218 protein-coding genes, 2 pseudogenes and 1 riboswitch (2 of these 221 cut by a window edge) are annotated in these 227592 nt (G+C 71.4%); of the genes and pseudogenes, 73 read left to right on the forward strand and 147 right to left on the reverse strand.

Features of this window, described 5'->3' with window-relative positions:
• The 12 genes from tyrS to HNR02_RS29945 form a co-directional block, all read right to left on the reverse strand.
• Positions 1 to 789, reverse strand: partial view of a tyrosine--tRNA ligase gene (tyrS, locus tag HNR02_RS29890; protein WP_179776990.1) — the 5' portion only. It extends 486 nt beyond the left edge of the window; the window shows 789 of its 1275 coding nt (coding positions 1–789); its start codon is at positions 787 to 789; its stop codon lies off the left edge, out of view.
• Positions 790 to 819: 30 nt separating this feature from the next.
• The gene (locus tag HNR02_RS29895; RefSeq protein ID WP_179776991.1) at positions 820 to 1443 is read right to left on the reverse strand and encodes a DNA-3-methyladenine glycosylase; all 624 of its coding nucleotides are present in this window, start codon (positions 1441 to 1443) and stop codon (positions 820 to 822) included.
• A complete protein-coding gene (locus HNR02_RS29900; protein ID WP_312861214.1) occupies positions 1440 to 2051 on the reverse strand; it encodes a VOC family protein in 612 nt (203 codons plus the stop codon). Before HNR02_RS29900 ends, HNR02_RS29895 begins: the two co-directional genes overlap by 4 nt.
• Positions 2048 to 3466, reverse strand: coding sequence for an argininosuccinate lyase (gene argH / locus HNR02_RS29905; protein ID WP_179776993.1), 1419 nt, complete (start codon positions 3464 to 3466; stop codon positions 2048 to 2050). Before argH ends, HNR02_RS29900 begins: the two co-directional genes overlap by 4 nt.
• Before the next feature lie 20 nt (positions 3467 to 3486).
• Positions 3487 to 3990: an arginine repressor gene (locus tag HNR02_RS29910; RefSeq protein WP_179776994.1), complete on the reverse strand. Its 504-nt coding sequence runs from the start codon at positions 3988 to 3990 to the stop codon at positions 3487 to 3489.
• Positions 3987 to 4922, reverse strand: a complete 936-nt coding sequence (gene argF / locus HNR02_RS29915; protein WP_179776995.1) for an ornithine carbamoyltransferase — start codon at positions 4920 to 4922, stop codon at positions 3987 to 3989. Before argF ends, HNR02_RS29910 begins: the two co-directional genes overlap by 4 nt.
• 7 nt (positions 4923 to 4929) lie before the next feature.
• Positions 4930 to 6129: an acetylornithine transaminase gene (locus HNR02_RS29920; protein WP_179776996.1), complete on the reverse strand. Its 1200-nt coding sequence runs from the start codon at positions 6127 to 6129 to the stop codon at positions 4930 to 4932.
• The gene (gene argB / locus HNR02_RS29925; RefSeq protein WP_179776997.1) at positions 6129 to 7043 is read right to left on the reverse strand and encodes an acetylglutamate kinase; all 915 of its coding nucleotides are present in this window, start codon (positions 7041 to 7043) and stop codon (positions 6129 to 6131) included. The genes HNR02_RS29920 and argB overlap by 1 nt, the downstream gene beginning before the upstream one ends.
• On the reverse strand, positions 7040 to 8200 hold the full coding sequence (gene argJ, locus HNR02_RS29930) for a bifunctional glutamate N-acetyltransferase/amino-acid acetyltransferase ArgJ (RefSeq protein ID WP_179776998.1): 1161 nt from the start codon (positions 8198 to 8200) through the stop codon (positions 7040 to 7042). The genes argB and argJ overlap by 4 nt, the downstream gene beginning before the upstream one ends.
• On the reverse strand, positions 8197 to 9225 hold the full coding sequence (gene argC, locus HNR02_RS29935; RefSeq protein WP_179776999.1) for an N-acetyl-gamma-glutamyl-phosphate reductase: 1029 nt from the start codon (positions 9223 to 9225) through the stop codon (positions 8197 to 8199). The genes argJ and argC overlap by 4 nt, the downstream gene beginning before the upstream one ends.
• 86 nt (positions 9226 to 9311) lie before the next feature.
• Positions 9312 to 9863 (reverse strand): helix-turn-helix domain containing protein, encoded by a 552-nt coding sequence (locus HNR02_RS29940; RefSeq protein WP_312861215.1) that lies wholly within the window; start codon positions 9861 to 9863, stop codon positions 9312 to 9314.
• A 139-nt stretch (positions 9864 to 10002) separates the two neighbouring features.
• A complete protein-coding gene (locus HNR02_RS29945) occupies positions 10003 to 11589 on the reverse strand; it encodes an alpha/beta hydrolase (protein WP_179777000.1) in 1587 nt (528 codons plus the stop codon).
• Between the two features lie 121 nt (positions 11590 to 11710).
• Here HNR02_RS29945 and HNR02_RS29950 point away from each other — a divergent pair, with 121 nt between their 5' ends.
• Positions 11711 to 12403 (forward strand): DNA alkylation repair protein, encoded by a 693-nt coding sequence (locus HNR02_RS29950; protein WP_179777001.1) that lies wholly within the window; start codon positions 11711 to 11713, stop codon positions 12401 to 12403.
• Positions 12404 to 12408: 5 nt separating this feature from the next.
• Here HNR02_RS29950 and pheT read toward each other — a convergent pair whose 3' ends face one another.
• The 6 genes from pheT to infC all read right to left on the reverse strand — a co-directional run bounded on the left by pheT (position 12409) and on the right by infC (position 18206).
• Positions 12409 to 14934: a phenylalanine--tRNA ligase subunit beta gene (pheT, locus tag HNR02_RS29955; protein WP_179777002.1), complete on the reverse strand. Its 2526-nt coding sequence runs from the start codon at positions 14932 to 14934 to the stop codon at positions 12409 to 12411.
• Positions 14935 to 16002 carry a phenylalanine--tRNA ligase subunit alpha gene (gene pheS / locus HNR02_RS29960; protein ID WP_179777003.1) on the reverse strand — a complete coding sequence of 356 codons (1068 nt, stop codon included), beginning with the start codon at positions 16000 to 16002 and terminating at the stop codon, positions 14935 to 14937.
• A gap of 96 nt (positions 16003 to 16098) precedes the next feature.
• Entirely contained in the window at positions 16099 to 16902 is an 804-nt protein-coding gene (locus HNR02_RS29965) for a TrmH family RNA methyltransferase (RefSeq protein WP_179777004.1), read from the reverse strand.
• Between the two features lie 29 nt (positions 16903 to 16931).
• Complete coding sequence (gene rplT, locus HNR02_RS29970; protein ID WP_179777005.1) at positions 16932 to 17318, reverse strand: 50S ribosomal protein L20; 387 nt, start codon at positions 17316 to 17318, stop codon at positions 16932 to 16934.
• A gap of 69 nt (positions 17319 to 17387) precedes the next feature.
• On the reverse strand, positions 17388 to 17582 hold the full coding sequence (gene rpmI, locus HNR02_RS29975) for a 50S ribosomal protein L35 (RefSeq protein ID WP_020420415.1): 195 nt from the start codon (positions 17580 to 17582) through the stop codon (positions 17388 to 17390).
• A gap of 72 nt (positions 17583 to 17654) precedes the next feature.
• Complete coding sequence (gene infC / locus HNR02_RS29980) at positions 17655 to 18206, reverse strand: translation initiation factor IF-3 (protein WP_179777925.1); 552 nt, start codon at positions 18204 to 18206, stop codon at positions 17655 to 17657.
• A 272-nt stretch (positions 18207 to 18478) separates the two neighbouring features.
• Here infC and HNR02_RS29985 point away from each other — a divergent pair, with 272 nt between their 5' ends.
• A complete protein-coding gene (locus tag HNR02_RS29985; protein WP_179777006.1) occupies positions 18479 to 18847 on the forward strand; it encodes a DUF1844 domain-containing protein in 369 nt (122 codons plus the stop codon).
• 38 nt (positions 18848 to 18885) lie between these two features.
• Here the strand turns inward: HNR02_RS29985 and HNR02_RS29990 are convergent, their stop codons facing one another.
• Complete coding sequence (locus tag HNR02_RS29990; RefSeq protein WP_179777007.1) at positions 18886 to 19266, reverse strand: RidA family protein; 381 nt, start codon at positions 19264 to 19266, stop codon at positions 18886 to 18888.
• A gap of 15 nt (positions 19267 to 19281) precedes the next feature.
• A complete protein-coding gene (locus tag HNR02_RS29995) occupies positions 19282 to 20025 on the reverse strand; it encodes an IclR family transcriptional regulator (RefSeq protein WP_179777008.1) in 744 nt (247 codons plus the stop codon).
• A 91-nt stretch (positions 20026 to 20116) separates the two neighbouring features.
• On the opposite strand from HNR02_RS29995, the gene HNR02_RS30000 reads away from it, so the two are divergent.
• From HNR02_RS30000 to HNR02_RS30010, 3 genes are read left to right on the forward strand one after another with little or no spacing between them, the layout of a single operon-like run.
• Positions 20117 to 21418: an amino acid deaminase gene (locus tag HNR02_RS30000; RefSeq protein WP_179777009.1), complete on the forward strand. Its 1302-nt coding sequence runs from the start codon at positions 20117 to 20119 to the stop codon at positions 21416 to 21418.
• A 10-nt stretch (positions 21419 to 21428) separates the two neighbouring features.
• Positions 21429 to 23009 carry an N-acyl-D-amino-acid deacylase family protein gene (locus tag HNR02_RS30005; RefSeq protein WP_179777010.1) on the forward strand — a complete coding sequence of 527 codons (1581 nt, stop codon included), beginning with the start codon at positions 21429 to 21431 and terminating at the stop codon, positions 23007 to 23009.
• A complete protein-coding gene (locus tag HNR02_RS30010) occupies positions 23006 to 24388 on the forward strand; it encodes a GntP family permease (protein WP_179777011.1) in 1383 nt (460 codons plus the stop codon). The genes HNR02_RS30005 and HNR02_RS30010 overlap by 4 nt, the downstream gene beginning before the upstream one ends.
• Positions 24389 to 24401: 13 nt before the next feature.
• On the opposite strand, the gene HNR02_RS30015 is transcribed toward HNR02_RS30010, so the two are convergent.
• The 4 genes from HNR02_RS30015 to HNR02_RS30030 all read right to left on the reverse strand — a co-directional run bounded on the left by HNR02_RS30015 (position 24402) and on the right by HNR02_RS30030 (position 27900).
• Positions 24402 to 24854, reverse strand: a complete 453-nt coding sequence (locus tag HNR02_RS30015) for an NlpC/P60 family protein (protein WP_312861216.1) — start codon at positions 24852 to 24854, stop codon at positions 24402 to 24404.
• A 289-nt stretch (positions 24855 to 25143) separates the two neighbouring features.
• Positions 25144 to 25602, reverse strand: a complete 459-nt coding sequence (locus tag HNR02_RS30020; protein ID WP_179777013.1) for a YbjQ family protein — start codon at positions 25600 to 25602, stop codon at positions 25144 to 25146.
• A gap of 19 nt (positions 25603 to 25621) precedes the next feature.
• Positions 25622 to 26296 carry a response regulator gene (locus tag HNR02_RS30025; protein ID WP_179777014.1) on the reverse strand — a complete coding sequence of 225 codons (675 nt, stop codon included), beginning with the start codon at positions 26294 to 26296 and terminating at the stop codon, positions 25622 to 25624.
• Positions 26293 to 27900, reverse strand: coding sequence for an ATP-binding protein (locus HNR02_RS30030; protein WP_312861217.1), 1608 nt, complete (start codon positions 27898 to 27900; stop codon positions 26293 to 26295). Before HNR02_RS30030 ends, HNR02_RS30025 begins: the two co-directional genes overlap by 4 nt.
• A gap of 189 nt (positions 27901 to 28089) precedes the next feature.
• Here HNR02_RS30030 and HNR02_RS30035 point away from each other — a divergent pair, with 189 nt between their 5' ends.
• Both HNR02_RS30035 and HNR02_RS30040 read left to right on the forward strand, forming a co-directional pair.
• Positions 28090 to 29400, forward strand: a complete 1311-nt coding sequence (locus HNR02_RS30035) for a cation:dicarboxylate symporter family transporter (protein WP_179777926.1) — start codon at positions 28090 to 28092, stop codon at positions 29398 to 29400.
• On the forward strand, positions 29400 to 30326 hold the full coding sequence (locus HNR02_RS30040; RefSeq protein WP_179777016.1) for a CE1 family esterase: 927 nt from the start codon (positions 29400 to 29402) through the stop codon (positions 30324 to 30326). The genes HNR02_RS30035 and HNR02_RS30040 overlap by 1 nt, the downstream gene beginning before the upstream one ends.
• Here the strand turns inward: HNR02_RS30040 and HNR02_RS30045 are convergent.
• The 4 genes from HNR02_RS30045 to HNR02_RS30060 all read right to left on the reverse strand — a co-directional run bounded on the left by HNR02_RS30045 (position 30292) and on the right by HNR02_RS30060 (position 36119).
• Complete coding sequence (locus HNR02_RS30045; RefSeq protein ID WP_179777017.1) at positions 30292 to 30759, reverse strand: SRPBCC family protein; 468 nt, start codon at positions 30757 to 30759, stop codon at positions 30292 to 30294. The genes HNR02_RS30040 and HNR02_RS30045 overlap by 35 nt on opposite strands.
• 78 nt (positions 30760 to 30837) lie before the next feature.
• Positions 30838 to 31848, reverse strand: a complete 1011-nt coding sequence (locus HNR02_RS30050) for an NADPH:quinone reductase (RefSeq protein WP_179777018.1) — start codon at positions 31846 to 31848, stop codon at positions 30838 to 30840.
• Positions 31849 to 31943: 95 nt separating this feature from the next.
• The gene (gene uvrA, locus HNR02_RS30055) at positions 31944 to 34799 is read right to left on the reverse strand and encodes an excinuclease ABC subunit UvrA (RefSeq protein WP_179777019.1); all 2856 of its coding nucleotides are present in this window, start codon (positions 34797 to 34799) and stop codon (positions 31944 to 31946) included.
• A gap of 54 nt (positions 34800 to 34853) precedes the next feature.
• Positions 34854 to 36119, reverse strand: coding sequence for an acyltransferase family protein (locus HNR02_RS30060; protein ID WP_179777020.1), 1266 nt, complete (start codon positions 36117 to 36119; stop codon positions 34854 to 34856).
• A 114-nt stretch (positions 36120 to 36233) separates the two neighbouring features.
• Between HNR02_RS30060 and HNR02_RS30065 the strand changes: the two genes are divergently transcribed.
• Positions 36234 to 36911: an MBL fold metallo-hydrolase gene (locus tag HNR02_RS30065; protein WP_179777021.1), complete on the forward strand. Its 678-nt coding sequence runs from the start codon at positions 36234 to 36236 to the stop codon at positions 36909 to 36911.
• Positions 36912 to 36982: 71 nt separating this feature from the next.
• Here the strand turns inward: HNR02_RS30065 and HNR02_RS30070 are convergent, their stop codons facing one another.
• The 6 genes from HNR02_RS30070 to HNR02_RS30095 form a co-directional block, all read right to left on the reverse strand.
• Entirely contained in the window at positions 36983 to 38359 is a 1377-nt protein-coding gene (locus tag HNR02_RS30070; protein ID WP_179777927.1) for a DUF4365 domain-containing protein, read from the reverse strand.
• A gap of 213 nt (positions 38360 to 38572) precedes the next feature.
• Complete coding sequence (locus HNR02_RS30075) at positions 38573 to 39070, reverse strand: flavin reductase family protein (RefSeq protein WP_312861218.1); 498 nt, start codon at positions 39068 to 39070, stop codon at positions 38573 to 38575.
• Complete coding sequence (locus tag HNR02_RS30080) at positions 39067 to 39375, reverse strand: EthD family reductase (protein WP_179777022.1); 309 nt, start codon at positions 39373 to 39375, stop codon at positions 39067 to 39069. Before HNR02_RS30080 ends, HNR02_RS30075 begins: the two co-directional genes overlap by 4 nt.
• A gap of 15 nt (positions 39376 to 39390) precedes the next feature.
• Positions 39391 to 40611 (reverse strand): styrene monooxygenase/indole monooxygenase family protein, encoded by a 1221-nt coding sequence (locus HNR02_RS30085; protein WP_179777023.1) that lies wholly within the window; start codon positions 40609 to 40611, stop codon positions 39391 to 39393.
• Between the two features lie 101 nt (positions 40612 to 40712).
• A complete protein-coding gene (locus HNR02_RS30090) occupies positions 40713 to 41681 on the reverse strand; it encodes an AraC-like ligand-binding domain-containing protein (protein WP_179777024.1) in 969 nt (322 codons plus the stop codon).
• A 20-nt stretch (positions 41682 to 41701) separates the two neighbouring features.
• Entirely contained in the window at positions 41702 to 42898 is a 1197-nt protein-coding gene (locus tag HNR02_RS30095; protein ID WP_179777025.1) for a styrene monooxygenase/indole monooxygenase family protein, read from the reverse strand.
• A gap of 45 nt (positions 42899 to 42943) precedes the next feature.
• Between HNR02_RS30095 and HNR02_RS30100 the strand changes: the two genes are divergently transcribed.
• Positions 42944 to 43645: an IclR family transcriptional regulator gene (locus HNR02_RS30100; protein ID WP_312861219.1), complete on the forward strand. Its 702-nt coding sequence runs from the start codon at positions 42944 to 42946 to the stop codon at positions 43643 to 43645.
• A gap of 208 nt (positions 43646 to 43853) precedes the next feature.
• Positions 43854 to 44216: an STAS domain-containing protein gene (locus tag HNR02_RS30105; protein WP_312861220.1), complete on the forward strand. Its 363-nt coding sequence runs from the start codon at positions 43854 to 43856 to the stop codon at positions 44214 to 44216.
• Between the two features lie 34 nt (positions 44217 to 44250).
• Here HNR02_RS30105 and HNR02_RS30110 read toward each other — a convergent pair whose 3' ends face one another.
• Positions 44251 to 45021: a hypothetical protein gene (locus tag HNR02_RS30110; protein WP_179777027.1), complete on the reverse strand. Its 771-nt coding sequence runs from the start codon at positions 45019 to 45021 to the stop codon at positions 44251 to 44253.
• Positions 45022 to 45153: 132 nt separating this feature from the next.
• On the opposite strand from HNR02_RS30110, the gene rnhA reads away from it, so the two are divergent.
• Positions 45154 to 45612 (forward strand): ribonuclease HI, encoded by a 459-nt coding sequence (gene rnhA / locus HNR02_RS30115; RefSeq protein ID WP_179777028.1) that lies wholly within the window; start codon positions 45154 to 45156, stop codon positions 45610 to 45612.
• A 162-nt stretch (positions 45613 to 45774) separates the two neighbouring features.
• Here rnhA and HNR02_RS30120 read toward each other — a convergent pair whose 3' ends face one another.
• On the reverse strand, positions 45775 to 47967 hold the full coding sequence (locus HNR02_RS30120) for a terpene synthase family protein (protein ID WP_179777029.1): 2193 nt from the start codon (positions 47965 to 47967) through the stop codon (positions 45775 to 45777).
• Positions 47968 to 48229: 262 nt separating this feature from the next.
• Between HNR02_RS30120 and HNR02_RS30125 the strand changes: the two genes are divergently transcribed.
• A complete protein-coding gene (locus HNR02_RS30125) occupies positions 48230 to 48883 on the forward strand; it encodes a hypothetical protein (protein ID WP_179777030.1) in 654 nt (217 codons plus the stop codon).
• Here the strand turns inward: HNR02_RS30125 and HNR02_RS30130 are convergent.
• The 6 genes from HNR02_RS30130 to HNR02_RS30155 all read right to left on the reverse strand — a co-directional run bounded on the left by HNR02_RS30130 (position 48880) and on the right by HNR02_RS30155 (position 54419).
• Positions 48880 to 49386 carry a mycothiol transferase gene (locus tag HNR02_RS30130; RefSeq protein ID WP_179777031.1) on the reverse strand — a complete coding sequence of 169 codons (507 nt, stop codon included), beginning with the start codon at positions 49384 to 49386 and terminating at the stop codon, positions 48880 to 48882. The genes HNR02_RS30125 and HNR02_RS30130 overlap by 4 nt on opposite strands.
• Positions 49387 to 49395: 9 nt before the next feature.
• Entirely contained in the window at positions 49396 to 50112 is a 717-nt protein-coding gene (locus tag HNR02_RS30135; protein WP_179777930.1) for an ABC transporter permease, read from the reverse strand.
• Between the two features lie 55 nt (positions 50113 to 50167).
• On the reverse strand, positions 50168 to 50662 hold the full coding sequence (locus HNR02_RS30140; RefSeq protein WP_246339312.1) for an MmpS family transport accessory protein: 495 nt from the start codon (positions 50660 to 50662) through the stop codon (positions 50168 to 50170).
• Positions 50663 to 50806: 144 nt separating this feature from the next.
• Positions 50807 to 51511: an MgtC/SapB family protein gene (locus tag HNR02_RS30145; protein WP_179777032.1), complete on the reverse strand. Its 705-nt coding sequence runs from the start codon at positions 51509 to 51511 to the stop codon at positions 50807 to 50809.
• A 9-nt stretch (positions 51512 to 51520) separates the two neighbouring features.
• On the reverse strand, positions 51521 to 53011 hold the full coding sequence (locus tag HNR02_RS30150) for an FGGY-family carbohydrate kinase (protein WP_179777033.1): 1491 nt from the start codon (positions 53009 to 53011) through the stop codon (positions 51521 to 51523).
• Positions 53004 to 54419 (reverse strand): L-fucose/L-arabinose isomerase family protein, encoded by a 1416-nt coding sequence (locus HNR02_RS30155; RefSeq protein WP_179777034.1) that lies wholly within the window; start codon positions 54417 to 54419, stop codon positions 53004 to 53006. The genes HNR02_RS30150 and HNR02_RS30155 overlap by 8 nt, the downstream gene beginning before the upstream one ends.
• Positions 54420 to 54709: 290 nt before the next feature.
• Between HNR02_RS30155 and HNR02_RS30160 the strand changes: the two genes are divergently transcribed.
• On the forward strand, positions 54710 to 55690 hold the full coding sequence (locus HNR02_RS30160) for a LacI family DNA-binding transcriptional regulator (RefSeq protein ID WP_179777035.1): 981 nt from the start codon (positions 54710 to 54712) through the stop codon (positions 55688 to 55690).
• A 29-nt stretch (positions 55691 to 55719) separates the two neighbouring features.
• Here the strand turns inward: HNR02_RS30160 and HNR02_RS30165 are convergent, their stop codons facing one another.
• Genes HNR02_RS30165 through HNR02_RS30175 form a run of 3 tightly spaced genes read right to left on the reverse strand, consistent with a single transcriptional unit; the run spans position 55720 to position 59313 of the window.
• Positions 55720 to 56709: a substrate-binding domain-containing protein gene (locus HNR02_RS30165; RefSeq protein ID WP_179777036.1), complete on the reverse strand. Its 990-nt coding sequence runs from the start codon at positions 56707 to 56709 to the stop codon at positions 55720 to 55722.
• Between the two features lie 16 nt (positions 56710 to 56725).
• A complete protein-coding gene (locus HNR02_RS30170; protein ID WP_179777037.1) occupies positions 56726 to 57760 on the reverse strand; it encodes an ABC transporter permease in 1035 nt (344 codons plus the stop codon).
• Positions 57757 to 59313: a sugar ABC transporter ATP-binding protein gene (locus tag HNR02_RS30175; RefSeq protein ID WP_179777038.1), complete on the reverse strand. Its 1557-nt coding sequence runs from the start codon at positions 59311 to 59313 to the stop codon at positions 57757 to 57759. Before HNR02_RS30175 ends, HNR02_RS30170 begins: the two co-directional genes overlap by 4 nt.
• Positions 59314 to 59463: 150 nt before the next feature.
• Between HNR02_RS30175 and HNR02_RS30180 the strand changes: the two genes are divergently transcribed.
• Positions 59464 to 60048, forward strand: a complete 585-nt coding sequence (locus HNR02_RS30180; protein WP_179777039.1) for a DNA-binding protein — start codon at positions 59464 to 59466, stop codon at positions 60046 to 60048.
• A 16-nt stretch (positions 60049 to 60064) separates the two neighbouring features.
• Complete coding sequence (locus HNR02_RS30185; protein WP_179777040.1) at positions 60065 to 60721, forward strand: RES family NAD+ phosphorylase; 657 nt, start codon at positions 60065 to 60067, stop codon at positions 60719 to 60721.
• A 22-nt stretch (positions 60722 to 60743) separates the two neighbouring features.
• Here the strand turns inward: HNR02_RS30185 and HNR02_RS30190 are convergent, their stop codons facing one another.
• Positions 60744 to 62672, reverse strand: coding sequence for a S9 family peptidase (locus HNR02_RS30190; RefSeq protein WP_179777041.1), 1929 nt, complete (start codon positions 62670 to 62672; stop codon positions 60744 to 60746).
• 10 nt (positions 62673 to 62682) lie between these two features.
• Positions 62683 to 63672: a TerC family protein gene (locus tag HNR02_RS30195; RefSeq protein WP_179777042.1), complete on the reverse strand. Its 990-nt coding sequence runs from the start codon at positions 63670 to 63672 to the stop codon at positions 62683 to 62685.
• Between the two features lie 298 nt (positions 63673 to 63970).
• On the opposite strand from HNR02_RS30195, the gene HNR02_RS30200 reads away from it, so the two are divergent.
• The 3 genes from HNR02_RS30200 to HNR02_RS30210 all read left to right on the forward strand — a co-directional run bounded on the left by HNR02_RS30200 (position 63971) and on the right by HNR02_RS30210 (position 68559).
• Complete coding sequence (locus HNR02_RS30200; protein ID WP_179777932.1) at positions 63971 to 66769, forward strand: alpha/beta fold hydrolase; 2799 nt, start codon at positions 63971 to 63973, stop codon at positions 66767 to 66769.
• 85 nt (positions 66770 to 66854) lie between these two features.
• Positions 66855 to 67781 (forward strand): ABC transporter permease, encoded by a 927-nt coding sequence (locus HNR02_RS30205; RefSeq protein ID WP_179777043.1) that lies wholly within the window; start codon positions 66855 to 66857, stop codon positions 67779 to 67781.
• Positions 67782 to 67800: 19 nt separating this feature from the next.
• Positions 67801 to 68559: an enoyl-CoA hydratase/isomerase family protein gene (locus HNR02_RS30210; RefSeq protein ID WP_179777044.1), complete on the forward strand. Its 759-nt coding sequence runs from the start codon at positions 67801 to 67803 to the stop codon at positions 68557 to 68559.
• 21 nt (positions 68560 to 68580) lie between these two features.
• Here HNR02_RS30210 and HNR02_RS30215 read toward each other — a convergent pair whose 3' ends face one another.
• Complete coding sequence (locus HNR02_RS30215) at positions 68581 to 69438, reverse strand: LysR family transcriptional regulator (RefSeq protein WP_179777045.1); 858 nt, start codon at positions 69436 to 69438, stop codon at positions 68581 to 68583.
• A gap of 70 nt (positions 69439 to 69508) precedes the next feature.
• Here HNR02_RS30215 and HNR02_RS30220 point away from each other — a divergent pair, with 70 nt between their 5' ends.
• Positions 69509 to 70477 carry a nitrilase family protein gene (locus HNR02_RS30220; protein WP_179777046.1) on the forward strand — a complete coding sequence of 323 codons (969 nt, stop codon included), beginning with the start codon at positions 69509 to 69511 and terminating at the stop codon, positions 70475 to 70477.
• Positions 70478 to 70480: 3 nt separating this feature from the next.
• Here the strand turns inward: HNR02_RS30220 and HNR02_RS30225 are convergent, their stop codons facing one another.
• Positions 70481 to 71233, reverse strand: a complete 753-nt coding sequence (locus HNR02_RS30225) for a GntR family transcriptional regulator (RefSeq protein WP_179777047.1) — start codon at positions 71231 to 71233, stop codon at positions 70481 to 70483.
• A 109-nt stretch (positions 71234 to 71342) separates the two neighbouring features.
• On the opposite strand from HNR02_RS30225, the gene HNR02_RS30230 reads away from it, so the two are divergent.
• The 7 genes from HNR02_RS30230 to HNR02_RS30260 are packed head-to-tail and all read left to right on the forward strand — an operon-like array spanning position 71343 to position 77758.
• Positions 71343 to 72491 carry a phosphotransferase gene (locus HNR02_RS30230; RefSeq protein ID WP_179777048.1) on the forward strand — a complete coding sequence of 383 codons (1149 nt, stop codon included), beginning with the start codon at positions 71343 to 71345 and terminating at the stop codon, positions 72489 to 72491.
• The gene (locus HNR02_RS30235; RefSeq protein WP_179777049.1) at positions 72488 to 73477 is read left to right on the forward strand and encodes a dihydroxyacetone kinase subunit DhaK; all 990 of its coding nucleotides are present in this window, start codon (positions 72488 to 72490) and stop codon (positions 73475 to 73477) included. Before HNR02_RS30230 ends, HNR02_RS30235 begins: the two co-directional genes overlap by 4 nt.
• The gene (locus HNR02_RS30240; RefSeq protein ID WP_179777050.1) at positions 73477 to 74121 is read left to right on the forward strand and encodes a DAK2 domain-containing protein; all 645 of its coding nucleotides are present in this window, start codon (positions 73477 to 73479) and stop codon (positions 74119 to 74121) included. The genes HNR02_RS30235 and HNR02_RS30240 overlap by 1 nt, the downstream gene beginning before the upstream one ends.
• On the forward strand, positions 74118 to 74924 hold the full coding sequence (locus HNR02_RS30245; RefSeq protein WP_179777051.1) for an N-acyl homoserine lactonase family protein: 807 nt from the start codon (positions 74118 to 74120) through the stop codon (positions 74922 to 74924). Before HNR02_RS30240 ends, HNR02_RS30245 begins: the two co-directional genes overlap by 4 nt.
• 31 nt (positions 74925 to 74955) lie before the next feature.
• Positions 74956 to 75765, forward strand: coding sequence for an ABC transporter ATP-binding protein (locus HNR02_RS30250; protein ID WP_179777052.1), 810 nt, complete (start codon positions 74956 to 74958; stop codon positions 75763 to 75765).
• Positions 75762 to 76622 carry an ABC transporter permease gene (locus tag HNR02_RS35825; RefSeq protein WP_179777053.1) on the forward strand — a complete coding sequence of 287 codons (861 nt, stop codon included), beginning with the start codon at positions 75762 to 75764 and terminating at the stop codon, positions 76620 to 76622. The genes HNR02_RS30250 and HNR02_RS35825 overlap by 4 nt, the downstream gene beginning before the upstream one ends.
• Positions 76619 to 77758 (forward strand): ABC transporter substrate-binding protein, encoded by a 1140-nt coding sequence (locus HNR02_RS30260; RefSeq protein ID WP_179777054.1) that lies wholly within the window; start codon positions 76619 to 76621, stop codon positions 77756 to 77758. Before HNR02_RS35825 ends, HNR02_RS30260 begins: the two co-directional genes overlap by 4 nt.
• Here the strand turns inward: HNR02_RS30260 and HNR02_RS30265 are convergent, their stop codons facing one another.
• The 4 genes from HNR02_RS30265 to HNR02_RS30280 form a co-directional block, all read right to left on the reverse strand.
• Complete coding sequence (locus HNR02_RS30265) at positions 77759 to 78457, reverse strand: trimeric intracellular cation channel family protein (protein WP_179777055.1); 699 nt, start codon at positions 78455 to 78457, stop codon at positions 77759 to 77761.
• Positions 78458 to 78554: 97 nt separating this feature from the next.
• Entirely contained in the window at positions 78555 to 80708 is a 2154-nt protein-coding gene (gene uvrB / locus HNR02_RS30270) for an excinuclease ABC subunit UvrB (protein WP_312861221.1), read from the reverse strand.
• Positions 80709 to 80758: 50 nt separating this feature from the next.
• Positions 80759 to 81013, reverse strand: a complete 255-nt coding sequence (locus tag HNR02_RS30275) for a hypothetical protein (RefSeq protein ID WP_179777056.1) — start codon at positions 81011 to 81013, stop codon at positions 80759 to 80761.
• A 212-nt stretch (positions 81014 to 81225) separates the two neighbouring features.
• Positions 81226 to 82476, reverse strand: coding sequence for a PucR family transcriptional regulator (locus tag HNR02_RS30280; protein ID WP_312861222.1), 1251 nt, complete (start codon positions 82474 to 82476; stop codon positions 81226 to 81228).
• 58 nt (positions 82477 to 82534) lie between these two features.
• Here HNR02_RS30280 and HNR02_RS30285 point away from each other — a divergent pair, with 58 nt between their 5' ends.
• From HNR02_RS30285 to HNR02_RS30305, 5 genes are all read left to right on the forward strand, one after another.
• Positions 82535 to 83062: a ribonuclease FAU-1 family protein gene (locus HNR02_RS30285; RefSeq protein ID WP_179777057.1), complete on the forward strand. Its 528-nt coding sequence runs from the start codon at positions 82535 to 82537 to the stop codon at positions 83060 to 83062.
• Positions 83063 to 83167: 105 nt separating this feature from the next.
• Positions 83168 to 84082: an ABC transporter ATP-binding protein gene (locus HNR02_RS30290; protein ID WP_179777058.1), complete on the forward strand. Its 915-nt coding sequence runs from the start codon at positions 83168 to 83170 to the stop codon at positions 84080 to 84082.
• A complete protein-coding gene (locus tag HNR02_RS30295) occupies positions 84079 to 84819 on the forward strand; it encodes an ABC transporter permease (protein ID WP_446680337.1) in 741 nt (246 codons plus the stop codon). Before HNR02_RS30290 ends, HNR02_RS30295 begins: the two co-directional genes overlap by 4 nt.
• A 268-nt stretch (positions 84820 to 85087) precedes the next feature.
• On the forward strand, positions 85088 to 86326 hold the full coding sequence (locus HNR02_RS30300) for a sensor histidine kinase (protein WP_179777059.1): 1239 nt from the start codon (positions 85088 to 85090) through the stop codon (positions 86324 to 86326).
• Entirely contained in the window at positions 86323 to 86955 is a 633-nt protein-coding gene (locus HNR02_RS30305) for a response regulator (RefSeq protein WP_179777060.1), read from the forward strand. Before HNR02_RS30300 ends, HNR02_RS30305 begins: the two co-directional genes overlap by 4 nt.
• 345 nt (positions 86956 to 87300) lie before the next feature.
• On the opposite strand, the gene HNR02_RS30310 is transcribed toward HNR02_RS30305, so the two are convergent.
• Both HNR02_RS30310 and coaE read right to left on the reverse strand, forming a co-directional pair.
• Positions 87301 to 87726, reverse strand: a complete 426-nt coding sequence (locus HNR02_RS30310) for a pyridoxamine 5'-phosphate oxidase family protein (protein WP_179777061.1) — start codon at positions 87724 to 87726, stop codon at positions 87301 to 87303.
• A 40-nt stretch (positions 87727 to 87766) separates the two neighbouring features.
• A complete protein-coding gene (coaE, locus tag HNR02_RS30315) occupies positions 87767 to 88951 on the reverse strand; it encodes a dephospho-CoA kinase (protein ID WP_179777062.1) in 1185 nt (394 codons plus the stop codon).
• A gap of 158 nt (positions 88952 to 89109) precedes the next feature.
• Between coaE and HNR02_RS30320 the strand changes: the two genes are divergently transcribed.
• Positions 89110 to 89322, forward strand: coding sequence for a hypothetical protein (locus HNR02_RS30320; RefSeq protein WP_179777936.1), 213 nt, complete (start codon positions 89110 to 89112; stop codon positions 89320 to 89322).
• A gap of 58 nt (positions 89323 to 89380) precedes the next feature.
• Here HNR02_RS30320 and HNR02_RS30325 read toward each other — a convergent pair whose 3' ends face one another.
• The 7 genes from HNR02_RS30325 to HNR02_RS30355 all read right to left on the reverse strand — a co-directional run bounded on the left by HNR02_RS30325 (position 89381) and on the right by HNR02_RS30355 (position 97578).
• Positions 89381 to 90508: a S1 family peptidase gene (locus tag HNR02_RS30325; RefSeq protein WP_179777063.1), complete on the reverse strand. Its 1128-nt coding sequence runs from the start codon at positions 90506 to 90508 to the stop codon at positions 89381 to 89383.
• Positions 90509 to 90739: 231 nt separating this feature from the next.
• Positions 90740 to 91960 carry an LCP family protein gene (locus tag HNR02_RS30330; protein WP_179777064.1) on the reverse strand — a complete coding sequence of 407 codons (1221 nt, stop codon included), beginning with the start codon at positions 91958 to 91960 and terminating at the stop codon, positions 90740 to 90742.
• Between the two features lie 279 nt (positions 91961 to 92239).
• Positions 92240 to 92413, reverse strand: a complete 174-nt coding sequence (locus tag HNR02_RS30335; RefSeq protein WP_179777065.1) for a hypothetical protein — start codon at positions 92411 to 92413, stop codon at positions 92240 to 92242.
• A gap of 103 nt (positions 92414 to 92516) precedes the next feature.
• On the reverse strand, positions 92517 to 94832 hold the full coding sequence (locus HNR02_RS30340; protein ID WP_179777066.1) for an ATP-binding protein: 2316 nt from the start codon (positions 94830 to 94832) through the stop codon (positions 92517 to 92519).
• A 30-nt stretch (positions 94833 to 94862) separates the two neighbouring features.
• On the reverse strand, positions 94863 to 95882 hold the full coding sequence (locus HNR02_RS30345; protein ID WP_179777067.1) for an alpha/beta fold hydrolase: 1020 nt from the start codon (positions 95880 to 95882) through the stop codon (positions 94863 to 94865).
• Between the two features lie 97 nt (positions 95883 to 95979).
• Complete coding sequence (locus HNR02_RS30350; RefSeq protein ID WP_312861294.1) at positions 95980 to 96825, reverse strand: SMP-30/gluconolactonase/LRE family protein; 846 nt, start codon at positions 96823 to 96825, stop codon at positions 95980 to 95982.
• Positions 96826 to 96840: 15 nt separating this feature from the next.
• Entirely contained in the window at positions 96841 to 97578 is a 738-nt protein-coding gene (locus tag HNR02_RS30355; RefSeq protein ID WP_179777069.1) for a FadR/GntR family transcriptional regulator, read from the reverse strand.
• 144 nt (positions 97579 to 97722) lie between these two features.
• On the opposite strand from HNR02_RS30355, the gene HNR02_RS30360 reads away from it, so the two are divergent.
• The 4 genes from HNR02_RS30360 to HNR02_RS30375 are packed head-to-tail and all read left to right on the forward strand — an operon-like array spanning position 97723 to position 101798.
• Positions 97723 to 98817, forward strand: a complete 1095-nt coding sequence (locus tag HNR02_RS30360) for a substrate-binding domain-containing protein (RefSeq protein WP_179777070.1) — start codon at positions 97723 to 97725, stop codon at positions 98815 to 98817.
• Between the two features lie 10 nt (positions 98818 to 98827).
• Complete coding sequence (locus tag HNR02_RS30365) at positions 98828 to 99850, forward strand: ABC transporter permease (protein ID WP_179777071.1); 1023 nt, start codon at positions 98828 to 98830, stop codon at positions 99848 to 99850.
• Entirely contained in the window at positions 99847 to 100596 is a 750-nt protein-coding gene (locus HNR02_RS30370; RefSeq protein WP_312861223.1) for an ATP-binding cassette domain-containing protein, read from the forward strand. Before HNR02_RS30365 ends, HNR02_RS30370 begins: the two co-directional genes overlap by 4 nt.
• A 20-nt stretch (positions 100597 to 100616) precedes the next feature.
• Positions 100617 to 101798 (forward strand): aldose epimerase family protein, encoded by a 1182-nt coding sequence (locus HNR02_RS30375; RefSeq protein ID WP_179777072.1) that lies wholly within the window; start codon positions 100617 to 100619, stop codon positions 101796 to 101798.
• A 137-nt stretch (positions 101799 to 101935) separates the two neighbouring features.
• On the opposite strand, the gene HNR02_RS30380 is transcribed toward HNR02_RS30375, so the two are convergent.
• Both HNR02_RS30380 and HNR02_RS30385 read right to left on the reverse strand, forming a co-directional pair.
• Positions 101936 to 103111, reverse strand: a complete 1176-nt coding sequence (locus HNR02_RS30380; protein ID WP_179777073.1) for a DUF6923 family protein — start codon at positions 103109 to 103111, stop codon at positions 101936 to 101938.
• Positions 103108 to 103875, reverse strand: coding sequence for a bestrophin-like domain (locus HNR02_RS30385; protein WP_179777074.1), 768 nt, complete (start codon positions 103873 to 103875; stop codon positions 103108 to 103110). Before HNR02_RS30385 ends, HNR02_RS30380 begins: the two co-directional genes overlap by 4 nt.
• Before the next feature lie 658 nt (positions 103876 to 104533).
• On the opposite strand from HNR02_RS30385, the gene HNR02_RS30390 reads away from it, so the two are divergent.
• The 6 genes and pseudogenes from HNR02_RS30390 to HNR02_RS30415 all read left to right on the forward strand — a co-directional run bounded on the left by HNR02_RS30390 (position 104534) and on the right by HNR02_RS30415 (position 111496).
• Positions 104534 to 105949 carry a family 2B encapsulin nanocompartment shell protein gene (locus HNR02_RS30390; protein ID WP_179777075.1) on the forward strand — a complete coding sequence of 472 codons (1416 nt, stop codon included), beginning with the start codon at positions 104534 to 104536 and terminating at the stop codon, positions 105947 to 105949.
• Between the two features lie 51 nt (positions 105950 to 106000).
• Positions 106001 to 107386 (forward strand): family 2B encapsulin nanocompartment shell protein, encoded by a 1386-nt coding sequence (locus HNR02_RS30395; RefSeq protein WP_179777938.1) that lies wholly within the window; start codon positions 106001 to 106003, stop codon positions 107384 to 107386.
• Positions 107387 to 107391: 5 nt separating this feature from the next.
• Positions 107392 to 108440 (forward strand): annotated as a pseudogene (locus HNR02_RS30400) (family 2 encapsulin nanocompartment cargo protein polyprenyl transferase).
• 26 nt (positions 108441 to 108466) lie between these two features.
• The gene (locus HNR02_RS30405; RefSeq protein WP_179777076.1) at positions 108467 to 109744 is read left to right on the forward strand and encodes a 4-hydroxy-3-methylbut-2-enyl diphosphate reductase; all 1278 of its coding nucleotides are present in this window, start codon (positions 108467 to 108469) and stop codon (positions 109742 to 109744) included.
• Entirely contained in the window at positions 109741 to 110850 is a 1110-nt protein-coding gene (gene ispG / locus HNR02_RS30410; RefSeq protein ID WP_179777077.1) for a flavodoxin-dependent (E)-4-hydroxy-3-methylbut-2-enyl-diphosphate synthase, read from the forward strand. Before HNR02_RS30405 ends, ispG begins: the two co-directional genes overlap by 4 nt.
• 16 nt (positions 110851 to 110866) lie before the next feature.
• Positions 110867 to 111496: a pyridoxamine 5'-phosphate oxidase family protein gene (locus HNR02_RS30415; protein WP_179777078.1), complete on the forward strand. Its 630-nt coding sequence runs from the start codon at positions 110867 to 110869 to the stop codon at positions 111494 to 111496.
• 34 nt (positions 111497 to 111530) lie between these two features.
• Here HNR02_RS30415 and HNR02_RS30420 read toward each other — a convergent pair whose 3' ends face one another.
• Genes HNR02_RS30420 through HNR02_RS30455 form a run of 8 tightly spaced genes read right to left on the reverse strand, consistent with a single transcriptional unit; the run spans position 111531 to position 116112 of the window.
• Complete coding sequence (locus HNR02_RS30420; protein ID WP_179777079.1) at positions 111531 to 111707, reverse strand: hypothetical protein; 177 nt, start codon at positions 111705 to 111707, stop codon at positions 111531 to 111533.
• Complete coding sequence (locus HNR02_RS30425; protein WP_179777080.1) at positions 111708 to 112049, reverse strand: DUF3140 domain-containing protein; 342 nt, start codon at positions 112047 to 112049, stop codon at positions 111708 to 111710.
• A gap of 4 nt (positions 112050 to 112053) precedes the next feature.
• The gene (locus tag HNR02_RS30430) at positions 112054 to 112272 is read right to left on the reverse strand and encodes a DUF3618 domain-containing protein (RefSeq protein WP_179777081.1); all 219 of its coding nucleotides are present in this window, start codon (positions 112270 to 112272) and stop codon (positions 112054 to 112056) included.
• Entirely contained in the window at positions 112269 to 112688 is a 420-nt protein-coding gene (locus tag HNR02_RS30435; protein ID WP_179777082.1) for a phage holin family protein, read from the reverse strand. Before HNR02_RS30435 ends, HNR02_RS30430 begins: the two co-directional genes overlap by 4 nt.
• 53 nt (positions 112689 to 112741) lie before the next feature.
• A complete protein-coding gene (gene ctaD / locus HNR02_RS30440) occupies positions 112742 to 114523 on the reverse strand; it encodes an aa3-type cytochrome oxidase subunit I (RefSeq protein WP_179777083.1) in 1782 nt (593 codons plus the stop codon).
• Between the two features lie 58 nt (positions 114524 to 114581).
• Entirely contained in the window at positions 114582 to 115298 is a 717-nt protein-coding gene (locus tag HNR02_RS30445; RefSeq protein WP_312861224.1) for a metallophosphoesterase family protein, read from the reverse strand.
• Positions 115295 to 115555, reverse strand: coding sequence for a BON domain-containing protein (locus HNR02_RS35830; protein WP_179777084.1), 261 nt, complete (start codon positions 115553 to 115555; stop codon positions 115295 to 115297). The genes HNR02_RS30445 and HNR02_RS35830 overlap by 4 nt, the downstream gene beginning before the upstream one ends.
• The gene (locus HNR02_RS30455) at positions 115555 to 116112 is read right to left on the reverse strand and encodes a nucleotidyltransferase family protein (RefSeq protein ID WP_179777085.1); all 558 of its coding nucleotides are present in this window, start codon (positions 116110 to 116112) and stop codon (positions 115555 to 115557) included. The genes HNR02_RS35830 and HNR02_RS30455 overlap by 1 nt, the downstream gene beginning before the upstream one ends.
• A gap of 104 nt (positions 116113 to 116216) precedes the next feature.
• Here HNR02_RS30455 and HNR02_RS30460 point away from each other — a divergent pair, with 104 nt between their 5' ends.
• Positions 116217 to 116582: an ATP-binding protein gene (locus tag HNR02_RS30460; RefSeq protein ID WP_179777086.1), complete on the forward strand. Its 366-nt coding sequence runs from the start codon at positions 116217 to 116219 to the stop codon at positions 116580 to 116582.
• 3 nt (positions 116583 to 116585) lie between these two features.
• On the opposite strand, the gene HNR02_RS30465 is transcribed toward HNR02_RS30460, so the two are convergent.
• Positions 116586 to 117119, reverse strand: coding sequence for a carboxymuconolactone decarboxylase family protein (locus tag HNR02_RS30465; protein WP_312861225.1), 534 nt, complete (start codon positions 117117 to 117119; stop codon positions 116586 to 116588).
• 26 nt (positions 117120 to 117145) lie between these two features.
• Between HNR02_RS30465 and HNR02_RS30470 the strand changes: the two genes are divergently transcribed.
• Both HNR02_RS30470 and HNR02_RS36315 read left to right on the forward strand, forming a co-directional pair.
• Complete coding sequence (locus HNR02_RS30470) at positions 117146 to 117643, forward strand: MarR family winged helix-turn-helix transcriptional regulator (RefSeq protein ID WP_179777087.1); 498 nt, start codon at positions 117146 to 117148, stop codon at positions 117641 to 117643.
• A 319-nt stretch (positions 117644 to 117962) separates the two neighbouring features.
• Positions 117963 to 118334: an STAS domain-containing protein gene (locus tag HNR02_RS36315; protein WP_179777088.1), complete on the forward strand. Its 372-nt coding sequence runs from the start codon at positions 117963 to 117965 to the stop codon at positions 118332 to 118334.
• An 11-nt stretch (positions 118335 to 118345) separates the two neighbouring features.
• Here the strand turns inward: HNR02_RS36315 and HNR02_RS30480 are convergent, their stop codons facing one another.
• The 11 genes from HNR02_RS30480 to HNR02_RS30530 form a co-directional block, all read right to left on the reverse strand.
• A complete protein-coding gene (locus HNR02_RS30480; protein WP_179777089.1) occupies positions 118346 to 119605 on the reverse strand; it encodes a UDP-glucose dehydrogenase family protein in 1260 nt (419 codons plus the stop codon).
• A 1-nt stretch (position 119606) separates the two neighbouring features.
• Positions 119607 to 120539, reverse strand: a complete 933-nt coding sequence (locus tag HNR02_RS30485) for a glycosyltransferase family 9 protein (RefSeq protein WP_376772971.1) — start codon at positions 120537 to 120539, stop codon at positions 119607 to 119609.
• Positions 120536 to 121225 (reverse strand): SDR family oxidoreductase, encoded by a 690-nt coding sequence (locus HNR02_RS30490; protein ID WP_179777090.1) that lies wholly within the window; start codon positions 121223 to 121225, stop codon positions 120536 to 120538. The genes HNR02_RS30485 and HNR02_RS30490 overlap by 4 nt, the downstream gene beginning before the upstream one ends.
• A 10-nt stretch (positions 121226 to 121235) precedes the next feature.
• A complete protein-coding gene (rfaE2, locus tag HNR02_RS30495) occupies positions 121236 to 122600 on the reverse strand; it encodes a D-glycero-beta-D-manno-heptose 1-phosphate adenylyltransferase (RefSeq protein WP_179777091.1) in 1365 nt (454 codons plus the stop codon).
• 85 nt (positions 122601 to 122685) lie between these two features.
• A complete protein-coding gene (locus HNR02_RS30500; RefSeq protein ID WP_376772973.1) occupies positions 122686 to 123249 on the reverse strand; it encodes a D-sedoheptulose-7-phosphate isomerase in 564 nt (187 codons plus the stop codon).
• Positions 123246 to 124259, reverse strand: a complete 1014-nt coding sequence (locus HNR02_RS30505) for a glycosyltransferase family 9 protein (RefSeq protein WP_179777943.1) — start codon at positions 124257 to 124259, stop codon at positions 123246 to 123248. The genes HNR02_RS30500 and HNR02_RS30505 overlap by 4 nt, the downstream gene beginning before the upstream one ends.
• Positions 124256 to 125746 carry an HAD-IIIA family hydrolase gene (locus HNR02_RS30510; RefSeq protein WP_179777092.1) on the reverse strand — a complete coding sequence of 497 codons (1491 nt, stop codon included), beginning with the start codon at positions 125744 to 125746 and terminating at the stop codon, positions 124256 to 124258. The genes HNR02_RS30505 and HNR02_RS30510 overlap by 4 nt, the downstream gene beginning before the upstream one ends.
• Entirely contained in the window at positions 125743 to 127371 is a 1629-nt protein-coding gene (locus HNR02_RS30515; protein ID WP_179777093.1) for a carbamoyltransferase family protein, read from the reverse strand. The genes HNR02_RS30510 and HNR02_RS30515 overlap by 4 nt, the downstream gene beginning before the upstream one ends.
• A 51-nt stretch (positions 127372 to 127422) precedes the next feature.
• Positions 127423 to 128370: an NAD-dependent epimerase/dehydratase family protein gene (locus HNR02_RS30520; protein WP_179777094.1), complete on the reverse strand. Its 948-nt coding sequence runs from the start codon at positions 128368 to 128370 to the stop codon at positions 127423 to 127425.
• A gap of 53 nt (positions 128371 to 128423) precedes the next feature.
• A complete protein-coding gene (locus HNR02_RS30525; protein WP_246339313.1) occupies positions 128424 to 128786 on the reverse strand; it encodes a DMT family transporter in 363 nt (120 codons plus the stop codon).
• A 107-nt stretch (positions 128787 to 128893) separates the two neighbouring features.
• Entirely contained in the window at positions 128894 to 129331 is a 438-nt protein-coding gene (locus tag HNR02_RS30530) for a winged helix DNA-binding protein (protein ID WP_179777095.1), read from the reverse strand.
• A gap of 97 nt (positions 129332 to 129428) precedes the next feature.
• Here HNR02_RS30530 and HNR02_RS30535 point away from each other — a divergent pair, with 97 nt between their 5' ends.
• Positions 129429 to 130295, forward strand: coding sequence for a manganese catalase (locus HNR02_RS30535; RefSeq protein ID WP_179777096.1), 867 nt, complete (start codon positions 129429 to 129431; stop codon positions 130293 to 130295).
• A 45-nt stretch (positions 130296 to 130340) separates the two neighbouring features.
• On the opposite strand, the gene HNR02_RS30540 is transcribed toward HNR02_RS30535, so the two are convergent.
• The 3 genes from HNR02_RS30540 to HNR02_RS30550 all read right to left on the reverse strand — a co-directional run bounded on the left by HNR02_RS30540 (position 130341) and on the right by HNR02_RS30550 (position 133051).
• The gene (locus HNR02_RS30540; RefSeq protein ID WP_246339314.1) at positions 130341 to 131591 is read right to left on the reverse strand and encodes a glycosyltransferase; all 1251 of its coding nucleotides are present in this window, start codon (positions 131589 to 131591) and stop codon (positions 130341 to 130343) included.
• Positions 131588 to 132580 (reverse strand): glycosyltransferase, encoded by a 993-nt coding sequence (locus HNR02_RS30545; protein WP_218914326.1) that lies wholly within the window; start codon positions 132578 to 132580, stop codon positions 131588 to 131590. The genes HNR02_RS30540 and HNR02_RS30545 overlap by 4 nt, the downstream gene beginning before the upstream one ends.
• A gap of 66 nt (positions 132581 to 132646) precedes the next feature.
• Positions 132647 to 133051: a DUF4383 domain-containing protein gene (locus HNR02_RS30550; protein WP_179777097.1), complete on the reverse strand. Its 405-nt coding sequence runs from the start codon at positions 133049 to 133051 to the stop codon at positions 132647 to 132649.
• Positions 133052 to 133187: 136 nt separating this feature from the next.
• Between HNR02_RS30550 and HNR02_RS30555 the strand changes: the two genes are divergently transcribed.
• The 3 genes from HNR02_RS30555 (at position 133188) to HNR02_RS30565 (ending at position 137197) form a co-directional block, all read left to right on the forward strand.
• Positions 133188 to 133982, forward strand: a complete 795-nt coding sequence (locus HNR02_RS30555; RefSeq protein WP_179777098.1) for a SigB/SigF/SigG family RNA polymerase sigma factor — start codon at positions 133188 to 133190, stop codon at positions 133980 to 133982.
• A 144-nt stretch (positions 133983 to 134126) separates the two neighbouring features.
• Positions 134127 to 136646: an ATP-dependent Clp protease ATP-binding subunit gene (locus tag HNR02_RS30560; RefSeq protein WP_179777099.1), complete on the forward strand. Its 2520-nt coding sequence runs from the start codon at positions 134127 to 134129 to the stop codon at positions 136644 to 136646.
• Positions 136647 to 136918: 272 nt separating this feature from the next.
• A complete protein-coding gene (locus HNR02_RS30565; RefSeq protein WP_179777945.1) occupies positions 136919 to 137197 on the forward strand; it encodes a DUF6480 family protein in 279 nt (92 codons plus the stop codon).
• A gap of 3 nt (positions 137198 to 137200) precedes the next feature.
• On the opposite strand, the gene HNR02_RS30570 is transcribed toward HNR02_RS30565, so the two are convergent.
• Positions 137201 to 138613: an amidase gene (locus HNR02_RS30570; protein WP_179777100.1), complete on the reverse strand. Its 1413-nt coding sequence runs from the start codon at positions 138611 to 138613 to the stop codon at positions 137201 to 137203.
• 51 nt (positions 138614 to 138664) lie between these two features.
• On the opposite strand from HNR02_RS30570, the gene HNR02_RS30575 reads away from it, so the two are divergent.
• The 3 genes from HNR02_RS30575 (at position 138665) to HNR02_RS30585 (ending at position 142221) form a co-directional block, all read left to right on the forward strand.
• Positions 138665 to 139027: an ArsR/SmtB family transcription factor gene (locus tag HNR02_RS30575; protein WP_179777101.1), complete on the forward strand. Its 363-nt coding sequence runs from the start codon at positions 138665 to 138667 to the stop codon at positions 139025 to 139027.
• A 78-nt stretch (positions 139028 to 139105) separates the two neighbouring features.
• The gene (locus HNR02_RS30580; protein WP_179777102.1) at positions 139106 to 139840 is read left to right on the forward strand and encodes an HAD family hydrolase; all 735 of its coding nucleotides are present in this window, start codon (positions 139106 to 139108) and stop codon (positions 139838 to 139840) included.
• Complete coding sequence (locus tag HNR02_RS30585) at positions 139837 to 142221, forward strand: glycoside hydrolase family 65 protein (protein WP_179777103.1); 2385 nt, start codon at positions 139837 to 139839, stop codon at positions 142219 to 142221. The genes HNR02_RS30580 and HNR02_RS30585 overlap by 4 nt, the downstream gene beginning before the upstream one ends.
• Positions 142222 to 143147: 926 nt before the next feature.
• On the opposite strand, the gene HNR02_RS30590 is transcribed toward HNR02_RS30585, so the two are convergent.
• From HNR02_RS30590 to HNR02_RS30605, 4 genes are all read right to left on the reverse strand, one after another.
• Positions 143148 to 143357, reverse strand: a complete 210-nt coding sequence (locus tag HNR02_RS30590) for a hypervirulence associated TUDOR domain-containing protein (RefSeq protein WP_179777104.1) — start codon at positions 143355 to 143357, stop codon at positions 143148 to 143150.
• Positions 143358 to 143371: 14 nt separating this feature from the next.
• Complete coding sequence (locus HNR02_RS30595) at positions 143372 to 143659, reverse strand: DUF3140 domain-containing protein (protein WP_179777105.1); 288 nt, start codon at positions 143657 to 143659, stop codon at positions 143372 to 143374.
• Between the two features lie 683 nt (positions 143660 to 144342).
• Complete coding sequence (locus tag HNR02_RS30600) at positions 144343 to 144516, reverse strand: hypothetical protein (protein WP_179777106.1); 174 nt, start codon at positions 144514 to 144516, stop codon at positions 144343 to 144345.
• Between the two features lie 30 nt (positions 144517 to 144546).
• Positions 144547 to 145329, reverse strand: coding sequence for an Fpg/Nei family DNA glycosylase (locus HNR02_RS30605; RefSeq protein ID WP_179777107.1), 783 nt, complete (start codon positions 145327 to 145329; stop codon positions 144547 to 144549).
• Between the two features lie 86 nt (positions 145330 to 145415).
• Between HNR02_RS30605 and HNR02_RS30610 the strand changes: the two genes are divergently transcribed.
• Positions 145416 to 145796, forward strand: coding sequence for a nitroreductase family deazaflavin-dependent oxidoreductase (locus HNR02_RS30610; protein WP_179777108.1), 381 nt, complete (start codon positions 145416 to 145418; stop codon positions 145794 to 145796).
• Here HNR02_RS30610 and HNR02_RS30615 read toward each other — a convergent pair.
• From HNR02_RS30615 to HNR02_RS36895, 4 genes are read right to left on the reverse strand one after another with little or no spacing between them, the layout of a single operon-like run.
• Positions 145789 to 146829: an LLM class F420-dependent oxidoreductase gene (locus HNR02_RS30615; RefSeq protein ID WP_179777109.1), complete on the reverse strand. Its 1041-nt coding sequence runs from the start codon at positions 146827 to 146829 to the stop codon at positions 145789 to 145791. The genes HNR02_RS30610 and HNR02_RS30615 overlap by 8 nt on opposite strands.
• Positions 146830 to 146877: 48 nt before the next feature.
• Positions 146878 to 148518, reverse strand: a complete 1641-nt coding sequence (locus HNR02_RS30620; protein WP_179777110.1) for a DUF885 domain-containing protein — start codon at positions 148516 to 148518, stop codon at positions 146878 to 146880.
• Entirely contained in the window at positions 148515 to 150170 is a 1656-nt protein-coding gene (locus HNR02_RS30625; RefSeq protein WP_179777111.1) for a DUF885 domain-containing protein, read from the reverse strand. Before HNR02_RS30625 ends, HNR02_RS30620 begins: the two co-directional genes overlap by 4 nt.
• A 32-nt stretch (positions 150171 to 150202) precedes the next feature.
• Positions 150203 to 150577: a hypothetical protein gene (locus HNR02_RS36895; protein WP_179777112.1), complete on the reverse strand. Its 375-nt coding sequence runs from the start codon at positions 150575 to 150577 to the stop codon at positions 150203 to 150205.
• Positions 150578 to 151051: 474 nt separating this feature from the next.
• On the opposite strand from HNR02_RS36895, the gene HNR02_RS36620 reads away from it, so the two are divergent.
• Positions 151052 to 151951: a DUF4352 domain-containing protein gene (locus HNR02_RS36620; protein WP_312861295.1), complete on the forward strand. Its 900-nt coding sequence runs from the start codon at positions 151052 to 151054 to the stop codon at positions 151949 to 151951.
• A 9-nt stretch (positions 151952 to 151960) separates the two neighbouring features.
• On the opposite strand, the gene HNR02_RS30640 is transcribed toward HNR02_RS36620, so the two are convergent.
• From HNR02_RS30640 to pgeF, 14 genes are all read right to left on the reverse strand, one after another.
• On the reverse strand, positions 151961 to 152887 hold the full coding sequence (locus tag HNR02_RS30640) for an RluA family pseudouridine synthase (RefSeq protein WP_179777113.1): 927 nt from the start codon (positions 152885 to 152887) through the stop codon (positions 151961 to 151963).
• Positions 152884 to 153456: a signal peptidase II gene (lspA, locus tag HNR02_RS30645; protein ID WP_179777114.1), complete on the reverse strand. Its 573-nt coding sequence runs from the start codon at positions 153454 to 153456 to the stop codon at positions 152884 to 152886. The genes HNR02_RS30640 and lspA overlap by 4 nt, the downstream gene beginning before the upstream one ends.
• A gap of 887 nt (positions 153457 to 154343) precedes the next feature.
• Positions 154344 to 155678 (reverse strand): aminotransferase class V-fold PLP-dependent enzyme, encoded by a 1335-nt coding sequence (locus HNR02_RS30650; RefSeq protein WP_312861226.1) that lies wholly within the window; start codon positions 155676 to 155678, stop codon positions 154344 to 154346.
• A gap of 34 nt (positions 155679 to 155712) precedes the next feature.
• A riboswitch (SAM riboswitch) is annotated at positions 155713 to 155827 on the reverse strand.
• A 46-nt stretch (positions 155828 to 155873) separates the two neighbouring features.
• Positions 155874 to 157352, reverse strand: a complete 1479-nt coding sequence (locus HNR02_RS30655; RefSeq protein ID WP_179777116.1) for a potassium/proton antiporter — start codon at positions 157350 to 157352, stop codon at positions 155874 to 155876.
• Between the two features lie 133 nt (positions 157353 to 157485).
• Entirely contained in the window at positions 157486 to 158178 is a 693-nt protein-coding gene (locus HNR02_RS30660; protein WP_179777117.1) for an ArsR/SmtB family transcription factor, read from the reverse strand.
• Between the two features lie 44 nt (positions 158179 to 158222).
• On the reverse strand, positions 158223 to 159809 hold the full coding sequence (locus HNR02_RS30665; protein ID WP_179777118.1) for a penicillin-binding transpeptidase domain-containing protein: 1587 nt from the start codon (positions 159807 to 159809) through the stop codon (positions 158223 to 158225).
• Between the two features lie 40 nt (positions 159810 to 159849).
• Entirely contained in the window at positions 159850 to 163020 is a 3171-nt protein-coding gene (gene ileS, locus HNR02_RS30670; RefSeq protein ID WP_179777119.1) for an isoleucine--tRNA ligase, read from the reverse strand.
• A 428-nt stretch (positions 163021 to 163448) separates the two neighbouring features.
• Positions 163449 to 164126: a hypothetical protein gene (locus tag HNR02_RS30675; protein ID WP_179777120.1), complete on the reverse strand. Its 678-nt coding sequence runs from the start codon at positions 164124 to 164126 to the stop codon at positions 163449 to 163451.
• Positions 164127 to 164236: 110 nt separating this feature from the next.
• Positions 164237 to 164833, reverse strand: a complete 597-nt coding sequence (locus HNR02_RS30680; protein WP_179777121.1) for a hypothetical protein — start codon at positions 164831 to 164833, stop codon at positions 164237 to 164239.
• A gap of 76 nt (positions 164834 to 164909) precedes the next feature.
• Positions 164910 to 165743 carry a DivIVA-like cell division protein Wag31 gene (gene wag31, locus HNR02_RS30685; protein WP_179777122.1) on the reverse strand — a complete coding sequence of 278 codons (834 nt, stop codon included), beginning with the start codon at positions 165741 to 165743 and terminating at the stop codon, positions 164910 to 164912.
• 53 nt (positions 165744 to 165796) lie between these two features.
• On the reverse strand, positions 165797 to 166081 hold the full coding sequence (locus tag HNR02_RS30690; RefSeq protein WP_179777946.1) for a YggT family protein: 285 nt from the start codon (positions 166079 to 166081) through the stop codon (positions 165797 to 165799).
• Positions 166082 to 166259: 178 nt separating this feature from the next.
• Complete coding sequence (locus HNR02_RS30695; protein ID WP_179777123.1) at positions 166260 to 166883, reverse strand: cell division protein SepF; 624 nt, start codon at positions 166881 to 166883, stop codon at positions 166260 to 166262.
• 66 nt (positions 166884 to 166949) lie between these two features.
• Complete coding sequence (locus tag HNR02_RS30700; RefSeq protein WP_179777124.1) at positions 166950 to 167684, reverse strand: YggS family pyridoxal phosphate-dependent enzyme; 735 nt, start codon at positions 167682 to 167684, stop codon at positions 166950 to 166952.
• Positions 167681 to 168382 carry a peptidoglycan editing factor PgeF gene (pgeF, locus tag HNR02_RS30705; RefSeq protein ID WP_179777125.1) on the reverse strand — a complete coding sequence of 234 codons (702 nt, stop codon included), beginning with the start codon at positions 168380 to 168382 and terminating at the stop codon, positions 167681 to 167683. Before pgeF ends, HNR02_RS30700 begins: the two co-directional genes overlap by 4 nt.
• Positions 168383 to 168460: 78 nt before the next feature.
• On the opposite strand from pgeF, the gene HNR02_RS30710 reads away from it, so the two are divergent.
• Positions 168461 to 169297, forward strand: coding sequence for a hypothetical protein (locus HNR02_RS30710; protein WP_179777126.1), 837 nt, complete (start codon positions 168461 to 168463; stop codon positions 169295 to 169297).
• 25 nt (positions 169298 to 169322) lie between these two features.
• On the opposite strand, the gene ftsZ is transcribed toward HNR02_RS30710, so the two are convergent.
• The gene (gene ftsZ, locus HNR02_RS30715; RefSeq protein WP_179777127.1) at positions 169323 to 170639 is read right to left on the reverse strand and encodes a cell division protein FtsZ; all 1317 of its coding nucleotides are present in this window, start codon (positions 170637 to 170639) and stop codon (positions 169323 to 169325) included.
• A 188-nt stretch (positions 170640 to 170827) separates the two neighbouring features.
• Positions 170828 to 171181 (reverse strand): annotated as a pseudogene (locus tag HNR02_RS30720) (mycothiol transferase).
• Between the two features lie 51 nt (positions 171182 to 171232).
• On the opposite strand from HNR02_RS30720, the gene HNR02_RS30725 reads away from it, so the two are divergent.
• Positions 171233 to 171667: an OsmC family peroxiredoxin gene (locus HNR02_RS30725; protein WP_179777128.1), complete on the forward strand. Its 435-nt coding sequence runs from the start codon at positions 171233 to 171235 to the stop codon at positions 171665 to 171667.
• Positions 171668 to 172103: 436 nt separating this feature from the next.
• On the opposite strand, the gene HNR02_RS30730 is transcribed toward HNR02_RS30725, so the two are convergent.
• The 16 genes from HNR02_RS30730 to HNR02_RS30805 all read right to left on the reverse strand — a co-directional run bounded on the left by HNR02_RS30730 (position 172104) and on the right by HNR02_RS30805 (position 189328).
• Entirely contained in the window at positions 172104 to 172889 is a 786-nt protein-coding gene (locus tag HNR02_RS30730; RefSeq protein ID WP_179777129.1) for a cell division protein FtsQ/DivIB, read from the reverse strand.
• Position 172890: 1 nt separating this feature from the next.
• A complete protein-coding gene (gene murC / locus HNR02_RS30735) occupies positions 172891 to 174300 on the reverse strand; it encodes a UDP-N-acetylmuramate--L-alanine ligase (RefSeq protein ID WP_179777130.1) in 1410 nt (469 codons plus the stop codon).
• Positions 174297 to 175400, reverse strand: coding sequence for an undecaprenyldiphospho-muramoylpentapeptide beta-N-acetylglucosaminyltransferase (murG, locus tag HNR02_RS30740; RefSeq protein ID WP_179777131.1), 1104 nt, complete (start codon positions 175398 to 175400; stop codon positions 174297 to 174299). The genes murC and murG overlap by 4 nt, the downstream gene beginning before the upstream one ends.
• A gap of 6 nt (positions 175401 to 175406) precedes the next feature.
• Positions 175407 to 176822, reverse strand: coding sequence for a putative lipid II flippase FtsW (ftsW, locus tag HNR02_RS30745; RefSeq protein WP_179777132.1), 1416 nt, complete (start codon positions 176820 to 176822; stop codon positions 175407 to 175409).
• Positions 176809 to 178203 carry a UDP-N-acetylmuramoyl-L-alanine--D-glutamate ligase gene (gene murD / locus HNR02_RS30750; RefSeq protein ID WP_179777133.1) on the reverse strand — a complete coding sequence of 465 codons (1395 nt, stop codon included), beginning with the start codon at positions 178201 to 178203 and terminating at the stop codon, positions 176809 to 176811. Before murD ends, ftsW begins: the two co-directional genes overlap by 14 nt.
• A gap of 4 nt (positions 178204 to 178207) precedes the next feature.
• A complete protein-coding gene (mraY, locus tag HNR02_RS30755) occupies positions 178208 to 179296 on the reverse strand; it encodes a phospho-N-acetylmuramoyl-pentapeptide-transferase (RefSeq protein WP_179777134.1) in 1089 nt (362 codons plus the stop codon).
• Complete coding sequence (locus HNR02_RS30760) at positions 179293 to 180762, reverse strand: UDP-N-acetylmuramoyl-tripeptide--D-alanyl-D-alanine ligase (RefSeq protein WP_179777135.1); 1470 nt, start codon at positions 180760 to 180762, stop codon at positions 179293 to 179295. The genes mraY and HNR02_RS30760 overlap by 4 nt, the downstream gene beginning before the upstream one ends.
• Complete coding sequence (locus tag HNR02_RS30765) at positions 180759 to 182348, reverse strand: UDP-N-acetylmuramoyl-L-alanyl-D-glutamate--2,6-diaminopimelate ligase (protein WP_179777136.1); 1590 nt, start codon at positions 182346 to 182348, stop codon at positions 180759 to 180761. Before HNR02_RS30765 ends, HNR02_RS30760 begins: the two co-directional genes overlap by 4 nt.
• 175 nt (positions 182349 to 182523) lie before the next feature.
• Entirely contained in the window at positions 182524 to 184413 is a 1890-nt protein-coding gene (locus HNR02_RS30770) for a peptidoglycan D,D-transpeptidase FtsI family protein (RefSeq protein WP_179777137.1), read from the reverse strand.
• Positions 184413 to 185165: a cell division protein FtsL gene (ftsL, locus tag HNR02_RS30775; protein WP_179777138.1), complete on the reverse strand. Its 753-nt coding sequence runs from the start codon at positions 185163 to 185165 to the stop codon at positions 184413 to 184415. The genes HNR02_RS30770 and ftsL overlap by 1 nt, the downstream gene beginning before the upstream one ends.
• Positions 185162 to 186121, reverse strand: coding sequence for a 16S rRNA (cytosine(1402)-N(4))-methyltransferase RsmH (gene rsmH, locus HNR02_RS30780; protein WP_179777139.1), 960 nt, complete (start codon positions 186119 to 186121; stop codon positions 185162 to 185164). Before rsmH ends, ftsL begins: the two co-directional genes overlap by 4 nt.
• Positions 186122 to 186316: 195 nt before the next feature.
• Complete coding sequence (gene mraZ, locus HNR02_RS30785; RefSeq protein WP_026153053.1) at positions 186317 to 186748, reverse strand: division/cell wall cluster transcriptional repressor MraZ; 432 nt, start codon at positions 186746 to 186748, stop codon at positions 186317 to 186319.
• Between the two features lie 422 nt (positions 186749 to 187170).
• Positions 187171 to 187884, reverse strand: a complete 714-nt coding sequence (locus HNR02_RS30790; protein ID WP_179777140.1) for an ESX secretion-associated protein EspG — start codon at positions 187882 to 187884, stop codon at positions 187171 to 187173.
• Positions 187881 to 188438 (reverse strand): PE-PGRS family protein, encoded by a 558-nt coding sequence (locus HNR02_RS30795; RefSeq protein WP_179777141.1) that lies wholly within the window; start codon positions 188436 to 188438, stop codon positions 187881 to 187883. Before HNR02_RS30795 ends, HNR02_RS30790 begins: the two co-directional genes overlap by 4 nt.
• Positions 188439 to 188448: 10 nt before the next feature.
• Positions 188449 to 188973: a DUF3558 family protein gene (locus HNR02_RS30800; RefSeq protein ID WP_179777142.1), complete on the reverse strand. Its 525-nt coding sequence runs from the start codon at positions 188971 to 188973 to the stop codon at positions 188449 to 188451.
• Between the two features lie 4 nt (positions 188974 to 188977).
• On the reverse strand, positions 188978 to 189328 hold the full coding sequence (locus HNR02_RS30805; RefSeq protein WP_179777143.1) for a hypothetical protein: 351 nt from the start codon (positions 189326 to 189328) through the stop codon (positions 188978 to 188980).
• Positions 189329 to 189580: 252 nt separating this feature from the next.
• Between HNR02_RS30805 and HNR02_RS30810 the strand changes: the two genes are divergently transcribed.
• The 5 genes from HNR02_RS30810 to HNR02_RS30830 all read left to right on the forward strand — a co-directional run bounded on the left by HNR02_RS30810 (position 189581) and on the right by HNR02_RS30830 (position 196291).
• Positions 189581 to 190669, forward strand: a complete 1089-nt coding sequence (locus HNR02_RS30810) for an AAA family ATPase (RefSeq protein ID WP_179777144.1) — start codon at positions 189581 to 189583, stop codon at positions 190667 to 190669.
• 16 nt (positions 190670 to 190685) lie between these two features.
• The gene (locus tag HNR02_RS30815) at positions 190686 to 191960 is read left to right on the forward strand and encodes a DUF58 domain-containing protein (RefSeq protein ID WP_179777145.1); all 1275 of its coding nucleotides are present in this window, start codon (positions 190686 to 190688) and stop codon (positions 191958 to 191960) included.
• Between the two features lie 55 nt (positions 191961 to 192015).
• A complete protein-coding gene (locus tag HNR02_RS30820; protein ID WP_179777146.1) occupies positions 192016 to 194505 on the forward strand; it encodes a transglutaminase TgpA family protein in 2490 nt (829 codons plus the stop codon).
• Between the two features lie 81 nt (positions 194506 to 194586).
• Positions 194587 to 195060 carry a MarR family winged helix-turn-helix transcriptional regulator gene (locus HNR02_RS30825; protein ID WP_179777147.1) on the forward strand — a complete coding sequence of 158 codons (474 nt, stop codon included), beginning with the start codon at positions 194587 to 194589 and terminating at the stop codon, positions 195058 to 195060.
• Positions 195061 to 195097: 37 nt separating this feature from the next.
• Complete coding sequence (locus HNR02_RS30830) at positions 195098 to 196291, forward strand: multidrug effflux MFS transporter (RefSeq protein ID WP_179777148.1); 1194 nt, start codon at positions 195098 to 195100, stop codon at positions 196289 to 196291.
• A 19-nt stretch (positions 196292 to 196310) separates the two neighbouring features.
• On the opposite strand, the gene HNR02_RS30835 is transcribed toward HNR02_RS30830, so the two are convergent.
• From HNR02_RS30835 to HNR02_RS30845, 3 genes are all read right to left on the reverse strand, one after another.
• Positions 196311 to 196700, reverse strand: coding sequence for an SCO2097 family morphological protein (locus HNR02_RS30835; RefSeq protein WP_179777149.1), 390 nt, complete (start codon positions 196698 to 196700; stop codon positions 196311 to 196313).
• A gap of 224 nt (positions 196701 to 196924) precedes the next feature.
• Positions 196925 to 198184 (reverse strand): DNA polymerase IV, encoded by a 1260-nt coding sequence (dinB, locus tag HNR02_RS30840; RefSeq protein WP_179777150.1) that lies wholly within the window; start codon positions 198182 to 198184, stop codon positions 196925 to 196927.
• 37 nt (positions 198185 to 198221) lie between these two features.
• Complete coding sequence (locus HNR02_RS30845) at positions 198222 to 198962, reverse strand: class I SAM-dependent methyltransferase (RefSeq protein WP_179777151.1); 741 nt, start codon at positions 198960 to 198962, stop codon at positions 198222 to 198224.
• Positions 198963 to 199026: 64 nt separating this feature from the next.
• Here HNR02_RS30845 and HNR02_RS30850 point away from each other — a divergent pair, with 64 nt between their 5' ends.
• Positions 199027 to 199893 carry a ParA family protein gene (locus HNR02_RS30850; protein WP_179777152.1) on the forward strand — a complete coding sequence of 289 codons (867 nt, stop codon included), beginning with the start codon at positions 199027 to 199029 and terminating at the stop codon, positions 199891 to 199893.
• On the forward strand, positions 199880 to 200710 hold the full coding sequence (locus HNR02_RS30855) for a DNA-formamidopyrimidine glycosylase family protein (protein WP_179777153.1): 831 nt from the start codon (positions 199880 to 199882) through the stop codon (positions 200708 to 200710). The genes HNR02_RS30850 and HNR02_RS30855 overlap by 14 nt, the downstream gene beginning before the upstream one ends.
• Before the next feature lie 64 nt (positions 200711 to 200774).
• Here the strand turns inward: HNR02_RS30855 and HNR02_RS30860 are convergent, their stop codons facing one another.
• Positions 200775 to 201179: a hypothetical protein gene (locus HNR02_RS30860; protein ID WP_179777154.1), complete on the reverse strand. Its 405-nt coding sequence runs from the start codon at positions 201177 to 201179 to the stop codon at positions 200775 to 200777.
• Positions 201169 to 201747, reverse strand: a complete 579-nt coding sequence (locus HNR02_RS30865) for a hypothetical protein (protein WP_179777155.1) — start codon at positions 201745 to 201747, stop codon at positions 201169 to 201171. Before HNR02_RS30865 ends, HNR02_RS30860 begins: the two co-directional genes overlap by 11 nt.
• 475 nt (positions 201748 to 202222) lie before the next feature.
• Between HNR02_RS30865 and HNR02_RS30870 the strand changes: the two genes are divergently transcribed.
• Positions 202223 to 202780 carry a GNAT family N-acetyltransferase gene (locus tag HNR02_RS30870; protein WP_179777156.1) on the forward strand — a complete coding sequence of 186 codons (558 nt, stop codon included), beginning with the start codon at positions 202223 to 202225 and terminating at the stop codon, positions 202778 to 202780.
• Between the two features lie 14 nt (positions 202781 to 202794).
• Complete coding sequence (locus HNR02_RS30875; protein WP_179777157.1) at positions 202795 to 203853, forward strand: quinone-dependent dihydroorotate dehydrogenase; 1059 nt, start codon at positions 202795 to 202797, stop codon at positions 203851 to 203853.
• A gap of 107 nt (positions 203854 to 203960) precedes the next feature.
• Here the strand turns inward: HNR02_RS30875 and pspM are convergent, their stop codons facing one another.
• The 6 genes from pspM to rimO form a co-directional block, all read right to left on the reverse strand.
• Positions 203961 to 204860 (reverse strand): phage shock envelope stress response protein PspM, encoded by a 900-nt coding sequence (gene pspM, locus HNR02_RS30880; protein ID WP_179777158.1) that lies wholly within the window; start codon positions 204858 to 204860, stop codon positions 203961 to 203963.
• Between the two features lie 13 nt (positions 204861 to 204873).
• Positions 204874 to 205707, reverse strand: a complete 834-nt coding sequence (locus tag HNR02_RS30885; protein ID WP_179777159.1) for a PspA/IM30 family protein — start codon at positions 205705 to 205707, stop codon at positions 204874 to 204876.
• A gap of 255 nt (positions 205708 to 205962) precedes the next feature.
• Positions 205963 to 206403, reverse strand: a complete 441-nt coding sequence (locus HNR02_RS30890) for a helix-turn-helix domain-containing protein (protein ID WP_179777160.1) — start codon at positions 206401 to 206403, stop codon at positions 205963 to 205965.
• 95 nt (positions 206404 to 206498) lie between these two features.
• Positions 206499 to 206963 carry a CinA family protein gene (locus tag HNR02_RS30895; protein ID WP_179777161.1) on the reverse strand — a complete coding sequence of 155 codons (465 nt, stop codon included), beginning with the start codon at positions 206961 to 206963 and terminating at the stop codon, positions 206499 to 206501.
• Positions 206960 to 207592: a CDP-diacylglycerol--glycerol-3-phosphate 3-phosphatidyltransferase gene (gene pgsA, locus HNR02_RS30900; RefSeq protein WP_179777162.1), complete on the reverse strand. Its 633-nt coding sequence runs from the start codon at positions 207590 to 207592 to the stop codon at positions 206960 to 206962. Before pgsA ends, HNR02_RS30895 begins: the two co-directional genes overlap by 4 nt.
• Positions 207589 to 209010, reverse strand: a complete 1422-nt coding sequence (rimO, locus tag HNR02_RS30905) for a 30S ribosomal protein S12 methylthiotransferase RimO (RefSeq protein ID WP_179777163.1) — start codon at positions 209008 to 209010, stop codon at positions 207589 to 207591. The genes pgsA and rimO overlap by 4 nt, the downstream gene beginning before the upstream one ends.
• Before the next feature lie 79 nt (positions 209011 to 209089).
• Between rimO and HNR02_RS30910 the strand changes: the two genes are divergently transcribed.
• Both HNR02_RS30910 and HNR02_RS30915 read left to right on the forward strand, forming a co-directional pair.
• Complete coding sequence (locus tag HNR02_RS30910) at positions 209090 to 209602, forward strand: amino-acid N-acetyltransferase (RefSeq protein ID WP_179777164.1); 513 nt, start codon at positions 209090 to 209092, stop codon at positions 209600 to 209602.
• Between the two features lie 111 nt (positions 209603 to 209713).
• The gene (locus HNR02_RS30915; RefSeq protein WP_179777165.1) at positions 209714 to 210133 is read left to right on the forward strand and encodes a phospholipase; all 420 of its coding nucleotides are present in this window, start codon (positions 209714 to 209716) and stop codon (positions 210131 to 210133) included.
• Between the two features lie 67 nt (positions 210134 to 210200).
• On the opposite strand, the gene HNR02_RS30920 is transcribed toward HNR02_RS30915, so the two are convergent.
• A complete protein-coding gene (locus HNR02_RS30920) occupies positions 210201 to 212705 on the reverse strand; it encodes an FtsK/SpoIIIE family DNA translocase (RefSeq protein WP_179777166.1) in 2505 nt (834 codons plus the stop codon).
• Positions 212706 to 212824: 119 nt separating this feature from the next.
• On the opposite strand from HNR02_RS30920, the gene HNR02_RS30925 reads away from it, so the two are divergent.
• Positions 212825 to 213634 carry a lysophospholipid acyltransferase family protein gene (locus HNR02_RS30925; RefSeq protein WP_179777167.1) on the forward strand — a complete coding sequence of 270 codons (810 nt, stop codon included), beginning with the start codon at positions 212825 to 212827 and terminating at the stop codon, positions 213632 to 213634.
• A gap of 105 nt (positions 213635 to 213739) precedes the next feature.
• Here HNR02_RS30925 and HNR02_RS30930 read toward each other — a convergent pair whose 3' ends face one another.
• Together HNR02_RS30930 and HNR02_RS30935 are read right to left on the reverse strand one after the other, a co-directional pair.
• The gene (locus tag HNR02_RS30930; RefSeq protein WP_179777168.1) at positions 213740 to 215086 is read right to left on the reverse strand and encodes an LLM class flavin-dependent oxidoreductase; all 1347 of its coding nucleotides are present in this window, start codon (positions 215084 to 215086) and stop codon (positions 213740 to 213742) included.
• The gene (locus HNR02_RS30935) at positions 215083 to 216381 is read right to left on the reverse strand and encodes an MFS transporter (RefSeq protein ID WP_312861228.1); all 1299 of its coding nucleotides are present in this window, start codon (positions 216379 to 216381) and stop codon (positions 215083 to 215085) included. The genes HNR02_RS30930 and HNR02_RS30935 overlap by 4 nt, the downstream gene beginning before the upstream one ends.
• Before the next feature lie 151 nt (positions 216382 to 216532).
• Here HNR02_RS30935 and HNR02_RS30940 point away from each other — a divergent pair, with 151 nt between their 5' ends.
• From HNR02_RS30940 to HNR02_RS30950, 3 genes are all read left to right on the forward strand, one after another.
• A complete protein-coding gene (locus HNR02_RS30940) occupies positions 216533 to 217423 on the forward strand; it encodes an IS982 family transposase (protein ID WP_179772098.1) in 891 nt (296 codons plus the stop codon).
• Between the two features lie 38 nt (positions 217424 to 217461).
• Complete coding sequence (gene wrbA / locus HNR02_RS30945) at positions 217462 to 218067, forward strand: NAD(P)H:quinone oxidoreductase (RefSeq protein WP_179777169.1); 606 nt, start codon at positions 217462 to 217464, stop codon at positions 218065 to 218067.
• A 112-nt stretch (positions 218068 to 218179) separates the two neighbouring features.
• On the forward strand, positions 218180 to 219133 hold the full coding sequence (locus tag HNR02_RS30950; RefSeq protein WP_179777170.1) for an EamA family transporter: 954 nt from the start codon (positions 218180 to 218182) through the stop codon (positions 219131 to 219133).
• 25 nt (positions 219134 to 219158) lie between these two features.
• Here the strand turns inward: HNR02_RS30950 and HNR02_RS30955 are convergent, their stop codons facing one another.
• The 5 genes from HNR02_RS30955 to HNR02_RS30975 all read right to left on the reverse strand — a co-directional run bounded on the left by HNR02_RS30955 (position 219159) and on the right by HNR02_RS30975 (position 226501).
• Entirely contained in the window at positions 219159 to 220781 is a 1623-nt protein-coding gene (locus tag HNR02_RS30955; RefSeq protein WP_312861229.1) for a substrate-binding and VWA domain-containing protein, read from the reverse strand.
• A gap of 70 nt (positions 220782 to 220851) precedes the next feature.
• Positions 220852 to 222570 carry a ribonuclease J gene (locus HNR02_RS30960; RefSeq protein WP_179777171.1) on the reverse strand — a complete coding sequence of 573 codons (1719 nt, stop codon included), beginning with the start codon at positions 222568 to 222570 and terminating at the stop codon, positions 220852 to 220854.
• Positions 222567 to 223580: a 4-hydroxy-tetrahydrodipicolinate synthase gene (gene dapA, locus HNR02_RS30965; protein WP_179777172.1), complete on the reverse strand. Its 1014-nt coding sequence runs from the start codon at positions 223578 to 223580 to the stop codon at positions 222567 to 222569. Before dapA ends, HNR02_RS30960 begins: the two co-directional genes overlap by 4 nt.
• Positions 223581 to 223709: 129 nt before the next feature.
• Entirely contained in the window at positions 223710 to 225188 is a 1479-nt protein-coding gene (locus HNR02_RS30970; RefSeq protein ID WP_179777173.1) for a serine/threonine-protein kinase, read from the reverse strand.
• 74 nt (positions 225189 to 225262) lie between these two features.
• Positions 225263 to 226501, reverse strand: a complete 1239-nt coding sequence (locus HNR02_RS30975) for an Nramp family divalent metal transporter (protein WP_179777174.1) — start codon at positions 226499 to 226501, stop codon at positions 225263 to 225265.
• Between the two features lie 162 nt (positions 226502 to 226663).
• Between HNR02_RS30975 and HNR02_RS30980 the strand changes: the two genes are divergently transcribed.
• The gene (locus HNR02_RS30980) at positions 226664 to 227293 is read left to right on the forward strand and encodes a TetR/AcrR family transcriptional regulator (RefSeq protein WP_179777175.1); all 630 of its coding nucleotides are present in this window, start codon (positions 226664 to 226666) and stop codon (positions 227291 to 227293) included.
• Positions 227290 to 227592: the 5' portion of a hypothetical protein gene (locus HNR02_RS30985; protein ID WP_179777176.1), read on the forward strand. The gene runs 90 nt beyond the window's last position; 303 of the gene's 393 nt are visible here — the first part of the coding sequence; its start codon is at positions 227290 to 227292; its stop codon lies beyond the right edge, outside the window. Before HNR02_RS30980 ends, HNR02_RS30985 begins: the two co-directional genes overlap by 4 nt.

The following is a 227592-nucleotide window of genomic DNA, read 5'->3' on the forward strand; positions in this document are numbered from 1 at the left end:
GGCGTCGCCGACGTTGACGAAGTACTGGAACCACGCATACGGCGATGTCAGCTCCGGATCGAGCCAGACGTTGCCGCCCCCGGTGGACTTGCCGAACTTGCGGCCTTCGGAGTCGGTGACCAGCGGTGTGGTCAGCGCGTGCACACCCGCGCCCTCGACCTTGCGGATGTAGTCCACGCCGCCGACGATGTTGCCCCACTGGTCGGAGCCACCGATCTGCAGCTTCGTGCCGTACTGCCGGAACAGCCGCAGGTAGTCGTAGGACTGCAGCAGCAGGTAGCTGAACTCGGTGTAGGACATGCCATCGGTGGCCAGACGGCGCTTGACCGTCTCGCGCGCGAGCATGACGTTGATCGAGAAGTGCTTGCCGACGTCGCGCAGGAAGTCCAGCGCGGAGACGTCGGCGAACCAGTTCAGGTTGTTCTCGATGACCGCGCCGGTCGGCGAATCGTCGAAGGTCAGGAACTTCTCGAGCTGCACCCGGATCTTGTCCAGCCGCGCGGCGGTGACCTCTCGGCTCACCATCGCCCGCTCCCCCACGTCGCGGGGGTCGCCGATCTGCCCGGTGGCGCCACCGCCCAAGGCGATCGGGCGGTGGCCCGCGCGCTGGAACCGGGCCAGCGTCAGTAGCTGGACCAGGTGGCCGGCGTGCAGGCTTTCCGCGGTCGGGTCGAAGCCGCCATAGAGGGTGAGCGGACCGGTGGCCAGGTCCTTCCGCAGCGGATCGAGATCGGTGGACTGGGCGATCAGCCCGCGCCAGGACAGTTCGTCGAGGATGTGTTCGCTCACGTCCCGATACTCCCGTACGAGGTCAACCGACTATTTGGGGGGTCGGGCCCGCCCGCCCCGCCGGTACGCCGACACCGCCGGGGAACCGTCGATCCAGAACCGCCACGGTGTGTCCATCGCCGCCGCCACCCCCACGCGCGGCCCGGACCGCACGCGGTCGGAGGGAATCTCCTCACCCGTCAGCAGCCGCACCGGCGAATCCGGATCGGTCAGATCGGCGCCGTTGTGCTGCGGGCCGATGCCGAGCGCCGAGGTCAGCCTGGCCGGACCGCGGCCGAGCTCGACGTCCTTGCGCGCGGCCTTCCGGCGCGAACGCGCCAGATCCTCCCCCGAGGTGACCTCGGCGGCGCGCAGCAGGACCGCTCCGGCCTCGCCGTCCTCCCGGCCGACCACGTTGGCGCAGAAGTGCATGCCGTACACGAAGTACACGTACAGGTGACCAGCCGGACCCCACATGACGGTGTTGCGGGCGGTCCGCCCGCGGTAGCAGTGCGAGGCCGGATCGTCCTGCCCGCGGTAGGCCTCGACCTCGACCAGGCGCGCCGCGACCGTGCCCTGCGGACCCGTGGTCTCCAGGACCGACCCGAGCAGCACGTGTGCCAGATCGACCGGGTCGATGGCCAGCTCCTCGCGTTTGAACAGGCGTCCGGTCACCGCAGCACGACCTCGCCACCGTCGACGGCGAGCACCGCCTCCAGGTGCGGTCCCGGACCGGTGACGACCGTGAGCACGGCACCGAGCGCGGTCAGCGGGCCGGCGACCAGGCCCGGATCCGGGTGGACACCGGTCAGCGATTCCAGCACCGCGCTCGTGGTCAGCGAATCGGCCGGGTGCGGGGAGTCCTGCCAGTCGATGAGGAACGGGACGACTCCCCCGTCCTCCCGGGGAAACGCCAGGGACCAGCTCAGCAGCACGCCGTCGGGTCGCCGTCGCGACATCGGCACGGCGTCACCGAAGGGGTACCCGGCCGCGCGGGTTTCCTCCAGCGCCGCGGCCAGGTCCGGCACCCGGATCGCCCAGGTGACCAGCCGCGGCGCCGTCAGGTCGTCGATGCCGAACGGACGCGGCCCGTCCGGGGCGTCCTGGTCCGGATCCGGGCCGATGACCTCCAGGTACGCACCGTCGACGAGGCCAGCGAGGTGGTTGCGGGTGCCCCGGCCGGGATGCGGGCCGCCGGGCACGAGGTCGAGGCCGCGCCCGCGCAGGTCCGCCACCGTCCGCGCCAGGTCCGGTGTCGCGTAGACCAGGTGGTCGAGGATCACTCGGCCCACTGCCGGTGGTCGGCGACCCGCGCGGCGAGCCGGTCGAGCTGCTCGGCGACCCGCGCCGGAGCGGTGCCGCCGCGGGCGTCACGGGAGGCGACCGAACCCTCGACGGTCAGCACCTCGCGAACTCGCGGGGTCAGGGCCGGGCTGATCTTCTCCAGCTCCTCGTCGGTCAGCTCGTCCAGGCCCGCGCCACGGGCCTCGGCGACCCGCACGCACTCCCCCGCGGCCTCGTGCGCGAGGCGGAACGGCACTCCCTGCCGCACCAGCCATTCGGCGATGTCCGTGGCGAGCGTGAAGCCGGCCGGGGCCAGCTCGGCGAGCCGGTCGGCGTGGAAGGTCAGCGTGCCCACCATCCCGGCCAGCGCCGGGAACAACAGCTCCAGCTGCTCGACCGAGTCGAAGACCGGTTCCTTGTCCTCCTGCAGGTCCCGGTTGTAGGCCAGCGGCATGCCCTTGAGCGTGGCGAGCAGACCGGTCAGGTTGCCGATCAGACGGCCGGACTTGCCGCGTGTCAGCTCGGCCACGTCCGGGTTCTTCTTCTGCGGCATGATCGAGCTGCCGGTGGCCCACGCGTCGTCGAGCGTCACGTACCCGAACTCGGCCGTGTTCCAGATGATCACTTCTTCGGCGATGCGCGAGAGGTTCACACCCAGCATGGCCAGGACGAACGCGAACTCCGCGGCGAAATCACGCGAGGCGGTGCCGTCGATCGAGTTCTCGACGCTGGTGGCGAACCCGAGCTCGGTGGCGACGGCTTCCGGATCGAGCCCCAGCGACGACCCGGCCAGCGCACCCGACCCGTAGGGCGATTCGGCCGTGCGAGCGTCCCAGTCGCGCAGCCTGCTCACGTCACGCAGCAGCGATTGCGCGTGCGCCAGCAGGTGGTGGGCCAGCAGGACCGGCTGGGCGTGCTGCAGGTGCGTGCGGCCGGGCAGGACCGCGTCCGGGTGCCGCCGCGCCTGCGCCACGAGGGCGTCGACCACGTCCAGCGTGCCCGCGGCGACCCGGCGGCCCGCGTCGCGCAACCACATCCGGAACAGGGTGGCGACCTGGTCGTTGCGGGACCGGCCCGCCCGCAGCTTGCCGCCCAGTTCCGGCCCCGCGCGCTCGATCAGCCCGCGCTCCAGCGCCGTGTGCACGTCCTCGTCGGCGACCGTCGGCGTGAACGCACCGGAGTCGACGTCCGCGGCGAGGGTGTCCAGCGCCGCGAGCATCCGCGTCAGCTCGTCCCCGGTCAGGAGCCCGGCCTTGCTCAGCACCCGCGCGTGGGCGCGGGAACCGGCGATGTCGTAGGGCGCCAGACGCCAGTCGAAGTGCGTCGACGCGCTCAGCGCCGCCATCGCTTCGGCGGGCCCGCTGCTGAAGCGGCCGCCCCACAGCGCGATCCCGGGTTGGCCGTTGTCTGCCATGTGTTCGTCTCGGCTTTCGCTCAGTCGTGGTGGTTGGAGTCCAAAGTAGAGGAGCGCTGGGCCAGCGCGGCGAACCGGTCGGCCAGGTCCTTCCCGGTCAGCGGCTCCCTGGCGATCACCGCGACCGTGTCGTCGCCCGCGATCGACCCGACGACCTCCTCCAGTGCCGCCCGGTCGATCGCGCTGGCCAGGAACTGCGCCGCACCCGGCGGAGTCCGCAACACGGTCAGGTTGCCCGACGCGTCGACGGAGACCATCAACTCGGCCAGCAGCCGCGACAACCGGGACGTACCACCCTGCACGCCACGCACCGGGCTGCCGTCCTCGGGGATCACGTACACCGGCGCGCCGGAGTCCGCGCCCCGCAACTTGACCGCGCCCAGCTCGTCGAGGTCCCGCGACAGGGTGGCCTGCGTGACCTCGACGCCCTCCGCGGCCAGCAGCTTCGCGAGCTCGGTCTGGCTGCGGACGGCCATCGACGAGACCAGGTCGACGATGCGGGAGTGCCGGGCGGCGCGGTTCATCGTCGCGAGACCTCCTGCTCCAGGAGCCACACCAGCAGCGCCTTCTGGGCGTGCAGGCGGTTTTCCGCCTCGTCCCACACCGCGCTCGCCGGGCCGTCGATCACCTCGTCGGTGATCTCCCAGCCACGGTGCGCGGGCAGGCAGTGCAGCACGATCGCGTCGTCCGCGGCGTGGGTCAGCAGCTCGGTGTTGATCTGCAGCTTCTTGAACGGCGTGACCCGGTCCATGCCGTCGTTCTCCTGGCCCATCGAGGTCCAGGTGTCGGTGACCAGCACGTCCGCGCCCTCGACCGCGGCGTGCGGGCCGGTGAAGAGGTTGACACTGCCACCGGTGTCCGCGGCGCGCTTCTTCGCGTCGGTGACCACGCCGGAGTCCGGCTGGAAGCCCTCCGGTGCCACGACCCGCACGTGCATGCCGGCGGTGACGCCGCCGAGCAGCAGCGAATGGGCCATGTTGTTGGCGCCGTCGCCGAGGTAGGTCAGGGTCACCCCGGTCAGCTTGCCCTTGCGCTCGCGGATCGTCTGCAGGTCCGCCAGCACCTGGCACGGGTGGAACTCGTCGGTCAGGGCGTTGACCACCGGAACCGTGGCCGTCGAGGCCATCGCGACGATGCGCTGCTGGGCGAAGGTGCGCCACACGACGGCGTCGACGTAGCGCGAGAGGATCCGCGCGGTGTCCTCGATGGTCTCCTCGCGGCCCAGCTGCATGGACCGGCCGTCCACGATGATCGGGTGCCCGCCCAGCTGGGCGATGCCGACCTCGAACGACAGCCGGGTGCGCGTGGAGTTCTTCTCGAACAGCACGGCCACCGACTTGGGACCGGCCAGCGCGCGGTGGGCCAGCGGTGCCTTCTTCAGCTCGTCGGCCAGATCGAGGACGGCGAGCTGTTCGTCGGGGGTCAGGTCGTCGTCGCGCAGGAAGTGGCGGGGCATCGTGCAGTCAGTCCTTCGTGGTGGTGGTGTCGAGCGCCCCGGGCAGGGCGGTGAGGAAGCCTTCGGCCTGCGCCTGGCTCAGGATCAGGGGCGGGGCCAGCCGGATCGTGTCGGGGGCGACCGGGTTGACCAGGTAACCGGCCGCCTGCGCGGCCTGGGCGACGGCGGGCGACACCGGCTCGTTGAGCATGATGCCGATGAGCAGGCCCGCGCCCCGCACACCCTTGACCAGCGGGTGGGCCAGTTCCTCGACCCCGGCGGCGATGTGCTTGCCCACGCGGGAGACGTGGTCGATCAGGCCGTCGCGGGAGATCGCGCGCAGGACCGCGAGCCCGGCCGCGCAGCACACCGGGTTGCCGCCGAAGGTCGTGCCGTGCTGGCCCGGCTTGAGCAGCTCGCCCGCCTCGCCGACACCGATGACCGCCCCCAGCGGCAGACCGCCGCCCAGTCCCTTGGCCAGCGTGATGAGGTCCGGTGTGATCCCGGCCCGCTGGAAGGCGAACCAGTCGCCGGTGCGGCCGATGCCGGTCTGCACCTCGTCGAGCACCAGCAGCGCGCCGGCGGCCTTGGTGATCTCGCGCACCGCCTGCAGGTAGCCGTCCGGGGCGGGAACGACCCCGGCCTCGCCGAGGATCGGCTCGAGGAACACGGCTGCGGTCTCGGTGTCCACGGCCGCGCGCAGGGCTTCGACGTCGCCGTACGGGACGTGGGTGACGCCGGGAACGAGCGGCTCGAAGGGCTGCTTCTTGCCGGGCTGGCCGGTCAGCGACAACGAGCCCATGGTGCGGCCGTGGAAGGCGCCCTCGCAGGCCACGACCTTGGTGCGGCCGGTGAGCCTGCTGATCTTCAGCGCGGCCTCGTTGGCCTCCGCGCCGGAGTTGACGAACAGGACCTTGCCCTGCCCGGCGAACCCGGCGACGTCCAGCAGCGCCTCGGCCAGCTCCACGGCGACCGGGTTGACGTAGAGGTTGGAGGTGTGACCGAGCTCGGTGATCTGCTCGGTGACCGCGCGGACCACGTCGGGGTGCGCGTGCCCGAGCGCGTTGACCGCGATGCCGCCGACCAGGTCGACGTACTCGGCGCCCTCGGCGTCCCAGACGCGCGCGCCCTCGCCGCGGACCAGCGTGAGGTTCGGGGTGCCGTAGTTGTCCATGAGCGCGGACTGCCAGTGCTGCCTGCCGTCCGCATTGGAGGTGAGCGCGTCCATCAGGACTCCTGTTCCGGGAGGACCATGGTGCCGATCCCGCGGGAGGTGAAGACCTCCAGCAGGACCGAGTGGGCGATGCGGCCGTCGATGACGTGGGCACGGCGGGTGCCGCCGCGCACCGCGCGCACGCAGGCCTCCATCTTGGGGATCATGCCGCTGGCCAGTGTCGGGAGCAGCTGCTCGAGCCGGTCGACGCGGATCCGGTCGATCAGCGACGAGCGGTCCGGCCAGCTGGCGTAAAGACCTTCGACGTCGGTGAGCACGACGAGCTTCTCGGCGTCGAGAGCGGCGGCGAGCGCACCGGCCGCGGTGTCGGCGTTGACGTTGTGCACCACGCCGTCCGCGTCGGGGGCCACTGTGGACACCACGGGGATGCGGCCGGCGTTGACGATGTCCAGCACGGCGTCCGGGTTGACCGAGGCGACCTCACCGACCAGGCCGACGTCGACGGGCTCGCCGTCGACCGTGGCCTGTTTGCGCTCGGCGGTGAACAGCTGCGCGTCCTCACCGGAGATGCCGACCGCGTACGGGCCGTGGGCGTTGATGAGACCGACCAGCTCGCGGCTGACCTGGCCCACCAGGACCATGCGGACGATGTCCATCGTCTCCGGGGTCGTGACGCGCAGGCCGCCCTTGAACTCACCGACGAGCCCGACCCGTTCCAGCATCGTGGTGATCTGCGGGCCGCCGCCGTGGACCACGACCGGGCGCAGGCCGGCCAGCCGCAGGAACACCATGTCCTGGGCGAAGGCGCGCTTGAGCTCGTCGTCGATCATCGCGTTGCCGCCGTACTTGACGACGACGGTGGCGCCGTGGAAACGCTGCAGCCACGGCAGCGCCTCGATCAGCACGCCCGCCTTCTCGGCGGCGGTGTCCAGGCGGTCGTCGGCCTCGACCAGTTCGGGAGGAGTCATGAGGAGTACGCGCTGTTCTCTTCGACGTAGGCGTGCGACAGGTCGGTGGTGAAGATCGTGGCCTCGCTGGCCCCGATGCCCAGATCGATCACGACCTCGACGGCACGGCCCGACAGGTCCGCCGCGGAGCGGTCCTGCGCCGTGGTACCGGCCGAGTACAGGGTGACGCCGTTGATCGCGATGGACAGGGTGCCGGGGTCGACCTCGGCCTGGGCCCGGCCGACGGCCATCGCCACGCGGCCCCAGTTCGGGTCGGAACCGAACAACGCGGTCTTGACCAGGTTGTCCTCGGCGACCGTGCGGCCCACGTTGATCGCGTCCTGTTCGCTGGCCGCGCCGCGGACGATGACGTCGACCTCCTTGGTGACGCCCTCGGAATCCGACCGCAGCTGCTGGACGAGGTCCATGCACGCGGCGGTGAGGACATCGGTGAACTCGTCCAGGCCCGGCGTGATGCCGCTGGCGCCCGAGGCGAGCACCAGGACGGTGTCGTTGGTGGACGTGCCGCCGTCGACGTCGAGCCGGTCGAAAGTGACGCGGGTGGCGGCGCGCAGTGCGGCGTCGAGCGCGTCGGGGTCGACGACCGCGTCGGTGGTGAGGACCGACAGCATCGTCGCCAGGTTCGGGGCGAGCATGCCCGCGCCCTTGGCGAAGCCGCCGACGCTCCAGCCGCCGTCGTGGCGGTGCAGCGCCTGCTTCGGCTTGCTGTCGGTGGTCATGATCGCGGTGGCGGCGGCGAGCGCGGACTCGGCGTTCGCGTCGAGGGCCTTGGCCGCGGCGTCCACACCGGACAGCACGGCTGGCATCGGCAGCCGCTCGCCGATCAGGCCGGTCGAGCACACCGCGACGTCGATCGCGCCCGCCTCCAGCACCTCGGCGACCTTCTCCGCCGTGGCGTGGGTGTCCTGGAACCCACCGGGGCCGGTGGCCGCGTTGGCGCCGCCGGAGTTGAGGACGACCGCGCGCAACCGCTTGTGCCGCAGCACTTCCTGCGACCACAGCACCGGCGCGGCCTTGACGACGTTGCGGGTGAACACGCCGGCCGCGGCGTGGTCCGGACCGTCGTTGACGACGAGCGCGAGGTCCAGTGCGCCGGATTGTTTGATCCCGGCGGCCACGCCCGCGGCGCGGAACCCCTTCGGGCCGGTCACGGTCACGGTGCGACTCCTACTGTCGGAAGGCCGGTGGTCTCGGGGAGACCGAGTGCGATGTTCATGGACTGGATGGCTCCGCCCGCGGTGCCCTTGGTCAGGTTGTCGATCGCGGCGACGACGACCAGCCGTCCCGCGTCGGCGTCCACCGCGACCTGCAGCTGCACGTTGTTCGAACCCAGCGTCGCCGAGGTGACCGGCCAGGCCCCCTCGGGCAGCACCTGGACGAACGGTTCGTCCGCGTACGCCTTCTCGTACACCGCGCGCACCGCAGCCGCGTCGGTTGTGCCCGCCAGCGGCGCGCTCGCCGTGGTGAGGATGCCGCGCGGCATCGGCGCGAGGACCGGCGTGAACGACACGGACACCGGCCCCCCGGCCACCGCGCTCAGGTTCTGCGCGAACTCGGGCGTGTGCCGGTGCGCGCCGCCGACACCGTACGCGCTGGCCGACCCCATCACCTCCGAGCCGAGCAGGTGTGGCTTGAGGCTCTTGCCCGCACCGGAGGTGCCCGTGACGGCCGCGATGACGACCTCGGGCCGCACCAGGCCGGCCGCCAGCGCGGGGGCCAGCGCGAGCGTGCCACCCGTCGGGAAGCAGCCCGGCACCGCGATGCGCTTGGTACCGGCCAGCCTCTGGCGCGCGCCGGGCAGTTCGGGCAGGCCGTAGGGCCAGGCCCCGGCGTGGTCACCGCCGTACCAGCGCTGCCAGTCCGCCGCGTCGGTCAGCCGGTGGTCGGCCCCCAGGTCGACCACGAGCACCTCGGGCCCGAGTTGTGCCGCGATCTCCGCCGAGTGCCCGTGCGGCAGCGCGAGGAAGACCACGTCGTGGCCGCCCAGCGTCTGCGCACTGGTCTCCAGCAGGATCCGCCCGGCCAGAGGAGCCAGGTGGGGCTGATGCTGACCGAGCGGGGTGCCGGCGCTGCTCGCCGCCGTCACCGCGCCGATTTCGACCTCCGGATGCGCCAGGAGCAGGCGCAGGGCTTCCCCGCCCGCGTATCCGCTCGCCCCGGCCACCGCGACCTTCACCGTCATACGAATAATTATGCATGGCGCCGGAAGATCAATCAAACGACTTCCGCGAGTGTCACAGCGGCCGGAGCCCGCGCGGTCAGCGGCGGTCAGTCGTCATCGCCACCCCCGATCACGGTTCCGGGCAGGCCGGGACGTGCCCAGACCTGGTCGTTCCCGTCACCGGACACGGACGCGGCCTCGGCGGGGCGCATGCTCGGCGGATCGGGGAGATACTCGCCGGGGCGCTCCGGATCGCAACCCACCCGGGGAAGGCGCGCGCGGATACCGCCGGGGCTGCGGGCGAGTTCGCGGGCGATGTCGGCCACGCTCTCGCCCGCGATCCAGCGCTGTTCGAGTTCGGCGTCGAGCGCGGGCGTCCACGGCCGCCCCTGACTGGCTGGGCGTGCTGTTCGTCCACCCGGATCGGTCAGGGCGGCGTGATGTCGCAGCATCTCCGACAGCATCGATCCGAGCGTGGCCGCCACGCCGGCGCTCACCTCGATCTGCCCGTCGGCCACGGCTTCACCCTCGGCCCCGGCCGCGCCGACCCGGATGACGAGTCGCCCGGCGGGATCACCGCCCGGCAGCGTGGTCACGTCGATGGACAAGGTCGTCTCACCGGCCCGGAGCGTGCTCCGGTGCTCTTCGATGATGTTCATGCCCGGCACGCTAGCGGCACCCACCGACAATTTTCGGTCACCAGGCGTCGCGGGGCGATCGCGGACCGGAACTGTCGTACCCCCCGCCTACCGTGATCCAGGTCATCGAAAACAGGGGGAGAACATGGGACCGCGACGGTCAGCCCGCCACCATCTCCAGCGCCTGCCGCAACACGGCCGGCTGTCCGGCACCGGCGCGATCGGCGCGGGCGCCGGGCGCACCTTCGGGTTCCGGCTCGGGCAGTGGGTCGCAGACCGCGTCCGCGCGATCGCCCGGCAGGCGCGGTGGCAGCGCGCCGGTCGCGAGGTAGTCCGCGATCCGGTCGTCCACACAGGCGTTCCCGGACAGCGAGCCCGCGTGCGTGGTGCCGCCCGGCTCCCCGATGAGACGCGAGTCCGGGAACCGGCGGCGCACCTCGAGGTTTCCGGCGAAGGGGGTGGCCGCGTCCAGCTCCTCACCGATCAGCAACGCGCCCGCGACACCGCGACCGTCGACGTCCACCGGCTTGCCCGCGGGCACCGGCCAGGTCAGGCAGGACGCGTTGTACCAGGCGTTGCCCCAGGTTTCGAACGGTGCACGCGAATGGGTGATCCAGTTGTCCACCTTCCACTCGGTCCAGTTCCGTGGCCAGGGTGCGTCGGTGCACTGCACGGCGTTGTAGACGGCGAACCCGTTGTCGTCGCCCGGGGAGTTCGTCCGGTCGTAGCGGACCTTGACCGTTTGCCAGTCGCGCTGGTGTACCCAGCCCGCGAAGGCGTTCGTCAGCTCCTCCCACGTCGCCTGGTAGTAACCGGCCTGAAGGAAGATGTCGGTCCACTCGTCGGGGCCGATCACGCCACCGGCGGGCGTTGTGGTCAGCTCGCGCTGCTGCGCGTACCAGAGGTCCTCGACCGCGCGCGCCGTCGTGCCGAGGTGGAACACGGCGTCGTGGCGGGCGACCCAGTCGAAGTAGATTCCGATGTTGCGGTCGAAGGCGACGTCCTGGTCCAGGTTGGCCTGGTAGAACACTTTGCGCGGATCGACGTTGCTGTCCAGCACCATGCGCCGCACCCGGTCCGGGTGCAGTGTCGCGTACACCTGGCCGAGATAGGTGCCGTAGGAGAAGCCGAAGTAGTTGATCTCCTCCTCCCCCAGTGCCTTGCGCAGGCTGTCGACGTCCTCGGCGACATCGGTGGTGTGCATGTGCCGCAGCAGCGGCCCGTTTTTCTCGCACGCGGCGGCGTACCCGCGGGAGCGGTCCAGCCAGGTCCGCTCGAGATCGGGGGTGCGCGGCACGTAGGCGGGGCGGTCGTACCCGAAGTAGCCGGGATCGCAGGACAGCGCGGGACGGCTCGATCCGACGCCGCGCGGGTCGAAGCCGATCCAGTCGTAAGAGCTGCCGGCGTCCTTCGGCACCGCTGGTCCGAGCGCGGACAGCCCGAGTCCGGAGCCGCCAGGGCCGCCGGGGTTGACGACCATCACGCCCTGGTAGTCGGCGCTGGTGTGCCGCACGCGCGAGACGGCGAGCGAGATCTTCGCGCCGGCCGGGTCGGCGTAGTCGAGGGGCACGTCGAGATAGCCGCATTCGGCGCCGGCGCGGGTCAGCGCGGACGACTCGCACGCGCCCCAGGCGATCGGGTCGGGCGTGAACTCCTCCACCGCCGGGGTCTCGGCGGAGGCCGGGGCGGTCACCAGACAGCTCGCCAGCACACCGGCCGCGAGGATCGTGGGCACGAGCTTGGTCACGCTGCTCCTTCTCGTCGGCTATGCGGTCGGGACGTCACCACAAGATCGTGGATCTCCGTGCCGTCCGCCAGCCGACGCGCGGCGGCAGCCGGGATGCCACCCGACAGGGAAGGGACGAGGCATGGACGAAGTGGACGAACTGGTCCACGCGGTGCGTTCCGGGCTGGCGAAGCACGCCGACCCGGGAAAGGCACCGGACATACGCCGGTACATGAAGTCCGAGATGGACTTCCGCGGGGTGCCCAAGCCGGAGCGCGCCCGGCTGGTCCGCTCGCTGTTCGCCGAGCACGTCCTGCCGGACCGGGAGAGTTTCGTAGCGGCCGCCAGAACGCTGTGGCGGGACGCGGAGTTCCGCGAGGAACGCTACGTCGCGATCGACCTGACCGGACACCGGTCCTACGCGCGCTGGCAGGACCACATGCTGGTGCCGCTGTACGAGGAGATGATCGTCACCGGGGCCTGGTGGGACTACGTCGACGAGATCGCGATCCGTCGCATCGGGCCGATCCGACGAGCGGAACCGGATCGGGTGACACCGGTGGTGCGGGAGTGGGCGCAGGACGAGGACCGCTGGCGCCGCCGCACCGCGGTGATCTGCCAGGTGGGAGCCAACGTGGCCACCGACAGGGACCTGCTGACCGAGGCCGTCGAGGCGAACCTGGACGACCGGGACTTCTTCCTGCGCAAGGGAATCGGCTGGGCCCTGCGCGACTACGCGCGTACGGCGCCCGAGTGGGTGCGCGCCTTCGTCGAGGCGCATCCCGCACTGTCGCCGTTGTCAGTGCGGGAAGCGCTCAAACACCTCGGCGGCTGATCCGGCTAGGCGCGAAGTTCCGCGCCGTGGCGGGTGGTGGCTTCGGCGATGGCGGCGTCGCGCGCCTCGGTCGCCTCGTCGACGGTCAGCGTGCGGTCCGCGGCGCGGAAGCGCAGCTTGTACGCCAGCGAACGCTTGCCCTCACCGACCTGGTCGCCGGTGTAGACGTCGAACAGCGAGGTGTCCTCCAGCAAGCTGCCCCCGCCTGTCACGAGCGCCTCCGCCAGCTCCGCGGCGGGCACCTGCGCGTCGACGACGAGCGCGACGTCGAGCAGCACCGGCGGGTACGGCGAGATCGCCGGGGCCGGCCTGCGCTCCCGCAGCGGGATCGCGTCCAGGTCGAGCTCCATCGCGACGGTCCGCTGGGGCAGCCCGAGCGCTTCGACCACCTTGGGGTGCAGCTCACCGGCGTGCCCGACCGGCCAGTCGCCGACCAGCAGCTCGGCGCACCGGCCCGGATGCCACGGCGCCAGCTCGGCGTTGCGCACCCGCAGCTCGACCCCCGCGACCTCGCCGACCAGACGGGCGGCCTGGACGGCGTCCGCCCAGCCGGCCTGTTCGCCCTTGCCCCACCAGCCGGTGTGCTCACGCTGGCCCGCGAGCACCACGGCGACGTGCTGGGGCTGCACCGGCACCGCCGCCTCCAGCTGCGCCAGCTGCTCGTCCGAGGGACGTCCGGCGACACCCAGCTCGGGCATCGCGACCGGTTTGGCACCGGGCAGCACGACCTGTCCGATGTGGAACAGCGCGAGGTCCTTGAACCCGCGGGAAGCGTTGCGCTGCAACGTTTCCAGCAGACCGGGCAGCAGCGTGGTGGCCAGCCGGTCCTTGTCGGCCTCGAGCGGGTTGCGCACCTTGACCGTCTTGCGGCGCACGTCGTCGGCGGGCAGGCCCAGGTCGTCCCACACCGCGTCACCCACGAACGGGAACGGCTGCACCTCGACGTACCCGGCCTCGGCGAGTGCGCGCGAGACCGTCCGGCGCCGCCGCTGGCCCGCGGTGAGGCCGGTCCCGGCCGGGGCGGCGGGCAGTGTCGACGGGATGCTGTCGTAGCCCTCGAGCCGCAGCACCTCCTCGACGAGGTCGGCGGGCTGCTTGAGGTCCCCACGCCAGCTCGGCGGGGTGGCGTGCACCAGCGCGGTGCCGTCGTCACCCGCGCCGACCGTGGCCTTGCACCCGATCTGATGCAGACGCCGGACGGTCACGCCACGCTCGTAGCGCACGCCCGCGACCTGGTCGGGCAGGCTGATCGGCATCGTGATCGAAGCGGGCGGCTCGACGGAGCCGACATCGGTCCGGCCGGGCTGGATGCTGCCGTCACCGTAGGTGCGCAGCAGACGCGAGGCCCGCTCGACCGCGGCGGCGCACACCTGCGGGTCGGTGAACCGCTCGAAGCGCTTCGCGGCCTCGGAGAACAGCTTGTGCCGCCGCGCGGTGCGGCTGATCGACGCCGGGTCCCAGTGGGCGCCCTCGAGCAGGACATCGGTGCTCTCGGTGCTGATCTCGGTGCTCGCGCCACCCATGGTCCCGGCGAGCGAGGCGACACCGCGCTCGTCGGCGATCACGACATCGTCGGCGTCGAGCGTGCGCTCCACGTCGTCGAGAGTGGTGAGCTTCTCCCCCTGCTTGGCGCGCCGGACGACGAGACCGCCCTGCAGCGACGCGGTGTCCCACGCGTGCAGCGGCTGGCCGAGTTCGAGCATCACATAGTTGGTGACGTCGACCGCCAGCGAGATCGACCGGATCCCCGCCAGCAGCAGGCGGCGCCGCATCCACCACGGCGTCGGAGCACCGGCGTCCAGACCGGTCACCCGGCGCACCACGAACCGGTCGCAGCCCGTCGGGTCCTCGATCTCGACCGGCCAAGCCTCGCCCTCGGCCGCGGGCAGGTCCAGCGACGCCGGGTCGCCGAAGGACACGTCGAGCGCGGCGGCCAGCTCACGGGCCAGGCCGCGCACCGACAGGGCGTAGCCGCGGTCGGGGGTGGGCGTCAGCTCCAGCACGGTGTCACCAAGGCCGAGCACCTCACGCGCCGAGTCGCCCGGGGTCGCCGTCGATGGCGGCAGCACGAGGATGCCGGTGTGGTCCTCGCCGAGGCCCAGCTCGCGGGCCGAGCAGATCATGCCGTCGCTGACGCGGCCGTAGGTCTTGCGCGAGGCGATCTCGAACGGGCCGGGCAGCACGGTGCCGGGCAGCGCGACGACGACCAGGTCGCCCTCCGCGAAGTTGCTGGCGCCGCAGACGATCCCGCGGGTGCGGATACCGGACGGGCCCTCGTTGTCGGCGGTCTCGTCCTCGTCGTCGGAGGCTTCCTCGCCGACGTCGACCCGGCAGAACCGGATCGGCTTCTTGAACTCGGTCAGCTCTTCGATCTCGGCGACGCGGCCGATCACGAGCGGGCCGGTGACCTGGTCGAGCGGGCGGACGTCGTCGACCTCGATCCCGATGCGGACGAAGGCCTCGGCCAGCTCCTGCGGTCCGACTTCGCCGGCATCCAGGTGCTCGAGCAGCCAGCTGACGGGGACTCGCACTCAGGCCTCCGTTCCGAAGGGAAGGGTGAAGCGGACATCGCCCTCGACGATGTCGCGCATGTCGGGGATGCCGTTGCGGAACTGCAGAGTCCGCTCGATGCCCATGCCGAACGCGAAGCCGGAGTAGACGTCCGGGTCCACGCCGCACGCGCGCAGCACGTTCGGGTGCACCATGCCGCAACCGCCCCATTCGACCCAGCCGGGGCCGCCCGCCTTCTCCTCGAACCAGACGTCGACCTCGGCCGACGGCTCGGTGAAGGGGAAGAAGTGCGGGCGCAGCCGGGTCTTGGACCCCTCGCCGAACATGGCCCTGGCGAACGCGTCCAAGGTGCCCTTGAGGTGGGCCATGGTGATGCCCTTGTCCACCGCCAGGCCCTCGACCTGCGAGAACACCGGGGTGTGGGTGGCGTCCAGCTCGTCGGTGCGGTAGGTGCGGCCGGGGCAGACCACGTAGACCGGCGGGTCGCGGTGCAGCAGCGTGCGGGCCTGCACCGGCGAGGTGTGCGTGCGCAGCACCAGGCCGGAACCGGGCTCACCGACGTAGAAGGTGTCCTGCATCTGCCGGGCGGGGTGGTCCTTCGCGAAGTTCAGCGCGTCGAAGTTGAACCACTCGGCTTCCAGCTCGGGGCCCTCGGCAACCTCCCAGCCCATCGCGACGAAGACGTCGGCGATCCGCTCACTGACCGTGGTGAGCGGGTGACGGGCGCCGCGCGGGACACGGTCCCACGGCAGCGTGACGTCGACGGCCTCCTCCCGCAGGACCCGCTCGTCGCGCTCGGCCAGGAGCGTGGCCCGCCGGGCGTCGAAGGCGGCCTGGATCGACTGGCGCGCCTCGTTGACACGCTTGCCGACCTCGGCCTTCTCCTGCTTGGCGAGCGTGCCGATGGCGCGGCGCGCCAGCATCAGCGGCGAGTGGTCGCCCAGGTGGGCCGGCTTCACCGCGGCCAGCGCGTCGAGGTCGACCGCGGCCTGGAACTCGGCCTCGGCGTGCTTCACCGCCGCCCCCAGGGTTTCGGGCGAGGTGGCCTCGGCCGGGGTCAGGTCCTGCTTCTCGGTGGCTCCGGACATAACTCCTCGGTGTCCGCTGGACGGGATCCGCCGTGCGACACGCACACGTAACGATTACCGGTGGATTCTAGGCGATCGCGATCCGGCACCGGCGCCTCACCCGGCCGGACGACGAGCCGCCATCGCGCTGGTGTAGAGGCACACGGCGGCCGCGGTGGCCAGGTTGAGGCTCTCCGCCGCACCGTAGAGCGGTATCCGCACCGGAAGATCGACTTCGGCGAGCGCGCCGGGCGGCAGACCGTGGGCCTCGTTGCCGAAGACCCAGGCGGTCGGCACCGCCGCGTCGACGGCGCCCAGCTCGGTCTCGGCGTAGCCGTCGGCGGCCAGCAGGCGCAGCCCGGCGGCGCGGCACGCGGCGAGGGTAGCCAGAGTGTCGCGCTCACGGACGAGAGGGAGGTGGAACACGCTGCCCGCGGAGGCGCGGACGCATTTGCCGTTGTGCGGGTCGACGCTGTCACCGGCGAGGATGACCGCGTCGGCACCGGCCGCGTCGGCGACACGGATGACGGTGCCGGCGTTACCGGGGTCGGCCACGCCCGCGAGCACGGCCACCAGCCGGGCGGTGTGGTCGAGCAGGCCGTCCAGGGGACGGTCCAGCAGCGAGCAGACCGCGACGATGCCCTGCGGGGTCACGGTCTCGGACAGCCCGGCGGCGGCGCGGTGGGTGATCGGCGAGACGCGCACGCCCGCCTCCCGCGCCCCGGCGACGAGGTCAGGATGAGCCTGCGCGGCGCGCTCGGTGACGAACAGCTCGTGGACCCCGCCGGGGTCACGAGCGAGTGCCGCGCCGACCGCGTTCGCGCCTTCGGCCAGGAAGCGACCGGTCTTGTCGCGTTCCGCGCGACGCGTCAGGCGCCGCGCGGCAACGACCCGGGGGGTCCGTTCGGTGAACGGAACCACCCCGGGCCGGGTCAGATCGGTGCGCTCGCTCAGGCCGACTTCTTCTCGTCGCTCGGCCCGGTCGTCACGTGCTGCTTGGCCAGCTCGGCCAGCGCGGTGAACGCCGCGGCGTCGTTGACGGCGAGGTCGGCGAGGATCTTGCGGTCGACCTCGACACCAGCGGCCTTGAGGCCCTGGATGAAGCGGTTGTAGGTCACGCCGTTCTGCCGCGCGGCCGCGTTGATGCGGGTGATCCACAGCTGGCGGAAGTCACCCTTGCGGGCACGGCGGTCCCGGTAGGCGTAGTTGAGCGAGTGGAGCGTCTGCTCCTTCGCCTTGCGGTACAGCCGCGAGCGCTGGCCGCGGTAACCGCTGGCCAGTTCAAGAGTTGCGCGACGCTTCTTCTGGGCGTTGACCGCCCGCTTGACGCGTGCCACGGGTCCGTCCTGTCGATCTCAGGGGGCGGGGTGCCGCCCCGGGGGTTTACGGCGGAAGAGAGGAGGGCGTCAGCGGCCGAGGAGGCGCTTGACCCGGCCGACGTCGTTCTTGGCGACCTCGCCGGTGCCCTCCAGGCGGCGGGTGACGCGGCTCGACTTCTTCTCCATCAGGTGGCGGCGACCCGCCTTCTGACGGCGAAGCTTGCCCGAGCCGGTGACCCGGATCCGCTTCGAGGTCCCGCTGTGCGTCTTCATCTTCGGCATTGAGTGCTCTCTTTCATGGTGCAGCACACCGGAGATCCGGTGTGCTGCGAACTGCGTCGGTCGCGGCCGCGGTCAGGACTCGACGGGCTCCGCGACCTTCGTCTTGGGCTTGGCGTTCTTGTGCGGCGCCAGCACCATGATCATGTTGCGGCCGTCCTGCTTCGGGGACGCCTCCACGAAACCCAGCTCGGCCACGTCCTCGGAGAGCTTCTGCAGCAACCGGAACCCCAGCTCCGGCCTCGACTGCTCACGACCGCGGAACATGATGGTCACCTTGACCTTGTTGCCCGCGGCGAGGAAGCGGGACACGTGCCCCTTCTTCGTCTCGTAGTCGTGCTGGTCGATCTTCGGGCGCAGCTTCTGCTCTTTGATGACGGTGAGCTGCTGGTTGCGGCGTGACTCGCGGGCCTTCTGCGCGCTCTCGTACTTGAACTTGCCGTAGTCCATGAGCTTGCAGACCGGCGGGCGCGCCTGCGGGGCGACCTCGACGAGGTCGAGATCCGCTTCCTGGGCGAGCCGGAGCGCATCCTCGATCCGCACGATGCCGACCTGCTCCCCGTTCGGTCCGACGAGCCGGACCTCGGGAACGCGGATGCGCTCGTTAATACGTGTCTCGGAGCTGATGTGGCCTCCTTGGTCCGAGGTTAGTGTCGTCTAGCTGCTCGACCTGGTGCCCACATACCACGGGCCCCGTCCCAGGTGGTGTGCACCGGGATGCGGGGCCCTGCTTTCCGATCACGCCCGACCGCTACGACGGACGTTCCGCCGCCACCGGGAATCGCACCTGGTGGCGGGACCGGACCCGGCCACCTCTCGCGGTGACTCGGGTGGGAGCGGGGCTCCACTTGCCGCCCCCGATTCCTCGGGGACTGGTCGCACGTGGAAGGGTACCAGACGTGCTAGACGATGGTTCCAACGCGCCCGGCCCCGGCGATATTTCCCCTCCCGCCCGCGACCTGCAGGACATCCCCAGCGTCGAGGTCATCAGCCGCGCCGCGGTGATGCTGCTGTCCGCGGCGGCCGAACGGCTCGGGCTCGCCGACGAGGACCCGGACTCCAGCCCGCACCGCGACCTGGACGAGGCGCGCCGCCTGATCACGGCGCTGGCCGGACTGGTCACCGCCTCCGCCGAGTACCTCGGTGTGCACGCCGCTCCCCTGCGTGACGGCCTGCAGTCGCTGCAGCGGGCGTTCCGGGAAGCCTCCGCCGTGCCGGACGCGCCCGGTCAGGGCCCCGGCGAGAAGTACACCGGCCCGGTCCTCTGACTGAGCGCCGGCGGTGGCGGGCCCGCCACCGCCGGCGCTCAGTCCACCACGGCCAGCAGGTCGATCTCGACGAGCAGGCCCGCGGCCAGCCCGACGTACACGGTCGTGCGCGCCGGGTAGGGCTCCGGCATCAGCTCGTTGTAGACCTCGTTGAAGTCGCCGAAGTGGTCGCGGTCGGTCAGGTAGGCCCGGACCATCACCACGTCCTCCCAGCCGGATCCGGCCTCCCGCAGCAGGGCCTCCAGGTTGGCGAACACCTGGCGCGTCTGCTCGCCCACCGTGGTGCCGACGATCTCCCCGGTCTTCGGGTCGAACGGCACCTGCCCGGCCAGCTGGAGGATGTTGCCCTTGCGCACCGCGGGCGAGTAGTTCGCGGCGGGCTTGGGGGCGTTCTCCGTGCTGATCGCGACCTTGGCCATGCAACAACTCCCTCTCTACGGGGTCCATCCGTTGTGGACGGACGCGTCCTCGGCGGCGGCCCGCAGGTCCGGCAGCAGGGCCAGCAGGCCGTCGAAGTCCAGCAGCACCCGGGGCACCGACAGCGAGACCGCCGCCAGTACCGCGCCGCCCTGGCCGCGCACCGGCGCGGCGAGGCAGTGGATGAAGTCCTCGTGCTCGGCGTTGTCGACCGCGTACCCGCGTTCGGCGACCTTCTCCAGCTCGGCCAGGTAGTCCTCGGCGGTGGTGATGGTGCCGGCCGTCAGCGCCGGGTAGTCGAGGGCGCGCGCGACGTGTTCGCGCCTGTCCGCGGGCAGTGCCGCGACCAGGACCTTGCCCACCGCGGTGCAGTGCAGCGGCGCCCGCTTGCCCACCCGCGAGTACATCCGCACGGTGTGGCGGCCCTCGTACTTGTCGACGTAGACGACCTCACCGTCCTCGTAGGTGGCCAGGTGCACGGTGTGCCCGGTGCGGTCGTTGAGCGCGGCGAGCGCGGGCGCGGAGGCGCGGCGGACGTCGCGGCTTTCCAGTGCCCGGTTCGCGAGGTCGAACAGCGCGCTGCCCAGCCGATAGTGGCGGGAACCCTCACGCTGCACGAAGTGCTGCGTCTCCAGGGTGCGCAACAGGCGGAGCACCGTGGACTTGTGCACGCCGAGTTCGCCTGCCAGCTCGTCGAGGGTGGTCGCGCCGTCGGCGAGCGCGCCCAGCACGCTCAGCCCGCGATCAAGACTCTGGCTCACGCTCGCTCCATTGACCTGCCACGGGCCGGATGCTACACCTGTCGCAGTCATTTTGCGCAACACGAATTGCACGTGACGCAACGGAGCACGCATGACGTCGTCCAACTGCACCCTGGACCCTGCGGCGCTGGCGTCGATCGCCGGAGAACGGCTCGACTGGCGGTTCAAGGCACTCCCCTCCGCCCTCTGGGGCCTCACCCTGGAGGAAGCCGCCCAGCGGCGCCCGGGCCTCTTCGATGACGGGTTCGTCGGGCCGGTGGTCGTGCTCGAAGCAGACGCGCTGGAGCACAACCTCCGCACCATGGCGCGGTGGTGCGCCCAGGCCGGGGTCCGGCTGGCGCCGCACGGCAAGACGACCATGGCCCCGCAGCTGTTCGCGCGGCAGGCGGAGCACGGTGCGTGGGGCATCACCGCGGCCAACGCGAGTCAGCTGCGGGTCTACCGCGCGTTCGGCGTCTCGCGGGTGCTGCTGGCCAACCAGCTCGTCGATCCGGCTGCGCTGCGCTGGCTGGGTGCGGAGCTGGACGCGCATCCGGAGTTCGAGTTCAGCTGCTGGGTCGATTCGGTGGCCTCGGTCGAGCTGATGACCGAGGCGCTGCGCGGCACGTCCCGCCCGGTCGACGTGCTGGTCGAACTGGGTGGCGAGGGCGGCCGCACCGGCGTTCGCGATCCGGAGACCGGTCTGGCGGTCGCCGAAGCGGCGCAGGCCAGCGCGGCGCTGCGGTTGTCCGGTACGGCCGGTTACGAGGGCGCGCTGGCCCACGACGCGGGTGAGCACTCGCGGGACGTCGTCGCCGCTTACCTGCGGCGCCTGCGCGAACTGACCACTGTCCTCGCCGGCCGGGGCCTGTTCGCCGGGCGGGACCAGGTGATCGTGACCGCGGGCGGCAGCGCCTACTTCGACCAGGTCGCCGCCGCGCTCGCCGGGGACTGGGGCGAGCTCCCGGTGGTGCCGGTGCTGCGCAGTGGCGCCTACGTGACCCACGACGACGGCTTCTACCGCGGCATTTCCCCGTTGGGCGAGCGCCCGCGGATCGACGGAACGCAACCGCTCAAGTCCGCGTTGCGCGCGTGGGCGCAGGTCACCTCCCGCCCCACGGACGAGCTGGCCCTGCTGACGCTCGGCAAGCGGGACGCCTCCTTCGACGAGGGGCTGCCCGAACCGCAGTGGCACCGGCGCCCGGGCCGGCCTCCGGAGAAGCTGGACGGCCACACGGTGACCGCGATGAACGACCAGCACGCCTTCCTCGCGCTGCCACCGGGTTCGCCGCTGCGCGTGGGCGACTGGATCGGTCTCGGCCTGTCCCACCCCTGCACCGTGTTCGACAAGTGGCCGCTGCTGCCCGTCGTCGACGGCGGCACCGTCGTGGACTTCGTGCGCACCTACTTCTAGGAGTCGGAGAATGGACCTCGTCCTGCGGGGCGCGCGGATCGCCGACGGCACCGGGGCGCCCCTGTTCCGGGCCGATGTCGGCATCGAGGGCGGCCGGATCGCCGACGTCGCGGAAAGGCTGTCCGGACCGCGCGTGCTCGACGCCGGCGGGCTGGTGCTCGCGCCCGGGTTCGTCGACATGCACTCGCACTCCGACCTGCAACTGCTGGCCGAACCGGACCACCTGGCGAAGGTGTCCCAGGGCGTGACCACGGAGGTGCTCGGGCAGGACGGCCTGTCCTACGCCCCGGTCGACGACACGACGCTGGCCGCGCTGCGGGAACAGCTCGCCGGCTGGAACGACGATCCGCCCGGGTTCGACTGGAACTGGCGGTCGGTCGGCGAGTACCTGGACCGCCTCGACCGCGGTGTCGCCGTCAATGCCGCGTACCTGGTGCCGCAGGGCACGGTGCGCATGCTCGCCGTCGGGTTCGGCGACCGCCCGGCCACGGAGTCCGAACTGGACCGGATGCGTGACCTGGTCGCCACCGGACTGGACGAGGGCGCCGTCGGCATGTCGTCGGGCCTGACCTACACACCGGGGATGTACGCCTCCGACGACGAGCTGGTCGCGCTGTGCGAGGTCGTCGGCGGGCGCGGCGGCTACTACAGCCCGCACCACCGCAGCTACGGCGCGGGCGCCCTGGAGGCGTTCGCGGAGATGGTGGAGGTGTGCCGCCGCGCGCGCTGCCCGCTGCACCTGGCCCACGCGACCATGAACTTCTCGGTGAACAAAGGACAAGCGCCCGATCTGCTGCGGCTGCTCGACGACGCGCTCGACGCCGGGGCGGACATCACCCTCGACACCTACCCGTACCTGCCGGGCGCGACCTACCTGTCGGCGTTGCTGCCCAGCTGGGCGGCCGAGGGCGGGGTCGCCGCGACGCTGGAGCGCCTGGCCGATCCCGGCACACGGGAACGGATCCGGGCCGAGATCGAGGAAACCGGTTCCGACGGCGCGCACGGGGTGCCGATCGACTGGGACAGCATCGAAATCAACGGTGTGCGCTCCGCCGGAAACGCCCATCTCGTCGGGCACTCCGTCGCCGAATCCGCGCGGCGAGCCGGGATCCCCGCCGCACAGCTGTACTTCGACGTGCTCGTCGCCGAACGGCTGGGCACGTCGTGCCTCATGCATGTCGGGCACGAGGAGAACGTGCAAGCGATCATGCGGCACCGCACGCACACCGGCGGCAGCGACGGGCTGCTGGTCGGCGATCGTCCCCATCCGCGGGCCTGGGGCACGTTCCCCCGCTACCTCGGCCACTACGTGCGCGAACTGGGCGTGCTCGGCCTCACCGAATGCGTCGCGCACCTGACCGGGCGGGCCGCGCGGCGGCTGCGGTTGGCCGACCGCGGCCTGGTCAAGCCGGGCTGTGCGGCCGACCTGGTGCTCTTCGACCCGGACACGGTGGCCGACACCGCCACCTTCGAGGAACCGCGGCAGCAGGCCGCGGGCATCCCCTACGTCTTCGTCAACGGCGTCGCGGCCGTCGACGACGGCAGGCCCACCGGCGCACTCGCCGGCCACTCCCTCAGGAGGTCCGCTTGATCGGCTGGCTGCAGCACTCCACCGGGGGTCTGCTCACGCTCGCGGCGGTGTCGATCGCCGTCCTGCTGGTCCTGATCATCCGCTTCAAGACGGAACCGTTCATCGCCCTGATCGTCGTCGGGCTGCTCACCGCGCTGGCCGCGGGCCTGCCGGTCGGCACGATCGTCGGCACCGCGCAGAAGACCTCGGATTCCCTGCTGGAGAAGGGGTTCGGCGGCATCCTCGGCCACATCGCCGCCATCATCGGGCTGGGCACGCTGCTCGGCGCGATCCTGGAACGGTCCGGCGGCGCACGCGTGCTGACCGGCGCGTTGCTGCGGGCGTTCGGCGAAAAACGCGCGCCGCTGGCGATGGGGCTGTCCGGGCTGATCTTCGGCATCCCGGTGTTCTTCGACATCGGGATCTTCGTGCTCGCCCCGCTGGTCTACGTCGCGGCGCGGCAGGGCGGGCGGTCGCTGCTGCTGTACTGCCTGCCGCTGCTGGCCGGGCTGTCGATGACGCACGCGTTCATCCCGCCGCATCCCGGCCCGGTCGCCGCGGCCGGCCTGCTGCACGTGGACCTGGGCTGGATCATCCTGATGGGCGCGGTGTGCGGGATCCCCGCGTGGTTCCTCTCGGGTGTGGTGTTCCCGTCGTGGATCGGCAAGCGGATGCACGTCGACGTGCCCACCGAGATGATCGTCGACGAGGCGACCGAGGAAGGCCCGGGCCCGTCGCTGGGCCTGGTGGCGGCCATCATCGCGGTACCGCTGGTGCTGATCCTCGCGGGCACGTTCGGCAGCATCTGGTTGCCGAAGAACTCCGCCCTCGCCGGCGTCGCGACGTTCGTGGGGACTCCGGCAGTGGCGCTGACGGTCGCGGTGCTGCTGGCGTTCTGGCTGCTGGGCACCCGCCGCGGGATGTCCGGGAAGGAGCTGTCCGCGCTGTCCGCGGCGTCGCTGCGGCCGGTCGCGATGCTGCTGCTGGTGGTCGGCGCCGGCGCGTTCTTCGGCGCGGTCCTGTCGGCGACCGGGATCGGCAAGGCGGTGGCCGACTCGTTGCAGGCGGGCGGGCTGCCGGTGATCGCGGCGGCGTACGTCATCAGCTGCGGGCTGCGGATCGCGCAGGGCTCGGCGACCGTGGCGATCGTGACCACCGGCGGGATCCTCGCGCCCACCGTGGCCGGTCTGGGCTATTCGCAGGCGCAGCTGGCCCTGATCGTGGTGGCCATTTCCGCCGGATCGATCATCGCCTCGCACGTGAACGACGGCGGGTTCTGGATCGTGTCGCGGTATTTCGGGATGACGGTCGGGGAAACGCTCAAGACGTGGACCGTGCTGGAAACCATTCTGTCGGTTTCCGGGTTCGCGATGTCGGCGATCCTGATGGCCGTGGTGTAGCGGGTGCCCCCGGTCAGATCCGGCTGGCGTTGTGGAAGGGCATGCCCGCCATCGGGGACACCTTCACCGGCTCGCCCGAGGTGCTGGCGTGCACGATGTTCCCGTCACCGGCGTAGATGCCCACGTGGCTGACCGGTTCGTAGAAGAACACCAGGTCACCGGGCTGCAGCTGGGCCTGGGTCACCGGCGTGCCCAGCGTGGACTGGGTGCGCGAGCTGTGCGGCAGGTCCACCCCGGCCTGCTTGAACGCCCACTGGACGAGACCGGAACAGTCGAAGGCGTCCGGCCCGGCTCCGCCCCACGCGTAGGGCTTGCCCTGCTGGGTGAGCGCGCTGCGCAAAGCGTTGGCGCCGACGCCGGCGCCCTCGGCCGAGGACGGCGCAACGACCGCCGCGTCGGCTACCGGGGCGGCCGCGCTCGCGAACGCCGGGACGGCGACCGCGGCGGCCAGAACGGCCGTGGTCACGCTCGCACGGAGGGTTTTCCGACTCATCTCGCGTGTTTCCTTTCGCCTCGCACCACCGGACGGCCGGGGAAAGCCGCCTGTTCCGGCGGTGGCTCGCGACGCGATCTTTCGGGGCAGATCACTGGTTGCCGCAAGAGCGCGGAAAACATTACGAAAAGGACGGGGCAATTGTGAAGACGCGGTGCGATATGACACAGATCAAATGGTCCGGGTAACGGATCTTTCGCTCGCTGTCACGATTGTTTCTCCGGTCCCGGCGCGGTGACACCGCACCGGGACCGGCACGGTGTCACTGTTGCTGGAAACCTTGCTGGTACTGGCCCTGCGGCTGCTGCTGCGCCGGCTGCTGGTACTGCTGTTGCTGCTGCGCGCCCGTGTCCGTGCCTTCGGGCACCACGTACACGGCCGTGCCGTAGGCGGCGATCTCACTGGCGGTCTGTGCGATTTCGTTGCAGTCGAAGCGCATGCTGAGCACCGCGTTGGCGCCGAAGGCCATCGCCTCCTGACAGAGCCGGCCCAGCGCCTCGTACCGCGAGTCGGACAGCAGTTTGGACAGCCCCTTGAGTTCACCGCCCGCCATCGCCTTGAAACCGGCGCCCATCGTGGAGAACATGTTGCGGCTGCGGACGGTCAGCCCGAACACCTCGCCGTACACGCGCACGACCCGGTACCCGGGCAAATCGTTCATCGTGGACAGCATGATGGGAAACCGGGGCTGCGGTTGCTGCTGCTGGTATGGCTGGCTCATGCGCGGATCGTAGCGTTGTTCACGTTTGGGCCCGGTACCAAACCTCCGGACGCCCGACCTGACCGTAGCGCGGCTCACGTCGTGCCAGACCGTTGTCGGCCAGGTACTCCAGGTACCGGCGCGCCGTCACGCGGGACACCCCGGTCGCGGTGGCCGCCGCACCGGCCGAGAGCCCGTCCGGTTCGGCCCGCAGCGCCGTGACCACCGCGTCCAGCGTCTGACCGCTCATCCCCTTCGGCAGCGCCTGGGCCACCGGCGAACGCAGCGCGGCGAACGCCCGGTCCACTTCGGACTGGCCGAGCACCTCGCCCGCTTCGCCGAAACTTTCCCGGAACTTCGCGTACTGTTCCAGTTTGTCGCGCAGCGAGGCGAAGGTGAACGGCTTGATGAGGTACTGCACGATCCCCGCCGACACCGCCGCCTTGACGACCGCGAGGTCCCGCGCCGACGTGACCGCGATGACGTCGACGAGGTTGCCCGCCGCCCGCATCGCCCGGCACACCGCGAGGCCGTGCGTGTCCGGCAGGTAGAAGTCGAGCAGGACGAGGTCGGCGGTGTCCCGTTCGAAGAACCGCAGCGCCTCCGCTCCGGAGTGGACGACCGCCGCGACGGTGAACCCGGCGACCCGCTCGACGTAGGTGCGGTGCGCCTCGGCGGCGACCTGGTCGTCCTCCACCACCAGCACCCGGATCACGAAGTCACCTCCCGCCGCACCGGCAGCCGCACGGTGAACACCGCACCCTCGTCCGAGGTCACTTCCACACTCCCGCCATGGCGCCGGACCACCTGCCCCACGAGCGCCAGGCCCAGGCCGTGACCGTCCGGTTTGGTCGTCCAGCCGCGCTCGAACACCTGCCGCCGCGCCTCGCCCGGCACGCCGCCACCGTTGTCGGCGACGCGCAGGACCAGTTCGCCGTCCGCGATCTTCGCGGTCACCGTGACCCGCGGCCTGCCCGGGCGCTCCCCCACCGCGTCGATGGCCGCGTCGATGGCGTTGTCGATCAGGTTGCCGAGAACGGTGATGAGGTCACGGGACTCCAGGCCGGTGTCGGCGTCCTCGATCGCGGTGTCCTCGGTGAGCACGAGTTCCGCGCCGCGTTCGCTCGCCTCGGCGGTCTTGCCGAGCAGCAACGCGGCGAGCACCGGTTCGGACACCGCGCCCACCACCTGGTCGGTGAGCCGCTGCGCGATCTCCAGTTCGGCGGTGGCGAACTCGACCGCCTCCTCCGATCGCCCGATCTCGACCAGCGACACCACCGTGTGCAGGCGGTTGGCCGCCTCGTGCGCCTGCGAACGGAGCGATTCGGCGAGCCCGCGGGCCGTGGTCAGCTCGCCGGTCAGCAGCTGCAGATCGGTGTGGTCGCGCAGGGTGACGACGGTGCCGTGATCGCGGGCCCTGGCGCGTGAGCGGACCGGCGCGGTGCTGACCACCAGCACCCGCACGTCGGTCAGGTGGATCTCGTCGCGCCGCGGCTCCTGCCCGCGCAGCGCTTCGACCAGGCTCGGCGGCAGCCCGAGCGCGGTGACCGGCGTGCCGGTCGGGTCGGCGTCGAGGCCGAGCAGTTCGCGTGCGGCGTCGTTGCACAGCACGACCCGTTCGTCCGCGCCGACGAGCACCAGCCCCTCGCGCACCGCGTGCAGGGTCGCCTCGTAGTAGGCGAAAACGCTGCTCAGCTCGGCCGGCGCCAAGCCGCGTGTCTGGCGCCGCAGACGGGTGCTGACCAGGTAGCTGCCCGCGATCCCGACCACGAGCGCGGCACCGGCGACGGCGGCGAGCGTCCAGATCCGCTGCGCGAGCGTGGCCGAGATGGCCTCCACCTTGATGCCCGCCGAGACCAGCGCGACCACCCGGCGCCCGCCGTCGAACACCGGCACGACCGCGCGCATCGACGGGCCGAGCGTGCCGGTGTAGGTCTCGGTGTACACCCGCCCCTGCCGCGCGACGTCGATCGTGCCGATGAAGCGCTGCCCGATCAGTTCCGGGTTGGGGTGCGTGTAGCGGATGCCGTCCGGGTCCATGATCGTGATGAAATCGACCCCGGTGTCACGCCGGACCTGTTCGGCGAAGGGCTGCAGTTCGGTGCTGGGCGCCGGCAACGCCAGCGCGGAGGGCACGGCAGGCGAATCGGCGATGGTGGTCGCGATCGTGACCACCTTGTCCCTGGCCCGGTCGTCCACGGTGCGGACGGCGTCGACCCAGGCCAGCACCACCCCGACGGCGACCAGCACCGCCACTCCCGCCACCTGCAGCAGGAGCAGCTGGCGGGCCAGGCTCCAGCGCCGTCCCGTGATCCGCACTCCGCCATCCCAGCACACCGCCCCCGCGGAGCACGCACGGGCGAACTCTATGAACACAACCGTGACGGCGGTCATAGCGGTGACTGATAGTCACTCGCAAAGCTGCGCCGGAAAGGGCGCGCCTCGTCCCCACAGGAGGCAACGTTGCCTACGGCACAACCGGCCGACGCGAAGCCGCGTCGCGACCGGATGCACTACCTCTACCTCGCGGTCATCGCCGCCGTGGTGCTCGGCGTCGCGGTCGGGCTGATCTTCCCGGACTTCGGCAAGAGCCTCGCCTGGCTCGGCAACGGGTTCGTGAACCTGATCAAGATGATGATCTCGCCGATCATCTTCTGCACCATCGTGCTCGGTATCGGGTCGGTCGCCAAGGCGGCCAAGGTCGGCAAGGTCGGCCTGATGGCCATCGGGTACTTCCTGGTGATGTCCACGTTCGCGCTGGCCATCGGCCTGATCGTGGGCAACCTGCTGCACCCTGGCGCCGGCCTGCACCTGGACCCGTCCACGATCGAGAAGGCTCAGGAGCAGGCGAGCAAGGGCAGCAGCGAGGGCACCACGGACTTCGTCCTCGGCATCATCCCGACCTCGCTGGTGTCGTCGTTCACCGAGGGCTCGGTGCTGCAGACGCTGCTGGTCGCGCTGCTGGCCGGGTTCGCGCTGCAGAAGATGGGGCCCGCGGGCAAGCCGATCCTGCGCGGCATCGAGCACATCCAGAAGCTGGTCTTCCGGATTCTCGGCATGATCATGTGGGCGGCGCCGGTCGGCGCGTTCGGCGCGATCGCCGCCGTGGTGGGCGCGACGGGCTGGAGCGCGCTGAAGAGCCTCGCGGTCGTGATGATCGGGTTCTACGTGACGTGTGTGCTGTTCGTCACGATCGTGCTCGGCGCGATCCTGTGGCTGGGCGCCCGGGTGAACGTGTTCAGCCTGCTGCGTTACCTGGCCCGCGAGTTCCTGCTGATCGTGTCCACGTCGTCGTCGGAGTCGGCGCTGCCGCGGCTGATCGCGAAGATGGAGCACCTGGGTGTCAGCAAACCGGTCGTCGGCATCACGGTCCCGACCGGGTACTCGTTCAACCTCGACGGCACCGCGATCTACCTGACGATGGCGACGCTGTTCATCGCCACCGCGCAGGGCAGCCCGCTGGCCCTGGGTGAGCAGATCTCCCTGCTGGTGTTCATGATCATCGCTTCGAAGGGCGCGGCGGGCGTGAGCGGCGCCGGCCTGGCGACCCTGGCGGGCGGGCTGCAGTCGCACCGGCCGGACCTGGTCGGCGGCGTCGGATTCATCCTCGGCATCGACCGGTTCATGTCCGAGGCGCGCGCGGTGACCAACTTCGCGGGCAACGCCGTGGCGACCGTGGTCATCGGGTCCTGGACGAAGGAGTTCGACCGCGCCAAGGCCCAGCGGGTCCTCGGCGGGCAGGATCCCTTCGACGAGACCACCCAGCTGGACCGCGCGCCCGCGGAGCCGGAGCGCGAGCCCGAGAAGGCCGGCGTCTGATGCGCGGCCGCACCCTGGTGATCGCGGTGGTGGCCGCGATCACCAGCGCCCTCCTCGCCGCGCCCACCGCCAGTGCTTCCCGGATCGTCGACTTCCCCGTGCCGTCCACCGGATGCGGTCGCGCCGCGCCCGTGCCGGTGGGAGAAAGCGTGACCCGCACCGTCACCTCGGGCGGGCTCACGCGCAGCTACCTGCTGCACGTTCCGGCGGACTACCGGCCGGCCCGGCCGCTTCCGCTGGTCCTGTCCTTCCACGGCCACAAGCGCACCTCGGAGTACCAGGAGGAACTGTCCGGGTTCTCCGCCACCGGCGCGATCGCCGTGTACCCGCAGGGCCTGGTGGGCACGGACGGCGAGACGGCGTGGACGGGTGCGCCGTACTCGGCCGCCGCGGACGACGTGCTGTTCACCAGCGATCTGCTGAACCAGCTGCAACGGCAGCTGTGCGTGGACTCACGGCGGATCTACGCGGCCGGGAAGTCCAACGGCGGCGGGTTCACCGGGGTGCTGGCCTGCCGGCTGAGTGGCCGGATCGCGGCGTTCGCGCCCGTGTCCGGGGCGTTCTACCCGCAGGGCGGCGCGTGTGAGCCGTCGCGGCCGGTGCCGGTGCTGGACTTCCACGGCACCGCCGACACCACCATCCCCTACGCCGGTGACCCGGAGCGCGGGCTGCCGCCCATTCCGGACTGGCTGGCCGACTGGGCCGCGCGCGACGGGTGCGCCGCCACACCTAAGGTGTCCGGCGACGAGGTGCGGGTGTACCGGTGGCGGGGATGTGACCGGGGCACGGACCTGGTGCACTACCGGGTCGAGGGCCTGGGCCACGACTGGCCGAGCACCACGCCCAACCCGGACTCGGACGTCCCGGCGGTGCTCGACGCGACACCGGTGATCATGCGGTTCTTCGCCGCGCACCCGCTGCGCTGAGGTGGGCCGCCAGACCGCGCCTGCCACGCCGCATCATCACGGCGTGGTTGGCGCGGAACACCGGCCGCGCCACCGGGGAAAGCAGGCGGAGCAACGGTTTCGTGGCGATCACCTGCTGGGTGATCTCCAGCCGGGTGGCGCCCGGTAGCGGCACCGCGGTGGCGGCGAGTGAGCCCTCCAGGTCGCCGGTGAGGTGCACACGCATGCGGCCGGTGCGCGGGTCCTCTTCGGCCCGCCGCATGCGGATCGTCAGCGCGTACGGCAGCGCGGCCCGGCAGACGAGCTCAGCCGTGTCCTCGTCGACCCGGCTCACCTCGATCACGTCGGGCCACCAGCGCGGGTAGGCCGCCAGGTCGACGACCGCGTCGTAGACCGACCGCACCGGCGCGGACAGCAGCCAGGTGTCCCGGAAGCGATACGCGTTGACCCGCATGCTTCCGAGTATGCGCGAAGATCGGGAAACCGCTGAAGGAGCAGGCGGGGAAACACCGACGTCGTGGGCGTCCGCCGCTCAGTCCAGGTCCAGCAGGACCTTCCCGACCGTCTCCCGCTCGACCGCGTCGTGGGCGTCCGCGGTCTTGACGAGGTCGTAGTGGTGCAGCGGCAACCCGGCCGCTTCGCCCACTCGCACCGCGCCGTCGCCGAGAGCCGCGGTGATGTCTTCGACGGCCGCCTGCACCAGCTTCTCGTCCAAGGTGTAGAGGACGAGGAACTCGAAGCGCAGGTTCTTGCGCATCGCCGTCAACACCGGCAGCGCCACGTGGTCGCCGCCATTGCCGGCGTAGACCGCGATCGTGGCGTGCACCCGGGCCACCGCGAAATCGAGCGCGAGGTTGGGAGCCGGCGCGACCTCCACGATCAGATCGACCCCGGCCGGTGCGAGGGCCAGGATCTCGGCCGCCGGATCGCCCTCGCGGTAGTTCACCACGTGGTCTGCTCCGGCGGCTCGCGCCAGTGCGGCCTTCTTCGGGGAGCTGACCGTGGTGACGACGGTCGCCCCGGCCCAGCGGGCCAACTGGATCGCGGCGTTGCCGACCGCGCCCGCGCCGCCCGCGACGAGCACGGTCTGCCCGGCCAGTGCCCCTGGCGCGAGCCGCGGCACGGGACCGGAGGTCAGCGCTCGGTGCGCGGTGACGAACGGCACGCCCAGCGCGGCTCCCAGGTCGAAGGACGCTCCGTCCGGTAGTGGGACCACCCGGTTCGCCGGCTGCACCGTCAGTTCCACGGCGGTGCCGTACGCGGGGCCGTTGCGGGCCAGCAGCAGCCACACCCGGTCACCGACGCCGACGTGGCCGACACCCGGTCCGACAGCCTCCACGATTCCCGCACCGTCCTGTCCCGGTGCGACCTCGCCGACCGGATCGCTCAGTCCTGCTCCGGAACGGTGCTTCCAGTCCGTCGGGTTCACCCCCGAACGGACGACGCGAACCACGACCTCGCCGGGGCCCGCGGACGGCTCGGGGCGGTCGACAAGCCGGAGCACAGAGGAAGGACCCGTCCCGGAATACACGATCGCACGCATACTTCGAACATAGTCCCCGCCCGCCGGCGATGCGGCGAGCGCGTTTCCGGCGAACGCGCCGCGCGGCCCGGCAGGCCGCGCGGCGCGCGGGGGCCTCAGTTGAGCAGGTCCTGCAGGAACTTGCCGGTGTAGCTCTCGCCGACCGAGGCGACGTGCTCGGGCGTGCCCTCGGCGACGATCGTGCCGCCGCCGGAACCGCCCTCCGGGCCCAGGTCGATGACCCAGTCCGAGGTCTTGATCACGTCGAGGTTGTGCTCGATCACGATCACCGAGTTGCCCTTGTCGACCAGGCCGTTGATTACGCCGAGCAGCTTGCGGATGTCCTCGAAGTGCAGGCCGGTGGTCGGCTCGTCCAGCACGTACACCGTCTTGCCGGTGGACCGCTTCTGCAGCTCGCTGGCGAGCTTCACGCGCTGCGCCTCACCACCGGACAGGGTCGGCGCGGGCTGGCCGAGCCGCACGTAGCCCAGGCCCACGTCGACCAGCGTCTGCAGGTGCCGGTGGATCGCCTTGATCGGCTCGAAGAACTCGGCGGCCTCCTCGATCGGCATGTCGAGGACGTCGGAGACCGTCTTGCCCTTGTAGTGCACCTCCAGCGTCTCGCGGTTGTACCGGGCGCCCTTGCAGACCTCGCACGGCACGTACACGTCGGGCAGGAAGTTCATCTCGATCTTGATCGTGCCGTCGCCCGCGCACGCCTCGCAGCGGCCGCCCTTGACGTTGAACGAGAACCGTCCCGGCTGGTAACCGCGAACCTTCGCCTCGGTGGTGGCCGCGAACAGCTTGCGCACGTGGTCCCACACGCCGGTGTAGGTGGCCGGGTTGGACCGCGGGGTGCGGCCGATCGGCGACTGGTCGACCCGCACCAGCTTGTCCACCTGGTCCAGGCCACGCACGCGGGTGTGACGGCCGGGCACCTGGCGGGCCCCGTTGAGCTTGTTCGCCAGCACCGTCGCGAGGATGTCGTTGACCAGCGTCGACTTGCCGGAACCGGACACCCCGGTGACCGACACCAGACAGCCCAGCGGGAACGACACGTCCACGCCGCGCAAGTTGTGCTCGCGCGCGCCCACGACGGTCAGCTGCCGCTTCTTGTTCGACGGCCGCCGGATCGACGGCACCGGGATCTCCTCGCGTCCCGCCAGGTACGCGCCGGTCAGCGACTTGCGGTTCTTGAGCAGCTTGGTGAACGGTCCACTGTGGACGATGTGGCCGCCGTGCTCCCCCGCGCCCGGGCCGATGTCGACCACCCAGTCGCTGGAGCGGATGGTGTCCTCGTCGTGCTCGACGACGATCAGCGTGTTGCCCAGATCCCGCAGCCTCGTCAGCGTGTCGATGAGGCGGCGGTTGTCCCGCTGGTGCAGGCCGATCGACGGCTCGTCCAGCACGTAGAGCACGCCGACCAGACCGGACCCGATCTGGGTCGCGAGCCGGATGCGCTGGGCCTCGCCACCGGACAGCGTGGCCGAGGCGCGGTCGAGCGAGAGGTAGTTCAGGCCGACGTCGAGCAGGAAGCGCAGCCGCGCCTGGATCTCCTTGAGCACCGCGCCGGCGATCATCGCCTCGCGCTGCCCCAGCTTCAGGCCGTCGAGGAACTCCGATGCCTCCTCGATGGACAGGGCGCAGACCTCGGCGATGGACCGGTCACCGCGCTCGCCGTGTTCGAGGGTGACCGCCAGGATCTCCGGCTTGAGCCTGCTGCCCTGGCACGCGGGGCACGGGACCTCGCGCATGTAGCCCTCGTAGCGCTCACGCATGTACTCGGACTCGGTCTGGTCCAGGCGCCGTTCCAGGAACGGGATGACGCCCTCGAAGCTGGCGTAGTAGCTGCGCTGGCGGCCGTACCGGTTGCGGTAGCGGACGTGCACCTGGTCGTCGACGCCGTGCAGCACCGCCTTCTGCGCCTTCGCCGTCAGCCTGCGCCACGGCGTGTCCATGCGGAAGCCGATGGTCTCCGACAGCGACTCCAGCAGGCGCTGGAAGTACTCGGCGCTCTGCCCGCCGGACCACGGCGCGATGGCGCCGTCCTCCAGCGACAGCTCGTCGTCGGGCACCACCAGCTCCGGGTCGACCTCCTTGCGGATGCCGATGCCGGTGCACTCCGGGCAGGCGCCGTAGGGCGAGTTGAACGAGAACGAGCGGGGTTCGAGGTCCTCGATGGCCAGCGGGTGCCCGTTGGGGCAGGCCAGGTTCTCGGAGAACCCGCGGACGCGGTGCGCGTCGCCCTCCGGCAGGTCGACGAACTCCAGCTCGACCAGGCCGTCGGCCAGCCGCAGCGCGGTTTCGACGGAGTCGGTGAGCCGCTGCTTCGCGGAGGTCTTGACCGTGAGCCGGTCGACCACCACACCGATGTGGTGCTTCTCCTGCTTCTTCAGCTTCGGCGGCTCGGTGAGCGAGTACACCTGCCCGTCGATGCGGGCCCGCGAGTAGCCCTGCTGCTGCAGGTTGCTGAACAGGTCGACGTACTCGCCCTTGCGGCCGCGCACGACCGGGGCGAGCACCTGGAACCGGGTGCCCTGCTCCATGTCCAGCACCTGGTCGACGATCTGCTGCGGGGTCTGCTTGCTGATCGGCTCACCGCACTGCGGGCAGTGCGGCTTGCCGGCGCGCGCGTAGAGCAGCCGGAGGTAGTCGTAGACCTCGGTGATGGTGCCCACGGTGGACCGCGGGTTGCGCGAGGTGGACTTCTGGTCGATCGACACCGCGGGCGAGAGCCCCTCGATGAAGTCGACGTCCGGTTTGTCCATCTGCCCCAGGAACTGCCGGGCGTACGCCGACAGCGACTCCACGTACCGTCGCTGGCCCTCGGCGAAGATCGTGTCGAAGGCCAGGCTCGACTTGCCCGATCCGGACAGGCCGGTGAACACGATCAGGCTGTCCCGGGGCAGGTCGAGGTCGACGCCGCGGAGGTTGTGCTCGCGCGCACCGCGAACAACGAGGCGATCAGCCACGGATGAGGTCCCTTCCCTGGAATGTGACGGCCGGATCAGCCAGCCGCATCCATGCTAGGACGACCCACCGACAGAAACCGGAGCCGGACCGCTCGGCTCCCCCGTGACGAGGGTGTCCGGAGCTGTCCGGGGCACCGGCGCGGTGGCGCCGCGTGGCCCGGTGAGCCAGCGGTGGGCCGGCCGTTCGACGAGTTTGGTGAGCAGCCATCCGGCGCCGATCGCCGCCCCCAGCACGAGCGGCAGGCGTGCCCAGGCGGGCAGCCCCGCGAGCTGCAGCGCCTTGGCCAGGATGTAGCCCAGTTCCTGGTGCAACAGGTAGACGCCGTAGGAAATTCCGGCGAGCCAGCCGAGGAACGGGGCGACGGGACGCAGGAACGTCCAGTCCGGGCCCTTCGCGGCCGCGCACACCAGCACCAGCACCAGCACGAACCCGATGTCGGAGGGCAGGCGGGACGGGTCGGTGGGCAGCGCCACGTGGTGCGGGTAGAGGTGCAGGTCCTGCGCCACCACGACCGCGGCGAGCAGGGGGACGAGGTGCGCGGTGGACATGCGGCCCCGCGACCACAGCCAGACCGCGATGCCCGCGGCGAACGCGTGCAGCCGGTGCAGGCCGAAGCCGAACACGAGCGCGAACGCCCACGGCGACGGGTTGTCCGGCCCGAACATCCAGAACCGCACGACCAGCGGGAGCAGCGTCATCCCCCAGGCCAGCAGCTTCGCGTGCCGGGCCGCGCGCGGCGAGTGGAACCAGCGGGTGCGCGACCACAGCAGCGCCGCGCCGGCGAACACCATCATCTGCACCGGCAGCGTCCAGTAGGAGCCGTCGAGCCAGATGAAACCCTGGTGCCAGCCCTGGATCATGAGCAGGTTGACCAGCAGGTCGTGGCCGACCGGCACGTACCAGGACGACGCCCACGCGACGCCGTCGGTGGTCGGGCCGAACAGCTTGTCCCACCAGTGGCCGCCGAACCCCTGGCCGTTGAACGCGGCGTCCGCGAGGCGCATGACGAAGTAGGTGAGCAGCACGGCGACCAGGTACGGCGGCACCAGCCGGGCGGTCTTCTTCCACATCCAGCGGCCGGGCGCGCCGCGGCGCACCGTCTGGCACACGAAGAAGGCCGAGACGACCATCAGGATCGCGGCGCCGAACTGGGCGGTGACCTTGACCGGGTAGTCGTCCAGTTCGGTGTGGGCCAGCGGCCCCTGGTGGGTGATGTGGCCGAGCATCACGGACACCACGGCGAGGACACGCACGGCGTCCCAGCTGATGCGCCGGGAGCCGGGCCGGTGGCGGGGGTTCTCGGGGAGGAAACTCGGCACGGTGTCGGGACGTCCTGCATGATCGGGTCGGGGTCAGGCGGAGCCTACGTTACCGATCTGAGATCAACCTGAACGGGTGGAACCCGGTGTGGCGCGGCGGCTACGGTTGGCGGCGTGAACGTCGCAGAGGACTACACCGGCCACGTCGAGCCGGGCGGGGACGCGGCCCGCAGGGTGTTGCGGGCGCTGACCATCACCAAGCTGTCGGTCGGCCCCATGGACAACAACGCCTACCTGCTGGTTTGCCGCGCGCAGAACGAGGCGCTGCTGATCGACGCCGCGGCCGACCCGGAGCGCATCTCGGATCTGATCGGCCACGGTCCGGACCGGCCCGCGCTGCGCACCGTCGTGACCACCCACCAGCACGGCGACCACTGGCAGGCCCTGGGCGCGGTCGCCGGCGCGAACGGATCGAACACCGCGGCTCACCCGTTGGATGCCGAAGTGCTGCCGGTACCGCCCGATTTCCTGGTCGAACACGGCGACACGATCACGGTTGGTGACTGCAGTCTTGAGGTGATTCACCTGAGGGGGCACACTCCAGGCTCGATCGCGTTGTTGTACCGCGACCCGGACGGCTCGACGCACCTCTTCACGGGTGACTCACTCTTCCCCGGCGGCGTGGGCAAGACCGGCTCGCCGGAGGACTTCGAGTCGTTGCTGAACGACGTGACGTCGCGGATCTTCGATGTGCTGCCGGACGAGACGTGGTTCTACCCCGGCCACGGCGACGACTCGACGCTGGGCGCGGAGCGGCCCAAGCTGGCGGAGTGGCGCGAGCGCGGCTGGTGATCCGGGAAGGGCCGCTTGAGACCTCCAAGCGGCCCTTCCGCTCGCCGGCAAGCTGAACGGGGAATGCACCATCACCGCGGTTTGGTCGACACTTTCCGGACGAACGACTCCCCCGGCCAGAAGGTGTCACCCAGCGTCAGCTGATCAAATAGCACGCAGACGGCGCCGGGTGTGTCCTCGGAATCCCAGACGGCCGACACCTCCCGGCCGCGTTCGTTCCCGTACCGGCTCAGCCAGTAGATCCGGTCACCCGGCTCGAGCCCGAAAGCCAGTACGCTCTCCCGGTGCGACGACATCTGAGTACTCGGTCGCCCGATCCGCGCGTCGAAACCGTATTCCCCGGTCGGCCGGGGGCATCGCCAGACTATCCGGAACTGCTTGTCGATCGGCAGTGCAGGTGAACCCGCGCGCACTTCTTTCACCAGGTAGAACGTGACGAGCCGGCGCGCCTTGGCCGACATCTCGCGCCACGGTTTCGAGAGCGCTTCGGCGCATGCCTCCGCATCCGACTCCAGCTCCGTGGAAATGGCAGCCAGATCGTGGTCAGTTGCGGTTTCGGTGCGGAGCTGCTGGATCGACCGGGTCAGCGAATCGGATTCGACCCAAAGATGATGTTCAACTCGTCTGGCCACGTAATTGTCGCGTGCGCCGATATTGGTGCGAAGCGGCGGATCGTCGGCGACGGGTTCGCGAGCCCACCGCGCCGCGTCGAAGCAGGCCGCCAGCCACTGCGCCTCAGCCCTGCTCAACATCGTGTTCGCCACTACGGGCGCGCTGGAAAGCAGATCTGGTCGACCGTGGGGATGGAAATGCTCAGGGCCGATGTGCTCCGGCTGCCAGTCGAGGTCGCTGTGGAGCAGGGTCGCGAATTCCTCACCCCGGCGCTGCCAGAAAATCAGGTCCTCGCCGTGCGCGTTCACATGGTGCTGCACGATGTTCGATGCACCGAACTCGACGCCCGCCATCTCGCCCAACTGAGCCTGGATTATCCGATTGCCTCGATAGCGGCTCAGGTAGTGCCTGACCTCGGCGACGAAGTCCGCAATGGAATCGTCGCCCAACTTCTGGTCGGAACGGATGGTGATCGTCTTGAGCACCTCGCCGTTGCGCCGCGCCGCCAGCAGTTGCTGGGTGGCATTGGCCCAGTGGAGACTTCCGGTGTCCGGATCGTGCACGACGCAGACCACGGGAACGTTGCCATCGGCCCAGGTTCGGCCGTGTTCACCGACCGGCACGAAATATCCGTCGGCTCTGCGCCACGAACGCCCACCCTTGACCTGGATTTTGACCACGTCGCCGGTGACCTGGCCGTCCTCGGTGAACGTGAGGTGCTGGTCCTCGCCGAAATCGTTCTGGCCGTCCACTTCCTGGACAATGTGGTCGTGTCGCTCCAGAAGCGTCCGCAGCGCATTGACCGCCGCGCGGCTGGGTCCGCGAGCGTCAGGCACCTTCGGCAACTACCCCTCCAGATCTCTGGTACGCGGCGACCGGCAGGGGTCCGCAACGGGTTGGAGGATCTTCGGCAGACTTCGGTGGCGCGCCACCAGTTCCTCCGCTGTGAGCCGCCGATTACGGGGAAGCCGGTCGTGGCTCCGGCTGATCGCCTCCACGGGGCCGATCCTAGCGGGAGATGACACCACGTGGCCCCTCGCTACGCAGGCTCAGTAGAAGAACACGTCTTCCGTCAGCCCGGCGTGCAGGGTCCGGTACGAGCCCGTGTAGAAGAGCAGCGGCGCGCCGTCCCGGTAGTCCAGGTGCTCGACTTCCCCCAGGAACAGCGTGTGGTCCCCGGCGGGAACGCGGTCCACGATCCGGCAGCCGATCCGGGCCAGGCCGCCGGGGACGAAGTCGAAGGCGCCCGGGGACTCGAAACGCACGTCGAAACAAGGGCGGCCGCCGAAGTGGCGGGATACCGCCTCCTGGTCGGCCGACAGCACCGTCACCGCGTACCGGTCGCCCGCCTCCAGGTACCGGGCCATCGCGCAGGCCCCCAGCGACACCAGGATCAACGGCGGCTCCAGCGACACGGACAGGAAACCGTTGGCCGTCATGCCGTGCACGCCGTCCGCGGTGCGTGTGGTGATGACCGTGACGCCGGTGGCGAACCGGCCCATCGCCGTCCGGAAACGGCGCGCGTCGGTCGCCATCGTGGTGGTCACGAGCCCTCGACGGGAGCGTGGTGCAGGATCTGCGCCCCGCCCGTGGCGTAGTTCGGCACGTCCGCGGCGACGGCCCGGCCCTGATCCGACGACATCGCCGCCGCCATGGCCTCCGCCGAATCGAATTCGGCTTCGAAGATCGCGAAGTACGGGCTCTCCCCCGCCATCGCCGACACGTCGAAGCTGTACCGCCACGCACGCAGGCCCGGCAGCCGCGCGGCCAGCGGCAGATGCGTGTTCACGTAGTACTGCTTGAAGTGCTCGGGGTCGGCGGGCGGCGGGTACAGGACGGTCAGGCGGTACACGGCAAAATCCCTTCCTCAGGACGCCCGGCGGGCGAGGAACTCGTTGGTGCGTTCGGTGGTGGCCAGGATGCGCCACTGCCGGTCCGGGTAGTCGAAGTTGTTGGTGAACTCGTCCGCCACCGCCTTGTTCTCGTACATCGCGCCGAACAGTCGAAGCAGATGCTCCGGCGGCGGGCCGATCATCAGGTTGGTCCAGTTGGCCGCGCCGAGCACGACGTCCGCGCGGCGGGCCGCGACGTCCTGGCAGAACAGCTCGTCGAACCCGTAGTCCGCCAGGATCGCCTGCCCGGTGACCCACGCCGAATGCGACGCCGAGTTCGCGCCCTGCCCGACGACCGGGTCGACCACCGTGTGCACGTCGCCGATGGCCAGCGCGAACTTCCCGTCGGGCAGCTTCGCGTAGTCCTGTCGCACCGTCGGGGTCAGCGCGCCCTGCAACAGGTCGAGCGGGCCGGTCAGCGCGAAGCTCGCCGGGTCGACACGCGCGAAGGTCTGCGGGTGGTGCTTGGCGAGCTTGTCCAGGACCAGCCGTTCGTAGGACTTCGGATCGTCGTCGTAGCGCTGACGGCCGAGGACCTCCAGGTCACCGCCCGGCACGTTCTCGAACAGCAGCGCGGTGGTGAAACCGTGCCCGCTGTACATCGGGATCTCCAGCAGCTCACCGTGCCCCGGCGAGACGCTGATCGTGACGCCCTTGGGTTCGGGGTAGGCGATGCCGTGGTAGAGGCCGACGGACAGGACGCGCTGCGGCCGGTCATACGGGCTCAGCTCGGGGCGGCGCGGGAACAACGCCGCGAACGCGCCACGCCCGGCCGCCACGACGAGCAGGTCGTGCCTGCCGGAGATCGGCTCGATGTCCTCGGCCTGCAGCGTCCGCACCTCCAGGCGCCCGCCGCGCTCCTCGAACGTCTCGATGAGCTTGGGCAGGTAGAGCCGGTAGTCGATCGCGCTGGACCACTCGTCGAAGTCGCCGCGCCACGACATCGGTTCCGGGCCGCCGAGGTAGTGGTGGTGGCAGGAGTAGCCGTACTCCTCGACCGGCCAGAAGTCGATGCCCAGTGCACGCTCGCGCGTCAGCGTGGGCGCGTGGTGGGCGACACTGTTGAGCAGGCGCCCGCCGGCGAGCTGGGCAGCGGTCTTGTCGGTGTAGATGGTGACCGGGACGTCGTGCCGCCGCAGCAACAGGCCCAGCTGCAGGCCGGCGATCCCGGCGCCGATGATCCCGATGTCCGGCATGGTCGCTCCTCGCGTTCACAGGTGGGTCCGGCGGCCGGCGCGGGAATGTCCACATCGGCCTGCCGACCATCCTGCCGCCGTCCACGTCGCCGGTCTTTCCCTCAGGCGAACGCTTCTTGACGATGCGCGAACGCGTGGCGGCGGAACTCGCGGGGGCTCATGCCGTAGGCGGCCTTGAACGCGCGGCTGAAATGCGCCGCGTCCGGCAGGCCCCAGGCAGCGCCCACCGCGCCGACCGACCGGGCCGGATCCGGCGAGGCGAGGTCACGGCGGCACTGTTCGAGCCGCCGGGCGCGGATCCACCCGGCGACGCCCGATCCCTGCTCCGCGAACAGCTTCTGCAGGTACCGGGTCGAGATGTGGACCGCGGCGGCGACCGCGTCCGGGCAGAGGTCCGGATCGGACAGGTGCGCGTCGATGTAGGACTGGGCACGCAGCACGAGCGAATCGTGGCCCGCGTCGCCGGAGGGAACCTCCACCTGTTCCGCCAGCAGTGCGGACAGCAGGTCCAGCACGGCGTCCGCCAGTGGCATCGGCGAGGTGTCCCGGCCGAGGCGGTGCACCAGGCGCCGGAACAGCGGGGACAGCAGCGCACCCGGTTCGTCGTCGGCCGCGATGCGCTGTCCCAGGATCTGCCGCGCTCCGCCCGCCGCCAGCCGCAGTCGTTCGCGCGGGAACATGAACACCGCCATCGACGTCGGCTGCCCGAACGCCAGCGTGTAGGGCCGGTCGGTGTCGTAGATCGCGAAGTCGCCGGGACCGAGCACTGCTTCGCGGCCGTCCTGCACCAGCAGGCAACTGCCCCGCACCTGAAGGCCCAGCTTGTAGTACCCGCGCTCGCTCGCGCCGATCATCGCCTTCGTGCGCCGCACCCGGTGCGGTCCGGCGTCCACTTGGGACACCAGCGTCGAGCCGAGACGGTCGATGCGCACCTCGCCGCGGAACTCCGGTTCCGGCGCGACCGCGTCCAGCGGCACGAACGCGTCGGAGATGACGTGCCGCCAGTAGTCGACACTCTCCCCGCCGGACACCGAGCGCGTGCTCAGGACCCGCGTTGCCGATCGGACCACGTTGTCCTCCCTTTCTCGCGTCACCCGCTCAGGAACGCCCGCACGCGTCGCCGCGTCGCGAGCAGCCGCCACTGCCGGTCCGGGTGGTCGAAACCGTCGGTGAACGTGTCGGCCCGGCGCGGGTCGGCCGCCAGTCCCCGCCACAGCTCGTCCAGCCACGGCGGCGGGTCGAGCATCAGGTTCGTCCACGCCGACGCCCCGAGCAGCACCTCCTCGCGGGACCGCGCGACCCGACGGCAGAACAGCTCGTCGTACACCGTGTCGGCGGCTATCCCGGCGGCCACCACTCCGGCGCTGTAGGAGGCGATGTTGGCGCCCTGGCCCATCACCGGATCGACCACGACGTGCGCGTCGCCCAGCGCGAGTGCGAACCGGTCTTCCCCCAGCGGCAGGAAGTCCTCGCGCACGGCAGGAGTAACGGCGCCCTGCAGCAGATCACTCGGATGGGTCAGAGCAAAGTCGTCGAGCACCCGCTCGGCGGTGGCGGGGTGGTGCTCGCGCAGCTTGTCCAGCACCGTCTTGCGGAACAACGCCGGGTCCTGCGCCGGGGACAGCTCGTTCAGCACCGCCAGATCACCGCCCGGCACGTTCTCGAACAGCAGCGCCGTGACCGGGCCGTGCCGCGACATCATCGGGATCTCCAGCAGCTCCCCCTGGCCGGGCGCGACGCCGATAGTGACGGCCGCGGGCTCGGCCGGAGCAATGCCGGCGTAGAGCCCCGCGCACAGCAGCCGCCGCGGAGCGTCGTGCGGGCTGTGCTCGGGGCGCCGCGGGAACAACCCGCTCAACGCACCCCGGCCGGTGGCGATCACGAGCAGGTCGTGCCGCCCGGCGAGCGCTCCGAGATCACGCGGGCCGACGTCGCGGACCTCGATCCGCCCGCCACGCGCCTCCAGGTCGCCGGCCAGCCGCGGCAGGTACAGGCGGTGGTCGACCGCGCAGGAGGGGTGGGTGAACCGGCCGGCGAAGCGCGCTCCCCCGATCCAGTGATGGTGGGCCCCGTAGCCGAACTGCGCCGCGGGCCAGTGGTGCACGCCCAGCGCGCGCTCGCGCTCCAGCAGCGGGTGGTGGTGCGCGACGGTGTTGAGCAGCGGCGCAGCGGCGAGATCCTCCGGCGGCCGGTCGGCGTACAGCGTGAGGTCCACGTCGGCGGCCCGCAGCGCCAAGCCCAGGTGCAGCCCGGCGATACCCGCCCCGACGATGCCGACCGTGGTCACGACGCTGTCCTTACTCTATTATCGAGCAGCCAGTTCTATTTCTGAGTGGAACAGTACGAGGGGCGGATGGCGGAAGGCAAGGTTGTCGGCGGCGCGGGGCTGCAAACACTCGAACGGGGCCTGGCCGTCCTCGAAGCCGTCGCCGCTCACGCACCGTGCACGACGACCACGATCGCCGAGGTCACCGGCCTGCACCGGTCGATCGCCTACCGCGTGCTGTGCACCCTGGAGGCCAACGGCTACCTGCACCGCGACGACGCCGGCCGCTACGAGGTCGGCCTCGCGGTGCTCACCGTCGCCTCGGCGGTGCGCTCGGACCTGCAGTCGCTCGCGCAGACCGCGCTGTCGGCGGTCGCCGAAGAGACCGCGACCGTCGCGTTCCTCGCGGTGCCCCACGGCGAGGAGGCGCTGACCCTGGTCACCGCCGAACCGCAGGCCGCCGCCAGCCCGGTGTCCTACCGGCCCGGCGTGCGCCACCCGCTCACCCGCGGCGCACCCGGCCTGGCGATCCTCGCCGCACTGCCGCCGCGCCCGCACGAACGTCCCGAGGTCACGCTGGCCCGCGACCTCGGTTCGGTACGCACGACCGGGGAGGTCGTCCCGGGCATCACCTCGCTCGCGGTGCCCGTGCGGTTGCGTGCGGGACGGGTCGCGAGCGCGTGCCTGCTGTTCGTCGCGGGCCGCCAGGACGAGGCGGCGGCGCTGGCCAGCCTTCGCGCCGCCGCCGAACGTCTCGACGGGCGCTGACGGCGCGGTCGCCGAACCCCGGGAAGGACGCGTAGGATGACACCACGGTTGAGCAAGTAGCCGTCAGACGTTCCCGACAGGCGCTCGCCGCACATGGGAGACCGTGGTCATGGCTTCTCCGAACACCCGCACAGTTTCCGTCAGGCAGCAGGGCATTCCTGGTCCGCGGTCCACCGCTGGCCCGGCGTCGAGAGCCTTCGCCGTCGACGTGTCCCGGCCCAGCACGCACACCCTCCTCGTCGAGGTCGGTGGCGACGTCGACCTGGCCACCGCACCCCGGCTCGCCGAAGCGATCGAGCACCGCTTCCGCGGCGCGGTGACACTGCTCGTGCTCGACCTGTCCGAGGTCACCTTCCTCGGCACCGCGGGACTCACCGTGCTGGTCGAGACCCAGCAGACCGCCGCGCGCCGCGACGTCGCACTGCGGGTCACCGGCACCGGGGCCCACCCCGTCGAACGCGCGCTGCGCGCGGCGGGAATGCTGCACAGCCTGCCCGCCGTCGACGAGCCCGCCGAGGACGTCGTGCTGCGGCACGTGGCCGAGCAGGACGTCCCGCGCCCACCGTGGTGAACGGCGATCTTGCGGCACCGCGCACCTCGCGTCCTCAGCGGTCCGTCGGGATCGCGACTTCGCCGTCCTCGGCGATGAGCCGGTCCAGGACGTCGTCGGGCATCCACACCCGGTGCGAGTAGTTCTCGCCCCACGAGTTCAGGATCGGCACCGCGTTCAGCTCGTCGGCGCGCGTGTTGGCGAGCACCTGGTGCACCTCGGCGGACGAGGTCGCCCAGCGGAAAGCGAGAAGACCGTCCGCCACATCGGGCTGGTACGCGGTGCGTTCACCGGAGGAGTCGTCCGCGAAGGCGGGGTTCCAGTCGACGTGCCCGGCCGCGACGAGCACCTCCGCGGCAGCGCGCACCGAGGTGCCTTCGTCGTCGCCCGGGTTGGTCTGCGGCCACTCGTCGCGTTCCTTGGCGCGGTCCCACAGCCAGCGCGCCGCGTAGAGGCCCTTGTTCAGCAGGGTCATGCAGCGCGACCAGCCGAAGCCGACGCACGCGCCTTCGCCGCCCTGGTCGTAGAAGTGGTACCAGTCCATCTGGTCGGGGCCGTTGCCCGGTTCGAGGCACACGCAATGCCCGCCGCGGATCCGGCCGAGTTTCCCGTCTCCGGCCACGAACATCTCCCCGGAGCGCTCGTCACGTTCGGGCGAGTCGAACGCCTCGTACCAGTTGACGCCGATCACCACCGGGACGGCGGTGGGACGGTCCACCTCCGGGAGCGCGGTGATCGGGAAACGCTCGAGGTGGCGCCAGTCGTCCGGGAGGTAGCGGCCGAGCCGCTCGTCCCGAGGATCGCTGCCGATGGGCCGGTAACGCATGATGCACTCCCACGGGTGAGTCCGGGGGCCTCGCCGTGGAAGTCGCGGCCGGCGCGCGGAAGTTACGGGCGCGTTCATGATTCTTCCCGGCCGTGACCAGGACGTTTCGTTGCCGCTGCTACGCTTTCGCGCGTGCGGGAGGACGAGCCGGTCGTGGATATCTACACCGACGGCGCCTGCAGCGGGAATCCTGGCCCCGGCGGGTGGGGCGCGGTGCTGCGGTACGGGCGGCACGAGAAGGAGCTCTACGGCGGCGAGCCCGGCACCACGACCAACAACCGCATGGAACTGATGGCACCGATCCGCGCGCTGGAGGCCCTGAAACGACCGTCCGTGGTGCGGGTGTACACGGACTCCAGCTACGTGCGCAACGGTGTCATGCAGTGGATGCCCCGCTGGAAGACCAACGGCTGGCAGACCGCGAGCCGCGAGCCGGTGAAGAACGCCGACCTGTGGCAACGCCTCGACAAGGCCATCGGTGAGCACGAGGTGCAGTGGCACTGGGTCAAGGGCCACGCCGGTCACCCCGAGAACGAGCGCGCGGACAAGCTCGCGGTGCGCGGGGCCAAGGAGGCGAGCGGGCGCGGCTGAGGCACGCCCCGACCGACGCGGCAGCTGCGCGCGGTGAGCAGTGCGCGAAGCCGAGTGGCGGAGGACGACATCCGGCAACAGAGCGCCGGTCCCCTGGCGGCGGTTGTGCCTCGCGCCGCGGCCGCGAAGTGCAACCGCGAGATCGGCGCGGTGGATGCCGGGTCAGGCGCCGGCCGCCCGGAATCGATCGGCCAGCCGGAGTGCCGCCATGCCCAGACCGGCCGGGAAGCCGCTCGCCGGGGCTGGTGGGGTGGTCAGTCGTTTCAGCTCGGGTTCGGTGTAGCGCACGCACTGGCGGTGCCATTCGAGGATGCCGGACATCCAGTCCTTGAGCTCGTCGGCGTGCAGGGTGAGTGCGTCGCGGGCGGGCTGATCCAGTTCGAAGTCCTCGAAGAGCCGCGGCAGGTCCGTGGCGAGGATGTGTTCGAACTGGCGCATCCGCGCCGTCATCAGGTCGTTCACCACGTCACGGGCCCGCAGCCGGTCCAGTCCGAGGAAGTGCTCGACCACCAGCACCATGTTGTGCAGCTCGCCTTCGAACTCGATCTCCTTCCGGTAGGAGAACAGGTCGTTGGCGAAGCAGGCGTAGTCCTGCGCCGCGGTCTCCAGCTCCCGCAGGGTGCGGGTGCCGAACAGCTCCGGCGGCACCGCGGTCAGGTGCGTGACCCGGGCCAGGCTCATCGTCATGTCCGACCCGAACGTCCGGCGCCGCATCTCGACGTAGTCGATCGGGTCGGGGATGCGGTTCTGCGCCTGGTTGGCGACCTCCCACACCCAGCTCAGGGTCATGTCCTCGACGGCCTTGCGGAACACCCGCCGCGCGTCGCCGCTCATCGGTTCCGCCGTGCGGCGCCACAGGTCCTGCAGGCCGCGCTCCAGCGGCGACAGCGGTTCCGGGGTCTCCCCCGCGTCCAGCGGCATGAACAGGGACAGCCGGTCGTTGGTCACCTTCGCCGCCGGGACGTTGTGGTTCGCGCCGAACAGCGCGGGGAACAGGTCGTCGCCGTAGGTGCCCCACGCCAGCCACGCCGAAGACAGGTGCAGCTGCTCCACATCGGCATCGGCGTGAATCATCGCGGCGCAGTGGGCGAGGTCGATGCCGCGCAGCCGCTCCTCGTCCCAGACACCGCCGGCCTCCACGCCCGGCAGCGAATCGTAGAAACCCATCTCGCGGCACCACTCCGCGTTCCGGTCGCGTGCCGCGTCCAGGTGCGGGCTCATGCGGAAGGCGTAGGGCATGTAGATCTCGGGCAGCGGCAACGGCCCGCACCGCGTGAACGGGACGTGGTCACGCTGACGCGTCCGGGTGCGCAGGACCGGGCCGGGGGACAGCCGTCCGGGCGCGGAGCCCGCGGCGCCCTCGTTCATGTACCGGCTGGAGCGGGCGTGCCACTCGTGCCCGCCGGACTGCCAGTCCTGCAGGCCCTTGACGTACGCGCCGACCGCAACCTGCTCGTGCGGCAGGGCGGCGTTGTCGGCGAGCAGGGCCGGAATGTCGGTCAGCGCGGTGTCCTCGAACTGCTGCAGCCGCGAGGTCAGCAGGTCGTTGACCAGCTCCGCGGCCTCCTGCGTGGAGCAGCCGAGGAAGCGTTCGAGCACCAGCACCGCGTTGGAGTTCTCGCCCTCCTCCTGCACCTCCCGCTGGTAGGAGAACAGGTCGTTGCGCAGGTGCACGGCGTCGGCGAACGTGTCGGACAGTACCTCGACCGGCCGGGTCGCGGCGAGCCGGTCCGGCACTTCGGCACGCACCGCGTACTCGACCAGGTTCGCCGACCACGGCGCGCCGCCCACCCGGCGCCGCATCTGGATGTACTCGATGGGGTTGGCGACACGGCCGAGGTCGATGTTGGCCAGCTCCCACATCGACTCGACCATCAGGTTGTGGGTGCTGAGCGTGAACCGCCGCCGCCACCCGTCCGACATCGCCGGAACCGTGCGTTGCCACAGGTCCTTGAGACCGGCCTCGGAGGCGTTCTCCGGCTCCGGCGGCTCCTGGCCGGGCGCCGTCATGAACAGCTCCAGCCGGTCCAGGTAGTGCTGCGCGCCCGCGGTGTCGCGGGAGTACTTGAACTGTTCGAGGAAATCGTCGTCGAAGAAGAACACCCACACGTACCAGTCGGTGATCAGGTCGAGCGCCGGGCCTTCGCAGTCCGGGTGCGTGTAGGCGCACATGAGGGCGTAGTCCATCTCGGCCAGCGCCGCCTCGGTCCACACGACACCCCCGCCGGGCGTGGTCGCGTCGAGCATGCCCATGCGGCGCGCCCAGTCCATGCTGTGCGCGCGGGCGCCCGCCAGGTTCGGGTTGAGCCTGGCCGGATAGGGGACGTAGAACTCGGGCAGTGTGAAGGCCTGCATGTCTTCGACGGTGTCAGTTCCGGCCCGGGAGCGGCAACGTCCAGGTGGTTGGTCCCGGACCCTGTTCGTATGACGGCGGGAGAACACCCTCAGTTGCCCGACAGTCCGTTTCGGACGTTACCCGTTTTGCTAGTCGCGACCAGCGGATCTTCTCCGGATTCCGCGAGACTTCGAAATACCGGGCAAAGACGGACTGGGCCGTTCGAGCGATTTCGGAAGAAAGGGGAGCACCAATGGAGTGAAACGGCAAGTATTCCGGATCATGGCACCTGATGGTTTTTACCGGGATCCGCAGGGGAGAATCAGACCACGGCACAACAAGAAGGGGGGCGCGGCGGCACTCGCCGCGGTGGCGGCGGGAGCGCTCGTCGCGGGCGGAACGGGACTTTCCACGGGCGGCGGCGCCGCGCTCGAATCACCGCCCTCCGCGCAGGGCAAGAGCGCGGGCAAGGACGCGGCACGCAAGGGCCAGCGCCAGCAAGCCTGGTCCCGCATGGGGCTCCGGCAGCTCAGGCAGACCGCCCGTGCCGAGCTGACCTGCACGGCGCACTCCTACGGTCAGGTGCGGGAGTTCTTCGCGCGCCATCCCTGCCGCAAGCTGGACCGCGTTCTCCTCGCGATCGGCGACACGCGGGGAAACACCGTGGTCGTCTCGATCGCCTGGGTGCGGATGCCCTCCGCGGGCAGTGCCGACGACCTCAAGGACCTCGCCGACACCGACGGCACCGGCAACGTCGAGCCGCTGGCCGCGTCCGCTCTCGATCTGACCGGGGTCGAGTTCACCGGCGAGTACTACGGCTCCCGCCGCAGCGGCTCGCTCGTCGTGATCGCCGAGGCGGCACCCGGCGGCGGGCACCCCGGCCCGGCGACGATGGACGACGCCGCCGAGGTCGCGGCCGAGTTCCCGCCGCCCTAACGGCGCTCCAGGACACCCCGCACGAACGCGGCCTGCCCGGCGTGCTGCAGGTCGTCGGACAGGACGCTGACCAGCCGGACGCCCAGGGTGACCGGCGGGTCCCACGCCTCGTCGACCACCTGGTCCAGCCGGTCCTCCCGCAGCGAGCCGAGCCACGACACGACTTGGTCGTGCACCGCGTCGGCGTAGCCGCCGAGCAACTTCGCTGACGCGCGCACCGCGGCGACGTCCTTCGCGCTGTGTCCGTAACCGGTGGCCTCGGGACCGAACGGCAACCCGAACCGCTCGTGCCAGCCCTGGTCCGTCCACACCTGCGGCGTGCCAGCCAGGTCGGCGATGTGGTCGTCCTGCACGCGCGTGAGGTGCCAGACCAGCCAGGCGATCGAGTTCGCGCCCGGGTCGAGGCGCTCCGTCAGCTCGTCTTCGGTCAGCCCGTCGACGGCCTCGTGCACGACCTCCTGGACGCGGTCGAACCCGTCGATCACCAAGTCCGCAACAGTCATGCCCCTACGCTAACCGCGTTCGATCGATCCCGCCGCGACCAACTGGACCGTCACCAGCACCGCCACGGATTCGGCCGCCAGCAGCCCCAGCAGGACCAGCACCTGCGTCACCCCGGCCTGCACCGGGCTCGCACCGCCGAGCAGCACACCGACGTACGCGCCGGGCAGCGTCACGAGCCCGACCGTGCGGGTCTGGTCGAGCGCCGGGATCAGCGCCTGGCCGGCACTGGGACGGCAGATCTCCAGCGCCGCCGCGCGCCGCAGGAAGCCGAGCGCGAGAGCGGCCTCGTACTCACCGTGGCGTGAGCTCAGCTCGTCGAGAGCGCGCCGCGCGGCCTGGGAGGTCGCGGTCATCGCGCCCCCGATGACGATCCCGGCGATCGGCACGACCGCGATCGGCTGCACCGGCACCACGCCGAGCCCGAGCACGAGCGCCAGCACCGGCACCAGACCACTGGCCAGCGCGACGGCGATCCACGGCAGCCGCCGCACCGGGACCCCGATCCGCCGGGCCGAGGTGACCGCGGCGATCGTGAACATGAGCAGCACGAACAGCCCGGTCCACCATCCCGACCGCAGCACCGCGGTGATCAGCAGCGACACCACGGCCAGCTGGGCGACCGCCCGGCCCGCGGCCGTCACGACGGCCCAGCCCGGCCCGAGCCTGCCCAGCCCCATCGCGAGGGCACCGATCGCGACGAGCGCGACGAGGACGACGGCCAGCATCGGCCCGGTCTGCAGGGTCGCTCCGTTCACCCGGTGAATCGTGCCGTACGCCGGATCAGGGCAGCGACTTCGAGCAGCGCACCATCCCCTGCGGCGCCGAGACGGAGCGCTCGCTGACCACCACGCCGTCGACGGTGATCCGGCAGACCAGCGTGCCGCGGCCGGCGTTGCGCGCGGTGAGGCTGAAGTACTGTTCGGCGCCCTGCGGCCCGGTCCGCTCGACCGACACCGACCACGGCGTGTCGGTGTCGAGCACCTGCGCGATGTCGGAGCCACGCGCCACGTAGGTGACGTTGAGCGCGCCCGCGCCGCCGCTGAGCTCGTAGGTCACGGCGTAGGACACCTGCGGCACCGGCGCGACCGGCGCCTCCACCGCCGCGCCGGCGCCGTTGAGGGCGCCCACCACCGGGTCCGCGCCACGCGCGCCCGCGATGAGCATCGAGGTCAGGCCTACCGTGAGCAGCACACCGAGGCCGGCGAACACGGCCATCGAACTCGACAGCGGCCGCCGCGGTCCCGGGCCGGGGCCCACCGTGGGAACAACACCCATGGCGTCGTCTTCTCTCGACTCACCGCGCTTCCAGTGAGCGCGTCAACCATTCCTCGCGAGCCGAGCGTCAATCGTTACCTGACGGGAACACCACCGTCCGCTTTTCACCCGCTCGGGGTAAGAAAGCTTGCTGACCTGCGATGACTACTCGCTGGCGTCGTCGATGTCCCCGGTCTCGACGGCCACGATCCCCGGCTGGTCGGCGAGCGTGGCGAGCAGGCCGGTGACACCGCGCGGGCCGAGCAGGCGCATCCGCAGGTCGATCAGCCGGTCCTCGTCGTGGCGGGCGGTGCGGGCCTGTTCGACCGAGTAGCCGGACCGTGTCGCCAGTTCGAGGATCCGCCGCAGCGCGCCCTCGCCGTCGCGGTAGGTCAGGCGGACGGTGGCGGTGGCCGGGCTGCTGCGGGTCAGCACGCGCACCAGCGGCGGGTAGCCGTAGACGACCAGGAAGTGCGCCGCCGTCACGACCAGCGCGAGCAGCGGCAGCCCGGCCGCGCACGCGCACCCGACGGCGACGCTCATCCACACCACGGCCGCCGTGGTCAGCCCGCGCACCACGTCGCGGCGCACGAAGATCAGCCCACCACCGATGAAGCCGATCCCGGACACGATCTGCGCCGCGACCCGCGACGGGTCCAGCACGATCCGCCCCTGCTCGAGCACGTCGGTGAAGCCGTACTTGCTCACCAGCAGGAACAGGGCCGCCCCCACCCCGACGAGGGTGTGCGTCCGCAGCCCCGCGCTCTTCTGTTTCAGCTCGCGTTCGAGTCCGATCAACGAGCACAGGACGAGCGCCAGCACCAGCTCGCCGACCTGCTGCCAGCCCTGGCCCGTGGGTTCGGAAAACACCCGGACAGGTTAGTGCTCGGCGTCGCGCTGACGCTCGGCCAAAAAGTGCGTTATGTCCTTGGTGGAGGGGTAGAGTTCCCGGTACCGCGCATAAAACCGGTCATAGGTGTCCGTAGCGGCCGGATCCGGGCGAACCGTGCCCGCGACGGCATTCCAGCGTGCGATGTCCGGTTCCACACCGATCGCGACGGCGGCCAGGAATGCGTCGCCGAACGCCGCGCCGATGGTCTCGGCGGGCACCTGCTGCTCAGTGCCGGTCACATCGCTGACGATCTGTGTCCACAACCCACCCTGCGTGCCGCCCCCGACCGCGACGAGCCGCCCCGCCACGCCGCCGGAGTCCCGCATCGCCTCCAGGTTGTGCCGCACGCCGTAGGCGATGCCCTCCAGCGCCGCGCGGTACAGCTCGCCGATGCCGTGCGCGGTGGTCAGGCCGGCCAGCACGCCTCGCGCGTCCGGGTCGAACAGCGGCGTCCGCTCCCCCGCGAAGTACGGCAGCATCAGCAGCCCACGGCTGCCCGCCGGAACCTTCGCCGCCTCGCCGACGAGCGCGGCGAAGTCACCGCCCACCAGGCGGCGCAGCCAGTCGGTGATCGCACCGGAGGTGGCCATCCCGGCGGCGAGCGAGTAGGTGCCGGGGAACGCGCCGCACGTGGTCCACAACCCGGTGTGCGGGCGGGGATCGGCGAGCACCTGGATCAGGAACATCGTCGTCCCGTACATCACCATCGTGTCGCCGGGATCGCTCACGCCGACGCTGGCGGCCTCGGCCCACGCGTCGACCGTGCCCGCGGTGACCGGAAGCCCTCGCGGGAGGCCGGTTTCCGCGGCGGCGGCCGCGCTCACGGTACCGGCCACCTCGGTCGGCCAGACCAGGCGCGGCAGTTCGATGCCGGGCGCGCACAACGCGGCCCAGTCCGCGGCCCAGTCACCCGCGCGCAGGTCGTACATCGGGTCGCACTGGCTGGCCGAGTGGTGGTCCAGGACGTACTCGCCGGTCAGGCGGTGCACGAGGTAGGAACTGCACATCAGGAACAGCCGGGTGCGGCGGAACACCTCCGGCTCGTGCCGCGCCAGCCACCGCCACTTCGGACCGACCGCCTGCGAGGACAGTGCCGTACCCGCGCGTTCCACAATGGACTCCGCGCCCAGTTCCGCGGTCAGCTCCCCGATCTCGCGCGAGGCGCGGGTGTCCACCCCGTACAGGATCGCGGGCCGCAACGGGGTGCCGTCGGCGTCGGCGGGCAGCAGCACGGGACCGATGCCGCTGACCGCGAGCGCGGCAAGCTTCCGGTCACCGGCCGCGGCGACGAGTTCGGTGGTCAGCGCGCGGAAGTCTGCCCACCACACGGTTTCCGCGTCGTGCTCGACCCATCCCGGATGCGGGCACGACGTCTCGTGCGCCCGCGACGCGCGGGCGACGACCTCGCCGTCCCGGGTGACCAGGACACCCTTCGAGCTCGACGTCCCGATATCGATGCCGAGCAGCAGCTCAGTCACGGGACCACTCGTGCAGCCGGATGCCGAGCTGGGCGGCCACGGCACGCAGCTCGGCGCGCCGGTCACCCGGGATCGCGTGGATGTGGTTGGCCCCGAACTCGGACAGGAACGTCTCCGCGGGCACGTCCAGCCGGGCCCAGGCGTGCGGCCACTCCGGTGTGGACTGGCGCATCAGGGTGTCGTTGGTGTCGTCGTCGTAGTTCTCGAACTCGCCGAGCATCAGCTGCAGCCGGTACTCCCCCGCCTGCCGGGTCAGGCGCCCCAGCGTCATCCGCCCCGGCGCGGCGATGTGCTGCACGGACGCGCCGCCCGCGGGGAAGAAGAACACCTCCGGGTAGAGGTGCACTTTGGACAGGTTCTCCGCCGGGTCGTCGCTGCGCGCGGCGTACCAGGTGGCGTGCTGACCGGAGTTGCACAGGTCCCAGATGTCGCGGTCGGAGTGGTAGTGACGCACGTCGGCGAACAGCACCGGATCGCCCGAGACCTTGTGCATGATCTGCATGGTCAGCGCGCCGTCCATGTCCGCCTCGGTGGCGGTGACGTGCACCGGTTTCGGACCGTTCCAGTCGTAGGGGTCGTTGAGGAATGCCTCGGTGACGTCCATCGTGGCGAAGTGCTCGGTCAGTTCCGGCTGGCCCTTGATGCCGGAGAAGTCGAGGTTGCGCTCTTCGATGATGTCGCGGATGGCGAGGTAGGACCGGATCTGCCGCTCCAGCAGCTCGGGCGTGAGCTTCTTGCCGTCGTAGTGGACACCGGCGGCGTGGGCTTCCAGCCACTCGCGGGCCTTCGCGGCCTCCCCGGTGTCGGCCTGTTCGGCGCGCAGGACCACCTCGTACTGGTCGATCTCCTCGACGTCGACGCCGAACTGGCGCATCCACTGGTCGGTGTTGGCGACCGCGGTGTTCATGCCCATCGGGCGTCCGCCGAAGCGGCCGAACGTCGACCCGCGCAGCGAGGCGACGGCGGAGGCGGCACGCGCGTGCGCACCGGCCCGGGCGGCCAGGTCCGCGTCGTCCGGCGCGCCCCACAACCTCGTGTGGGTGCGGCCGATCTGGTCCAGCGCGCCGCCCGCGGCGAGCATCCCGACCAGGCCGGGCTCGGTCGGATCGGTGCTCGCGACCAGGATCAGCGGACTGTGCGTGGCGTCCGCGGCCAGCATCGTGAAGTGCGGGAAGCTCCACACCGCGTAGTAGAAGATGGTGACGTCCACCCCCGCCGCGGCGACCTCGCGCGCCACCGAAGAAGCCAGCGCGTTGGTGGCCACCAGGTCGCGCCCCGCGATCACCTCGTGCCCCGCCGAAGTCAGCGAGCTCACGAGCGCGTCCTGTTTGGACTGGATGAACCGGGCGTTGCGCGCGTGCACGTGGTCACGCCCGTCGGAAATGCTGATCACGCCGATCCGGGCCACACTGCCTCCTAGGTTCTGTTTGGTAAGCGGCGGAGCCGCTTGCTGTGGGCCGTGCGCTGGCACCGCCGCGGGTTTGATTCCGCGGGGTCGCGCGGAGCGCGTCCGTCGAGGGTGGTGGTGGGCAGGCGGGAGGGGCCGCCACCCGCACCGCCACGCAAGCCACTCCCAAACACTCCTCCGGGCGGGTAATCGATTACTCAAGACGCTATTCTGGACCCCGGACGGTGTCAATAGGGTCGGGAAGCCCCGCTGTCCACCGCGTGAGCGGCAGGGGAAGACAGGAGGTCGCGGTGGCGACCATCAGCGATGTGGCACGGCACGCCGGCGTGTCGACGGCCACCGTGTCACGGGCGCTCAACGGCGTGTCCACCGTGGATCCGGCACTGGTCGCGCGGGTGCGCGCGTCCGCCGAGGAACTCGGCTACCAGCCCAACGGACTGGCCCGCAACCTGCGCCGCCAGGAGACCGCCGTCCTCGCGCTGATCATCTCCGATGTGGAGAACCCGTTCTTCACCGCGATCGCCCGCGGGGTCGAGGACGTCGCGCAGACCGCCGGGTTCTCGGTGGTGCTGTGCAACTCCGACGAAAGCGCCGAGAAAGAACGCCGCTACATCGACGTGGCGCTGCAGGAACGGGTCGCCGGGGTGGTCCTCTCGCCCACCGACGAGTGGGCCGGGGTCGAAATGCTGCTGCGGCGCGGTACCCCGGTGGTCGCCGTGGACCGGCCACTGCAGGTCGGCACCGGGGACCAGGTCCTCGTCGACACGCGGGCCGCCGCCCGCGCGGCCACCGCGCACCTGCTCGCGGCGGGCTACCAGCGCGTCGGTTGCGTGACCGGGCCAGAGGGGGTGCGCACGGCCGACGACCGGCTGGCCGGGTACCGCGAGGGCATCGGACGGCGCAGGCGGCGCGAGCGGCGGGCCGAGTACCGGGCCTCCGGCGGCGCGGCGGCCACGCGCGCGCTCCTGGCCGAGCCCGAACCCCCGGACGCGCTGCTGGTGGCCAACAGCGCCATGGCGATCGGCGTCCTCGAAACGCTGCGCGCCGAGGGGCTGCGGCTGGGCCGGGACGTCGGTGTGGTCGCCTTCGACGACGTCGCCTGGGCCACGCTCATCGACCCGCCGCTGACGGTCGTGGCCCAGCCGGCGTACGAGATCGGCGCCGAAGCCGCGCGGCTGCTGCTGGCCCGCATCGCCGACGGCTCACTGCCCCCGACCGCCACGACACTGGAAGCACATCTCATCGAACGGGGCAGCAGCCACCGCGCCTGACCCGGCTCGGGAGCGTGGCCGGGGACGGGTCAGGAGCCGTTGAGTTCGGCGTAGGTGGCGGCCGCGTTCTCCTTCGTCACCAGCTTCGTCGGCAGCGTCTGCGTCTTGGGCACCTGCTGGCAGTCGACCAGGATGCGCTTGGCCGCGTCGATCGCCTCCTTGCCGCCGGTCGGGTAGAGGAACGTCGCCGACAGCCTGCCCGCCTCGACGGCCTTGAGCCCGCCGGACTCGATGGGCAGCCCGTCGATGCCGGTGATGGGCAGGTCGGCCCGCCCGGCGTTGGACGCCGCGATGCGCGCGCCCTCGCCCATCGGGTCGTTGTGCGAGTAGATCGCCTGGATGTCCGGGTTGGCCTTGAGGATCGCGTCGGCCTGCTGCTGCCCCTTGTCGCGCAGCCAGTCGCCGTCCTGCGCGGCCACGATCTCGATGTTCGACCCCTGGATGCCCTGCATGAAACCGTCGTGGCGTTCCCGCGCCGGTGTCGACCCAGCCAGCCCGCGCAGCTCACCGATCTTCCCGCCATTCGGCAGCAGCACCGTCTTGTAGTACTCGCCCGCCTGGCGCCCGATGTCCACGTTGTCCGCGCCGATGAACGAGGTGTAGGCGTCGCCGTCGACCTTGCGGTCCAGCACCAGCACCGGGATCCCCTTGTCGAAGGCGCGTTTCACCGGCGCGGTCAGCGGAGTCGCCTCGTTCGGGCTGATGATGAGCAGATCGATCTGCTGGGTGATGAAGTTGTCGACCTGCTCGACCTGTTTGGAGTTGTCCTGCGCCGCGTCGGCGAAGTTCACCGTGAACTGCGGGACCGAGGCGGCGGCGGCGCGGATGTCGTCGTCCATCCGCTGCCGGTAGGGCTCGGCGACGTTGGCCTGGCTCATCCCGATCGTGTACTGGCCGTCGGCCCCGCACTTCTCGGGCGCGCCCTGCGCGCCCCCGGTGCCGGAGTTCTCGCTGGTGGTGCCGCAGGCCGCGAGCAGCAGGCACGCGCCGACCGCCGCCAGGCCACGGGACTTCCTCATGGTCTTTCCCCTTCCGTCAGGAAACCGATGCCGGACGCAGCCGCTGCAACCCCGCGGCGAGCACGATGACCAGGCCGATCACGAGCAACTGGACGTTGGAGTCCACGTTGTTCAGCCCCAGGATGTTGCGCAGCACGCCGACCAGCAACGCACCGGCCACCGTGCCGACGACCGAGCCGCGGCCGCCCATCAGGCTGGTGCCGCCGATGACGACGGCGGCGATGGCGTCCAGTTCGTACATCGAGCCGTCGTTGGGACCGCCGAAGTTGAGCTGCCCGGCGTGCACGATCCCGGCCAGCGCGGCAAGCAGCCCGCACAGGCCGAACACGATGATCTTGACCCGTTTGACCGGCACCCCGGACAGGCGCGCGGCCTTCTCGTTGCCGCCGATCGCGTAGATGTGCCGGGAGAACGCGCTGACCCGCAGCAGCACCACGGCCAGCGCCGCGACCACCAGGAAGATCAGCGCGGGGATCGGCACCAGCCCGTTGAACGTGCGCTCCCCCAGCAGGGAGAACGACTCGGGCGCCTGCCCCGGCCCGTCCCCGTAGGTGATCGACACGCCCTGCCCGCCCGACCAGATCCGGGCCAGCCCGCGGGCGATCTGCATGCCCGCGAGCGTCACGATGAACGCCTGGATACCGAACGAGGTGATGGCGAACCCCTGCAGCAGCCCGAACCCGAGCCCGATCGCGAGCACCACGAGCACCGCGGGCACGAGGCCGAGTCCGTTCTCGGTCAGCAGCACCGCGGCGCCGACACTGGCCAGGCCGAGCACCGATCCGACGGACAGGTCGATGCCGCCGATCAGGATCACCAGCGTCATCCCGACCGCGAGGATCCCGATCTCCGACATCGAGCGGACGACGTTGAACAGGTTGCCCGAATCCAGGAACACGAGCTCGCCGTTCTTGCTCGGCGAGTACACCACCGCCGCGATGAACACCAGGACCAGCCCGAACAGGCTCTGGAACCGGAACAGCGTCGCCAGCAGGCCGTGCTGTCCCGGCCGGTCCAGGTCCGGCAGCGTGGCCGTCTTGGCTTCGGTCATGTCGTCCCTTCCGCCACCAGGTCCTCGACGGCCCCCTCGCCCATCGAGAACGCCAGCAGCTCGGCTTCGCCCGTGCTCGCCGCGTCCAGTTCCCGCACGCTCCGCCCGTCCCGCAGGACGACGACCCGGTGGCACACGCCGATCAGCTCGGCAGGTTCCGACGAGGCGAGCAGGACCCCCACGCCCCGGCTCGCCGCTTCCCCGAGGAGCCGGTAGATCTCGGCCTTGGCACCCACGTCGACCCCGCGGGTCGGCTCGTCGAGCAGCAGCAGCGCGGGATCGGTCAGCAGGCCGCGCCCCAGCACGACTTTCTGCTGGTTTCCGCCGGACAGCGATCCGACGGGATCGCGCAGCGAGCCGAGCTTGACGCCGAGACGTTCGACGATTTCCGTGGCCGCGCCCCGTTCCCGGCGCCGGGGCACCACACCGGCGCGCGCGATCCGGTCCACGATGGACAGCACGGTGTTGGCGAGCACGGAGTGGTCCAGCGCGAGACCGGCGATGCGCCGGTCCTCCGGCACGAACGCCAGCCCCAGCCGCAGCGCGTGCCGGGGACCGCGCGGCCGGATTTCCTTACCGTGCAACAGGATGCGGCCGGTGGAGCGTCCCCCGACGCCGTAAAGCGTCTCCAGCAGCTCGGTGCGGCCCGCGCCGAGCAGGCCGGCCACCCCGACGATCTCGCCGCGGCCGACGTGCAGGCTGATCCCGGCCGGATCGCGCCGTCCGGGGCGGCGGGAGCGGACCACCAGGTCCTCGACGCGCAGCAGCTCCTCCCCCGCCGCCACGCCGTCCCCGGTGCGGAACAGCGACTCCACCGGCCTGCCGACCATCGCCTCCGACGCCTGCCGCGCGGTCATTTCCCGCGCGTCGAACTCGGCGACGACCTCACCGTTGCGCAGCACGGTCGCCCGGTCGGCGACGCGGCCGATCTCGTCCATGCGGTGCGAGATGTAGACGATGCCGGCACCGGAGCGGCGCAGTTCGGCGATGACCGCGAACAGGCGGTCGATCTCGGGCGCCGACAGTGCCGAGGTCGGTTCGTCCATGACGATGACGCGGGCATCCAGCGACAGCGCCTTCGCGATGGTGACGAGCTGCTGTTCCCCGGTGCGCAGTTGTTCGACCGGACGGCGTGGATCGAGCCCGATCCCGATCCGCTCCAGTAACCGGGTCGTCTCCCTGAGCATCCGCCGCCGGTCGACGGTGCCGGCGCGAGTGCGTGGTTCCCTGCCCAGGAACACGTTTTCGGCGATCGACAGCGCCGGGACGAGGTCCAGTTCCTGGTGGATCATCGCGACCCCGCCGCGTTGCGCGTCGCCCGGACCGGAGAACCGCACCGGTCCGCCGCCGAGGCGAATTTCCCCGCGGTACCCACCGACCTCACCGGAAAGAACTTTCATCAGTGTGGACTTGCCCGCACCGTTCTCCCCGAGCAGCGCGTGCACTTCTCCCGCACGCACAGTGAAATCGACGTCACGCACGGCATGAACGCCACCGTAGGACTTGCCCACACCAGCCAGTTCGACCAGGGGCGAGGTCGCGTCCGCATCCATCTGGCCCCCTCGCCACGCTGCGAGAAATCGATTACCCGGCCGAACCTAGAGTGACCCGGGGCACATGTCAAGAGTGGACCGGCCGTGTCCTCAGCGGACAGTTTTCCCGATCGCGCACGAACCCGCACGGCGACGGCTATGCTGTACCGCATGACGGTCGCGCTGGAGAACGTGCTCGCCAAGGCAGGACTCCGGATCGACGCCGCGGACTTCCTCACGCTGGTCGAGGACGCCGCGCGCAGGCTCACCCCGCCGAATCCGGATCCGTCGTCCTTCTTTTCCGAAGGACAGCGCGCCGCACTGAACGAAACCGGGCTCGACCTGTCCCGGCGGCGGGACGACGAGCCCGACGCCCGCGCCCCGTCGGTCGCCGCGCACGCGGTGCTCGCCGAATCCGCGCTCACCGTCTCCGAGGCGGCACGCAGACTGGGCGTCGACCCCAGCCGGATCCGGCACAAGCTGGGCGAACGGCGCCTGACCGGCTGGAAGGACCAAGGCGGCTGGCGGCTGCCCGCGTGGCAGTTCGGCGACCGCGGCACGCTGCCCGGGCTGGACGTCGTGCTCGCCGCGGTCCCCGGTGACCAGCCGGTGCTCGTCGTGGCCGCGTTCATGAACACCACGCAGGACGATCTGGAGATCAGCGGCCGCGCGGTCACCCCTCGTCAGTGGTTACTCGCGGGCGGTGACCCGGGACCGGTCGCCGCGCTCGCCACCACACTCGGCACCCCGGTCTGAGGCCGTATCGCATCTCATGGCCCGTCTGCCACTCCCGCCGTCGCGGGCTGAACTCCTCGCTGCCCTGCGCCCGGAAACCGATGTCGTCGCCGTGCCGCCCACCCGGCGCCTGGTCCGGATCTTCACCGCCGGCGGCAACCACCCGCAACGCTGGAACACCTTCCGCCACACCGGCCCGCTGCCACACGGCAGGTTCGACCCGCAGCCCCCGCGCCGCGACGGGCGGCCCGCCGACGATCCGGGCAACGGTGTCGTCTACTTCGGGCTCACCGTCCGCACCAGCGTGGCGGAGGTCTTCCAAACGACGTCGCTGGTCGACCGCCGCACCCGCGGCCCGCGACTGGTCGTGGTGCGCCCGACCCGCTCGCTGCGACTGCTCGACCTGACCGGCCTGTGGCCCACGCGGGTGGGCGCCTCGCAGGAAATCTCCAGCGGGCCGAAGAAGATCACCCAGGCCTGGGCGCGGGCGATCCGCACGGCGTTCACGGAACTGGACGGCCTCTGGTACCGCTCGTCGATGGACGGCGGGCACCCCGCGCTGTGCCTGTGGGACCCACCCGCGGGCGACGCGCTCCCGCTGGCGCCGGACGTGCTGCTGCCGCTGGACCACCCTGGGCTGGACGTGCCGCTGGGCCGGGTCTGCGAAGAACTGAACTACGTGCTCCTCAACTGACCCGGGCCAGCGGCTCACGGCGTCACAGGTGGCGCGACCACCACTCCAGGATCGCGTCGAAGCGCTGCACGCGGTGGCGCGGCTTGCCGGAGCGGCTCAGTTCGTGGCCTTCGCCGGGGAAGAGCAGCATCTCGGCCTGCGTGCCGTTCTGCTTGAGCGCCACGAACATCCGCTGCGCCTGCTCGAGCGGGCACCGCCAGTCGTGCTCGGAGTGGACCACCGCGAAGGGCAGGGTGATCGACGAGGCGTAAGTGAGCGGGCTGCGCTCGCGCTGTACCACCGGGTCCGCGCCGACGTAGGCCTCCGCGAAGAACCAGCCGATGTCGGAGCTGCCGGTGAACGAATCCCACGCGTTGACGGCGCGCTCGCTCCACGCCGCGCGGAACCGCGAGCCGTGGTGGGCCGCCAGCCAGCTCGTCATGAACCCGCCGTAGGACCCACCCATCACGCCGACGCGCGAGGAGTCCAGGTCGTCGCGCTCCAGTGCCACGTCCAGCAGCGCCAGCACGTCGTCGACGTCCACCGTGCCCATGCCGTGCACGATCGCCTGCCCGTGGCTCTCGCCGTAGCCCGCCGACCCGCGCGGGTTGCCCATCACCACGGCGTACCCGGCCGAGGCGTACACCTGCGCCTCGTCGAACAGGCCCCAGTCGTAGGACGCGAACGGGCCGCCGTGCACGACCAGCAGCACCGGGTGCGGTCCCTGGCCCTCCGGCTTGACGAGCCAGCCGTGGACCGGGTACCCGTCCGGCGCCGCGGTGGTCAGCTCCTCGACCGGGCGGATGCCGTTGTCCCGGACCGGCTTGGAGAAGTCGGTCAGCACCAGCTCGGTCGCGCCGTCGAGCAGCACGAGGTCGCCGGAGCTGTCCGGCCGCGCGACGACCGCGGCGATCCGCTCCCCGTGCACGGCGAACGAGCGCACCGCGCTCCGCTCACCCAGGAGCCGGGTCAGCCCGTCCAGCGGCGCGCGGTCGGCGCCGCGTGGCACGGCCCGCAGCTCGACCGCGCCACGGTTGAGCACGGCCACCAGGATCTCGTCACGCAACGCCGCGGGCGGCACGTCACCGGCGCAGTACACCGACTCGGCGTCGGTCAGGCGGCGCGGCTCGGCGGGCTCGCCGTTCGCGGGCAGCTCCGCCGACCACAACCCGGGGTTGCGGGCGACGACGTGCGGCCAGGTGTACTCCTGGCCGTAGAACAGCACCGTCCCGTCGGCGCTCACCGCCGGCTTGGCCGCGGTACCCGCGCTGCGCACGGCGAGCACCGGCTCCCCGCCGCCCGCCGGGACCAGGTAGAGGTCGCTCTCCTCGGTGTCGGTCGTGCCCCACTCCCGTGGCGCGACGACGAGCAGGGCCGAGGAGTCGGGCAGCCATGCCGGATCGGACACGTCGGCGCCGTCGTCGGTCAGCGGCTCCGGTTCACCGGGATCAGTGGCATCCACGACGAACAACCGGCGGGGACGGTCACGCAGGAACCCGACGTTGTCCAGCCGGTAGTCGAACCGGGTGATCCGGCGAGGCGCCTCTTCACCCGGTTCGACGGTCTCGCCGTCGTCGCCGGGCGCACCGTAGCGGCCGGGCTCGGGCAGGCGCGCGGTGAAGGCGATCCGGCGGGAGTCGGGCGCCCACACCGGGGCTCCCGCGCCGAGCGGCAGGTCGGTCAGCCGACGCGCGTCACCCCCGTCGGCGGGCATGACGTGCAGCTGCGGTTTGGCCTCACCGCTCGCCCGCAGAAAGGCCACCCAGCGGCCATCCGGTGAGATCGCAGGATCGGTGTCCCGCTCGCCGAACGACCACTGGCGGGCCGCCCCGCCTTCCGGGCCGGCCCGCCAGAGGGAACTGCGGTAGGTGTTGCCACCGAGGTCGGGGGTGGCGACCGCGGTCAGCAGCAGGGTGCCGTGCAGTGCGGGGGTGCCCGGCACCGCGAGGAGTTCGAGATCCGAGGGACGCATGCCCCCGAACCTACCTGATTTCGTTAGCCTCGCTAAGAGCCTCGGACTCCGCTTTCTTCTCGTCACGCCGCGACTTGGCGAGGCTGAGCACCGTGGTGACGGTCAGGACGACGACGATCACGCCGAGCGAGACCCAGTTGTTGATGTCCAGCCAGTCCGGCGCCGCGTGGTACTCGTGCAGCGCGTGCAGGATCAGCTTCGCGCCGATGAACGCGAGGATGACCGCCAGCCCGTAGGACAGGTAGACCAGCTTGTTCACCAGGCCACCGAGCAGGAAGAACAGCTGCCGCAGGCCCATCAGCGCGAACGCGTTGGCGGTGAACACCAGGAAGGCTTCCTGGGTGATGCCGAAGATGGCCGGGATCGAGTCGACCGCGAAGAGCAGGTCCGCGCTGCCGATCGCCACGATCACCACGAACATCGGGGTCAGCCACCGCTTGCCCTCGCGCTTGACGGTCATCTTGTGGCCCTCGAAGTCCTCGGTGACCGGGTAGACCTTGCGGATCCAGCGCACCACGGCGTTCTCGTGGTACTCGTCCTCGTGGTCGTTGCCGCGCAGCATGCTGATGGCCGTCCACACGAGGACCGCGCCGAACAGGAAGAACACCCACACGAACTGGGCGATGAGCGCGGCTCCGACGGCGATGAACACGCTGCGCATGGCCAGCGCGAGCAGGATGCCGATCAGCAGCACGCGGTGCTGGTGGATCGCGGGCACCTTGAACGACGCCATGATGATCATGAAGATGAACAGGTTGTCCACCGACAGCGAGTACTCGGTGATGTACCCGGTGAAGAACTGGACGCCCCAGTCGTGCCCGGCGAGTACCCAGACCCCGATGCCGAAGAGCACGGCGCACGCGACGTAGAAGACGACCCATTTGGCCGCCTCTGTGGTGGTGACTTCATGCGGCTTGCGGTCGACGACCACCAGATCGATCGCGATCAGCACGAGCAGGCCCGCCACAGTGGCAGCCCACAGCCACACAGGAACGTTCATCTACGCAATACCTCCGGTTAGCGCGCAGCAGCAGCTAGCCGGAGGTCTCTTCCGCCGGTGCGGACCGGCCGACGGTGCCGGGTGCCCCGAAGGACCGCCGTGCTGACGACACCGCCGCGAAGGAATACTCCCCTCCACGTCTGGACCATCCTCCCTGATCAATCGGGCGAGCACCACCTCGGGTAACCATTGTCACCGGCGGCCCCAAGATCGGGACCGCGGTGACGCGTTCTCAGGAAAGCTCCCATACGGTTTCGGTGTGCCCCGAATCCCGCTCCCGCACACCCGGCGTGCCCGGATGGTGACACTCGCGGTCGTCGTCCTGCTGGTCGCCGCGGCCGCGCTCGTCTGGACCCGCTCGTCGGGCGAGCCCGCCCCGGTGGCCTCCTCCGACGCCGTCCTGGAGGTTCCCGCCGCGCCCGGCTCGGCCGAGCAGGTCCGGCTGGACACCACGCTGTACCTGCCGCAGCGCTCACCCGCACCGGCCATCCTGCTGCCGCACGGGTTCGGCGGCGACAAGACGAGCGTCGCCGGTGACGCGCAGGAACTGGCCCGGCGCGGATTCGTCGTGCTCACCTACTCGGCACGCGGGTTCGGCGAGAGCACGGGGCAGATCGGGCTGAACGACCCCGACTTCGAGGTGGCCGACGCCGCGCACCTGGTCGACTGGCTCGCCACCCGGCCCGAGGTGCGACTGGACGGCCAGGGCGACCCGCGGGTGGGCGTGCTGGGCGCCTCCTACGGCGGAGCGCTCGCGCTGCAGCTCGCCGGGCGGGACAAGCGGGTCGACGCGATCGCCCCGGTGATCACCTACAACGACCTCGCCCAGGCGCTCACGCCCAACGCGGCCGCGGCCGCCGCACCGGACGCCGGTACCCCGGCCGCGGGCTCGTTTTCACCCGATGGGGTGTTCAAGAAGTCGTGGGCCGGTCTGCTCTTCTCGGCCGGGACCTCGTCGGGCGGCACCGGGGGGCTGGGCGCCGAGGCACCCGAAGCGGGCCAGGAGACCGAGGACGACGGCCAGACCGTGGGCACCTCCGGGAGCGGTGGCGGTTCGGCCGCCTCCGCGCCGCTCCCCCGGCAGGCACCGCAGCCCGGCGCGGCCACCTGTGGCCGGTTCACCGCCGAAATCTGCGCGGCCTACGCCGAGCTCGCCACCACCGGGAAGGTCAGCCCTCGGGTCGCGGCCCTGCTGCAGCGGCTGTCGCCCTCGGCGGTCACCGGGAACATCACGGCGCCGACCCTGCTGGTGCAGGGCGAGGCCGACACGCTGTTCGGGCTCGACCAGTCCGACGCCACCGCGCGGCAGATCACCGCGGCGGGCGGCACGGTGCAACAGGTCTGGTACACCGGCGGCCACGACGGCGGGCGTCCCGGCCCGCAGCTGCGCGCGAAAATCGGCGACTGGCTGTGGTTCCAGCTGACCGGCGAAGGCGGCAACCCGGTGAGCGGGTTCTCCTATGACGTGCAGGGATCGCTGCGCGCGTCCGGGTCGCCGTCGGTGCGGACCGTCGACGCCGGCGAGTACCCGGCGCAGGCCCAGCGGCAGACGCTGCAGCTCAACGGCGCGGAGCAGACGATCGTCAACCCGCCCGGCGGCACACCCGCCGCCGTCAGCGGGATCCCCGGCCTGAACGCGCTGGTCAGCGGGTCTTCGCGGCTGTCGGGGCTGCTCAGTGTCGATCCGGCGGGCCAGTCCGCGCGGTTCACCACCGCGCCCGTCGACTCGCAGCTGCTGGTCACCGGCTCGTCCACCGTCCGGCTGCGGGTGTCCGGCACCGGCGAGGCGGTGCTGTTCGTCAAGCTCTACGACCTCAACCCGGACGGCACCCGCACGCTGCCCGCCAGCGCGATCGCGCCGATCCGCGTCGCGATCCCCGCCTCCGGCACCGCCGAGGTGACCGTGACGCTGCCCGGGATCGTCCGGCCGGTCGAGGCCGGGCATGCCCTGCAGCTGGTCGTCACCACGACGGACCAGGCGTACGCGACCCCGGCGGCACCGGCCGCGTACCGGGTGGCGCTGGCGGACGCGACGCTGGCCGTGCCGGTCGTGCCGGGCACCACGGTCGGCGGCGGATGGCCGGTCGGCACGATCGTCGGCATCGCGGTCACCCTCGCCGTGGCGCTGCTGGTCGCCCTGCTCGCCGCGGTGCGCAGGCGCCGCTCGCACCGGGTCGACCCGGAACTGGCCGGGGTGCCGATGGTGATCGACGGGCTGACCAAGTCCTACCCGGGCGGGCTCACCGCCGTGAACGACCTGTCCTTCCGCGTCGAACCCGGCCAGGTGCTGGGCCTGCTGGGGCCGAACGGCGCGGGCAAGACCACGACGCTGCGCATGCTGATGGGCCTGATCACCCCGACCGCCGGGGAGATCAGGGTGTTCGGCCACCGGGTCACGCCGGGCGCGCCGGTGCTGTCGCGCATCGGGTCGTTCGTGGAGGGGTCCGGGTTCCTGCCGCACCTGTCCGGCACGGCGAACCTGCGCCTGTACTGGGACGCGACGGGGCGGCCGATCGAGCAGGCGCACCTGGAGCAGGCGCTGGAGATCGCCGGGCTCGGCAACGCGGTGCACCGCAAGGTCCGCACCTACAGCCAGGGCATGCGGCAGCGGCTGGCGATCGCGCAGGCCATGCTCGGGCTGCCGGAGCTGCTCGTGCTCGACGAACCGACCAACGGGCTCGACCCGCCGCAGATCCACCAGATGCGCGAGGTGCTGCAACGGTATGCCGCGACCGGCCGGACCGTGGTGGTCTCCAGTCACCTGCTGGCCGAGGTCGAGCAGACCTGCACGCACGTCGTGGTGATGCACCGCGGCCGGCTGGTGGCCGCGGGCGAGGTCGGCGACATCGTGGCCGCCGGCGGCGAGGCCACCTTCCGGGTCGACCGGCCCGAGGCGGCGGCCGACGCCCTGCGCGGGGTGGACGGGGTGTCCGGGGTGGACGTCGAGGGTTCACTGGTGCACGCCGACCTCGACGGCATGCCGCGCGCCGACGCCGTCGCGACGCTGGTGCGGGCCGGGGTCGCGGTCGAGCAGGCCGGGCCGCGGCGGCGGCTGGAGGATGCCTTCCTCCAGTTGGTGGGAGAGGAAACGTCATGAGCGAGCTTGCGAGCGAATCATCGGACACCAGGCTCGCCGACGCGATGACGCTGCCGCGGCTTGCCGCGTCCGGAAAGGAGGCGGCATGAGCGAGAACGGGGTCCACACCGATCCCGCGGCACTGGACGAGCTGACCGACGCCGCCGAGCACGCCCACTCCGGGTTCGGCTCGGACGGCGCGGTCGAGGGCTACCGGGCGCGGCGCACGTTGCGGCTGGGTGTGGAGCTGCGGCGCCAGGTGCGGCGCCGTCGCACCCAGCTGGTGCTCGGGTTCGTCGTGCTGCTGCCGTTCATCCTGGTGCTGGCGTTCGAGATCGGCGAGACCAGCCCGAACCGGCGCTCGGGTGGGTTCGTCGACCTGGCGACGGCGAGTGCGCCGAACTTCGTGGTGCTGGCGTTGTTCGTGTCCGGGACGTTCCTGCTGCCCACGATCGTCGCCCTGTTCTTCGGGGACACGATCGCGAGCGAGGCGTCGTGGTCGAGCCTGAAATATCTGCTGGCGATACCCGTGCCACGGCACCGGCTGCTGCGGCAGAAGGCCGTCGCGTCCGGGTTGCTGTCGGTGTTCGCGCTGGTGCTGCTGCCGCTGGTGTCGCTGGTGGCCGGGCTGATCTTCTACGGCGCCGGGGACGCGGTGAGCCCGACCGGGGACGCCATCCCGTTCGGGCGGAGCCTCGTCGCGATCGGGCTGTCCGCGGTGTACGTGGTGATCCAGCTGGCGTGGGTGGCGGGACTGGCGCTGCTGCTGTCCGTGCTGACCGATGCCCCGCTGGGCGCGGTCGGTGGCGCGGTGCTGGCGGCGATCCTGTCGCAGATCCTGGACCAGATCACCGCGCTGGGCACGCTGCGCAACTACCTGCCGACGCACTACTCGTACGGGTGGATGGACCTCATCGCCACCGACATCGACTGGACCAACATGGCGGCCGGTGCGCTGTCGGCGGTGGTTTATGCCACCGCTTTCACGCTGCTCGCCGCCCGCCGGTTCGCGACGAAGGACATCACCAGCTGAGCACGGCTACGGTGTGGCGATGACGACGATCGAGGTCGGCGAGGACGGCGACGTGGCCGTGTTGCGCCTGGCGCACGGCAAGGCCAACGCGATGGACACCGAGCTGTGCCGGGAGCTGGTGGCGCGGCTGGAGGAGGCCGAGCTCGGCGGCGCGAAGGCCGTCGTGCTCACCGGCCGGGACGGGATGTTCTCGGCGGGCGTGGACCTGCCGCGCGTCTCCGACGGCGGCGCGCCTTACGTGCGGGAGTTCCTGCCCGCGCTGTCGGATGCGTTCCTCGCGGTGTTCGGCTTTCCGGGCCCCGTCGTGGCGGCGGTCAGCGGGCATGCGATCGCCGGGGGCGCCGTGCTGGCGGCGGCGTGCGACCGGCGGGTGCTGAACGCGCGGCAGGGCCGGGTCGGGGTCACCGAACTGCTCGTCGGGGTGCCGTTCCCGGTGGTGGCGCTGGAGATCCTGCGCTGCGCCTACGGCACCGAGCGGCTTCCGGGACTGACGTTCCTGGCCGAAACCTACGCCGGCGCGGACGCGCTGGCTCGTGGCCTGGTCGACGAGCTGGCCGAGCCGGACGCGGTGCTGCCGACGGCGATCGAGACCGCGAAACGGCTCGCGGCGGTGCCGCCGGAGGCGTTCCGGCACACGAAGGCGCAGATCCACCGGCCGTTCGACGAGCGGATCGGCGAGCAGCGCGCCGGGGACGACCTGTACGTCGAGCAGATCTGGTCCTCGCCCGAGGCGCTGGCCGCGATCGACCACTACGTGACGACGACGCTGCGGAAGTGACGGCGGCCCGGTGGGCGCCGGTCAGCGGTCGACCGCGAGAGCGCTCTCCACGAAGTTGCCGACCAATGCCGAGCGCGGCGCGGGGTGCCAGGCGATGCCGACTTCCCACGCCGCCTCGGGCTCCGGCAGCCCCGTGAAGGTGATGCCGGGCGGCGCGATTCGCGCGGCGGTGGCCGGGACCAGTGCGGGGCCGACCCCCGCGGCCACGAGCGCGAGCACTGTCTGCAGGTCGTGCGTTTCGGACAGCGTGCCGGGCCGGATGTTGCGGGCGGCGCAGAACTCGTCGATCTGCGCCGTCAGCCCGGGACCCTTGATCCGGGCGAGCCGGACCAGCCGCTGCCGGCCCAGCCAGTCGGTGACCTCGGGCGGGACGGCCGCGGTACTGGCGATCGCGAGGTGGTCGCGGCGCAGCGCGCGCTGGTGCAGGTCGTCTCCCACCGGCAGCCGGACGAACCCTGCGTGCAGCCGGCCGGTGCGGATCCGGTCTGCCTGCACCGCGGAGGGCAGGTCCTCCAGGGCGACCTCGACGCCGGGGTAGGACCGCCGGAACTCCGCGACCGCGCGCGGCGCGAGGGTGATGGTGGACAGGCCGAAACCCACGGCGATCCGGCCCTGCTCCCCGCGCGCCAGCCGGTGAGCGCGGTCGGTGAACGCGTCGAGCGCGGCGACGGTCTCACGCGCCTGGGGCAGGAGCGCCGCGCCGAAATCCGTGAGCGCCGCGCCGTGCCTGCCCCGGGTGAACAAGGAGCCGCCCAGGTCACGCTCCAGCGCCTGGATCTGTTTGGTCAGCGCGGGCTGGGTGAGGGAAAGACAGCGGGCGGCCGGGCCGAAGCCGTGCAGGTCGGCGATCGTGACAAACGTCCGCAGGCGTGCATGCATTCCATCAGGTTATGTCACACCGCCGAAGATTCATTGGACGAATGGCCCGCGCCCATTTTGAGATGGCACGATGACGGAAGTTCTGAAGGTGGCGACGGTGCAGTTCGAACACCACGCCGACGACAAGCGGTACAACCTGGCGCGGGTGGCGCACTTCACGGACCGGGCCGCGGCGGCAGGCGCGCGGCTCGTGGTGTTCCCGGAGATGTGCGTGACCGGGTACTGGCACCTGCGCCGCCACGACGCACAGACGTTGCACGCGCTGGCCGAACCCACCGGCGGGCCGTCGGTGAGCGCGGTACTCGCGCTCACCCGGGAGCACGGAATCGGCGTGGGCGCCGGGTTCCTGGAAAGCGATGGCGGCAGGCTGTTCAACTCCTACGCGCTGTGCCTGCCGGACGGGTCCGTGCACGTCCACCGCAAGCTGCACGCGTTCGAGCACGAAGCGATCAGCAGCGGTGACCGGTACACGGTCTTCGACACCCCGTGGGGCGTGCGGATGGCGATCCTGATCTGCTGGGACAACAACCTCGTCGAGAACGTCCGCGCCTGTGCGCTGGCCGGCGCCTCGGTGCTGCTCGCACCGCACCAGACCGGGGGCACCGCGTCCCGCAGCCCGCACGGCATGCGCCCGATCCCCCTGGCCCGCTGGCAGAACCGGCACACCGACCCCGGCGCGATCGAGGACGAGTTCCGCGGCCCCAACGGCCGGGAGTGGCTGATGCGCTGGCTTCCGGCCCGCGCCCACGACAACGGCTTGTTCGTGGTCTTCAGCAACGGTGTCGGCCAGGACGACGACGAGGTCCGCACCGGCAACGCGATGGTGCTCGACCCGTACGGGCGCATCCTCGCCGAGACGTGGGCAGCCGGCGACCGGATAGTGACGGCTGACCTCGATCTCGGCCTGATCCCGTTGTCCACCGGACGGCGGTGGCTGGCCGGGCGCCGCCCGGAGCTCTACGGAAGCCTCGTGCGGCGGCTCGGCATCGAGCGCGAACCGCGGACGGCCCGCTTCGCCACAGAACCGGTCGACCTCTGACCGTCACACCGGTGCCAGGCGGACGACCATGAAGGTGAACCTGCCCTCGATGAAGTGCGCCTCGGTGTGCATGAAGGGCCGGTTGCGGTGGTCGAACTGCATCTGGTCCAGCAGGAGGAACAGCGTCTCGGGCGCCGGGGGCTCCTCGGCGAAGGGAGCCCATTCGGCGGGCAGGCCGCGGCAGGCGTGGATTTCGGACACCGCGCGCCGCGGCACCACGTCGGTGTGCTTGCCGAGGTGGGCGAAGACCGAACCGGTGAGGTCGTCGACGTCGAAGTCGTCACCGAAGACCCACATCGGCATGACGTCGTGCACGTACGCGACGACCACGTCGTCCGCCGAGATGGTCCGGCGGAGTTCGAGGACGTCCCCGCCCGGGTTGCCGGGGAACTCCGCCGCTTCGTCCGGCGTGGCCGGCCGGATCTTCTTGAGGGAGAAGCGCATCGACGGGGTCAGGCCCATCTCGCGGATGGTCTCGGTGATCGATTTCAGCTCCTGCAGACCGGTGTGGACCATCGCGTCGCTGACCGAGATGAACGTGCCGACACCCTGCCGCGAGGTGATCAGCCCCTGGCTCTCCAGGGTGCGCAGGGCTTGCCGGACCGTCACCCGGGAGACCTGGAACTCGGCGCAGAGCTCGGCCTCGGTGGGCAACCGCTGCGTCTGCGACCAGTGTCCTTCCCGGATCCGTTGACGCAGGACCTGGGCCAGTTGCTGCGGCAGGGTCGTCCGCCCCGAACCGAGCTGTCGCGACATGAGGGGTCTCTCTCCGTGATCGTTGGGTGCCTCAAACATACAGCAGTTGACAAACGATAGTTGTCAGTCAACTATGAACCCGCCCTGATCAAGAACGGATGGAGCGGCGATGACGCCCCCTGACGGCTCCCCACGGCAACCTGCCGTGGTGCCGGCCGAAGAGGACCTGCCCACGGTCCGCCGGCTGGCCGGTGAGGTGCTCGGCACCGATCCCACGGTGATTTCCGAGATCGGCAACGGGAACCTGAACCAGGTCTTCCGGGCGAGTTCGGCACGGGACAGCGTCGTGATCAAGCGCGCGGTGCCCTACGTCCACTCGGTCGGCCGGTCCTGGCCGCTGTCCAGCGCGCGGGTGATCACCGAAGCGCGGGCGTACGAGGTGCACCACGCCGCGTCGCCGGGCCGGCTGCCCGGCCTGCGCGGCCGCGACGACGACGCGCGCCTGCTGGCGATCGAGGACATCGCCGGTCTCGACTGCCGGAGCTGGCTGAGCTCGGACCGGCCGGCACCGTCGATCGCGACCGCAGTCGGCGACTACTGCGCCGACATCGTCCAGCGCACCTCTCCCGGCGCGATGAGCGGCGCCCGGTGGGACGAACTGCGCGCGGCGTTCACCGACACCACCATGCGGGACTTCACCGACCGGGTCGTGTTCCGCGCGCCGTTCGAGGACGACCCGACCAACAGCTGGCCCGCCCACCTCCGTGAACGCCGGTCACTGGTGACGGACGACCCGGCGATCCTCCGGACCGCGGCACACGCCCGCGCCGTGTTCCTGGGCCGGGCGGACTGCCTGCTGCACGGTGACCTGCACTCGGGTTCCGTGCTGTTCGACGGGACGCGCACGGCGATCATCGACCTGGAGTTCGCCTTCTTCGGCCCGGCGGCCTTCGACATCGGCAACTTCCTCGCCCACCTCTACTTCGCCCGGGCCCGGCGGCACGCCCTGGGTGAAAGCGCCGCGCGCCGTGCCGAGATCGACCAGCTCGCCACCGAGTTCTGCGAGACCGTCACCCGGCGGCTGGCCGGATCCGGTGCACCGACCGGGCTCGCCGCGGAAGCCGCGCTGTTCGCCGGGAGCGAGCTGCTCCGCCGGATCGTGGGCCGGTTCGCGGTGGCCGACCTCGTCGAGCTCCCCACCGCCGCGCGCGAATCGGCCGAGCGAGCCGTCTTTTCGGCCTGGCACAACCTCTTCCGCTCCCACCACACCGTCACGACGTTCACTGAGATCTGGCACACGGCCGAAGGGACGAGATGAAAAAGCTGATCAACCAACCCGGGGCGTTCGTCGACGAGGTCATCTCGTCCATCGTCGACGTCCACCCCGAACTGAGGACGTCACCGGCGAGCAAGCGCGTGGTGACCAGGACGGGCGGCACCCCGCCCGGGCAGGTCGGGATCGTCACCGGCGGTGGTTTCGGCCACCTGCCGCTGTTCCTCGGATACGTCGGCGGCGGGCTCTGCGCCGCCGCGGCGGTGGGCAACGTGTTCTCCTCGCCGTCGTCGGAGGAGATGCTGATCGCCACCCGGGAGGCCGACAGCGGCGCCGGTGTCCTGCACCTCTACGGCAACTACGGCGGCGACGTGCTGAACTTCGAGCTCGCCGCCGAGGACGCGGCGGCCGAGGGCATCGCCGTGCGCACCGTGCTCGGCACCGACGACGTGTTCTCCGCCGCACTCCCCGAAGACCGGCGCGGGGTGGCCGGCCTGGCACTGGTCTGCAAGATCGCGGGTGCCGCCGCGGCCCGCGGGGACAGCCTCGACCAGGTCGCCGCGATCGCGCAGCGCGCCGCGGACCACACCCGCACCGCGGGGGTGGGCCTGTCCCCCACCTATCTGCCGACCACGGGAAAGCCCACGTTCACCCTCGCCGACGACGAGATGGAGATCGGCGTCGGCATCCACGGGGAACCGGGCTCGGAGCGGATCACGATCGAGACCGCCGACGCGGTGGCTGACCGGCTGATGGACGCGATCTTCGCCGACGCCGCGCCCGCCGCGGGCGACCGGGTCGCTCTGCTGGTGAACGGGCTCGGCGCCACCCCCGCCGAGGAGCTGTACCTGCTGACCGCGAGGGCGAGGGCGCGCCTGCACAAGCAGAACGTCACGGTCGCGCACACCTACGTGGGGCACTACGCCACCAGCCTGGAGATGGCCGGTGCCTCCGTCACCGTGACCACCCTGGGCGACGACCTCGCCCCTCTGATCGCCGCGCCCGCGCACTCACCCCTGGTGAGGTTCTGATGAACGCCACGGCCGCCCTGCTCCAGCAGGCGCTGACGCAACTGCCCGGCCACGCGGACGAACTGCGTGACCTCGACGCCCACCTCGGCGACGGCGACCTCGGCATCACGGTCTCCTCCGGTGCCGACGCGGCACGGGCCGCGGTCGCCGGGTTGCCGGACGACGCCACGCCGGCCGCCTTGATCCGCGCCGCGGGCGCCGCCTTCGGCCGCGCCAACCCGTCGACCTTCGCCGCGCTCGTCCACGGCGCGGCGAACGCGGCGGCCGCCGCGCTGGGCGACGCGCCGGAACTGGGCCGGGCCGAAGCCGAACTGGTCCTGACCGAGGCGATCGCCAGCATCGCCAAGCGCGGCCGCTCGGCCCGGGGCGACAAGACCGTCCTGGACGCGCTGTCCGCGAGCCTGGACGCCCTGCGGTCCGCGCCCAGCGACCCGGCCTCCGCCCTGGCCCGCATGATCGAGGCCGCGCGGGCCGACACCGAACGCCTCGCCGCGAACCAGTCCCAGAAGGGGCGCGCGGCCTGGATCCGGGAGCGCAGCGTCGGCCACCCCGACGCCGGATCGATCGCCTACATCCGCTTCCTGCAAGCACTCCACCACGCGGTGCCGGCCGGCGCCGCCGAGACCGAACGGAGGCCGTCGTGACCGGCTCCGACATGCGCCTGTACGTCCTGCCCTCAGGACTACTGCACTACGACCAGAGCGTGTTCACCTACGACCGGGGATGCGGGATCGGCGTCGAGGTGCCGAGCCTGATGTTCCTGATCGAGCACCCGAAGGGCCGGGTGTTGTTCGACACCGGACTCGACCCGGCGCTGGCCACCGATCCCCACGGCTACTGGGGCGACATGGCCGATCTCGTGCGGCCGGAGGTCGAAGCGGGGCAGGACATCGTCAGTCACCTGGGGCGCCTCGGCCTCACCCCGGACGACGTCGACTACGTCGTCCTGTCCTGCCTGTTCCGCGACCACGCCGGCGGGCTGAAGTACCTGCCGCGGGCCACGGTGATCGTGCAGGGGGTGGAGTTGCAGCAGGCGCACTGGACCTCCGCCTGGCTCCGCGCGACGTACAACAACCCCTACGAGCCCAACGACATCGTCCGCATGCGCGAACGCGAGTACGTCGAGCTGTACGGGGAGGACTGGGACCTCTTCGGCGACGGACGGGTCGTGGCGCTGAGCTCCCCCTGCCACACCCGCGGCGAGCAGGCCCTCGTGGTGCGGCTGCCGGAGACCGGGACGGTGCTGATGCCCGCCGGCGTGATTCCCACCAAGGAGAACTTCGACACCGACGTCATGACCGGGCGACTGCTGGTCGACCCGCCGGAGGCCTACCGCAGCGCCCGGCGGCTGAAGAAGCTGGCCGCAGACGAGGACGCCCTCGTGCTCTTCCACCACGACCCGGCGGACTGGAAGACCTACCGGCAGGCCCCGGACCACTACGCGTGACACCGGCGGGCCCATCAGAAACGGACGAACCATGTCAACTGCAGCAAGGACCGTGCCGGCAGCACGGGACACCAGCTACTTGAGTTTTTCCGAGGTCGGGATGTCCTTCCCGGACGGGAACTCGGCCAAGCACATCCTCTCCGGCATCACGCTCGACGTGCGCCACGGTGAGACGGTGTGCCTGCTCGGGGCGTCCGGGAGCGGGAAATCGACCCTGCTGAACATCGCCGCGGGCTTCCTGACCCCCACCACGGGCACGGCGCTGGCCGAGGGCCGCGCCATCGACGGCCCCGCGGCCGACCGGGTCATGGTCTTCCAGGAGGACGCGACCTTCCCCTGGTACACCGTCGCCCAGAACGTCGCCTACGGGTTGCGGGCGCGTGGAACCGACCGGCGCGACCGCGAAGCGCGGGTCGCCGAGATGGTCGAACTGGTCGGTCTGGGCGACGCCGCCGGCTCCTACCCGCGGCAGCTCTCCGGCGGCATGCGCAAGCGGTGCGACATGGCCAGGGCGCTCGCCGTCGAGCCCGAGGCGATCCTGATGGACGAGCCCTTCGCCGCACTGGACGTGATGACCAAGGAACGCCTCCAGGTCCAGTTCCGCCGGATCGGCCTCGACCGCGGGCTCACCTCGCTGTTCGTCACGCACGACCTGGAGGAGGCGCTGTTCGTGGGCGACCGGGTCGCGGTGCTGCGCAAGGGACCGGGCCCCCTGCTCGCCCTCGTCGACGTCCCGTTCCCGCGCGACCGGGACGTCTCCGTCAAGACGACTCCCGAGTTCCAGCAGCTCCGCCGCAGGCTCGGCGAATACATCGCGAACAACCACGGAGGCCCATCGTGACCGAGACCTCGCTGTCCGGCGTCGCTGTCGACGCCCGGCCGGACCGGCGGCGGGCGCGGGCGGCCCGGCGGACCGCGCTGCGGATCGCCGAGGCGGTGCTCATCCCGGCGGTCCTGATCGTCGTCTGGATCTGGACCAGCACCTCGAACCTGACCGATCCGCTGTTCGTGCCCAGTCCCGGCCAGGTGTGGAATTCGTTCGTCGCACTGGAACCGCGGCTCGGCTCGGCCATCACGTCCACCGTCCTGACCACCCTGGCCGGCTTCGCCGTCGGCACCGGCGCCGGCGTCGGCATCGGCCTGCTGCTGGCCTACAGCCGGCACACCCGGTCCCTGCTCGGCGGGATCTTCGACGCGCTGCGGCCCATCCCGATCTTCGCGCTGATCCCGCTGTTCATCCTGTGGTTCGGGCTCGGCCGGACGCCGCAGATCATCCTCGTCGCCTTCGGCACGTTCGTGGTGCTCGTGGTCACGACGCTGGAAGCGATCCGCAACGTCCCGCCGGTCTATGTGAAGGCCGCGTTGAACCTCGGAGCGTCCCGCGGGTTCATCTACCGCACGGTCGTCGTCCCCTCGATCACGCCGCACCTCATCGGCGCGGTGCGGGTGTCCGCGGCCGCGTCCTGGGGTCTGGGCGTCGCGGCCGAGTTCATCGGAGCGCAGAACGGCCTGGGCTACCTCATCATCAACCGGCAGAACTACCTGGACACCGCGGGCATCGTCGTGCTCGTCGTGGTCTACGCGATCATCGCCTACCTCGTCGACCTGCTCATCCGGCTCGGACAGGGCCGCCTGCTGCGCTGGACCGACCGCGGCTCGGCAGCTTCGTCGGTCAGCTCGGTGCTGGGGGCGGCATGAACCGGACGACGCGCGGGTGGAAGGCGGCGTGCGGGCTCACCGCGGCCGCGCTGGTGCTCGCCACACAGGCACTGACCGGGTGCGCGGCCGAGGTCAAGAGCAACAGCTCCGAAGTGACCATCGCCGTGCAGCCGTTGCTGGACTACGCCCCCTGGGAGTTCGCCCGGACCCACGGCCTGGCCGCGGAACTGGGACTCACGCTGAACTTCACCTACCTCACCCAGGTCAACACCGCCATCCAGGCGCTGGAACGCCACGAGGTCGACGTGGTGAGCACGTGCACGGCCTGCAACCTGCCCTACCTGGTGTCCGTGCCCTCCGTCCGCGACATCATGACCATCGACCAGTTCAAGGGCTTCATCATCGTCGGCCGGGCCGGCGCGCCCTCCTACGACCAGCTGGTCGCGCAGGGCCACCCGGACGCACAGGCCCGGCAGATCGTCTACGACAACCTCAAGGGCAAGACCCTCATCGGGAACAAGGTCATCTTCGGCCCCCTCGTGAAGGGCCTCGAGCAGTACGCGAACCTGCAGCCGGGTGACATCAACATCGTGGACATGCCCGATGACGCGAAGGCGGCCACCGCGTTCCTCTCCGGGCAGGGCGACTTCTACATGGGCTCGCTCGCGCAGGAGTCGAAGCTGCTGCAGAACTACCCGGACAAGTTCGTCAACGTGGGCGGCGCGGAGGTCCTGGGCCCGGCCGGCCTGTGGTACTGCACGGCCGCGGTCGACCAGCGGTGGCTGGACAAGAACTTCCCGACCGCGCGGAAGCTCGTCGCATTGTGGCTGCGCACCAGCCGCTACCTCAACGAACGGCCCGATCTGGCCGTCCCCGAACTGACCCGGGTCATGAACACCCGGTCCGGCAGCACCTACACGCCGGAGCAGATCGAGAACCAGATGCGCCAGTTCGTGCACTACACGGACCCCGCGGCGGCCCGGAACGACGTCTACAACCCGCAGTCGCCGCTGTACTGGCGCAATTCGCTCGACTTCTACGCCGAACAGAGCGTGGCGGCCGGGGAACTCCCCGCCGGGAGCTCGCTGGACGAGTACAACCTCCAGGAACAGATCTACGACTCCGTGATGCGCGACCCGGCACTGGTGGAGTGGATCGAGGCGCCGCTGACCTGATCAGGTGTCCGGCGGGTTGCGGCGCTGACGGCGGTTGCGCCACGCGGACGCCAGCCTCGAATGCGGCTGCCACTCCAGGCCGTTGGGCAGGTTCCAGCCGAACCTGACCGCGGCGACGCGGAACAGCAGTGCCCCGACGACGCCTGCGATGAGACCGGCCAGCGGCGCGCCGAGGTAGGTGCAGACGACCATCGTGGCGGCGACCGCGGCCGCGACCGTGCCGTACAGCGGCGTGCCCCCGAAGACGGCCGGGACGCGGCGCAGCATGATGTCGCGCAGCGCCCCGCCCCCGACGGCGGTGGTCGTGCCGAGCAGGATCGCAGGCAGCCACCCGAGTCCCGCGGCGAGCGTCTTCTGCGCACCCGTCACGGACCAGAAACCGATGACGGCGGCGTCCAGGGCGGTGAAGAGCTTGTCCCAGGAGCTCTCACTGATCGAGATGACGAACGACAGGAGCGCCCCGGCCAGGGCGGTCGGCAGGTAGGCGTAGTCGGTCAGCGCGACGGGCGGGCCGTTCTGCAGCAACGTGTCGCGGATGACGCCGCCCCCGAGCCCGGAGATGCTGCCGACCACGAGGAACCCGAACAGGTCGAGCCGCTCCGCGCGGGCCACGGCGCCGCCGAGGATCGCGCAGGCGAACACCCCCGCGAGATCGAGGTAGCGCGTGACCTGCGTGATCGCCTCCACCGCTGCCGCCATACCCGGTGACTCTAGTGTGGACGGTCTTGTCGCGGCTCCCGTAGCGAAGTGGGACGGATGTCCGTCGCACCCCCGGGCCGGGGGTGCGACGGAGCGGCTACTTCACGCCGGCGGCGTCCATGCCGCGCAGTTCCTTCTTCAGTTCGCCGATCTCGTCGCGCAGGCGGGCCGCCAGTTCGAACTGCAGATCGCGCGCGGCCTGCATCATCTGGTCGGTCATCTGCTGGATCAGGTCGGCCAGTTCGGCGCGCGGCATGCCTGCCACGTCGCGGTCCACCAGGACGCCGGAGCTGCGCCCGCCCTGCTCCGGCTTCTTGCCGCGCGAGGCGTTGCGGCCCGAACCGCCGACCGGAACCGTCTGCTCCGAGTCCTCGGCCTCGGTGTAGACGCGGTCGAGGATGTCGGCGATCTTCTTGCGCAGCGGCTGCGGATCGATGCCTCGTTCCTCGTTGTAGGCCACCTGCTTCTCGCGGCGGCGGTTCGTCTCGTCGATCGCGTACCGCATCGAGTCGGTGATCTTGTCCGCGTACATGTGGACCTCGCCGGAAACGTTGCGCGCCGCGCGGCCGATCGTCTGGATCAGCGAGGTGCCGCTGCGCAGGAAGCCTTCCTTGTCCGCGTCGAGGATCGCCACCAGCGACACCTCCGGCAGGTCCAGGCCCTCGCGCAGCAGGTTGATGCCGACCAGCACGTCGAAGTCACCCGAGCGCAGCTGCCGCAGCAGCTCGACCCGGCGCAGCGTGTCCACCTCGGAGTGCAGGTACCGCACCCGGATACCCAGCTCCAGCAGATAGTCGGTGAGGTCCTCGGCCATCTTCTTCGTCAGCGTGGTCACCAGGACCCGCTCGTCGCGCTCGGCACGGACCCGGATCTCGTGCACCAGATCGTCGATCTGCCCCTCGGTCGGCTTGACCACGACCTCCGGGTCGATCAGACCGGTCGGCCGGATGACCTGCTCGACGAACTCGCCGCCGGTCTGGCCCAGCTCGTACGGGCCCGGCGTGGCCGACAGGTACACCGTCTGCCCGATCCGGTCGGAGAACTCCTCCCAGGTCAGCGGCCGGTTGTCCAGCGCGCTGGGCAGCCGGAACCCGTGCTCGACCAGGGTCCGTTTGCGGGAGGCGTCGCCCTCGTACATGCCGCCGATCTGCGGCACCGTCACATGCGACTCGTCGATGACCAGGAGGAAGTCCTCCGGGAAGTAGTCGATCAGGGTGGCCGGGGCGGACCCGGCGGCGCGGTCGTCGATGTGGCGCGAGTAGTTCTCGATGCCGGAGCAGAACCCGACCTGCCGCATCATCTCGATGTCGTAGCTGGTGCGCATGCGCAGCCGCTGGGCCTCCAGCAGCCTGCCCTGCTTCTCCAGCCGCGCCAGCTGCTCGGCCAGCTCCGCCTCGATGCCGCGGATCGCCTTCTCCATGCGTTCCGGCCCCGCGACGTAGTGGGTGGCCGGGAAGATGCGCACCTCGTCGAGCTCGCGCACGATCTCGCCGGTGAGCGGGTGCAGGTAGTACAGCTTGTCGATCTCGTCGCCGAAGAACTCGACCCGCACGGCCAGCTCCTCGTACGCCGGGATGATCTCCACCGTGTCACCGCGCACCCGGAACGTGCCGCGCGAGAACGCAAGATCGTTGCGCGTGTACTGGACGTCGACCAGCGCGCGCAGGAACGTGTCGCGCTCGACCTCCATGCCGACCTCGAGCTTGCTGGACCGGTCGAGGTAGGACTGCGGCGTGCCCAGGCCGTAGATGCAGGACACCGACGCGACCACGATGACGTCGCGGCGCGAGAGCAGGTTCATCGTCGCCGAGTGGCGCAGCCGCTCCACGTCGTCGTTGATCGACGAGTCCTTCTCGATGTAGGTGTCGGTCTGCGGGACGTACGCCTCGGGCTGGTAATAATCGTAGTAGCTGACGAAGTACTCGACCGCGTTGTGCGGGAACAGTTCGCGCAGCTCGTTGGCCAGCTGGGCGGCCAGCGTCTTGTTGGGCGCCATCACCAGCGTGGGCCGCTGCACCTGCTCGATCAGCCAGGCCGTGGTGGCCGACTTGCCGGTACCGGTGGCGCCCAGCAGCACGACGTCCTTCTCGCCCCGCCCGAGCCGCTTGCTCAGCTCGTCGATGGCCGCCGGCTGGTCACCGGCGGGCTGGTACTCGCTGACCACCTCGAACCGGCCGCCCGCCCTGGGGATCTCGGAGACGGGCCGGAACTCGGACTGGGCGAGCACGGGGTGTTCGGTTGCGAAAGCCACGGGAACCAGAGTAGGCGCGCCCACCGACAGTTTTCAGCGAGGCGGATGTTTCAGCAGGCCAGGCGCCGGTCGCGGGCGGCGCGGGCCAGGCAGGACTCGCACGGCATCCCGCAGATGCGCTCCAGCACCTCGGCGCTGCCGCAGACGATCGGCGCGCCGCAACGGGCGATGAGGACCTCGGGGATCGGGCCGGTCTCGGGGATGGGCACGAGGTGGCACACGCGGTCGCGTTCGCCCGCGGCGCCCCGGCGCAGGCGCACGAGGGCCATCACTCCGGTCGGCTCGGCGTGGACGACGTTCCCCATAGCACCAGCGTAAACCGGAATAATCGTGGAATCTTCGTGCCGACGGCCCAATCCTGGGGGCCAGGACTGGTCCTGAAGGACGAAAGCGCAGGACCGCGGGCTGCCGCACAGCCTCATGAAACACCCGAAAGAGACAAAGCGGCCTGGCCGTGTTTCTTCAGCGGCGGAACCGCTTGCCGTGGGCCACGCGCTGGCCACTTCCGAAACAGTCGCTACGGCGTGGCCAGCACCGCGCCGCCGAGGCGGTGGCACAGGCGCAGCGCCAGTTCGACGTCGAGGCGGTTCTCCGACACCGGCCGCCCCAGCATCTCCTCCGCCTTGCGGACCCGGTACTGCACGGAGTTCTTGTGCATCGTCAACCGCCCGGCCGCCGCCGTGTAGCTGCCGCCCGTCGCCAGGAACACGCGCAACGTGTCACGCAGACGGGCGTGCTGCTCGTCGTCGGTGGCGAGGTCGCCCAGGGTGTCGGCGACCCAGCCGCGCGCGGCGGCCATATCGCCGGCCATCAGCGCCATCGCCCCGACGTCGCGGAAGGTCAGGACCCGGTCGCAGTGCTCGCCCGCGGCGAAGGCCAGGTTGTACACGCGCTGCGCCTGCCGGTGGCTGGCGCGGAACCCGTCCAGCCCCTCCCCCGGATCGCCGAACGCGAGGCGGATGCCCGAACCGGCCTTGCCGAGCACCTTGCGCACATGCTCCTCGTCCGGCATCGCGGGCGTCTCCAGCGGGAACCAGACCCACGCGCACACCTCGTCGTTCGGCACGAACAACGGGCCGCCGGAGCTGGGCAGGCCCGCGGCGAGCTCGTTCGCGACCGCCTCCAGCCCGCCGAGGACGTGACCGGCGCCGGGATCCGGCGCCTGCCACACGATCATCGCGAGGTGGGTGCCGCGCAGGCGGTAGCCGAGACTGGTCTCGCTGGTGTCGGTGATCTCGCCGGCGAGCAGCGACCGCACCCTGGCGGCGCGCACCGCGCTGCGGTTGACCAGCCAGCGGTCGCGTTCCTCCTGGTAGGCGGACACGACCTGCTGCGTGACGCGGTCGATGAACGCGAACGCACCGGTCAGCGCGTGGCCCATCATGCCGCCGAGCAGCATCGGATCGGGCTCGAGCTTCACCGCTTCCTGCAGGGAATAATCGAGGAGCGCGGTCTGGCCGAGGTAGTAGGCGCGGATCAGATCGACGACCGGGGTGCCGCGCTGCGCGAGCCTGCGGGCGTACTCCAGCGCCGCGACCGGGGCCTCGACCCGGTGCGGATCGATGCCGTGCTGGAAGATGCGCAGCGCGGTGTCGACGTTTTGGTAGACGCTCGCGGACAGCAGGCTGACCACGCTCTCGTCGTCGTTGACCAGGTGGGGCAGCTCGCGCGCGTACAACTGCACCAGTTCGCCGGTCAGTTCGGTGGCCCTGGTCGCCAGCGCGGCGGCCACCCGCGCCACTCCTTGGATCGCGTCTGCCTCCGCCACATGATCACCCTACCGTCGTGACGGTTTCTTTTCTTATGTGAACCCGCAGAATGAACCCATGACCGCGCACGCCGAGGCCATCCATCCCCCCAAGACCGAGACCTTCGACGTGACCAACCGGACGAACACCGATCCGAAGGGCATCGCCCGGGAGGTGGAGGAGTACCGGGTCGAGCCGTTCGGCCTGTACCTCGCCCGTCCGGCACCGGGGCGGGCCCAGTTCCACTACCTCGAATCGTGGCTGCTGCCCGGACTCGGTCTGCGGCTGACCGACTTCTGGTTCCGGCCCGGTCACGAGCGTGACCAGGACTTCTACCTCGACGTGGTGTCGGTCGAGCGGGACGGCGGCACCTGGCGGACCACCGACTGGTACCTGGACCTGGTGGTGCGCGAGGGCGAGCGGGTGGAGGTGGTCGACACCGACGAGCTGCTCGCCGCGGCCGCCGCCGGCCTGCTCGCCCCTGCCGAGGCCGAGCGCGCGCTGGAGATCACCTACGCCACCGTCGAGGGGCTCGCGGCACACGGTTACCGCGTCGACCGGTGGCTGTCCACACACGACATTCACCTGACCTGGCGTCGCCGCTGATCCCCGGAATCATCCGATCGGTTGATCGTGGCCCACCGCCCGGCTGGCTGCGTGGTGACCGCGGGGTCGATCCGGCGCCCGCCGATTCCGCGAATGCTGAGAGCCATGGGGATCATCGAGGTGCACCACCTCAGCAAACGTTACGGCGAGAAGGTGGCGGTGGAGGACGTGTCCTTCACCGTCGAACGGGGCGAGATCTTCGGGATCCTGGGCCCGAACGGCGCCGGCAAGACCACGACGGCCGAATGCCTGGAGGGGCTGCGGCGGCCGGACGGCGGCACGATCCGCGTGCTGGGGCTCGACCCCCGGCACGAGACCGCACAGCTGCGCCGCCGCCTGGGCGTGCAGCTGCAGGAAACGCAGCTGCCGGACCGGCTGCGCGTCGGCGAGGCGCTCGATCTGTACGCGTCGTTCTACGACGACCCGGCCGAGCCGGACGCGCTGCTGGAGGAGCTGGGACTGACCGGGGTGCGGGGCACGCAATACCGGAAGCTGTCCGGCGGCCAGAAGCAGCGGGTCTCGATCGCGCTCGCGCTGATCGGCGGTCCCGAGGTCGCGGTGCTCGACGAGCTGACCACCGGTCTCGACCCGCAGGCGCGCCGCGACACGTGGGAGGTCATCGAGGGCATCCGCGCCCGTGGCGTGACCATCCTGCTCGTCACGCACTTCATGGAGGAGGCGGAACGGCTGTGTGACCGGATCGCGGTGATCGACGCCGGCCGGGTCGTCGCGACGGACACCCCGGCCGGCCTGGTCGCGCGGGTGAGCGACGAGCAGCGCGTCCGGTTCCGGCCGTCGCGCCCGGTCGCCGACGAGGTGTTCACGGCGCTGCCGGAGGTGCGGCAGGTGGACCGGCACGGCGAACGGATCGTCGTCACCGGTGACGGCGGCGTGCTGCAGGCCGTCACGTCGGTGCTCGCCCGCAACGGGATCGTCGCGGGCGAGCTGCGGGTGGAACAGGCCGGGCTGGACGACGCGTTCGTCGCGCTCACCGGCCGCAAGATCGACCAGGGGGCATGATGCTGACCCGGCTCACCGCCGTCGAGGCGAAACTGTTCCTGCGCGATCCGGGCGCGCCGATCACCGTGATCGGGGTCCCGGTCGCGCTGCTGCTGGTGTTCGGCCTGATGCCGGACAACGGCCGGCCGAGCGACGACTTCGGCGGGCAGGCGCCGCTGCCCGGGTTCATCGCACCGCTGGCGGTCGCGATCCTGATCGCGATGCTGGCACTGACGTTGTTCCCGGCCGCGATGGCATCCCACCGCGAGAAAGGAGTGCTGCGGCGGCTCGCGGCGAGCCCGGTGCCGCCGTCCCGCCTGCTGGCGGCGCAGCTGCTGGTCAACCTGGGCGCCGCGCTCGTCGTGGTGCTGCTGATCGTCGTGGGCGGGCGGCTCGCGCTCGGACTCGCGCTGCCCGCGAACCCGGGTGGCTTCCTGCTCACGCTCGTGCTGGGCACGCTCGCGCTGTTCAGCGTCGGGCTGCTGGTCGCCGCGCTGGCCAGCACTGGCAGGGCGGCGAGCGGGATCGGCACCGCCGTGTTCTTCCCGATGCTGGCGCTGGGCGGGGTGTGGGTGCCCAAGGAACAACTGCCGGGGGTCCTGCGGGGACTGGCCGACGTGCTGCCGCTCGGCGCGACCTTCAACGCGTTGCGCTCCAGCTGGACAGGCACGTTCCCGGCACCGCTCCAGCTGATCACGCTGGCGGTGTTCGCGCTGGTCTGCGGCGTGGTGGCGGCCCGGGTGTTCCGGTGGGAGTGAAGAACCCGGCCATCGCGGGCAACCGAATCCGGGCCGGCGGCGTCACAGTCACGAAGCTCGTTCGCGTTCCGTGCTGGTACTGGCGGGAGCGGTGGAGCTGTTGTTGCTCGTCACCGGTGGCCGATTCGGCTGCTTCGGCGACGAGCGGTGTTTCCGGGCGGCTGGTCGGCATCTGGCTTGGGGGTATGCCGACCAGCCGCCGTCACTCCGCCGCCCGGCGGCGGACACCGTGGCCGTACCTGCGTGTTTTCGGGGTGTGCGCCGGATAATGGAGCCCGTGAACCGTCGCGCCTGGTCCTCGTCGCTCGACTTCGCCGTCGGGCCCGGCGGGCCGCTGCCGGAGCAGTGGAACCGCTGGGTCGACCATCGCCTGCCCTACGTGCTGCTGGCCGTGGCACTGCTGCTCAGCCGCCGGGCCGATGTCCTGCCACTGGCCGGTGTCACCCTGGCCTGGTTGCTGGCGAAGGACGTCGTGGTGCCCCCGCGGTGGCGCTCGCACGGGATCACGCTGGCGGTCTGGTTCGCCGGGACGCTGACGCTGGCGTCGATGCTGATGTACCGGGACACGGTCCTCCTGGTGTTCATGATCAGCTGCTTCTTCAGCGCCCTGAAGCTGAAGCCGGCCCCGCTCGGGGTCCTGGGGCTGGCCGCCACATCCGTGATGATCAACACGATCGGTTCGGGAGGACCGGGGCAGGCGCTGAGCGAGGACCCGGAGCTGTGGCTGACCGTCATCGCCGTGCAGACCACGGCGATCTGCGGTGGCGCCATGATGGCGCGCACGATCAGTGAACAGAACGAGGCACGGCGGGCGGCACTGGCCGAACTGGAGACGGCGTTGCGCGAGAACGCGGGCCTGCACCGGCAACTGCTCGCGCAGGCGCGGGAGGCCGGGATGCTGGAGGAACGGCAGCGGCTCAGCGTGGAGATCCACGACACGCTCGCGCAGGGGTTCACCGGGATCATCACGCAGCTCGAAGCCGCCGAAGGAGCCGAGCGCGATCCGGCGGAGTGGCGGCGACGCCTGGCCACGGCCACCGCCCTGGCGAGGGAGAACCTCACCGAGGCACGCCGGTCGGTGCACGCGCTGCGGCCCGGTCCGCTGGAGGAGGCCGGGCTGCCGGAGGCACTGAACGCGGTGGCCGGCCGATGGGCCCAGCGGTCCTCGGTGGCGGTCGAGTTCACCGCGACCGGCACGCCGCGGCCGATGCACCCGGAGATCGAGGCAACGCTGCTGCGCATCACCCAGGAAGCACTGTCCAATGTGGCCCGGCACGCTCGCGCGCGCCGGGTCGGCCTGACACTGTCCTACATGGAGGATCTGGTGACACTCGACGTGCGGGACGACGGGTCCGGCTTCGATCCGGCGCGGCGCGGTGACGGGTTCGGGCTCACCGGGATGCTGCACCGGGTGCAGCGGCTGGCCGGGACGCTGGCGATCGAGTCGGAACCCGGTGCGGGCACGGCGATCTCGGCGAGTCTGCCCGCGATCGGTGCGGCCACGTGATCACCCTCGTCATCGCCGACGACCACCCAGTGGTGCGGGACGGCCTGCGCGGGATCTTCACCACCGAGCACGGGTTCGAGGTGCTCGGCGAAGCCGGTGACGGCGCGGAGGCGGTGGCGGTCGCCGAACGCGTGACGCCGGACGTCGTGCTGATGGACCTGCGCATGCCGGGCACCGACGGGGTGCACGCGATCCGCGAGCTGGCGCGGCGTGGCAACCGGGCGCGGGTGCTCGTGCTGACGACGTACGACACCGACTCGGACGTGCTGCCCGCGATCGAGGCCGGAGCCACCGGCTACCTGCTCAAGGACGCACCCCGCGAGGAACTGTTCCGCGCGGTGCGGGCGGCTTCGCGCGGCGAGGCGGTGCTCTCCCCCGCGGTGGCGAGCAGGCTGATGGGGCAGATGCGCGCACCGGCACGGGAGGAGCTGAGCCGTCGCGAAATCGAGGTGCTGACGCTGATCGCTCGCGGCGGCACGAACAAGGACGCGGCCGCCAGACTGTTCATCAGCGAGGCGACGGTGAAGACGCACCTGCTGCACGCCTACGCCAAGCTCGGGGTCAAGGACCGGGCGGCCGCGGTGGCCACCGCGTTGCGGCAGGGGCTGATCGATTTCGGCGAGAGCTGAGGCGGGTGTGGAAGTTGTTGCGGCGCTGGGACTCGGCGACGCGTCGTGCTTTTGATTTTGGTGGGCGGCTCGGCGCTTATGCCGTCAACCCGGGGCCGGGTGGTCAATTCGGAGTCTGCCTGTTCGGCCTTTGGCTGGTGGGGGAGCGCCTTCGGCGCTGGCCGCTGGTTGCTGGGGCGGCCGGTAGTCGGTCGGCTTGGGTTCGACACGTCTTGGCTGGCTTGCGTTGCCGGGTGGCGGTTCCGGAAGGGCCAACACGCCAGCGGGAACGGCCAACACGCTGCCCGGAAGGGCCAACACGGCGACGGGAACGGCAAACACGGGCGTGTTGGCCGCTCCGGGCGCTCAGCCTGCACCCAAGTCGGCCGAGAGCCAGTGCTCCGGGCGCATCGAGATGACGAAGTGTTCGCCGAGCTGGGTGCGTTCGAACTCCAGGTATCCGTCGACCTTGCCGGGCGGCAGGTAGTGTTCGGCCAGCTTTCGTGCCAGTTCGGGGGTGTCCGGCGCGGTCGCGGTGACCGGGCCCTCCACCGATACGTAACGCACCGTCGGCTCGATCCGTTGCGCCATCAGGCTGAACCGGCCAGCGGCCTCGATCGCACGAGCCTTGCGGGAACCGGGGGTCGTCCGGATCCACAGCTCACCGCCGGGCGTGTACTGGTACCAGATGGGGACGGTCAACGGCGCGCGGTCCGGATTTTCGGCCACCGAGAGCGCGCCGACGTGCGGCTCCGCCAGAAACTGTTCGCGTTCGTCCACCGAGAGTGCCATGCGCCCCAAGCTAGGCGAGGGGTACGACAAAAACCGGCACTCAGGCCGACCAGCCGGTGCGGCCTGCCCACTCCTCCGCCCTCGCGAACGCCGCGTTGACCCAGGTCTGCTTCTCCTCGGCGTAACCGTCCACCGAACCGTCGGCGCCGTGCGCCTCCGCCAGATCCTCCTTCACCCGGGCGTAGGTGTCGCGCTCCGCGGGGTTCGCCCGCAGCCACGCGGCGAACAACAGGGCCAGCCGCCACGCGGGGGTGGCCGTGCTGCGAACATGCACGTTGACCGGCCGCCCGGGATCGGCCCCGTAGTGGAACCGCTTGGGCCACGGGTCGCCCCCGCCCTGCGGATCGTCCCACCAGTCTCCCGCCGCGCGGACGAAACCCGCGTCGGACAGGACGTCGGCGAACTCGTCGGCCTGCGCCAGCGTCGACACCGTCACCTGCAGGTCCAGCACGTCCTTCGCGGGCAGTCCCGGCACCGAGGTGGACCCGATGTGGTCCACCCGGGAGGCCCGGCCCGCGGTCAGCAGCCGCAGCCGGGCCAGCGCGCGGGCGGCCTGGGCGGGCCAGGTGACGTCGTAGGGCACCAGTCGCGGCGGCATCGGCGGGCGCGGGCGGCGGAGCCGGACGTTCGCCTCGAACGGCACCAGCCGGTCCGCCCACAGCCGGTCCACCTCGGCCAGCACGGCGTCGGCGGGGCCGGAGTTGTCCAGCCACACGTCGGCGACCGCGCGGCGCTGGTCATCGGTGGCCTGCGCCCTGATGCGGGCGCGGGCGTCCTCCTCGGGCATCCCGCGCAGCTCGGTCAGGCGCCGCAGCCGGGTTTCGACGGGCGCGTCGACGATGAGGACCAGGTGGTAGTTGGGCGCGTACCCGCCCTCGACCAGCAATGGCACGTCGTGCAGGACGATCCCGTCCGGCGGCACCGCGGCCATGCGCTCGGCGGTCCGCGCGCCGATGAGCGGGTGCAGGATGCCATTGAGCCTGCGCCGGGACTCCTCGTCGGCGAACGCCTTGGCCGCCAGCGCCGGGCGGTTCAGGCCGCCGTCCGCGCCGAGGACGTCCGCTCCGAACGCCTCGACGACCTTCGCGAGTCCGTCGGTGCCCGGTTCCACGACCTCCCTGGCGATCACGTCCGCGTCGACGTGCACCGCGCCGTGTTCGACGAGTCGCGCCGCGACGGTCGACTTCCCAGCACCGATTCCTCCGGACAACCCCACCCGCAGCATGGTTCGCATTAGACCAGACCCCACGAACGGGTGGTCTTGACTCCCCGGACGGCTTGTAATCCAAACGAGACGGGTGACACGCCGCGCCGCTACTACGCTTCGGCCCGCTCGTTGCGTACGGTGCGCGGCGGGAAGGTCGCCCATACGGAGGAACGATGTTGTCGCGCAGCAAGCACGCCGGGAGGCACCGGCTCGGCGCGCCCGGTCTGGTGCACTGCGTCATGCATCGTCCCGTGGCGATTGCGCTGGAGGAGTACCGCCGCACCTGGCTGACCGCCCTGCTGATCCCCGCGAAACACAGTCTCGCCGGCCTCAAGCGCCGCGCCCGCGCGGCCGCGCTCGAACGCGCCTGGGCGCCCGCCATCAGCTGACCCCGGACATGGCGAGGCCCCCGCCGGGCGCACCGGCAGGGGTCTCGTGTCCTGCTGGTCAGCCGGTGACCAGCGTCAGGCCGTAGGCCGACAGGATCTCGTTGACCGGCTGGAAGTAGGTCGTCCCGCCGCTGGTGCAGTCACCGGAACCACCCGAGGTGACGCCCTGCGCCTGGCTGCCGCTGACCCACGAGCCACCCGAGTCACCCGGCTCGGCGCACGCGTTGGTCTTGGTCAGGCCGGACACGGTGCCCTCGGCGTAGTTGACGGTCTGGTTGGTGGCCTGGATCGTGCCGCAGTGCCAGCCCGTCGTCGAACCCGAGCGGCAGACCGACGAACCGACCGCGGCGGCGGTGTGCCCGGTGACCGTCACGTCCCCGTTGCCGTAACCGTCCACAGTGGGCGACGGCGTCCAGGACGAGTTGGTGGTCACGTGGCTGTAGTCGTTGCCGGGGAAGGAAGACCCCTCGAAGGAGCCCATGGCCGAGCCGTCCGGCGCGGTGACCGAGTCGCCCGCGTTGCCGCAGTGCCCCGCCGAGACGAACCCGCCCTCGACCGAGAAGCCGACGGAGCAGCGCGCGGCGTCGTTGATGTAGTAGGCGTCCCCGCCGACCACGTCGCCCGCGAACAGCCGCGGCGCGCTGGTGACCTCTTCGACCTGCACCGGTCCCGCCGCGCGGGCCTGGCCGAGGAAGCCCTGCACGTCGGCGGCCTGCGCGCCCGGCAGCACCGTCACCACGACGCTGTTGGCCTGCTCGTCGACGTACCAGCCGGTGACCTGGCGCGGCGCGGCCGGGCCGGCGAGCGTGTCGATGGCGGTCTTGGTCGCGTCCAGCGCCGACTGGGTGTGGGCGACCAGCGCGGTGTCCGCGCCGGTGGCCTCGACCGCGGCGGCCTGGGCGGCGTCGGTGACGCCGACGACCAACTTGCCCGACGCGGCGTCGTACCAGGCACCACCGAAGGCGGAGCCGGCGGCGGCCTGCGCGGCCGGGGCGATGCTCGCGGCCGCGGCCTCCTCGGCCATCCGGGTGCCGGCCTGCTCGGCGGTCAGCCCGAGGTCGCGCTGCATCGCGCCGACCAGGGGCGAGGCAGCCGCCGCGCCGGCGACGTTCACGGAGGCGGCGAGGACGGAACCGACGGCGAGTGCGGTGAGGCCGAACGACTTGACGAGGGGTGATCGCTTCATCGAGCACTTCCTTGGAGACGGGGACCGGTTCACCCAGCAGTGTGGTCATCGTCCGGAGAAGTTGTCACCCGGCGAAAGTAGGGTTGGTGAATATCTCCCCCGGCCGGCCCCGTCCGGTCGTCCTGTCCGGAGGCCCGCCGCGCGAGGTCGGGCGGGCCGAGGTCATCGCGCAGGACACCCGGAGATCGCGCCCGGTGGCGACCTCCGCCAGGACGTCCGCGACGGGACCGGCTAGCTCACGCAGCCGGACAGGTCGGTGCTGGACTCCGGGGACACGCTGGACGGCGTGGTGGTGGCCGCGCCGGCGGTCTCGGCCGCCTGCTTCGCCACGCTCGCCGGTGTCGTCGCGGTACCGCTGCTCGCGGAGGTCCGCCCGGAGGCGCCGCCCAGCAGGGCGTCGACGAAGCCCTGGACCTGCGTGGGGTCGACCTTGACCGCGTCGCCGTCGTAGGGCGTGGCCAGGCTCAGGCTCTGCACCGGGATGGTGGCGAAGGTGATCCCGTCCGAGGTCAGATTGTGCATCTGCTCGGCGAAGGTCAGGACGTCCCAGCCCCTGTCGAGGATGACCGAGGACGTCACGGCGCCGACGAGCGCGGACAGCCTGGCCGGGTCGGTGAGGGTGCCGGAGTCGAGCACGACCTCCGCCATGCCGGACAGGAACGCCTGCTGACGCGCGATCCGGCCGAGGTCGCTGCCCGGAACGCCGTGCCGCTGGCGGACGAACGCCAGCGCCTGGGCACCGGACAGCGTCTGCTCCCCCGCCGGGAAGTCCGCACCGGAGTAGCTGTCGTGCACCGGCGCCTTCAGGCACACGGGGACGCCGCCGACGGCGTTGCTCAAGGTGTAGAACCCCGCCAGGTTGACCGCCGCGTAGTGGTTGATCGCCAGACCGGTGAAATCCTCGACGGTTTCGATCGCGGTGCGCGCCCCCGCCGCCGCGGCCTCGCGTTCCAGTTCGGCGCCGGAGAGGCCCTCGCCGCTCAGCGTCGCCAGCGCCGCCTGCTTGCCGTAGGTGTACGCGGAGTTGATCTTGTGCTTGCCGTGGCCACCCGCGATCTGGACGTAGGAGTCGCGCGGGAGGGAGATCGCGGTGGCGGACCCGCCGCCCGCCGGGACGTGCACGACGATCATCGTGTCGGTGGTGTCGCCGCCGTCGGCGGAGTCACCGGCGTGGAGCTGGTCGAGCAGGGCCTGCGGCAGCGGGTTCCCGTGCACGTCGGTACGCGAGTCGAGGCCGACCAGCAGGATGTTCTGCGCGACGGCGAGGCTGTCTCGGCCGGCCGGGAGCTGCGCCGACGGGGCGATCACGTCCGCGGTGGCGAGGTCGCTGTCCAGGCGGGACAGCTGGGTCCAGGCGAAACCGGTACCCGCGAGCACGAGCAGTGACGCCAGGCCGACGGCGGTGTGCCGGACCGGTCGCCAACGGCCGCGGCGCGCGGGCGCGTCCGTCACCCCCCGTCTGCGCAACACCCCGGTCCCCCTCGGATTTCACTCGATCCAGTTATCTCCAGCATCCACGAGAAAACTGACAGTTTGCTGTGAAATCCGGTCGCGCTTGATGAAGATCCGGTCACGCGAGAAGCCCGCCCCCCGGGGGACCGGGGGCGGGCTTCTCGGCGTTTGGAGTGAGCGCGGCGGGGTGCCGGAGTTCGCGGGCAGGCTGGGCAGCCCGCCGCGCTCGACCGGCCGGCACGCGAGGGGGAGGGCGGCGCCGGACGGCTGGATCGTGCGCTAGGAAGCCTCCGCGGAGGTGGTCCCGGCCGAGCGGGCCAGCGCCCAGGACGGAGGACCGCACTGCGGCCGCCACGTGCCCAGGTGCACCCACTGCCGTCCCCAGCTGTACCCGGCGAGCACCACCTGGCGGTGGCACCGCGAGCAGGGCTGCGGCGGCGAATCGACCTTCATGACCACCCCTTGCGTGTTCTCGGCTCCGGTCGCGAATACCAGAGTGCCTGCGGAAAGGGGCCGGGAAACCGGGGTTCCTACGCATCTCGGTACGTAGACCGCGCTACGTACCCTCCTCGGCGGCGGCCCGCTGCTCGGTCAGCCACGCCGCGATCTGGGCCCGCGAGGTGAAGCCGAGCTTGGTCAGGATGTTCTCCACGTGCGTCTCGGCGGTGCGCTGCGCGATGACCAGGCGTCCCGCGATCTGCTTGTTGCTCAGCCCCTCGGCCACCAGCTCGGCGATCTCGCGCTCGCGGCGGGTCAGCCCGCCCGGCAGCGGCGCACGGCGCTTCACCCGTGCGGTCGTCGCGGGCTGCTTCTCGGCCAATGCGAACGCGATCGCCTCGTCCGGGCCCAGTCCGGCCGCCGCCTCGAACGCCGTCCGGAACGCCTCGGCGCCCAGCGCCTCCTCCGACCGCGCCCGGCAGGACTCGTCGAAGCCGACGTAGGGGCTGGTCTCGAAGATCTTCGAACCGCTCAGCCGCCACACCGCGCGTGCCGCGCCCAGCAGCCCGGCCGCCCGCTCGTGCCGCCCGGCCGCGGACGCGCACCAGGCCAGGGCGTTGACGGCGAACGCGACCTGGGACCGGTCGGTGCGCTGCATCGCCAGCGACTCGCGCAGCAGTGACGCCGACCGGCGGTAGTCGCCCTGACGCCACGCCTGCAGGGCCACGGTCCACAGCGCGTAGGTCTTGAGCCAGTCGACCTGGTGCTCGTCGGTCAGCGCGAGCGCCTCCTCGGCCACCGCCTCGCCCGCGGGGTCGTCGAGGAAGAACAACACGGACGCCAGGACGATGAGCGTGTTGCACATCTGCCGGGGGTCATCGGCCGCGCGGTAGTGGCTGAGCGCCTGTTCCAGCAGCTCCCGGCCGTGGACCAGATCACCCCCGTAGAAGGTGCCCATGCCCGCGCACTGCGCCCAGCCCGCCCGCAACGCGTCGTCGTCCAGCTCATCGGCCAGTTCACGCAGCTCGGCCAGCATGGCCCGCACCGGTGCCGCGTCCCGCATCTGGATCCCGGTGAAGGCACCCGCCTGCAGCGCCAGGCCGCGCCGGTGGGTGCCGCGCTCGGGATCGGCGTCCAGCGCGGCCTTGAGCCAGCGGTAGCCCTCGACCGGGAACCCGCCCGCGAACCAGTAGTCCCACAGGGGCACCGCGATGGCCGCCGCCCCGGCCGCGCGCTCCGGATCGGCCAGGCAGTACTCCAGCACGACGCGGATGTTGGGCTGCTCGCGCCGCAGCCGGTCGATCCACTCCAGCTGGCGCGGGCCGAAGCTCTCCTCGCGGTAGCGGCGGGCGAGCCGGGCGCAGTAGGCGACCTGCCTGTGGCGCACGCCGTCCTCGCGCCCGGACACGGCGAGCTTGATGTGCCCGTACTCGCGGACCGTTTCGAGCATCCCGTACCAGGCGGCGCGGCCGAACGTCCCGTTGCGCCGGATCAGGATGGACTTGTCCACCATGCCCGCCACGAGGTCGAGCACCTCGTCGGATCCGATGCCGACGCCGGCGCACACCGCTTCGGCGGCCTCCAGGTCGAACCCGCCGGCGAACACCGACACCGCCGACCACACCGCCTGTTCCGGGCGGGAGCACAGGTCGAAGCTCCAGGCGATCGCCGCGCCCAGCGTCTGCTGCCGGTCCGGTGCCGTGCGGCTGCCATCGGTGAGCAGCCGGAACCGGTCGTCCAGGCGGTGCAGGATCTGCTCCAGCGAGAGCACCCGCAGCCGGACCGCGGCCAGTTCCAGCGCCAGCGGGATGCCGTCGAGGCGGCGGCAGATTCTGACGACGAGGTCGCGGTTGGACGCGTCGACGGTGAAGCCGGGCACCACCGCGGCGGCCCGCTCGGCGAACAGGGTCACCGCCCCGACGGCGGGCTCCCCCGCCGAGGGCACCGGCAGCGGCGGCACCAGCAGCACCTGCTCACCGTCGGCGCGCAGGAGCTGACGGCTGGTGGCCAGCACACGCACCGACGAGGTGGCCGACAGCAGTTTGGCGACCAGCACCGCGCAGGCGTCCAGGACGTGCTCGCAGTTGTCCAGCACGAGCAGCGCGCGTTTGTCCTCCAGGTACTCGGCGAGCCCGCTGACCTGCGCACCGACCTCGTCGGTCAGGCCGAGGGTGGTGGCGATCGTGTGCGTCAGCAGCGCGGGATCGCGCAACTCGGCCAGCGGCACGAACCAGACGCCGTCGGGGAAGGCCCGCCGCACGTCGGCGGCGGCGCGCAGGGCCAGCCGCGTCTTCCCGACGCCACCGGCCCCGGTCAGCGTGACCAGCCTGGCCGTGGCCAGCAGGCGCCGGGTTTCGGCGAGCTCGCGGCGTCTGCCCACGAAGCTGGTCAGCTCACTGGGCAGGTTGCCGGCGCCCCGCGATGCGTCGGGCATCCCCCGATTCTATGCCCGGTTCGTACGGGATCAGGCGGTGCGCAGGCGGCCGTGGCGTCGCAGAAGAGCCACCAGGAGGGTGTTGACCGCCTCGGGGTGTTCCAGCGGGAAGGCGTGCCCGGCGTGGGGCAGCACGACGAGTTCGGCTCCGGGCACCGCGCGGGCGATGGCCTCGCTGTGCTCCGGAGGCGTCACGATGTCGTCCGCTCCGGCCAGCACCAGGCAGCCGACGCGGTGCAGCGCGGCGAGCGCGGCGACCTTGTCGTGCACGCGAAACTGGGGGAAGAAGTCGGCCAGCACGTCCAGCGGAGTCGCCCCGATCTGCTCGACCAGGAAATCGGCGACGTGCGGTGGCACCTCCGAAGCGAAGGCGTGCCGCGGCACCAAAGCCCCGGCCAGCTCGCGCAACGGCCCGGACAGCACCGTGACGCGGTGCAGCAGGGCCAGCGCCCACGGCGTGACCCGGTGCAGTGCCCGCATGCCGTGCCGTGGCAGGCCGAGGTCGCCCAGCACCGGCTCGGCACTGGTGGCCAGCAGCGCGACGGCCGCGATGCGGGTGCCGAACAGCTCCGGGCACTGCTCGGCGAGTGCCATGACCGTCATGCCGCCCATCGAGTGCCCGGCCACGACGACCGGCCCGCGCGGCGCGGTCGACTCGATGACGGCACGCAGGTCGCGGCCCAGCTGGTCGACGGTGGCGTGCTCGGCGGGCCCGCGCCCGGACCGGCCATGGCCGCGCTGGTCCCAGGTCACCACCCGGGCGTGGCGCGCCAGCTCCGGCGTCTGGAAGCTCCAGCTCGCGCCGGAGAGCGCGTAGCCGTGGCACAGCACGACCGTGACCGGCGCGCGTGGGTCACCCTGGATCTCGGCGTGCAGCTCGACGCCGTCGTCCGCGATCACGGTCCGGCTCTCGCCCCGTGGCCTGCTGATCGGCACGGCCCCGCCACCGGACGCGGCCGTCGGCAGGCCGCCGGTCGCGGCACGCAGCGCGGTGCGGGTCAGCACGAACCCGGCCACCAGGCCCAGTTCCACCGCCTTGACCGCTCGCATGACCCGACCTCCGGTGCGCGGTTCGCTTCAGGTTCGACCCTGCCGGGGCATACGGGGTTCCGGGCACCGGGAAAGTACGTATTCCGGTACGGATGCTTCAGCAGGCGGAACAGCGGTGCGCGGGCAGGCCCCGCACCCCGGGGCGCAGGCGGAACAGGGCCCCGGCCTCGGGCTGGGTGCCCTCCGCGACGCCCTGGCGCGACGTGGTCACGTACAGCTCGTCCAGGTCCGGCCCGCCGAAGGTGCACGCCGTGACCTGGGTGACCGGGAACGCGGCCCGCGCCACCTGGACACCCTCCGGGGTGTAGCAGTGCACGGCGCCGCCACCCCACAGGGCGACCCACAGGTTGCCCTCGGCGTCGACCGTGAGGCCGTCCGGGGAACCGGCTTCCGCCGGGATGGTGACGGCGGGGCGACGCCGGGTGAGGCCGTGCGCGGCGGTGTAGTCGAAGGCGTCGATGCGGCCGGTAGGGGTGTCCACGTAGTACGCGGTGCCACCGTCCGGGCTCCAGGCGAGGCCGTTGGAGATGGTGACGCCGGTGAGCACGGCGGTGACCGCACCGTCCGGGTCGAGCCGGTACAGGCTCCCGGCGCCCGGTGCCGCGTCGTAGGACATGGAGCCGCAGTAGAAGCGGCCGTCGGGGTCGCACCCGCCGTCGTTCATCCGGACGCCCGGATCCGTCCACACCTCGCCCAGCGGCCGCACGTCGGTGAGCGCGGCGTCGGCGAGGGCGAACCCGCGTTCCAGCGCGAGGACCACTCCCCCGTCCACGCCCGGCCGCAGGGCCGCGACGACGTCGCCGACGTGGTGGCGGCGCACCTCACCGTCATCGTGTTCGAGCACGTCCCCGGCGAGCATGTCCACCCACCGCACGCCGGGCCACTCCGGCGCCCACACCGGGCCTTCGCCGTGCGCGGCAACGGGAGCCGTCACCTGGTCCACATCGGACATTCCGCGTCAGTTCCCTTCACCCGTCATCCGGTGCACCGCTTCGCTCGTGGTCTCGATCAGCCGCCGCATGGCCCGGCCGGCCGCGGTCGCGCGCCGCGCGCGGACCGCGACCAGCACCGCCTGGTGCAACGGCAGTGTCGCCGAAACCCCGCCCGGCGCGTGCGAGCTGGCGGCCAGCCCGTGGTGCAGGCTCGCCTCCAGCAGCCGGCCCAGCTGTTCGACCAGCTGGTTCCCGCTCGCGCGCAACAAGGTCAGGTGGAAGGTGAGGTCGGCCTCGACGAACGCGGAGGTGTCCGCCTCGACCCGCCCGGCTTCCTCCGCCATCCGGGCGCACGCGGCCTCCAGCACGCCGAGCTGCTCCTCGGTCGCGCGCTCGGCCGCCAGCTGCGCGGCGCCGGGCTCGACCATCAGCCGCAGCTCCAGCAGGTCACCGAGGAACGCCGCGTCGGAGAGCTGGCCGTGCCAGCTGATCACCTCGCGGTCCATCAGGTTCCACTGCTCGCGCGGCAGCACCCGGGTGCCGAGCCGGGGCCGAGGCTCGACCAGCCCCTTCGCGGCGAGCGCTTTCACGGCCTCGCGGACGCCGCCGCGGCTGACGTTGAGCTGGGCCGCCAGCTCGGCCTCGTTGGGCAACTGGCTACCGTGGGCCAGCTCGCCGGACACGATGCGGCGCCCGAGCCACTCGACCACCTGGCCGTGCAGGGTGCGGTGCCGCCCCAGAGGTCCGGCCTGGCTACTGCTCACGGAGCAATCCTCAAATCATTGATCCATAAAGTCAATGGACGCATCACCCGGAAGGGGTTGACTGTATCGACGAATCATCCAATGATTCACGCACGCTCTTTGCGTTCGAACCCGGCTCCCCGACGACGTGGATGGGTGGTCCCCATGAGCGACGACGACCAGATCAGCCTCACCTCACGCCGCAGCGCTCTGAAATATTTCGGAGCGGGCGGTGGCGCGGTGGCCGCCTCCGCCCTGCTGGCCGCTTGTCAGGGAGTGCGCGACAGTCCCGAATCGGGTGGCGGCGGCGCGTTCGCCGACTCCCCCGACTGGCGGTTCGTGTTCGTCAACCACGTCACGACCAACTCGTTCTTCGTGCCGACCCGCACCGGGATGGCCGACGCGGCGAAACTGGTCGGGATCCCGGAACCGCAGTGGACCGGATCCACCGAGGGCAACGTCTCCGAAATGGCCAACGCCTTCTCCACCGCGATCAACGGCGGCGTCGACGGCATCGCGGTCGCGCTGACGGACAACAACGCGTTCATCGAACCGACCAAGCGGGCGTTCGCGCAGGGCATCCCGGTGATCGCCTACAACGCGACCGCCGCGGGAAACTTCCCGCTCACCTACGTCGGCCAGGACCTCTACCAGTCCGGGTTCCTGATGGGACAACGGATCGCGCGCGAGGTCACCTCCGGGCTCATCCTGGTCGGGATCTCCCAGCCCGGCGGCAACAACGTCCAGCCGCGCCTGGACGGCATCACCGACGCGCTGAAACAGGCCGCGCCGGGCGTGACGGTGCTTCCCATCAACACCGGCGCCGAGCAGGCGGCCGAACTCAACGCGATCACCGCCGCCTACGACGGGCACCAGGACGCGAAGGGCGTGTACGCGGTCGACGCGGGCAGCACCGCCTCGATCGCGCAGCTGTTCACCAGCCGCGGCCTGCAGGGCAAGGTCCGCGCGGGCGGGTACGACACCCTGACCGACACCCTGGAGGGCGTGCAGTCCGGCGCGCTCGACTTCACCATCGACCAGTCGGCCTACCTGCAGGGCTTCCTGTCGGTGCTCTACCTCTACCTGTACCGGGTGTCCGGCACGCTGGTCACGCCGCCGTTCACCGACACCGGCCTGACGTTCGTCACCAAGGACAACGTGGGTCCCTACCTCACCGCGGACAGCAAGTTCGAGGGCGGGCGCAAGGCCGACCTGGTGCCGATGCCCTCCTCGATACCCCTGCCGCCGGCGATCTCCTAGGACGGGGACGATGACGAAAGCGCTTCCCGGCGAACGCACGACGCCCACCCCGCCCCGGGGCGGTGGCGGGTTCCTGCCCGGGATCATCCGGGTCAAGGAACTGTCCATCCTGCTGGTGACGGTCGCCGCGGCGATCTACTTCGGACTCACCAGCGGGCCGGGGTTCACCACGACCGACAACTACCACACCATCGCGCAGTACGTGGCTCCGTGGGCGATCGTCGCCGCGGGCGAGGTCATGGTGCTGATCTGCGGGCAGATCGACCTCTCCGCCGGGTTCGTCTTCACGTTGTCGCCGTTCGTGCTGATGTTGTTCTACAACAACGGTTTCCCGCTTCTGCTGGCGGTGGTCGGCGCGATCGTGGTGAGCGGGCTGATCGGGATGGTGAACGGGCTGATCCACACGGTCTTCGGCCTGTCCTCGTTCATCACGACCCTGGGCATGGCGTTCCTGTTGTGGGGACTGTCGCTGATCATCTCCGGCGGCTCCCCGGTGAGCGCCCCCGCCGAGGGGTGGGTCGTGTCGGTGTTCGGCGCGTGGGGCTGGTCGGAGTTCATCTGGGCGGTGGTCGTCGTCGTGGTCATGCAGGTGGTGCTGTCCACGACCCGGTTCGGCATCGCCACCCAGGCCACCGGCGGCAACCCGCTCGGCGCGGCGGAGGCGGGCATCCGCACCAACCGGATCAAGGTGGCCAACTTCGCGATCCTCGGCGCGCTGGCCGGGCTCGCCGGGATCCTCCAGGGCACGCGCGTGGGCTCCTACGACCCCACCAACGGCGGGTTCAACACCATGTTCTACGCGGTGGCCGCCGCCGTGATCGGCGGGACCGCGCTGCTGGGCGGCTCGGGCACGGTGGTCGGGGCGTTCCTCGGCGCGCTGCTGCTCGGGCTGGTCTACGACGGGTTCAACCTGACCGGCATCAGCGCCAACGCGTTCTACCTCGTGCTCGGCGTCGCGATCCTCGTCGCCGCGCTGCTGAACGTGTACGTGACGGTGATGCGCAAACGGCTCGGTTCGAAGGGGCGGTCGTGAACGAGGTGATGCGCGCCGAGCACATCGGCAAGCGGTTCGGGCCGGTGCGGGCGCTGGAGGACGTGTCACTCACCGTGTCGGCGGGCGAGATCCTCGGCCTCATCGGCGACAACGGCGCGGGCAAGTCCACGCTGATCAAGATCCTCACCGGGTTCCACCAGCCCGATTCCGGCCGGCTGCTGTTCGACGGCGAGCCGGTGACCCTGAAATCGGTGACGCACGCCCGGTCGCTGGGGATCGAGACGGTCTTCCAGGACCTGGCGATGGTGAACGACCTGCCGGTGTATCTGAACCTGCACCTGAACAAGGAACTGGTGCACCGGCCGCTGCCGTTCCTGAAGCGGCGCGAGATGAAGAAGCGCGCGCGGGAGGCGCTGGACTCGATCGGCATCGACATCCCGTCGGTGACGGCCGAGGTCGGGCAGCTCTCCGGCGGTCAGCGGCAGGCCATCGCGGTGGCCCGCTCGGTGTTCACGCGCGACACCAAGCTGCTGCTGCTCGACGAGCCGCTGGCCGCGATGGGCGCCAAGGAGGGCGGGCTCATCCTCCGGCTGCTGGCCCGGCTCAAGGAACGCGGTGATCTGGCGATCATCCTGATCGCGCACAACTACAGCCAGGTCGTGGACGTGTGCGACCGAATCAATCTGCTCCAGCACGGAGAGATCACGTTCGACAAGCCGTCCCGGGACACCTCGGTGGCCGAGCTGCTCGAACTCGTGCACGCCGAGTACCGGATCCAGCACTGACGCATCAGAGGAGTTTTGCCATGCGGATGTCCGTCCGCGGGCGGATCGCGCTCGCGTGCACCACAGTCCTCTTCGCGGCGGCAGGGTTGCCCGCCGTGACCTCCTCCGCCGCTCCGAGGCCGTCGGGCCCGTCGATCTCCAAGGAGGCGTTCGGCAGCGTGGGCGGGCAGTCCGTCGAGCGCTACACCCTCGACAGCGGCAACGGGATGAAGGTCCGGATCCTGACCTACGGCGGCATCATCCAGACCTTGGAGGCCCCCGACAAGCGCGGACGCGGCGCCAACGTCGTGCTCGGGTTCCCGACGCTGGCCGACTACGTCGCGAAGAACAGCCCGGCCGAGGGCGGCGGACCGTACTTCGGCGCGCTGATCGGCCGCTACGCCAACCGGATCGCGGGCGGCGAGTTCATTTTGGACGGTGTCGAGTACCACGTGCCGGTCAACAACAACGGCAACAGCCTGCACGGCGGCACCGCCGGGTTCGACGACAAGGTGTGGGCCGCGTCGGAGGTCCGTGAGCGGGGTTCGGTGGGGCTGCGGCTGAGCCTGGTCAGCCCCGACGGCGACCAGGGCTACCCCGGCACGCTGCGGACGACGGTGACGTACTCACTGGACAGCCGCAACCGCCTGTCGATCGACTACCGCGCCACCACCGACAAGGCGACGGTGGTGAACCTGACGAACCACACGTACTGGAACCTCGCGGGTGAATCGTCCGGCGACGTGTACGACCAGACGCTGCGCATCGACGCCGACCGCTACACGCCGACGGACGCGACGCAGATCCCGACCGGCGCGGTGGCCCCGGTGGCAGGCACGCCGTTCGACTTCCGCCGCGGCATGGCGATCGGGACGCGGATCGCGGAGAACGATCCGCAGCTGCTGACCGGACAGGGCTACGACCACAACTGGGCACTGAACTCCCGCGGCCGGCCGGCCTTCGCGGCACAGGCGGCAGACCCGGCGAGCGGGCGGTCGCTGACGGTCTACACGACGGAGCCGGGGATCCAGTTCTACTCGGGCAACTTCCTCGACGGCACGCTCGTGGGCACCGGCGGGAAGACCTACCGGCAGAGCTACGGGTTCGCACTGGAGACCCAGCACTTCCCCGACTCACCCAACCAGCCCGGGTTCCCGAGCACCGTGCTGCGCCCCGGACAGACCTACCAGCAGACGACGGTGTTCGCGCTCGGCACCCTCTGACGCCCCGCCGGGAGCGGCCAACACGCCGCCCGCAACGGCAAACACGCCGCCCGGAACGGCCAACACGCCGGGGGCGAGCGTCGGCGACCGGCGTGTTTGCCGTTCGCGGCGGTGTGTTGGCCGTTCGCGGCGGTGTGTCAGCGGCTGAGGCGGCGGACCGCGATGCCCGCGCCGAGCACCAGGACCAGCACCGTGAAGGACCAGCGGCGCTTCTCCTCCGTCTTCTCCTGTGTCGAGACCTGCTCGACCGGCTTCTTCGTGGTCACCGGGCGCCGGGGGGTGGTGCTCGGCGGCGGGGTCGGCGCCGGGGCTGATGACGGTGGCGCCGGGCTGGGACGCGGCGGGAGCGGCTTCGGGGGCGGGCTCGCCGGCGGAGGCGGCGGGCTCGCCGGCGGAGGCGGCGGTGGCGGCGGCGGTGGCGGCGGTGGCCCCGGTGGCGGCGGTGGCGCCACCGGGGCGGGCGCCGGAGGCGGAGGCACGGGAGGCGCCGGGGCAGGGGCAGGGGGTGGCGCGGGTGGCGCGGGGGCGCGCAGGCACCCCGCGGCATCCGAACCGGACAGTGGCGCCCCGGACGACACCTGGCTCGCGGCCCCGCCCCGGGGTACTCGGTACGTGCGGCTCCGGCCCGCGCTGCGGTTCGCCGTCACGTACAGCGTCTCCCCCGCCGCCACGACCGAACCGTAGGTCGTCGCCGCGGGCAGGGCGGGTCCGGAAACCGGGTGCGTGAACCCCGAGACCGGGTCCACCGACACGATCATCCCCCGGAACGGCCAGGTGTTCGTCACCCCGAGCAGCCGTCCGCCCGCGAAGTCGAAATCATCCACCGAAGACCAGGACGACGACGGCCACAGGTCCACCTCGCGCACCACCGACAGGAACCCGGCGCTGCCCGGATCGATGTCGATCACCGACAATTCGTCGTCCCGCCTGACATACCACCGGTTGCCGGAGATGGCACCCGCCGTCGCGTGCAGGAAGACCCGGCGCTCGCGGGTACGGACCGGGCCGAGACGGGTCAGCTCCCCGTCCCGCCCCACTGTCACGACGACACCATCGCGCGTCACGCCGTAGACCCGGTCCTGGCCCCGCGCGTAGCCGAGCGCGTTGACCTGCACCCCGAGCGCCTTCCGCGTCTCCACCGAACCCGAGGGCAACCGGACCAGCTCCATCGTGGACGGACCGCCGGAGATCGTGTTCGAGACACGCAGAACCGTGCACGCCGGTCCCGGAGCGGCCGAGGCGGGCACGACCGGCAGGGACACCGCGAGCACCGCGGCGGCCGCGAGCGTGCGCGCCGCGCGCCACAGGCTCACCGCAGCCGCTCGATCGCCTGGCTGAACGCGTCCGGCCCGACCTTCGAACCACCCGCGAACGGGTTCTGCATCTGGTAGACCGCGAACAGCAGCAGGGTCGTCGCCGCGGCCAGGGTGGACACGATCACGATGTGCGTCAGCGACTTCGTGCCGCCGAACAGGTTGGGCAGCAGCACGAAGATGACGCTGCCGCCGATCAGCACGAACCACACGACCATGCCGATGTTGTTGTCCTGCACGGCGTTGAGCCGCGCCTGGCGTTCCTTGAACACGTCCAGCAGGCTGTCGGCGACCTCGGTCTTGCGGTTGGTGAGCCAGTCGTCGTCACCCGGCACTTCGGACGAGTCGACCAGTTCACGCATGCGGTCCAGCTCGTCCCAGCCCTGGTCGGGCACGACACCGCCGTCCCGCATGCGCGGCCATTCCTCGTTCACCACCGTGCCCGCGTAACCGGCGGCCATCTCGCGGATGTCGCTGCGCACCGGCTCGGGCAGCGCGTCGGCCGCCCAGGACGCGGCGACCAGGCTCTGTGCCTCCTCGTAGGAGCCGTCCCGCACGGTGCTCGCCGCGTCGAACAGGGAGATCAGCACGAACGCGATCACCGCGGCGTGCAGCCCGCCGACGATGGTGAACGCCTGGCCGGCGGCGTCGTTGTTGTCCGGCCTGCCCTCGTCCAGACCGTAACGGCGCACGAGGTAGGCGATCACGGCGCCCATCACGATGGCGCCGACCACCCACAGCGAACCGGCCACGTAGACATTCATGCGCATTGCCTCCCGAACGGGAAAGGAACGTGCGCCCACGCTAGGCGCCCGCCGATCGGAGCGGCAAGATCGCCACCATTCTTTCCTCCCGACGGAATAACACCGATTGTTCGCGGTCACTTGTTCGGAGCAGTCCGGGCACGAATTCCGCCCCGGAAATCGTTGTTGCCCGGGGGCCAGCGCGCGGGCGGGCGGCGGACTGGGCCGACCGGGCGAGTTCCGGCTACCGGACGTCACCCGGCCACGCGGTCGCGATTTTTCTCGTTGACACACAAGGGAAAACGCGACCATCGGCCGATCAGGAACACCCGGTCCCACACTCCGGGAACTTTCGGTCCGTTCGGACCAGTACGGCACCTTGAACGGAAGCACGCCGCCGCGCGAATCACACCGTCGAGACCGCCCGCCTTGGGCGGCCCGGGTGAGCACGATCCATTCCGCTCTACCGTCAGTTTGCCGGAACCGCCGAACGTGTGTTTTCGCGAAAATGCACATCACCCCCTGCCACGGACGAGTGACTGTACGGATCGTCGCGGCCGGTGCTAACGTCGTTTCCGCCGACCGAGAAACAACGGCGCCCGTTCGCCTGATCCTCACTCTCTGCAGAGAAACCGACATTTCGCGAACCGATCCTTTTCCATGATGGGTGGTATTTGCCGTGACTGTGACCGACCCCGCCGTGCCGAACCTGGAGGACGCCGGCCCGCAGCAGAGCCTGAGCACACAGGCCGCGCGGAACCTGGCGACCACGACCAAGTCCGTTCCGCAGATGCAGGCGATCACCTCCCGGTGGCTGCTGCGCCTGCTGCCCTGGGTGGAGGCATCCGGTGGCGCCTACCGGGTCAACCGCAGGCTCTCCTACGCGGTCGGCGACGGCCGCGTGACGTTCGTGACCACCGCGGGCGCCGTCGAGGTCATCCCCGCCGAGCTCGGTGAACTCCCGATCCTGCGCGGCTTCGAGGACCAGGAGGTGCTCGCCGCGCTCGCGGGCAAGTTCGAACAGCGCGAGTACGAGCCCGGTGACGTGATCGTCGAGTTCGGTCACGCGTCCGATCAGGCATTCCTCATCGCGCACGGCAAGGTCAGCAAGGTCGGCCCCGGCGAGTACGGCGACTTCACCGACCTCGGCGTACTGGCAGGCGGCGACCACTTCGGTGACGAATCCCTCCTGGACGACCAGAGCATCTGGGAGTACACGGTCAAGGCCGTCACCTCGTGCACCGTGCTGGTGCTGGAACAGCGCGGGTTCGACGAGCTGGTCGAGCAGTCGGAGGCGCTGCGCGAGCAGATCGAGCTGTTCCGCACCCGGCAGCTGTCGAACGGCAACGAGCACGGTGAGGCGAGCATCGAGCTGTCCTCGGGCCACAGCGGGGAATGGGAACTGCCCGGCACGTTCGTCGACTACGAGCTGTCCCCGCGCGAGTACGAGCTGAGCGTCGCGCAGACCGTCCTGCGCGTGCACAGCCGCGTCGCCGACCTCTACAACCAGCCGATGAACCAGACCGAGCAGCAGTTGCGCCTGACCATCGAGGCCCTGCGCGAGCGGCAGGAGTCCGAGCTGCTGAACAACAAGGACTTCGGGCTGCTCAACAACGCCGACGTCAAGCAGCGCCTGCACACCCGCTCCGGCCCGCCGACGCCGGACGACCTGGACGACCTGCTGGGCGCGGTGTGGAAGGAGCCGGCGTTCTTCCTGGCCCACCCCAAGGCGATCGCGGCGTTCGGGCGCGAGTGCAACACGCGCGGGATCTACCCGGCAGGCGTGGAGTTCAACGGCCACCACGTGCCGTCCTGGCGCGGGGTACCGATCCTGCCGTCCAACAAGATCCCGGTGTCGGAGACACGCACCAGCTCGATCCTGCTGATGCGCGTGGGCGAGCAGAACCAGGGAGTCGTCGGCCTGCACCAGACCGGTCTGCCGGACGAGGTCGAGCCCGGCCTGTCGGTGCGGTTCATGGGCATCAACGAGAAGGCGATCATCTCCTACCTGGTGTCGGCGTACTTCTCGGCGGCCGTGCTGGTCCCGGACGCGCTGGCCGTGCTGGAGAAGGTGGAGATCGGCCGCGAAAGCTGACCCGGTGACCACGACGCGAACGAGGGGTGGTCGGGTCCGTTGAGCGTGACCATGCAGACCTTCCAGCACACCGAAACCCGTCTGAGCCTGGGCACGGCGGCGGCCCGCAACCTGGCCAGCACCACCAAGACGGTGCCGCAGAACCAGGCCGTCACCAGCCGCTGGCTGCTCAGTCTGCTGCCCTGGGAGGAGACCGAGGCCGGCACCTACCGGGTCAACCGGCGCCTCACCCACGTCGCCGGGCAGGGCCGGGCCGCGTTCACCGTGGACGCGGGCCGGGTCCGGGTGGTGCCTGCCAGCCTCACCGAGCTGCCGCTGTTCCGCGGGTTCGACGATCCGGTCGTGCTGACCGCGCTCGCCGACCGCCTGGTGCAGCGCGAATACGGACCCGGCGAGGTGATCGTCGCGGCGGGCGCGCCCCCGGAGGAGGCGCTGCTCGTCGCGCACGGCAAGGTCAGCAAGCTCGGCCGGGGCGACTACGGCGACACCGTGACGCTGGGGGTGCTCGCCGACGGCGACTACCTCGGGCAGCAGGTGCTCGCCTCCTCGCCGCGGCCGTGGGAGTACAGCGTCCGCGCGGAAACGCCGGTGACCGTGCTCGCGCTGCCGCACCGCGACCTCCTGGACCTGCTGGACACCTCACCGGAGCTGCGGTCCCATGTGGACGGACTGCGGCGCGGATCCCAGCTGGCTCAGAACAAGCACGGTGAGGCGAACATCGCCCTGTCCTCCGGTCACCACGGGGAGGAGCCGCTGGCCACCACATTCGTCGACTACGACCTGTGGCCGCGGGAGTACGAGCTGAGCGTGGCCCAGACGGTCCTGCGCGTGCACACGAGGGTCGCCGATCTCTACAACCAGCCGATGGACCAGACCGAACAGCAGCTGCGGGTGACGCTGGAGGCACTGCGCGAGCGCCAGGAGTCCGAGTTGCTGAACAACCGGGAGTTCGGCCTGCTGCACAACGCCGACCTGAGCCAGCGGCTGCACACCCGCACCGGGCCACCGGCCCCGGACGATCTGGACGAGCTGCTGTGCCGTCGCCGCAAGACGCGGCTCTTCCTGGCCCACCCCAAGGCCATCGCCGCGTTCGGGCGCCAGTGCGCAGCCCGCGGCCTCGCGCCGGAAAGCACCGAAGTGGACGGTCACGTGGTGCCCGCGTGGCGGGGTGTGCCGATCTTCCCGAGCGACAAGATCCCGGTGTCGCCGACCGGAACCACGTCGATCCTGGCGATGCGGACCGGGCTCGGGAGCCAGGGCGTGATCGGGCTGCGCCAGACCGGGCTGCCGGACGAGGTGGAGCCCGGCGTGAACGTGCGGTTCATGGGCGTCGACGAGCGTGCCGTGGTGTCCTACCTCGTCACGGCCTACTTCTCGGCCGCGGTGCTGGTGCCGGACGCGCTGGGAGTGCTGGAGCACGTGGAGATCGGACGGTGACGGGCATGGACACGACGGAGATCCCCGCGCGCTCCGGTACAGCGCGCGGCATCCTGGCGTGGAGCCGCGGGTGCGTCGACCCGGCGCTGCGGCAGGCGGTGGCGCGCCTGCCGGAGTCGATGCGCCCCCTGGCGGCCTACCACTTCGGGTGGGCCGACGAGACGGGCGCGCCCGTCATCGCAGGCAGCGGGAAGGCGGTGCGTCCCGCGCTGGTGCTGCTGTCGGCGCGCGCGGTCGGGGCGTCCCCGGAGATCGCGCTGCCCGGCGCGGTGGCGGTGGAGCTGGTGCACAACTTCTCGCTGCTGCACGACGACGTCATGGACGGCGACGAAACCCGGCGGCACCGGCCCACGGTGTGGAAGCTGTTCGGTACGGGCGCGGCGATCCTGGCCGGGGACAGCCTGCTGGCCGAGGCATCCGGTGTGCTGGCGTCGAGCGGTCACCCGGTCACCCGGTCGCCGGGGAGGCGCTGCGCATCCTCGGCGCGGCGGTGCAGGACCTGATCGAGGGCCAGGGCGCGGACCTCGCGTTCGAGCAGCGCGACGACGTCGGGCTCACCGAATGCCGGGCGATGGCCGAGGGTAAGACCGGGGCGCTGCTGGGCTGTTCGTGCGCGCTGGGCGCGCTGCTCGCCGGCGGGACCGCGGACCAGGTCGACCACCTGCGGCGGTTCGGGGAGGCGCTCGGGCTGGCGTTCCAGCTCGTCGACGACCTGCTCGGCATCTGGGGCGATCCGGCGGCCACCGGCAAACCGGTGTTCTCCGACCTGCGCAACCGCAAGAAGTCCCTGCCGGTGGTGGCGGCGCTGACCTCGGGCACCCCGGAAGGGCAGGAGCTGGCCGGGCTGTACGCGGCGCCGGACGAGCCCGCCGGGGCCGATCTGGCGCGGGCCGCCCAGCTGGTCGACCGGGCCGGGGGCAGGCAGTGGGCGCGCACCGAGGCGGCGGCACTGCTCGACCGCGCACGGAGCCACCTGCACGCCGCGGTGCCGGACGCCCGCGCGGCCGCGGACCTGGAAACGCTCGCGGTGCTCCTCGCCGACCGCGACCGCTGACCATCACGTTCCGGAACGGAGAACCCATGACGTTCACGGCAGCGCAGAGCATTCTGGCCGCCCACCACCCCGGCCGGCCCCGGCCGGGTGAGGTGCTCGTCGCCGACGACCTGCTGTGGCCGGACCGCCCGTCGGTGCCCTGCCCCGGCGCCGGGCTGCTCGAAGGTGAGCTGCGGCGCCGCGGCCTCGACACCACGCGCGGTCACCTCTACGTCGACACCGATCACACCGCGGCCGTCGCGTTGCGGGCCGTCCTGCCCACGGCGCGGGGGCCGGCCGGGCTGGGAGTCGCGGCCACCGGGCAGGTCTCGCCCGCGACGGCGGCCGCGGTGAGCGCCGCGATGGCCGCGGTCCTCGCGGTCGCGGGGCGTCCCCGCGAGGTGCTGCTCGCCGCGCCGCGGTCGTTCTGCGCGGGCGTGGAACGCGCGATCGAGATCGTCGAGCGGCTGCTCGCTCAGCGCGGCGGGCCGATCTACGTGCGCAAGGAGATCGTGCACAACCGGCACGTCGTCGACGACCTCCGTGCGCGGGGCGCGGTCTTCGTCGACGAGCTGGACGCCGTGCCGCGGGGAGCCACGGTGGTGTTCTCCGCGCACGGCGTCTCCCCTGCCGTGCGGGCCGACGCGGAACGGCGACGGCTCAAGGTCGTCGACGCGACCTGCCCGCTCGTCACCAAGGTCCACGCCGAGGCGCGCCGCTTCGCCGGGCAGGGCGACACCGTGCTGCTGATCGGTCACGCCGGGCACGAAGAGGTCGAAGGCACCCTCGGTGAGGCCCCGGAACGGACCGTGCTGGTCCAGTCCGTCGAGGAGGCCCGCCGGGTGCGGGTGCCCGATCCCGACCGGGTCACCTACCTGACGCAGACCACGTTGAGCGTCGACGAGACCGCGGAGGTGATCAGCGAACTGCGCGATCGCTTCCCCGCGCCGCGCGGCCCGGCCTCCGACGACATCTGCTACGCCACCACCAACCGGCAGGACGCGCTCAAGGTCATCGCCCGCGAGTCGGACCTGGTGCTGGTCGTGGGATCGGGGAACTCGTCGAACTCGGTGCGCCTGACCGAGCTGGCGCAGCGCGCGGGCACGCCGGCGCGGCTGATCGACGACGCGCGCGACATCCGGCCGGGGTGGCTGTCCGGTGTCGCGAAGATCGGGCTGACCGCGGGTGCGTCCGCCCCGCCACGGCTGGTCGACTCGGTGATCGCGGCGCTCGGCGGGCTCGGCCCGGTCACGGTCGCCGAGCGGGAGATCACCCGCGAGACGATCCACTTCACGCTGCCCGCGGCCGTGCGGAGGCGGTCGTGACGGCCGTGGCGCTGGGCCTGCCGAAGGTGCCCGCGCCGCGCCGCAGGTCCCGGCAGCTGCACGTCGGCGACGTGCCCGTCGGCGGCGACGCCCCGGTGTCGGTGCAGTCGATGACCACCACCGTCACCGCGGACGTCGAGGCGACCCTCCGGCAGATCGCCGAACTGACCGCCGCCGGCTGCCAGATCGTCCGCGTGGCGGTCCCCAGTTCCGACGACGCCGAGGCGCTGCCGCGGATCGCCGCGAAATCGGCCATCCCGGTCATCGCCGACATCCACTTCCAGCCGAAGTACGTGTTCGCCGCACTCGACGCCGGATGCGCGGCTGTCCGCGTCAACCCGGGCAACATCCGCCGGTTCGACGACAAGGTCGGCGAGATCGCCCGCGCCGCGGACGATCGCGGCACGCCGATCCGGAACGGGGTCAACGCCGGTTCGCTGGACCGGCGGCTGCTGGAGAAGTACGGGAAGGCGACGCCGGAGGCGCTGGTGGAATCGGCGCTGTGGGAGTGCTCGCTGTTCGAGGAACACGGGTTCACCGACCTCAAGATCTCGGTCAAGCACCACGATCCGCTGGTGATGATCCAGGCGTACCGGCAGCTCGCGCGGCGCTGCGACTACCCGCTGCACCTGGGCGTCACGGAGGCCGGGCCGGCCCTGCAGGGCACGGTGAAATCGGCCGTCGCGTTCGGGGTGCTGCTGCACGAGGGAATCGGCGACACGATCCGCGTGTCGCTGTCCGCGCCGCCGGTCGAGGAGGTCAAGGTCGGCACGCAGATCCTGGAGTCGCTGGGGCTGCGGCCGCGGAAGCTGGAAATCGTGTCGTGTCCGTCGTGCGGCCGGGCGCAGGTGGACGTCTACCGGCTCGCCGAGCGGGTCACGGCCGCGTTCGAGGGGTTCCCGGTGCCGTTGCGGGTCGCCGTCATGGGCTGTGTCGTGAACGGACCCGGCGAAGCGCGCGAGGCCGATCTGGGGGTGTCGTCGGGCAATGGGAAGGGCCAGATCTTCGTCAGGGGCGAGGTGATCAAGACGGTGCCGGAGAGCCGGATCGTGGAGACGCTGCTGGATGTGGCGCTCGACCGGTTTTCCCCGCCGGACGGGGAATGAGCGCTAGCCTGCGGTCATGGATCTCACTGGGGTGACCGAACTGTCCACCGAAGACGAGTTGCGCGAGCTACTGGGACATCCGCTGCCCAACGTGGTGCGCAAGGAACGGGCGGCGCTGCACGAACTGGACCGGCAGTGGCTGGCGCACTCACCGTTCTGCCTGGTCGCGACCGCCGACGCGCAGGGCCGGTGCGACGTCTCCCCCAAGGGCGACCCGGCCGGCTTCACGCTGGTGCTCGACGACCGCACCATCGTGGTGCCGGAGCGGCCGGGCAACCGGCGCGCCGACGGGTTCCGCAACATCCTCGCCAACCCGCACGTCGGGCTGATCTACGTCATCCCCGGCCGCGGCGACACACTGCGCATCAACGGCCGCGCCCGCCTGCTGAGGGACGCGCCGTTCTTCGACGAGATGATCGTCAAGGGGCACCGGCCGCGGCTGGCGATCCTGGTGGAGATCGACGAGGTGTACCACCACTGCTCCAAGGCTTTCCTGCGCTCGAAACTGTGGGACCCGCAAACATGGACGCCGGAGGAGATGGCGCCCCGGCCGGTGATCGCTCAGACCTTCGAACGCCCCGACGACTCACTGGAGGAGCTGGCCCGCTACTACGGCCCCGAATACGCGAGAAAGCTCTACACCTGACGTCCCCCACAGTGGCCTCGGGGGACGGCGCGGGTTACCGGGCTTCCGGGCGTTCGACGTCGAACGGCGTTTCCGGGTCGTCGTCGGCGGGCGGCTCCGGATCGCGCCACTCCTCGGCGCGGGTGGGACGGTTGCCCTGCAGGGTTCCCTGCAGCTCGGCCTTCATCGCGTCGTCCTCGCGCGGGCCGTGCTTCTCACTGCCGCGTTCCATCTAACCGGCCCCCTTCAACGGGTCGTGCCCGATCGACATCAGGCGGTGCCGCCAGTTTTCCTGGCCCGCCGTCGGTTCGAGGTCGTCCCGGCGCTGCGCGTGCACCCGGTCGACCACCTTGCGCATCACGCGTTCGTCGTCCTCGGTGAGATCGCCCCGGCGCTTGCCGAGGATCTCCAGCACCTGCCGCCCGGTCTTCGTGCCCGACTGGTCCGGCAGCTCCTCGCTGTCCGTGCCGGCGGACCGGACGCGCAGCCACTCCCCCAGTTCCTTCGAGGACATGTTCACCACGCGGTGGAACTCGTCCCACAGCGCTTCGTCCACATGCGACTGTGTCGCCATGGTGTCACCTCCGGGCGGTCAGCTTTCGCACGATGACGAAGATCAGCGCCAGTACCCCGATCCCGGCGCCCGCGCCGAGCGCGATGCGCTGGGTCGTGTGCGCGGTCTCCTTGACCTTCCCGGCCAGTGCCTCGGCGGTTTCGCCCAGTTCCTGGCGGGTCAGTTCGAGGTCGAGCCGCGCCTGTTCGGCGTCGTGCGGGAACGTGTCCTTCTTGGTCGTCATCGGCGGACCCCCTCCCGCACGGCGGCCACGTCCTTGGGCACCCCGGCGGCCGCCTCCTCGGGCACCGGCGGCACCGACTGGGACAGCTGTTTCTTGCCCACCAGCGCGGCCACACCGGCGACCAGCAGCACCACCGCGCCGATGACCAGCGCCGACGCCCACCCCGGCAGCACCAGGGCCAGCGCCAGCACTGCGGCCGCAATCAACGTGGCCACACCGAACAGCGCGAGAACGCCGGCGGCACCCGCCAGTCCGGCACCGGCACCGGCGCGCTTGCCCTTGCGGCGCAGCTCCTCGGTCGCCAGCCGCAGCTCGTCCCGCACCAGCCGCTGCATCTGCTGCGACATGTCCTGGACGAGCTGCGCGATCGACCGCTCCTCGACCGCGGTCGAGGACCGGCCCGTGTCCTCACTCATGCCTCGCCTCCCTTGGGGTAGCTCGTCGTCCGGCTACCCCGGGGCGGGGACCGCTAATCGTGAGCGGTCGGCGAGCCGCCCTCGGTGATCCCCTCGGCCGCCTTCTCCGACGGCGTCTGCCGCGCCTGCGAATGCGGGACCGCCTTGCCGGTGAAGGTGATGTGCCCTTCGTCGTGCAGGCGCTCGACCAGGTGCGGGTAGTGCAGTTCGAACGCGGGCCGCTCCGACCGGACCCGTGGCAGTTCCAGGAAGTTGTGCCGTGGCGGCGGGCACGTGGTGGCCCACTCCAGCGAGTTGCCGAAGCCCCACGGATCGTCCACTTCGACCGGATCACCGAACCGGTAGCTGCGCACCACGTTGTAGATGAAGGGCAGCATCGACGCACCGAGGATGAACGCCCCGATCGTCGAGATCGTGTTCAGCACCGTGAACCCGTCGGTGCTGAGGTAGTCGGCGTAACGGCGCGGCATGCCCTCGTCGCCGAGCCAGTGCTGCACGAGGAACGTCGTGTGGAAGCCGACGAACGTGGTCCAGAAGTGGAGCTTGCCCAGTCTCTCGTCGAGCATCCGCCCGGTCATCTTCGGGTACCAGAAGTACACCCCGGCGAAGGTCGCGAAGACGATCGTGCCGAACAGCACGTAGTGGAAGTGCGCCACCACGAAGTAGCTGTCGGTGACGTGGAAGTCCAGCGGTGGCGCGGCCAGGATGATCCCGGTCAGCCCGCCGAGCAGGAACGTCACCAGGAACCCGACCGACCACAGCATCGGCGTCTCGAAGGTGATCTGCCCCTTCCACATCGTGCCGATCCAGTTGAAGAACTTGATCCCGGTGGGCACCGCGATGAGGAAGGTCATGAACGAGAAGAACGGCAGCAGCACCGAACCGGTGGCGAACATGTGGTGTGCCCACACCGCGAACGACAGCGCGGTGATGCCCATCGTGGCGAACACCATCAGCCGGTAGCCGAACAACGGTTTCCGGCTGAACACCGGGATGATCTCGGTGATGATGCCGAAGTAGGGCAGGGCGACGATGTAGACCTCGGGATGGCCGAAGAACCAGAACAGGTGCTGCCACAGGATCGCCCCGCCGGTGGCCGGGTCGAACACGTGGGCCCCGATGAGACGGTCGGCCGCCAGCCCGAACAGCGCCGCGGTCAGGATCGGGAACACCGCCAGCACCAGCACGCTGGTGAACAGGATGTTCCAGGTGAAGATCGGCATCCGCCACATCGTCATGCCGGGACACCGCAGCGTCACGATGGTCGTGACCATGTTGACCCCGCCGAGGATCGTCCCCAGACCGGAGACGATCAGCCCGAAGATCCACAGGTTGCCGCCGATGCCCTGCGAGTTCGCGGCGTCCGACAGTGGCGTGTAGGCGGTCCAGCCGAAGTCGGGGGCACCGCCGGGGGTGAGGAACGACGACAGCACGATCGTCCCGCCGAACAGGAACAGCCAGTAGGAGAAGGCGTTCAGCCGCGGGAACGCGACGTCCGGCGACCCGATCTGCAGCGGCAGGATCAGGTTGGCGAAGGCGAACACGTTCGGCGTCGCGTACAGCAGCAGCATGATGGTGCCGTGCATGGTGAACAGCTGGTTGTACTGCTCCGGCGACAGGAACTGCAGGCCGGGGCGCGCCAGCTCGCCCCGCATCAGCAGCGCGAGCGCCCCGCCGATGACGAAGAAGCCCAGCGACGTGTACAGGTACATCAGGCCGATCAGCTTGTGATCGGTCGTCTTGGCCAGCTTCACCAGCAGGCTGCCCCTGCGGTGCCGCGACGGCAGTTCGTAGCGGTTGCCCAGGACGATGGGACGTGCCTTCAGCTCCGTCATGCGCCCTCCCCGGGTGCCGAGTGGACGCACCCAGGGTGCTCCCGATCACTGCCCTGAATCAAGACCCGAGCCCGTACGTGGCATAGGCGCTGCGGATGACCGGCTGGGCGACATTGCGCACCCGGACACCGCCCGGCGTGACACCCTGTTCGCAGCCGAAGTGCGCGTGGCCGTGGACCGCCAGGTCGGCACCGCATTCGTCGATCACCTCTCCGAGCTGGTAGGCACCCAGGAACGGGTAGATCTCCGGCGGTTCGCCCCGCAGGGTCTCCGGGATGGGTGAATAGTGCGTGAGCGCGATGCGGTGGTCGACGTCGTCGAGTTCCAGCATCGCGCGGCGCAGTGCGTCCGACCGCTCGATCGTGTGCTCCACGAAGTCCTTCATCTCCCGCTCGCCGAACGCGCTGGCGCACTTGCCCGCGAACCCGCCGCCGAAACCCTTGACCCCCGCGATGCCCAGGCACTCGCCGCCGACCTCGACCCTGGCCGAGGTGCCCTCCAGCATGCGGATGCCGCGGTCCTCCAGCAGTTTCGTGATGTCGTCCTGCCGGTCGCCGTGGTAGTCGTGGTTTCCCAGCACGGCCACCACGGGCCGGTCCAGGTCGCCGAACTCGTCGGCGACCACCCCGGCCTCCTCCAGCGTGCCGTGCCGGGTCAGGTCCCCGGCCAGCAGCAGGACGTCGGCCAGGTCGGCCAGGTGTTCCAGCGCCGGGCGCAGCAGACCTCGCGCGTCCTCGCCGAGGTGCACGTCCCCGACCGCCGCCACGCGGATCACCGCAGGTCCTCCCTCCGGGCGGGTTCACGGGTGTCGGCCACCCGCACGTCGTTGTGCACCCGCAGCCCGGGCGCCGCCTCGTGCAGCACGTTTTCCAGCTCGGCGCGCCGCTCGTCGCAGGTCACTTCGCCGGAGAGGTGCACGTCGTCGCCGCGGACGTTGACCCGGACACCCATCTCGGCGGTCCGGGGGTCTTCGGCCAGCGCGCGGCGAAGGTGGGCCGCGCGGTACTGGGGTGTCTCCTGCTCGCCTGTCATCACGGGTGTCCTCCGAGGTCGACGACCGAGAGTGAGTCCAGCAGCGTCAGGAACGCCTGCGCGTACGGGGACTCGCCGGTTTCCTTCGCCACGCGCTCCCAGTCGACCTGCTCCCGCAGATCGCGGGCGATGTGCAGGAGCGGGGCGAAGTCGCAGCGGTGCGCGTCGAGGACGAGCAGTTTGTCGATCAGGAGATCGGTCCCGCCCAGCACCGGCGCCATCGTCGGCCCGACGCGCATCAGGTCTGAGCGGCTCAGCGTGTCGTCGGTGACCGGGCGGTAGTTGGGCCGGAAGATCAGGTCGACCAGGACGTCGCCGTCCCACACCTTGGTCAGCCAGTCCTCCGGCGGGTCCTCGGGCCGCATCCCCTCGGCCACCAGGGCCGCCCTGGCCGAGGGGACGTCCTTCTCCTTGAGGAACACGTCGACGTCATGGTCCGAAGGCGGCCCGCCGCGCGCGTAGACCGCGCAGCCGCCGGACACCGTGAACGGGATGTCACGAGCCGTCAGCGTGGTGACCACCTTGGTCAGCGTGCGCAGCAGCGACTGCTCGTCCATGGGCGCCGGATACCCGGCTCCGACCGGGGCAAACGACCGCGTTTCGGGGCCCGGCGCGGGGGTATCTCCCGTCCCGTTCGCACGGATTGGGGACGATCGAGGCGATGCGCCACAGCACCGAGATCACGCTGCCCCGGACGCTGGACGCCGCGCGCCGGGCACGCCGGTTCACGAACGAGGCGTGCGTGTCGTGGCGGGTTCCCCGGCTGGCCCAGGACGCGGCGATCATCGCCACCGAGCTGGTCGAGAACACGCTGCGGCACACGTGCACCGCGCCGCGCCTCCGCCTGACACTGCGCCGGAACGAGCTGACGATCACGGTCACCGACGACGACCCGAACCAGGTGATGCTGCGGGAAAACGCGCGCCCGCCCGGATTCGGGCTGCTGCTCGTGGCGCAGACGTCCAGGCAGTGGGGCTGCGAGCGGGTTCCCGCCGGCGGCAAGACCGTGTGGGCCACGCTGAGGTGACGGTCAGGCGGGCGGCCGGAGTGCCGGGTCCAGCGGCGCGCCCGTCAGCCGGTTGGCCAGCGTCGACATCGTGTAGGTGCCGATGCCCATGACCACTTCGAGTGCGTTCTGCGTCGTGTGACCGGCGGCCAGGAACGCGCGCAGCACCTCGTCGTCCACCGCGCCCGCGGCGGCCAGTACCGCGAGGGTGAACAGCCGGACCGCCTCCAGCCGGGTGTCGTCGAGCGACCGGGACTCGCGCAGCGCGCTGATCACCTCGGGCGGGGCGCCGAGCTGGCGCAGTCTGCCCGTGTGCATCGCGACGCAGACGTGGCACTCGTTGCGCGTCGCCATGGTCATGATGACGACTTCGCGGGACAGCGGGTCGAGTGTGGTCGCCTCGAACAGGGCGCTGAGCTTGAGGAACCCTTCCAGCAGGTGCGGCGAGGACGCCATCCGGGCGACCGCGGCGGGCACGTACCCGCGGGGTCTGGCCGTGGCCTCCATCAAGCGACGGGACGCGGCGGGCGCGGACTCGAGGGTGTGCTCGGTGAACACGACTGACCTCCGGTAAATTAGACAACATGGTTGACGATACCGTAAACCAGGTTGTCGAATCTCTCCAGCGGCCGGGGTTCGAACTGCCGTTGCTGCTGTTCGCGGGCTTCCGTTCGCTCATTGACCAGATGCACGCCGAACTCGCCCGGCAGGGTCACCCGGACGCGCGTCCGGCGTACGGCTTCGCGATGCAGGCGATCGGCCGGGACGGGGCGACGGCCAGCGAGGTCGGGCGGCGGCTGGGCGTCTCGAAGCAGGCGGCGGGCAAGACGATCGACCGGCTGGAAAGCCTGGGATACGCCGAGCGCGCCGACGATCCGGCCGACGCGCGGCGCAAGCTCGTGCGCCTCACCCCGCGCGGGCTGGACGGCCTGCGCCGCTCGGCCGCGATCTTCGATGAGCTGCGGGCCCGCTGGGCCGCCGAGCTGGGGCCGGACCGCCTGCGGGACCTGGAGGACGCCCTGCGCGCGATGGCCCCGGCGAGCGGGCTCCGGCTCGACGTCGCGGGCTGGTTCGGCGCCTGATCGCCCGCGCGGTCCGGCGGTGCGGACCACCGCTGTCCCGCACCGCCGGTTCACCCACCACGGGCGGCTCGCTCGGCGCCCCCGTCGACGGCGCCGTGCCTGCCGACGCGTCCCGGGTACCCGGCACAACCGTCGCCAACCGGGATGAAGCGGGTTGCCAGTACCGGCACCCGTCCGTACGGTCGGAGGTGAGCGGTTGAGTGACCAGCCGTGCCGGGGCGCACACCCGGCTGGAGTCTTTCGAAATCTCGATCCTTTCGGATTTTTCTGGACGCGTGTGAACGCCCCGCCGTGCTCACCACAACCCGGGGAGACACCCGTGTACGAAGCTCGAGGCTTTCGCATCGACCTCACCGACCGCCGCGACGGGATCCGGCTGGTGCGCCTGACCGGTGAACTGGACCTGGCCTCCGCGCCCCGCCTGCGCGACTGCCTGACCGCCTGCCTCGACGAAGGCCGGGCGTTCATCGTGGACCTGGAAGCGGTGCCCTTTCTCGGATCCGCGGGCCTGCAGGTCCTGGCCGACGTGGACGAAACAGCGTCGGCGCGCGCCGTGTCCTGGGCACTGGCCGGCAGTCACCGGGCGGTGATCCGGCCACTGGAGGTCACCGGGATGGATGCCCGGCTGCCGCTGTACCCGAGCATCACCGTGGCGGAACGTCACCTCTCCGGCGCTTCGGTGACCGGCTGACCCGATCACGGTCACCTGGAGTGCCCCAGCCGGACGCAGCGCAGCCCGCTGCCCCGCAGTGCCACCGGGTCGAGGACGTCGCGCGTGTCGACCACGACCTCACCCTCGGCGACCGCGGCCAGCTGACCCCAATCCAGACGGGTGAACTCGGGCCATTCGGTGAGAACCACCAGCACCCGGGCGCCCTTCGCGGCGAGCACCGGATCGTCCACCCGCTGGACGGGTCCCGCCGGGTCGCCGTCGCCGGTGCCGGGGTCATAGCCGGTCAGCACGGCGCCCGCGGCCGCGAGCCGTCCGGCGACGGCGAGCGCCGGGGAGTCGCGCAGATCGTGCGTACCCGCTTTGAACGTCAGCCCGAACAGGCCGACCCGCACCCCGTCGAGGCTTCCGCCCGCCGCGTCCCGGACGCGGGCGACGACGTGGTCGTGCTGCCGGTCGTTGGCCTCGATCGCCGCGCGCAGGACGGTGAAGTCGACACCGGCCGCGGACGCGGACACCTCCAGGGCGCGGGTGTCCTTCGGCAGGCACGAGCCGCCCCAGCCGGGGCCCGGTCGCAGGAAGTGCGGTCCGATCCGTTCGTCCAGGCTCATCGTGCGGGTCACCGCGCCGATGTCGGCGCCGGTGCGCTCGCACAGCCGCGCCAGCAGGTTCACGTAGGACAGTTTGAGGGCCAGGAACGCGTTGCTGGCGTACTTCCCCAGCTCGGCACTGGCGTGGTCGGTGCGCACGACCGGCGCGTCCAGGTCCCCGTAGAGCGCGGCCACACGCTCCACCGCGGGGGTCTCGCCCCCGAGGACGACCCGCCCGGGGTGCCGGAAGTCCTCCACCGCATGGCCCTCGCGCAGGAACTCCGGATTGCTCACGACGGACACGCCCGCGACCGAGGCGATCCGGGCACACGTGCCGACCGGCACCGTCGACTTGACCACGAGCACGGTGTGCGGTTCCAGGCTGAGCGCGGACAGCATCGCCTCCACCGCGCCGAGATCCGCGGTGCCGTCCCGTCCGGTCGGGGTGGGCACGCAGGCGAAGACGAACTCCCGTCCCTCCACCGCGCTCACGTCGGTGGTGAACCGCAGCCGTCCCGCGTCCAGGCCCTCGCGCACGAGCGGCGCGAGATCCGGTTCCCCGAGCGCGACCGCACCGCGCGACAACTGCTCTACTTTGGACTCGTCGACCTCGGCGCAGACGACGTCATGGCCCAGTCCGGCCAGGCACGCGGCGGTGGTCAGACCGACGTAACCGGCGCCGACGACCCCGACGGCGGCCACGTCAGGCTCCCGCCACCTTGCGGCCCGCGGCGACCACGTCCCCGACGGTGACGCGCAGCAGGCCGGTGCCCGGCGCGCTCGCGAACGGATCGCCCTCCTCCCCCGCCCACAGCACGGCGTGCCGGTCCTCGGTGCCCGGCGGCGGGCCCCACCGCCACGGCGGGGTCGGGCCGAACAGCAGCACCGACGGGGTGCCGTACGCGGTGGCCAGGTGCCCGGCGCCGGTGTCGCCGCTGATCACCAGCCGCGCCCCGGCCACCAGAGCGGCCAGCTCGGTGAGCCCGGTGCGCCCGGCCAGCACGGCGTCCTCGTCCAGCCCGGCAGCGGCGGCGATCCGGCGTGCGAGTTCACCTTCCCCGGCGCTCCCGGTCACCACGACGCGATGACCGTCGCACGCGAGTTCGCGTGCGACTTCGGCGAAGCGTTGCGGTGGCCAGCGCCGTGAGCCGAACGCGGCGCCGGGGTGCACCACGACCGCGTCCGCCGCCGGGCTCGTCACGTCCGGGCGGGCGAGCGCGAGATCAGCCGGGTCCGCCGCGATGCCGTGGAACCCCAGCAGGTCGCACCACCGCCGTGCCTCGTGGACATCCTCCCTCCACATCGGACCGTCCAGGTCCGGGAAGTCCGGGTGCCAGTGGCTCAGCAGCCGCTCCGGCCGCGTGCCCAGCAGATCGGCGATGCTCTCCGGACCGCTGCCGTGCAGGTTGACCGCCACCGACGGCGGCGGATCGGCCCACCGCAGTGCGCCGAGACCGGTGGTGGGCGCCACGCGGTCGACCGCTTCGGTGAGCGTGGCGAGCTCCGCCAGCGCCGCGGGCGCCGCGAGCGTGAGGCGCGCGTCCGGGAACGCGTTCCGCAGCCCGCGCAGCGCCGGGACGGTGACCAGGAGATCACCGAGCCCGAGCGCCCGCAGCACCAGAACGTCGCCGGTCACGGCCAGGAACCCTCCTCGGAATGCGCGACCACCAGCTCGCGCACCTCGCAGCCCGGTGGCTGGGACAACGCGAAGAGCACCGTCCGCGCCACGTTGCCGGGCTGGTTGAGCTTCGCGTCGGCGGGCGGCTTGTACTGCTCGTCTCGCGAGTCGAAGAACGCCGTGTGCATGCCACCCGGCACCAGCATGGTCACCGCGATCCGCCCCGCGGTCTCCGCGGCCAGCGCGCGGGTGAACCCGACCACGCCCCATTTCGAGGCGCAGTAGGCCGTGGCGTCGCTGACCGCCTTGATGCCCAGCGTGGACGCCACGGTCACGACGCGGCCGCGCGAGCGTTCCAAGTGGGGCAGCGCGGCGCGGACGACCGCGGCCGTGCCGAGCAGGTTGACCTTGACGACCCGCTCCCAGTCCGCTGTGGACACCGAATCCAGCTTGCCGGGAACGTCGATGCCCGCGGCGGTGAACACCGCGTCCAGCCCGCCCGCCTGCTCGGCCAGCTCCGCGACGGCCCGCTCGGTTTCCTCGGTGTCGGTGAGGTCGACGGGCACGTAGGGCACGCCGGCGACCGGGGGTTTGCGGTCGAGCACCAGCGGGGTGCCGCCGGCGTCCGCGACCGCCTTGACGGTCGCCGCGCCCAGCCCGGACGCGCCCCCGGAGATCAGTACCTTGCCTGGCGTCTCAGCCATGTCTTCCCTTCTATCCGTTGGAAACGGTCTCGATGAGCCGGGTGGTCGAGTAGCCCTCGACGGTCGGCACCAGCGCGATCCGCCCGCCGCCTTCGCGGACGACCTCGGCCTCCGGCAGGTCGGCACCGGCGTAGTCGCCGCCCTTGACCCACACGTCCGGCCGCAGCGTGCGCAGCACCTCGACCGGTGAGGACTCGTCGAACACCACGACCGCGTCGACGGACTCCAGGGCGCGGAGCACCCGCACCCGGTCGGCGGCGGTGACGACCGGACGCCCCGGCCCCTTGAGGCGGCGCACCGATTCGTCGGAGTTGACGCACACGATCAGGGCGTCGCCAAGCTCGCGGGCGTGCCGCAGCAAGGTGACGTGACCGGGGTGCAGGATGTCGAAGCAGCCGCCGGTCGCGACCACCCGCCCGCCGCGCCGGCGGATCCGGTCGGCCAGCTCGAACCCGGACAGCCCGGGCTCGCGCGCGACGGCGGGCTCGGCGGGCTCGGACAACGCGGTGGCCGCGCCCGCGGCGACGAACCGGGCGGCGGACTCCACGGCCGAGGTGACCGCGGCGTCCAGGTCCGCACCCTCGAACAGGGCCGCGGCGACGGCGCTGGCGAAGCGGTCACCGGCACCGCAGGTGTCCGGGCGAACGCTGGCCGGGACACGCGCCCCGTTCGGGACCGGTGTCGTGCGGGTGCCGGAGCCGTCGGCGAGCACGGCGCCCCGCGAGCCGACGGTCACCGCGACCGCCCCGGCCGACCACTCCGCGCGGAGGCGTTCCGCCAGCTCCCCGGGCGTGCCGGGCTCCCCGGCGAACTTCGCCGCCTCACCGTCGTTGGGTGTCACCAGGGCGGCGCCGGGAACCGGCGGACCGCCCCTGGGGTGCGGGTCCCACACGACCGGCGCGCTGGTCTCGGCGAGCAGTTCGCGGATCCGCGGATGGCTCGCCACCCCGCGCCCGTAGTCGGCGACGAGGATCGCGGAAGCACTGCGCAGCAAGGAAACCACGCGCTCGTCGAGTGGCCCGTGGACGGCCCGGCCGTCCCCGTGGTCCAGGCGCACGACGGACTGCCCCGCCGCGCGGATGCGGGTCTTGCGGACGGTCTCACCCTCCAGGGGCAGCGCGCACAACTCGACCTCACCGGCCAGCAGCCGGGTCAGCCGCGCGCCGCCCTCGTCGTCACCGAGCGCGGTGACCAGCACGACGTCCGTCGCCGACCGGGCCGCCAGGCGCGCGGCAAGTCCCGCGCCACCCGGCCGGTGCCATTCGCGACCGACGTCGACCACCGGCACCGGCGCCTCCGGGCACAACCGGTCGGCACTGCCGTCGACGTCGATGTCGAGCAGCGTGTCCCCGACCACCACCAGCGGCCCGCTCATGCCGTCTCCTCTCCGGTCGCGGCAAGCCGCGGCAGCGTCATCACGTCGACGAGCATGGTGTTTGACGGTTCGCTCGCAAGCTCGCTCACGTGGGCACCCCGAGCGCTTCGTCGAGGGCCGCGCAGAGTCCGTGGATCACCGCGAGGTGTGCCTCCTGCACGGTCCCGGTGCTGGGCGCGTCGATCATCACCGCGTCGTCGCTGGCGGAGGTCAGCGCGTTCGGTCCCGGCCCGGTCAAGGCCCAGGTCGTCAGGCCCAGTTCGTGCGCGGTCTTCGCGGCGGCGCACACGTTCTGGCTGCGCCCGCTGGTCGACAGCGAGACCAGCACGTCACCGGGGCGGCCGTGGGCGCGCACCTGACGGGCGAACACCTCGTGGTCGCCGTAGTCGTTCACGATCGCCGTCGCGGCCGAGGTGTCGGCGTGCAACGCGATCGCCGACAGCGGCTGCCGGTCGCTGACGAAGCGGCCGACCAGTTCACCGGTCAGGTGCTGCGCCTCGGCGGCACTGCCCCCGTTGCCGCAGGCGAGCAGGCGGCCGCCGGCCCCGAGCACCTCGGCGAGGTGACGACCCCACGCCTCGATCCTCGGTGCCAGCGTGGTCAGGTCCCGCATGGTCGTGGCCAGAGCCACGAACCTCTCTTCGATCACGCTGCACCTCCTAGTTTTTCCACGGCCCGCACGACGTCGTCGGGCGCGACCCCGCCCAGGCACGAGTGGCCGGGCACGGGACACGTCCTCGCCCGGGTGTCGCGGCACGGCGCGTGCTGGTCGCCGAGCACGACGAGCGGCACCCCGTAGGGGGCCCACCGGGCGGCGGGCACCACGGGCGCGAACAGCGACACCACGGGGGTGCCGACGGCCGCGGCCAGATGCGCGGGCCCGGTGTTGGGGGCGACGGTCACGCGCGCCCCCGCGAGCACGGCGGCAAGGCCGTGCAGATCGGTCCTGCCCGCGAGGTCGAGCCCGTGGTCTCCGGCGACCCGGGCGGTCAGTTCCCGTTCGGACGGGCCGCCGGTGACGACGACCCGGTGCCCGGACGCGGCGAGCAGCCGGACGACCTCCGCGTTGTGCTCGGCGGGGTACTGGCGGGCGGGCACGGACGCCGCCGGGTGCACCACCACGTACCCCGGCTCGCCCACCAGGCCGGAAACATCCGGCAGCGGGCGGCGCACGGCCAGGCGCCCGTCGTCCCCCGGTGGCAGTTCGAACCCGGCGGCCCTGGCCAGCGACAGGGCCCGCTCGGCCTCGGGCGGATCGCCCTCGACGCGGTGCCGCAGGTCCAGCAACGAACCCGGGTAGTCCTCGCAGATCGCGCCGATCCACGGCACCCCGCACTCACGCAGGACCAGCGCCAGCGGCAGCGGCGACTGGTGGAACGAGGTCACGATCAGCGCCGTGTCCGGTCGCGCGGCGCGGATGTGCGCACGCAGCTCGTCCAGATGGGCGGGGGTCACCGCGGGCGGGCGCGGATCGATCCACGGCGCGCACCATTCGACGACGTCGTCGACGCCGGGCAGCAGCTCGGCAGCGGCGCGCCCGTGTGGTCCGGCCAGGAACGTGACCCGGTCCGCCGTGTCCGCCACCGCGCGCACCAGCGGCCCGGACAGCAGGACGTCGCCCGCGTTGTCCAGCCGTGCGACCAGAACCCGTGAAATCACCACGCCCGGTCCCCCATCGCCAGAGCGACCGCCCCGGTCAGATCCCCCGCGACCCGTGCGTCGCGCCGCGCGGCCTCGATTTCCGCCTCCCGTGTCCGCGGGGTCGGCACCAGAACGGCTCGCGCACCCGCGGCGTGGGCCGCCTCGACGTCGGCGCCGATGTCGCCGATGACGACGCAGTCCTCCGGATGGACGCCCAGCGCCATCGCCGCCCGCGTCACCAGGCCGGGCTTCGGCTTGCGGCAGCAGCAGCCGTCGCCGTCGGCGTGCACGCACACCTGCCAGGTGCCGAACGGGCCGAGCAGCTCCTCGACGCGGGCGTTGACGGCGGCCAGTTCCCCGGGGGTGATGAGACCGCGCGCCACGCCGGACTGGTTGCTCACCACGCCCACCGGAACGCCCGCGGCCCGCAGGCGGCGCAGTACGTCCTCGGCGCCGCGAACCGGGCGGACCAGCTTCGGATCGTTGTTGTACGGCTCGTCGTGGATCAGGGTGTCGTCGCGGTCGAACAGCACCGCCTTGGCCGCCGGTCGTGGACGACGGACGCGCACCTCCCCGGTGAGGCGGTGACGCAGCGCCGCGGGCGGGATCAGCACGCTCGTGACGGCCATTTTCGCGATCTCCCGCGGGTCCTTCGGTCCCGGCAGGATGCGGCGCGACGCGAACTCCGCGGTCAGGGCGAGCCAGGCCGCACCCGAGAGCACGGCGGAAGTGCGTTTTCCGGCGGCGGCGAAGGTGAAGGCCGCGACGCCACTGAGGGTGGTGAGGGCGTGCCTGCCCAGCCGCCCCGGGCCCTCGCAGGCCATCTCCCTCCACTGTGGACCGAACTTGCGCCGCATGAGCGCGTTGTCGGCGTTGCCGCGCTGCGCGCGCACGCTCGCGAAGAAGCCACCGTGGCGGGCCGGGTGCAGTGTCGTGCGCAGGCCGTGGTCCAGGCGCCATCCGGCCTGCCGTACGCGCAACGCGAGGTCGGCGTCTTCGCGGAACGCGCGCGGGAAACGCTCGTCGAAACCGCCGACGGCGGCGAGCACGTCGCGCCGGTAGGCCATGTCCGCCGTGATCCATTCCGCGGTGGCCAGCCCGGCGGTGTCGCGCTCCTCGTCGGTCGGGCGGCGCCCGCCGGTCGGAGCGGGAACCACGATGCGGCCCTGCGACGCCGCCACGTCGTCCGGCAGCGTGGCCAGGTCGGTCTCCAGCCGGGAGGGCCAGTCGGCGGTCGGGCGCACGTCGTCGTCGAGGAACGCGATCCACGGGGTGTCCGCGGCACGCCAGCCGGTGTTGCGGGCCGCCGCCGGGCCACGGCCACCGGACCGCAGCACGCGCACCGGCACGGTGACCTCCGGCAGCGGCAGGTCCCCCGGCACGGGGCGGTCGTCGACGAGGATGAGCTCGGCCGGGCGCGGCCCCATCCCGTGGTCCAGCGCGGACACCAGGGTTCGCAGGCTGTCCCGCCCTGTCGTCGGGACAACCACGGTGTAGGCGGTCATGCGGGCCTCCGCACGACGAACGGCCCGATCGCGAGCAGGTCGACCGGACTGGACCCGAAGCACTCCAGTGCGTCCCGCGGCGAATCGACCATCGGGCGGCCGGCGGTGTTCAGGCTCGTGTTGACCACCACCGGAATCCCGGTGCGGGCGGCGAACTCCGCCAGCATCCGCGCGACGAGCGGCTCGTCACGCTCGTCCACGGTCTGGATCCGCGCGGTACCGTCCACATGGGTCACCGCGGGAATCCGGTCCCTCCACTCCGGACGGACGTCGTGCACGAAGAGCATGTACGGACTGGGCACCGGGCCGCGCTCGAACAGCTCGTGCGCCCGCCCGGCGTGCACCATCGGCGCCACCGGGCGGAACTGCTCACGTCCCTTGACGTCGTTGAGCCGCTCCAGGTTCCGCTGGTGACCGGGATGCGCCAGCAGCGACCGGTGTCCCAGCGCACGCGGGCCGAGCTCGGCGCGCCCCTGGAACCACGCCACGATCTCGTCGTCCGCCAGGGCCTGCGCCACGGTTGCGGCGATATCGTCCGGGCGCTCGTAGGGCAGGCGGGCCGCGGCCAGTGCGCGCTGGATCTCGGCGTCGGTGAACCCGCGCCCCAGGTCGGCGCCGGTCATGGGCGCGGCGGGCTCCCCCAGCTCCGCGGCGAGATGCAGCGCCGCGCCCAGTGCGGTCCCCGCGTCGCCCGCGGCGGGCTGCACCCAGAGGTCGCCGAACGGCCCCTCGGCGCGCAGGCGGGTGTTGGCCACGCAGTTCAACGCGATCCCGCCCGCCATCGTCAGCCTGTCCTGCCCGGTCTGCTCGGACAGCCACCGCGCGAGGTCCAGCAGGACCAGCTCGATCCGCTGCTGCATGCTCGCGGCGAGATCGGCGTGCTCGGGCCGGAAGTCCGCACCCGGTTCCCGCCGCGGCGCGAAGCGGGACAGATCCACTGGCGCGGCACGGAAACCGCCGTCACCCGTCGCGGCGATCGACTCGCCCAGCGCGCCGGAGAAGCGCGGTTTTCCGTACGAGGCCAGTGCCATCACCTTGTACTCGTCGCTGGAGCGCGCGAAACCGAGGTGCTCGGTGAGATCCTCGTAGCGCAGCCCGAGCGAGTGCGGAAGCCGTTGCGCAGCCAGCTCGACCAGCTTGCCGTCACGGTACTCACCGGCCAGGTAGGAACTCGCCTCGCCGCGCCCGTCGGCGACCAGCACGGCGGCGTCCCCGAACGGAGCGGCCAGTCCGCTCGACGCGGCGTGGGCGACGTGGTGGCGGACGAACCGCACCCGCTCCGGATCCAGACCGGGCAAGGCGGTCTTCAGGAAGTCCGGGGCCCGGCGCGCGTACGTGGTGCGCAGCTCCTCCCAGCCCGGGTCGACGCCGTCGAGGTCGTGGTCGACCAGGTCCGGGTCGTAGGAGTAACCGATGGCGTCCAGGTCACCGGGTTCGAGCCCGGCTTCGGCCAGGCACCACCGGGCCGCCTGCTCGGGCAGTTCCCAGGTGGCGAACGGCACCGGCCGTTTGCCGTGCTTGCGGCGGCTGAACCGCTCCTCCTCGGCGGCGGCCACGATCCGGCCGTCCACCACGAGCGCGGCGGCCGGATCGTGGAACACCGCGTTGATCCCGAGGACCCGCACTCCGGCCACCTCCGTTCTGCCCGTTGCTGCCGCTACTTACCGCTACCCCTGCTACTCCGCGTCCAAACGCGACGGGGCGAACCACTCCATCGTCCGGCGCAGGCCCTCGTCCAGGTCCACGCGCGGTGACCAGCCCAGTTCCCGTTGCGCGACAGCGATGTCGGGACAGCGCCGCCGCGGATCGTCCACCGGGGCGGGAACGCCGCGCACCGGCACGCTCGTCCCGGCCAGCCGCTGGATTTCCCTCACCAAGTCCCGGATGGCGAGTTCGTGCGGATTGCCCAGGTTGACCGGTCCGGGAAGATCGCTGTCCGCCAGCGCGATCAGGCCGTCGACGGTGTCGTCCACGTAGCACAGGGACCGGGTCTGGGTACCCGCGCCGGCGACGGTCACCGGTTCGCCGGTGAGGATCTGCCGGATGAACGTGGGGATCGCGCGCCCGTCGTCGGCGCGCATCCGTGGCCCGTAGGTATTGAACAGGCGCGCGATGCCGGTGTTCACCCCGTGGGCACGACGGTAAGCCGCGGTGAGCGCTTCGGCGTACCGCTTCGCCTCGTCGTAGACGCTGCGCGGACCGACCGGGTTCACGTTGCCCCAGTAGGTCTCGCGCTGCGGATGTTCCCGCGGGTCGCCGTACACCTCGCTGGTCGAGGTGAGCACGAACCGCGCGCCGTGCTGCCGCGCGAGGTCGAGGGCGTGGTTGGTGCCGGCGGAACCCGTCTGCAGGGTCTCGATCGGCAGGCGTTCGTAGTCACGCGGCGAAGCGGGACTGGCCAGGTGCATCACCAGGTCGACCGGGCCGGGCACGTCGCACCCGCGCGAAACATCGGCTTCGCGGCAAGCGAAGCCGGGTTCGCCGTCGAGGTGCAGGACGTTTCCGAGGTCACCGGTCGAAAAGTTGTCGACGCAGGTGACCGTGGTCCCGCGGGTGAGCAGCCGCTCGCACAGGTGGGAGCCGACGAACCCCGCTCCTCCCGTCACGACGGCATGCCTGCGCATGCACTGCTCCTACCCGGCGTCGCCACTTCGAAACGCTGCGGAGGTAGTTCTTCCTACGCCAGGGCGAGCAGGGCCAGTGACGCGGCCGCGCCGCAGATACCCAGGGTTTGCTTGCGGTCGAGGCGTTCACCCAGGAAGAGCAACGCGAGCACGACGGGGATACCGGAAACGAGCCAGATCCCGGCGATCGCCATCGGGCCCGGCCGCGCCCCGAGGAAAGCCAGTCCGGCGATCACGGGCAGCGCGACGGCCCCGACGTCACTGACCGGCACCACGACGCTCAGCGCGTCCCGGCTCATGGCCCGGTAGAGGAACCCGACGCCGATCCCCGTGCCGACGCCGGAGAGGACGCCCCAGCCCGCCGGAGCCGGGAGCCGACCACACGCTCGCGACGACCAGGGTGACGGCGGTGCCATCGAGCTGGGCGCAGAGGGAGACGGTCAACCCGGCCGCGCGCCGCGAAAGGACCCCGTTGACGAAATGCGCGACGCCGAAGCACAACGCCGACGCGAGCGCCAGGAGCTCACCGCTCACCGGCGCCCTCCCGGGCCCGGCACGCGGCTCCCACCGGGCACGCCGCGCCTCCGGCCAGACACGCGGCCCGGTCGCACAGGCGGCACAGGCGGCCGGCTTCCGGGAGCTGGCCGTAGGCTGCGGTGAGCAGCTTCCCGGCCAGCTCCGCGAACGCCGCCCGCTCCCTCTCGTCGAGCGCCGCGGTGAGGGTGCCGAGCCGTCCGCCCCGTTCGCCGAGAATCCGCGACACCGCGCCCGAACCCGTGCCGGTCAGGTGTACCGCGACCGACCGGGTGAGCGTGGGACGCCGCTCGACCAGGGCCTTCGCCTCCAGCGCGGCCGACCCGCTCGCACTCGTCCCCGCGGCGGCGGTCGCGTCCGCCGGCGCGAGGTCGTTGACCGTCAGCGCCAGTGCCCCCGGCAGGTTGGCGAGGTGTTCCTCATGCATCCTCCGCAAGTCGCACGAATATCCGGGAGATCAGGGGGAAGCCCTCGTCTGCGTGCAGGACCAGCGCGACCTTTCCCTACTTCCCGAGGAGAAATCTGTGTTCCGTCATACGAAGATGTTGCAGTTCGAGGCGAAGCCGGCGGGGCCGGATCCGTTGTACGCGCGCAAGCTGCAGGAGTTGATCGGGGGTGCCTACGGTGAGATGACGGTGACGATGCAGTACCTGTTCCAGGGCTGGAACTGTCGTATCGAGGGCAAGTACAAGGATCTGATCATGGACACCGCGACCGAGGAGATCGGTCACGTCGAAATGCTGGCCACCATGGTCGCCCGCCTGCTCGAGGGTGCTCCGGCCACCGCGACGGCCGAGGCGGCGAAGGATCCGGTGATGGCGGCGGTGCTGGGCGGGATGGACCCGCAGCAGGCGATCGTCAGCGGCGGTGGGGCGGTACCGGCCGATTCCAACGGCACCCCGTGGAACGGTAAGTACATCGTGGCCTCCGGTAACCTGCTGGCCGATTTCCGGGCCAACGCCGCCGCCGAGGCGCAGGGCCGGTTGCAGACCGCCCGGCTGTACAACATGACCGACGATCCGGGCGTGAAGGACATGCTCAAGTTCAACCTCGCCCGCGACACCGTGCACCAGAAACAGTGGCTGCGCGCCATCGAAGAACTCCAGGCCGACGGCCTGGAATCCGACATCGCCCCCAACGACCTGTTCGACGTGGAAGACCAGACCCACAACAACACCATCTGGCACCTCTCCGACGGACCCGACGGCAACAAAGGCGGCTGGGCCACCGGAGAAGACCGCATCGAATACCTCATGGACCCCGAAGCCCTCGGCGGCCCCGGCACCGCACCCAAACCCGACCCCGCCCTCTACGCGACCTACTCGCCGACGCAGAACGCCGTGGGCACGGTCAAGGGCAAGGCGCAGTCCGCCGTCAACAAGCTCACGTGACGCGAGACGGCCCCCTCGGCCTCGCTGCCGAGGGGGCCGTGCACCTCACGCCCGGCTCCCCGCCGCGTCCAGGGTCGCCGCCGTGTCCGGTACGACGGGAACGCCGGCCGCCCTGTCCTGGAAGGTCTTCTCATAGATCCGCAGGACGTCGATCGCGATCCGGTCCCACGAGTACCGCGACCGCGCGCGGTCGCATCCCGCGATGCCGTACGCCTCACGCTGGGCCGGGTCGCCCAGCAAGCGGCGCATGGTCACCGCCAGCGCCTCCGGCCGCTGCGCCGGCACCAGCTCGCCGGTGACGCCGTCGACGACGGTGTCGATCAGGCCGCCGACCGCGGCCGCGACCACCGGCACCCCGCACGCCATCGCCTCCAGCGGCACGATGCCGAACGGCTCGTACCACGGTGTGCACACGACCAGGTCCGCCGAGCGCAGCAGCGCGGGCATCTCGTCCCGCGACACCTGCCCCAGCAGCCGCACCCGGTCGGCGACCCCGAGCTTCTCGGCCAGCTCACGCAGCCGCCGCGCCTCCGGGTCGTCGGCCAGCTTCCCCTCGCCGGGGCCGCCGGCGATGACCAGCTCGGCGCCGGGAACCGTGGGCAGCGCGGCGATCGCCGTCGCGAACCCCTTGCGCGGGACGAGCCTGCCGACACTGACGATGCGGTGCCGGTCGCCGCGCGGCGCCACCTCGCCGTCGGGGATGAAGCGGTCCAGGTCCACCCCGCACGGGGCGATCGACATCCGGGATCGAGGCACACCCATCCGCGCCAGCTCGAAGACCTCGTCGGAACAGGTGGCCGCCACCCGCGAAGCGTTCTTGCCGATCAGCCGCTCCAGCTGGAGGCGTTCCGGCGGGCTGGTGTCCGCCGCGCCCTGGTAACGCTTCTTCACCGCACCGAGGGCGTGGAAGGTCTGGACCACTGGGATGTCGGTGCCCCGCGTGGCCAGCAGCGCGGCCAGCCCGGACATCCAGAAGTGCGTGTGCACCACGTCCGGGGTGTCGCGCCGCCACGCGCGCGCCAGGTAACGGCCGAACTCGGTCATGTGCGGCAGCAGCTCGTCCTTGGGCAGGTGCTTCGCGGGCCCGGCCGGCACGTGGACGACCCGGTACCCGCCCGGCGCGCGGACCTTCTCCGGCTGCGCCGGATCGTCCCGCCTGGTGTAGACGGTGACTTCGTGGCCCTGACGGCACAACGCGGCCGACAGTTCCGCGACGTGCAGGTTCTGCCCGCCCGCGTCCACCTCGCCCAGCACGGCCAAGGGGTTGGCGTGCTCCGACACCATCGAGATCTTCATGCGCTACCTCCACTCGTCACCCGGCCGAGCAGGACGTCCCAGTTCCGGAGAAATCCGTCCAAGCCGTAGCTCGCCAGCGCGTGTTCCCGCGCCTGCTTGCCCATCCGGTGCGCCAGTTCGGGGTCTTCGATCAGGTCCCGCACCGCGCGCACCAGCTCGTTCACGTCCGCCGAGACGACACCCGCCTCGGGTGGCACCGCCCGGGACGCCTCGGTGCTGGCCACCGCCACCACCGGCATGCCCAGGTGCATCGCCTCGATCAGCGACAGGCCCAGCGAGGTCCACCGCGGCGTGTGCAGGTAGACCCGGCATCGCGCCAGCCCCGCGTGCAGGGCGTGCTGGCCCAGATCGCCACGGGGCCGCAGCCGTTCTCCCAGGCCGAAATGCCCGTCGAGCCGGTCCACCCCGATGCCCCACACGTGCAGCGGGGCGACGTCGGCGAACACCGGCAGCAGGTCGGTGCCCACCGCGCGTCCCCGCCGCACCGGCTCGTTCATGACGAGCCCGATGGCGGCCTCCTCCCCGGTGTAGAGCTCGCCGGGGTCGACCACGCCGTGCTCGACGACCGTGGACGGTGCGTGACCGGTGTCCCACATCAGGTGGTTGAAATGGGTCACGTGGGCGACCGGGATCGCGTCCTGCTCCGCCAGCGGGTGCCGGGTCCGCGGCACGTCACCGGTCGGCGTGTTGTGCTCGACGAACACCGCCGGCACGTCCCGGCCCGGCCTGCGGCCGGTCCATCGCTCGGTCAGCTCGATCTCGTCCGGGCGCTGGAGGACGACCACGTCGAGGTCGGCGTCGCGCAGCTCGTCCGGGCCCACCTCGCGGGCACCCGGCCAGTCCCGGCCGCAGCGGCCCCTCCCCCACGCACCGCCCTCCGGCAGCAGCGGGAGGAGATACTCGTGCCGCCCGCGTACGAAGGAACCGGTCCAGGACCCGTGTACGTGCCAGGTCAGTATCCGCAGCGGATCGCCCTCTGCCCGTGTCATGCGTTTCTACTTTCACCCGAGCAGAAGAACTAAACACGCTCCGCAGTGCTGCTACTGTCCGTGACATCACACGCGTTCCGCGGTCCTCGTCCGTGCGGGCAGCAGGAAGATCACCAGTCCCAGCACCGCGAGCACGCCGTGCAGCGCGTTGTCGGCCCAGTGCGGATCGAAGATGCGGCGGACGTCCTCCGGGTTGCCGGTGCCCGCGGAAAGCACGCCCCACACGGTGATTCCCAGCAGTCCGAAGAAGACGACCAGCCCGAGGATGCGGGCGGACGGTCCCTTCCACACGGCCACCAGCGCGAGCAGCCCGACCGCGGTGCGCAGCACGTTGAGCAACGTTCCGGTGTGGAACCCGAGGAATTCGCCCGACGTGGCGAACCCCCCGATGCCCAGCACCAGGAACACGACACCGACCAGCAACGCGAAACCCTGGGCCAGCGGCGCCCGTCCCGTGGTCTGCTCAGCCATGGATCGACCTCCTTCGTCCGGTTGTGCGCGGAGGGTTCCCCGCGGCCGCGCGGAGCAACCAGGTGTGGCATCCGGCAGTACGGGGTAGCCCGGGCCATGACCAGGTCGGAACGAGGCAGCGGGGAGTACCGGGACGTTGGCTGAGACGCGCCTTGCGGGCACCGTCGAGGACAACGACTCCTCGGCGGGCAACGCCCCCACCTTCGCCGACCTGGCGGCCATCGCGCCCGGTGAGCCGGGCCGTGAACAGGTGCGGACCGCGCTTGTGACGCAGTACCTGTCGGTGGCCGAGCACATCGCCCGCCGGTTCAGCGGACGCGGCGAGGCGTACGAGGACCTCCTGCAGGTGGCGCGGGTCGGCCTGATCAACGCGGTCGACCGGTTCGAACCGGAGCGGGGCACCGATTTCCTGTCCTTCGCCGTGCCGACGATCATGGGCGAGGTCCGCCGTCACTTCCGCGACGCCAGCTGGTCGGTGCGGGTTCCGCGGCGGCTCAAGGAGCTGCACTTGCAGATCGGGCAGGCCAGCAGCGAACTCGGCCAGCGGCTGGGCCGCGCGCCGACCCCGACCGAGATCGCGCGCGAGCTGGAGCTGACCCCCGACGAAGTGAGCGAGGGCCTGCAGGCGGGCAATGCCTACTACGCCGTCTCGGTCGACAAACCCGCCGGTGAGGATGACGAGGCCGCGTCATTGGCCGACACCCTCGGCGAGAACGACTACGGCCTCGAGACGGTGGAGAACCACGAGGCGCTGCAACCACTGCTGCGCGAACTGGCTCCCCGCGAACGCACGATCCTGATGCTGCGCTTCTTCGGCAACATGACGCAGACGCAGATCGCCAAGCGCGTCGGCATTTCCCAGATGCACGTGTCGCGTCTGCTCGCGCAGACCCTGCAGCAGCTGCGGGAAAAGCTCACCGAAGAGCCCTGACGCGTCGTTTCGCACCGGCCGCACCCGGGTAGCCGTCCACGGTGCCCGGCACCGGGCGGGAACCAGATCTGTCCGCAGTGGACGGTGCTTTCGCGCCCGGGCGCGCACCTGACGCGGTACCCCCGGCTAAGGAGCGACCCCGACATGACCGGCTTTTTCGCGGGCGGCCCCGGCAGTCCGTTCGACCAGTTCCTCGCGCAGTTCTTCGGCAACGCCGTGCCCAGCAGGCGGCCCAACGCCGTCGACATCACGCGGCTCATGTCCGACCAGGCCCGCGAGCTCGTGGCGCGCGCCGCGGAACAGGCCGCCGAGCAGGGCCGCACCGACGTCGACACCGAACAGCTGCTCTGGGCCGCCACACAGGCATCGCCGACGCGCCGGCTGCTGGAGAGCGCCGGGGCCAAACCGGACGAGATCGCCCGGCAGATCGAGGGTCACCGCGCAGGCACCGGTGAACGGACGACACCGACCATGATCGCACCGGGCGCCAAGCGGGCGCTGCTGGACGCGCACGGTATCGCGCGCACCCTCGGCTCCACCTACATCGGGCCCCAGCACCTGCTGCTGGCGCTGGTGGCCAACCCGGACTCGACGGCGGGACGGATCCTCGCGCAGGCCGGGGTGACGCCGGAGGCGTTCCAGGGGGCCGCGCAGGGCCCCTCGCGCGGCCGACCCGAACAACAGCAGCAGCCGCCGCGCACCGATACCCCGACCCTCGACCAGTACGGGCGCGACCTCACGGCGGAGGCCGCCGAGGGCAACGTCGACCCGGTCGTGGGACGCGACTCCGAGATCGAGCAGACCGTCGAGGTGCTCTCACGCCGCACGAAGAACAACCCGGTCCTGATCGGCGAACCGGGCGTCGGGAAGACGGCGATCGTCGAAGGTCTGGCGCAGCGCATCTGCGACGGCGACGTACCCGACCTCCTCGCCCGGCGCCGTGTCGTGCTGCTGGACCTGACCGCGATGGTCGCGGGCACGCGTTACCGCGGTGATTTCGAGGAGCGCATGACCACCCTCCTGGAGGAGATCCGCCGCCACCGCGACGAGCTGATCGTGTTCATCGACGAGCTGCACACGGTGGTCGGCGCCGGCGCGTCGGAGGGGTCGATGGGCGCGGGCAACATGCTCAAGCCCGCACTCGCGCGCGGCGAGCTGCACATCGTCGGCGCGACGACACTGGACGAGTACCGCAAGCACATCGAGAACGATCCGGCGCTGGAGCGGCGCTTCCAGCCGATCCTGGTGCCCGAGCCCTCGGTCGAGGACACGATCGCGATCCTGCACGGTCTGCGCGACCGGTACGAAGCGCATCACCAGGTCCGCTTCACCGATGAGGCCCTGACCGCCGCGGCGGACCTGTCGGACCGCTACCTGACCGAGCGGTTCCTGCCGGACAAGGCGATCGACCTGGTCGACCAGGCGGGGGCGCGGGTGCGGCTGCGGTCCGGGCGGCGCCCCCACGACGTGCGCGAGATGCAGGCCCGGCTGGACGAGCTGTCCCGGGACAAGGACCAGGCCGTGGCGGCGGAGAACTTCGAGCGGGCGTCGGCGCTTCGCGACGAGATCACGGAGCTGCGTGACCGGCTGCGCACCGCGGACACCGACGGCCGGCCGTCGGGGGTGCAGGAGGTGACCCCGGAGGACATCGCCGAGGTGATCTCACGGCTCACCGGTGTGCCGGTCAGCCAGCTCACCGAGGACGAGCGCGACCGGCTGCTGCGGCTGGAGGAGCACTTGCACGAGCGGGTCATCGGGCAGGAGGAGGCCGTCGACGCGGTCGCCGAGGCGGTCCGCCGGTCGCGGGCCGGGTTCGCGCCGCCGCACCGGCCCTACGGCAGTTTCCTGTTCCTCGGGCCGACCGGGGTCGGCAAGACCGAACTGGCGCGGGCTCTGGCGTCGGCGCTGTTCGGTGACGAGGAACGGATGATCCGGCTGGACATGTCGGAGTACGGCGAGCGGCACACGGTCAGCAGGCTGATCGGCGCTCCCCCGGGTTACGTCGGCTACGAGGAGGCCGGCCAGCTCACGGAGGCGGTACGGCGGCGGCCCTACTCGGTAGTGCTGTTCGACGAGATCGAGAAGGCCCATCCGGAGATCTTCAACACGCTGCTGCAGGTGCTCGAAGACGGACGGCTCACCGATGGCCGCGGGCGCACGGTGAACTTCACCAACACGGTGCTGATCATGACGAGCAACATCGGGTCGGAGCTGATCGCCAGCAGCACGCAGGGCGCGCTCGGGTTCGCCCCGGCTCAGGGGTCCGACACGGAGGGCCCGTTGCGGGAACGCCTGATGCGGCGGCTGCGGGAGTCGTTCCGGCCGGAGTTCCTGAACCGGATCGACGAGATCATCGTGTTCCGGAAGCTGGAGGCCGGGCAGCTGGAGCGGATCACCGAGCTGATGCTGGACCAGACGAAGCGGCGCGCGCACGCGCAGGACATCACACTGGAGTTCTCGCCGGAGGCCGTGGGGTGGCTCGCGAAGGCCGGCTACCAGCCCGAGTTCGGCGCCCGCCCGATGCGGCGGACGATCCAGCGCGAGGTGGACAACCCGCTGTCACGGATGATGCTGCGCGGCGAACTGTCCCCCGGCGCGCATGTCCGCGTGGGCGCCGGCGACAAGGGCCTGTCGTTCGACGTCTCGACGGCCGAGACGGTGTGATCCGAAGGGTGATCCCGATGAGCAGTCCCGATCCGCGGTCCGCCCGCCCCACCAGCCACTCCGCTCCCGACGGTGCGATGGCCGACCCACGTCCCGGCCCGGCGCCCGGCCCCTACGCCGAGTCCACGGACCCGGCTCCCGGCCGCCCGGCGCGGCCAAGCACACCCGGCGACAGCCCCCACCCGAGGCGACCCGGCACCTACGCCGAGTCCACGGACCCCGCTCCCGGCCAACCGGGACAGCCCGGCACGGGCCCGCGTACCGGCGACCCGGTGAACCCCGGCGCCAGTCACGCGTCGGAGCCGGATCCCGCCTCCGGGACGGCCACGCCCCCGGACCCGGATCCTGCCCGGACGCCGGGCCTGGAACCGGGTGGCGGCGTCGCGCCTGGCGACACCCCGCCCGATTCGGCCCAGACCTCGGGCCTGTCGCACCACCAGCAGAAACCGCCGAAGGCTACGCCCGTGGTGACGATCGTGATCGCGGTCGTGCTCGCGGTGCTGATCGCGGCGCTGATCATCGCGTCCGCGGTGGGGTGGCTGCAGTTCTGACCGTCACGCGAGCGCCGGCCTGCGCCGCGCCGTCTGCGTGGCCTGCTCGAACGCGTGCCCCAGCTGCAGGACGGCGAAGTCCGCGCGGTGCGGCCCGACGATCTGCACCCCCACCGGCAGCCCGTCCGGCGTGAACCCGGCGGGCACCGACAGCGCCGGGGAGCCGCTGACGGTGACGTAGTAGGCCGAGCGCATCCAGTCCAGGTAAGTCTCCATGGCCGTCCCCGCGACCGTCGTCGGGTACTCCAGCGCGCTGTCGAACGGCGGCACCTGGCTGACCGGGAGCATGAGGAAGTCGTAGCGGCCGAAGAACTCGCGGAACCGGTGGAACAGCTCCGTGCGCAGCACCTCCGCGCGCCCGAGGTCGGTGCCCGACAGCCGCAGGCCCTCCTCGGTGTTCCACCGGATGCTGTCCTTGAGCCGGTCACCGGCGGTGTCCAGCATCGGCCCGAATTTCACGGCGAACTGCCAGGCCCGCAGGATCCGGAACGCCTCGTCCGCGCCGGTGAAGTCCGGGCACGCCCGCTCGACGGCGCAGCCCAGATCGGCCAGCACGTCCGCCGAAGCCTCCACCACGGCCGCGACCTCGGGTTCCACCGGGACAGCGCCGCCGAGGTCGGGCGACCACGCGACACGCAGTCCCCGGACGTCGGTGTCCAGCGGCCGCGCGAACGTCTCCCCCGGTTCGTCGAGCGCGATCGGCGAGCGGGGGTCCGGCCCGGCGAGGACCGAGAGCAGGAGTGCCGCGTCGGCGACGGTCCGCGCCATCGGTCCGGCGGTGCTCAGCCCGGTCCAGCCCAGCGGTGCCGGCCAGGACGGCACGCGCCCCGGCGATGGCCGGAATCCGACGACGTTGCAGAACGACGCCGGGTTGCGCAGCGAACCGCCGAGGTCGCTGCCGTCGGCGAGCGGATGCATCCCGCTGGCCAGTGCCGCCGCGGCCCCGCCGCTGCTGCCGCCCGCCGACCGCGCCGGATCGTAGGGGTTGCGCGTCGCGCCGAAGACCGGGTTGAAGGTATGCGATCCGGCGGCGAATTCCGGAACGTTGGTCTTGCCCAGCGTGATGACGCCTGCGGCCCGCATGCGCTCGATGACCAGTTCGTCACGCTCCGGCACGTGGTGGGCATGCAGGGGTGAGCCGTAGGTGGTGCGGATTCCCGCGGTGTCGTGGGTGTCCTTGTGCGCGACGGGGATACCGTGCAGCGCCGGGAGTTCCGCGCCGCGCGCGGCACGTTCGTCGGCCGCGGCGGCTTCCGCGAGGGCCTGTTCGCCGACCAGCGTGACGACGGCGTTGACGTCCGCGTTGACCCGTTCGATCTGCCGCAGGTGGGCCTCGACGACTTCGCGTGCGGAGAGGTCACGGGCGCCGAGCGCGGCGCGCAGTTCGCGTGTGGTGAGGAAGCAGATGTCGGTCACGCGTCGATCCTGCCAGCCGCGCCGGGCGCGGGCGGATGAGACGATGCCGGGGTGGCAGGTGCGGCGGAGCGGCAGGCGATCGACGGCCCGGCCGTCGAGGCGGCGTCGAAGGGGCTCGGCGACCGGGACGCGGTGCGGGAGTGGGCCGAGCGGTTCGCGGTCCTGGCGGACCCGTCGCGGCTGACCCTGCTGGTGTGCATCCACTACGCGCGGGAGATCTGCGTGTCGGACCTGGCCGTGGTGGCGGGCATGACGGACACCGCGGTGTCGCAGGCGTTGCGGTTGCTCCGGGCGCACGGCCTGGTCACCGGGCACCGCACGGGCCGGATCGTCCGGTACCGGCTCGCGGACGCCACGGTCCATGACCTGATCCATCACGTGCGCCCGCACCCGGGGGCCGCGCCGCATCGGTGACGCGCCGGACCGCGCCGTATAGGTCGTTATACGGCATGGAGGGCGGCGAGTGTGCCGGTTCGCGGGTACGGTGCAGTCATGATCGGGTTGCCCGAGGGCGTCACCGCGTGCTTGTTCGATCTGGATGGTGTCCTGACCGGCACCGCCGCGCTGCACCGGGAAGCCTGGAAGAAGACGTTCGACGAGTTTCTGCGCGAACGGGACGGGGACGCCTTCCGTCCGTTCACCGACGCCGACTACGCCCGCTATGTGGACGGGCGCCCTCGGCTGGACGGGGTGCGCACGTTTCTGTCCTCCCGTGATGTCGAGTTGCCGGAGGGCGGCCCGGACGACGCGGTGACCGAGCACACGGTCCACGGGCTGGGGAATCGCAAGAATCATCTGGTGCTCCGGATCATCGACGAGCGGGGCCCGAACCCGTACGAGGGTTCGCGCCGGTACTTGGAAGCCGCCCGCGACGCCGGCCTCGCCATCGCGGTGGTGACGTCGTCGGCGAACGCGTCGGCGGTGCTGGATGCCGCCGGGTTCACCCCGTTCGTGCAGGCGCGGATCGACGGGAACGTCATCACCCGTGACGGGTTGCGGGGCAAGCCGGCTCCGGATTCGTTCCTGGCTGGGGCGAAGGCGCTCGGGGTGGAGCCCGCGCGGGCGGCGGTGTTCGAGGACGCGCTGGCCGGTGTGGAGGCGGGCAGGGCGGGGAACTTCGGTTTCGTGGTCGGGGTGAACCGCGCGGACCAGGCCGGCGCCTTGCGTGAGCGCGGCGCGGACGTGGTGGTGGACGATCTCGCGGAGTTGTTGGGGGACAAGGCATGAACCTGGTGACGCGGGGTTACGAATGCGCGCCGTGGGAGCTGCGGTGGCGCGGTCTCGCGGTCGACCAGTTGCAGCGCACCGAGTCGACTTTCGCTTTGTCGAACGGGCACATCGGGTTGCGCGGCACGCTGGAGGAGGGTGAGCCGCGGGGGCTGCCCGGGACGTATCTGAACGGGTTCTACGAGGAACACGAGCTGCCCTACGCCGAGGCCGGGTACGGCTATCCGGAGGCGGGGCAGACGGTCGTGAACGTGACGGACGGCAAGATCATCCGCCTGCTGGTGGAGGATGAGCCGTTCGACATGCGGTACGGGACGGCGACTTCGCACGAGCGGGTGCTGGACTTCCGCACCGGCACTCTCACGCGGGAGACCGAGTGGGCGTCGCCGACGGGCCGTCATGTGCGGGTGCGGACCGAGCGGCTGGTGTCGTTCACGCAGCGCGCCGTGGTGGCGATCCGTTACGAGGTCGAACCGCTGGACGGGAAGATGCAGCTGGTGCTGCAGTCGGATCTGCTGGCGAACGAGCCGATCGAGTCCGACAGCAACGATCCGCGGGTGGCGGCGGCGCTGCAGTCTCCGCTGGAGTCGGAGTTCTTCCTGGCCGAGGACTACCGTGCCGTGCTGGTCCACCAGACGAAGCGGTCGGGGTTGCGGGTGGCCACGGCGATGGATCATCAGATCGAGTCGCCGGACGGGTTGCGGACGGACATCCTCGCCGAGGCGGACCTCGCGCGGTTGAGCATCGCCGTGGACGTGCCGCAGGGCAAGGTGCTGCGGGTGACGAAGTTCGTCGGGTACGGGTGGTCGGCGCAGCGTTCGGTGCCGGCGTTGCGTGCCCAGGTCCATGCCGCGCTGGCCGGGGCTTTTCAGACCGGGTGGGACGGGTTGCTGGCCGAGCAGCGCGCTTACCTGGATGATTTCTGGGAGACTGCGGACGTCGAGATCGACGGCGACCCGGAGCTGCAGCAGGCGACCCGGTTCGCGTTGTTCCACATCCTGCAGGCCGGGGCGCGCGGTGAGAGCCGCGCGATTCCCGGTAAGGGCTTGACGGGGCCGGGCTATGACGGTCACGCCTTCTGGGACACCGAGTCGTTCGTGTTGCCGGTCCTGACCTACAGCATGCCCGAAGCAGCGCGGGACGCGTTGCGGTGGCGGCATTCCACGTTGCCGAAGGCGCGGGAACGGGCGCGCACGCTGGGTTTGCGGGGCGCGGCGTTCCCGTGGCGGTCGATCAACGGCGCCGAGTGCTCGGCGTACTGGCCCGCGGGGACCGCGGCGTTCCACGTGAGCGCCGACATCGCCGACGCGGTGGCGCGCTATTACTGGGCGACGAAGGACCCGGACTTCGAGCGCCAGTGCGGTACGGAGCTGTTGCTGGAAACGGCGCGCCTGTGGATGTCGCTGGGCCATTTCGACCGCCACGGCCGTTTCCGCATTGACGGTGTCACGGGCCCGGACGAGTATTCGGCGGTCGCGGACAACAACGTGTACACGAATCTGATGGCGCAGCGGAATTTCCGTGAAGCGGCCGCGTCGTGTGAGCGGGTTCCCGAGGTCGCTTCGCTGTTCGGTGTGGACGAAGCGGAGCTGGCGAACTGGCGCCGGGCTGCCGAGTCGATGCATGTGCCGTACAACGAGGAGCTGGGGGTGCACCCGCAGTCGGAGGGGTTCACCGAGCACCTCGACTGGGATTTCGGTGGGACACCGCAGGAGAACTACCCGCTGTTGCTGCACTACCCGTATTTCGACCTGTACCGCAAGCAGGTCGTGAAGCAGGCGGACCTGGTGCTGGCGCTGCACCTGCGTGGTGATGCGTTCACCGCCGAGCAGAAGCAGCGCAACTTCGCCTACTACGAGGCCCGCACCGTGCGCGATTCCTCCCTGTCCGCGGGCACCCAGTCGGTGATCGCCGCCGAAGTGGGCCACTTGGACCTGGCCTACGACTACCTGGGCGAAGCGGCCCTGACTGATTTGCACGACGTGCACAACAATGTCCGCAATGGTCTGCACATGGCCTCCCTGGCTGGTGCGTGGATGAGTGTGGTCGCGGGTTTCGGAGGCATGCGTGATCACGACGGCAACCTGATCTTCGCGCCACGCCTCCCGTCCGCGCTCGACCGCATCCAGTTCCGCATGTGCTTCCGGGGAAGTCGCTTCGCGGTCGAGATCCACCGCGACACCGCGACCTACCGACTGCTTTCGGGCAAGCCGGTGGAGATCAAGCACCACGGTGAACCGATGTCTGTCACCGAAAACCCCGCGACGATGCCGGTTCCGCCGATCGACCCCGGCCCGGCCCCCCACCAGCCCAGTGGTCGCGCCCCAGCCCATCGCGACCCAGAACGCGTCCGCCGCAACACACTCGTCGAACCCGGCTGATTCTGTCGAGCACCCCTCCGACCCCACGGGCGCACTTCTCCGCTCCGGCCGCCCCACGCGGCCCTGGAGCCACCTGCGTGATGACACCCCCGGACGGGGGCTCGTCACCGAATACGCGGCATACCGATGAAGTGCTGGTGGCGGTCCGCGTCCAGCTACTCTCGGCCCAGCGGGCCTTCCGTCTCTCCGTGTCCCATGCCCCCTCGCCCCAGCTGTCTCCGCGCTCCGTCCCCGCGCTCCGTCCCCGCGCTCCGTCCCCGCGCTCCGTCCCCGCGCTCCGTCCCCGCGCTCCGTCCCCGCGCTCCGTCCCCGCGCTCCGTCCCCGCGCTCCGTCCCCGCGCTCCGTCTCTGCGCCCCATCTCGGCGCTCCGGTTGTCCCCACACCCCCTCCCCGCGCCCCGATCGCCCCCGCACTCCACCCCCGCACTCCACAGCTGCGCCCCACCTCGGCGCTCCGATCGTCCCCACGCCCCTCTGCGTCTCGGTCGTCCCCGCCCCGTCACCTCCTCGCCCCGTCGCGCACCGCCTCGCCCCGAACCTTTTCAGCCGCACGGCGCGACAAGCTCACCGGGCGGAGCCAGCCGCTCCGCGAGCCCGCTCATCCTCCGCAGCCAGCCCGTTCGGTATCCCCCGAGCCGTTCGACCCGCGGCGCACTCGATGCGGCAGATCGGTTCAGCGCCTACCGCACTAACGGCCGGGTGACTCGGCGGGGCCAGCCCCAGCCGGGTACAGCCCACGCCACAAGCACCTCGCCCAGCCCGGCCAGCACAACCGCGTGCAGCCGACGCCACAAGCACCTTCACTCAGGCGCGATCAACCCACTCGGGCCCCCGCCCACGCCAAGGCTCACCCCGCTCAGCGCGACCCATTCATTCCGGCAGTCCCCGCCCCGGCCAGCTCATCCGGTGGACTCCCCGGGGCGTGGTCAGTCCGCTCGGTGCAGCTTGTCCGGGTGATGCACCGCGGTCCGCCCCGACTTCTCGCTCTTGACCAAGTACTGCGGGTTGTCCTTCGACGCCCGCACCTGCCGTCCGCCGGCGTGGGTGTCCTCGGTGATTTTCTTCTCCACCGTCCCGATCGAACTCTCGTTTCCCGCATCCCAGCGGACGCGGTCACCCTTCTTGAAGTCCGCCATGGTTCGTCCCTCCGTCACTTCAATGGATCGTGCCCCCGGTTCATCAATGAATAGCGCCATCGCGTGTCCTTGACCTCCCCGGACGGCTTCTGTGCGCTGTGCCGGTGGATGAAACCGAGCATTTTGCGCATGTGCTTGTAGTCCTCAGCGGACAGATCGCTTCGCTTACTCCGCAGGATGCGGACGATATGCCGACCCGACTCGTGCCCGACGGACTCCCCGCCACCCTCGAGCTGCCTGGCCGACGTGTTGACTTCGTCCTGAAACTGCTTCCAGGTCTCGTCCTCGTCCTTGTCGTCCACCGACCAGACCTACCCAGCGCCCTGCCCGCTATCCGCGCCGTCGGCCGGGATACCCCGCGTGAGTGGGGCCTGTACGGAGCCGCCCGTCATTCGTCGCCACCTCTGCGCACGCTAGACGGCTCCGATCGTGGCCGCATCTACCGAAAGGAAGATTTGCCCTTTCATCTACCCGAATGGCCTAGAAAATGCTCCACGACTGGACACTTCGTGCACTTGGCTTGCACTCCGGAGCACTTCGAGGGCAAAGTCGAATGCATGAGCGAAACGAATCGCAGTCAGCAGCGCAAAGGCGAGCAAGCATCCTCACCGCCGGCAAACGCCACCACGGGAACCGATCCGCCGCCACGTCCTCCTCGCCCCCAGTCGCAGCGCGAACCGGCCATCACGACGAAAGCCCGCTGAGCCCCCCTGGGCCGGAACCTCAACGGAGAATCACACCCAGCCCGAACAACACCCCTTGAAATCCACGCGAAGGCCGCCGCCACCTCGCAGGCGCGGTCAGTCCAGTCCCACAACCCCGGCCACCGCATCCCGTTCTCGAGAACAAGCTGCGACCCAGCACATGAACCCGAACAATCCGCCATCACCCAGGGAAGGAGGTGGATCCGGACCGAACACCGGCCCCGCCGCCCAGAACGCCCGACACGATTTGGCACCCTGCCCCACAACCCCGCGCCAACAGGTCAGTCAGGCGGCTCAGGCAGCCCCTCGTCGGGATTGACCTCTTCGGAGTTCGGCGGCGTCTCGACGTCCTCGGTCGGACCAATGTCCAGGTCCGGGTGCCGGACATCGGGGAAATCCGGGGACAGGGGCGGATCGGGGCTGACCGTCTTTTTCTCGTCATCCTTGTCGTTCATGCCACCGGCTTACCCCAATTCACTGAAACGTCAACCGGACTGACACCGCGGGCACCACACGGTGCCCCGGCCGCCGACCCGGCCGTGTTCGAGCGTGGTGCCGCATCGCGGGCACGAACCCGAGGGCTCGTCCCGGCGCCCTGTGAGCCAGCTCTTGCGAGGTGGCACTCGTTCGGCTTTGACCGCGGCTCGCAACACCTTGAGCATCTCCCGGTGTAGCGCGTCACCAGCCTGGCGGTCGAGAGAACCAGCCGGAACGCGCGGGTTGAGTTTGGCGCGCCAGAGGATCTCGTCAACCAGGAGGTTACCCAGTCCAGACACCACCGACTGATCGACAAGCAGAGGCTTGAGCTGCCGACGGCCAGCGAGCAGGTCACGAAACTCCTGCCGCGAAACGTCGAGCGCGTCCGGTCCGGTTTCGGCGAGAAGCCGATCGAGATCGGAGCCTCCGGCCACCAGGCGGAGTCCCTGCAGTTTGCGCATGTCCCGATAGCGAAGCTCTCCGTCATCGAACACGAACACCACTCGATCGTGCTTCTGGCGCTCATCGCCTGCCGAAGCCCACTGGAAGGAACCCGTCATGCCGAAATGCAGCACCACGGTCACCTGGCTCCCGGACACCGGAGCGATCAACCACTTGCCCAGCCGCCTCGGCTTCGCGAAGCGCTGGTTCCGCAGCTTGCCGCGAACCCGGCGAGCGCTCACGTCGCGCAGAACACCGGCGTCCAAGATGACGACGTCGTCGATCCGCTTGCCCTTCGCGTGCTCATCGAGGACCCGGCGAAAACCTTCGACATCCGGCAGTTCGGGCATACCGGAGCGTTCCACGTCGCAGCCTTGGCCAAACCCGAATTCATCACACGTTGATTTTTTACGCGTGGGCGGGCATGCTGTTCGGCATGGTGCTGTCGAAGAGGGTGGCCAGGTTCAACCGCGTCGCGACAAACCACGTCGCACGACCGCTGAGCAAGCGATTGGCCGGACTCGGAACGATCGTTCACCAGGGCCGGCGGTCCGGAAAGACCTACCGGACGCCCGTGAACGTCTTCCGCGCGGCGAACGGCTATGTGGTCGCACTGACCTACGGGCCGGACGCGGACTGGGTGAAGAACGTCCTCGCCGCGGGCGGGTGCCAGATCGAGACGCGGGGCCAGGTCGTCAGGACGACCCAGCCCCGGCTCGTCCACGACGAACGCCGGACCAGCATGCCGTTCGGAGTACGCCAGATCCTCTCGGTCGCCGGCGTGACCGAGTTCCTGTTCCTCGACAGGGTCAGCTGAGCAGCTCGCGCAGCTCGCTCACAACGCCGACCCGTCGCTCGGGGGCAGGTTCAAGGAAGGTGAGCTGCAGGGTGGTGACGCCGGCCTCGCGAAGTGCGGCGAGCCGTTCCTTCACGAAGCCCTTGGAGCCGACCAGCGAGATGGCCTGCAGCAGTTCGACCGGGACGGCCGCCGCGGCCTCCTCCTTCTTGCCGTCGAGGTACAGGTCCTGGATCAGCTTGGCCTCAGCCTCATATCCGTAGCGGCAGGCGAGTTCGTTGTAGAAGTTCTTGCCACGAGCACCCATGCCACCGACGTAAAGAGCAACGACGGGGCGCACCCAGTCGAGCATGTGCCCCACGTCCTCGCCGATCGCCACCGGTACTCCGACGGCGACATCGAGGTCACCCAGCGACGGGTCGCGCTTCGCCCGCCCCTCGGCGAGCGCATCGCCCCACACGTCGGAAGCTCGCTCCGGATGGAAGAAGATCGGCTGCCAGCCCTCCGCGATCTCCGCGGTCATGGCAACGTTCTTCGGGCCGATCGCAGCCACCTGCACGGGGATCCGCTCACGGACCGGGTGGTTGATGAGCTTGAGCGGCTTGCCAAGGCCAGTGCCCTGATCGGCGGGTAGTGGGATCTGGTAGTGCTTGCCGTCGTGGACGACGCGGTCGCGACGCCATACCTGACGGCAGATGTCGACGATCTCGCGAGTGCGTCCCAGCGGCGCGTCGTAACGCACGCCGTGGAACCCCTCGACCACCTGCGGGCCGGAGGCACCGATGCCGAGGATGAACCGGCCGTCGGAGACGAAGTCGAGACCGGCCGCCGTCATGGCGGTCAGCGTCGGTGTCCGCGTGTAGATCTGGAGGATGCCCGAGGCGAGCTGAACGCGCTCGGTCTTCGCGGCGACGTAGCCGAGCTGGCTCACCGCGTCGAACGAGTACGCCTCGGGAACGGTGACGACGTCGAGCCCGGCCTTCTCCAGCTCGACGACATCCCTGACGCTCTCGGCGAACCCGCCGGAGTACGAGATCTGGGTGCCGATCCGCATCGATCCCACCTTCTGTTCTAAGCGTGCGCTTACCTGATGCGCGTCACATTACCGGCTGGTAATCCAGTCCGAAACCACCCGGTCGAGCACCGGCAGAGGAAGGATCCCATGTCCGAGCACCACGTCATGGAAATCACGAACGTCGAACCGCTCACCCAACGCGCGTTCGGCGGCCGCACGGATCCGCTGGATCTCGAGCCGCCCGGCCATGTAGGACAACGCCTGGCCAGGGCAGCCCGCATAGCGGTCGATCTCCTCCTCGATCTCCACCGGCGCCATCGGCGTGTTCTCCCGGAGGTAGTCCACCGCCTGCTGCCTGCTCCAGCCCAGGGCGTGCAGCCCCGTGTCCACCACGAGACGGCCGGCGCGCATCGCGTCCTGGGTGAGCATTCCGAGCCGGGCCACATCGTCGGAGTACAACCCCATCTCGTCGGCCAACCGCTCCGCGTAGAGTCCCCAGCCCTCGACGTAGGAGTTCACATCGGCGATCCTGCGCAGCAGAGGCAGTTCGAGTCCCAGCGCGAGCGACAGCTGGAAATGATGGCCGGGCACCGCCTCGTGGTACGCGACCGCTTCACTGACGTGGCGGAACCGTTCACCGGCCTGCGAGGTGTTCGCGTAGTAGATGCCCGGACGGGAACCGTCGAGCGCGGGTTCCACGTAGTAGGCGATGGTGCCCGCATCGGCATCCGTGTCAGGGACCGGCCGGACTTCACACCGCTCGGCGGGGGTGGTCCGGAACCACCGGGGTGCCGCGGCCTCCGCGCGCTCGATGGCCGTTCGGGCCGCGGCCAGCAGCTCCGCACCGCTGCTCCAGCGCAGCCCGGGGTCCGTGCGAAGGAGGGTGAAGATCTCACTCAGCTCGGTGGTGCCGAAGACGCGGCTCCCGAGGGACCTGAACTCACCTGCCAGATCCGTGATCAGCGTCAGCCCGATGTCGTGCAGTTCCTGCGCCGAGCGATCGGTCGTGGTGTGCGCGCGGATAAGCCCGGCATACCTCATCAGGCCGCCCGGTTGCCAGCACAAACCGGGTTCCTCGGCGGGCCGCGCGCGCGGCTTCAGATCCTCGGCCAGGAACCGGCGATACCGAGCCAGGGCGGGGCGAACAAGGGTGTCCAGCGCTGTGTCCCGCTCCGCGGCCAGCGCCTTCGAACCGACGTCGAGCCGAAGCGGTTCGATCACGGGCGAGGCGAGCAACCGGTCGAAGTAGCCGATCGCCGCGTCCACGAGGAACCCGGGCGGGATGAGGCGGCTGCGGCTCTGACGTTCGATCACCGCATCCACGAAGGACGGGATCGCGGCCAGCCTGGCGACGAAACCCGTCGCCCGGACCTCGTCGGTCAGCTTGATCATCGGCAGGGTGATCAGCAGCAGCTGAATGGGAGCGGTGAAAGCGTCACTGACGGCGAACTCGGGCAGCTTCGCGTCCAGGAGGTCGACAGCAGCGCGTGCCTGCTGCACCACGACGTCACGAGTCAGTACCGCCTCGGGGTGGAGCCCCGTGACGTCGAGCGCCTCGGCTCGGGCGGCGATGTCGAGACAAGTTTCTCGATGCCGGGCTTCCGCTTCTTCGCTGAGGTCGGGCAGGCGGTCATGACTGCCCGGCAGGCCGAGCACGGAGGGCCGCAGTGGATCGGCCTCGAACAACCGGTTCGTGAGCTCGTCGGCGAGGTCGTCCACCTGGCTCATGCGCGGGTGATCCACTCGTCGACCACAGCCTCCAGCACCGACAGGGGAAGAGCGCCGCCGCCCAGCACCAGATCGTGAAAGGCTCGGATGTCGAACCGCTCCCCCAGCGCTCCTTCGGCGCGGGCACGCACGCGCTGGATCTCCAGACGGCCGACCATGTACGACAGCGCCTGGCCGGGATAGGCGATGTAGCGGTCCACCTCGGACTCGATCTCCACTTGGGGCATGGGTGTGTTCTCCCGCAGGTAGTTCACGGCCTGCGCCCGGCTCCAGCCCTTGGCGTGCAGGCCGGTGTCCACGACGAGGCGGCCGGCACGCATCGAGTCCATGGTGAGCATGCCGAGCAGGGCGACATCGCCGGAGTACAGGCCCATCTCCTGCGCCAGTCGTTCGCTGTAGAGGCCCCAGCCCTCGGCGTAGGCATTGAAGTCCCCGATCCGGCGCAGCAGGGGGAGATCGGTCAGTGTCAGGGCGGTCGACAGCTGGAAGTGGTGGCCGGGGATGGCCTCGTGGAAGGCCGTCACCTCGGCCGCGTGCCGGAAACGCTCGGTCACCTCATGGGTGTTGGCGAAGTAGATCCCGGGCCGGGAGCCGTCGACAGCCGGTTGCAGGTAGAAGGCTGCGGGCCCGCCCGGCGCTTCGGCCGGCGGCACCGGTTCCACGATCCACGGGTGGGGAGGAATCCGGCCGAACCACGACGGCGCGGCCTGCTCGGCGCGGCTGATCGCGGCACGGGCAGTGTCGAGCAGTTCCTCGGCACTGCCCCAGCGGAGATCAGGATCAGTGCGCAGACGGTGAAAGATCTCGGACAGATCGGAGGTACCGAAGACGCGGGAACCGATGGCGGTGTACTCCCCGGCGAGTTCACGGATGAGCCGCTCGCCGGTTTCGTGCAACTCGTCCGGGCTGCGATCGGTTGTGGTGTGTGTCCGGGCGAGCGAGGCGTAGATCCGTTCGCCGTCCGGAAGCCAGCACACGCCCGGCTTCTCCGGCGGCCGGCCGTGGACAACGATGTCGGTGACCAAGACATCGCGGTAGGCAGCGAACGCGGGCCGGACGACTTCGGCCAGCAGCCGGGCGCGCTCATCGCCGAAGCCCTCGCTGGGCGCGGGCTGGCGAAGCAGCGGATCGGCGTCCGGTGCGGCGAGATAGCGGTCGAGGTGCGCTATGGCGGCACGGACGAGGTGCTCGACAGGCAGCCGTCCGGCGGCGACGCCCGCACGGTGGCGGTCCGCGGCCTGCTCAAGGTAGCGCGGGATGGCGGCGAGCCGCCGAAGGTGGCGGCGGCCCTGTTCGTCGTCCGGCACGCCGATCATCGGCAAGATGGTCAGAAGGCCGACTGCGGGTGCGACGAAGATGTCGCTGACGGTGAACTCGACGAGGTGAGTGCTCAGCCGGTCCAGATTGCCCCGGGCCTGGCTGAGGAGCACCTCCCGGGTCACCCTGTCCCTGGCGTCGAGTCCCGTGGGATCGACGGCCTCGGCCCGCTGGACGAAACCCGCCAGCCGGTCGCGGTAAGCCGCTTCCGCCTCCTCGCTCAAGTCCTCGAGCCCGTCGCGATCGGACTCGAGACCCAGCACCGCAGGCCACAGCGGCTCCGCGTCGAACAGGGCGTCCACGAACTCGTCGGCGAGCTTCACGACCTCGGTCATCCATCCATCCCACTGTCGGCGTTCGGCTGTCGTCAGCCTAGAACCATCGCGCCGTCCTCCGGGGTGAAGAAGCGGACGACGGAGGCGAGACGGTAGCGTTTCCAGCTGTGGCCGTGACCGATCCCGCCGATGCCCGCCTGCTCGCCGCCCTGGCCGAGCTGGGCAAGGCGGCCGTGCACGAGCTCGCGGCCAAGGTCGGGATGGACCCGCGGGAGGCCGCATACCGGTTGGTGGCCCTGTCCGGCAGTGGGCTGCCCCTGCTGGTCGGCGTGGAAAGCGACCCACAGGGTCTGCGCTCCGCGCTCGCGGGAGCGTTCCAGGCCGGGCCGGTGCAGAACGCACCGCCGGTCCAGGGCGTGCCTTCGGGGCCGTACCAGGTTCCTGCCGGGCTTATGGCGCCATCGCACGGGCCGGCATCCCCGGCCCATCCGGGGCAGAGCGTGCCCTCCGGCTCGGTTCCCGCCGGGCAGGCGGGAGGCGCCGGTTATCCCACCTACGGGACCGGCCCTGGATATGCTTCGCCGGGCGCACCCGGTCACCCACCCCACAACAGCACTTCCGAAGCTGCCGGCGGGCATTCCGCGTATCGCGGGACCAGCAGCCCCGGCGGTGCTTTCCCGGAGTACCCGGCCCCGGGCGGGGCCATCGGGCCGGGGAGCGTTTCTCTCGACCACTCGACACACGCCGGGCCCGGTGGAGCGGCGCATGGCGGGCAGTTCGGTTCAGCCGGCGCGCTCCCTGATCGCCCGGCATACGGCGGTTCCGGTGGGCCTGCTCCCGAGTACGCGGTCCCTGGCGGGATCGTGCCCGGGGCTACCGGCGGACACGTCCCGCACAGCGCGTCGCCTGCCACCGGTGGGCATCCGGACCAGGCCTCGGTCATCAACAGTCCTGGTGGTGGGACGGCTGCAGGAGGCCCCGGTGGGTATCCGGGACCGGGGACGCCGCCTGGTGGACCGGGCGCCGGCTACCCCGTGCAGTCCGGGCCCTATTCGGTGCCGGGCTCGTCAGCTCCCCAACCGGGGCAGGGTATGCCCCCCGGGCCCTTTGCCGGACCAAGTGCCGGCCCGCAAGCGTCCCAGCCCGCGCAGCCCGGACTGTATGCCGGCCCGGCAGTTGCTCAGCCGGGGCAGGGCGTTCCGTCGGGACCGTACGCGGTACCGGGTGCCGGTTCGTCGGCGTCCGCACCGGGGCAGGTACCGAGTGGTCCCTACGGCGTCCCGTCGGGTCCTTACTCCGCACCCGGCGCGTCGGCCTCCGGCCAGGTCGCGGCGCTCGACCCGGTGATCAGCACGTGGGGGCCGCCGCAGACCGCGTCGTGGGCGCGTGGGGACCAGCGGCCCGCTCCCCCGCCCGGTCCGCGCACCGGCAAGATCGGCGACAGCCTGGCCAGTCAGGGACTCGAGGGTGAGCAGCTCGCGGTGCAATTGCTGGAGGTTCAGGATCCCGCGGACTTTCTGTTCGGCGCGGCCGGCTACCGCCTCGAACCGGGTGAGCGGGCCGTCGTGGTGCACACCGAGGTCACCAACAAGGGCCCGATCCCGTTCGTCTCGCTGCCGGACAACTATCTGGAGCTCATCACCGTCGACGGGAATCCCATCGCGAAGGCGCCGGTGTCGCTGACGTCCCGGCCGCCACACAAGATCGGCGTCCAGCCGGGCGAGACGGCCGGCGGCCACACCGTGTATGTGTTGCCCGAGTCGACGCGCGTGGTGTCGGTGCGGTGGAGCCCGCGGCCCGAGCCGGATGAGCGGTCGCTGACCTGGTCGCTGGACGACTGACCGGCCGCTTCAGCTTTCGGCGCGCAGCACGTCGAGCGCGTGGGACAGGTCTTCGGGGTATGGCGCCTCGAACTCGACCCACCGGCCGTCCGACGGGTGGGCGAAGCCCAGCGTGCGCGCGTGCAACCACTGTCGCGTCAGCCCCAGCTTGCGGGCGAGCACGGGGTCGGCCCCGTACGTCAGATCCCCCGCGCACGGATGCCGCAGCGCCGAGAAGTGCACGCGGATCTGGTGGGTGCGCCCGGTCTCCAGCTTGACGTCGACGAGCGACGCCGCGCGGAAGGCTTCGATCACCTCGTAGTGGGTGACCGACGGACGGCCGCCCGCGACCACCGCGAACTTGTAGTCGTGACGCGGGTGCCGGTCGATGGGGGCGTCGATGGTGCCGCGAGTCGGGTCCGGGTGGCCCTGCACGACCGCGTGGTAGCCCTTCTCGACGGTGCGTTCCTTGAACGCGCGCTTGAGCACGGTGTAGGCGTGCTCGCTCTTGGCGACGACCATGACACCCGTGGTACCCGCGTCCAGCCGGTGCACCACGCCCTGCCGCTCCGCGGCACCGGAGGTCGACACGCGCAGTCCTGCGGCGGCGAGCCCGCCGACGACGGTGGGACCGGTCCAGCCGGGGCTGGGGTGCACCGCGACACCGACCGGCTTCGACACGACCACGATGTCTTCGTCGTCGTGCACGATGCGCAGGCCCTCGACCGGTTCCGCGACCACCTCGACCGGGTTGTCGGGGTCAGGCAGCGTCACCTCGAGGAGCACCCCGGCCGAAAGGCGGTCGGACTTGCCGGCTGCCCGCCCGTCGAGCAGGACGTCCCCGGACTCGGCCAGATCGGCGACCACTGTTCGGGAGAGGCCGAGCAGTTTCGCGAGACCGGCGTCCACGCGCATGCCGTCGAGCCCGTCGGGGACGGGCAGCATCCGGGCGCTCAACGCTTCGCCTTGCCCTTCACGGTGCCGTCGTACTCGCGGCCCAGCAGCGACAGCAACACGATCAGCACACCGCCGACGCAGATCGCGGAGTCGGCGACGTTGAACACGGGCCAGACGTCCCCGTTCGGCGCGAACACCGAGATGAAGTCGACGACATGACCGCGCAGCACGCCAGGCGCGCGGAAGAGCCGGTCGGTCAGGTTCCCCGCGGCGCCGGCCAGGATCAGCCCCAGCCCGATCGCCCAGCCCACCGACCGCAACCGCCCGGCGAACCAGATGAGCGCGACGACCACCCCGATCGCGACGATGCCGAAGATCCAGGTCATCCCGGTGGGCCCCATGCCGAAAGCCGCGAACGGGTTGCGGATCAACTGCAGGTAGACGAATCCACCGAGGAGCCGGACCGGCTCGTGCCCCTCCAGGGTCGCCACGACGATCGACTTGGTGACGATGTCGAGGGCCAGCACCACGACGGCGATCAGGGCCAGCAGCAGCGAACGCCGCTGGGGCGGATCCACCGGCTGCTCGTCGGGCACGGTGTCCGGGGAGGGTTGGGAGTCACTGCTCACCACGCCATTGTCCACGCTGTCCGGGCAGGCACGGCAACGGCCGGTCGTGACGGGAAGCCGCAGCCGGGCGGACGTACGGGTTGCGGGCAGGTCAGACGGACGAGACGAGGGGACGACCCGGGCGGTGGACGATTGCCGGACAGGGGCCGGTGGAGGCGCCATTCGCCCTTCCGCGTCTGAGCCCCGCGGGAGCAGGACTTGATGGTGACGGGCGGGGGTGGCCGAGGTCAGGCGAGCGTGCACGGCCGCCGAGCGGGCGAGCCAGGGACGGACCGGACCAGCCGGGCCGCGCGGGGCCAGGTGGGCCGGGCCGGGCCGCGCAGCGCAGCGCCGGGCCGCTCCGTACCGGGCAGGCCGGGCAGGACCAGGCGGGCCGAGCCGGGCCGGGGAGGACCAGGCGGACCGGGCAGGACCAGGGGCGGGCGGGCCGAGCCGCGCGGGGCCGGGTCGGGCCGTACCGGCCGGGCCGCGCAGGGCCGCGCCGCGCAGGGCCGGGCCGCTCCGTACCGGGCAGACCGGGCAGGACCGCGCCGGGCGAGGCACGCTGAGCTGGGCCAAGCAGCCATTCGCCCGAGTGGGACCGAGCCGAGCTGGATCGGGCCGGAGGCAGGCCGGGCCGGAACGGACGAGGCCCGGCCTGAGCGGGACGAACCCCGGGCCAGACCAGGCACAGCACGGGTCAAGTCCGGGCGGCGCCGGACGGCAGCGTGCGCTCGGCCCGTGGTCCGGACACCTGATTGCGTTGACCGTCGGTCACCAGGGAGGCTGCTGCCGAAGCCCCCACCACACCCCACTCCTCCATGCCGAAGCCCAGCTCACACCAGACGCCCCCAGCACACCCTTCGAAGCCGAGGCCCGATAGGTGCGTGCAGCGGGCCGGGAAGGGGTCAGCGGAGGAAGGCGGGGAGTGGGCGCGGGTCCGGCGACGGGGCCCATTGGCCCTCGACCAGGGCGTAGGTCCATCGGGGGCCCCTGGCGACCACCTGACGCAGAGCTGTGATCAGCCGGTCCACGTGTTCGGGCGTTGTGCCTAGCCCGAGGCTCACTCGCAGCGCCTGCGTGCCCTCCTCGCCCGTGCGCGCCACCAGGCGCGAGACCGCGATGTGCGCGCAGAACGCTCCGTCGCGGACGCCGATTCCGTATTCGGCGGAGAGGACCGCCGCGAGACGGCCCGGGTCCGTTCCCGTGAGCACGAAGCTGACCGTTCCGACCCGTGACACGCCACCGTCGAACAGGCGCAACTCGCTCAACCCCGGCACCGCCGCCAGGCCACGTTCGAGCCGGTCCAGCAAAGCCTCCTCGTGGGCGATGACGGCGTCCCACGACGCGCTCAACCGCTCGCAGGCCACACCCAGCGCGTACACGCCCACCGTGTTCGGCGAGCCGGCCTCGTGGCGTTCGGAGGCGCCGGCCTGCCACGCGACGCCCACGGCCTCCCCGTTGCGGCGCACCGACTTCGTCGCGCCGCCACCCGCCAGGTACGGGTCCGCGGCGCGCAGCCAGTCCGCGCGGCCGATCAGCGCGCCCGCCCCGAACGGCGCATACAGCTTGTGCCCGGACAGTGCCACGTAGTCCACGTCCAGCTCGCGCACCGAGATCGGCCGGTGCGGGGCCAGCTGCGCGGCGTCCAGTGCGACGCGGGCGCCGTGCCGCCGGGCCACCGCCGCGATGTCCGCCACCGGCAACAACTCCCCGGTCACGTTCGAGGCACCCGTCACCACCACCAGGCGCGGCCCCTCCGGGCACGCCCGCAGCGCCTCGTCCACTGCGGACACCGCTTCGAGACGCGTCGCGGGCAACGGGATGCGCTGCACGTTCGGCCCGCGCCACGGCAACAGCGCGGCGTGGTGCTCAGTGTCGAACACCACCACCGACGTGCGCCGCGGCACGCTGCGGGCCAGGAGGTTCAGCGCGTCGGTCGTGTTGCGGGTGAACACGACCGCGTCCGACGGGCGGGCCCCGGCGAACCGGCGCAGCACGTCGCGGGTGCGCTCGTAGACCTTTGTGGACACCTGCGAGGCGAACCCGGCGCCACGGTGCACACTCGCGTAGTAGGGCAGGAACTCGTCCACCGCGCGCCGCACTTCGGCCAGGCACGGCGCGCTCGCCGCGTGGTCGAGGTTGGCGTAGTCCAGCTCACCGCCGGTGACCAACGGTACGGAAGCCGCGGCGGTCACAGCCGGGACGACGGGGGTGCCGACACGGTCGAGAGCGAGAGTCACCGAAAAGCTCCTCGGGTCCGGGACCCGCATGAGGGGTCCGCGCTTGCCCGCCGCACCTCGCGACGAGCCAGGTCCTCACCCGGGGCACCCCACCGCGGAAGGAGGGTTGCCGGCCAGCGAGCCGGGGCTTGACGCTGGCACTCATGACCTACCGCCACACCGTAGCCGATCCCCCGGCCACGGCGCCAGCGCCTCTCACCTGCCGGACTCGCCCTTCCAGCGGGCCAGCGGCCCGGCCCGGTCCACCGCGCGGATCCGGCGCTCGGCGGCCTCGCGCGCGGACTCCGTCGCCACGATCAGGATCTGGTCCCCACGCTGCAGGCGATCCGTCCGCTGGGGCGTGAAACTGCGCCCCTCGCGCACGATCAGGCTCAGCGAGGCACCGGTCGGCAGCCGCAGCTCGGACAGGTACACACCATGCAGGCGCGAGCCCTGGTGGACCTTGACCTGCAGCAGCTCGGCCTGCAACTCGTCCAGCGGGGCCGCGTCCACCGCGATCTCCTTGGGTTCGGTGTCGGCCGTCAACCTCAAGACCCGCGCGAGCGGGCCGAGCGTGGCACCCTGCACCAGCGTGAGCACGATCACGAGCACGAAGACCGCGTCGACGAGGTGCTGGGCGCCGTCGAACTGCTGGGAGAGCGGGATCATCGCGAGCACGATCGGCACCGCCCCGCGCAACCCCGCCCAGGACAGGAACACCTGCTCGCGCAGCGGGACCCGGAACGGCAGCTGGGTGATCAGCACCGAGACCGGCCGGGCGAGCAGCAGCACCACCGCACCCGCGATCAATCCGGGCACGATCGCCTCCAGCAGACGGCCGGGCGAGGCGAACAGGCCCAGCAGCACGAACAACCCGATCTGCGCGAGCCAGCCGAGGCCCTCGGCGAAGGACACCGTGTCGGACCGGTGCGGCAGCCGGGAGTTGCCCAGCACCACCGCGGCGACGTAGGTGGCCAGCAGCCCGGACGCGTGGAGCAGCTGCCCCGACGAGTAGGCCAGGAAGCACACGGCCACCGTCGCAAGTGGATACAGGCCGGTCGCGGGCAGCGCCGCCCGGCGCAGCGCCCACGCCCCGGCGAACCCGAGCACCAGCCCGAGCGCGAGTCCCGCGGCCAGTTCGTAGACCACCAGCAGCGGCAGCGACCAGTCGACCCGGGTGCCCTCGGCGAGCACGACGACCGCGATGTAGGCGGGCGCGTCGTTGATGCCGGATTCCAGCTCCAGCGCACCGACCAGCCGTTTGGACAGCCCCACCCGGCGCAGCACGGAAAACACCGCGGCCGAGTCGGTGGGCGCCAGCACCGCACCCCACAGCAGGGCCGCGCGCCAGTCCAGTCCGAGCAGCCAGTGCAGGGCGGGCCCGGTGATCGCGATGCTCAGCGCGACCGCCACCGTGGACAGTGCCACTCCCTGGCCCAGCGCGGGTTTCACCGCGGCCCAGCGGGTCGTCAGCCCGCCCTCGGTGAGGATCATGACGAGCGCCGCGAGCCCGAGCGCCTGGGTCAGGAACGGGTCGGAGAACTGGATGCCGAACCCGGCTTCGCCGAGCAGCACCCCGATCCCGAGGTAGAGCAGCAGCGACGGCAGGCCCAGCCGGGTGGAGAACCGCACCGCGAGGACGGCGGCCAGCAGGACGGACGCGCCCAGCCCCAGCACGACCGGCAGCTCGCCCACCCGCACCTCCCCTGCCCGGATTATCGGCTACCAGAATAGGGAGGCGGGATGGGAGCGGGTCATCCGAGGGTTCCGCCGGGCCCGGCGAGGCCGCGTTCTCCTTGCGCCCCAACGAGGGGCGCGGACCGCGATGTCAGGCGGCGCCGGGTCGCTCACCCGGAAGCTCGGCACCGAGCAGCGCCAGCGGTTCCTCCGCGGCCGGCATCAGACGTACCGCCCGGTCGGGCCGTCGCAGGAACCAGCCCTGCTCGACCCCGTGCGTGAACAACGCCGCCGGCAGCGCCCCGCCGAGGTGGTCGCGCCGTTCGGTCCAGTCCAGGCAGGCCCGCAGCAGCGGGCGCCGTCCGCCGGCCGGAACGGGCACGCCCAGCCCGGTCAGCACGGAACGACCGTGATCGGTCAGGGCGAGGCCGTCCGCCTCGTCGACGAGCCCGGTCCGCACCATGCCGTCGCGCAGGGCGACCCCCACGGTCCCGGCGAGGTGGTCGTAGCAGGTGCGGGCGAAGGCGAGGCGCCGCACGCGCAGCGAGTCGCGCAGGCCCGCCGTCGAGCGGTGTTCCGCGTGCTGGGCCAGGTGTTCGATCAGCTCGGCCACGCGCGGATCGCTGATCCGCACGTAGCGGTGGCGGCCCTGCTTGACCCCGGCGACGAACCCGGCCTCCTTCAGGCGCGTGACGTGCTCGCTCGCGGTCGAGGGCGCGATACCGGCCGAACGCGCCAGCTCGCCCACGGTCCAGGCGCGGCCGTCGAGCAGGGCCAGGCACATCGCGGCGCGGCTCGGGTCGGCGAGCACCGCGGCCACCTCGGCGAGTGCGATCGTTTCCACGCGGTCCACGCTAACCGCACGACACGTCGGTGCAGGCCGAAGTGTCAGGCCGCCGCGTTCAGGAACACCGACGACACCTCCACCGCGGGCTTGGACGAGTTCGACCCGAGCAGCAGCACGGCGAACGCGATGTCCTCGCGGTACCCGGCGAACCAGCCGTTGGCCCGGCTGCCGTCCCCGAACTGGGCGGTGCCGGTCTTGCCGTAGACGGTGCCGCTGCCGCGGAGCCCGGTCGCGGTGCCGCCGGTGACGACCTCCCGCATCATCGACCGCACCGCGTCCACGACCGCCCGCGACGGCGCCCGGTAGCCGGTGCCGACCTCGGTCGGCAGCTCCTCCCACAGCTTCGGCGTGACCGCCCCGCCGTGCGCGACCGTGGCCGCCATCAGCGCCAGCCCGAACGGGCTGGCCTGCACGGTGCCCTGCCCGATCGCCGCCTCGACCTGGTCCGCGGAGCCGGTGGTGACGACCACCTTGCCCGCCTCGGTGGTGATGCCGGGAATGGTGAAGTCGGCGTTGAGGCCGAACTCGTCCGCCGCCGCGGCGAGGGCGTCGGCGGGCAGGGCCGAGGCCAGCTGGGCGAACGTGGTGTTGCACGAGTGCGCGAACGCCGAGTGCAGCGGCAGCGGCGGGTAGGAGAACTGATCGTCGTTGGGGATCGTGCGCTGTCCGATGCGCGCTGTCGCCGGGCACTCCGCGACCGTGTCCGCGGACGTTCCGGACTCCAGCAGGGCCGTCGCCGTGGCGATCTTGAACGTCGAGCCCGGCGCGTAGAGACCGTTGAGCGCCTTGGGGTCCAGGCCCGCGGCGTCGTTCTGCGCCACGGCGAGCAGGCCGCCCGTCGAGGGCTGGATCGCGACCAGCATCGCGGGCACGGGGGCCGAGTCCACGGCCTTCTGCGCGGCGTCCTGCACCGGCAGGCTCAGCGTCGTCGTCAGCGGTGCCACCTCGACGTCACCCTGCCCGTACAGCACCTCCTGGACCACGCCGCCGTCGTCGGTGGCCACGACCGACCAGCCGCCCTGCGAGCGGCCCGACGCCGTGCGCTGCAACGCGGGAGTCAGCACCGGCCCCGCGCCGGGGCCCGCGGTGGGCCCGGCGGCCTCCCAGATCAGCACCGGGCGGCCGTTGCGGTCGACCACCGCGTTCTTGCCCGCCGCCGTGCGCACCGTGAGCAGCTGACCCGCCCGCAACTGCGGGTGCACGACCGCGGGACTCCAGTGCACGCGCCACGCCCTGTCGCCGCCGACCAGGTCGAGCGCGCTGTCGTAGGTCCACACCTTGCCCTCGGCGATCGTCCAGCCGACCGTGAACGCCGCCGTCGCCCGTGTCCCGCCCGGGGTGACCTGCCGCAGCTGGGCCGACACCGACCGCGGGGCCAGACCGCGTCGCACGTCGGACAGCGTCACGCTCGCCTCGCGTGGCGCGTCGGTCAGCGCCGCCGCGGCGTCCACGTCACCACGGGCGAACGCGGTCAGGAACCGGTTCGCGACCGTGCCAGCGTCCTCGGTGGTACCGCTGGCTCTCGGCTCTTCACCGGAAGATCCGCCGAGCACGACGACCACGGCCGCCACGACGATCGCGACGACCGCGGTGGCACCCCCTGCCAGGACCCACCTGCGCCAGCCCACGGGCGATACCCCCTGTTGGTGTTTCCCCTTCTTTCGGGGATCAGGGGGCCTTCGTTACCGCCACGGTGATCTTGTCCCCGTCGCCGACCGCGCCCGCGAACCCCTCCGCGACCTCGCCGTAGGACACGGAGTTCGCCAGCGTCTCGCCCGTGAGGAACTCCTCGTGGGCCTCCACCGCCGCCACCACGTCCGCGGGCGCGTCCACGGTCAGCACGATCCGGTCGGCCACGTCGAGACCGGCGTCGCGGCGCGCCTGCTGCACCACACGGACCAGGTCACGCGCCACACCCTCGGCGGCCAGCTCCGGCGTCACCGCTGTGTCCAGCTGCACGAGACCGGACCCGCCGGGCAGCTCCGCGGTCGCGCCCTCGTCCTTGGCCACCAGGCGCCGCTCGTATTCGCCCTCGGCCAGCTCGATGCCCGCGGCCACGACGGCACCGCCGGGCGTGGTCGTCCAGTCGCCCGCCTTGACGGCCTTGATCACCTTCTGCACGTCGCGGCCCAGGCGCGGCCCGGCGGCGCGGGCATTGACCGCGACCTCGAACCGGCCATGCGCGGCGACGTCGGTGCTCAGCTCCACGTCCTTGACGTTGACCTCGTCGGCGATGATGTCGGTAAAGCTCGCGAGCGCGTCCGCGTCGTCGGCCGCGATCAGCATCTTCGCCAGCGGCAGCCGCACACGCAGCTTGTTCGCCTTGCGCAGCGACAGCGCCGACGAGCACACCTGACGCACCCGGTCCATCGCCGTCACCAGCGCCGCGTCCGCGGGCAGCTCGCCCACCAGCGGCCAGTCCCGCAGGTGCACCGAACGGCCGCCGGTCAGCCCGCGCCACACCGCCTCGGTGGTCAGCGGCAGCAGCGGCGCCAGCGTGCGCGACACGACCTCCAGCACGGTGTGCAGGGTGTCGATCGCGTCCCGCTCGCCCGCCCAGAACCGTTCGCGCGACCGGCGCACGTACCAGTTCGTCAGCACCTCGAGGAAGTCACGGGCCGACGCGCACGCGCCCGCGATGTCGCAGATATCCAAAGCGGACTCGACATCGGTGACCAGTTCCCCGGTCTTGGCGAGGATGTAGCGGTCCAGCACGTGCTCCGAGTCCGTGCGCCACGTGCCCTCCACGCCCTCGGCGTTGGCGTACAACGCGAGGAAGTAGTAGGAGTTCCACAGTGGCAGCACGGCCTGGCGCACCGCGTCCCGGATGCCCTTCTCGGTGACGATCAGGTTGCCGCCGCGCAGGATCGGGCTCGCCATCAGGTACCAGCGCATCGCGTCGGAACCGTCCCGGTCGAACACCTCGTTGACGTCCGGGTAGTTGCGCAGCGACTTCGACATCTTCTGCCCGTCGGAACCGAGCACGATGCCGTGCGAGACGCACATCCGGAACGCGGGCCGGTCGAACAACGCGGTCGCGAGCACGTGCAGCAGGTAGAACCAGCCCCGTGTCTGCCCGATGTACTCGACGATGAAGTCGCTCGGATAGTGGTGCTCGAACCACTCCGCGTTCTCGAACGGGTAGTGCACCTGGGCATACGGCATCGAGCCCGAGTCGAACCACACGTCGAACACGTCCGGGATCCGGCGCATCGTCGACTTCCCCGTCGGGTCGTCGGGGTTCGGGCGGGTCAGCTCGTCGATGAAGGGCCGGTGCAGGTTGTCCAGCCGCACCCCGAAGTCGCGCTGCAGCTCGTCCAGCGATCCGTACACGTCGGTGCGCGGGTGCGCCGGATCGTCGGAGACCCACACCGGGATCGGTGTGCCCCAGTAACGGTTACGCGAGATCGACCAGTCACGCGCGTTCTCCAGCCACTTGCCGAACTGGCCGTCCTTGACGTGCTCCGGGTACCAGGTGATCTGCTGGTTCAGCTCGACCATGCGGTCCTTGAACGCGGTCACCTGCACGAACCACGACGACACGGCGCGGTAGATCAGCGGGTTGCGGCAGCGCCAGCAGTGCGGGTAGGAGTGCTCGTAGGTCTCGTGCCGCAGCAGGACCGGACCCTGCGCCACGACCGGGCCGGTGCCGTTCTTGAGGTCGCGGATGATGTCCGGGTTGGCCTCGAACACCTGCTTGCCCTGGTAGTCCGGCACGGTGGAGTCGAAGCGGCCATGCGCGTCGACGGGGGTCACCGGCACGATGCCCGCCGCGTCACCGGCGGCCTTGTCGTCCTCGCCGTAGGCCGGTGCCATGTGGACGATTCCGGTGCCGTCCTCGGTGGTGACGAAGTCGGCCAGCAGGACCTGGTGGGAGTTGGCGTTGCCGACGAAGTACGGGAACGGCGGCGCGTACTTGATGCCCGCCAGTTCGGCGCCCTGGTAACGCGCGACGACGGCGGGCTCCTCGCCGAGTTCCTTCGCGTAGGAGGCCAGGCGCGGCTCGGCGAGCAGGAACCGCTGTCCGCCGGACTCGACCACCACGTAGGTGACCTCGGGGTGCACCGCGGTCGCCTGATTGGACGGCAGGGTCCACGGCGTGGTGGTCCACACGAGCAGGTACGTGCCGTCGAGGCCGGTGCCGTTGCCCTCGATCCGGAACCCGACGGTCAGTGCCGGGTCCTGACGGCTGGCATAGGTCTCGTCGTCCATCCGCAGTTCGTGGTTGGACAGCGGCGTCTCGTCACGCCAGCAGTAGGGCAGCACGCGGTAGCCCTCGTAGACCAGGCCCTTGTCCCACAGCTGTTTGAACGCCCAGATCACCGACTCCATGTAGGTGACGTCGAGCGTCTTGTAGTCGTTGTCGAAGTCCACCCAGCGGGCCTGACGGGTGACGTAGTCGCGCCATTCGCCGGTGTAGCGCAGCACGGACTCGCGGCACGCGTCGTTGAACGCGGCGATGCCCATCTCGTCGATCTGGGACTTGTCGGTGATCCCCAGCTGCCGCTCGGCCTCCAGCTCGGCGGGGAGACCATGGGTGTCCCAGCCGAAGCGGCGGTCGACGCGGTGGCCGCGCATGGTCTGGTACCGCGGCACGATGTCCTTGACGTACCCGGTGAGCAGGTGGCCGTAGTGCGGCAGGCCGTTGGCGAAGGGCGGGCCGTCGTAGAAGACGTACTCGTTGCTGCCGTTCGTCCCCGGCTCGCGCGCGTCGATGGTGGCCTGGAACGTCCGGTCGGACTCCCAGTAGGCCAGCACGCTGTTCTCCAGCGCCGGGAAGGACGGCTGGGCCGGGACCTGGCCTGCCGGGCCGTCGCCGAGCTGGACCTTCGGGTACATCGGTGCGCTCCTCGCGGTGTCCGTCGCTCGTGGTGGATCGCTGCGATCCAGCACGGGGACGAAAGGCGCCGTCCGGGCGCTCCTCCGCGGTACCACCCCGCTTGCCCGCCGGAGGGCGGGCCACTTCGTTGACGGCTGTGACGGGCCGTACCCGTCCGGTTCTACTGGGGACCGGGGTCCCGTTCTTCCGGAGGCTCCCCGGTGATGGCCGGATCGACGCCCTGTCTCACCAGGTTAGCGGCCTCACGCAACCGGGTTTCCGGAGGGTCGCCGCACCGCGAGGGCCGTGAGCCCGGCTCAGACCCACACGGAAACGATCAGCGTCGCGGCCTCCGGAGCGAGTGCACCCCGCGGAGGCGGCGGTGGCCGATCGCGTCCCCGAGCGCCCCGCCGGAGAGCAGCAGGGCGACGTTGACGATGGAGTGCCACTACCCCGCCCTGGCCCACGTCATGCCGCTGTTGTCCATGAACAGCCGCATCTCGGTCCAGATGCGCTGCCCGTCCCGTGCCACACCGAGAAACTGGCACCGGATACCGGTGTCGATCGACTCCGTGGAGTACTCGCGGGGTTTCTCGACCAGCACCACGTCCGGGACCTCCTGGCACCGGACGGCGTCGTCGGGCGTCTGGTGGAGGTAGACGTAGACGTTGTGGTAAATGATCTTGCTCGTCAGCAGCTCCTTGTCCGGCCACAACTCGTACTCCGTCGCCAAGCTCGTGGACAGCAGCGATTCGACCACCGACCAGTGCACCGCCACCCCGTTGTAGGTCGTCGTGCAGTCCGAGGGAACGGAGCCGCCCCGGCAGGACGCGGTGATGGTGCCCGCCACGCTGGCCATCGACAGGGTTTCCTGACGAATCTTCTTGATGATCCGCTCTCGCAGGGGCGCGCCCTCGGGGGCGCCCGGCTCGGCCGCCTCGATTTCGTCGTAGTCCAGGATGTCCGGTTGTGGTCCGGTCAGCTCGACCGGCATCGGAGTGCCCACGATGCGCGGCGGCGGTGTGGACGTGACGACCGGCGTCGAGGGCGGCGGTTCGGGCTCGGGGGCGGGCGCACCGCAGGCACCCGTGAGTAGCAGAGCGGCCACGACCAGCAAACGGCGCACGGACGGAGCGTACTGGGCAGATGTGTGGAACGGGGACGATTCGCGCACGTGCCCGCACCGGTCGTCGACCTTCCGGCGCCGGCGGAAGTGCCACGGAGGTGGCGTGCGGTTCAGGCCTTGGACTCGTTCTTCGCGCGGTGGGCTTCCGCGAGGTGCGCGTCGGGGGTGCAGCGGGCGCACGGGGTGAAGCCGAGGTCCCTGGCCTCGCTCACGGAGATCGGGATGGTGTCGCGGTCGGCGAGCCAGCCGCAGTCCGTCAGGTGGTAGCGGGGGTGCTCGTCGACGACCACGACCTCGTCTTCGAGCTCGTCGACGATCTCGGCGTCGGACGGGGCCGTGGGCTCCTCGCCGGGCTCGCCCTCCTCGGTGGTACCCGTCAGCTCACCCGCGGCGGGCATCAGCGTGGTCTGGTCCGACGGCGCCTCACCGGCTTCGGCGGCCGCTGGTTCCGCGGCATCCTCCGGCGCGGCCGACTGCTCGGGCTTCTCGTCCTCATCCTCGTCCACGGCGGCGGACGCATCCTCAGCCGCGTCGCGTGCCGCCCGGCGGCGGGCGACGCGGCGCCGCACGAAGTCGGCTACCAGCACCAGCCCGGCGACGATCGACAAGCCGATCGAGATCCACGCCCACAGCGAGTTCGCCGTGATCAGGGCCGCGATCAGCAACCCCAGCGCGGCCAGAACCAGGATGAGAACGATGAAGAGCACGGTGAATTACAGCACGAACCACGCCCGGAACGGTTCCGACCCTCCCACGCGGAGTGCCGGAACCGTCACCGGTTGGTCAGCCCGCTTCGGCCCGCGGGCCGAACGAGTAGCCCTGGCTGGCGCCGGAACCGGACGTCGCCTGTCCCGTGTTCGAGGACGCCGAAGCCGGAGCCGCCGACCCGCGGTCGTCGAGCTCACGCAGCTGCGACTCGAGGAAACCACGTAGCCTCGTCCGGTACTCGCGCTCGATGGTGCGCAGTTCCTCGATCTTCTTGCCCAGCGCGGTCTTCTCGCTGTTCATCGTGTTCATGGTCTCGGTGTACTTGCGCTGCGCCTCGCGCTCGAGCGTCGTCGCCTTGTCGCGCGCCTGGCGCTCCAGCGTCTCGACCCGGGTGCGGGCGTCGTTGAGCATGTTCTCCGCACGGGTGCGCGCCTCGTTGACCATCGAGTCGGCCTTGGTGCGGGCGTCGGAGAGCAGCTGCTCGGACTTCGCGCGAGCCTCGGCGAGCATGCCGTCGGACTCGGTCTTGGCCTCGGCGGTCAACCGGTCGGCCATCTCCTGGGCCAGCCCGAGGACCTTCGCCGCCTGCACGTTCGGCTCGCCGCCGTCCGACATCGGGTGGGCCTGGGTCTGCTCGGCGGGCGAGGGCGGCGGGGGCACGGGGGCCAGGCGGCGCTCCTGCGGGCCGGAACCGGCGCGGGCGGCCTCGAGGTCGGCACGGCTGCCTTCGAGTTCGGCGTCGAGCTGCTCGACCTGCTGGCGCAGCTCGTTGTTGTCCTCGATGAGCCGCGCGAGCTCGGTCTCCACCAGGTCGAGGAACGCGTCCACCTCGTCCTCGTTGTAGCCCCGCTTGCCGATGGGTGGCTTGCTGAACGCAACGTTATGCACGTCAGCGGGGGTCAACGACATCAGATCACCTCACGCACTCCATGGCCTGCTCCGACACCCGGGTTCCCCCGAAGTCACCCGGGAAGCGCCAGTTGCATCAGTATGAACACAACCAACAGCAGCACCATAATCGATAAGTCCAGTCCGACGCCGCCAACGCGAACCATCGGAATGATCCTCCGCACCACGCGGACCGGAGGATCGGTCACTGTGTAGATGGTCTCCAGCGTCACCGCAACCCCGCCGGCGGGGCGCCAGTCCCGTGCGAAGGCACGCACGAGCTCCACCACGACACGCGCTGTGAGCAGCAGCCAAAAGACGAACAGCACGTAGTAGAGGACTAGCCGGACCGCATCCACGAACACCACTCTGCCACATCGCCGTGACCCCTGGAGCACCCGGAACACCCGGTCTGTCCGGGTCACGTAATCGAACTGTGATTTAGCCAACGGTTTCACCCGTTCGGCCCAAACTGCTACGAATCGTGATGGTGCGATCACACGGTTCCGGCCCCTTTTCCGGACCCTGTGATCGCGGTCAGTGACGAAGGAAAAGCCCGCCTTCGGCGATCCGGCGGCGCTCCTCCGCGGTCACCTCGACGTCCGGCGGCGAGAGCAGGAACACCTTGTTCGTGATCTTGTCCATCGACCCGCGCAGCGCGAACGCGAGACCCGCCGCGAAGTCCACGAGACGCTTGGCGTCCGCGTTCTCCATCTGGGTCAGGTTGATGATCACGGGCGCGCCCTCGCGGTAGGCCTCACCGATCCCCCGCGCCTCCACGTAGCTCGTGGGGTGGAGGGTGGTGATCTTCCCGAGCGCGTCCCGCGCCGCGACGCGGGCGGGCTCCGGCACCGGCCGCAGCCGCGCCACCGGTTCCGGCTGCCGGTCGACCGCGAGCGCGCCGTGCACCGAGGGTTCCGGTACGCGTGCCCGTGCCCGCAGCGGGGCCTCCTCCTCGTAGTCGGACCCGGCGCGGTACCGTCGGCGGGCACGCGGCAGCGGCTCCTCGTCGAAGCCGTCGTAGGCTTCGTCGTCGGCGTAGTCGCGCCGGTAGTCGTCGTCGTACCGGTCGGCGGCCTCGTACGAGTCGTAGCCGTCGTAACCGTCACTGTCGGCCGGGATCATGCCGAAGTAGGCCTTCAGCTTCTGCAGCGCGCTCATGCCTCTCCCTAGCCGCTCCCTCACCCTGACTACCCGGACGTGATCGCTCACTTCCGGGTGATCTCGCTACGGCGAGGCTAAACCGCGGGCGCCGAGCAACGCGGTTCCGACACGCACACATGTCGAACCGTGCGCGATGGCGGGTTCAAGATCAGCACTCATGCCCGCGGACAGTTCGGACGCCTCCGGATGGTTCCGCCGGAGGTCGGAGGCGGCTCCGGCCAGGCGCGCGAAGGCGGGCGCGGGGTCCTCGCCCAGCGGGGCGACCGCCATCACGCCACGCAGCCGCAGGACGTCGAGTCCGCTGATGTGGTCGGCCAGCTCACCCAGTCGGGGGAGCGAGCAGCCGCCTCGTGACGGATCGTCGTCGAGGCTGGCCTGGATGAGGACGTCGAGCGTGCCGGAACGCTCCCCCGCCTCGTGCGCGGCGCTCATCGCTTTGGCGAGGGCATCGGCGAGGCGGACCGAATCGACGGACTGCACCTCGTCGGCCCACCGCACGACCGACCGCGCCTTGTTGCGCTGCAACCGGCCGACCATGTGCCACCGCGGCTGGACGCCGGGCCGCAGCAGGCGCACCTCGCCGGCCTTGGGGCCGGCTTCCTGGTCGCGGTTCTCCGCGAGGCCGGTTTGACCGAGGTCGGTGAGCAGGGCCGCGTCGGAGGCGGGGAAGGTCTTGGTGACGGCGAGCAGGCGGACCTCCGATCGGGCCCGTCCAGCGGCCACGCACGCCTTGGCGATGCGTGCTTCGACAGCGTCGAGGGCCCGGGCGATCGCGTCCCGGCGCTGCTGGTCCGTCATTCCGGCTCGGTCCAGGTCAGCGCGGCGATGCGGCCGGTGGTGCCGTCGCGCCGGTAGCTGAACAGGGCCGGGTCCTCAGCCGTGCAGCGCGGGTCGACGCCGACCTTGCCCACGCCGGCTTCGGCGAGCTGACGCCACAGCCCGGCACGCAGGTCGAGACCGGGCTTGCCGCCGCGGGTGCGGGTGGCGCTGCCCGGCAGGTGCTCCTCGACGTCGGCGGCCATCTCCGCGGGCACCTCGTAGCACTCGCCGCAGATCGCCGGGCCGAGCAGGACCTCGATGCGGCCCATCTCGGCGCCTGCCGCGGCCATCGCCCGCAGCGCGGCGGGGAGCACACCGACCCGGGCGCCGACACGGCCCGCGTGCACCGCGGCCACGACACCGGTCCCCGGGTCGCCGAGCAGGACCGGCACGCAGTCGGCGACGAGCACGGCCACCGGCAGGCCCGGCGTGGTGGTGACGAGCGCGTCGGTCGCCTCGGCCGGGGCGGTCTCGGTACCGTCGACGACGGTCACGGTGCGGCCGTGCACCTGCTCCATCCACGCCACCCGCTCCACGCCGAGTTCCGCGCCCAGCCGCTTGCGGTTGGCCTCGACCGCGGCCGGATCGTCGCCGACGTGGTCGCCGAGGTTGAACGTGTCGTACGGCCGGGTCGAGACGCCGCCCGCCCTGGTCGTGACCACCCGACGGATGCGCAAAGTCCGCTACCTCCACTCGCCCGGTTTCTCCCGAGCCTACTGGGAACCGGATCGGGGTCCCGTGCGGTCTCAGGCACCGTGGATCTGCCGCCGCTGCCCGCCAGTGTCACCTCGCTCGTCGCGTCCGGGAAACTGCCGCCGGACGTGGCCGCCCTGTTCACCCCCGCCGGGGAGGAGGACTGGAGCGGGATCGCCGCGGCGGCGGAGGAGCTGCTGGCGGGCGAGGTGGCCGCGGACGTGCGCGGGCCGCTGGCGCTCGCCGCGGCCTACGGGCACCTGGACGACATCGAGTTCACCGACTCGGGGGAGATGACGGAACGCAACGACCGCGCGATCGCCCTGATCGACGAAGCGTGGGAGCACGGCGTGCCGGCGGAAGACCTGGGCGACCTCACCGACTTCACCCACCGCGTCCAGGACGTGGCGCACCTCGCCCGGGACACCGAGGACTACGTCGTGAAGCACGGCGCCACGGCCGCGACGCGGTTGAACCGGAAGCTGGAGCAGGCGCACGCGCTCTACGAGGCCGGTGACCGCGCCGCCGCGCTGCCGTTGTTCCGGGACGTCGCGGAGGCCGACGTCTGGGGCGAGTTCAGCGGCGCGTCGGACCGCTCCGACATCGGCTGGTGCCGGTTGCTGCAGGACGCCGCCTACCACGAGGGGCCCGAGGCGACGCGGAAGATCTGGCAGGAGGCGAAGGCGAGCCGTCACGCCGCGCGGTTCCCGTACCCGCCGTGGTCGTGCCCGCTGATCGAGATGCTTGTGGGCACGGGTGTGCCGGACCTGCTCGAGATCCTCGCCTCGGAGCGGCTGGCGCTGGCGCTGCGCGACGACGATCCGTGGGAGCTGACCGAGGACGAACGGTGGACGCTGTCCCGCGCCATCGACGAGGTCGAGCAGTACGACCGGGCCTGACCGCGCGGGTCAGGCCCGGTGGACGTCAGCGCCGCATGAACGGCGGGACGTCGACCTCGTCGTCGGAGGGGTCGTCGGTCACCGGGACCGCCCGGCTGGGCAGGCTGCCCTGGCCGCCGGTGGTGCGCGGCGACGGGTAGCTGCGGGAGCCGCCGCCGGGCTGCGGGAGCCCACCGGAGGGGGTGCCGTAGTTCGTGCCGGACGGTGGCGTGCCGTAGCTGGTGCCCGACGGCGGCGTGCGCGGCGGCGTCACCGGGAACCCGCCACCCGCGGGCGGGGCGGGCGGCGGCGTCGCCGGGGCCGCGGGCTCGGGCGGGCGAACCTGGCCCGCCTCCGCCGAGACCGTCGCCGAGCGGGTGCCCACGGACGGCGGCTCGAGCTTCTTGTGGGTGGGTGAGCCGGAGTCGAAACCGGCCGCGATCACCGTCACGCGCACCTCGTCGCCGAGGGAGTCGTCGATGATCGTCCCGAAAATGATGTTGGCCTCGGGGTGCGCGGCCTCCTGCACGAGCGAGGCGGCCTCGTTGATCTCGAACAGGCCGAGGTCGGACCCGCCCGCGATGGACAGCAGCGCGCCGTGCGCGCCCTCCATCGAGGCTTCCAGCAGCGGCGAGTTGATGGCCTTCTCGGCGGCTTGCACCGCCCGGCCCTCACCGCGCGCGGACCCTATGCCCATCAGCGCGCTGCCCGCACCGGACATCACGCTCTTCACGTCGGCGAAGTCCAGGTTGATCAGACCCGGCGTGGTGATCAGGTCGGTGATGCCCTGGACACCGGAGAGCAGCACCTCGTCCGCCGAGCGGAAGGCGTCCATCAGGCTGACGCCGATGTCGCCGAGCTGCAGCAGCCGGTCGTTGGGGATGACGATGAGGGTGTCGCACTCGTTGCGCAGCGACTGGATGCCGTCCTCGGCCTGCTTGCCGCGGCGCTTGCCCTCGAAGGTGAACGGGCGGGTCACCACGCCGATCGTGAGCGCGCCGAGCTTGCGCGCGATCGAGGCGACGACCGGCGCGCCACCGGTCCCGGTGCCGCCGCCCTCGCCCGCGGTCACGAAGACCATGTCGGCGCCCTTGAGCACCTCCTCGATCTCCTCGCGGTGGTCCTCGGCGGCCTTGTGCCCCACCTCGGGGTTGGCGCCTGCGCCCAACCCTCGCGTCAGCTCGCGGCCGATGTCGAGCTTGACATCGGCGTCGGACATCAGCAGCGCCTGCGCGTCCGTGTTGATCGCGATGAACTCGACACCTTTGAGGCCGACCTCGATCATGCGGTTGACGGCGTTCACACCGCCACCGCCGATGCCGACGACCTTGATCACCGCGAGGTAGTTGTGCGGGGGCGTCATCGGGTCCGCCTTCCTATCGTGATTCCTCGTACCGCTCACCGGGAGCGAAAACCCTCAACCTAAACTCAAGGTTCAGAGTTATGTCAACTCCCCGCTCCGTCCGCCGAAGGTAGGGATCCGGCAGACCGGAATCCAGTAGCCACGCCGCGTGTCGGCCCTGCCGTTGCAAAATCACCGCGCCGGAGGTGTCATTCCCCGGTTCGGCCGTCGGTCAGCTCACGCAGCAGATCCAGGTGCCCCGCGTGCCTGCCGGTCTCTTCCACCAGGTGGATCAGCACGTAGCGGAGGTTGATCGTGCCGTCCCGGTAGGACACACGTGAGCCGGGTTCGAGTTCCGCCGCGATGGCGCGGCTGGTGTCGATCGGGCCTGCCGTCCAGGACGACCTCGAACCGGTAGAGCTCCACAAAGGTCAGATGGCCGACGAGCCGGCGATCGTCGTCAGCTCACTGGGCACGAGGCTCCACCAGGCCTGCTCGTAGAAGTCCAGGGAATCGCTCAGCCGCGCGCGTTCCCCGGACGTATTCGTTGCGTACAACTTAATTGTGCGCTACGTTCGTGGAGGAGATCTTCCCAGCGACGAAAGGTGGACACCATGCCCAGCCGCGATGCCACGACCCATTGGGTGGGTGGCCTGCAGACCGGCAAGGGTCACGTCACGCTCGACTCGTCCAACGCGGGCCAGTTCGACGTGTCGTTCCCGACGCGTGCCGGCAACCCGGAGGGCCAGACCAGCCCCGAGGAACTCATCGCCGCCGCGCACTCCTCGTGCCTCGCGATGAACCTGACCGGCGTGCTGGAATCGGAGAACCTGGCCGCGGAGTCCGTCGACGTGAGCGCCGAAGTCACCCTCGGACCGGCGCAGGGGGGCGGTTTCGAGATCAGCGGCATCGCGATCACGGTGCGCGCCAAGGTGCCGGGCGTGGACGCGGCCCGTTTCGCCGAGCTGGCCAAGACGGCGGAGCGGACCTGCCCGGTGTCGAAGGCCCTGTCCGGGACGACGATCACCCTGGACGCGGCGCTGGACTGAGGTCGTTCGGGTGAGGCAAAACCGGCGGACGGCAACGGAACCTGCACCGGCACTCAGTGGCCGTGCCCTGAACCGGCGGCCTGGCACCACAATCGAACCACCGCCTCACCCGCACCTCCCCCGCCCCCGATACACAGCCGCCCTAACGGTCGAGACGCCGGGTCAAGCCACGCTTTCCCGGCTTGACGCGGCGGCTCGACCGTTAGACGATCACGGCTCGGGGGAAAAGCCCAGGCCGGGGTTTTTTGCGCGCAGCGCCTGTCTTTTCGCCGTGCGAAGCGCGGGTCCAAAGATCAAAAGAGTCCTCGCCGGACGGGCTGGCTCCGGGATGACCAGGGGTTTTGCACTCCGCCTCACCTTGGCATGGGGGTCGCTGGGTGGTCATCCCGTCTCGTTTTAGGGCAGGGCAGCTCGCTGGCGCGCGCTTGGGCCTGCCTCAGGAGACGGTCGGGAGTTCGGGGCTGGCGACGTCGTAGATCTGGCCGTCCCGGCTCAGCAGCACGTTCAGCACGCGCGCCTTGCGCTCCGCGTTGCCCGCGTCGCCCCACCGGACTGTCTTGCCGGTGTTCAGGGTGAACTCCACGCCGCCCGGTGTCTTCGCCCGCACGGCGGTGATCTGGCTCTTCAGAGGTTCCGGGACGGCGGCGAGCACCGCCACCACCGACCGGGTCACGGCATCTTCCGGGGAGACCGTCGCGACCTGCAGTTCCGGCAGCTTCTCCGGTTTGTTCTGCACCGTCTTGTAGTCCAGGCCACCGGAGTCGACCAGATGGAAACCGTCCGCGGCGGCCACGAAACCGACCGGCGTCCGCTCCGTCACCGTGATGTCCACTGTGGAGGGCCAGGACCGGGAGACGTCCACAGTGGCCACCCCGGGGATGCCCGTCACGCGTGCGGCGACCTCGTCGGTGTCGAGCAACAGCATCGGTTCGAGGTCGGGCACCGCGGCGGCCGCCAGGATCTGGTCGCCCGGCACGCTTCGCGCGCCGTGTACCTCCACCGAACGGACCCCCAGCAACGACGTGAACAACACGACGTACCCCACGCCGGCGATGGTCAGCACGGTCAGCAGCGCCACCCACCGGCGGCGCAGCGCACGACGCCTCGACACGCCCGTGCCCGTCCGCCGTCGTGCCGTGAGGGGGCGACGGCCACGGCGGCTGCGCACCGCCGTGGATGACGACCGCCGCGTGGAGGGCCTGCTGCGCTCCTGCGTGGCCAACCTAACCCCCGGCCCGCCGGTCCAGCTCGGCCAGGATCTCCGGGCCCAGCTGGGTCACGTCACCCGCGCCCATGGTCACCAGCAGGTCCCCGGGCTTGACCAGGTCCGCCGCCAGCGCCACGGCACGGTCGAACGCCGGCTCGTAGTGCACCCCCGCGCCGGTGATCTTCTCCGCGATCAGCGCGCCCGTGACGCCCGGCTCCGGCTCCTCGCGGGCACCGTAGACGTCGAGCAGCACGACCTCGTCGGCCAGCCCGAGCGCCTGCGCGAACTCCGCGGCGAACAGCTTCGTGCGCGAGTACAGGTGCGGCTGGAACACCACGACCACCCGGCCACCGCCCGCGGCCTGCCGCACGGCCCGCAGTTGCGCGTCGACCTCCGTCGGGTGGTGCGCGTAGTCGTCGTAGACCCGCACGTCGCCCGCCCGGCCCTTGAACTCGAACCGCCGCCGCACACCCCCGAACGCGGCCAGCCCCTCGGCCAGCCCCTCCAGCGGGGCGCCCAGCTCCAGCCCGGCCAGCAGCGCCGCGACCGCGTTGAGAGCCATGTGCTCGCCCGGCACCGCCACCCGCACCTCGGTCTCGGCGCCGTCCAGCGCGACCCGCACGACCCCGCCGCCGTCGTCCGGCCGGTAGTCCAGCACCTTCGCATCCCCCGGCGCGGTCACCGACCGGCCGTAGCGCCGCACGCGCACGCCCTGCGACGCGGCGTGGTCGCCCAGCGCGTCCGCGGCCTCGTCGTCGGCGCACACGATCAGCAGACCGCCCGGTTCGATCCGACCGGTGAACCGCGTGAAGACCGCGGTGTAAGCCTCGGCGGTGCCGTGGTGGTCCAGATGGTCCGGCTCGACGTTGGTCACCACCGCCACCGACGGCGAGTAGCTCAGGAACGACCCGTCGCTCTCGTCGGCCTCGGCGACGAACATCCCGCCATCACCGTGGTGGGCGTTCGCGCCGGACTCGTTCAGGTCGCCACCGATGGCGAACGACGGGTCCATCCGGCAGTGCTGCAACGCGACGGTGAGCATCGACGTGGTCGAGGTCTTGCCGTGCGTACCGGCGATGCAGGCGACCCGGTGACCCGCCATCAGCAAGGCCAGCGCCTGCGCCCGGTGCAGCACCGGGATGCCGCGGGAACGCGCGGCCACCAGCTCCGGGTTGCTCTCCTTGATGGCCGTCGACACCACCACGGCGGACGGGCCGCCGGGCAGTGCGTCCAGGTTCTCCGGGCGCTGCCCGATGCCGATCTCGGCGCCCTGCGCGCGCAGCGTCAGGAACGCCCGCGAGTCCTTGGCGTCCGAGCCGGACACGCGGGCACCGCGCGCCAGCAGGATGCGCGCGATGCCGCTCATCCCGGCACCGCCGATCCCGATCAGATGGGCCCGGCTCAGTTCGGCGGGGACGTCGCTCATTTCCCGCACACCTCCAGAACGATCCGCGCCAGCACCTCGTCGGCCTCACGGTGGCCCAGCCCGACCTGCGCGGCACTCATCTCCGCCACCTTCGCGGGATCGGTGACCATCGGGATGACCAGATCGGCCACCTTCGCCGGGGTCAGGTCCGCGTCGGTGACCATGAGCGCCGCGCCCGCGTCGACCGCCGGGCGCGCGTTGACCGCCTGCTCACCGTTGCCGTGCGGCAGCGGCACGAACACCGCGGGCAGCCCGACCGCCGACACCTCGGCCGCCGTCATCGCGCCCGAACGGCACAGCACCATGTCCGCCGCCGCGTAGGCCAGGTCCATCCGCTCCAGGTACGGCACCGGCACGTACGCCGGACGGCCCGGGAACTCCTGCACCACCAGACTGTTCTTCGGACCGTGCGCGTGCAGCACGCCGACCCCCGCCCCGGCCAGCTCCTTGGCCGCGCCGGAGACCGCGGTGTTGATCGACTGCGCGCCCTGGGAACCGCCGAAGACCAGCAGTGTCGGGGCGTCCGGGTCGAGTCCGAAGTGCTCGCGCGCCCGCGCCCGCAGCGCGGCGCGGTCCAGCGACGTGATCGAGCTGCGCAGCGGGATCCCGGTCACCTCGGCGCCCGGCAGCGGCGTGTCCGGCACCGCGACCGCGACGCGCTTCGCGAACCGCGCGCCGACCCGGTTCGCCAGGCCCGGCGACTGGTTGGCCTCGTGCACCACGATCGGCACCCGGCCGCGCGCGGCGAAGTAGGCGGGCAGCGACACGTAACCGCCGAACCCGACCACCACGTCCGCGCCGACCCGGTCCAGCACCGCGCGGGTCTGCCTGACCGAGTCCCGGATCTTGAGCGGCAGCCGCAGCAGATCCGCCGTCGGCTTGCGCGGCAACGGCACCGGCGGGATCAGCTCCAGCGGATACCCGCGCGCCGGGACCAGCTTGTTCTCCAGACCCCGGGACGTGCCCAGTGCGACCACCGTCGCGTCCGGCCGCAACCGCCGCACGGCGTCGGCCAGCGCCAGCGCGGGTTCGATGTGTCCGGCCGTGCCGCCGCCCGCCACCACCACGGTGGGAGCCACGCCGGTAACCGCCTTGCTCACTTGCTCCTACGTCCCTCTCCGCACTGAACTTCCCCGTCTGCCCGGCGCCGCGCGCCGTCGCTCGGGCGCCTGCGCCGATCGTGCCCCGCGTGCCGAGGGCCGGTCACCGCGGGGTGCCGCACGACCGCTCCCCCGCCGCCGGGTGGGCGGCCGGTAGACCTCGGGCGCGGGCAGCCGCAGCAGGCGGCCGAACTTGCCCGGCCCCTGCGACCGCAGCGCCGCCACCGACTCCGGCTCGTGCCGTGCCGCGTTGGCCAGCAGGCCCATCAGGAACATCGTGACCCACACCGAGGTGCCACCCGCCGAGATCAGCGGCAGCGTCACGCCGGTGACCGGCAGCAACCCGACCACGTAGCCGATGTTGATGCCCGCCTGGGACACGGTGAACACCGTGAGCGTGCCGGCCACGATCCGGATCCACGGGTCCAGGTTACGCATGGCGATCCGCAGGCCGACGATGGCGAGCCCGGTGAACAGGCCGATCACCACGATGCAGCCGATGAAGCCGAGCTCCTCGCCGATCACCGCGAAGATGAAGTCGTTCTGCACGTTGGGCAGGTAGGACCACTTCGACGGTCCCTGCCCGAGGCCCTTGCCGAACAGCCCGCCGTCGGCGAGCGCGAGCTTGGCCTGCATGGCCTGGTAGCCGGAGTCGCTGGTGTCCGAACCGGGCGACAGGAACGACATGATGCGCGAGAGCCGGTAGGAGGCGGTCAGCGCCAGCACCACGGCCCCGGCGACACCGCCCGCGAGGATCACCGCGAACAGCCGCTTCGGCGCGCCGGCGAACCACAGCAGCGACATCAGGACCACGCCGAGGGTGATCGTGCCGGACAGGTTGGGCTGGGCCATGACCATCGCGAACATCAGCAGCGCGACCGGTACCACCGGCACCATCAGATGCCGCCACTGGTGCAGCACGTGGTACTTGGTGACCAGCACGTGCGCGCCCCACAGCGCGAAGGCGACCTTGGTGAACTCCACCGGCTGCACCGAGAACCCGCCGACCACGAACCACCGCTGGGCGCCGCCGCCGGCCGAGCCGAGCGGCGTCAGCACCAGCGCCAGCATCCCCAGGCACACCAGCACCGCCATCGACGACAGCGCGCGGGTCCGCTTCAACGGCATCCGCAGCGCCACCCAGAACACCACGGCCCCGGTCAGCACGAAGATCAGGTGCTTCTTGAACAGTGAGTACACGCCGGAACCGGTGTCCGGGTCGACGGAGGCGACCGAGGACGCCGACAGCACCATCACGATGCCGATCGAGGTGAGCAGGCCGGTCAGGGCCAGCACCAGGTGGAAGTCGGCCAGCGGGCGCGACAGCCACGCGGTCAGCGCGGTGAACGTGGCGCGGGCCGGGCTCTGCCGGTCACGCCTGCGTGGCGCTTGTTCCTGTTCCCGCTCCTCAACGGCCGTCATCGGCAGACCCCGTCGCACGGGCCAGGACCGCGTCGGCGAAGGCGTCGCCCCGATGGGCGTAGTTGCGGAACATGTCCAGGGACGCCCCGGCCGGTGCCAGCAGCACCACGTCACCGGGCCGGGCCAGGTCGCTGGCCACCGAGACCGCCTCGTTCATGGCCTCATCGTCACCCGAAGCGACCCGATGGACGGGGACATCCGGCGCGTGTCGCGCGAGAGCGGCCGCGATCACCGGCGCGTCCGTGCCCATCAGCACGGCCCCGCGCAGACGTCCGGCGACCGCCTCGACCAGCTCGTCGACGGCGGCGCCCTTGAGCTGGCCGCCCGCGATCCACACCACGCTGGAGTGCGCGAGCAGCGATCCGGCGGCCGCGTGCGGGTTGGTGGCCTTGGAGTCGTTGACGTAGCGGACGCCGCCGGACTCCCCCACCTCGACGGCGCGGTGCGCGCCGGGCTGGAATTCGCGCAGGCCCTTCGCGACGCCACCCGGGTCGACCCCGTACGCGCGGGCCAGCGCGGCCGCGGCGAGGGCGTTGGCGAGGTTGTGCCGTCCGGCCGGGCGCACCTCGCCGACGGAGATCAGCTCCTCGGCGGAGTGCTGCGGGTCCGGCCCGTAGGCGCGGTCGATCAGCAGGTCCTCGACCAGGCCCAGCTCACCGGGACGCGGGGTGTCGAGCCGGAACCCGACCCGCTTCGCTCCCGCGGGGGCGTACTCGCCTGCCAGCCGGACCGACCACGGGTCCTCGGAGTTGTGCACGACGACAGCCGAATGGGCGTGGATCGTGCCCTTCGCGGCGGCGTATTCGTCCATCGTGCCGTGCCAGTCGAGGTGGTCCTCGGCGAGGTTGAGCACCACCGAGGCGTGCGGGGCCAGCGTCGAGGACCAGTGCAGCTGGAAGCTGGACAGCTCCACCGCGAGCGCCTCGTAGCCCTCGAACACCGCGTCCAGCACGGGCAGGCCGATGTTGCCGCAGGCCAGCGCGTGCACGCCACCGGCGCGCAACATCGACTCCAGCATGCCGACCGTGGTGGTCTTGCCGTTGGTGCCGGTGACCGCGAGCCAGGTGGCCGGGTTCGGCAGGTCACGGGAGGCACGCCAGGCCAGCTCGACGTCGCCGATCACCTCGATGCCCGCCGCGGCGGAGGCGACCAGCAGCGGCGCGGTGGGCCGCCAGCCGGGGCTGGTGACCACCAGGTCGGTCCCGGCGGGCGGCTCGGTGAGGCCGGGGACCAGTTCGGCGCCCAGGCCCCGCAGCTCGTCCAGGCGGGCGGGGTTGCCGTCGGTCACGGTGACCCGCGCGCCGCGCTCGGTCAGCGCCCGCACCGCCGAGCGGCCGGTCACCCCGGCACCGGCGACGAGGACGTCGCGTCCGGCGAACACTGTCCTAGCCCCCCGCGCCGAGCTGTTCGGAGTAGAAGAGGCCGAGACCGAACATGCAGCAGATCGCGGCGAGCAGCCAGAACCGGATGATCACCGTGGTTTCCGCCCATCCGGCCAGTTCGAAGTGGTGGTGGAACGGGGCCATCCGGAACAGCCGCCGCCGCGTCGTGCGGAACACCGCGATCTGCAGCACCACCGAGATCATCTCGACCATGAACAGGCCACCGATGACGATGGCGAGCAGCTCGGTGCGGGTCAGGATCGACAGCCCGGCGACCAGGCCACCCAGGGCGAGCGAACCGGTGTCACCCATGAAGATCTTCGCGGGCGCGGCGTTCCACCACAGGAACCCGACGCACGCACCGGCCGCGGCGGCCGCGACCACCGCGAGGTCCAGCGGGTCACGCACGTCGTAGCAGGCGGCCTGCGGCGTCACCACGCACGACAGACGGGCCTGCCAGAACGCGATCACCACGTAGGTCGCGAGCACCATCGCCGAGGTGCCGCCGGCGAGCCCGTCCAGGCCGTCGGTGAAGTTCACCGCGTTCGACCAACCGGAGATGACCACGTAGCAGAAGATCACGAAGATCACCGCGGGGAAGGTGATCAACGCCAGGTCGCGCACGTAGCTCAGGTTCCGCGAGGCCGGGGTCAGGCCGTAGCGGTCGGCGAACTGCAGCGCCAGTATCCCGAACGCCACCGCGACCACCAGCTGGCCGACCAGCTTCGCGGTCTTGTTCAGCCCCAGGTTGCGCTGCTTGCGAATCTTGATGAAGTCGTCCAGGAACCCGACCACACCCAGCCCGACCGCGAGGAACAGCACCAGCAGGCCGGACGCGGACGGGCCGTCGTTGCCCGTGCTGCCGGAGCCGATCCAGTTCATCACGTGCGCGGCGAAGTAGCCGACCACCATCGCGATGATGATGGCGACCCCGCCCATCGTGGGCGTGCCGCGCTTGGACTTGTGGCCCTGCGGGCCCTCCTCGCGGATCTCCTGGCCGAAGCCCTGCCGGGAGAACACCCGGATGAGGTAGGGCGTGAGCAGGATGGAGACCAGGAGACCGATCGCGGCCGCGATCAGAATGCTGATCACGCAACACCTTCCTTGAGCAGTGCGTCAGCGACGAGCCAGAGCTCGGCGACCTTCGAAGCCTTCACGAGCACGACGTCACCGGGCTCCAGCTGCTCGCGCAGGAGGTCGATCGCGGCACCGGCGTCGGGCACCAGCACGGACTCCTCTCCCCACGAACCCTCGTGGCTGGCGCCCTGGTGCATCGCGGCGGCCTGTTCCCCGACCACCACGAGCCTGCCGATGTTGAGCCGGACCGCGAGGCGGCCGATCTCGTCGTGCGCGGACACGCTATCGGCACCCAGTTCGCCCATCACACCGAGGACCGCCCAAGAACGCTTTCCGCGGCTCGCGGAGGCCAGGGTCTTGAGCGCGGCCCGCATCGACTCGGGGTTGGCGTTGTAGGAGTCGTTCATGACGACGACGCCGTCCGCGCGCGTGGTGACCTCCATGCGGCGCGCGGAGCGGCGCTGCGCCGAGGACAGCCGCTGCGCGACCTCCTCGACGCTGGAGCCCAGCTCCAGCGCGATCGCGGCGGCGGTCAGCGCGTTGCCGACGTGGTGCTCGCCGTACAGGGACAACGTCACCGGCGCCGCCCCGGCCGGGGTCACCAGCCGGAAGGAGGCGCGGGCCTGCTCGTCGAGCGTGATGCCCTCGGCGCGCACCCGCGCGTCCGGGTGCTCGCCGACACCGACGACGCGGGCCGTGGTCCGGCTCGCCATCGCCGCGACCAGCGGATCGTCCAGGTTCAGGACCGCCACGCCGCCCTCACCTGCCGAGGGCAGCGCCTCGACCAGCTCCCCCTTGGTCTTCGCGATGCCCTCGCGCGAGCCGAACTCGCCCAGGTGGGCACTGCCCACGTTGAGCACGGCCCCGATGCGCGGCGGGGCGATCTCCGCGAGGTGCGCGATGTGCCCCGGCCCGCGGGCGGACATCTCCAGCACCAGGTGCCGGGTGCTTTCGGACGCGCGCAGTGCCGTCCAGGGGTGGCCCAGCTCGTTGTTGAACGACCCGGGCGGCGCGACCGTCTCGCCGAGCGGTTCCAGCAGCTGCGCGATGAGGTCCTTGGTGGAGGTCTTACCGGACGAACCGGTCACCCCGACCACGGTGAGCCCGGCGCGGGACAGCTCGACGACGACGTGCCGCGCGAGCTTGGCCAGCGCCGCCAGCACGGCGGCGCCGGAACCGTCCTTGTCCCCGGTCAGCGCGACCGAGCGGTCGTGCGCCTCACCCGGCGGCAACGGCGGCACGATCACCGCGGGGGCGTCGACCTCGCGGGCGGCCAGCACACCGGCGGCCCCGCTCTCGACCGCCTTCGCGGCGAAGGCGTGCCCGTCGACCTTCTCCCCGGGCAGGGCGACGAACAACCCGCCCGGCGTCAGGCGGCGCGAGTCGAACTCGACGCTGCCGGTGACCGTCTCGTGGCCGTCGGTGCGGTGCAGGCGGCCACCGGTGACGGCGGCGATCTGCGCCAGGGTGAGCGGGATCAACGGGTCTCCTGGTTCTCTTCGAGCCGGTACCGGATCGCCGACGCCAGCTCGTCACGGTCGGAGAAGGGGTGCACGATCCCCGCGGCCTCCTGGCCGGTCTCGTGACCCTTCCCCGCGATGAGCACGACGTCCCCCGGCCGGGCCAGCTCGACCGCCTTGACGATCGCCTCGCGGCGGTCGCCGATCTCCAGCACCTCGCCGGAGTCGGGACCGGCGGCGCGGGCGCCGGTGAGCATGGCGGCGCGGATCGCGGCCGCGTCCTCCGAGCGCGGGTTGTCGTCGGTGACGATGAGAACCTCGCTGCGTTTGGCGGCCGCCTCGCCCATCATCGGGCGCTTCGCCGTGTCCCGGTCGCCACCACAGCCCAGCACGGTGATGATCCGGCCGTCGGTGCGGGCCCGCAGCGCGTCCAGCGCCTGGGCCACCGCGGCGGGCTTGTGCGCGTAGTCGACGACGGCGGTGAAGTCCTGGCCCTCGTAGACCCGCTCCATCCGGCCGGGGACCTCGACGTGCGCGAGCCCGGTGACGGTCTCCTCCAGCGTCACGCCGCAGGTCTCCAGGATCGCCGCGGCCAGCAGCGCGTTGGCGATGTTGAACGTGCCGGGCAGCGGCAGCGTCGCCCGCGCGGTGCGGCCGGACGGCGAGTGCAGCGTGAAGCTCTGCTCCCCGGTGGCCGTGATGGCGAAGTCGGTGGCGGTCCAGCTGGCGTCCACGCCCGGGTCGGTGGTCACCGTGATCGTGTGCGGGGTGACCAGCGTCTGGCCCCACGCGGTGTCGATGCACACCACCTCGGTGGTGGAGCGGCCGTCGAACAGCAGCGACTTGGCGGCGAAGTACTCCTCCATGTCGCGGTGGAAGTCCAGGTGGTCCTGGGAGAGGTTGGTGAACGCGCCGACCGCGAACCGGGTGCCGTTGACGCGGCCCAGCGCGAGCGCGTGGCTGGAGACCTCCATCGGCACGTGCGTGACGCCCTGCTCGACCATCACCGCGAGCAGCGCCTGCAGGTCCGGCGCCTCCGGCGTGGTGAACGCGCTGGCCAGCCGCTCGCCGGCGATGCGGGTCTCGATGGTGCCGATCAGGCCGGTCACGTGCCCGGCGGCGCGCAGGCCCGACTCGACCAGGTACGTGGTGGTCGTCTTGCCCGAGGTACCGGTGATGCCCAGAACGGCCAGCTCCAGCGACGGCTCACCGTAGATCCAGGCCGCGATCGCGCCCAGCACCCCGCGCGGGTCCGGGTGCACCAGCACCGGCACCCCCGGCTCGCGCAACGCGGGCCGGTCCGCGCCCGCCTCGTCGGTGAGCACCGCCGCGGCCCCGGCCGCGATGGCCTCCGCGGCGAAGTCCGCCCCGTGCGCCCGCGCGCCCGGCAGCGCGGCGAACAGGTCGCCGGGCAGGACGTGCTGCGCCCGCAGGGTGGCCCCGGTCACGACCGTGTCACCGGGCCAGTACGGTTCACCGACCAGGCGCGCGTCCGCGCGCGCGACGAGCGTGGTGAGCGGGACCGGCTCGATGCGGGCGGGCCGCGGCGGAGCCGACACCGCCTTGACCGGGCTGTCCGGGACCCGCCCCTTCGCTTCCTGCGACATGGTGCTGCTTCCAGACGCTTTCACCGACACAGCTCGGAAGGTTACCCAGGTGGTGTTTCCGCCCGGCGCCCGGTCCACCCACCCGCCAGTGTCTCGATTGGACAGCGATTACCGAAATTCCGGTGGCGGCTTGCGTAGCGGTGCAAGCTGCGAGGGTGGTGAGACGGCTGCGCCGTCAGGGCAGCACCAGCGGCACGTACGGAGCGGCGCCGTGGGAGAGCGGGATCTGGTACCGCTGCGCCAGGTAGGAGGCGATGTCGTGGAACAGCGGCGCCGCCGAGTGGCCCGCGGGCAGCGTCGTGTCGGGCGCGTCCAGCCGGATGCCCACCACGAACCGCGGGTTGTCCGCGGGCAGGATCCCGGCGAAGGTGATGTTGTACAGGGAGTCGCTGTACGCGCCGGTCGCCGGGTTGACCTGCTGGCCGGTGCCGGTCTTGCCGGAGATCTGGTAGCCCTCCAGTGCCGCCGTCGGCGCCGTGCCGCTGTTGCCGTTGCGGCCGGACTGCGTGACCGCGCGCATCATGTTCCGCACCGTCGTCGCCGTCTCCGGGCTCACCACCTGCGTGGTCTCCGGCGCGGCCTTGGGCACCGCGGTGCCGTCCGGGCGGATCTCCTCCTTCACGATGCTCGGCTGCACGCGCAGCCCGTTGTTCGCGATCGCCTGGTACATCGCCGCCATCTGCACCACGGTCATCGACAGGCCCTGGCCGATCGGCAGGTTGCCGAACGTGGTGCCGGTCCAGGTGTCGCGCGGCGGCACGTACCCGCGGCTCTCCCCGGACAGGCCCAGCCCGGCGCTCTGCCCCACGCCGAAGCGCTTGAGGTAGTCCAGGTACCTGTCGGGGCCGAGCTCCTGCGCCAGCAGCAGGGTGCCGATGTTGGAGGACTTGGCGAAGATGCCGGTGACGGAGAAGTTCTGGGTGCCGTGCGTCCAGGCGTCGTGCACCGTGTGGTCGGCGACCTTGAGGGTGCCGGGCACCTGCAGCACGGACTCCGGGGTGACCAGGCCCGCGTCGATGGCCGCGGCGGCGGTGACGATCTTGTTCACCGAGCCCGGCTCGTACGGTGTGGAGACCGCCTCCAGGTCCATCAGCGACTGCGTGTAGGTCTTGTTGTCGTTCGGGTCGAAGGTCGAGTCGTCGGCGAGGCCGTAGATCTCGCCGGTCCGCGTGTCCATCACGACGGCGCTGGCGCCCTTGGCGTGCGATTCCTTGACGTAGTCGGCCAGCGCGTTCTGCAGGAAGTACTGCACGTCGGAGTCGAGCGTGAGCACCACGTCGTTGCCGGGCGTGGCGGGCTGCACGTCGCGCTCGGTGCCGGGGATGATCACGTTGTCGTTGCCCTGCTTGGTGTCCGCCACGTACTGCCCCGCCTTGCCGGACAGGTCGTCGTTGAGCGTGTACTCCAGCCCGGCCAGGCCCTGCAGGCTGTGCTTGGACACGTCGGGATCGTCCATCCGCCAGTTCGCCAGGCCGATGACGTTGGAGGCGAGGGTGTCGCCCGGGTACTCGCGGGCGGCGCGCACCTCGGCGCCGATCTCCGGGAACGCGGTGGTGATCTCCTCCGCCACCGACGGCTCGACGCCGTCGGCCAGGTAGGTGAACGACGATGTCTTGTGGAAGTCGGCGAGCAGCTCGGCCTCGGTGACGCGGCCGGGCAGCTTGGCGGCGATGAACTTCGCCGCGTCCGCCACCCGCGTCTCGAAGTTCTGGCCCCCCGCCGGGTTCTCGGCCGCGACCTCGTCCCACGCCTTGCGCATCGAGCGCAGGTTCACCGACAGCGCACGGGTCTCCACGGTGAACGCGAGCTTGACGTTGTTGCGGTCCACAATGGACCCACGCTGGGCCTGGATCGGGATCGTGGTGCTGCGCTGGCTCTCGGCCTGCGCCGAGAGCGCGGCCGCCTCGAACCCCTGCACCTGGACGAGTTTGAGCCCGGCCAGCACGAGCACCGCGACGAGCGCCACGCGCACGCCGACGTAGCGCCCCTTGCCGGTCGCGGCGTTGGGCTGCCCCGCCACCTGACGCATGCGGGCGCCATAACCGCGGCGTCCGGACCGTGCCATCACTGTCCTCCGGTCGTCTGCTGTCCCGGCGCCTGGTCACCGGCGGACGGCACCGCCGTGTCCGCCGGCTGCCCCGTGGTCTGCCCTGTCGCCTGGCTTTCGCCCTGCGCCACGTCACCCTCGATCGGGCGGCCGCCCGCCGGAGTGGACGGCGGCACCATCGGGGCCTCGGTCGCCTGCGTCACCGGAGCACCCTCGGCCTTCTTCGGTTCGCCGACGACCGTCACCGTGCCGTCCGCGTTCTGCACCAGGTGCGCGGGGTCGCCCGCGGGCACCATGCCCAGCGCCTTGGCCCGCTCGGCCAGCGACGACGGCGACTCGGCGCCACTGACGTCCTGCTGCAGCTGCTCGACCCGCTCGGCCAGGCCGGCGTTGTCCTCCCGCAGCTGCTCCAGCCGGTAGGAGTCGGCGATCGCCTGGGTCGACAGCAGCAGGGTCACCACCACGCCCGCGGCCAGCAGCATCATCACCAGCAGCACGAACGTGGCGCGCGACCGCGGCAGCCGGAGCTTGATCCGGGCCTTCTGCCGCTCGGGCTCGGGCGCGGACTGCTTGAGGCCCTCGGCACGCTGCGCGCGCCGGGCGTAGGCACGCTCGGCGGCGGTCGTGCTGCGCTGGGCCTGCGGCGCGGAACGACGGCGCCGCGCCGGTACCGGTGTGCCCAGACCTTCTTCGACCGGGACGTCCGAACGGCGCGGACGCCGTCGCGGCTCGGCGGTGGCCTGCCTGCGTGTGCGCGTGGGCGCTGTCATGCGTCCGCCTCCTTGATCCGTTCGGCCACCCGCAGGCGCACGGACGCCGCCCTCGGGTTCTGTTCGATCTCCGCTTCGGACGCCTTTTCGGCGCCACGGGTGATCAGTTTCAGTTCCGGCCCGTGGCCGGGGAGTTCGACGGGCAGGCCGGGCGGCGTGCGGGACTTCGCCAGCTGTCCGAGGGCCTGCTTGACGATGCGGTCCTCCAGCGAGTGGTAGGACTCCAGGACGATCCGGCCGCCGACGCTCAGCGCCGCCAGCGCCGCGGGAACCGCGCGCCGCAGCACCTCCAGTTCACCGTTGACCTCGATGCGCAACGCCTGGAACGTGCGCTTGGCCGGGTGCCCCCCGGTGCGCCGGCTCGCCGCGGGCACGGCGTCGTAGAGCAGCCGCACCAGGCGCTCGCTCCGGTCGAACGGCTCCCGTGCGCGCTCCGCGACGATCGCCTTGACGATCCGCTGCGCGAAGCGTTCTTCGCCGTAGTCGCGCAGGATGCGCACCAGCTCGCCCGGCTCGTAGGTGTTGAGGACGTCGGCCGCCGTCTGCCCGGTGGTCGGGTCCATCCGCATGTCCAGCGGGGCGTCGCGCGCGTAGGCGAAGCCGCGCTCCTCGGCGTCCAGCTGCATCGAGGAGACCCCGAGGTCGAACATCACGCCGTCCACACGGGACAGTCCCAGCCGGTCGAGCACCTCGGGCAGCGTGTCGTAGACGGCGTGCACCAGCTCGACCCGGTCACCGAACTTCGCCAGGCGCGCGCCGGAGCGCTCGAGCGCGTGCGGATCGCGGTCCAGCCCGATGAGTGTCAACCGCGGGAACCTGGTGAGCAGGGCCTCGGAGTGCCCGCCCAGCCCGGTGGTCGCGTCGATCGCGACGGCCGCGCGCCCGTCGAGCGCGGGAGCGAACAGCTCCAGCACGCGCTCGGTCATCACCGGCACGTGCGCGAATTCGGCTGCCACTTCTCCCACCCCCTAACCACCGTCGTGGATGCCGTCAGGTCCCCGCCCGCCCGCTGCGAACCTGGTGCCGGGGAAGGTGCACCAGGGCCACTGAGCGGACAGAGGCCTCACGGCATCCGTCGCCGGATCCCGCCCCCACTGCTGTTGCCGCCACCCGGGCCCGCGCCCCCCGACGGCGCGGGTCACCGGGAGGTCCTAGAAGACGCCCGGCAGAACCTCTTCCTGTGCCTGCGCGTAGCTGTCCTCGTGTTCCTCCAGGTAGGACTCCCACCGCTGGGCGTCCCAGATCTCCAGCCTGGTGATGGCCCCGATCACCACGCACTCCTTGTTGAGCCCGGCGTAGCGCCGCAACTCGGGCGCGATCGCGATGCGCCCCTGGCCGTCCGGGCGCTGCTCGTCGGTGCCGGCGAACAGGTACCGCTGGTAGGCCCGCACCGCCTCGTTGGTGAAGGGCGCCTCCGCGACCTTGCGGGCCAGCTGCTCGAACTCCGCACGCGGGAAGACGAAGAGGCAGTGATCTTGCCCCTTGGTGACCATCAGCCCACCTGCCAGCGCGTCGCGGAACTTCGCGGGCAGCGTGAGCCGCCCCTTGTCGTCCAGCTTCGGGGTGTGCGTGCCGAGGAACACCGGCACTCACCTCCCCGCCGCTCCCGGTGGTACACCGGATGCGGCACCAGGGGTCTCCCTTCCGCCCCACTGGCCACCACCGTACCCCACTTTTCCCCACAGTCAACGCCGCTGACGCGCTCGTCTGGGCGACACCTTCGCCGTTTTCCCTGGTCAGAAGGTGGGGGGGTGAAGTGGGGAGAAGGTGGGGAGCGCGCCCGCCCCTCCCCCGCGACGGGTACCTCGCGACCCCTGCACGCGCCCTTTTGCGCGCCCGGTGGCGGACAGTGGGGGCGCCGGTGGTGGAAGGTGGGGAACCCGGTGGGGCGTGGTGGGGGCGGAGCGCCGGAACGCACCCTTCGCGAACGTGGAACTCACCTCCGGGAACGTGGAACTCGCGCGCCGCGAGTTCTGCGCTCCGGTGCGTGAGTTCTGCGCTCGGGTCAGGGGAGGAGGGTGGTGAGACGGGTGGCGAGGCGGGCCGAGTCGGTGGGTGTCACGGTCAGCCAGTCCACTCCCCCGCGCCCGGGCGCGATCGTGCCCAGGTAGGCGCCGAGGTCGGTGCGGAACCAGCTCACGCCGCCGGTCCGGCGCAGGCGCCCGTCCTCGCGCACGCGCACCGAGAACTGGCCCGCGCCGAGCACCGGCCGGGACCGGATCGCGTGGACCTCCTCGCGCTGCCGTTCCGCGGACCGGGAGGCAGCGCCGCCGGTGAGGGCGTCCGCGGGCAGGCTCACGCCGTGGCCCGGTCCCGGCTCCAGCGGCGGCAGCAGGTCGACGATCGCGGCGAACACCTCGGTGTCGCGGATGCCGGACAGCCCGATCGTGCGGCTCGGCTGCGCGGCGAGCACGCCCCGCCTGCCCCCGGCGGCGGCCACGGCGCGGAACGGCACCTCGGCGTCCAGCTCGGGCAGCGCCTCGCACTCGACGTAGACCTCGGCCGTGGCCAGCGTCGCCAGACGGCCCTCCAGCGCGGGGTCCACCTGGTCACCGTCGACGAGGTGGCGATCGGCCAGGTTCGCGTACACCGCGCGGCGGATCTCGGCGCGTTCGGCTCCGGTCGTCCCGACGCTGCGGACGTCCAGCGGCGCGGGCACCCGGGCGTGCCCGAGGTCGTGCCACAGGATGTCGAACGCCGACGCCGAGACCCGGATCACCGCTGCCCCAGCTCCGGCGGTTCGTCGAAGAAGCGGCCCGGCACGGACTCGCGCAGCGCGGCGTCGCGGGAGTTGAGCACGTCGATCGCCTTCTGACGGGCCTCCTCGGCGGCCGCGCGCCGCTGTTCCATCGCCTCGGACAACCCGGCGAGCGCCGCGAAGTCGCCGCTCGCGGCGGCCGCCCGGATCATCGTGGCCGGATCGTAGGCGACCGGCGGCGGCATCTCGTCACGGGCGCGGGCGGCGATCCCGGCCTGGCGGCCGACCGCGTCGGACACCGCGAACGACAGATCGGTCGCCTGGCCGGACCAGTTCTCCGCTTTCGCCAGCGTCTTGCGCAGGGCCTCGCCCGCGGGCCCGTCGAACGCCTCGCCCGCACGCTCCGAGATCGCCGTCAGCGCCCGCGCCGATTCGCGCATCCGGGCGGCCAGCCCGGCCCACTGCTCGCCGATCTGCCCGGCCGCGGCCGGGTCGTTGCCGTCGGCGACCTCGGCCGCCATCGCCTCATGGCTGTAGGACTCGTACCGCCGCACCGGCTCGGGCACCTGGTTCACGCACTGGCTCCTAGGGCAGTTTGGGCTCGATGAGCCGGGCGACGGTGTTCGCCCGGTCGCAGGCGAGTGAGGTGTCCTCGAAGCCGGCGTTGGTCACGTCGACCTGCACGCTGGACTCGTCGCCGATGCCGAGCAGGACCGCGCAGGTGCCGTCGCCCGCTCGGCGGTCGGACACCCGGAACCCCTTGTGCTCCCCGACGGTGACGCGTTTGCCGGTCCCCTTGTCGATTTCCAGCGAGGCCAGCGGGGCGTCCTCCGCGAGCGTGACCGTCACGCCGAAGGTCGCGGGCTCGGTCCAGTCGCAGGCACGCGCGGTGCCGATCGTCTTCTCCTCGCCCAGCGACGTCAGCCCGGCGGTGGAGCGGTCGGTGGCCGAGAGCAGGTCACACGGGTTCAGCGCGGCCAGCCCGGTCGGCGACGGCGACGGCGGCGTGCTCGGCACGGGCACGGTCGGCCCTGCGGCGGGCGCCGCACCCTGCCCGCACGCGGTGACCAGCAGCGCCGCCGAGACGAGCACGAGGACCAGACTTCGCATCCGGTCAGCCACCACTGCAGTCGACGCCCTCTTTGGCGTCGTCGTCGCTGTCGGAGTACCGCTTGAGGGCGCGGCTGATGTTCGTCTTCAGCGTCTCCAGCTCCTGGCCGAACGCGACGAGCGACTCGGCGGCCGACCCGGGCCCGCCCAGCCCGTAGCGGGCCATGAACTCGCCGACCTCCCCGGCGTACCCGCCGCCCAGCGGCACGGTGCGGCCCAGCACGCGGGCCTCCCGCACCATCTCGCCCACGACGTCCTGCAACCGGCTGATCTGCTGGTAGGCCCCGGCCGCCAGCTCGGGCGAGACCGCGAACGCGCCCGCGTTCACGCTCAGGCCACTGCGCGTGTCGGTCATCGGTATCGTTCGCACCTCTCGGTAGCCGACCGGTTCCGCACCGCAGCATACCGGCCGAATCGAATTCAGGGTTCTTCGACCGACTTGCCCGGGGTTTGACACACTGGATGCCAGGCTTGGGTGCCGGGCGGGCGACCGCACGCGAACCCCCGCGCCCGGCTGTGAGATCGTTCCGCGCCGCGGCGTGGTCCGGCAAGGGGCCGCACCCGTGTCCCAGATCGTGAAAAAAGGGCTTCGGCACCAGGAGGTCGAGTGACGTCGAGGACACAGCCTGCAGCGCCCGGGGAGTACGCGGGCGAGCAGGCGCACGGGCAAGCGCCGTATCACCCCTCCGGCGCGACCCCGGCCCATGGGACGCCGATGAGCCACAACGGCCACGGTGAACTGCACGAGACGATGCGGCGGATCGCCGGCAACGTCGAGCGCGTGCTGGTCGGCAAGCCCGAGGTGGTACGCGTCGCGCTGGTGACGCTGCTGGCCGAGGGTCACCTGCTGGTCGAGGACGTGCCGGGCGTCGGGAAGACCTCGCTGGCCAAGGCGCTGGCCCGCTCCATCGACTGCACGGTCAGCCGCATCCAGTTCACGCCCGACCTGCTGCCCAGCGACGTCACCGGCGTGTCCATCTACAACCGGCAGACCAGCGGGTTCGAGTTCCGGCCCGGCCCCGTGTTCGCGAACATCGTGGTCGGCGACGAGATCAACCGGGCCTCGCCGAAGACCCAGTCGGCGCTGCTGGAGTGCATGGAGGAGAAGCAGGTCACGGTCGACACCACGACCTACCGGCTGGACGACCCCTTCATGGTCATCGCGACGCAGAACCCGATCGAGATGGAGGGCACCTACGCCCTGCCCGAGGCGCAGCGCGACCGGTTCACCGCGCGCGTGTCGATCGGCTACCCCGACGCGCAGGCCGAGCTGGCCATGGTCGACGAGCACGCCGGTCACGATCCGCTGGCCGATCTCCAGCCGGTGTCCGACGGGGCCACCCTGCAGCGGCTGATCCAGGCGGTCCGCAACGTGCACATGGCGCCCGAGGTGCGCAAGTACGCCGTCGACCTGGTCGCGGCCACGCGCCAGGTACCGGAGATCCGGCTCGGCGCCTCGCCGCGCGCCACGCTGCAGCTGGTCCGTTCGGCGCGCGCCCAGGCGGCGCTGTCCGGCCGTGACTTCGTCGTCCCGGACGACCTGCACGCGGTCGCCGTCCCGGTGCTCGCGCACCGGCTGGTGCTGACCACGGAGGCGCACGCGGCCCGCCGCTCCGCGACCGACGTGGTCCGCGCGGTCCTGCACCGGGTGCCGGTGCCGCAGGGCGGTCACCCGCAGACCTCCGGCCGCCGGTAGAACGGGACGCCGCCGGATGTTGCGCTCACTGTCCGGGCTGACCACGCGGGGGCGGTGCCTGCTGGCCGCCGGCGTGGCGGCCGCGGTCTGCGCGGTGGTGCTCAACGAGCGCGACCTGCTGCGGGTCGCGGTGTTCGTCATCGCGCTGCCGCTGCTGGTCGCCCTGTTCATCGCCGCGTCCCGGGTGCGCATCGGCGCGTCCCGCAGGCTGCTGCCCGACCGGATCTCGGTCGGCGCGCCCGGCGAAGTGGAACTGGCGCTGTGGCGGGACGGCAAGCTGCCCGCCGGTGAGGTCCTGCTCGAAGACGGCCTGCCCTACGCGCTGGGCTCCCGCCCCCGGTTCGTCGTGGAGCGGCTGCCCCACGGCCGGGTCATCGCGCTGCGGTACCCGGTGCAGCCGATGATGCGCGGCATCCAGCAGGTCGGCCCGCTGCGGGCGACGCTGACCGACCCGTTCGGGCTGTGCGAGTTCGACCGCGAGCTGATCGAGCATTCGCGGCTGGTCGTGGTGCCGAAGGTGGTCAGCCTGTGGGGGCTGCCCAGCGGCGCCGGGATCGGTGCCGGCGACGACGGCAGCGTGCGGTTGCGCGCCGGCCAGGGCGAGACCGACGTCGTGGTCCGCCAGTACCGGCAGGGTGACGACCTGCGCAAGGTGCACTGGCGTTCGACCGCGCGGCGCGACGAGATCATGGTGCGCGTCGAGGAGCGGCCGTGGCGCGGCGGCACCACCGTGCTGCTGGACCACCGGGGCGCCGCCCACCACGGCAGCGGCCCGTCCGCGAGCCTGGAGTGGGCGATCTCGTTCGCGGCCAGCGTGTGCCTGCACGTGCGGCGCGCCGGGCACCGGGTCCGCCTGGTGACCGAGCACGGCAAACCGCTGGCCGACGTGCCCGGCGACGGCGGCGAGGGCTACGACAACGTGCTGCTGGACGCTCTGGCCGCGCTGCAGCCGGCGCACCAGCGCGACCTGACGACCGGCCACGACCCGGCCGAGGGCCAGGAGCTGATCGCGGTGCTGGGCACCGTGTCGAACCAGGCCGTCACCGAACTGGCGCGGTTCCGCCCGCGCGGGATCCGCAGCCTCGCGGTGCTGCTCGACACCCCATCGTGGTCCGGCAGTGTGAGCGCGCCCGAACAGCGCGCGGCGGCGACCGAGGAATCGGCCGCGCTGCTGCGCGCCGCGGGCTGGGGTGTCGTCGTCGCCGGCCCGAACACACCGATGACGAGCGTGTGGGCGGACCTGTGCCGCACGGCCGCGGGGCGCGGCAGCCTCATCGGGGGTGCGCTGTGACCACGACAAGGCCGCCGGGCCGGGCGCCCGGCCACCTGAATCACGGGGGACCGCTGTGACCACGCTGACCCGCCCGCCCCGTCCCGGGCAGCCGGACGCCCCGCCGCCGGGTCAGCCGGAACTGCATCGTCCCGCGCGGCGCGCCGCCGAGCCGCCGCAGTGGCGGGGCTCGATCCTGGCACCCGCGGCCGCGGCGTTGGCCACGCTGTGCGCGTCCACCTCGCTCACCGGCGTCGTCGGCGGGCTCGGCTGGCTCGGCTACGTCACCGTCGCCGTCGTGCTGGTCGGGGCGACCGGGCTGGCGCTGCGTACCGTCCGCACCCCGACGGTCGTGGTCGGCCTGGCCCAGCTGGTCGTGCTGCTGTTGCTGCTCACCGGTGTGTTCACCGGCAGCGGCATCCTCGGCGTCATCCCCGGCCCGGCCGCCTTCTCCGAACTCAACGATGTCCTGGCCGCGGCGTTCGAGCAGATCCGCACCGGGTTGCCGCCGGTCGAGGCGACGCCACCGATCCTGTGCCTGGTGACGATCGCGATCGGCCTGGTCGCGGTGCTCGTCGACACCCTCGCCGTGGCCGCGTCCGCGCCCGCGGCGACCGGTCTGGTGCTGCTGTGCGTTTACGCGGTGCCGGCGTCGCTGGCCGACGCGATGCTGCCGTGGTGGACGTTCCTGCTGGGCGCGGCGGCCTTCGCCGGCCTGCTCGCCGTCGACGGCAACCACCGCCATCGCCGCTGGCGCAACCGGGACTCACCGGGCCTGGGCGGCGCGCCCGCCGCGGCGTCCGCGCCGGTCGCCGTGGTCGCGGTCGCCCTGGTGCTCGGCCTGGTCGCCGGCACCGCGCTGACCGCGGTCGGCACCGTCGGACGCCTGCCCGGCAGCGGCCGCAGCGGGTCCGGCGCCGGGTCCGGTGGCCTGGGCGTCAACCCGTTCACCTCGCTGCGCGGCATGCTGGACCAGGGCAGCACGGTCGACCTGTTCCGCGTGCGTGGCCTGGGCAACGACAAGCGCCTGCTGCGCGCGTTCACCCTCGACACGTACCGGCCCAACCGCGGCTGGAGCCTGCCCGACGGGCCCATGCCCGCGGGTTTCCCCGCCGCCGAGCCGCTGCCCGCCGCGCCCGGTGACGACGGTTCGGGCGAGGCGCGTCAGATCGCCATCGAGCCGCTGAACTGGGTCGACGTCTGGATGCCGGTGTACGGCCAGGTGCGCGGCCTGCAGGGCGTGTCGCAGGGCTGGTACTACGACCCGACCAGCGGCGCGGTGTTCAGCGAGCGCAAGCAGCGCATCCCGGCCTACATCGAGACCGCGTCGCTGGCCGAGCCGAGCAAGCAGCAGCTGGAGACGGCCAGCACCGGCGGCAGCGAGGTCCCGGCGACCTACAGCGAGATCGCCGGTGTCGACCCCCGGGTGGAGAGCCTCGCGCGGGACCTCGCGCGCGGCGCCACCACGGACTTCGACCGGGCGAGCGCGATCTGGCGGTATTTCAGCGCCGAGAACGGGTTCACCTACGACACCGAGACGGCCGCCGCGACCGACAGCGACGCACTGGCCGACTTCCTGCTCAACGGCAAGCGCGGGTTCTGCGAGCAGTTCGCCTCCGCGATGGCCGTGATGCTGCGGGTGCTGGACCTGCCCTCCCGCGTGGCGGTCGGGTTCACCTCCGGTTACGCCGACGGTGACACGCGCATGATCACCTCGCAGGACGCGCACGCCTGGGTCGAGGTGTACTTCACCGGCCTCGGCTGGGTCAGCTTCGACCCGACCCCGCGTTCCGACGGCCGCGGCTACGTCCCGCCGTACCTGCAGTCGGGCGCCACGTCCAGCGGTTCCTCGGATTCCGAGGAGCAGGACGTGCCGAGCGTGTCGACCACGCGGGTCGCCCCGACCGGTGCGCCCACGGCGCAGGACAGCACGGTCAACCCCGGCGGCGCGCAGGCGGCGCAGGACGGGTCGGCGCCGGGCTGGACCGGGTGGACGGCACTGGCGCTGGTGTTGATCGCGCTGGCCCTGACCGTGGCCGCGTTCGTGGCGATCCGCAGGCTGCGGAGCAGGTCGGCGTCCTGGCTGCCACTGGCGGCCGCCGCGGCGTGGCTGGTCACCGTGGTGCTCACGGCGTGGCTCGTGCACTGGGTCCTCGCGCTGGTGCTGCTGCTGGTCGCGGCGGCCGGGCTGGCCCCGGCCGTGGTGCGGGAGGTCCAGCGCCGCCGTCGCCTGACCGCGATCACGGCCCGCCAGCCGGGCGCGGCCGACGCGGCGTGGGCGGAGCTGATGGACGAGTGCGCCGACCGCGGCGTGCCGATCCCGCCGAGCGACACGGTGCGGGCGGCCGCGCAGAAGGTGGCCGCGCAGCACAACCTCGACGACGCCGGGCAGAACGACCTGCGCATGGTGGTCGGCACGGTGGAGCGCTCGTGGTACTCGCCGCACGCCTCGACGGGCGACGACTTCGCCTCCGCGTTCGAGGGCCTGCGGCGGAGCCTGCAGCGCAACGCCCCGATGTCGTGGCGCGGACGGCTGTTCCCACGGTCGGTGTTCCGCAAGCGTTGACGAGATGTCAAGCATCGACTTGGTATCTCGGCCTTCTTGTCGCTGTTGCGCGGCCAGTTACCAAGCCTTAGCTTGGTAAGCATGGATGACTCGGCGGAGACGGCCCAAGCCGTGCGGTGGGCGGTGTCCCGGCTCGCGCAGCGGTTGCGCACCCAGCAGCCGGGACGCGAGGACGCGCTGTCCCGGCTGGCCGCCTCGGTGCTGGCGAACCTGCGGCACAGCGGCCCGCTCACCCCGACGGCTCTGGCCGGTATCGAAGGGCTGCAGCCGCAGTCGCTGACGCGCACCCTCAACGCCCTGGACGACGCCGGGCTGGTGGCCCGTTCCCGCGACGAGCAGGACCGGCGCCAGCAGACGGTGACGATCACCGACGCGGGACGCGGCGCCCTGGACGCTCACGTCCAGGACGGCAACGCCTGGCTGGCGGACGTCCTGCGGGACACGCTGACCCCGGCCGAACGCGCCGTCCTGCGCGTGGCGGCGGACCTGCTGCGCCAGGTCGCCGACCGCCCGGCCCCCGGCACGACTGCCCTCGGCGCCACTCCCCCGCACTGACCACCCCGCCCCGCTCCCGCGAACGGAAAGGGTGCCGATGGCCGTCACTGCCGCCCGCACCGGCCCGGCGCTCATCCTGGTTCTCGCCACGCTCACCGGGATCGCGCCGCTGGCCACCGACATGTACGTGCCGGGCCTGCCGGACCTCGCCCGGTCACTGGGCACGCGGCCTTCCGCGGCCCAGTTGTCGTTGACGACGTTCCTCGTCGGCGTCGTCGCCGGGCAGCTGGTGCTCGGCCCGGTCAGCGACACCACCGGGCGGCGGCCCGTGCTGCTGGCGGGCACCGCCCTGTTCGCGGTGTCGTCGCTGGTGTGCGCGCTGGCTCCCTCGATCGTCGTGCTCGACGTCGCCCGGCTGTGCCAGGGGTTCACCGGCGCGGCGGGCATCGTGGTCGCGCGCGCGGTGATCACCGACCTGTTCCGGGACGCCGAAGCGGCACGCAAGTTCTCCACGCTGGCGGCGATCACCTCCGCCGCGCCGATCCTGGCGCCGACAGTGGGCGGGGCGATCCTGAGCGTCACGTCGTGGCGGATCGTGTTCGCCGCGCTCGCCGTCCTCGGGCTCGCGCAGGTGGCCGGGGTGCTCGTCTGGGTTCCGGAATCGCGGCCGTCCGGGAACCGCGGTTCCAGTCCGCTCGCCGGTCTTGCCCGGCTCGCGCGGCGGCCCGCCGTCGCCGGGTACGTGATCAGCCTCTGCTTCGGCGGCGCGGCCGTCTTCGCCTACATCGCCGGTTCGACGTTCGTCTTCTCCGACGTCTACGGCGCCGCACCCGGCCTGGTGAGCGTGATCTACGGCGTCAACGCCCTGGGCTCGCTGGCGGGCAGCGTGCTGTGCGGGCGGCTCGTCGCGCGGGTGGGCACGGGGCGGCTGCTCGTCGCGGGGATCACGACCGCACTGGCCGCGGGGGCGGTCCTCACCGCCGCGCTCCTCACGAGCGGCGGTTCGCTCGCCCTGACCTGGGCCTGCCTGTTCGCCGTGATCACCGCGTTCGGCGTGTTCTTCCCGGCGGTGACGGCGGCCGCGCAGGCGGCGGGCCGCGACGCACCGGGCGCCACCTCCGCGTTGCTGGGTGGCGGTCAGTTCCTGCTGGGCGGCGCGGTTTCACCGCTGGTCGGCGTGTTCGGCACGGGCAGCGCATTGCCGCTGGCGCTGATCGTCACCGGATGCCTCGCCGTGGCCACGGCCGTGGTCACGGCCATGCGAAAGTGCCTACGCCCGGACCGGACGTAGGCACTGCGCGGAGGACGAACTACTGCTCTTCGAAGCGCTGGCGGAACCGCTCCTCCATGCGCTGCGTGAAGGAGCTCTTCGACTTGGCCGCTTTGGCGCCGCCGCCGCTCTGCTTGCCGTCGCCCCCGCCGCGGCCCGAGAACATCGCGAGCATCGCGCCCGCGAACATCACGACGAAACCGAACACGCTCATCAACGGCACGTCGGCGACCCACAACGCTCGCACCATCACACCCAGTACGAGCAGAGCGATCCCGACGACGAACAGCGCGATCCCCTGGATTCGGCGGCGGCGGGCGGGCCGGCGGAACCGGGCACCGCGCACCGTAGACGCGAACTTGGGGTCCTCGGCATAGAGCTCGCGCTCGATCTGGTCGAGCAGCCGCTGCTCATGCTCGGAGAGTGGCATCTTTCCTCCTCCGGCACAGCTGTCGCGGGCGCCGGGCCGCGCAACGTCCTGGACCCAACAGACACCCCTGATGGTGTCACCCTCCAGGATACGAGTCCTTCGCGATCAGGACTACCCGATCCCGCTCCAACTAGTGCCCCGTTTGGCTCAAATCTCCCCGCCGGCCTGGGCGCTGGTGGTTCTGCCGGGCTGTCGCCGTCCCCTTGCTCAACGTTTCGGACGTCTCAGGGTTCCCCCTGAGGCGGGTCGGGGGCGCGCACGAGCAGTGACGCGGGACGGACCGCCGCGGAACCGAACTTCGAGCGTGCCACGTCGGCCGCCACCTCCGCGTCGCGCCAGCGTGGTTCGGGCTGCTCGAACGACAGCTGCTCGGGCTCGGCCTCTCCGGTGAGTCCTTCGACACGGACACCCAGGAGGCGGATTTCGGCCCCGGCGACCGCCTCCGTCAGCAACGCCACCGCGGTCGAGTGGATCACCCTGGCCACGTCGGTGGCCGAGGGCAGCGTGCGGGCACGGGTGATGGTGCGGAAGTCGGCGAAGCGCACCTTGATCGACACCGTGCGGCCGCGCAGCCCCCGCCCGCGCAGGCTCGCCGCGACCCGCTCGGACAGCCGCAGCAGCTCGCGCTCCAGCACCCGTGGATCACGCTGGTCGGTGTCGAAAGTGTGCTCCGCGCCCAGCGACTTCTCCGGCGAATCGACGACCACGCCCCGCTCGTCGATGCCGTGCGCCAGGGCGTGCAGGTGCTCGGCACCGGCGTTGCCGACCGCCTTGCGCAGCCGCGGCAACGGAGCCGCGGCCACGTCGGCGATCGTGGCCAGGCCGAGCCGCCGCAGGCTCTCCTCCGTCTTCTTCCCCACGCCCCACAGCGCCGAGATCGGCAGCGGGTGCAGGAACGCCAGCGTCTGCGCCGCGGGCACCACGAGCACGCCGTCCGGCTTCGCCATGCCCGAGGCCAGCTTCGCCACGAACTTCACCCCGGCCACCCCGACCGAGCAGGTGATGCCGTGCTCGGCCCGCACGCGGCGCCGGATCAGGGCGGCGATACCCGACGACGTCTCGCCGAGGCGCCGCAGCGCACCGCTGACGTCGAGGAATGCCTCGTCCAGGCTCAGCGGCTCCACGAGCGGGGTCAGCTCTCGGAAGATCGCCATGACGCCCCGGGACACCTCGCCGTAGAGCCCGTGCGTGGGCGGGATGAACACGGCGTGCGGGCACAACCGCCGCGCCACGGCGACCGGCATCGCCGCGCGCACCCCGAACTCACGCGCCGGGTAGTTCGCCGAGGTGACCACCGACCGCGGCCCGGCACCCGCGACGACCACCGGCTTGTCCACCAGCTCCGGCCGCGTGCGCAGCTCCACGGCCGCGAAGAACGCGTCCATGTCGACGTGCAGCAGACCGCAGCCGGTGTCGTCCGGCGTGTGCCCCGTGCCCACCCGGAACCGCTCGTAGCCCGCCGGGAGGGCGGAATTCTTACCCATCGCGGACGAGCCTACGCAGGGGGTCCGACAGTTCCGGTCAGAGCCGGGCGAGCAGGTGCAGCCGGCTGGCGAGATCGCGCAGCGGCGGGACCGCACCCGCGGCGGCCTCGAAGTCGGCCAGGTCGTCGGCGGAGTACTGCGCGGACTCGCCCTCGCCCAGCACGTCCGACACCACGCCGTCGCCCTGGACCAGCTCCACCCGCAGCCCGGCACCGGCCAGCAGACCGCGCAGGCCGTCGGCGTCGAAGCGGCGCAACACCGTCTCCCCGTCCTCGGCGAGCACGCCGTCGGGGCTGGTGAGCAGCTCGTGGGCCTCGCGCACGCGCCCGCCCAGCGCCCGGTGCAGTACCGCGGCGTGCCGGTTGGTGGCCAGCACCGACACCGCCCCGCCCGGCGCGGCCGCCCCGGCCAGCGCACCGACCACCGCGGCCGGATCGTCGACGACCTCGAGCAGCCCGTGAGCCAGCACCAGGTCGGCCGATCCGGCCGGGACCCGCGCGGCGAGCGCGTCGGTGTCGTCGGCCACCACCGTGATCGCCCCGGCGACCCCGGCCTCCTCGGCGCGCAGCCGCAGCGTCGACAGCGCGTTGGGGCTCGGCTCGACGACGGTCACGCGGCAGCCCTCGGCGGCCAGCGGGACCGCCCACACGCCACTGCCGCCGCCGACGTCGACGACGGCGGGCTGATCGGCCCCTCGCTCGCGCGCCCGGTCGAGCTCGGCCCGCAGTGCCCGCCAGACCGTGCCGGAGCCGCGTGCTGTCCCGGTGTCCGTTCGCATGGCGGACAGCGTAGTGAGCCCGGTCCGGACGGCTCGTGGTGGCACTCCGGCTACGCTCGACTCCGTGCACACGGTCGCCGTACTCAGCCTCAAGGGTGGTGTCGGCAAAACGACGGTCGCGCTGGGCATCGCTTCGGCTGCTCTCCGTAGGGGCGCCCCGGCTCTGGTGGCCGACCTGGACCCGCAGGGCAACGCCACCGCCACCCTCGATCCGCCCTACACGGAGGCCACCCTGGCCGACGTGCTCGACGATCCGGGCGGTCCGGTCCTGCGCCAGGCCGTGGCGCCGAGCGCGTGGAGCCCCGGGATCGACGTGCTGGTCGGGGCCGAGGAGCTGGAGCTGCTCAACGAGCCGGGACCGCGGGACGACAAGGTCGGCAACCTCTCCCGGGCACTCGACGAGCTGCACGACCACCCGCCGCGCGGCCGCCCCTACGAACTGGCGATCCTGGACTGCCCGCCCTCACTGGGCCGCCTGACGAAGTCCGCGCTGGTGGCGGCCGACAGCGCCATCCTGGTCACCGAGCCGACGATGTACGCGGTCAGCGGCGCCCAGCGCGCGCTGGAGGCGATCGAGCGGATCCGGGAGGAGCACAACCCGGATCTGGCCGCGGTGGGCGTGCTGGTCAACCGGCTCCGGCCGCGCTCGCACGAGCACCAGTTCCGCATCGCCGAACTGCGCGAGTCCTTCGGCGGGCTGGTGATGCCGACCGCGATCCCGGACCGGCTCGCGGTGCAGCAGGCGCAGGGCGCGTGCAGCCCGATCCACGAATGGCACTCCCCCGGAGCCCAGGAGGTCGCGCTGACCTTCAACATGGTGCTGGCCAAGATCCTGCGCTCCACCCGTGCCGGCCGTCACCGCATCGACCGCGAGGCCGAGCCGGCCGCCGAGACGACGGGCCGGATCGCGCGGACCGATGCCCGAAGGTGACACGGTCTTCCTGGCCGGCCGCAAGCTCGACAAGGCGCTGGCGGGCCGGGTGCTGCTGCGCACCGACTTCCGGCACCCCGCGCTGGCCACGACAGATCTGGCCGGCTCCACGGTGCTCGGCGTGCGGACCGTCGGCAAGCACCTGTTCACCCGCTTCTCCGGGGACCTGAGCCTGCACAGCCACCTCAAGATGGACGGCTCGTGGGAGATCTACCGGCCCGGAGCGCGCTGGCGGCACCCGGCCCACCACGCGCGGGTCGTGCTCGACGCCGAGAGCGTCCGGGTCGTCGGGTTCCGGGTGCACGACCTGGAACTGCTGCCCACCGGCGAGGAATCCCGCCTGGTCGGTCACCTCGGACCGGACCTGCTCGATCCACAGTGGAGCGACGAGCACGAGGCCCGCGCGGTGGCGGCACTGACGGCCGATCCCGTGCGCGAACTGGGCATCGCGTTGCTGGACCAGCGGATCATGGCCGGGGTCGGCAACCTCTACAAGTGCGAGATCTGTTTCCTGCTCGGTGTCACACCGTGGACGCCGGTCTCCGGAGTGGACGGCGCGAAGACCGTGCGGCTGGCGCGGAAACTGTTGCTGGCCAACGCGTGGCGGCACGAGCAGAGCACCACCGGCGACCTCGCCCGCGGCCGCCGCAACTGGGTGTACGAACGAACCAGGCAGGGCTGCTTCCGCTGCGGCGGACGGCTCCGGGTGGCAGACCAGGGCCGCGACACCCGCGACGTCCAGGCCCGCCCCACCTGGTTCTGTCCCCGGTGTCAGCGCGGCCCGGCACCGCAACTACGCAACGGTCCCGCACGGTAACGACACCGCGTCGCCGCTCCACGACAACCACCCTCGCCCCACCGTGACATCGTGCCCCCGAGCCTCAGCTGCGCAGCAGCTCGTTGAAGAACGTGCGGTAGCGGCGCAGCGCCAGGCGGAGGTCCTCGGTGGCGACCTCGCCGCCCCGCTGCCACTGGGCCTCCAGCCCGTGCTTGTGGTCGGCGAAGGTCGAGGCCAGCGCCTGCATCACCTCGGCCACCAGCTGGTCGGCGTCCCGCAGCGTCCGCTGTGGATCGTCCACGAACGACGTCTGCACGTCCTGCCACCGGGTGCGGAACTCCGTGACCTGCTCCGGGCGGAACAGCGCCGGCACGGGCTCCTCCTGCGAACGGGGACCGTCCCGCCGCGAATCCTCGGCAGGGCGCTCCTCCAGGTCGTCACCGCCGCGGCGGGGTTCCACCAGGTCGTCGGTGCCCAGGCCGTCGGTGGCGCGGTCGTCAGCGCGCATGGTGACGGTCTCCCTCCGCGGTCGTCCCCGGCGCGTCGGCCTCGCCGAGCAGGTCCTCGAAGACCTGCCGGTAGTGGACCATCGCCCGGCGCAGGTCTTCCGTGGACGCCTCGGTCTTCTGGTGCCCCTGCGTGATCTCGTGGGCGCTGCGGTAGTGGTCGAGCGTGCGCCCGTGCTCGACGGAGAGGTCACGGTGCTGCTGCTCGTACCCCTCGGTGGGGTAGCCACGCTCGGCCATCAATGCGGTCAGGACCCGGTCGGCGTCCAGGATGGCCGCGCCGGGGCGGTCGACGAACTGCTGCTGCACCAGCGACCACTGCTGGCGGTAGCGCTGCCGGGCCGAATCGGACAGCGGCCGGATGTCCAGCTTGCTGTGCCGCTTCTCGCGTGCGGCGAGATCCTTCTCGGCCGCCGTCTTGCTCTGGTTGCCTTCGACGGCCCGGTCGTACTCGGGCCCGAACCGCTCCTGCAGGCGCCTGCGCCGGTACCGGGCACGGGCCAGCAGGGCGATACCGGCGATCACCACGATCGCCAGCACGACGATCAGAATGACTATGGGCGTGGACATCGCACCCTCTCCTGTTGCTGCGGACCAGCCCCCCGGTCACCCGATCGGGTACACCTCGCGATTCCGGTCGAAACCGGCACTCAGCCGTGTATCGATCCAGCCGGCGTGCTGTCAGCGAGGCGGAAAATTCCCGGCCCGGCCCTCCGGAGCGGGTGAGAATAGCCACGTGCGCCCGCCCGGAAATCCGGTTGCCGCACCGGCCCCGGCGCGCATAACGTTGCCGGTACACGGGAAAGGAGGTGGTCCAAAGTTGTGTAGCAACGGGACTCGTGAGGTGGCTGTCCGCTAGCGGATGCCACACCCTGGACTGCTGGTGAATACCAGACAGCCACCGCCCCCCGGTGTTTCCGAGCACTGGTCCGGCTCGGGCCCGAACGGCTGACGACGGTCGGGAGTCGCACCGGGGGTTCCCCCAATCCCCTCATCTCCCGGGAAAAGCCCCTGAAGATCGCGCGGAGCGCGCTATCCTTCGCCGGTGCTGGAGCCCGCGTACCCGATCAAGACCGCACGGCTGATCCTGCGTCCGTTCACCCAGGCGGATCTGGGTGCGCTCCACTCCTTCCAGTCCCGCCCGGACGTCGCGCGGTACCTGTACTGGGAGCCGCGCACGCGGCAGGAGACCGCCGCGGCGCTCAAGGACAAGATCACGCGCTCGACCCTGACCGAGCCGGGCGAATACCTCTCGATCGCCGTCGAGCTGATCGACACCGGTGAGCTGATCGGTGATCTCACCCTGTCGTGGACCAGCCGCGAGCACGCCAGCGGTGAATTCGGGCTCGTCTTCCATCCCGAGCACCACGGCAAGGGCTATGCCGCCGAAGCGGCCACCGAACTGTTCCGGCTCGGCTTCGACGGGCTCGGCCTGCACCGCATCCACGGCCGCTGCGACAGCCGCAACGTGCCCTCGGCCTCGCTGATGGAGGGCCTGGGCATGCGACGGGAGGCGCACCTGCGGGAAAACGAGCTCGTCAAGGGCGAATGGACCGACGAACTCGTCTACGCCATGCTGTCCGCGGAGTGGAAACGGCGCTGAGCGAAGATGGGACCGTGCTCTTCGACAGGCTGATCCGTCCCGCGCTCTACCGGCTCAACGACAACGACCCCGAGAAGGTGCACGAACGCACCCTGCGCGTGCTCACGCGGCTCTCCGACGTCCCGCCCGCGCTGGCGGCGGTGCGGCGCCGCTTCGCCGTCGCGGACCCGGTGACGCTGTTCGGCCTGCGGTTCGCGAACCGGGTCGGCCTGGCCGCGGGCATGGACAAGGACGGGCGCGCGCTGGCGGCGTGGCCCGCGCTCGGGTTCGGGTTCGCCGAGATCGGCACCGTCACCCGGCTGGCCCAGCCGGGCAACCCGAAGCCGCGGCTGTTCACGCTCCCGGACAGCGATGCCGTCATCAACCGCATGGGGTTCAACAACTCCGGTGCCGCCGGGCTGGCGCAACGCCTGTCCGCCAAGGGAAAGCCGGACATCCCGCTGGGCGTTTCGATCGGCAAGTCGAAGGTGACGCCGCTGGAGGACGCGGTCGCGGACTACCAGGAGTCGTTGCGGGCGCTGTATTCGTGGGCGGACTACTTCGCGATCAACGTCAGCTCCCCCAACACCCCCGGCCTGCGGGCGCTGCAGGACCGTGAAGCGCTGGCCGAGCTGCTCGCCGAGCTGGGCCGCACCGGTGAGGAGCTGGCGAAGGCCGCCGGGAAACCGGCCACGCCGCTGCTGGTCAAGGTGGCGCCGGACCTGACCGACGACGCGCTCGCGGAGCTGCTCGAAGTGTGTGACGAGCACGGCGTGTCCGGGATCATCGCGACCAACACGACGCTGGGCCGGGACGGCCTGGCCGCGCGCGAGAGCGCGCTCGGCGCCGAGACGGGCGGGCTGTCCGGGCGGCCCCTGACCGAGCGGGCGCGGGAGGTCGTGCGGTTCGTCCACACGCACACCGAGGGCACCGTCCCGATCATCGGCGTCGGCGGCATCTCCACCGGCGACGACGCGCAGCGAATGCTCGACGCCGGGGCGAGCCTCATCCAGCTCTACACCGGTTTCGCCCTGCACGGGCCGGGTCTGGTGCGCGCCGTCAGCCGGGCGCTGGCCGCGTCCCGGCCCGAGTGACGCTGCGGTGCCCGATCTGAGCGGCCGGTTCGGGATTGCCGCCTCAGCACCCGATCACGTGATCATGCGAGTCAGCCAGCAGAGCCGGGCCGATGACCACAGCCGCGTCAGGACAGTTCGCGCAGCGCCAGTGCCAGGCCGGCGAGCCGGTCGGTGGCGTCGGTGAGGAACAGGCGCGAATCGGCCAGGCCGTGGCTGCTCGCGGCGACCGCGCGGCCCGCCGCGGCGACCAGGAGGCCGAAGCTCTCCACGCCGTCTTCCAGCTGTTCCCGCAGCGTCGAGATCGCCGAGTCCAGCGCTGCCCGCTCGCCCGCCGGAGCGGCGTTGCGGGCCCGTTCGATCGACTGGATGCGCAGGGCCAGCGAACGCAGCGCCGTCGAAGCCTCCGCGGCGGTGGACCGGGCGTCGGCGACCGACATTTCCGGCACCGGCGCCGTGCCCAGCGACGACGGTTCCGACAGCTGTCGCAGCAGATCGGCCAGCGTCGCCTCGCATTCGGCGAGCCGTTGCATCGGGGCGCGCGCGGCCGAGCCCGCGGGCGGGAGTGGTGGCGGCGTGGTGCTCACCGGCAGCACGGTCCGGTTCAGCTGCCGCAGCCGCAAACCGGACCGCACCGACAGCGTGCCGAACACGACGGTGCCGAAAATGCCCGGCGCGGCCTCCGCGATGCCCCCGCCCCCGGCGAGACCGAACCCGCCGACGACGGCCCACAGCACACACAGCACCGCGCCCATGATCCACAGCGTCAGCGCCCGTGACGTGCGGTTCTTGCGCCGCGCCAGCTTCGCCTCGGGCGAGTTCCACGCGACCCACTTCTCGCGGGCCTCCGACAGCACCGGCATCGCCTGGGCGACGACCCGGGGCTTCGGGACACCGGAGCCGTGCTGGTCCGGCGGGACGAACCGCTGCAGCTTCTGCTGCGCGCGCTGCGCGTAGTCGGGCAGGCGCTCGATATGCTTTTCCAGCTTCGCCTGGAACTCCGAGAAGTCCCGCCTGCCCGACGCCATACCGCGAACCCGCTCAGGCGTTCTTCTGCTGCTCGGCCTGGACACGCGACTCGATCTCGCGCTGGATGTCCGCCGCGGGCGACGCCGCCTTCTCACCCGAACCGGACGTGACCTGCGCCACCGAGTCGCCCCGCATGGACGCGCGGATCTGCTCCAGCCGCGAGCTGCCCGCCATCTGCGTCGAGGCCTGCTGCACCTCCAGCATGCGGCCCTGGACCGAGTTCTGCGCCAGCTCCGCCTGCCCCAGCGCGGTGGTGTAGCGCTTCTCGATCTTGTCCCGCACCTCTTCCAGCGACGGGGTGTTGCCCGGCGCCGCGAGCTGCGACATCTGGTTGAGCGAGGCCGACACCTGCTCCTGCATCTTGGCCTGCTCCAGCTGCGAGAGCAGCTTGGTGCGCTCGGCCAGCTTCTGCTGGAGCATCGCCGAGTTGCGCTCGACGGCCTGCTTCGCCTGCGCGGCCGCCTGCAGCGACTGGTCGTGCAGCGTTTTGAGGTCCTCGATGCTCTGCTCGGCGGTGACCAGCTGCGTGGCGAACGACTCGGCGGCCACCTCGTACTGCTGGGCCTTCTCCTCATCCCCCTTGCCGCGGGCCTCGTCGGCCAGCACCAGCGCCTGACGCGCCGACGCCTGCAGCTTCTCGACCTCGGCGAGCTGGCGGTTGAGCTTCATCTCCAGCTGCCGCTGGTTGCCGATCACCGCGGCGGCCTGCTGGGAGAGCGCCTGGTGGTTGCGCTGCGCCTCCTCGATGGCCTGCTGGATCTGCACCTTCGGGTCGGCGTGCTCGTCGATCTTCGACGAGAACGACGCCATGAGGTACTTCCAGAACTTCACGAAAGGGTTGGCCATCTCCTCCGCCTGCCTTCTAGATCCCTGCCTGGGTGTCGCCGGATGATCGTCCGCCGTCACTCTCCCCTGTCTGAGCAACGCCGGGACCCCGGAGTGGGTTCCATCGTGTCAGGTCGCGGCCGTGTGTTCCAGGCGACCCCGGGGGATTTCAGGGACGACCCTGACCGAGGGCCTGCCTCCGGGAACGCCAACGGCCACCGCCCGGACGCGAGAGGCCCGGGCGGTGGCCGTCGTGACGGACGTTTCAGCAGGTGGTCACGCCGCGACCATCTTCGGGGCGCGGATGGTGGTGCGCAGCGACGGACCGACACCGTGACCGGAGACCCGCAGGTCGGTGAGGTCGTTGCCGATCATGCCGTCGATGAGACGGCCGCCTTCGAGCTGTCCCGCCGCGGCGCGCGGCTCCTCGGTGCGCCGGGTGCGACCCTCGCCCTCCGCGATCGCCGGGACGTCCACGCTGTCCAGTGCCGAGATGTCGGCCGCGACGTTGGTCAGCAGCTCCGCGAGCGGCAGCTCCAGCGCGTCGCAGATGGACGCCAGCAGTTCGCTGGACGCCTCCTTCTGCCCGCGCTCCACCTCGGACAGGTAGCCGAGGCTGACCTTGGCGGCGCGGGAGATGTCGCGCAGCGTGCGACGCTTGTTGGTGCGGGCGTGCCGGAGCCGGTCGCCGATCGCCTCGCGCAAGAGCACGGTCATCGCGCGCCTCCCTTCCTGATACCGACCACGTTACCCAGTTCGGGCGCCTCCTCGCAGCGATTGACACGGGGATACGCCCAGGGCGAACGCCTCGATCAAGTCAGATGTTCCCCCAGCAGCTCCAGCGCGGCCGCCACGGAGGCGTGCCGGACGGCCGCGCGGTCGCCCTCGAACCAGTGGGTGCGCACGTCGCGGCCACCGGGCCCGGCCAGGCCGATGTGCACGGTTCCGGGCGCAACGCCGTCCTGCGGATCCGGGCCGGCCACGCCGGTCAGGCCCAGCCCCCAGTCGGCCCCGCAGCGTTGCCGCGCGCCCTCCGCGAGCTGCGCGGCGACCTCCGGGTGCACGGCGCCGTGGGCCGCCAGCAGCGCCGGGTCGACCCCGGCGAGTTCCGCCTTCAGATCGGTGGCGTAGACCACCAGGCCGCCCCGCACGACCGCGCTGGACCCGGGCACCTCGGTCAGGGCCGCGGTCACCAGTCCCGCGGTCAGCGACTCGGCGGCCGCCACCGTCTGCCCGAGCCGCACCAGCGCGGCCACCACCGGGCGGGCGGAGGTCATGCCCTGGCCGCCGCGCGCAGCCGCACCGCGCGCACCACGTAGTCCGCGCCCGTCACGACGGTGAGCAGCACCGCCAGGCCCATCAGGGTCCACTGGACGGGCAGCGCGCCGCCGGGCAGCGGCAGCAGGTAGGTCACGATCGCGAGGATCTGGGTCATCGTCTTGGCCTTGCCGCCACGGCTGGCCGGGATCACGCCGTGCCGGATGACCCAGAACCGCAGCAGCGTCACGCCGATCTCGCGGACCGCGATCACCACCGTCACCCACCACGGCAGCTCGCCGAGCAGGCTCAGGCCCACCAGCGCGGCCCCGATCAGCGCCTTGTCCGCGATCGGGTCGGCGATCTTGCCGAAGTCGGTGATGAGCCCGTAGCGGCGCGCGACCCAGCCGTCGACCTGGTCGGTCAGCGACGCCACCGCGAACAGGACGGTCGCCCCGATCCGCCACGCCGTGTCCTCGCCGCCGCCGGCGAACAGCGCCAGCACGAACAGCGGCACCAGCACGAGCCGGGACAGCGTGAGCAGGTTCGCGACGTTGAGCGTGGGGACCGGGGTCGGCACGGGCTCGCGGTGCGGCGGGCCCGCCTCGCCGCCACCCGCCTGGGCCGACTCCTCCGCCGACGCGCTCATCTGCCGGTGTCCGGCTCGACGAGCAGGTCGACGCCCTCGGTGTCGACGACGCGGCAGCGCACCAGCTGACCCACGTCCAGCCCGTCCCCGTCCAGCAGGACGCAGGCGCCGTCGACCTCGGGTGCCTGGTGTGCCGCGCGGCCGGAGACCTCCTCGTCGTCGGCCTCCTCGATCAGCACGTCGACGGTCTCGCCGATCCGGTCCTCGGCGCGCTGCGCGGTCAGCTCCTCGACCAGGGCGGACACCCGCGCCACGCGCTCGGCGACCACCTCCGGGTCGATCTTGGCGTCGTAGGTCTCGGCCTCGGTGCCGTCCTCGTCGGAGTAGCCGAACACGCCGACCGCGTCCAGGCCGGCCTCGGTGAGGAAATGCTCCAGCTCGGCCACGTCGTCCTCGGTCTCACCGGGGAAACCGACGATGACGTTGCTCCGGATGCCCGCCTCCGGCGCGTACTCGCGGATCTGCTGGATCAGCGCGAGGAAGGACTTGGTGGAGCCGAACCGGCGCATCCGGCGCAACACCGTCTCGCTGGAGTGCTGGAACGACATGTCGAAGTAGGGCGCCACGCCGGGCGTGGTCGCGATCGCGCGCACCAGGTCCGGGCGGGTCTCGGCGGGCTGCAGGTAGGACACCCGGACCCGCTCGACACCGTCGATCTCGGCCAGACGCGGCAGCAGCCGCTCCAGCGCGCGGGTGCCGCCCAGGTCACGGCCGAGGTCCTTGCCGTAGGAGGTGGAGTTCTCGCTGACCAGGAACAGCTCCTTGACGCCCTCGCGGGCCAGCCACGCGGCCTCGGCGACGATCTCGTCCGGATGCCGCGACACGAACGAACCGCGGAAGGAGGGGATCGCGCAGAACGAGCACCGGCGGTCGCAGCCGGAGGCGATCTTCAGCGCGGCCACCGGCGAGGTCGACAGCCTGCTGCGCAGCACCCGCGGGCCCCAGCCGTGGCCGGGGATCGCGACCTCGTCGCTGGCGGCGGCCCGCTCCACGGGGGTGATCGGCAGCAGCTTGCGGCGGTCGCCCGGGGTGTGCGAGGCGATGGCGCGACCGGCGGCGACGTCGTCGAGGCGGGCGGCGAGGTCGGCGTAGTGGTCGAAGCCGAGCACCGCGTCGGCCTCCGGCAGGCTGTCCGCCAGCTCGGCGCCGTACCGTTCGGCCATGCAGCCGACCGCCACGACCTTCGCGCCGGTGTCGGCCGCGGCCAGCAGGGTGTCCACTGAGTCCTTCTTCGCCGACTCGACGAACCCGCAGGTGTTGACGACGATGACGTCGCTGCCCTCGGCTTCCCCGGCGAGTTCCCAGCCCCCTTCGGCGAGGCGGCCGGCCAGCTCTTCGGAGTCCACCTCGTTGCGGGCGCAGCCCAACGTCAACAGGGAGACACGGCGGCCGGGGGACCCGGTGGCGGCAGAAGACACGACACTCAGGGTAGCTGGCGGGCGCGGGCGTGGCCGAACCCACCGCGACAGGGCCCGTCCGGCCCGATACGGTCGATCGGTGCACGGTGATCCTTCCAGTACGGTCGAGATCCGGCGTGCCCGGATCTCGGATGTCCGCAAGATCAAGGCTCTGGTGGACGCGGACGCGGGGCGGGTGCTGCTCGAGAAGGAGCTCGTCACGCTGTACGAGGACATGCAGGAGTTCTGGGTCGCCGTCCGCGACGGGGAGATAGTGGGCTGCGGCGCGCTGCACGTCCTGTGGGAGGACCTGGCCGAGATCCGCACGGTCGCGGTCGACAAGCGGATGCGCGGGCAGGGCATCGGGCACCGGCTGGTCGCGCAGCTGATCACGCTGGCACGCGAACTGGGGCTGCGCCGCGTTTTCGTGCTCACCTTCGAGACGAGTTTCTTCGCCCGCCACGGGTTCACCGAGATCGACGGCACGCCCGTGGTGAGCGCGGTCTACGAGGAGATGCGCCGCTCGGTCGACCCGGGTGTGGCCGAGTTCCTCGAACTCCCCTACGCCAAGCCGAACACGCTCGGCAACTCGCGGATGCTGCTGGAGCTGTAGCGCTGTGCTCGTCGGGTGAAGTTCACCCGGTGTCCGCCTTTCGGGTCTGGTGGTCACGACCCGGTGCGCCGAAGCTGATCATGCCCCGTCCCGATCAGCGAGGAGCCCCGGATGCGCACCGCCGCCCGTCTGCTGTCCACGGCCGCACTGGCCACCGCACTGGTGTCCGGCGCCGGCACCGCCCAGGCCGTCGACATCGAATCGGTGACCGACACCTACCTCTTCGGCACCTCGCTGAGCCGGTTCGAGCAGATCCGGGCCGACCAGCCGTACGCCTCCTCGCTCGACTGGTCCTCCGACACCTGCTCGTGGTCGCCGGACAAACCGTTCGGGTTCGACTTCGCCCCCGCCTGCCACCGTCACGACTTCGGCTACCGCAACTACAAGAAGCAGGACCGCTTCACGAGCACGAGCCGCAAGAAGATCGACGACAACTTCTACACAGACCTCAAGAACATCTGCGGGAGCAACGTCGCGTGCAAGGGCACCGCGTGGACCTACTACCAGGCGGTGCGGCAGTTCGGGGACTGACAGGCCGGCACTCGTCTGCCGAAGACGGCGGCTTCCAAGATCAAGGGCGCGCCGCCTCGATGACGTGCTACTCCTCGCCGTCGTCCGCGGGCATCGAGCCGCCGCGGATGAGCATCAGGGTGCCCTCCAGGTCCTCGGGCTTGACCAGCACGTCGCGGGCCTTCGAGCCCTCCGACGGGCCCACCACGCCGCGGGTCTCCAGCAGGTCCATCAGCCGCCCCGCCTTGGCGAACCCGACACGCAGCTTGCGCTGCAGCATCGACGTCGAGCCGAACTGGGAGGTGACGATCAGCTCGGCCGCCTGCAGCAGCACGTCGAGGTCGTCGCCGATGTCGGGGTCGATGTCCTTCTTCTCGCCCGCCTTCGCGGCGGTGACACCCTCCTGGTACTCCGGCTGCGCCTGCTCCTTGGTGAAGTCGACGACCGAGGCGATCTCGTCGTCGCCGACGTAGGCGCCCTGGATGCGGACCGGTTTGCCCGCGCCCATCGGCAGATACAGGCCGTCGCCCATGCCGATCAGCTTCTCGGCGCCCGGCTGGTCGAGGATGACGCGCGAGTCGGTCAGCGACGACGTCGCGAACGCCAGCCGCGACGGCACGTTGGTCTTGATCAGGCCGGTGACGACGTCGACCGAAGGCCGCTGCGTGGCCAGCACCAGGTGGATCCCGGCGGCGCGGGCCTTCTGGGTGATCCGCACGATCGCGTCCTCGACGTCGCGCGGGGCGGTCATCATCAGATCGGCCAGCTCGTCGACGATCGCCATGATGTAGGGGTAGGGGCGGTACTCGCGCTCACTGCCCGGCGGGGCGGTGATCTCCCCCGAGGAGACCTTGCGGTTGAAGTCGTCGATGTGGCGCACCCGGTTGGCCTGCATGTCCTGGTAGCGCTGCTCCATCTCCTCCACCAGCCAGGCCAGCGCGGCCGCGGCCTTCTTCGGCTGGGTGATGATGGGCGTGATCAGGTGCGGGATGCCCTCGTACGGCGTCAGCTCGACCATCTTCGGGTCGATCAGGATCATCCGGACCTCTTCCGGCGTCGCCCGCGCCAGCAGCGACACCAGCATCGAGTTGACGAAACTCGACTTACCGGAACCGGTGGAGCCCGCGACCAGCAGATGCGGCATCTTCGTCAGGTTCGCGGTGACGAAGTGGCCCTCGATGTCCTTGCCCAGCCCGATGACCATCGGATGGGTGTCCTTGCCCGCGGTGGAGCTGCGCAGCACGTCACCGAGGCGGACCATCTCGCGGTCGGAGTTGGGCACCTCGATGCCGACCGCGGACTTGCCCGGGATCGGCGCGAGCAGGCGGACGTTGTCGGTGGCCACCGCGTAGGCGATGTTCTTGGTCAGCGCGGTGATCTTCTCGACCTTCACGCCGGGTCCCAGCTCGACCTCGTAGCGGGTCACCGTCGGGCCGCGGGTGAAACCGGTGACCTGCGCGTCGACGTTGAACTGCTCCAGCACGCCGCTGATCGCCTCGATCATGGCGTCGTTGGCCTTGCTGCGGGTCTTGGGTGCGTCACCCAGCTGCAGCAGGTCGGCGGGCGGCAGGTGGTAGTCGCCCTCGACGGTGCGGGTGACCGTGAGCGGGGCTTCGGTCTTCTTCTGCTTCTTCTCCGGCACCTCGGCGGGCGGCGGGGCGAGGGCCTTCGGCGGGCGGGCCGGGGTCGGGGTCTCGGCGAGCGCGGATTCGATGTCCAGCTGCTCGCCCTCGCCGTCCGCGCCGGTGGCCTGGCGCCGACGCGAGGGTTTGCGCAGGCGGACGGACTTCGGATCGGCCTCGGTGACCGCTTTGTCCTTCTCACGCTGGTCGGCCCGCGCCCGGCGCTCCGCCTCCTCCTCGGCCAGCTCCTCGGGGTCCAGGCCCCACGTGCGGACCAGGTGCGGGATGTCACGGATGCGGGTGCCGGTGAACACCAGCACGCCGAACGCCAGCGCGATGACCAGCAGCGGGACCGCGACCCAGGTGGTCACACCCTGGGCGAGCAGGTCCCCGGAGACGTAGCCGATCACGCCACCGGCGTAACGCTGGTCCCCGGTGTCGGCGGGGCGGCCGTTGAACAGGTGCAGCAGGCCCAGCAGCGCGAGCACGCCCAGCAGGCTGCCGATGACCATGCGCGGACGGATCTCCGGCTGCGGTTCGGTGCGCATCAGGGTCACCGCGGTGACCACCAGCACCAGCGGCAGCGTGACCGCCCCGGCACCGAGGATCGTGCGGGTGCCCAGCTCGACGTAGCCGCCGACCGGTCCCGCCGCGCGCCACCAGACACCGGCGGCGATGAGGACGGCGAGCGCGATGTAGCCCATGCCGAGTCCGTCGCGGCGGTGCTCGGGTTCGAGTTCGCGGGTGCGGCCGACCGTGCGCACCAGACTGCCGGTGCCCTTGGCCAGCAGGTTCCAGCCGCCGCGGACGGCCTTGCTGAACGTGCCCGCCTTCTTCCTCGGGGCCGGCTTGCGGGCACGCGAGGACGACGCGGGCCGCGACCGGGTGGCGCCGCGCGCGGGCTTGCGCGCCGTGCCGCCCTTGCCGGTCCGATTCGTGCCGCTGCTCCTCGTCGCCGACCCGCTAGCCATGCCTTCCACGGTAACCGTCCAGGCCCAGCAACCCCAGGTGCCACACTCGGCCCACGGTGAACTTTCGCCTCACCGGCAGACCTTGATCGGCCGATCCGGTGATCTGACATGCTGACGCCATGTTCGCGCTGCACGACGACGACACCGCGCAGACACGCCGCAGGCCCCCGGCGGTCTGGCGGACGATGACCCGGATCGACCAGGGCCTGGTGTCGCTGACCGGCCGTCTGCGCGTCACCGGGCGGATCGCGCCCGGGCTGCGGGGACGGCCGTTCCTGATGGCCGCGAACCACATCGGCGTGTTCGACCCGTTCGTGCTGATCGCCGCGTGCCGCCGGATCCGGGTGTCGCCGCGCTTCCTGCTGGCGGGCGGGATCCTGGACGCGCCGGTGATCGGGCCCGCGCTGAAGGTGAGCGGGCACATGCGCATCGACCGCGGCAAGGCGAGCGCGGTGGAGCAGTTCACGCGGGCCGTGGAGGAGATGCGGACAACGCCGGACCCGATCATCGTCTACCCGGAGGGCCGGATCAGCCACGATCCGGGCCTGTGGCCGGAACGCGGCAAGACGGGCGCGGCCCGGCTCGCGATCGCCGCCGGGGTGCCGGTGGTGCCGATCAGCCAGTGGGGCGCGCACGAGGCCGTCTACTGGGGCACGGAACGGGTCGAAGGGCCCGCGGACCTGCTGCCGCTGGCGCGGTCCGGCCTCACCGCCCCGCTGCGGCGCCCGACGTACCGCGTGCACTTCGGCGAGCCGGTCGACCTCGGCGACATCGAACCGGACCGCCCGGGCGCCGGAGTGCGCGCCCACGCGAAGATCATGCGCGCCATCACCGCCGGGTTGGTGCCGTTGCGCGCCGATGAGCCCGACCGTCCCCGGTTCGTGGATCCGACGCGGCCCACGGATACCGTCAGCCCCTGGCGGCCCTGACCTTCCCGTCCCCGAGCAGCCAACACGCCAGCGGGAGCGGCGTGTTTGCCGCTCCGGGCGCCGTGTTGGCCACTCCGGGCGCCGTGTTGGTCATTCCGGGCGGCGTCAGCGGCGGTGGGCCGCGCCCGGATGTGACGCCGCCAGCCTCGGGCCCGCTCCACCCAGCTGCTCTCGCAGCGTGCCGGACGGCGGCTCGGCCGGGACGCGGCCCCGGCGGCGCAGTTCCGGCACCACGAACCGGGCGAAGTCGGCGAACGTGCCGGGCGTGGTGACGTAGGCGAGGTTGAACCCGTCGACGTCGGCCTCCTCCACCCAGCGCTCCAGTTCGTCCGCGACCTCGGCACCCGAACCGGCGATCACCGGGCCACGGCCGCCCAGTCCGATGAACCCGGCCAGCTCACGCGGGGTCCAGGCACGGTCCGCGGTGGTGAAGGACGCCAGTGCCGACCGGTTGGCGTCGCCGTCCTGGTACGTCAGTGGCTCGTCCACCTCCAGCGAGGACAGGTCCACTCCCGTCCACCCGCCGAACAACGCGAAGGCACCGTCGACCGAGACCAGCGACTGGTACTCCCGCAGCTTCGCCGCCGCCTCCTCCGACGTCGCGGCCGCCACCGGCGTCAGCATCGTGAAGATCTTCACCGACCGCGGGTCCCGGCCCTGCTCGGCGACGCCCGCGCGGATCGCGTCCACCGACCGGCGCACCACCGAGGGCGAGGGCCCCGACACGAACACCGCCTCGGCGTGCCGGGCCGCGAACCGGACGCCCCGCGGCGACGCGCCCGCCTGGAACAGCACCGGCGTACGCTGCGGCGACGGCTCCGCCAGGTGCGGCCCCGGCACCGAGAAGTACTTGCCCTTGTGCCCGATGTCGTGCACCTTCGCCGGATCGGCGTACACCCCGCCGGAGCGCACGACCGCGTCGTCCTCCCACGAGCCTTCCCACAGCTTGTAGCAGACTTCGAGGTACTCCTCGGCGACCTCGTACCGCTCGTCGTGCGGAACCTGGGAGTCCAGGCCGAGGTTGCGCGCCGCACTGTCCAGATAGGACGTCACGATGTTCCACGCCACCCGGCCACCGGTAAGGTGGTCCAGTGTGGACAGACGGCGGGCCAGCGAGTACGGCTGTTCGTAGGTCGTCGACACCGTGACCCCGAACCCGAGCCGCGAAGTGACCGCCGCCAGGGCGGGCAGCAGCACCGTCGGCTCGTTCACCGGCACCTGGGCGGCGTCGGCGACCGCCGCATCCTTCGAAGCGCCGTAGACGTCGTAGACGCCGAGCACGTCGGCGAGGAACAGGGCGTCGAACCCGCCCGCCTCCAGCGTCCGAGCCAGGTCCAGCCAGTACGGCAGGTCGGTGTAGCGGTGCCCCTCGTCGTCCGGGTGCTTCCACAGACCCGCCGACTGGTGGCCGACGCAGTTCATGTCGAACGCGTTCAGGTAGATGCGGCTCATGCCAGCCCCTCCTCGTTGGTCTCCCGCGCGAACCACGCGGCGGCGAACGTCAGCACGGACAGCCCGGCGAAGTAGGCCACGATCAGCCACGGCCGCCCGTCACCCGCGACCAGCAGCGCCGCGGCGATCAGCGGTGCGAACCCGCCGGAGAGCACCGCACCGACCTGGTAGCCCAGCGAGGCGCCGCTGTAGCGCACGCGCGTGTCGAACAGCTCGCCGAACCAGGCGGCCTGCGGGCCGTACATCGCGTCGTGCACCACGTTGACGCCGAACACGATCGCCAGCACCACCGCCACCGCGGAACCGGAGTCCGCGGCCCAGAAGAACAACGCCAGCGCGACGATCCCGGCCACCGAGCCGAACAGGTACGGCGGCCGCCGTCCGAACCGGTCGGAGAGCAGGCCCCACAGCGGTGTGCTGACCAGCCCGATCGCCGAGGCGACCATCACCGCGACCAACCCGACCTGGCTGTCCTTGCCGAACGTGGTCTGCAGGTACGTCAGCGAGTACGTGGTCAGCAGCACGAACAACGCGATCTGCGACAGCCGCAGCCCGGTCGTCAGCGCCACGTTGCGTGGCTGGGTCCGCAGCACCTCGACCACCGGCAGTCGGGCGGTCTCCCCGCGTGCCCGCAGCTCGGCGAACGCAGGCGCGTCGGTCAGCCGCAGCCGGATCACCAGACCGATGACCACCAGCACGAAACTGAGCAGGAACGGCAGCCGCCACGCCCAGGACAGGAACGCGTCGTCCCCGGCGATCGCGCGCACCGCGGCGTAGACGCCGGTCGCGAGCAGCATGCCCGCCGACGACCCGAGCTGCGTGAAGCTGCCGAACAGGCCGCGCCGCCCGGGCGTGGCGTGCTCGACCGACAGCAGCGCGGCGCCACCCCATTCCGCGCCGACGGCCAGGCCCTGCACCAGCCGCAGCACCACGAGCAGCGCCGGCGCGGCGATCCCGGCCTGCGCGAACGTGGGCAGCACCCCGATCGCCGTGGTGGCGATCCCCATCAGCAGCAGCGCGCCGACCAGCACCGCCTTGCGGCCGACGCGGTCCCCGAGGTGGCCGGAGATGACGGCCCCCACCGGCCGCGCCCCGAAGCCGACGGCGTAGGTGCCGAACGCCGCGAGCGTGCCCGCCGTCGAGGACACGTTCGGGAAGAACAGCGGTTTGAACACCAGCGCCGTGGCGGTGGCGTAGAGGTAGAAGTCGTACCACTCGATGGTCGTGCCGATCATGCTGCCGATCGCGGCACTGCGGGGCGTCGTGCGGGGCGGGGACTGGGCGGTGGTCGTCACGTCCTCGCACCGTAGGAGATTCCCGAGCGTTCGCGGGCGACCTCTCAGATGCTGGAACCACCCCGGTGATCGCCTAGATGAGTGATTCCGTGAAGATCAGGTGAGGGGAGCCGCTGTGGGGGGTTGGGAGGAGGGTGTTCAAGATCAAACCGTGACGAAAGAACTGAACACCCTCCTGACCGCACTGTACGTGCTGATCGACGATCATGTGGTGCCACCCAGGGTCGGTCGTGGTCGGCGACCGGAGCTCACCGACAGTGAGCTGATCACGCTGGCTGTTGCGCAGGTGCTGCAGCGTTTTGACAGCGAGCGCCGCTGGATCCGGCACATCCACGCCAATGCCGAATGGCGGTCGATGTTTCCCGCCATGTTGTCCCAGTCCGGCTACCACAAGCGGTTGAAAGCCGCGCACCCGTTGCTGTGCAAAGCAATCCTCATGCTGGCCACGTGTTGCCCGTCCTGGTTCGACGACCTGTGGATTACCGACGCCACCCCCGTGCCCTGCGGAAGGTCGCGGGAAACAGTGAAACGCTCCGACCTGGCCGGACACGCCAGCTATGGCTACTGCGCGTCACACTCTCGGTGGTACTGGGGACTGAAGCTCTACCTCGTGTGCACCGGCGACGGTATGCCGGTCATGTGGTGCCTGGCCAACCCCAAACTCGGTGAACGCGAGGTCCTGGCCACCCTGCTCGAGCACAACCACGCTCTCCTCCGCCAAGGTCAAGTTCTGCTGGCAGACAAAGGTTTCGCCGGCCAGAAATTCAAGCAACTGACCGAGACGATGGGCCTGGAGCTGCTGCGCCCGGACCGCAGAGACGAGACCTACCGCAACGGCAACCTCGGCGGCGTCCGCCAGCGCATCGAGTCGGTCAACCACACCCTCAAAGGCCAGCTCAACCTCGAAGCGCACGGTGGCCGCACCCCGGCCGGGGTGTTCACCCGCGTCGCACAACGCCTACTCGCCATGGCCACCGCAATCTGGCACAACTGGACCACCGGCCTGACCAGCAAACGATCACTCACCGCCTACGACCACTAACACCAACTTCACGGAATCAACCATCTAGGGTGAAGGTCGTGACCACCCGTGTGCTCGTCGTCTACTACAGCGCCACCGGCAACACCGCGAAACTGGCCGCCGCGCTGGCCGGGGGCGCCTCCGACGCCGGTGCCGAGGTCCGCGTGCGCACGGTCGCCGAAACCGCGCCCGCCGAGGCGATCGCCACCAACCGGCGCTGGCAGGCGTGGGTCGATTCCGGCCCGCACGACGAGCTCGCCACCCTCGCCGACCTGGAGTGGGCCGACGGGTTCGCGTTCGGCAGCCCGACCCGCTTCGGCGGCCCGGCGAGCCAGCTCAAGTCCTATCTGGACACCACGGGTGGCCTGTGGGCGGGCGGGAAGCTGGTCGACAAGGTGGCCACGTCGTTCACCACGGCTTCGACCGCGCACGGCGGTCTGGAGGCGACGGTGCTGGCCATGAACAACGTCTTCTACCACTGGGGCGCGATCGTGCTGCCGCTCGGTTACGGGCATCCGCACCTGATGGAGACCGGCAACCCCTACGGTGGCTCGTTCGTGTCGCGGAAGTCGGCCGAGCCGGACAAGGAATCACTCGAAGCGCTGCGCCTGCAGGGCCACCGGCTCGCGACGATCGCCGGGTACGTGAGCGCGGGCCGCGCCTGAGCCCGGCGGTCCGGCCGCGCCGACAGTGACCGGCACACGAGTGGGACCGGTCGGACAAGGCGTGACGGAATTCCGGTACCGGCGTACCGGTCGCCCGCTTAGGGTGGGGTGAGTGGTCACCGAAGCACCGGCTCGTGTGTTCGTCCCGCATCGTGGGCGCGGCACGGCACTGATCGTCGTCTCCTCGGTCTGTTTCGGCAGTTCCGGCGCCATCGCCAAACCGGCGATGCTCGCCGGGCTGTCCCCCGAGCAGGTCGCGGCGGCGCGGATCGGGCTGGCCGCGCTGGTGCTGGTGGCCGGGGTGGCACTGTTCCGGCCGTCGCTGTTGCGGGTGCGCCGGACCGAGTGGCCGCTGCTGGTGGGTTACGGTCTGCTCGGTGTCGCGGGCGTGCAGCTGTGTTACTTCGTCGCGGCCGGGCGGCTTCCGGTCGGCATCGCGATCCTGCTGGAGTTCACCTCGCCGGTGCTGGTCGCGCTGTGGACGCGGTTCGTACGCGGCACGCGGCTGCCCGGGCTCATGTGGGCGGGCATCGCGCTGGCGATGACCGGGCTGGCGGGCGTCGCGCAGGTGTGGCAAGGGCTCAGCCTGGACGCGGCCGGCCTGCTCGCCGGTCTCGGCGCGGCGGTGTGCTCGGCGTCGTACTTCCTGCTCGGCGAACACGGGGTGAGCACGCGCGATCCGATGGGCATGGTCACCTGGGGCATGATCATCGGTGCGGTCGCGGTGTGCGTGGTCGCGCCGCCGTGGACGATGCCCGCGGAGATCCTCACCACCTCCGTCGAATGGGGCCCGTGGCAGCCGCCGGTGTGGCTGCTGCTGATCGCCGTCGCGCTGTTCTCGACCGTCCTGGCCTACGCGCTCGGCCTCGCCACGCTGCGCCATCTGCCCGCCTCCGTCGCGAGCGTCATCGGCCTGCTCGAAGCCGTCGTCGGCATCGCCACGGCGTGGGCGCTGCTCGGTGAGGCACTGGCCTGGCCCCAGCTCGCGGGCGCGTTCGTCCTCCTCTCGGGAGCGGTGCTGGTGCAGCTCAACTCGCCGAAGCCGCAGATCATGGAGGCTCCCTGACGGTGACCACCGCCGCGCCCGCAGCTCAGGTACCCGACAGCCGTGCCAGCGCGCCGTAGAACACGTCGGTGATCCGCGCCGCGTCGGGGGCCGCGAAAGCCTGTCCGCCGGTGGGGGTGGTGATCGCGGCGAGTTCGGTCATGTCGATGTCCGGGCCGATCCCGATGCCGACGATCGCGACCGGCCGGGCGGGGTCGGCCAGCTTCGCCAGCTCGGTGACCAGCGCGTCCCGGCTGATCCCGCCCGCGTCGTCATTGCGGCCGTCGGTCAGGACGATCACCAGGTTGAGCCGCCCCGGCTGCCATTCGGCGCCGGCCAGGCGGTAGGCGGCCAGCACCGTGTCGTACAGGCCGGTGTCGCCGTCCGGATCGGCCGTGATCGCCCGCAGCCGCTCCGCCGCGCCGGTCACGAGCTGCTCGCTCACCGGCCGCATCGGCAGCACCTCGCGGTAGTCCCGGTCGCCGTCGAGCCTGGTGGCGAACTCCCACACACTGCTCTCCGACGTGGGTTTGAACAACGCGAGCGCCCGCGCCGCGGCGTCGGTGGTCAGCTGCATCCGTGTCTGCCCACCGCTGCCGGGAACCACCTGGTTCATCGACCCGGACACGTCGATCAGCACCCGCGCCCGCGAACTCGTGTTGACCCGCGCCCACTGGCCGAGCAGCGCGTCCACGTCGGCATCGGTGGGCACCTCGGGTGAGGGCTGGGTGCGGTCGCTGACGTTCCGCGCGGTCCCGTCCCGCAGGTACCGGCCGTCCGGGGTGCGGAACCCGGCGTCGGCGAGCGCGTTGATGCCCTCCAGGCCGAGCAGCGCCGACCGCAGCGCCCCGGCGGCGGCACGCTGGGCCTCCCCCGCTCCGCCGAGCACCGCGAACGGGTAGTCCAGGGCGGGCGTCTGCGCCTGGTAGGTCGCGACCAGGCTGTCCGGGGCACCGGCCACGCTGTCACGCAGGTTGTGGCGCAGCAACGCGTTCTCCGACACCGGGAACCCGCTCACCGGCTGCGCCGGATCGGTCAGCCGCGTGAACAGCTCGTCGGTTGTGGACAGTGCGTTCGGCGAGAGGCGGCGCAGCGCGGCGGCGTAGGCGTCGGCCGACGGCAGCGCGGCGCGGATGCCGATCAACGCCGACAGGCCCGCCGGATCGCGGCCGGGATCGGGCACGCCGAGCGACACCGCGGTGTCGCCGAGCACGTCCGCCCACGTGGGCGTCCGTCCGGGCCAGCCGAGCGCGGTGGCGGCCTGCTCGGTCAGCGCGAACACCACCGGGGAGCTGGCGATGCTGGTGCCCGCCGCGACCTCGCCCGCGCCGACACCCCGCGCCCGCCGCAGCTGCAGCGTCGACTCCGGAACCCACACATCGGGCCGGACGGCACCGGCGAGCGACTGCGCCACCGCCGCCGAATCGACCGCGTTGACCTCGAACGCCGCGCACTCGGTCTGCGCCACCCGGCGCGCGACCTGCGCGATCGCCGAGGCCACACCGGGCGCGGCGGCGACCCGCACGACCACCGGCTTCGCACAGCCGGAACCGTCCCGCGCGAGATCGGCCGCGACCCAGCCGGCGCCGGCGAGCAGGACGAGCACACCGGCGATCACCCAGGCCCGGCGCGGCCGCCGTCGCCTGCCGGGTGACGAGTGTCGGCCCACCTCGCACCGCCTCCGCCGGATCGCCCGTGCAGCTGACCCGATCCAGGCTAACGGGTGTGACGTCGATTACCTACGTTGTCGTTCCGGCCTGTCCGTAGCTCACCGGGATGACGGTCGGCACGATCATCGGGCGGCGGCGGTAGGTCTCGGCGACCCATCGGCCCACCACCCGGCGCACGGCCTGGGCGATCCGGTGGCTGTCGGTGATGCCCTCCGCCTCGGTGCGGGACAGCTCCATCTCCACGAGCGGAACCACCGCATCGAGTGCCTTCGGATCGTCGGAGAACCCGCGCCCGGACACCGTCGGGGTGCTCACCGCGCGCCCCGTGGTCGAGTCCACGGCGACGTTGATCGCGATGAACCCGCCCTCGCCCAGCACCAGCCGGTCGGACAGGGTCGACTCGCCGACATCGCCGACCGACAGGCCGTCGACGTAGACGTGCCCGACCTCGACCCGGCCCGTCGTGCGCGCCCGCCCGTCGACCAGGTCCACCACCACGCCGTTCTCGGCCAGCACCACGTTCTCCGGCGCGACGCCGGTGCGGATCGCCAGCGCGCCGTTGGCCCGCAGGTGCCGCCACTCGCCGTGCACCGGCATGACGTTGCTGGGCCGGATCGCGTTGTAGAGGAACAGCAGCTCCCCCGCCGACGCGTGCCCGGACACGTGCACCTTCGCGTTGCCCTGGTGCACCACGTTCGCGCCGAGCCGGACCAGGCCGTTGACCACGCCGAACACCGCGGTCTCGTTGCCCGGGATCAGCGAGCTGGCCAGCACCACCGTGTCACCGGCCCGGATCGAGATCTGCCGGTGCTCGCCGCGCGCCATGCGTGAGAGCGCCGACAGCGGCTCGCCCTGCGACCCGGTGGAGACGAACAGCACCTTGGTCTCGGGCAGGTTGACGGCCTCGTCGAGGTTCATCAGCAGGCCCTGCGGGATGTTCAGCAGCCCCAGGTCCGCCGCGATGCCCATGTTGCGGACCATCGAACGGCCCACGAACGCCACGCGCCTGCCGTGCTTGACCGCCGCGTCGAGCACCTGCTGCACGCGGTGCACGTGGCTGGCGAAACAGGCGACGATCACGCGCTGGGTGACGTGGCCGATCACGTCGTCGAGCACCGGGCCGATGTCCCGCTCCGGCGTGACGAACCCGGGCACCTCGGCGTTGGTCGAGTCGATGCACAGCAGGTCCACGCCCTCGTCGCCGAGCCGGGAGAACCCGGCCAGGTCGGTCAGGCGCGAGTCCAGCGGCAGCTGGTCGAGCTTGATGTCACCGGTGTGCAGCACGACCCCGGCCGGCGTGCGCAGCGCGACCGCGAGCGCGTCCGGGATGGAGTGGTTGACCGCGAAGAACTCCAGGTCGAACGGGCCCACCGTGCGCCGCTCGGACTCGGTGACCTCGATCAGCTTCGGCCGCTGCCGGTGCTCCTTGCACTTGGCCTCCAGCAGCGCGAGCGTGAACCGCGAACCGTAGACCGGCAGGTCGGGGCGCATGCGCAGGAGGAAGGGGACGGCACCGATGTGGTCCTCGTGGCCGTGCGTCAGCACCAGCGCCTCGATGTCGGAGAGCCGGTCCTCGATCGCCCGGAAGTCGGGCAGGATCAGGTCGACGCCGGGCTGCTCGTCCTCGGGGAAGAGCACCCCGCAGTCCACGATCAGCAGCTTGCCGTCGTACTCGAACACGGTCATGTTGCGGCCGACCTCGCCGATGCCACCGAGCGCGACGGTGCGCAGGCCGCCCTCGGGCGGTGCGGGTGGGGTGTTGGTCGGTCCGGGTCCTGCCAAGCTCACCGGTGAAGGGTCCCAACGCTGGTGTGAGTGGTCGGCGCGACGTAGGCGGCCGCGGAGTCGGCCTGCGCCACCCGGGAACTGTGCCAGTCCGGCGTCGGCGACTCCTCGAGGGGCACCCCCGCCTGGGCGAGGTCGGTCGCGATCGCGTCGGTCTGCTCCTGCGTGGCGGGCACCAGCGGCAGGCGCGGGCCGCCCACCGGGTGGCCGCGCAGCGCGAGCCCGGTCTTGGCGAACACGACCCCGCCGACGCGTGACATGGCGCGGAAGACGGGCAGCATGCCGCGGTGGTTGGTGCGGGCGGTGGAGGTGTCGCCGTTCTCGTAGGCTTCGATCATGGCGCGGATGCGCCCGGCCACCACGTGCCCGATCACGCTCACCACACCGGTCGCGCCCACCGACAGCCACGGCAGGTTCAGCGCGTCGTCGCCGGAGTAGTAGGCCAGGTGGGTGTTGGCGATGACCTCGCTGCCGGCCAGCAGGTCACCCTTGGCGTCCTTGACGGCCAGGATGCGCGGGTGCTCGGCCAGCCGGCGCAGCGTGTCGACCTCGATCGGCACGATCGAGCGCGGCGGGATGTCGTAGAGCATCACCGGCAGACCGGTCGCGTCGGCGACCGTGGTGAAGTGCGCGTACAGGCCGGCCTGCGACGGGCGGGAGTAGTACGGGGTGACCAGCAGGACACCGTGCGCGCCGGCCTTCTCCGCCTGCTGCACCAGCTCGACGCTGTGCGCGGTGTTGTAGGTGCCGGCACCGGCGACGACGGTCGCGCGGTCACCGACCGCCTCGACCACCGCGCGGATCAAGTCCGCCTTCTCCTCGTCGGTCGTGGTCGGGCTCTCGCCGGTGGTGCCGTTGAGCACCAGGCCGTCGTTGCCCAGCTCCACGAGGTGCTCGGCGAGCTCCTGGGCCCGCTTGGTGTCCAGGGCGCCGTCCGCGTCGAAGGGCGTGACCATCGCGGTGAGCACGCGCCCGAAGGGCCTTCCGGGCGCTGCCGTAGGAGGAGCAGACATGCTCTGAAGGTACCTCCTCGGCGTGTGGATATTCGTGCCGACCTGCCGAAACGCGATGATCCGCTGCAAACAGCCCCGACCTGCCGGAGAATCGCTGGACCAGGTGATCGGCGGCCGTAACCTTTCGCGTCAGCGCACCTTGACGGTCACCGTGTCGGTGATCTGCCCGCCGCCCAGCTTGGACACCAGGCAGTAGACCGTGCGGGCGGGGTCGTCATAGGAGTTGTCCGGCCGGGCCGCCCACTGCGCCTGCGACGGCACCAGGGCGCGGTAGTTCAGCGTGGCGCGCTGGCCGTCGTCGATGGTGCCGGAGTGGAAACTCAGCGAGCAGAAGGACTCGGCGTAGCGCCGGAGCGCCTCGGCGCCGGGGTAGGCCACCAGCGTGGTGGTTTCGCTCGAACTCGCGTTGCCCAGACTGTCGATCTCGTCGTACACCTCGAGGTCGTGCGACTTGTCGCAGCTGACCGAGTTGTCCGAGCCGAGGCTGTAGCCGGGCTGGACCCGTCCGTTGTAGCAGTCGTAGGAGCTGCTCGGTTCGAAGCTCATGTCGCCGCCGGTGCCGTAGGTCATGGTCGGCAGCATCGCCTCGTCGGCGGACTCGGAGGCCCACCACTGCCCGGCGAGGAACCCGCCCGCGAGCAGCACCACCCCGAGCACCACGCCCGCGGTCACCCACAGCCCGCGGCGGCTCTTCCCGCCCGGCGCGGCCACCGTCCGCGTGGGCGGCGGTCCGTGGTGGACGGCGGTGCCGATCCCGCCGGGCGGAATGTTCCGCGCCGCGATGCCGAGCAGGTGACCGGCCTGGTGGTAGGAGATCCGGCCCTCCGGATTGGCCACCAGCAGGCCCATGATCGCCGACGCGAGCGGCCCCTGCACCCGGGTCAGGAACGGCACCTCGTTGACGATCGCGTGCAGGGTCGCCGCGGTGGTCGGCCGGTCGAAGGCCATCACGCCTTCGGCGGCCAGGTACAGCGTCGCACCCAGCGACCACAGGTCGGAGGCGGGCAGCGTCTCGTGCCCCTCCAGCCGCTCCGGCGCCATGAAGGCCGGGGACCCGACGATCATCCCGCTCGCCGTCAGCCGCGGGTCGTCGACCGCGGTGGCGATGCCGAAGTCGGTGAGCTTCACCCGGCCGTTGGCGCCGACCATGATGTTGCCGGGCTTGACATCGCGGTGCACGATCCCGGCCTCGTGCGCGGCCCGCAGCGCCGAGAGCACCTGCTGCCCGATCGAGGCCACCTGCTGTGGCGGCAGCGCGCCGTGCCTGCGCACCAGATCACCCAGCGTGGGCGCGTCGACCAGCTCCATCACGATGAACGTGGCCCCGCCCTCGGCGACGACGTCGAACACCGTGACGATCGCCGGGTCGTTGAGCCGTCCCGCGGTGCGCACCTCACGCAGCACCCGCTCGGTGAAGACGGCTTCGTCGGCGCCGCCGGGCAGCCGCAGCTCCTTCACGGCGACCGGGCGGCCGATGACCTGGTCCTGCGCCCGCCACACCACGCCCATCCCGCCGCGGCCCAGCTCGTCCAGGAGTGCGTACCGGCCGGCGACGACACGCGCGCCCGTCGCGGGTGGCGTGGTCTGCTGGGTCTGCTCTTCGGTCACCGTGGCTCCGGGGATCATGCGGTCGGGACAGCTGGATGCTAGTCCGACCGCGCCCGGCCCCGGCCGGTTCCCGGTCAGCCCGCGAAGGTGAGGTAGATCAGGGCGACGTTGAGCGTGATGATCACGGCCGCGATCACGCAGGCCAGCGTGGTGGTCACGCGGTGGTTGGCCGCGTCGCCCATCAGGCCGCGGTCGCTGGTCAGGCGCACCAGCGGCACCAGCGCGAACGGGATGCCGAAGGACAGCACCACCTGCGACACCACGAGCGCGCGGCTGGGGTCGGCTCCCATCGCGAGCACGACGACCGCGGGCAGCAGCGTGACCAGCCGCCGCAGCAGCAGCGGGACCCGCTTGCGCAGCAGGCCCTGCATGATCATCGCTCCGGCGTAGGCGCCGACGGAGGTCGAGGCGAGACCGGAGGCCAGCAGCCCGATCGCGAACAGCAGCGCCACCCCCGGGCCGAGCGCCTCCCCGACCGCCAGGTGCGCGCCCGCGATCGAGTCGACGCCGGACCGGCCCTGCAGGTTGGTCGCGGCCAGCAGCACCATCGAGAGGTTCACCGCGCCGGCGAGCAGCATGGCGAGGCCGACGTCGTAGCGCGTGATGCGCAGCAGACGCGACCGGCGGGCGCCCTCGACGTGACCGTGCCGGTCGCGGGCGAGCCCGGAGTGCAGGTAGACCGCGTGCGGCATGACGGTCGCGCCGAGCATCGCGGCGGCGATCAGCACGCTCTCACTGCCGGCGAACTTCGGCACCAGCCCGGCCGCCGCGTCCGCCGCCGACGGCGGTCCGACGAACACGCTGGCCAGGAATCCGACGGCGATGACCCCGAGCAGCCCGGTGATGACGCGCTCGAACGGGCGCTGGCCGCGCCGGTCCTGCACCAGCAGCAGGACCATCGAGACGACGCCGGTGATCACGCCGCCGAGCAGCAGCGGCAGGTCGAACAGCAGGTTCAGGGCGATCGCGCCGCCGACGACCTCGGCCAGGTCGGTCGCGATCGCCACCAGTTCGGCCTGCGCCCAGAACCCCAGGCGGCCCGCGCGCGGCATCCGCTCCCGCAGGTTCTCCGGCAGCGACCGCCCGGTGACCAGTCCCAGCTTCGCGGACAGGTACTGCACCAGGCCGGCCATCAGGTTGGCCGCCACGATGACCCAGACCAGCAGGTAACCGAACTGCGCGCCGGCGCTGATGTTGGAGGCGACGTTGCCGGGGTCGACGTAGGCGATCGCGGCGACGAACGCCGGGCCGAGCAGCATCGAGCCGGTGCGCACCCGCGCGAGCCGGGGTTTGAGCTGGTCCGTCAGCGCCATCCGTCCTCCAACCGGGAACCGAAGCCTGAGTTTAGGCACACCGAACTTCGGTGTACAGATCAGCGAAAGTGGCGTGCGACGCACGTTCACCCCGCGCAGGCGTACCCCACGGGCATGGTTTTAGGCGGTCGCGGACTCGACCAAGAGTGCTAGAGTTAGACCATGCGGTCGAAAAGTACTGGAGAAGCAGGCGAGACGTTCCTCAACCGGGCACGGCGCCGCCAGTTCGTCACCTGCGCGACCGAGGCGCTGGGCGAACTGGGCTACACGGCGACGACCGTCGCGGAGGTCGCCCGGCGTGCCGGGGTGTCCAAGAGCGTGGTGCTCTACCACTTCTCCTCCCGCGCCGAGCTGATGGAGGCCGTGGTCGACCAGCTCTACGGCGACGCGGTGGAGCCGATCCACGCCGCGGTCGGCGCGGCGGAGACGGCACGGGAGCGGGTGCTGGCCTACGTCCGGGCGTGCGTCCTGTTCGTGTGGGCCCACCAGCGCGAGGCCAGGGCCGTGCTGGAGGTGGCCCGCAACCTGCGCAAGGAGGACGGATCGCCGCGGTACACGGCGCGCGAGGGCGCAGCGCTGGTCGGGTTCGCCCGGGGGCTCCTGGAAGAAGGGCAGCGCTCCGGCGAGCTCGGCGACTTCGACGCCTGGACGCTCGCGGTCCTGCTGCGCGCCACGATCGACAACCTGTCCGAACAGTTCATGGCCGACCCGGCGCTGGACGGCCCGCGGGTGGCCGACTCGTTCGCCCACCTGGTCGGCAAGATGATCACGCCACGGGAGGGCGAGTCATGACCACGGTTCCGGCATCCCTGCACCACGCCCGGCTGCTCGTCGGCGGTTACCTCGCGCTGAGTGCCGCCACGCTCGCGGCCGTCGTCGCGATGAGCGCCGGGCACGTCGAGGTACCGGACGCGGTGTGGGTGCGCACGGTGATCGTCGTGGTCACGGGCGCCCTGATGTTCTCCTTCGCCACCCGCACCCTGCGCGGATCCCGGAAGGCCTACGTGCGCTGGCGCGTCGCGTCGGCGGTGATGGTCGTGGCGATCGCGGTGATCGTCGCGATCCCCGGCGCCTTTCCGGTCTGGCTGCGG

Origin of the sequence: Amycolatopsis endophytica (genome assembly GCF_013410405.1) — a bacterium.
In the GTDB taxonomy this organism is placed as follows: Bacteria; Actinomycetota; Actinomycetes; order Mycobacteriales; family Pseudonocardiaceae; genus Amycolatopsis_E; species Amycolatopsis_E endophytica.

Coding starts and splice junctions, on each gene's coding strand:
- argH (WP_179776993.1), bottom strand. CDS start 3,466: ATGGCAGACAACGGCCAACCCGGGATCGCGCTGTGGGGCGGCCGCTTC.
- HNR02_RS29910 (WP_179776994.1), bottom strand. CDS start 3,990: ATGAACCGCGCCGCCCGGCACTCCCGCATCGTCGACCTGGTCTCGTCG.
- argF (WP_179776995.1), bottom strand. CDS start 4,922: ATGCCCCGCCACTTCCTGCGCGACGACGACCTGACCCCCGACGAACAG.
- HNR02_RS29920 (WP_179776996.1), bottom strand. CDS start 6,129: ATGGACGCGCTCACCTCCAATGCGGACGGCAGGCAGCACTGGCAGTCC.
- argB (WP_179776997.1), bottom strand. CDS start 7,043: ATGACTCCTCCCGAACTGGTCGAGGCCGACGACCGCCTGGACACCGCC.
- argC (WP_179776999.1), bottom strand. CDS start 9,225: ATGACGGTGAAGGTCGCGGTGGCCGGGGCGAGCGGATACGCGGGCGGG.
- HNR02_RS29940 (WP_312861215.1), bottom strand. CDS start 9,863: ATGAACATCATCGAAGAGCACCGGAGCACGCTCCGGGCCGGTGAGACG.
- HNR02_RS29950 (WP_179777001.1), top strand. CDS start 11,711: ATGGACGAAGTGGACGAACTGGTCCACGCGGTGCGTTCCGGGCTGGCG.
- pheS (WP_179777003.1), bottom strand. CDS start 16,002: ATGTCCGGAGCCACCGAGAAGCAGGACCTGACCCCGGCCGAGGCCACC.
- rpmI (WP_020420415.1), bottom strand. CDS start 17,582: ATGCCGAAGATGAAGACGCACAGCGGGACCTCGAAGCGGATCCGGGTC.
- HNR02_RS29990 (WP_179777007.1), bottom strand. CDS start 19,266: ATGGCCAAGGTCGCGATCAGCACGGAGAACGCCCCCAAGCCCGCCGCG.
- HNR02_RS30000 (WP_179777009.1), top strand. CDS start 20,117: ATGACGTCGTCCAACTGCACCCTGGACCCTGCGGCGCTGGCGTCGATC.
- HNR02_RS30005 (WP_179777010.1), top strand. CDS start 21,429: ATGGACCTCGTCCTGCGGGGCGCGCGGATCGCCGACGGCACCGGGGCG.
- HNR02_RS30020 (WP_179777013.1), bottom strand. CDS start 25,602: ATGAGCCAGCCATACCAGCAGCAGCAACCGCAGCCCCGGTTTCCCATC.
- HNR02_RS30035 (WP_179777926.1), top strand. CDS start 28,090: ATGCACTACCTCTACCTCGCGGTCATCGCCGCCGTGGTGCTCGGCGTC.
- HNR02_RS30040 (WP_179777016.1), top strand. CDS start 29,400: ATGCGCGGCCGCACCCTGGTGATCGCGGTGGTGGCCGCGATCACCAGC.
- HNR02_RS30045 (WP_179777017.1), bottom strand. CDS start 30,759: ATGCGGGTCAACGCGTATCGCTTCCGGGACACCTGGCTGCTGTCCGCG.
- HNR02_RS30050 (WP_179777018.1), bottom strand. CDS start 31,848: ATGCGTGCGATCGTGTATTCCGGGACGGGTCCTTCCTCTGTGCTCCGG.
- HNR02_RS30085 (WP_179777023.1), bottom strand. CDS start 40,611: ATGCCGGACATCGGGATCATCGGCGCCGGGATCGCCGGCCTGCAGCTG.
- HNR02_RS30110 (WP_179777027.1), bottom strand. CDS start 45,021: ATGCGTTACCGGCCCATCGGCAGCGATCCTCGGGACGAGCGGCTCGGC.
- HNR02_RS30120 (WP_179777029.1), bottom strand. CDS start 47,967: ATGCAGGCCTTCACACTGCCCGAGTTCTACGTCCCCTATCCGGCCAGG.
- HNR02_RS30125 (WP_179777030.1), top strand. CDS start 48,230: ATGGCACCTGATGGTTTTTACCGGGATCCGCAGGGGAGAATCAGACCA.
- HNR02_RS30130 (WP_179777031.1), bottom strand. CDS start 49,386: ATGACTGTTGCGGACTTGGTGATCGACGGGTTCGACCGCGTCCAGGAG.
- HNR02_RS30135 (WP_179777930.1), bottom strand. CDS start 50,112: ATGCTGGCCGTCGTCCTCGTCGCGCTCGTCGCGATCGGTGCCCTCGCG.
- HNR02_RS30140 (WP_246339312.1), bottom strand. CDS start 50,662: ATGGGTGTTGTTCCCACGGTGGGCCCCGGCCCGGGACCGCGGCGGCCG.
- HNR02_RS30165 (WP_179777036.1), bottom strand. CDS start 56,709: ATGAGGAAGTCCCGTGGCCTGGCGGCGGTCGGCGCGTGCCTGCTGCTC.
- HNR02_RS30170 (WP_179777037.1), bottom strand. CDS start 57,760: ATGACCGAAGCCAAGACGGCCACGCTGCCGGACCTGGACCGGCCGGGA.
- HNR02_RS30175 (WP_179777038.1), bottom strand. CDS start 59,313: ATGGATGCGGACGCGACCTCGCCCCTGGTCGAACTGGCTGGTGTGGGC.
- HNR02_RS30180 (WP_179777039.1), top strand. CDS start 59,464: ATGACGGTCGCGCTGGAGAACGTGCTCGCCAAGGCAGGACTCCGGATC.
- HNR02_RS30185 (WP_179777040.1), top strand. CDS start 60,065: ATGGCCCGTCTGCCACTCCCGCCGTCGCGGGCTGAACTCCTCGCTGCC.
- HNR02_RS30190 (WP_179777041.1), bottom strand. CDS start 62,672: ATGCGTCCCTCGGATCTCGAACTCCTCGCGGTGCCGGGCACCCCCGCA.
- HNR02_RS30195 (WP_179777042.1), bottom strand. CDS start 63,672: ATGAACGTTCCTGTGTGGCTGTGGGCTGCCACTGTGGCGGGCCTGCTC.
- HNR02_RS30200 (WP_179777932.1), top strand. CDS start 63,971: ATGGTGACACTCGCGGTCGTCGTCCTGCTGGTCGCCGCGGCCGCGCTC.
- HNR02_RS30205 (WP_179777043.1), top strand. CDS start 66,855: ATGAGCGAGAACGGGGTCCACACCGATCCCGCGGCACTGGACGAGCTG.
- HNR02_RS30210 (WP_179777044.1), top strand. CDS start 67,801: ATGACGACGATCGAGGTCGGCGAGGACGGCGACGTGGCCGTGTTGCGC.
- HNR02_RS30215 (WP_179777045.1), bottom strand. CDS start 69,438: ATGCATGCACGCCTGCGGACGTTTGTCACGATCGCCGACCTGCACGGC.
- HNR02_RS30220 (WP_179777046.1), top strand. CDS start 69,509: ATGACGGAAGTTCTGAAGGTGGCGACGGTGCAGTTCGAACACCACGCC.
- HNR02_RS30225 (WP_179777047.1), bottom strand. CDS start 71,233: ATGTCGCGACAGCTCGGTTCGGGGCGGACGACCCTGCCGCAGCAACTG.
- HNR02_RS30230 (WP_179777048.1), top strand. CDS start 71,343: ATGACGCCCCCTGACGGCTCCCCACGGCAACCTGCCGTGGTGCCGGCC.
- HNR02_RS30235 (WP_179777049.1), top strand. CDS start 72,488: ATGAAAAAGCTGATCAACCAACCCGGGGCGTTCGTCGACGAGGTCATC.
- HNR02_RS30240 (WP_179777050.1), top strand. CDS start 73,477: ATGAACGCCACGGCCGCCCTGCTCCAGCAGGCGCTGACGCAACTGCCC.
- HNR02_RS30250 (WP_179777052.1), top strand. CDS start 74,956: ATGTCAACTGCAGCAAGGACCGTGCCGGCAGCACGGGACACCAGCTAC.
- HNR02_RS30260 (WP_179777054.1), top strand. CDS start 76,619: ATGAACCGGACGACGCGCGGGTGGAAGGCGGCGTGCGGGCTCACCGCG.
- HNR02_RS30265 (WP_179777055.1), bottom strand. CDS start 78,457: ATGGCGGCAGCGGTGGAGGCGATCACGCAGGTCACGCGCTACCTCGAT.
- HNR02_RS30275 (WP_179777056.1), bottom strand. CDS start 81,013: ATGGGGAACGTCGTCCACGCCGAGCCGACCGGAGTGATGGCCCTCGTG.
- HNR02_RS30285 (WP_179777057.1), top strand. CDS start 82,535: ATGACCGCGCACGCCGAGGCCATCCATCCCCCCAAGACCGAGACCTTC.
- HNR02_RS30290 (WP_179777058.1), top strand. CDS start 83,168: ATGGGGATCATCGAGGTGCACCACCTCAGCAAACGTTACGGCGAGAAG.
- HNR02_RS30295 (WP_446680337.1), top strand. CDS start 84,079: ATGATGCTGACCCGGCTCACCGCCGTCGAGGCGAAACTGTTCCTGCGC.
- HNR02_RS30300 (WP_179777059.1), top strand. CDS start 85,088: ATGGAGCCCGTGAACCGTCGCGCCTGGTCCTCGTCGCTCGACTTCGCC.
- HNR02_RS30310 (WP_179777061.1), bottom strand. CDS start 87,726: ATGGCACTCTCGGTGGACGAACGCGAACAGTTTCTGGCGGAGCCGCAC.
- coaE (WP_179777062.1), bottom strand. CDS start 88,951: ATGCTGCGGGTGGGGTTGTCCGGAGGAATCGGTGCTGGGAAGTCGACC.
- HNR02_RS30325 (WP_179777063.1), bottom strand. CDS start 90,508: ATGAAGCGATCACCCCTCGTCAAGTCGTTCGGCCTCACCGCACTCGCC.
- HNR02_RS30335 (WP_179777065.1), bottom strand. CDS start 92,413: ATGAAGGTCGATTCGCCGCCGCAGCCCTGCTCGCGGTGCCACCGCCAG.
- HNR02_RS30340 (WP_179777066.1), bottom strand. CDS start 94,832: ATGCCCGACGCATCGCGGGGCGCCGGCAACCTGCCCAGTGAGCTGACC.
- HNR02_RS30345 (WP_179777067.1), bottom strand. CDS start 95,882: ATGCGAGCGGTCAAGGCGGTGGAACTGGGCCTGGTGGCCGGGTTCGTG.
- HNR02_RS30360 (WP_179777070.1), top strand. CDS start 97,723: ATGAGCGACGACGACCAGATCAGCCTCACCTCACGCCGCAGCGCTCTG.
- HNR02_RS30365 (WP_179777071.1), top strand. CDS start 98,828: ATGACGAAAGCGCTTCCCGGCGAACGCACGACGCCCACCCCGCCCCGG.
- HNR02_RS30375 (WP_179777072.1), top strand. CDS start 100,617: ATGCGGATGTCCGTCCGCGGGCGGATCGCGCTCGCGTGCACCACAGTC.
- HNR02_RS30385 (WP_179777074.1), bottom strand. CDS start 103,875: ATGAATGTCTACGTGGCCGGTTCGCTGTGGGTGGTCGGCGCCATCGTG.
- HNR02_RS30395 (WP_179777938.1), top strand. CDS start 106,001: ATGCAGACCTTCCAGCACACCGAAACCCGTCTGAGCCTGGGCACGGCG.
- HNR02_RS30405 (WP_179777076.1), top strand. CDS start 108,467: ATGACGTTCACGGCAGCGCAGAGCATTCTGGCCGCCCACCACCCCGGC.
- HNR02_RS30415 (WP_179777078.1), top strand. CDS start 110,867: ATGGATCTCACTGGGGTGACCGAACTGTCCACCGAAGACGAGTTGCGC.
- HNR02_RS30420 (WP_179777079.1), bottom strand. CDS start 111,707: ATGGAACGCGGCAGTGAGAAGCACGGCCCGCGCGAGGACGACGCGATG.
- HNR02_RS30425 (WP_179777080.1), bottom strand. CDS start 112,049: ATGGCGACACAGTCGCATGTGGACGAAGCGCTGTGGGACGAGTTCCAC.
- HNR02_RS30430 (WP_179777081.1), bottom strand. CDS start 112,272: ATGACGACCAAGAAGGACACGTTCCCGCACGACGCCGAACAGGCGCGG.
- HNR02_RS30435 (WP_179777082.1), bottom strand. CDS start 112,688: ATGAGTGAGGACACGGGCCGGTCCTCGACCGCGGTCGAGGAGCGGTCG.
- ctaD (WP_179777083.1), bottom strand. CDS start 114,523: ATGACGGAGCTGAAGGCACGTCCCATCGTCCTGGGCAACCGCTACGAA.
- HNR02_RS35830 (WP_179777084.1), bottom strand. CDS start 115,555: ATGACAGGCGAGCAGGAGACACCCCAGTACCGCGCGGCCCACCTTCGC.
- HNR02_RS30455 (WP_179777085.1), bottom strand. CDS start 116,112: ATGGACGAGCAGTCGCTGCTGCGCACGCTGACCAAGGTGGTCACCACG.
- HNR02_RS30460 (WP_179777086.1), top strand. CDS start 116,217: ATGCGCCACAGCACCGAGATCACGCTGCCCCGGACGCTGGACGCCGCG.
- HNR02_RS30470 (WP_179777087.1), top strand. CDS start 117,146: ATGGTTGACGATACCGTAAACCAGGTTGTCGAATCTCTCCAGCGGCCG.
- HNR02_RS30490 (WP_179777090.1), bottom strand. CDS start 121,225: ATGGCTGAGACGCCAGGCAAGGTACTGATCTCCGGGGGCGCGTCCGGG.
- rfaE2 (WP_179777091.1), bottom strand. CDS start 122,600: ATGAGCGGGCCGCTGGTGGTGGTCGGGGACACGCTGCTCGACATCGAC.
- HNR02_RS30510 (WP_179777092.1), bottom strand. CDS start 125,746: ATGACCGCCTACACCGTGGTTGTCCCGACGACAGGGCGGGACAGCCTG.
- HNR02_RS30520 (WP_179777094.1), bottom strand. CDS start 128,370: ATGCGCAGGCATGCCGTCGTGACGGGAGGAGCGGGGTTCGTCGGCTCC.
- HNR02_RS30525 (WP_246339313.1), bottom strand. CDS start 128,786: ATGGCACCGCCGTCACCCTGGTCGTCGCGAGCGTGTGGTCGGCTCCCG.
- HNR02_RS30530 (WP_179777095.1), bottom strand. CDS start 129,331: ATGCATGAGGAACACCTCGCCAACCTGCCGGGGGCACTGGCGCTGACG.
- HNR02_RS30540 (WP_246339314.1), bottom strand. CDS start 131,591: ATGAAGATCTCGATGGTGTCGGAGCACGCCAACCCCTTGGCCGTGCTG.
- HNR02_RS30545 (WP_218914326.1), bottom strand. CDS start 132,580: ATGACACGGGCAGAGGGCGATCCGCTGCGGATACTGACCTGGCACGTA.
- HNR02_RS30550 (WP_179777097.1), bottom strand. CDS start 133,051: ATGGCTGAGCAGACCACGGGACGGGCGCCGCTGGCCCAGGGTTTCGCG.
- HNR02_RS30560 (WP_179777099.1), top strand. CDS start 134,127: ATGACCGGCTTTTTCGCGGGCGGCCCCGGCAGTCCGTTCGACCAGTTC.
- HNR02_RS30580 (WP_179777102.1), top strand. CDS start 139,106: ATGATCGGGTTGCCCGAGGGCGTCACCGCGTGCTTGTTCGATCTGGAT.
- HNR02_RS30585 (WP_179777103.1), top strand. CDS start 139,837: ATGAACCTGGTGACGCGGGGTTACGAATGCGCGCCGTGGGAGCTGCGG.
- HNR02_RS30590 (WP_179777104.1), bottom strand. CDS start 143,357: ATGGCGGACTTCAAGAAGGGTGACCGCGTCCGCTGGGATGCGGGAAAC.
- HNR02_RS30600 (WP_179777106.1), bottom strand. CDS start 144,516: ATGAACGACAAGGATGACGAGAAAAAGACGGTCAGCCCCGATCCGCCC.
- HNR02_RS30605 (WP_179777107.1), bottom strand. CDS start 145,329: ATGCCCGAACTGCCGGATGTCGAAGGTTTTCGCCGGGTCCTCGATGAG.
- HNR02_RS30610 (WP_179777108.1), top strand. CDS start 145,416: ATGGTGCTGTCGAAGAGGGTGGCCAGGTTCAACCGCGTCGCGACAAAC.
- HNR02_RS30615 (WP_179777109.1), bottom strand. CDS start 146,829: ATGCGGATCGGCACCCAGATCTCGTACTCCGGCGGGTTCGCCGAGAGC.
- HNR02_RS30620 (WP_179777110.1), bottom strand. CDS start 148,518: ATGAGCCAGGTGGACGACCTCGCCGACGAGCTCACGAACCGGTTGTTC.
- HNR02_RS30625 (WP_179777111.1), bottom strand. CDS start 150,170: ATGACCGAGGTCGTGAAGCTCGCCGACGAGTTCGTGGACGCCCTGTTC.
- ileS (WP_179777119.1), bottom strand. CDS start 163,020: ATGTACCCGAAGGTCCAGCTCGGCGACGGCCCGGCAGGCCAGGTCCCG.
- wag31 (WP_179777122.1), bottom strand. CDS start 165,743: ATGTCGTTGACCCCCGCTGACGTGCATAACGTTGCGTTCAGCAAGCCA.
- HNR02_RS30695 (WP_179777123.1), bottom strand. CDS start 166,883: ATGAGCGCGCTGCAGAAGCTGAAGGCCTACTTCGGCATGATCCCGGCC.
- HNR02_RS30700 (WP_179777124.1), bottom strand. CDS start 167,684: ATGACGGACCAGCAGCGCCGGGACGCGATCGCCCGGGCCCTCGACGCT.
- ftsZ (WP_179777127.1), bottom strand. CDS start 170,639: ATGACGCCCCCGCACAACTACCTCGCGGTGATCAAGGTCGTCGGCATC.
- HNR02_RS30725 (WP_179777128.1), top strand. CDS start 171,233: ATGCCCAGCCGCGATGCCACGACCCATTGGGTGGGTGGCCTGCAGACC.
- murC (WP_179777130.1), bottom strand. CDS start 174,300: ATGAGCGACGTCCCCGCCGAACTGAGCCGGGCCCATCTGATCGGGATC.
- ftsW (WP_179777132.1), bottom strand. CDS start 176,822: ATGACGGCCGTTGAGGAGCGGGAACAGGAACAAGCGCCACGCAGGCGT.
- HNR02_RS30765 (WP_179777136.1), bottom strand. CDS start 182,348: ATGTCGCAGGAAGCGAAGGGGCGGGTCCCGGACAGCCCGGTCAAGGCG.
- HNR02_RS30770 (WP_179777137.1), bottom strand. CDS start 184,413: ATGGCACGGTCCGGACGCCGCGGTTATGGCGCCCGCATGCGTCAGGTG.
- ftsL (WP_179777138.1), bottom strand. CDS start 185,165: ATGACAGCGCCCACGCGCACACGCAGGCAGGCCACCGCCGAGCCGCGA.
- HNR02_RS30800 (WP_179777142.1), bottom strand. CDS start 188,973: ATGCGAAGTCTGGTCCTCGTGCTCGTCTCGGCGGCGCTGCTGGTCACC.
- HNR02_RS30805 (WP_179777143.1), bottom strand. CDS start 189,328: ATGACCGACACGCGCAGTGGCCTGAGCGTGAACGCGGGCGCGTTCGCG.
- HNR02_RS30815 (WP_179777145.1), top strand. CDS start 190,686: ATGTTGCGCTCACTGTCCGGGCTGACCACGCGGGGGCGGTGCCTGCTG.
- HNR02_RS30825 (WP_179777147.1), top strand. CDS start 194,587: ATGGATGACTCGGCGGAGACGGCCCAAGCCGTGCGGTGGGCGGTGTCC.
- HNR02_RS30830 (WP_179777148.1), top strand. CDS start 195,098: ATGGCCGTCACTGCCGCCCGCACCGGCCCGGCGCTCATCCTGGTTCTC.
- HNR02_RS30835 (WP_179777149.1), bottom strand. CDS start 196,700: ATGCCACTCTCCGAGCATGAGCAGCGGCTGCTCGACCAGATCGAGCGC.
- dinB (WP_179777150.1), bottom strand. CDS start 198,184: ATGGGTAAGAATTCCGCCCTCCCGGCGGGCTACGAGCGGTTCCGGGTG.
- HNR02_RS30845 (WP_179777151.1), bottom strand. CDS start 198,962: ATGCGAACGGACACCGGGACAGCACGCGGCTCCGGCACGGTCTGGCGG.
- HNR02_RS30855 (WP_179777153.1), top strand. CDS start 199,880: ATGCCCGAAGGTGACACGGTCTTCCTGGCCGGCCGCAAGCTCGACAAG.
- HNR02_RS30860 (WP_179777154.1), bottom strand. CDS start 201,179: ATGCGCGCTGACGACCGCGCCACCGACGGCCTGGGCACCGACGACCTG.
- HNR02_RS30865 (WP_179777155.1), bottom strand. CDS start 201,747: ATGTCCACGCCCATAGTCATTCTGATCGTCGTGCTGGCGATCGTGGTG.
- pspM (WP_179777158.1), bottom strand. CDS start 204,860: ATGGCGTCGGGCAGGCGGGACTTCTCGGAGTTCCAGGCGAAGCTGGAA.
- HNR02_RS30885 (WP_179777159.1), bottom strand. CDS start 205,707: ATGGCCAACCCTTTCGTGAAGTTCTGGAAGTACCTCATGGCGTCGTTC.
- HNR02_RS30890 (WP_179777160.1), bottom strand. CDS start 206,403: ATGACCGTGCTCTTGCGCGAGGCGATCGGCGACCGGCTCCGGCACGCC.
- HNR02_RS30895 (WP_179777161.1), bottom strand. CDS start 206,963: ATGACCTCCGCCCGCCCGGTGGTGGCCGCGCTGGTGCGGCTCGGGCAG.
- pgsA (WP_179777162.1), bottom strand. CDS start 207,592: ATGAGCGCGTCGGCGGAGGAGTCGGCCCAGGCGGGTGGCGGCGAGGCG.
- HNR02_RS30915 (WP_179777165.1), top strand. CDS start 209,714: ATGCGCACCGCCGCCCGTCTGCTGTCCACGGCCGCACTGGCCACCGCA.
- HNR02_RS30920 (WP_179777166.1), bottom strand. CDS start 212,705: ATGGCTAGCGGGTCGGCGACGAGGAGCAGCGGCACGAATCGGACCGGC.
- HNR02_RS30925 (WP_179777167.1), top strand. CDS start 212,825: ATGTTCGCGCTGCACGACGACGACACCGCGCAGACACGCCGCAGGCCC.
- HNR02_RS30930 (WP_179777168.1), bottom strand. CDS start 215,086: ATGAGCCGCATCTACCTGAACGCGTTCGACATGAACTGCGTCGGCCAC.
- dapA (WP_179777172.1), bottom strand. CDS start 223,580: ATGTCTGCTCCTCCTACGGCAGCGCCCGGAAGGCCCTTCGGGCGCGTG.
- HNR02_RS30975 (WP_179777174.1), bottom strand. CDS start 226,501: ATGGCGCTGACGGACCAGCTCAAACCCCGGCTCGCGCGGGTGCGCACC.
- HNR02_RS30980 (WP_179777175.1), top strand. CDS start 226,664: ATGCGGTCGAAAAGTACTGGAGAAGCAGGCGAGACGTTCCTCAACCGG.